The 223,364-nt window shown below is 65.5% G+C and carries 214 protein-coding genes, 18 tRNA genes, 1 other RNA gene and 4 pseudogenes (2 of these 237 running past the window's edge); 157 read left to right on the top strand and 80 right to left on the bottom strand.

Features of this window, described 5'->3' with window-relative positions; all coding sequences use genetic code 11:
- The 3 genes in view from QE373_RS15155 to QE373_RS15145 are tightly spaced (at most 22 nt apart) and all read right to left on the bottom strand, a layout consistent with a single transcriptional unit that may run on beyond the window.
- Positions 1 to 477 carry the 5' portion of a histone deacetylase family protein gene (locus QE373_RS15155; RefSeq protein ID WP_309688007.1) on the bottom strand. It extends 456 nt beyond the left edge of the window, so 477 of the gene's 933 nt are visible here — the first part of the coding sequence; the start codon lies at positions 475 to 477; the stop codon falls past the left edge of the window.
- A gap of 22 nt (positions 478 to 499) precedes the next feature.
- Positions 500 to 1,054 carry a cob(I)yrinic acid a,c-diamide adenosyltransferase gene (locus tag QE373_RS15150; protein ID WP_309688004.1) on the bottom strand — a complete coding sequence of 185 codons (555 nt, stop codon included), beginning with the start codon at positions 1,052 to 1,054 and terminating at the stop codon, positions 500 to 502.
- Between the two features lie 11 nt (positions 1,055 to 1,065).
- Positions 1,066 to 1,650 carry a hypothetical protein gene (locus QE373_RS15145; protein ID WP_309688000.1) on the bottom strand — a complete coding sequence of 195 codons (585 nt, stop codon included), beginning with the start codon at positions 1,648 to 1,650 and terminating at the stop codon, positions 1,066 to 1,068.
- A 108-nt stretch (positions 1,651 to 1,758) separates the two neighbouring features.
- On the opposite strand from QE373_RS15145, the pseudogene ubiH reads away from it, so the two are divergent.
- Both ubiH and QE373_RS15135 read left to right on the top strand, forming a co-directional pair.
- Positions 1,759 to 2,965, top strand: a pseudogene (ubiH, locus tag QE373_RS15140) (2-octaprenyl-6-methoxyphenyl hydroxylase).
- Positions 2,962 to 4,143 carry a UbiH/UbiF family hydroxylase gene (locus tag QE373_RS15135; protein ID WP_057687293.1) on the top strand — a complete coding sequence of 394 codons (1,182 nt, stop codon included), beginning with the start codon at positions 2,962 to 2,964 and terminating at the stop codon, positions 4,141 to 4,143. The pseudogene ubiH and the gene QE373_RS15135 overlap by 4 nt, the downstream one beginning before the upstream one ends.
- Before the next feature lie 90 nt (positions 4,144 to 4,233).
- Here QE373_RS15135 and QE373_RS15130 read toward each other — a convergent pair whose 3' ends face one another.
- On the bottom strand, positions 4,234 to 4,632 hold the full coding sequence (locus tag QE373_RS15130; RefSeq protein WP_309687997.1) for an EF-hand domain-containing protein: 399 nt from the start codon (positions 4,630 to 4,632) through the stop codon (positions 4,234 to 4,236).
- Positions 4,633 to 4,732: 100 nt separating this feature from the next.
- On the opposite strand from QE373_RS15130, the gene QE373_RS15125 reads away from it, so the two are divergent.
- The gene (locus QE373_RS15125; protein WP_309687995.1) at positions 4,733 to 5,185 is read left to right on the top strand and encodes a hypothetical protein; all 453 of its coding nucleotides are present in this window, start codon (positions 4,733 to 4,735) and stop codon (positions 5,183 to 5,185) included.
- 20 nt (positions 5,186 to 5,205) lie between these two features.
- Entirely contained in the window at positions 5,206 to 5,658 is a 453-nt protein-coding gene (locus QE373_RS15120) for a hypothetical protein (protein WP_309687992.1), read from the top strand.
- Positions 5,659 to 5,700: 42 nt separating this feature from the next.
- Here the strand turns inward: QE373_RS15120 and rlmM are convergent, their stop codons facing one another.
- The 3 genes from rlmM to QE373_RS15105 all read right to left on the bottom strand — a co-directional run bounded on the left by rlmM (position 5,701) and on the right by QE373_RS15105 (position 9,218).
- Positions 5,701 to 6,783, bottom strand: coding sequence for a 23S rRNA (cytidine(2498)-2'-O)-methyltransferase RlmM (gene rlmM, locus QE373_RS15115; protein ID WP_123698681.1), 1,083 nt, complete (start codon positions 6,781 to 6,783; stop codon positions 5,701 to 5,703).
- A complete protein-coding gene (locus tag QE373_RS15110) occupies positions 6,767 to 7,327 on the bottom strand; it encodes a nucleoside deaminase (protein WP_309687989.1) in 561 nt (186 codons plus the stop codon). Before QE373_RS15110 ends, rlmM begins: the two co-directional genes overlap by 17 nt.
- A gap of 142 nt (positions 7,328 to 7,469) precedes the next feature.
- Positions 7,470 to 9,218 carry a glutamine--tRNA ligase/YqeY domain fusion protein gene (locus tag QE373_RS15105; RefSeq protein ID WP_309687986.1) on the bottom strand — a complete coding sequence of 583 codons (1,749 nt, stop codon included), beginning with the start codon at positions 9,216 to 9,218 and terminating at the stop codon, positions 7,470 to 7,472.
- Positions 9,219 to 9,348: 130 nt separating this feature from the next.
- Here QE373_RS15105 and QE373_RS15100 point away from each other — a divergent pair, with 130 nt between their 5' ends.
- Both QE373_RS15100 and msrA read left to right on the top strand, forming a co-directional pair.
- The gene (locus QE373_RS15100) at positions 9,349 to 9,612 is read left to right on the top strand and encodes a DUF2007 domain-containing protein (protein WP_123698682.1); all 264 of its coding nucleotides are present in this window, start codon (positions 9,349 to 9,351) and stop codon (positions 9,610 to 9,612) included.
- Between the two features lie 30 nt (positions 9,613 to 9,642).
- Positions 9,643 to 10,305 carry a peptide-methionine (S)-S-oxide reductase MsrA gene (gene msrA, locus QE373_RS15095; protein ID WP_309689845.1) on the top strand — a complete coding sequence of 221 codons (663 nt, stop codon included), beginning with the start codon at positions 9,643 to 9,645 and terminating at the stop codon, positions 10,303 to 10,305.
- 478 nt (positions 10,306 to 10,783) lie between these two features.
- Here the strand turns inward: msrA and QE373_RS15090 are convergent, their stop codons facing one another.
- The 5 genes from QE373_RS15090 to ahpC form a co-directional block, all read right to left on the bottom strand.
- On the bottom strand, positions 10,784 to 11,743 hold the full coding sequence (locus QE373_RS15090) for a transaldolase (RefSeq protein WP_309687982.1): 960 nt from the start codon (positions 11,741 to 11,743) through the stop codon (positions 10,784 to 10,786).
- Between the two features lie 54 nt (positions 11,744 to 11,797).
- Entirely contained in the window at positions 11,798 to 12,202 is a 405-nt protein-coding gene (rnk, locus tag QE373_RS15085) for a nucleoside diphosphate kinase regulator (RefSeq protein ID WP_057687481.1), read from the bottom strand.
- Between the two features lie 130 nt (positions 12,203 to 12,332).
- Positions 12,333 to 13,298: a LysR substrate-binding domain-containing protein gene (locus tag QE373_RS15080; RefSeq protein WP_309687979.1), complete on the bottom strand. Its 966-nt coding sequence runs from the start codon at positions 13,296 to 13,298 to the stop codon at positions 12,333 to 12,335.
- Positions 13,299 to 13,381: 83 nt separating this feature from the next.
- Positions 13,382 to 14,974 carry an alkyl hydroperoxide reductase subunit F gene (ahpF, locus tag QE373_RS15075; protein WP_123698683.1) on the bottom strand — a complete coding sequence of 531 codons (1,593 nt, stop codon included), beginning with the start codon at positions 14,972 to 14,974 and terminating at the stop codon, positions 13,382 to 13,384.
- A gap of 185 nt (positions 14,975 to 15,159) precedes the next feature.
- Positions 15,160 to 15,723 (bottom strand): alkyl hydroperoxide reductase subunit C, encoded by a 564-nt coding sequence (gene ahpC / locus QE373_RS15070; RefSeq protein ID WP_057687484.1) that lies wholly within the window; start codon positions 15,721 to 15,723, stop codon positions 15,160 to 15,162.
- 339 nt (positions 15,724 to 16,062) lie between these two features.
- Between ahpC and prmC the strand changes: the two genes are divergently transcribed.
- From prmC to QE373_RS15035, 7 genes are all read left to right on the top strand, one after another.
- Positions 16,063 to 16,914: a peptide chain release factor N(5)-glutamine methyltransferase gene (prmC, locus tag QE373_RS15065; RefSeq protein ID WP_309687975.1), complete on the top strand. Its 852-nt coding sequence runs from the start codon at positions 16,063 to 16,065 to the stop codon at positions 16,912 to 16,914.
- A 51-nt stretch (positions 16,915 to 16,965) separates the two neighbouring features.
- Positions 16,966 to 17,907 carry a prolyl aminopeptidase gene (gene pip, locus QE373_RS15060; RefSeq protein ID WP_309687972.1) on the top strand — a complete coding sequence of 314 codons (942 nt, stop codon included), beginning with the start codon at positions 16,966 to 16,968 and terminating at the stop codon, positions 17,905 to 17,907.
- A 377-nt stretch (positions 17,908 to 18,284) separates the two neighbouring features.
- Positions 18,285 to 23,618 (top strand): RHS repeat protein, encoded by a 5,334-nt coding sequence (locus QE373_RS15055; RefSeq protein WP_309687969.1) that lies wholly within the window; start codon positions 18,285 to 18,287, stop codon positions 23,616 to 23,618.
- A 54-nt stretch (positions 23,619 to 23,672) separates the two neighbouring features.
- Positions 23,673 to 24,587, top strand: a complete 915-nt coding sequence (locus QE373_RS15050) for an RHS repeat-associated core domain-containing protein (RefSeq protein WP_309687966.1) — start codon at positions 23,673 to 23,675, stop codon at positions 24,585 to 24,587.
- Between the two features lie 74 nt (positions 24,588 to 24,661).
- Entirely contained in the window at positions 24,662 to 25,270 is a 609-nt protein-coding gene (locus tag QE373_RS15045) for a hypothetical protein (protein ID WP_309687963.1), read from the top strand.
- A gap of 139 nt (positions 25,271 to 25,409) precedes the next feature.
- Complete coding sequence (locus tag QE373_RS15040) at positions 25,410 to 26,090, top strand: hypothetical protein (protein ID WP_309687960.1); 681 nt, start codon at positions 25,410 to 25,412, stop codon at positions 26,088 to 26,090.
- 10 nt (positions 26,091 to 26,100) lie between these two features.
- Entirely contained in the window at positions 26,101 to 26,838 is a 738-nt protein-coding gene (locus QE373_RS15035; RefSeq protein WP_309687958.1) for a hypothetical protein, read from the top strand.
- Positions 26,839 to 27,007: 169 nt separating this feature from the next.
- Here the strand turns inward: QE373_RS15035 and QE373_RS15030 are convergent, their stop codons facing one another.
- Entirely contained in the window at positions 27,008 to 27,895 is an 888-nt protein-coding gene (locus QE373_RS15030) for a LysR family transcriptional regulator (protein WP_309687956.1), read from the bottom strand.
- 108 nt (positions 27,896 to 28,003) lie between these two features.
- Between QE373_RS15030 and QE373_RS15025 the strand changes: the two genes are divergently transcribed.
- Positions 28,004 to 29,395, top strand: coding sequence for an MFS transporter (locus tag QE373_RS15025; RefSeq protein WP_309687955.1), 1,392 nt, complete (start codon positions 28,004 to 28,006; stop codon positions 29,393 to 29,395).
- Between the two features lie 110 nt (positions 29,396 to 29,505).
- Here QE373_RS15025 and QE373_RS15020 read toward each other — a convergent pair whose 3' ends face one another.
- The 4 genes from QE373_RS15020 to QE373_RS15005 are packed head-to-tail and all read right to left on the bottom strand — an operon-like array spanning position 29,506 to position 32,438.
- On the bottom strand, positions 29,506 to 30,300 hold the full coding sequence (locus QE373_RS15020) for an N-formylglutamate amidohydrolase (protein WP_309687952.1): 795 nt from the start codon (positions 30,298 to 30,300) through the stop codon (positions 29,506 to 29,508).
- Positions 30,293 to 30,847 (bottom strand): NUDIX hydrolase, encoded by a 555-nt coding sequence (locus QE373_RS15015; RefSeq protein WP_309687948.1) that lies wholly within the window; start codon positions 30,845 to 30,847, stop codon positions 30,293 to 30,295. The genes QE373_RS15020 and QE373_RS15015 overlap by 8 nt, the downstream gene beginning before the upstream one ends.
- Positions 30,844 to 31,809 carry a 5'-3' exonuclease H3TH domain-containing protein gene (locus QE373_RS15010; RefSeq protein ID WP_309689843.1) on the bottom strand — a complete coding sequence of 322 codons (966 nt, stop codon included), beginning with the start codon at positions 31,807 to 31,809 and terminating at the stop codon, positions 30,844 to 30,846. The genes QE373_RS15015 and QE373_RS15010 overlap by 4 nt, the downstream gene beginning before the upstream one ends.
- Positions 31,810 to 31,856: 47 nt before the next feature.
- Positions 31,857 to 32,438, bottom strand: coding sequence for a nitroreductase (locus tag QE373_RS15005; protein ID WP_309687945.1), 582 nt, complete (start codon positions 32,436 to 32,438; stop codon positions 31,857 to 31,859).
- 462 nt (positions 32,439 to 32,900) lie between these two features.
- Between QE373_RS15005 and QE373_RS15000 the strand changes: the two genes are divergently transcribed.
- The 3 genes from QE373_RS15000 to QE373_RS14990 all read left to right on the top strand — a co-directional run bounded on the left by QE373_RS15000 (position 32,901) and on the right by QE373_RS14990 (position 37,011).
- Positions 32,901 to 35,198, top strand: coding sequence for a DUF1631 domain-containing protein (locus QE373_RS15000; RefSeq protein WP_309689840.1), 2,298 nt, complete (start codon positions 32,901 to 32,903; stop codon positions 35,196 to 35,198).
- Positions 35,199 to 35,382: 184 nt separating this feature from the next.
- Entirely contained in the window at positions 35,383 to 35,823 is a 441-nt protein-coding gene (locus QE373_RS14995) for a hypothetical protein (RefSeq protein WP_309687942.1), read from the top strand.
- Between the two features lie 102 nt (positions 35,824 to 35,925).
- A complete protein-coding gene (locus tag QE373_RS14990; RefSeq protein ID WP_309687939.1) occupies positions 35,926 to 37,011 on the top strand; it encodes an NAD(P) transhydrogenase subunit alpha in 1,086 nt (361 codons plus the stop codon).
- Between the two features lie 142 nt (positions 37,012 to 37,153).
- On the opposite strand, the gene QE373_RS14985 is transcribed toward QE373_RS14990, so the two are convergent.
- From QE373_RS14985 to QE373_RS14975, 3 genes are read right to left on the bottom strand one after another with little or no spacing between them, the layout of a single operon-like run.
- A complete protein-coding gene (locus QE373_RS14985) occupies positions 37,154 to 37,588 on the bottom strand; it encodes a DUF3106 domain-containing protein (protein WP_309687936.1) in 435 nt (144 codons plus the stop codon).
- A gap of 4 nt (positions 37,589 to 37,592) precedes the next feature.
- Positions 37,593 to 37,919: a hypothetical protein gene (locus QE373_RS14980; RefSeq protein WP_309687934.1), complete on the bottom strand. Its 327-nt coding sequence runs from the start codon at positions 37,917 to 37,919 to the stop codon at positions 37,593 to 37,595.
- The gene (locus tag QE373_RS14975) at positions 37,916 to 38,494 is read right to left on the bottom strand and encodes an RNA polymerase sigma factor (protein ID WP_309687932.1); all 579 of its coding nucleotides are present in this window, start codon (positions 38,492 to 38,494) and stop codon (positions 37,916 to 37,918) included. The genes QE373_RS14980 and QE373_RS14975 overlap by 4 nt, the downstream gene beginning before the upstream one ends.
- Positions 38,495 to 38,590: 96 nt before the next feature.
- Here QE373_RS14975 and QE373_RS14970 point away from each other — a divergent pair, with 96 nt between their 5' ends.
- Entirely contained in the window at positions 38,591 to 38,911 is a 321-nt protein-coding gene (locus QE373_RS14970; protein ID WP_057508133.1) for an NAD(P) transhydrogenase subunit alpha, read from the top strand.
- The gene (locus QE373_RS14965; RefSeq protein WP_309687927.1) at positions 38,908 to 40,368 is read left to right on the top strand and encodes an NAD(P)(+) transhydrogenase (Re/Si-specific) subunit beta; all 1,461 of its coding nucleotides are present in this window, start codon (positions 38,908 to 38,910) and stop codon (positions 40,366 to 40,368) included. Before QE373_RS14970 ends, QE373_RS14965 begins: the two co-directional genes overlap by 4 nt.
- A gap of 295 nt (positions 40,369 to 40,663) precedes the next feature.
- On the opposite strand, the gene QE373_RS14960 is transcribed toward QE373_RS14965, so the two are convergent.
- Positions 40,664 to 41,095, bottom strand: a complete 432-nt coding sequence (locus tag QE373_RS14960; RefSeq protein WP_309687924.1) for a hypothetical protein — start codon at positions 41,093 to 41,095, stop codon at positions 40,664 to 40,666.
- Between the two features lie 121 nt (positions 41,096 to 41,216).
- Here QE373_RS14960 and sufT point away from each other — a divergent pair, with 121 nt between their 5' ends.
- The 5 genes and pseudogenes from sufT to QE373_RS14935 form a co-directional block, all read left to right on the top strand.
- Positions 41,217 to 41,768, top strand: a complete 552-nt coding sequence (gene sufT / locus QE373_RS14955) for a putative Fe-S cluster assembly protein SufT (RefSeq protein ID WP_057508116.1) — start codon at positions 41,217 to 41,219, stop codon at positions 41,766 to 41,768.
- Positions 41,769 to 41,834: 66 nt separating this feature from the next.
- Positions 41,835 to 42,929 (top strand): branched-chain amino acid aminotransferase, encoded by a 1,095-nt coding sequence (locus QE373_RS14950; protein ID WP_309687922.1) that lies wholly within the window; start codon positions 41,835 to 41,837, stop codon positions 42,927 to 42,929.
- Between the two features lie 423 nt (positions 42,930 to 43,352).
- The gene (locus QE373_RS14945; RefSeq protein ID WP_309687920.1) at positions 43,353 to 45,104 is read left to right on the top strand and encodes a S8 family peptidase; all 1,752 of its coding nucleotides are present in this window, start codon (positions 43,353 to 43,355) and stop codon (positions 45,102 to 45,104) included.
- Between the two features lie 125 nt (positions 45,105 to 45,229).
- On the top strand, positions 45,230 to 45,742 hold the full coding sequence (locus QE373_RS14940; protein WP_309687917.1) for a PPC domain-containing protein: 513 nt from the start codon (positions 45,230 to 45,232) through the stop codon (positions 45,740 to 45,742).
- Positions 45,743 to 45,898: 156 nt separating this feature from the next.
- A pseudogene (locus tag QE373_RS14935) lies at positions 45,899 to 47,257 on the top strand (S8 family peptidase); the annotation flags it as partial.
- 69 nt (positions 47,258 to 47,326) lie between these two features.
- Here the strand turns inward: QE373_RS14935 and QE373_RS14930 are convergent.
- From QE373_RS14930 to wrbA, 3 genes are all read right to left on the bottom strand, one after another.
- Positions 47,327 to 47,812, bottom strand: a complete 486-nt coding sequence (locus QE373_RS14930) for an asparaginase domain-containing protein (RefSeq protein ID WP_057508134.1) — start codon at positions 47,810 to 47,812, stop codon at positions 47,327 to 47,329.
- A 76-nt stretch (positions 47,813 to 47,888) separates the two neighbouring features.
- Positions 47,889 to 48,227: a DUF2069 domain-containing protein gene (locus QE373_RS14925; protein ID WP_309687913.1), complete on the bottom strand. Its 339-nt coding sequence runs from the start codon at positions 48,225 to 48,227 to the stop codon at positions 47,889 to 47,891.
- Positions 48,227 to 48,817: an NAD(P)H:quinone oxidoreductase gene (wrbA, locus tag QE373_RS14920; protein WP_057508135.1), complete on the bottom strand. Its 591-nt coding sequence runs from the start codon at positions 48,815 to 48,817 to the stop codon at positions 48,227 to 48,229. Before wrbA ends, QE373_RS14925 begins: the two co-directional genes overlap by 1 nt.
- Before the next feature lie 77 nt (positions 48,818 to 48,894).
- Here wrbA and QE373_RS14915 point away from each other — a divergent pair, with 77 nt between their 5' ends.
- Both QE373_RS14915 and QE373_RS14910 read left to right on the top strand, forming a co-directional pair.
- Positions 48,895 to 50,169 (top strand): YihY family inner membrane protein, encoded by a 1,275-nt coding sequence (locus QE373_RS14915; protein WP_309687908.1) that lies wholly within the window; start codon positions 48,895 to 48,897, stop codon positions 50,167 to 50,169.
- On the top strand, positions 50,166 to 50,762 hold the full coding sequence (locus tag QE373_RS14910) for a TlpA disulfide reductase family protein (protein WP_309687906.1): 597 nt from the start codon (positions 50,166 to 50,168) through the stop codon (positions 50,760 to 50,762). Before QE373_RS14915 ends, QE373_RS14910 begins: the two co-directional genes overlap by 4 nt.
- 69 nt (positions 50,763 to 50,831) lie before the next feature.
- Here the strand turns inward: QE373_RS14910 and ppk2 are convergent, their stop codons facing one another.
- Genes ppk2 through hemA form a run of 4 tightly spaced genes read right to left on the bottom strand, consistent with a single transcriptional unit; the run spans position 50,832 to position 55,707 of the window.
- Positions 50,832 to 51,611, bottom strand: a complete 780-nt coding sequence (gene ppk2, locus QE373_RS14905) for a polyphosphate kinase 2 (RefSeq protein WP_309687901.1) — start codon at positions 51,609 to 51,611, stop codon at positions 50,832 to 50,834.
- Positions 51,612 to 51,657: 46 nt separating this feature from the next.
- Complete coding sequence (locus QE373_RS14900) at positions 51,658 to 53,361, bottom strand: tetratricopeptide repeat protein (protein ID WP_309687899.1); 1,704 nt, start codon at positions 53,359 to 53,361, stop codon at positions 51,658 to 51,660.
- On the bottom strand, positions 53,361 to 54,446 hold the full coding sequence (gene prfA / locus QE373_RS14895) for a peptide chain release factor 1 (protein ID WP_309687897.1): 1,086 nt from the start codon (positions 54,444 to 54,446) through the stop codon (positions 53,361 to 53,363). The genes QE373_RS14900 and prfA overlap by 1 nt, the downstream gene beginning before the upstream one ends.
- Positions 54,424 to 55,707, bottom strand: coding sequence for a glutamyl-tRNA reductase (hemA, locus tag QE373_RS14890; protein WP_057508127.1), 1,284 nt, complete (start codon positions 55,705 to 55,707; stop codon positions 54,424 to 54,426). Before hemA ends, prfA begins: the two co-directional genes overlap by 23 nt.
- A 63-nt stretch (positions 55,708 to 55,770) precedes the next feature.
- Here hemA and QE373_RS14885 point away from each other — a divergent pair, with 63 nt between their 5' ends.
- The 56 genes from QE373_RS14885 to QE373_RS14610 all read left to right on the top strand — a co-directional run bounded on the left by QE373_RS14885 (position 55,771) and on the right by QE373_RS14610 (position 101,774).
- Positions 55,771 to 57,459 carry a tetratricopeptide repeat protein gene (locus QE373_RS14885; RefSeq protein ID WP_309687894.1) on the top strand — a complete coding sequence of 563 codons (1,689 nt, stop codon included), beginning with the start codon at positions 55,771 to 55,773 and terminating at the stop codon, positions 57,457 to 57,459.
- A complete protein-coding gene (gene lolB, locus QE373_RS14880; RefSeq protein WP_309687892.1) occupies positions 57,456 to 58,112 on the top strand; it encodes a lipoprotein insertase outer membrane protein LolB in 657 nt (218 codons plus the stop codon). The genes QE373_RS14885 and lolB overlap by 4 nt, the downstream gene beginning before the upstream one ends.
- Positions 58,109 to 58,981 carry a 4-(cytidine 5'-diphospho)-2-C-methyl-D-erythritol kinase gene (gene ispE / locus QE373_RS14875; protein WP_309687890.1) on the top strand — a complete coding sequence of 291 codons (873 nt, stop codon included), beginning with the start codon at positions 58,109 to 58,111 and terminating at the stop codon, positions 58,979 to 58,981. The genes lolB and ispE overlap by 4 nt, the downstream gene beginning before the upstream one ends.
- A gap of 12 nt (positions 58,982 to 58,993) precedes the next feature.
- A tRNA-Gln gene (locus tag QE373_RS14870) sits at positions 58,994 to 59,070 on the top strand.
- 138 nt (positions 59,071 to 59,208) lie between these two features.
- Positions 59,209 to 60,168 (top strand): ribose-phosphate diphosphokinase, encoded by a 960-nt coding sequence (locus QE373_RS14865; RefSeq protein WP_042614861.1) that lies wholly within the window; start codon positions 59,209 to 59,211, stop codon positions 60,166 to 60,168.
- Between the two features lie 111 nt (positions 60,169 to 60,279).
- Positions 60,280 to 60,903, top strand: a complete 624-nt coding sequence (locus QE373_RS14860) for a 50S ribosomal protein L25/general stress protein Ctc (protein WP_309687886.1) — start codon at positions 60,280 to 60,282, stop codon at positions 60,901 to 60,903.
- A gap of 77 nt (positions 60,904 to 60,980) precedes the next feature.
- Positions 60,981 to 61,559, top strand: a complete 579-nt coding sequence (pth, locus tag QE373_RS14855; RefSeq protein ID WP_309687884.1) for an aminoacyl-tRNA hydrolase — start codon at positions 60,981 to 60,983, stop codon at positions 61,557 to 61,559.
- A gap of 114 nt (positions 61,560 to 61,673) precedes the next feature.
- Entirely contained in the window at positions 61,674 to 62,765 is a 1,092-nt protein-coding gene (gene ychF / locus QE373_RS14850; RefSeq protein WP_309687882.1) for a redox-regulated ATPase YchF, read from the top strand.
- An 858-nt stretch (positions 62,766 to 63,623) separates the two neighbouring features.
- Positions 63,624 to 64,652, top strand: coding sequence for an isoaspartyl peptidase/L-asparaginase (locus QE373_RS14845; protein ID WP_309687879.1), 1,029 nt, complete (start codon positions 63,624 to 63,626; stop codon positions 64,650 to 64,652).
- Positions 64,653 to 64,788: 136 nt separating this feature from the next.
- Positions 64,789 to 64,874, top strand: a tRNA-Tyr gene (locus tag QE373_RS14840).
- A 35-nt stretch (positions 64,875 to 64,909) separates the two neighbouring features.
- Positions 64,910 to 64,983 (top strand) — tRNA-Gly (locus QE373_RS14835).
- Positions 64,984 to 65,036: 53 nt separating this feature from the next.
- Positions 65,037 to 65,112: transfer RNA gene (locus tag QE373_RS14830), tRNA-Thr, on the top strand.
- A gap of 40 nt (positions 65,113 to 65,152) precedes the next feature.
- On the top strand, positions 65,153 to 66,343 hold the full coding sequence (gene tuf / locus QE373_RS14825) for an elongation factor Tu (protein WP_101098575.1): 1,191 nt from the start codon (positions 65,153 to 65,155) through the stop codon (positions 66,341 to 66,343).
- 103 nt (positions 66,344 to 66,446) lie between these two features.
- Positions 66,447 to 66,522: transfer RNA gene (locus QE373_RS14820), tRNA-Trp, on the top strand.
- Positions 66,523 to 66,568: 46 nt separating this feature from the next.
- A complete protein-coding gene (gene secE / locus QE373_RS14815; protein WP_057687564.1) occupies positions 66,569 to 66,982 on the top strand; it encodes a preprotein translocase subunit SecE in 414 nt (137 codons plus the stop codon).
- A gap of 10 nt (positions 66,983 to 66,992) precedes the next feature.
- Positions 66,993 to 67,556: a transcription termination/antitermination protein NusG gene (gene nusG / locus QE373_RS14810; RefSeq protein ID WP_042615323.1), complete on the top strand. Its 564-nt coding sequence runs from the start codon at positions 66,993 to 66,995 to the stop codon at positions 67,554 to 67,556.
- A 222-nt stretch (positions 67,557 to 67,778) separates the two neighbouring features.
- Positions 67,779 to 68,207 carry a 50S ribosomal protein L11 gene (rplK, locus tag QE373_RS14805; protein ID WP_042615322.1) on the top strand — a complete coding sequence of 143 codons (429 nt, stop codon included), beginning with the start codon at positions 67,779 to 67,781 and terminating at the stop codon, positions 68,205 to 68,207.
- 4 nt (positions 68,208 to 68,211) lie between these two features.
- Positions 68,212 to 68,910, top strand: a complete 699-nt coding sequence (gene rplA / locus QE373_RS14800; RefSeq protein ID WP_042615321.1) for a 50S ribosomal protein L1 — start codon at positions 68,212 to 68,214, stop codon at positions 68,908 to 68,910.
- A 386-nt stretch (positions 68,911 to 69,296) separates the two neighbouring features.
- On the top strand, positions 69,297 to 69,830 hold the full coding sequence (gene rplJ / locus QE373_RS14795) for a 50S ribosomal protein L10 (RefSeq protein ID WP_057687563.1): 534 nt from the start codon (positions 69,297 to 69,299) through the stop codon (positions 69,828 to 69,830).
- Between the two features lie 63 nt (positions 69,831 to 69,893).
- Complete coding sequence (gene rplL / locus QE373_RS14790; protein WP_042615319.1) at positions 69,894 to 70,262, top strand: 50S ribosomal protein L7/L12; 369 nt, start codon at positions 69,894 to 69,896, stop codon at positions 70,260 to 70,262.
- A gap of 310 nt (positions 70,263 to 70,572) precedes the next feature.
- On the top strand, positions 70,573 to 74,727 hold the full coding sequence (gene rpoB, locus QE373_RS14785; protein WP_057687562.1) for a DNA-directed RNA polymerase subunit beta: 4,155 nt from the start codon (positions 70,573 to 70,575) through the stop codon (positions 74,725 to 74,727).
- A gap of 89 nt (positions 74,728 to 74,816) precedes the next feature.
- Positions 74,817 to 79,061: a DNA-directed RNA polymerase subunit beta' gene (rpoC, locus tag QE373_RS14780; protein ID WP_309687868.1), complete on the top strand. Its 4,245-nt coding sequence runs from the start codon at positions 74,817 to 74,819 to the stop codon at positions 79,059 to 79,061.
- A 290-nt stretch (positions 79,062 to 79,351) separates the two neighbouring features.
- The gene (rpsL, locus tag QE373_RS14775; RefSeq protein WP_042615316.1) at positions 79,352 to 79,726 is read left to right on the top strand and encodes a 30S ribosomal protein S12; all 375 of its coding nucleotides are present in this window, start codon (positions 79,352 to 79,354) and stop codon (positions 79,724 to 79,726) included.
- 11 nt (positions 79,727 to 79,737) lie between these two features.
- Positions 79,738 to 80,205, top strand: a complete 468-nt coding sequence (gene rpsG / locus QE373_RS14770; protein WP_042615315.1) for a 30S ribosomal protein S7 — start codon at positions 79,738 to 79,740, stop codon at positions 80,203 to 80,205.
- A 137-nt stretch (positions 80,206 to 80,342) separates the two neighbouring features.
- Positions 80,343 to 82,484, top strand: a complete 2,142-nt coding sequence (gene fusA / locus QE373_RS14765; RefSeq protein ID WP_057687560.1) for an elongation factor G — start codon at positions 80,343 to 80,345, stop codon at positions 82,482 to 82,484.
- 50 nt (positions 82,485 to 82,534) lie between these two features.
- The gene (gene tuf, locus QE373_RS14760) at positions 82,535 to 83,725 is read left to right on the top strand and encodes an elongation factor Tu (protein ID WP_309687863.1); all 1,191 of its coding nucleotides are present in this window, start codon (positions 82,535 to 82,537) and stop codon (positions 83,723 to 83,725) included.
- A gap of 330 nt (positions 83,726 to 84,055) precedes the next feature.
- On the top strand, positions 84,056 to 84,367 hold the full coding sequence (gene rpsJ, locus QE373_RS14755) for a 30S ribosomal protein S10 (RefSeq protein WP_010341589.1): 312 nt from the start codon (positions 84,056 to 84,058) through the stop codon (positions 84,365 to 84,367).
- An 11-nt stretch (positions 84,368 to 84,378) separates the two neighbouring features.
- A complete protein-coding gene (gene rplC / locus QE373_RS14750; RefSeq protein WP_042614230.1) occupies positions 84,379 to 85,029 on the top strand; it encodes a 50S ribosomal protein L3 in 651 nt (216 codons plus the stop codon).
- Between the two features lie 12 nt (positions 85,030 to 85,041).
- Positions 85,042 to 85,647, top strand: coding sequence for a 50S ribosomal protein L4 (gene rplD, locus QE373_RS14745; protein ID WP_057508940.1), 606 nt, complete (start codon positions 85,042 to 85,044; stop codon positions 85,645 to 85,647).
- Positions 85,644 to 85,943: a 50S ribosomal protein L23 gene (gene rplW / locus QE373_RS14740; RefSeq protein ID WP_042614228.1), complete on the top strand. Its 300-nt coding sequence runs from the start codon at positions 85,644 to 85,646 to the stop codon at positions 85,941 to 85,943. Before rplD ends, rplW begins: the two co-directional genes overlap by 4 nt.
- A 10-nt stretch (positions 85,944 to 85,953) precedes the next feature.
- Positions 85,954 to 86,781 carry a 50S ribosomal protein L2 gene (rplB, locus tag QE373_RS14735; protein WP_042614227.1) on the top strand — a complete coding sequence of 276 codons (828 nt, stop codon included), beginning with the start codon at positions 85,954 to 85,956 and terminating at the stop codon, positions 86,779 to 86,781.
- Between the two features lie 6 nt (positions 86,782 to 86,787).
- Complete coding sequence (gene rpsS, locus QE373_RS14730) at positions 86,788 to 87,057, top strand: 30S ribosomal protein S19 (RefSeq protein ID WP_042614226.1); 270 nt, start codon at positions 86,788 to 86,790, stop codon at positions 87,055 to 87,057.
- A 12-nt stretch (positions 87,058 to 87,069) separates the two neighbouring features.
- Positions 87,070 to 87,405, top strand: a complete 336-nt coding sequence (gene rplV / locus QE373_RS14725) for a 50S ribosomal protein L22 (RefSeq protein WP_017355410.1) — start codon at positions 87,070 to 87,072, stop codon at positions 87,403 to 87,405.
- 17 nt (positions 87,406 to 87,422) lie between these two features.
- The gene (gene rpsC, locus QE373_RS14720; protein WP_042614225.1) at positions 87,423 to 88,154 is read left to right on the top strand and encodes a 30S ribosomal protein S3; all 732 of its coding nucleotides are present in this window, start codon (positions 87,423 to 87,425) and stop codon (positions 88,152 to 88,154) included.
- A 5-nt stretch (positions 88,155 to 88,159) separates the two neighbouring features.
- Positions 88,160 to 88,573: a 50S ribosomal protein L16 gene (gene rplP, locus QE373_RS14715; RefSeq protein ID WP_042614224.1), complete on the top strand. Its 414-nt coding sequence runs from the start codon at positions 88,160 to 88,162 to the stop codon at positions 88,571 to 88,573.
- On the top strand, positions 88,573 to 88,758 hold the full coding sequence (gene rpmC, locus QE373_RS14710) for a 50S ribosomal protein L29 (RefSeq protein ID WP_042614223.1): 186 nt from the start codon (positions 88,573 to 88,575) through the stop codon (positions 88,756 to 88,758). The genes rplP and rpmC overlap by 1 nt, the downstream gene beginning before the upstream one ends.
- Positions 88,759 to 88,769: 11 nt before the next feature.
- Positions 88,770 to 89,039, top strand: coding sequence for a 30S ribosomal protein S17 (gene rpsQ, locus QE373_RS14705; RefSeq protein WP_042614222.1), 270 nt, complete (start codon positions 88,770 to 88,772; stop codon positions 89,037 to 89,039).
- Positions 89,040 to 89,052: 13 nt separating this feature from the next.
- On the top strand, positions 89,053 to 89,421 hold the full coding sequence (rplN, locus tag QE373_RS14700; protein ID WP_042614221.1) for a 50S ribosomal protein L14: 369 nt from the start codon (positions 89,053 to 89,055) through the stop codon (positions 89,419 to 89,421).
- A gap of 16 nt (positions 89,422 to 89,437) precedes the next feature.
- Positions 89,438 to 89,755: a 50S ribosomal protein L24 gene (rplX, locus tag QE373_RS14695; protein WP_042614220.1), complete on the top strand. Its 318-nt coding sequence runs from the start codon at positions 89,438 to 89,440 to the stop codon at positions 89,753 to 89,755.
- Positions 89,756 to 89,765: 10 nt separating this feature from the next.
- On the top strand, positions 89,766 to 90,308 hold the full coding sequence (gene rplE, locus QE373_RS14690; protein ID WP_042614219.1) for a 50S ribosomal protein L5: 543 nt from the start codon (positions 89,766 to 89,768) through the stop codon (positions 90,306 to 90,308).
- A 20-nt stretch (positions 90,309 to 90,328) separates the two neighbouring features.
- Positions 90,329 to 90,634 carry a 30S ribosomal protein S14 gene (gene rpsN, locus QE373_RS14685; RefSeq protein WP_042614218.1) on the top strand — a complete coding sequence of 102 codons (306 nt, stop codon included), beginning with the start codon at positions 90,329 to 90,331 and terminating at the stop codon, positions 90,632 to 90,634.
- A gap of 224 nt (positions 90,635 to 90,858) precedes the next feature.
- Positions 90,859 to 91,257, top strand: a complete 399-nt coding sequence (rpsH, locus tag QE373_RS14680; protein WP_004145387.1) for a 30S ribosomal protein S8 — start codon at positions 90,859 to 90,861, stop codon at positions 91,255 to 91,257.
- Positions 91,258 to 91,274: 17 nt separating this feature from the next.
- A complete protein-coding gene (gene rplF, locus QE373_RS14675) occupies positions 91,275 to 91,799 on the top strand; it encodes a 50S ribosomal protein L6 (RefSeq protein ID WP_057508939.1) in 525 nt (174 codons plus the stop codon).
- Between the two features lie 86 nt (positions 91,800 to 91,885).
- Complete coding sequence (gene rplR, locus QE373_RS14670) at positions 91,886 to 92,239, top strand: 50S ribosomal protein L18 (protein WP_057508938.1); 354 nt, start codon at positions 91,886 to 91,888, stop codon at positions 92,237 to 92,239.
- Between the two features lie 160 nt (positions 92,240 to 92,399).
- On the top strand, positions 92,400 to 92,942 hold the full coding sequence (gene rpsE / locus QE373_RS14665; protein WP_042614215.1) for a 30S ribosomal protein S5: 543 nt from the start codon (positions 92,400 to 92,402) through the stop codon (positions 92,940 to 92,942).
- Complete coding sequence (rpmD, locus tag QE373_RS14660) at positions 92,935 to 93,126, top strand: 50S ribosomal protein L30 (protein WP_042614214.1); 192 nt, start codon at positions 92,935 to 92,937, stop codon at positions 93,124 to 93,126. The genes rpsE and rpmD overlap by 8 nt, the downstream gene beginning before the upstream one ends.
- A 4-nt stretch (positions 93,127 to 93,130) precedes the next feature.
- Positions 93,131 to 93,574, top strand: coding sequence for a 50S ribosomal protein L15 (gene rplO / locus QE373_RS14655; RefSeq protein WP_057508937.1), 444 nt, complete (start codon positions 93,131 to 93,133; stop codon positions 93,572 to 93,574).
- Positions 93,575 to 93,581: 7 nt separating this feature from the next.
- Positions 93,582 to 94,949 carry a preprotein translocase subunit SecY gene (secY, locus tag QE373_RS14650; protein ID WP_057508936.1) on the top strand — a complete coding sequence of 456 codons (1,368 nt, stop codon included), beginning with the start codon at positions 93,582 to 93,584 and terminating at the stop codon, positions 94,947 to 94,949.
- Between the two features lie 361 nt (positions 94,950 to 95,310).
- Positions 95,311 to 95,667 carry a 30S ribosomal protein S13 gene (rpsM, locus tag QE373_RS14645; RefSeq protein WP_042614233.1) on the top strand — a complete coding sequence of 119 codons (357 nt, stop codon included), beginning with the start codon at positions 95,311 to 95,313 and terminating at the stop codon, positions 95,665 to 95,667.
- 11 nt (positions 95,668 to 95,678) lie between these two features.
- Positions 95,679 to 96,068: a 30S ribosomal protein S11 gene (gene rpsK, locus QE373_RS14640; RefSeq protein ID WP_042614211.1), complete on the top strand. Its 390-nt coding sequence runs from the start codon at positions 95,679 to 95,681 to the stop codon at positions 96,066 to 96,068.
- Between the two features lie 14 nt (positions 96,069 to 96,082).
- Positions 96,083 to 96,712: a 30S ribosomal protein S4 gene (rpsD, locus tag QE373_RS14635; protein ID WP_042614210.1), complete on the top strand. Its 630-nt coding sequence runs from the start codon at positions 96,083 to 96,085 to the stop codon at positions 96,710 to 96,712.
- A 55-nt stretch (positions 96,713 to 96,767) separates the two neighbouring features.
- The gene (gene rpoA / locus QE373_RS14630; RefSeq protein WP_345784379.1) at positions 96,768 to 97,829 is read left to right on the top strand and encodes a DNA-directed RNA polymerase subunit alpha; all 1,062 of its coding nucleotides are present in this window, start codon (positions 96,768 to 96,770) and stop codon (positions 97,827 to 97,829) included.
- Positions 97,830 to 98,012: 183 nt separating this feature from the next.
- Positions 98,013 to 98,399: a 50S ribosomal protein L17 gene (gene rplQ, locus QE373_RS14625; protein WP_042614208.1), complete on the top strand. Its 387-nt coding sequence runs from the start codon at positions 98,013 to 98,015 to the stop codon at positions 98,397 to 98,399.
- A 151-nt stretch (positions 98,400 to 98,550) separates the two neighbouring features.
- Positions 98,551 to 99,054 (top strand): disulfide bond formation protein B, encoded by a 504-nt coding sequence (locus QE373_RS14620; RefSeq protein WP_057508935.1) that lies wholly within the window; start codon positions 98,551 to 98,553, stop codon positions 99,052 to 99,054.
- Positions 99,055 to 99,120: 66 nt separating this feature from the next.
- The gene (locus tag QE373_RS14615; RefSeq protein ID WP_309687832.1) at positions 99,121 to 100,479 is read left to right on the top strand and encodes a 3-deoxy-7-phosphoheptulonate synthase class II; all 1,359 of its coding nucleotides are present in this window, start codon (positions 99,121 to 99,123) and stop codon (positions 100,477 to 100,479) included.
- A 176-nt stretch (positions 100,480 to 100,655) separates the two neighbouring features.
- Complete coding sequence (locus tag QE373_RS14610) at positions 100,656 to 101,774, top strand: mechanosensitive ion channel domain-containing protein (RefSeq protein ID WP_309689838.1); 1,119 nt, start codon at positions 100,656 to 100,658, stop codon at positions 101,772 to 101,774.
- Between the two features lie 72 nt (positions 101,775 to 101,846).
- Here QE373_RS14610 and QE373_RS14605 read toward each other — a convergent pair whose 3' ends face one another.
- Genes QE373_RS14605 through typA form a run of 3 tightly spaced genes read right to left on the bottom strand, consistent with a single transcriptional unit; the run spans position 101,847 to position 105,819 of the window.
- A complete protein-coding gene (locus QE373_RS14605) occupies positions 101,847 to 103,454 on the bottom strand; it encodes an amidase (RefSeq protein WP_309687830.1) in 1,608 nt (535 codons plus the stop codon).
- Positions 103,455 to 103,495: 41 nt separating this feature from the next.
- Positions 103,496 to 103,963: a DUF2127 domain-containing protein gene (locus tag QE373_RS14600; protein WP_123700513.1), complete on the bottom strand. Its 468-nt coding sequence runs from the start codon at positions 103,961 to 103,963 to the stop codon at positions 103,496 to 103,498.
- A gap of 8 nt (positions 103,964 to 103,971) precedes the next feature.
- Positions 103,972 to 105,819, bottom strand: coding sequence for a translational GTPase TypA (gene typA / locus QE373_RS14595; RefSeq protein WP_057508941.1), 1,848 nt, complete (start codon positions 105,817 to 105,819; stop codon positions 103,972 to 103,974).
- A gap of 580 nt (positions 105,820 to 106,399) precedes the next feature.
- Between typA and QE373_RS14590 the strand changes: the two genes are divergently transcribed.
- The 6 genes from QE373_RS14590 to QE373_RS14565 all read left to right on the top strand — a co-directional run bounded on the left by QE373_RS14590 (position 106,400) and on the right by QE373_RS14565 (position 113,486).
- The gene (locus tag QE373_RS14590; RefSeq protein WP_057687625.1) at positions 106,400 to 106,897 is read left to right on the top strand and encodes a peptidylprolyl isomerase; all 498 of its coding nucleotides are present in this window, start codon (positions 106,400 to 106,402) and stop codon (positions 106,895 to 106,897) included.
- A 116-nt stretch (positions 106,898 to 107,013) separates the two neighbouring features.
- A complete protein-coding gene (locus tag QE373_RS14585; RefSeq protein WP_057687624.1) occupies positions 107,014 to 108,000 on the top strand; it encodes a malate dehydrogenase in 987 nt (328 codons plus the stop codon).
- Positions 108,001 to 108,906: 906 nt separating this feature from the next.
- The gene (prpE, locus tag QE373_RS14580; protein WP_309687821.1) at positions 108,907 to 110,787 is read left to right on the top strand and encodes a propionate--CoA ligase; all 1,881 of its coding nucleotides are present in this window, start codon (positions 108,907 to 108,909) and stop codon (positions 110,785 to 110,787) included.
- Between the two features lie 191 nt (positions 110,788 to 110,978).
- A complete protein-coding gene (locus tag QE373_RS14575; RefSeq protein ID WP_309687817.1) occupies positions 110,979 to 111,470 on the top strand; it encodes a hypothetical protein in 492 nt (163 codons plus the stop codon).
- A 115-nt stretch (positions 111,471 to 111,585) separates the two neighbouring features.
- Positions 111,586 to 112,674 carry a suppressor of fused domain protein gene (locus QE373_RS14570; protein ID WP_309687814.1) on the top strand — a complete coding sequence of 363 codons (1,089 nt, stop codon included), beginning with the start codon at positions 111,586 to 111,588 and terminating at the stop codon, positions 112,672 to 112,674.
- 107 nt (positions 112,675 to 112,781) lie between these two features.
- Positions 112,782 to 113,486, top strand: a complete 705-nt coding sequence (locus QE373_RS14565) for a lytic polysaccharide monooxygenase (protein WP_309687812.1) — start codon at positions 112,782 to 112,784, stop codon at positions 113,484 to 113,486.
- 54 nt (positions 113,487 to 113,540) lie between these two features.
- On the opposite strand, the gene QE373_RS14560 is transcribed toward QE373_RS14565, so the two are convergent.
- From QE373_RS14560 to QE373_RS14545, 4 genes are all read right to left on the bottom strand, one after another.
- A complete protein-coding gene (locus QE373_RS14560) occupies positions 113,541 to 114,152 on the bottom strand; it encodes a glutathione S-transferase N-terminal domain-containing protein (protein WP_057507015.1) in 612 nt (203 codons plus the stop codon).
- Positions 114,153 to 114,240: 88 nt separating this feature from the next.
- Positions 114,241 to 114,699, bottom strand: a complete 459-nt coding sequence (locus QE373_RS14555) for a cell wall hydrolase (protein ID WP_309687808.1) — start codon at positions 114,697 to 114,699, stop codon at positions 114,241 to 114,243.
- Positions 114,700 to 114,998: 299 nt separating this feature from the next.
- Positions 114,999 to 117,029, bottom strand: a complete 2,031-nt coding sequence (locus QE373_RS14550) for an NADPH-dependent 2,4-dienoyl-CoA reductase (protein ID WP_309687804.1) — start codon at positions 117,027 to 117,029, stop codon at positions 114,999 to 115,001.
- Positions 117,030 to 117,134: 105 nt separating this feature from the next.
- Positions 117,135 to 117,758 (bottom strand): hypothetical protein, encoded by a 624-nt coding sequence (locus QE373_RS14545; RefSeq protein WP_309687801.1) that lies wholly within the window; start codon positions 117,756 to 117,758, stop codon positions 117,135 to 117,137.
- A gap of 480 nt (positions 117,759 to 118,238) precedes the next feature.
- On the opposite strand from QE373_RS14545, the gene QE373_RS14540 reads away from it, so the two are divergent.
- The 4 genes from QE373_RS14540 (at position 118,239) to QE373_RS14525 (ending at position 121,216) form a co-directional block, all read left to right on the top strand.
- The gene (locus QE373_RS14540; RefSeq protein WP_309687798.1) at positions 118,239 to 119,330 is read left to right on the top strand and encodes an OmpA family protein; all 1,092 of its coding nucleotides are present in this window, start codon (positions 118,239 to 118,241) and stop codon (positions 119,328 to 119,330) included.
- Between the two features lie 200 nt (positions 119,331 to 119,530).
- The gene (locus QE373_RS14535) at positions 119,531 to 120,046 is read left to right on the top strand and encodes a hypothetical protein (RefSeq protein WP_042615057.1); all 516 of its coding nucleotides are present in this window, start codon (positions 119,531 to 119,533) and stop codon (positions 120,044 to 120,046) included.
- Positions 120,047 to 120,112: 66 nt separating this feature from the next.
- On the top strand, positions 120,113 to 120,874 hold the full coding sequence (locus QE373_RS14530; RefSeq protein ID WP_309687791.1) for a pseudouridine synthase: 762 nt from the start codon (positions 120,113 to 120,115) through the stop codon (positions 120,872 to 120,874).
- Between the two features lie 84 nt (positions 120,875 to 120,958).
- A complete protein-coding gene (locus tag QE373_RS14525; protein ID WP_309687789.1) occupies positions 120,959 to 121,216 on the top strand; it encodes a hypothetical protein in 258 nt (85 codons plus the stop codon).
- Positions 121,217 to 121,299: 83 nt separating this feature from the next.
- On the opposite strand, the gene kbl is transcribed toward QE373_RS14525, so the two are convergent.
- The gene (kbl, locus tag QE373_RS14520; RefSeq protein WP_309687787.1) at positions 121,300 to 122,502 is read right to left on the bottom strand and encodes a glycine C-acetyltransferase; all 1,203 of its coding nucleotides are present in this window, start codon (positions 122,500 to 122,502) and stop codon (positions 121,300 to 121,302) included.
- Positions 122,503 to 122,701: 199 nt separating this feature from the next.
- Here kbl and QE373_RS14515 point away from each other — a divergent pair, with 199 nt between their 5' ends.
- Complete coding sequence (locus QE373_RS14515) at positions 122,702 to 123,394, top strand: TorF family putative porin (RefSeq protein ID WP_057507007.1); 693 nt, start codon at positions 122,702 to 122,704, stop codon at positions 123,392 to 123,394.
- Positions 123,395 to 123,591: 197 nt separating this feature from the next.
- Here QE373_RS14515 and tdh read toward each other — a convergent pair whose 3' ends face one another.
- Positions 123,592 to 124,626, bottom strand: coding sequence for an L-threonine 3-dehydrogenase (gene tdh / locus QE373_RS14510; protein WP_182657610.1), 1,035 nt, complete (start codon positions 124,624 to 124,626; stop codon positions 123,592 to 123,594).
- A 412-nt stretch (positions 124,627 to 125,038) separates the two neighbouring features.
- Here tdh and QE373_RS14505 point away from each other — a divergent pair, with 412 nt between their 5' ends.
- The 7 genes from QE373_RS14505 to QE373_RS14475 all read left to right on the top strand — a co-directional run bounded on the left by QE373_RS14505 (position 125,039) and on the right by QE373_RS14475 (position 133,610).
- Entirely contained in the window at positions 125,039 to 127,201 is a 2,163-nt protein-coding gene (locus tag QE373_RS14505) for a S46 family peptidase (RefSeq protein ID WP_309687782.1), read from the top strand.
- 156 nt (positions 127,202 to 127,357) lie between these two features.
- The gene (locus tag QE373_RS14500; RefSeq protein WP_057507005.1) at positions 127,358 to 127,999 is read left to right on the top strand and encodes a histidine phosphatase family protein; all 642 of its coding nucleotides are present in this window, start codon (positions 127,358 to 127,360) and stop codon (positions 127,997 to 127,999) included.
- Positions 128,000 to 128,022: 23 nt separating this feature from the next.
- Positions 128,023 to 129,306, top strand: a complete 1,284-nt coding sequence (gene folC / locus QE373_RS14495) for a bifunctional tetrahydrofolate synthase/dihydrofolate synthase (RefSeq protein ID WP_309687777.1) — start codon at positions 128,023 to 128,025, stop codon at positions 129,304 to 129,306.
- Positions 129,307 to 129,386: 80 nt separating this feature from the next.
- The gene (locus QE373_RS14490; RefSeq protein WP_309687775.1) at positions 129,387 to 130,421 is read left to right on the top strand and encodes an SPOR domain-containing protein; all 1,035 of its coding nucleotides are present in this window, start codon (positions 129,387 to 129,389) and stop codon (positions 130,419 to 130,421) included.
- Between the two features lie 40 nt (positions 130,422 to 130,461).
- Complete coding sequence (locus tag QE373_RS14485; RefSeq protein ID WP_309687771.1) at positions 130,462 to 131,223, top strand: CvpA family protein; 762 nt, start codon at positions 130,462 to 130,464, stop codon at positions 131,221 to 131,223.
- Positions 131,224 to 131,292: 69 nt separating this feature from the next.
- A complete protein-coding gene (purF, locus tag QE373_RS14480; protein ID WP_057507001.1) occupies positions 131,293 to 132,759 on the top strand; it encodes an amidophosphoribosyltransferase in 1,467 nt (488 codons plus the stop codon).
- A gap of 2 nt (positions 132,760 to 132,761) precedes the next feature.
- Positions 132,762 to 133,610 carry a ferritin-like domain-containing protein gene (locus tag QE373_RS14475; protein WP_309687768.1) on the top strand — a complete coding sequence of 283 codons (849 nt, stop codon included), beginning with the start codon at positions 132,762 to 132,764 and terminating at the stop codon, positions 133,608 to 133,610.
- 72 nt (positions 133,611 to 133,682) lie between these two features.
- Here the strand turns inward: QE373_RS14475 and QE373_RS14470 are convergent, their stop codons facing one another.
- Together QE373_RS14470 and QE373_RS14465 are read right to left on the bottom strand one after the other, a co-directional pair.
- Positions 133,683 to 135,068: an insecticidal delta-endotoxin Cry8Ea1 family protein gene (locus tag QE373_RS14470; protein WP_309687766.1), complete on the bottom strand. Its 1,386-nt coding sequence runs from the start codon at positions 135,066 to 135,068 to the stop codon at positions 133,683 to 133,685.
- 289 nt (positions 135,069 to 135,357) lie between these two features.
- Entirely contained in the window at positions 135,358 to 136,839 is a 1,482-nt protein-coding gene (locus QE373_RS14465; RefSeq protein ID WP_309687762.1) for a DUF2235 domain-containing protein, read from the bottom strand.
- A gap of 375 nt (positions 136,840 to 137,214) precedes the next feature.
- Here QE373_RS14465 and QE373_RS14460 point away from each other — a divergent pair, with 375 nt between their 5' ends.
- Entirely contained in the window at positions 137,215 to 138,327 is a 1,113-nt protein-coding gene (locus tag QE373_RS14460) for a M12 family metallo-peptidase (RefSeq protein WP_309687760.1), read from the top strand.
- Positions 138,328 to 138,336: 9 nt separating this feature from the next.
- Here QE373_RS14460 and lpxH read toward each other — a convergent pair whose 3' ends face one another.
- From lpxH to QE373_RS14420, 8 genes are all read right to left on the bottom strand, one after another.
- Positions 138,337 to 139,074, bottom strand: a complete 738-nt coding sequence (lpxH, locus tag QE373_RS14455) for a UDP-2,3-diacylglucosamine diphosphatase (protein WP_309687755.1) — start codon at positions 139,072 to 139,074, stop codon at positions 138,337 to 138,339.
- Positions 139,075 to 139,119: 45 nt separating this feature from the next.
- Positions 139,120 to 139,659, bottom strand: coding sequence for a phosphatase PAP2 family protein (locus tag QE373_RS14450; RefSeq protein ID WP_309687752.1), 540 nt, complete (start codon positions 139,657 to 139,659; stop codon positions 139,120 to 139,122).
- Positions 139,640 to 140,785, bottom strand: coding sequence for a glycosyltransferase family 1 protein (locus QE373_RS14445; RefSeq protein ID WP_309687750.1), 1,146 nt, complete (start codon positions 140,783 to 140,785; stop codon positions 139,640 to 139,642). Before QE373_RS14445 ends, QE373_RS14450 begins: the two co-directional genes overlap by 20 nt.
- A 471-nt stretch (positions 140,786 to 141,256) precedes the next feature.
- The gene (gene ppx, locus QE373_RS14440; protein WP_057506991.1) at positions 141,257 to 142,780 is read right to left on the bottom strand and encodes an exopolyphosphatase; all 1,524 of its coding nucleotides are present in this window, start codon (positions 142,778 to 142,780) and stop codon (positions 141,257 to 141,259) included.
- Positions 142,781 to 142,850: 70 nt separating this feature from the next.
- Positions 142,851 to 144,938 carry a polyphosphate kinase 1 gene (gene ppk1, locus QE373_RS14435; protein WP_309687747.1) on the bottom strand — a complete coding sequence of 696 codons (2,088 nt, stop codon included), beginning with the start codon at positions 144,936 to 144,938 and terminating at the stop codon, positions 142,851 to 142,853.
- 4 nt (positions 144,939 to 144,942) lie between these two features.
- The gene (gene phoR / locus QE373_RS14430) at positions 144,943 to 146,271 is read right to left on the bottom strand and encodes a phosphate regulon sensor histidine kinase PhoR (protein WP_057506989.1); all 1,329 of its coding nucleotides are present in this window, start codon (positions 146,269 to 146,271) and stop codon (positions 144,943 to 144,945) included.
- 14 nt (positions 146,272 to 146,285) lie between these two features.
- A complete protein-coding gene (gene phoB, locus QE373_RS14425) occupies positions 146,286 to 146,975 on the bottom strand; it encodes a phosphate regulon transcriptional regulator PhoB (RefSeq protein WP_042614802.1) in 690 nt (229 codons plus the stop codon).
- A gap of 124 nt (positions 146,976 to 147,099) precedes the next feature.
- Positions 147,100 to 148,740, bottom strand: a complete 1,641-nt coding sequence (locus tag QE373_RS14420; RefSeq protein ID WP_309687741.1) for a M48 family metalloprotease — start codon at positions 148,738 to 148,740, stop codon at positions 147,100 to 147,102.
- A 141-nt stretch (positions 148,741 to 148,881) separates the two neighbouring features.
- On the opposite strand from QE373_RS14420, the gene grxC reads away from it, so the two are divergent.
- The 5 genes from grxC to QE373_RS14395 all read left to right on the top strand — a co-directional run bounded on the left by grxC (position 148,882) and on the right by QE373_RS14395 (position 152,800).
- Positions 148,882 to 149,178 carry a glutaredoxin 3 gene (gene grxC / locus QE373_RS14415; protein WP_057506987.1) on the top strand — a complete coding sequence of 99 codons (297 nt, stop codon included), beginning with the start codon at positions 148,882 to 148,884 and terminating at the stop codon, positions 149,176 to 149,178.
- Positions 149,175 to 149,564: a carboxymuconolactone decarboxylase family protein gene (locus QE373_RS14410; protein ID WP_057506986.1), complete on the top strand. Its 390-nt coding sequence runs from the start codon at positions 149,175 to 149,177 to the stop codon at positions 149,562 to 149,564. The genes grxC and QE373_RS14410 overlap by 4 nt, the downstream gene beginning before the upstream one ends.
- A gap of 292 nt (positions 149,565 to 149,856) precedes the next feature.
- The gene (locus QE373_RS14405) at positions 149,857 to 150,861 is read left to right on the top strand and encodes an isocitrate dehydrogenase (RefSeq protein ID WP_123700529.1); all 1,005 of its coding nucleotides are present in this window, start codon (positions 149,857 to 149,859) and stop codon (positions 150,859 to 150,861) included.
- A 255-nt stretch (positions 150,862 to 151,116) separates the two neighbouring features.
- Positions 151,117 to 151,836 (top strand): isochorismatase family protein, encoded by a 720-nt coding sequence (locus tag QE373_RS14400; RefSeq protein ID WP_309687736.1) that lies wholly within the window; start codon positions 151,117 to 151,119, stop codon positions 151,834 to 151,836.
- 49 nt (positions 151,837 to 151,885) lie between these two features.
- Positions 151,886 to 152,800 carry a LysR family transcriptional regulator gene (locus QE373_RS14395; RefSeq protein ID WP_309687734.1) on the top strand — a complete coding sequence of 305 codons (915 nt, stop codon included), beginning with the start codon at positions 151,886 to 151,888 and terminating at the stop codon, positions 152,798 to 152,800.
- A gap of 100 nt (positions 152,801 to 152,900) precedes the next feature.
- Here QE373_RS14395 and QE373_RS14390 read toward each other — a convergent pair whose 3' ends face one another.
- On the bottom strand, positions 152,901 to 153,671 hold the full coding sequence (locus tag QE373_RS14390; protein WP_123700530.1) for a Bax inhibitor-1/YccA family protein: 771 nt from the start codon (positions 153,669 to 153,671) through the stop codon (positions 152,901 to 152,903).
- A 183-nt stretch (positions 153,672 to 153,854) separates the two neighbouring features.
- On the opposite strand from QE373_RS14390, the gene QE373_RS14385 reads away from it, so the two are divergent.
- Together QE373_RS14385 and QE373_RS14380 are read left to right on the top strand one after the other, a co-directional pair.
- A tRNA-Pro gene (locus QE373_RS14385) sits at positions 153,855 to 153,931 on the top strand.
- A 40-nt stretch (positions 153,932 to 153,971) separates the two neighbouring features.
- Positions 153,972 to 154,048: transfer RNA gene (locus QE373_RS14380), tRNA-Arg, on the top strand.
- Between the two features lie 208 nt (positions 154,049 to 154,256).
- Here the strand turns inward: QE373_RS14380 and QE373_RS14375 are convergent.
- The 5 genes from QE373_RS14375 to QE373_RS14355 all read right to left on the bottom strand — a co-directional run bounded on the left by QE373_RS14375 (position 154,257) and on the right by QE373_RS14355 (position 162,389).
- A complete protein-coding gene (locus tag QE373_RS14375) occupies positions 154,257 to 156,791 on the bottom strand; it encodes a DEAD/DEAH box helicase (RefSeq protein ID WP_309687730.1) in 2,535 nt (844 codons plus the stop codon).
- Positions 156,788 to 157,729 carry a DUF1837 domain-containing protein gene (locus tag QE373_RS14370; protein WP_309687729.1) on the bottom strand — a complete coding sequence of 314 codons (942 nt, stop codon included), beginning with the start codon at positions 157,727 to 157,729 and terminating at the stop codon, positions 156,788 to 156,790. Before QE373_RS14370 ends, QE373_RS14375 begins: the two co-directional genes overlap by 4 nt.
- 85 nt (positions 157,730 to 157,814) lie before the next feature.
- Positions 157,815 to 159,152, bottom strand: a complete 1,338-nt coding sequence (locus QE373_RS14365; protein ID WP_309687725.1) for a DNA-processing protein DprA — start codon at positions 159,150 to 159,152, stop codon at positions 157,815 to 157,817.
- 1 nt (position 159,153) lies between these two features.
- Positions 159,154 to 161,253, bottom strand: coding sequence for a RecQ family ATP-dependent DNA helicase (locus QE373_RS14360; protein WP_309687723.1), 2,100 nt, complete (start codon positions 161,251 to 161,253; stop codon positions 159,154 to 159,156).
- Complete coding sequence (locus QE373_RS14355) at positions 161,253 to 162,389, bottom strand: Fic/DOC family N-terminal domain-containing protein (protein ID WP_309687721.1); 1,137 nt, start codon at positions 162,387 to 162,389, stop codon at positions 161,253 to 161,255. Before QE373_RS14355 ends, QE373_RS14360 begins: the two co-directional genes overlap by 1 nt.
- Before the next feature lie 587 nt (positions 162,390 to 162,976).
- Between QE373_RS14355 and QE373_RS14350 the strand changes: the two genes are divergently transcribed.
- Complete coding sequence (locus tag QE373_RS14350; protein ID WP_309687719.1) at positions 162,977 to 163,390, top strand: hypothetical protein; 414 nt, start codon at positions 162,977 to 162,979, stop codon at positions 163,388 to 163,390.
- Positions 163,391 to 163,417: 27 nt separating this feature from the next.
- Here the strand turns inward: QE373_RS14350 and QE373_RS14345 are convergent, their stop codons facing one another.
- Complete coding sequence (locus QE373_RS14345) at positions 163,418 to 163,837, bottom strand: hypothetical protein (RefSeq protein ID WP_309687717.1); 420 nt, start codon at positions 163,835 to 163,837, stop codon at positions 163,418 to 163,420.
- 371 nt (positions 163,838 to 164,208) lie between these two features.
- Here QE373_RS14345 and QE373_RS14340 point away from each other — a divergent pair.
- The 3 genes from QE373_RS14340 (at position 164,209) to QE373_RS14330 (ending at position 164,641) form a co-directional block, all read left to right on the top strand.
- Positions 164,209 to 164,285, top strand: a tRNA-His gene (locus QE373_RS14340).
- A gap of 82 nt (positions 164,286 to 164,367) precedes the next feature.
- A tRNA-Lys gene (locus QE373_RS14335) sits at positions 164,368 to 164,443 on the top strand.
- 122 nt (positions 164,444 to 164,565) lie between these two features.
- Positions 164,566 to 164,641 (top strand) — tRNA-Lys (locus tag QE373_RS14330).
- A gap of 483 nt (positions 164,642 to 165,124) precedes the next feature.
- Here the strand turns inward: QE373_RS14330 and QE373_RS14325 are convergent.
- Positions 165,125 to 166,342: a GAF domain-containing sensor histidine kinase gene (locus tag QE373_RS14325; RefSeq protein ID WP_309687715.1), complete on the bottom strand. Its 1,218-nt coding sequence runs from the start codon at positions 166,340 to 166,342 to the stop codon at positions 165,125 to 165,127.
- A 157-nt stretch (positions 166,343 to 166,499) separates the two neighbouring features.
- Between QE373_RS14325 and QE373_RS14320 the strand changes: the two genes are divergently transcribed.
- The 11 genes and pseudogenes from QE373_RS14320 to QE373_RS14270 all read left to right on the top strand — a co-directional run bounded on the left by QE373_RS14320 (position 166,500) and on the right by QE373_RS14270 (position 175,913).
- Positions 166,500 to 166,586 (top strand) — tRNA-Leu (locus QE373_RS14320).
- 196 nt (positions 166,587 to 166,782) lie between these two features.
- A pseudogene (tig, locus tag QE373_RS14315) lies at positions 166,783 to 168,079 on the top strand (trigger factor).
- 70 nt (positions 168,080 to 168,149) lie between these two features.
- The gene (gene clpP / locus QE373_RS14310) at positions 168,150 to 168,776 is read left to right on the top strand and encodes an ATP-dependent Clp endopeptidase proteolytic subunit ClpP (RefSeq protein ID WP_042613348.1); all 627 of its coding nucleotides are present in this window, start codon (positions 168,150 to 168,152) and stop codon (positions 168,774 to 168,776) included.
- Between the two features lie 126 nt (positions 168,777 to 168,902).
- Positions 168,903 to 170,192 (top strand): ATP-dependent Clp protease ATP-binding subunit ClpX, encoded by a 1,290-nt coding sequence (clpX, locus tag QE373_RS14305; protein ID WP_042613349.1) that lies wholly within the window; start codon positions 168,903 to 168,905, stop codon positions 170,190 to 170,192.
- A gap of 142 nt (positions 170,193 to 170,334) precedes the next feature.
- Complete coding sequence (gene lon / locus QE373_RS14300; RefSeq protein ID WP_309687711.1) at positions 170,335 to 172,797, top strand: endopeptidase La; 2,463 nt, start codon at positions 170,335 to 170,337, stop codon at positions 172,795 to 172,797.
- Positions 172,798 to 173,001: 204 nt separating this feature from the next.
- Entirely contained in the window at positions 173,002 to 173,274 is a 273-nt protein-coding gene (locus QE373_RS14295; protein ID WP_042613351.1) for an HU family DNA-binding protein, read from the top strand.
- A gap of 11 nt (positions 173,275 to 173,285) precedes the next feature.
- Positions 173,286 to 173,360: transfer RNA gene (locus QE373_RS14290), tRNA-Val, on the top strand.
- A gap of 26 nt (positions 173,361 to 173,386) precedes the next feature.
- Positions 173,387 to 173,463: transfer RNA gene (locus tag QE373_RS14285), tRNA-Asp, on the top strand.
- 86 nt (positions 173,464 to 173,549) lie between these two features.
- Positions 173,550 to 173,626: transfer RNA gene (locus QE373_RS14280), tRNA-Asp, on the top strand.
- A gap of 106 nt (positions 173,627 to 173,732) precedes the next feature.
- A tRNA-Asp gene (locus QE373_RS14275) sits at positions 173,733 to 173,809 on the top strand.
- A 145-nt stretch (positions 173,810 to 173,954) separates the two neighbouring features.
- Entirely contained in the window at positions 173,955 to 175,913 is a 1,959-nt protein-coding gene (locus QE373_RS14270; RefSeq protein ID WP_309687707.1) for a peptidyl-prolyl cis-trans isomerase, read from the top strand.
- 393 nt (positions 175,914 to 176,306) lie between these two features.
- On the opposite strand, the gene QE373_RS14265 is transcribed toward QE373_RS14270, so the two are convergent.
- Both QE373_RS14265 and gloB read right to left on the bottom strand, forming a co-directional pair.
- A complete protein-coding gene (locus tag QE373_RS14265; RefSeq protein WP_309687705.1) occupies positions 176,307 to 177,518 on the bottom strand; it encodes a transglycosylase SLT domain-containing protein in 1,212 nt (403 codons plus the stop codon).
- Complete coding sequence (gene gloB, locus QE373_RS14260) at positions 177,515 to 178,279, bottom strand: hydroxyacylglutathione hydrolase (protein ID WP_309687703.1); 765 nt, start codon at positions 178,277 to 178,279, stop codon at positions 177,515 to 177,517. The genes QE373_RS14265 and gloB overlap by 4 nt, the downstream gene beginning before the upstream one ends.
- A gap of 11 nt (positions 178,280 to 178,290) precedes the next feature.
- Here gloB and QE373_RS14255 point away from each other — a divergent pair, with 11 nt between their 5' ends.
- The 3 genes from QE373_RS14255 to dnaQ are packed head-to-tail and all read left to right on the top strand — an operon-like array spanning position 178,291 to position 180,146.
- The gene (locus tag QE373_RS14255) at positions 178,291 to 178,971 is read left to right on the top strand and encodes a hypothetical protein (protein WP_309687701.1); all 681 of its coding nucleotides are present in this window, start codon (positions 178,291 to 178,293) and stop codon (positions 178,969 to 178,971) included.
- Complete coding sequence (gene rnhA / locus QE373_RS14250; protein WP_057506972.1) at positions 178,958 to 179,413, top strand: ribonuclease HI; 456 nt, start codon at positions 178,958 to 178,960, stop codon at positions 179,411 to 179,413. The genes QE373_RS14255 and rnhA overlap by 14 nt, the downstream gene beginning before the upstream one ends.
- Before the next feature lie 4 nt (positions 179,414 to 179,417).
- Entirely contained in the window at positions 179,418 to 180,146 is a 729-nt protein-coding gene (gene dnaQ / locus QE373_RS14245; RefSeq protein WP_057506971.1) for a DNA polymerase III subunit epsilon, read from the top strand.
- A gap of 37 nt (positions 180,147 to 180,183) precedes the next feature.
- Here the strand turns inward: dnaQ and QE373_RS14240 are convergent, their stop codons facing one another.
- Positions 180,184 to 180,888 carry a protein phosphatase 2C domain-containing protein gene (locus tag QE373_RS14240; protein WP_309687693.1) on the bottom strand — a complete coding sequence of 235 codons (705 nt, stop codon included), beginning with the start codon at positions 180,886 to 180,888 and terminating at the stop codon, positions 180,184 to 180,186.
- A 169-nt stretch (positions 180,889 to 181,057) separates the two neighbouring features.
- Between QE373_RS14240 and QE373_RS14235 the strand changes: the two genes are divergently transcribed.
- Together QE373_RS14235 and QE373_RS14230 are read left to right on the top strand one after the other, a co-directional pair.
- Positions 181,058 to 181,148, top strand: a tRNA-Ser gene (locus QE373_RS14235).
- A 453-nt stretch (positions 181,149 to 181,601) separates the two neighbouring features.
- Positions 181,602 to 182,003, top strand: coding sequence for a DUF6165 family protein (locus tag QE373_RS14230; protein ID WP_309687690.1), 402 nt, complete (start codon positions 181,602 to 181,604; stop codon positions 182,001 to 182,003).
- 112 nt (positions 182,004 to 182,115) lie between these two features.
- Here the strand turns inward: QE373_RS14230 and QE373_RS14225 are convergent, their stop codons facing one another.
- On the bottom strand, positions 182,116 to 183,159 hold the full coding sequence (locus tag QE373_RS14225) for a glycosyltransferase family 9 protein (protein WP_309687687.1): 1,044 nt from the start codon (positions 183,157 to 183,159) through the stop codon (positions 182,116 to 182,118).
- A 21-nt stretch (positions 183,160 to 183,180) separates the two neighbouring features.
- Here QE373_RS14225 and QE373_RS14220 point away from each other — a divergent pair, with 21 nt between their 5' ends.
- A complete protein-coding gene (locus QE373_RS14220; RefSeq protein ID WP_123700539.1) occupies positions 183,181 to 183,930 on the top strand; it encodes a 3-deoxy-D-manno-octulosonic acid kinase in 750 nt (249 codons plus the stop codon).
- Entirely contained in the window at positions 183,930 to 184,682 is a 753-nt protein-coding gene (locus QE373_RS14215; protein ID WP_309687685.1) for an MBL fold metallo-hydrolase, read from the top strand. The genes QE373_RS14220 and QE373_RS14215 overlap by 1 nt, the downstream gene beginning before the upstream one ends.
- 208 nt (positions 184,683 to 184,890) lie before the next feature.
- Here the strand turns inward: QE373_RS14215 and ffs are convergent.
- Positions 184,891 to 184,987: signal recognition particle sRNA small type (gene ffs, locus QE373_RS14210), an RNA gene on the bottom strand.
- 275 nt (positions 184,988 to 185,262) lie between these two features.
- Here ffs and QE373_RS14205 point away from each other — a divergent pair.
- The 3 genes from QE373_RS14205 to QE373_RS14195 all read left to right on the top strand — a co-directional run bounded on the left by QE373_RS14205 (position 185,263) and on the right by QE373_RS14195 (position 186,630).
- Entirely contained in the window at positions 185,263 to 185,565 is a 303-nt protein-coding gene (locus tag QE373_RS14205; RefSeq protein ID WP_309687684.1) for a hypothetical protein, read from the top strand.
- Positions 185,562 to 186,170, top strand: coding sequence for a hypothetical protein (locus QE373_RS14200; RefSeq protein WP_309687683.1), 609 nt, complete (start codon positions 185,562 to 185,564; stop codon positions 186,168 to 186,170). The genes QE373_RS14205 and QE373_RS14200 overlap by 4 nt, the downstream gene beginning before the upstream one ends.
- 142 nt (positions 186,171 to 186,312) lie before the next feature.
- A complete protein-coding gene (locus tag QE373_RS14195; protein ID WP_123700541.1) occupies positions 186,313 to 186,630 on the top strand; it encodes a multidrug efflux SMR transporter in 318 nt (105 codons plus the stop codon).
- Positions 186,631 to 186,655: 25 nt separating this feature from the next.
- On the opposite strand, the gene QE373_RS14190 is transcribed toward QE373_RS14195, so the two are convergent.
- The 3 genes from QE373_RS14190 to QE373_RS14180 form a co-directional block, all read right to left on the bottom strand.
- Positions 186,656 to 187,264, bottom strand: a complete 609-nt coding sequence (locus QE373_RS14190) for a TetR/AcrR family transcriptional regulator (protein ID WP_309687681.1) — start codon at positions 187,262 to 187,264, stop codon at positions 186,656 to 186,658.
- A 4-nt stretch (positions 187,265 to 187,268) separates the two neighbouring features.
- On the bottom strand, positions 187,269 to 187,865 hold the full coding sequence (locus QE373_RS14185; protein WP_309687679.1) for an NAD(P)H-dependent oxidoreductase: 597 nt from the start codon (positions 187,863 to 187,865) through the stop codon (positions 187,269 to 187,271).
- Between the two features lie 86 nt (positions 187,866 to 187,951).
- The gene (locus QE373_RS14180; RefSeq protein WP_309687676.1) at positions 187,952 to 188,575 is read right to left on the bottom strand and encodes a DUF1543 domain-containing protein; all 624 of its coding nucleotides are present in this window, start codon (positions 188,573 to 188,575) and stop codon (positions 187,952 to 187,954) included.
- A gap of 49 nt (positions 188,576 to 188,624) precedes the next feature.
- On the opposite strand from QE373_RS14180, the gene QE373_RS14175 reads away from it, so the two are divergent.
- Complete coding sequence (locus QE373_RS14175; RefSeq protein WP_309687673.1) at positions 188,625 to 189,002, top strand: hypothetical protein; 378 nt, start codon at positions 188,625 to 188,627, stop codon at positions 189,000 to 189,002.
- A 365-nt stretch (positions 189,003 to 189,367) separates the two neighbouring features.
- Here QE373_RS14175 and QE373_RS14170 read toward each other — a convergent pair.
- Positions 189,368 to 189,460, bottom strand: a tRNA-Ser gene (locus QE373_RS14170).
- A gap of 144 nt (positions 189,461 to 189,604) precedes the next feature.
- On the opposite strand from QE373_RS14170, the gene dnaX reads away from it, so the two are divergent.
- The 4 genes from dnaX to QE373_RS14150 are packed head-to-tail and all read left to right on the top strand — an operon-like array spanning position 189,605 to position 192,960.
- On the top strand, positions 189,605 to 191,581 hold the full coding sequence (gene dnaX / locus QE373_RS14165) for a DNA polymerase III subunit gamma/tau (protein WP_309687671.1): 1,977 nt from the start codon (positions 189,605 to 189,607) through the stop codon (positions 191,579 to 191,581).
- A gap of 6 nt (positions 191,582 to 191,587) precedes the next feature.
- The gene (locus QE373_RS14160; protein WP_057506961.1) at positions 191,588 to 191,908 is read left to right on the top strand and encodes a YbaB/EbfC family nucleoid-associated protein; all 321 of its coding nucleotides are present in this window, start codon (positions 191,588 to 191,590) and stop codon (positions 191,906 to 191,908) included.
- Between the two features lie 43 nt (positions 191,909 to 191,951).
- A complete protein-coding gene (recR, locus tag QE373_RS14155) occupies positions 191,952 to 192,551 on the top strand; it encodes a recombination mediator RecR (RefSeq protein WP_057507025.1) in 600 nt (199 codons plus the stop codon).
- Positions 192,552 to 192,600: 49 nt separating this feature from the next.
- Positions 192,601 to 192,960, top strand: coding sequence for a histidine triad nucleotide-binding protein (locus QE373_RS14150; protein WP_057506960.1), 360 nt, complete (start codon positions 192,601 to 192,603; stop codon positions 192,958 to 192,960).
- 183 nt (positions 192,961 to 193,143) lie between these two features.
- Here QE373_RS14150 and QE373_RS14145 read toward each other — a convergent pair whose 3' ends face one another.
- From QE373_RS14145 to QE373_RS14130, 4 genes are read right to left on the bottom strand one after another with little or no spacing between them, the layout of a single operon-like run.
- Complete coding sequence (locus QE373_RS14145; protein WP_042613373.1) at positions 193,144 to 193,665, bottom strand: Slp family lipoprotein; 522 nt, start codon at positions 193,663 to 193,665, stop codon at positions 193,144 to 193,146.
- Positions 193,662 to 195,608: a DUF3488 and transglutaminase-like domain-containing protein gene (locus QE373_RS14140; protein ID WP_309687664.1), complete on the bottom strand. Its 1,947-nt coding sequence runs from the start codon at positions 195,606 to 195,608 to the stop codon at positions 193,662 to 193,664. Before QE373_RS14140 ends, QE373_RS14145 begins: the two co-directional genes overlap by 4 nt.
- Positions 195,601 to 196,545 (bottom strand): DUF58 domain-containing protein, encoded by a 945-nt coding sequence (locus QE373_RS14135; protein WP_309687661.1) that lies wholly within the window; start codon positions 196,543 to 196,545, stop codon positions 195,601 to 195,603. Before QE373_RS14135 ends, QE373_RS14140 begins: the two co-directional genes overlap by 8 nt.
- Positions 196,546 to 196,553: 8 nt before the next feature.
- Positions 196,554 to 197,480, bottom strand: a complete 927-nt coding sequence (locus QE373_RS14130; RefSeq protein ID WP_309689835.1) for an AAA family ATPase — start codon at positions 197,478 to 197,480, stop codon at positions 196,554 to 196,556.
- Between the two features lie 67 nt (positions 197,481 to 197,547).
- Between QE373_RS14130 and QE373_RS14125 the strand changes: the two genes are divergently transcribed.
- The gene (locus tag QE373_RS14125) at positions 197,548 to 199,389 is read left to right on the top strand and encodes a glycosyltransferase family 39 protein (protein WP_309687658.1); all 1,842 of its coding nucleotides are present in this window, start codon (positions 197,548 to 197,550) and stop codon (positions 199,387 to 199,389) included.
- Positions 199,390 to 199,500: 111 nt separating this feature from the next.
- On the opposite strand, the gene QE373_RS14120 is transcribed toward QE373_RS14125, so the two are convergent.
- Positions 199,501 to 200,073: a Maf family nucleotide pyrophosphatase gene (locus tag QE373_RS14120; protein ID WP_309687656.1), complete on the bottom strand. Its 573-nt coding sequence runs from the start codon at positions 200,071 to 200,073 to the stop codon at positions 199,501 to 199,503.
- Between the two features lie 114 nt (positions 200,074 to 200,187).
- Between QE373_RS14120 and QE373_RS14115 the strand changes: the two genes are divergently transcribed.
- The 17 genes from QE373_RS14115 (at position 200,188) to QE373_RS14035 (ending at position 213,889) form a co-directional block, all read left to right on the top strand.
- A complete protein-coding gene (locus QE373_RS14115) occupies positions 200,188 to 200,697 on the top strand; it encodes a YceD family protein (RefSeq protein WP_309689832.1) in 510 nt (169 codons plus the stop codon).
- 136 nt (positions 200,698 to 200,833) lie between these two features.
- Positions 200,834 to 201,028, top strand: a complete 195-nt coding sequence (gene rpmF, locus QE373_RS14110) for a 50S ribosomal protein L32 (RefSeq protein ID WP_042613380.1) — start codon at positions 200,834 to 200,836, stop codon at positions 201,026 to 201,028.
- A gap of 89 nt (positions 201,029 to 201,117) precedes the next feature.
- A complete protein-coding gene (locus QE373_RS14105) occupies positions 201,118 to 202,095 on the top strand; it encodes a beta-ketoacyl-ACP synthase III (RefSeq protein ID WP_057506953.1) in 978 nt (325 codons plus the stop codon).
- 72 nt (positions 202,096 to 202,167) lie between these two features.
- Complete coding sequence (locus tag QE373_RS14100) at positions 202,168 to 202,950, top strand: serine/threonine protein phosphatase (protein ID WP_123700548.1); 783 nt, start codon at positions 202,168 to 202,170, stop codon at positions 202,948 to 202,950.
- Between the two features lie 166 nt (positions 202,951 to 203,116).
- Entirely contained in the window at positions 203,117 to 204,061 is a 945-nt protein-coding gene (gene fabD, locus QE373_RS14095) for an ACP S-malonyltransferase (RefSeq protein WP_309687649.1), read from the top strand.
- An 83-nt stretch (positions 204,062 to 204,144) separates the two neighbouring features.
- A complete protein-coding gene (fabG, locus tag QE373_RS14090; protein WP_309687646.1) occupies positions 204,145 to 204,888 on the top strand; it encodes a 3-oxoacyl-ACP reductase FabG in 744 nt (247 codons plus the stop codon).
- 150 nt (positions 204,889 to 205,038) lie between these two features.
- Positions 205,039 to 205,278, top strand: a complete 240-nt coding sequence (gene acpP, locus QE373_RS14085; protein WP_057506950.1) for an acyl carrier protein — start codon at positions 205,039 to 205,041, stop codon at positions 205,276 to 205,278.
- A gap of 164 nt (positions 205,279 to 205,442) precedes the next feature.
- Positions 205,443 to 206,705, top strand: coding sequence for a beta-ketoacyl-ACP synthase II (gene fabF, locus QE373_RS14080; RefSeq protein WP_057506949.1), 1,263 nt, complete (start codon positions 205,443 to 205,445; stop codon positions 206,703 to 206,705).
- A gap of 143 nt (positions 206,706 to 206,848) precedes the next feature.
- Positions 206,849 to 208,213 (top strand): aminodeoxychorismate synthase component I, encoded by a 1,365-nt coding sequence (locus QE373_RS14075; protein WP_309687638.1) that lies wholly within the window; start codon positions 206,849 to 206,851, stop codon positions 208,211 to 208,213.
- 173 nt (positions 208,214 to 208,386) lie between these two features.
- Complete coding sequence (gene mltG / locus QE373_RS14070) at positions 208,387 to 209,448, top strand: endolytic transglycosylase MltG (RefSeq protein ID WP_309687634.1); 1,062 nt, start codon at positions 208,387 to 208,389, stop codon at positions 209,446 to 209,448.
- Complete coding sequence (tmk, locus tag QE373_RS14065) at positions 209,445 to 210,110, top strand: dTMP kinase (RefSeq protein WP_309687631.1); 666 nt, start codon at positions 209,445 to 209,447, stop codon at positions 210,108 to 210,110. The genes mltG and tmk overlap by 4 nt, the downstream gene beginning before the upstream one ends.
- A complete protein-coding gene (locus QE373_RS14060) occupies positions 210,107 to 211,078 on the top strand; it encodes a DNA polymerase III subunit delta' (RefSeq protein WP_309687628.1) in 972 nt (323 codons plus the stop codon). Before tmk ends, QE373_RS14060 begins: the two co-directional genes overlap by 4 nt.
- On the top strand, positions 211,075 to 211,428 hold the full coding sequence (locus tag QE373_RS14055) for a PilZ domain-containing protein (RefSeq protein WP_057506944.1): 354 nt from the start codon (positions 211,075 to 211,077) through the stop codon (positions 211,426 to 211,428). Before QE373_RS14060 ends, QE373_RS14055 begins: the two co-directional genes overlap by 4 nt.
- A gap of 65 nt (positions 211,429 to 211,493) precedes the next feature.
- Positions 211,494 to 211,568: transfer RNA gene (locus tag QE373_RS14050), tRNA-Val, on the top strand.
- 204 nt (positions 211,569 to 211,772) lie between these two features.
- Positions 211,773 to 212,051, top strand: coding sequence for a type II toxin-antitoxin system RelE/ParE family toxin (locus QE373_RS14045; RefSeq protein ID WP_057506943.1), 279 nt, complete (start codon positions 211,773 to 211,775; stop codon positions 212,049 to 212,051).
- 132 nt (positions 212,052 to 212,183) lie between these two features.
- Positions 212,184 to 212,504 (top strand): HigA family addiction module antitoxin, encoded by a 321-nt coding sequence (locus QE373_RS14040; protein WP_057506942.1) that lies wholly within the window; start codon positions 212,184 to 212,186, stop codon positions 212,502 to 212,504.
- 164 nt (positions 212,505 to 212,668) lie between these two features.
- Positions 212,669 to 213,889: an ISL3 family transposase gene (locus QE373_RS14035; protein WP_309683344.1), complete on the top strand. Its 1,221-nt coding sequence runs from the start codon at positions 212,669 to 212,671 to the stop codon at positions 213,887 to 213,889.
- 80 nt (positions 213,890 to 213,969) lie between these two features.
- Here QE373_RS14035 and QE373_RS14030 read toward each other — a convergent pair whose 3' ends face one another.
- The gene (locus tag QE373_RS14030; protein ID WP_309687620.1) at positions 213,970 to 214,374 is read right to left on the bottom strand and encodes a hypothetical protein; all 405 of its coding nucleotides are present in this window, start codon (positions 214,372 to 214,374) and stop codon (positions 213,970 to 213,972) included.
- Positions 214,375 to 214,515: 141 nt separating this feature from the next.
- Here QE373_RS14030 and QE373_RS14025 point away from each other — a divergent pair, with 141 nt between their 5' ends.
- Positions 214,516 to 214,932, top strand: coding sequence for a BLUF domain-containing protein (locus QE373_RS14025; RefSeq protein WP_309687617.1), 417 nt, complete (start codon positions 214,516 to 214,518; stop codon positions 214,930 to 214,932).
- 37 nt (positions 214,933 to 214,969) lie between these two features.
- On the opposite strand, the gene QE373_RS14020 is transcribed toward QE373_RS14025, so the two are convergent.
- The 10 genes and pseudogenes from QE373_RS14020 to QE373_RS13975 all read right to left on the bottom strand — a co-directional run.
- Positions 214,970 to 216,292: an SLC13 family permease gene (locus QE373_RS14020; protein WP_309689829.1), complete on the bottom strand. Its 1,323-nt coding sequence runs from the start codon at positions 216,290 to 216,292 to the stop codon at positions 214,970 to 214,972.
- Between the two features lie 63 nt (positions 216,293 to 216,355).
- Positions 216,356 to 216,664: a hypothetical protein gene (locus QE373_RS14015; RefSeq protein WP_309687614.1), complete on the bottom strand. Its 309-nt coding sequence runs from the start codon at positions 216,662 to 216,664 to the stop codon at positions 216,356 to 216,358.
- On the bottom strand, positions 216,661 to 217,077 hold the full coding sequence (locus tag QE373_RS14010; protein WP_057506937.1) for a hypothetical protein: 417 nt from the start codon (positions 217,075 to 217,077) through the stop codon (positions 216,661 to 216,663). The genes QE373_RS14015 and QE373_RS14010 overlap by 4 nt, the downstream gene beginning before the upstream one ends.
- A 406-nt stretch (positions 217,078 to 217,483) precedes the next feature.
- Positions 217,484 to 218,242: a hypothetical protein gene (locus tag QE373_RS14005; protein WP_309687610.1), complete on the bottom strand. Its 759-nt coding sequence runs from the start codon at positions 218,240 to 218,242 to the stop codon at positions 217,484 to 217,486.
- 66 nt (positions 218,243 to 218,308) lie between these two features.
- Positions 218,309 to 218,662, bottom strand: coding sequence for a hypothetical protein (locus QE373_RS14000; protein ID WP_309687607.1), 354 nt, complete (start codon positions 218,660 to 218,662; stop codon positions 218,309 to 218,311).
- Positions 218,663 to 218,686: 24 nt separating this feature from the next.
- Positions 218,687 to 219,346, bottom strand: a complete 660-nt coding sequence (locus tag QE373_RS13995) for a hypothetical protein (protein ID WP_309687604.1) — start codon at positions 219,344 to 219,346, stop codon at positions 218,687 to 218,689.
- A gap of 3 nt (positions 219,347 to 219,349) precedes the next feature.
- Entirely contained in the window at positions 219,350 to 219,577 is a 228-nt protein-coding gene (locus tag QE373_RS13990) for a hypothetical protein (RefSeq protein ID WP_309687601.1), read from the bottom strand.
- Between the two features lie 596 nt (positions 219,578 to 220,173).
- Positions 220,174 to 220,695 (bottom strand): annotated as a pseudogene (locus QE373_RS13985) (DUF5694 domain-containing protein); the annotation flags it as partial.
- A gap of 64 nt (positions 220,696 to 220,759) precedes the next feature.
- Positions 220,760 to 221,572 carry a trypsin-like serine protease gene (locus QE373_RS13980; RefSeq protein ID WP_309687599.1) on the bottom strand — a complete coding sequence of 271 codons (813 nt, stop codon included), beginning with the start codon at positions 221,570 to 221,572 and terminating at the stop codon, positions 220,760 to 220,762.
- Positions 221,573 to 221,786: 214 nt separating this feature from the next.
- Positions 221,787 to 223,364: the 3' portion of a hypothetical protein gene (locus tag QE373_RS13975; RefSeq protein ID WP_309687596.1), read on the bottom strand. It continues 84 nt past the right edge of the window; the window shows 1,578 of its 1,662 coding nt (coding positions 85–1,662); its start codon lies beyond the right edge, outside the window — the gene reads right to left on this strand; the stop codon is at positions 221,787 to 221,789.

Below are 223,364 nucleotides of genomic sequence, written 5' to 3'. Positions count from 1 at the left end.
GTCGAAGTCGACCACGGCGATCCGCTCCAGCCCGTAGCGGTCGCGCGCATGTGCGGCGGCCACCGCGATGTTGTTGAGCAGGCAGAACCCCATGGCGGTGCTGGCGGTGGCGTGGTGGCCGGGCGGGCGCACCGCGCAGAACGCCAGCGGGTCCTCGCCCAGCATCACCGCATCCACCGCGGCGATACCGGCGCCGGCGGCATGCAGGGCGGCGGTGGCCGAACCCGGCGACGTGCGGGTGTCCATGTCGATCTGCCGCAGGTCGGCGGTCTGCGGCTGCAGCACCAGGTCGATCAGTTCGGCATCGTGCACGCGGGCCAGGTCGCCGCGCTTGGCCGAAGGCGCCTGGCGCCAGTCCAACCGTGCCGGGAACGCTGCCTGCAGCGCGTCGAGCACGGCCTGCAGCCGCTTCGGGGATTCGGGGTGGTCCGGACCGGGATCGTGCTGCAGGCAGGAAGGATGGGTGTAGACCAGCATGGGCGCGGGGGATCCGGAAAGGTCAGCCGTGGCGGCGCGAATGCTGCCAGAGTACTTCGCCGGCACCGTTGGCGCGGGCCAGCACGCGGGCCAGCACGAACAGCAGGTCGGAGAGGCGGTTGAGGTAGTGCAGCGCCTGCGGCCGCACCGTTTCAACGCGCGAAAGGGCGACCGTCTCGCGCTCTGCCCGGCGCACGATGGTGCGGGCCAGGTGGCAGCGTGCGGCGGCCTCGCCACCGGCCGGCAGGATGAATTCCTTCAGCATGGGCAGGTCGGCGTTGTAGTGGTCCAGCTGCTGTTCCAGCGCGGTGACATCGGCGTCGGTGATGGCCGCATGGCCGGGAATGCACAGCTCGCCGCCGAGGTCGAACAACTGGTGCTGGAGCCTGGTCAGCAGGGCCTGTACATCGGTGGGCAGGGGCACGGCCAGCAGCACGCCGAGCGCCGAATTGGCCTCGTCGACCGTGCCGAACGCGGCAACCCGCGCATCGTCCTTGCCGACCCGGCTGCCGTCGCCCAGCCCGGTGCTGCCGTCATCGCCGGTACGGGTATAGATGCGTGAAAGCCGGTTGCCCATCCTTGCGCGCCTCAGCCGCGCACGTCGCGCTGGGCCTGGCGCAGCTTGCCGACCTGTTCGACGGCCAGCTGCAGCGCGGCGGCCAGGCCGACGTACAGGGCGGTGGTGCCCAGGTAGGGCATGAACCAATCCGCGTAGTTCTTCAGCCAACCGCCCACGGTGGGGTCGGCCACGTTGCGCGTGGTCCAGTAGAACCCGCCCTGTGCGAACAGGTGGCAGACCGCCACGGCAGCGACCACCAGCGCCACCGCCTTGGCCAGGGTGGACCACTGCGCGCCATGGTAGCCGTGGCCCAGCGCCATGCCGCCGGCCCACATCGCGAAGTAGGCCGGCAGCAGCATCCAGTAACCCGGCGACACGCAGTAGTGCTGCCAGAAATCCAGCCCCAGGTTGTGGATCACGATCCAGTCCACCAGCACCGCCAGCGCCATCAGCAGCGGGAACGCCCAGCGGGTCCAGCTGCGCAGGTAGAAGCCGCCGATGAAGAACACCGCCCAGGACGCATCGGGAATGGCGGCGAAATGGTTCACCCGCGTGGCGGCCATCAACAGCACCAGGCAGGTCAGCACGACGGCACGTTGCAGGGAGGTCGTCATCGGGGTGCACACGGGAGGGTGAACAAACCCCATTCTAGACCGCCTGCAGGCCAGCGCGCAGGGGCGGCAGCCGGGCAGGGGCGGCGGGCGAGCGCGTATCATGGCGACATGAGCGAACGAGTTGATGTCCTGATCATCGGCGGTGGGCTGGTCGGCGCCAGCCTGGCCATTGCGCTGCAGCGCATCGGCCGCAGCGCGTGCCTGCTGGAAGCCACTGCAGGTGGCGCGCTGCCGGCGGTGTTCGACCAGCGCAACCTCAGCTTTGCGGCTGCCACGGTCAACGCACTGACCGCACTGGGCGTGATGCAGAAGCTGTCCAGTGCGCCGGGTCCGATCACCCGCATCCATGTCAGTCGTGCCGGTGACTTCGGCCGCGTGCAGTTGGCGGCAGCCGACTACGGTCGCCCGTGGTTCGGCCAGGTGGTGGTGGGCGCGTGACTTCGGCATGGCGCTGGAGGCGCGGCTGCAGGAGCTGCCGCAGCTGCAGCGGCGGCGTCCGGCGCGCTTCATCGGGCTGGGCGCGGTCATCGATGGCTATCGCCAGGTCCACGTGCAGGATGACCAGGGCGAGCACACGCTGCAGGCGCGACTGGTGGTGGGTGCCGATGGTACCGCCAGCGGGCTGCGCGGCGCGCTGGGGATCGGCGTGGATGAGCATGATTTCCAGCAGACGTTGTTCGTGGCGCGGGTACGCAGCCAACGCGCACCGGATGGCACCGCATGGGAGCGCCTGACCGATACCGGCCCGACTGCTCTGCTGCCGCGCGGCGACCGCCATTTCGGCGTGGTGCACGGGGTGGCCCGCGATGAGGCCGATGCGGTCATGGCGCTGGACGATGCGGCCTGGCTGGCGCGGCTGCAGGCGGCGGTGGGCTGGCGCGCCGGGCGCCTGCTGGAGTCTGGTCCGCGCGCGGCGTATCCGCTGCGCCAGGTGCTGTCGCGTGCGCTGGTGGCCGAGCGTGCGGTGCTGCTCGGCAATGCCGCGCAGACCATCCATCCCCTGGGTGCGCAGGGCTTCAACCTGGGCCTGCGCGATGCGCTGACCCTGGCCGAGCTGCTGGAAACCGAGGGCGATGCCGGTGCCGATGCGCTGCTGCACGCCTACGCGGCGCGGCGCGGGGATGACCGTGCGCAGACCATCGCGTTCTCCGGTGGACTGGCGCGCCTGACCAGCAATGACGCACCGTTGTTGCGGCCACTGCGCAGCCTCGGCCTGCTGGCCACTCAGGCCACGTCGCTGCAGTCGCTGCTGGTCGGCGGTTCGATGGGCTTCCGCGGCGACGTACCGAAATTGTGCCGCGGAGAAGCCGCATGAGCCGCCGCGCACGTACCGATGTGGTGATCGTCGGCGGCGGCGTGGTCGGCGCCACCTGCGCGCTGGCGCTGGCCGATGCCGGCCTGTCGGTGGCCGTGGTCGAAGGCCACGAGCCGGCGTCGTGGCAGGCCGCGCAGCCGGACCTGCGGGTGTTCGCCTTCGCCACTGACAACGTGCAGCTGCTGCAGCGGCTCGGGGTGTGGGAATCGATCACGCGCGGTCGCGCGCATCCCTATCGGCGCATGCAGGTGTGGGATGCCGCCGGTGGCGATGACCTGCTGTTCGACGCGGACCGCTTCGGCCGCAGCGAACTGGGCTGGATCATCGAAAACGGCCTGCTGGTGGATCGGCTGTGGGCGGCCCTGCCGGGCGCCGGGGTCGAGGTGCATTGCCCGGCCCGCGTCGAAGGCATGGAACAGGACGAGCACGGCGTGCGCCTGCGCCTGCAGGACGGGCGCCGCATCGAGGCGGGCCTGGCCATCGCCGCCGATGGCGCCGAATCCACGCTGCGCCAGCTGGCCGGGATCGCCGTGGACCGCCACGATTACCATCAGCGTGGCGTGGTGGCGTACGTGGACAGCGAGCTGCCCAACCAGGCCACGGCATGGCAGCGTTTCCTGCCGGGCGGACCGTTGGCGCTGCTGCCGGTGGCCGAACGACGCAGTTCAATCGTGTGGACCTTGCCGGAAGACGAGGCCGCGCGCGTGCTGCAGCTGGACGAGGCCGCGTTCAACCGCGAACTGACCCGCGCCTTCGGCGGGCGGCTGGGCGCGCTGCAGCTGGCGTCCAGCCGCGCCGCTTTCCCGCTGCGCCGCCAGCTGGCCCGCCATTACGTTGCCGGCCGCGTGCTGGCGCTGGGCGATGCGGCGCACGTGGTGCATCCGCTGGCCGGCCAGGGCGTCAACCTCGGCCTGCGCGACGTGGCCGCGCTGCAGCGCTGGCTGGCGCCGTCGGCGCAGCGGCGTGGCCAGCCGCAGCTTTCACCGCAGCGGCTGCAGCGCTGGGCGCGTGAGCGCCGCAGCGACAACACGATCGCCGCCTACAGCTTCGATGGGATCAACCGGCTGTTCTCCAATGACGAACTGCACCTGACCCTGGCACGCGGCCGCGTGCTGGGTTGCACCGGCAAGCTGTCACCGCTGCTGCAGGTGTTCTGGAAGCGCGCGGCGGGGGTCTGACCGCCGCCTTCGAGGTGGGTGACCACCCGCGTGGTGGTGGGTGTTGACCCGCGTGGTGGGTGACGACCGTTGGTCGTCACAGCTCAACACTCACTCCAGCAACCACCCGGCCAGGTCATCACGATCCAGCTTGCCGCGGCGTTTCACGTCCAGCGAAATGAACTCATCAGCCAGCGATGGATTGGCCTGCGCCTCGTCACGACTGATGTAGCCGTCCGCGTCGACGTCCAGTTCGGCGAAGTGGATCCGGTACTGGCCGGCGGCACTGGACGGCGTCAGCGAACGCACCGTCACCGGCGTCTCGCCCAGCGGCACTCCGATGTCCACGCTGCCGGTCACCCGGCCGGCGGACAGCTCCTGCGCACGCACCACGCCGCCGTCATCGCGCAGCGGCTGGCTCTGCGCGGGGGCGGGACGCGGCTGTTGCGCGACTGCGGCCGCGCTGGCGAGCAGCAGGAGGAAAAAGTAGAGGCGGGGTGACGACGACATCAGCGAACTCCGGACAGTCCAGGCAGCATGCGCGCCGAATCTGAAAGCTGCCATTGCGCGCAGCCGCCATAGTCTCACGAACGCCAATCAGCAGGAATTATTGAAGATGTACGTGAGCGACTGGGCCACGAACGCGAGCAACGCGCTTTGGAGGTTGTTCCACCCCGCTCGGGCGGACCGGGTGGACACGGCCCTTCGCATCGCGAACGGAAAAGACCTGGAGCGCGAGCCGCTGGCCGTCCTGCTCCGCGCGGTCAGGAACGCTGAATGCCTGCGCGTTGATGCGGGATCCAGCTCGCCTGCTTGCTCGCTTGGAGCTCATGCGAGCGGACACAAGCCATTGTCACCGTTGATGGTGGTTGACGCGGTACAAGCGCTCAAGCAGGAGGAGAGCGGGAGGTTGGAGTCCCTGCTACGGAACAGCGGAGGTACGCGGCCAGGGAGTACCCATGCAGGACAGATCAACGCGACCCGCGAGGTGATCGCTGCGGCGCGGCAGTTCAGCTGGGCAGTGCGCGTGGCGGCGTCTGCCGCGCAGGGCGGCACGCCGTGAGCTTTGCGGTAAAGGGCTGCTTGGCCCCCCTGCGTGCGCTGCAGCGCCATTGGCCCGGCACGAGCTGCCGAGCCGCCGAGCCGCTGGATGCGGGAACCTGGAAAGCGGTTGAGAGCGTGCTGATCACGGTGGCCAATGCCAGCGACGCCGGCCTGATGCCCTCCCGCCGGGCACAGAAACTGCACGATCGGCTGCAGTGCGAGCAGCTGCAGGAAACGGCGCGGCCGATGAGCCGGCGCAAGCTGGCGTGCAGTCTGGAGCGCCTGCAGGGAGAGTATGAAGCCAAGCGCAGCGAGCTGCGGGTATCGGGACTGCGCTGGTCGAAGGACTGGATGATGGGCGTGGAAAACTACGATGCCGACGCGCTCGCCCGGGTGTACGCGCGTATCGAGGCGGCATCGGCCGTCATCAACAGTGCAGGCGCGGCGCGCGCCGAAATGGAGCTGCCACGCGCGCGTCCCGCGTCCTGGTGACGCAGGTGCCCGAACCGCGCCGGCATGCGCGGACCGGGCGGCTCAGCGCAGTGGGGATGCCAGCACGGTGATTTCTTCGCGATCGTGGTAAAGCTGCTTGGCGCGCACGGTCAGCGACTTGCCGGCCTGTTCCTCGAACAGTTCCAGGCACAGGCGGGTTTCATCCCAGCGCTTCTTCATCGGCAGTTTCAGGTTGAAGATGGCGTGCTTGCACCAGCCTTCGCGGAACCAGGTCGCCATGCGCTCGGCCACCCGGCGCGGCTGCTCCACCATGTCGCAGACCATCCAGTCCAGCGACTGTTCGGGCGACCAGTGGAAGCCATCGGCACGCAGGTGTTCGACCAGTCCAGTGTCCAGCACGTGTTGGCGCAGCGGACCGTTGTCGATGCTCAGCACCCGCAGGTGCTGGCGGGTCAGTACCCAGGTCCAGCCGCCCGGTGCGGCGCCGAGATCGGCCGCGCGCATGCCGGGTTTCATCAGCGCTTCGCGTTCTTCGGTGGTGAGCAGCGTCAGCAGGGCCTCTTCCAGCTTCAGCGCGGAGCGCGAAGGTGCGTCCGGCAGCAGCTTCAGGCGCGGTATTCCCAGCGCCCACGGGGCACTGTCGGCGGGTGCAGCGACGCAGACGAAGGCATGGGTGCCGTCGACGAACACCACGTGCAGGCGCGGCAGCTTCTCGTTCGGCTTGTCGGTCAGCTTGCCGGCCTTGCGCAACGCCGGACGCAGCGCGTTGCCGAACGCACGCGACAGCCCGGACAGCGGCTTGCCGGCGTCCGAATCGGGATGTTCCACCCACAGGTCGCCAAAGCGCGGTGCATCGCCCAGTACCGCCAGCATCGGGGTGATGCGGTCGGCCGGATCCAGCTGCGGCAGTTCCGCCAGTACCACCAGCTTCTGCCGCGCGAAGATCAGCTCGCGCCAGGACAGCATGCGGCTGAGCGCGGCGGCTTCGTCGCACATGAAAAGCACGTAGCCATCATTGCGCTGGGTACGCGCATAGCCGGCGAAACCGAACTCGCCCGCGCGCGCGGTCAGTTCGCCCGCCAGTTCGGGTTCGAAGCCCTGGCGGCACAGGCACAGCAGGCCTATCCCTGCCGTGGCAGCAGACGTATCAGTAGCGGGCGCCATCGGCTTCTCCATAAGCGCGCAGCACGGCGCGCGCGTCGTCGCGGTTGAGGCCCTGCACCACCTCGATACCGCGCTTGTTGAGCTCACCCACCCAGTCCGCCGGCAGCGGGCCTTCGTCGAACGGGGTCAGTTCTTCCACGTCGGCCGCACTGGCGCCGATCAGCAGCCGATCGATGCCGGCCCATACGGTGGCGCCGTAGCACTGGCAGCAGGGCTGGGACGACGTCGCCAGCGTGATCGGGAACAGCACATCGTTCAGTCGCGGGGTCTGCAGGCGCTGCTGGGCCAGCATGTAGGCCATGTTCTCGGCGTGCGCCAGCGACGTGTTGTGGGGCATCACGCGGTTCACGCCCACGGCGATGACCTGGTCATCCGGGCCGAACACCACCGCGCCGAACGGGCCGCCACTGGCATGCTCGACGTTCGACCTGGACAGCGCGATGGCCAGCGCGACCTTGGCCTCGTCGCCGGGATAGCGCTGATCCAGGTCGATCTGGTCATGGATCCAGGCGGGAAGGGTCAGGTGGACTTGCGCATACAGCATCGCGGGGTGCCTCTCATCGGATTACGGGGGTGGAACACAACAGCAGCCGCGCGCAGTGTAGCCCGCGTCCGATGAAGCGGACGGGCAGGGGCGGCAGGCAGCGATGGCGCGCGGGGGTGGCCGCGCGCGCAGGATGTCGGGGTCAGGCCGACCAGGTATCGCGCAGGGTCACGCTGCGGTTGAACACCGGGCGGGTCGCGGTGTGGTCGCGGCGATCGGCCACGAAGTAGCCGGTGCGTTCGAACTGGAAGGACAGCTCCGGCGGCGCGATGGCGGCGGCGGGCTCGACGTAACCGGTCACGGTGCGGCGCGATTCCGGATTCAGGTAGTCGCGGTAGGTCTTGCCTTCCGATTCGTCGTCCGGGTCGGCGACCGAGAACAGGCGGTCGTACAGGCGCACTTCGGCCGGCACCGCATGCACGGCGCTGACCCAATGGATGGTGCCCTTGACCTTGCGGTTGGCGCCTTCCATGCCCGGACGCGATTCCGGATCCAGCCAGCCGCGCAGTTCGGTGATGGTGCCGTCGGCATCCTTGACCACTTCATCGCAGCGGATGATGCCGGCACCGCGCAGGCGCACTTCGCCACCCGGCAGCAGGCGCTTGAAGCCCTTCGGCGGCACTTCGGCGAAGTCTTCGCGCTCGATCCACAGTTCGCGCGAGAACGGCACGTTGCGGGTGCCGAACGACTCGTCCTTCGGGTGGTTGCTGAAGGTCAGCGATTCTTCATGGCCTTCCGGCAGGTTGACCAGCACCAGCTTGACCGGGTCGATCACCGCCATGCGGCGCGCCGCAGCGCTGTCCAGGTCTTCGCGCAGCGCGCCTTCCAGCACGCTGAAATCGATCTGCGAATTCTGCTTGCTGATGCCCACGCGTTCGGCGAACAGGCGCATCGCCGCCGGCGTGTAACCACGACGACGCAGGCCCTGCAGGGTCGGCATGCGCGGGTCGTCCCAGCCGTCCACCAGCTGTTCGGTGACCAGCGCCATCAGCTTGCGCTTGCTCATCACCGTGTAGTTGATGTTCAGGCGCGAGAACTCGATCTGGCGCGGCTTGGCCGCTTCACGCGGCAGCCCGGCATCGACCAGCGGCGCGGTCAGCGCATCGTCATGCGCGAAGTCCACGTTGTCCACGCACCAGTCATACAGCGGCCGGTGGTCTTCGAATTCCAGCGTGCACAGCGAATGGGTGATGCCTTCCAGCGAATCGCCGAGCGCATGGGCGAAGTCGTACATGGGGTAGATCGGCCAGTCCGAACCGGTGTTCTGGTGCTCGACGTGCTTGATGCGGTACAGCGCCGGATCGCGCAGGTTGATGTTGCCGCTGGCCATGTCGATCTTCGCGCGCACGGTGCGTGCACCGTCCGGGAACTCGCCGGCGCGCATGCGCGCGAACAGGTCCAGGTTTTCTTCCACGCTGCGCTCGCGGTAGGGCGAGGGACGGCCGGGTTCGGTCAGGGTGCCGCGGTAGGCGCGCACTTCTTCGGCCGACAGGTCGCACACGTAGGCCTTGCCGTCGCGGATCAGCTTCTGCGCGGCCAGGTAATAGGCCTGGAAGTAGTCCGAGGCATGCCGCAGCTCGTTCCATTCAAAGCCCAGCCAGCGCACGTCGTCCTGGATGGCGGCCACGTACTCGGGGTCTTCCTTGGCCGGGTTGGTGTCGTCGAAGCGCAGGTTGCAGACGCCGCCGAACTCGCCGGCGATGCCGAAGTTCAGGCAGATCGATTTGGCATGGCCGATGTGCAGGTAGCCGTTGGGTTCGGGCGGGAAGCGGGTCTTGATCGCCTGGTGCTTGCCGCTGGCCAGGTCCTCGCGCACGATCTGGCGGATGAAATCGCGCTTCTCGGGGCTGTCGACGGGGGTCTCGGGGCTGGCAGGGGTGTGCTCGGACATGATGCGGCAATCAAGGGCAGAAAGACCGCCAGTCTAGCGTGTCGGGGGCTGGCTTGCCCGGTGCGGCTGCAGGCAGCGGTCCGTACATCGGGGCGCGCGTATGCTGGCAGCCAGCCTCCGAGGAGATGCCATGCACATCGTATACAAGGCCGACAACCTGTTTGACGCGCATCTGGTCAAGCACGCGCTGGAGGATGCGGGCATTCCTGCCTTCGTGTTCGGCGAATCGCTGCTCGGCGGGATGGGTGAGCTGCCACTGTTCGGCGTGCTGCGGGTGGCCATCCCCGAGGCGGCACGGCCGGAAGCTGAAGCGATCGTTGCCGGACTGGACTTGGGCCCTGCCCCTGGCGACCCCATTTCAGACACAGACGATCTTGCCGGACAGCCGGCCTAGGAGCACCACATGTTGGGACTTGGTAACGGCATCCTCGGCATCGGGGCCTTCAAGCAGCGCCTGCCGCGTCCGGAAGAGGCCCTGCCGGGCCGCGACCAGCCGCTGCCGCTGCACAGCAACCAGCACTTCGTGAACAGCCATCCGCTGAAGGACCGGTTCGCCGGGTTCGAGCGGATCCGCTTCGCGCTGGGCTGCTTCTGGGGCGCCGAGCGCAAGTTCTGGACGCTGCCGGGGGTGTACAGCACCTCGGTCGGTTATGCCGGTGGCGTAACGCCGAATCCGACCTACGAAGAGGTGTGTTCCGGGCTCACCGGCCACACCGAGGTGGTGGAGGTGGTGTTCGACCCGAAGCTGGTCAGCGTGGCGCAGCTGCTGCAGGTGTTCTGGGAAAGCCACGACCCGACCCAGGGCATGCGCCAGGGCAACGACACCGGCACCCAGTACCGTTCGGCGATCCACTGCCTGACCGAGGCCGAGTACGCCGCGGCGGTGGCCAGCCGGGATGCGTATGCGGTGCAGTTGCAGGCGGCCGGTTACGGGCCGATCACCACCGAGATCGTGTACCCGGCACCGGAGTATTACTACGCCGAGGACTACCACCAGCAGTACCTGGCGAAGAATCCGAATGGTTACTGCGGTATCGGCGGCACCGGTGTGAGCTGCCCGATCGGGTTGCCGCCTGCGGCGGGCTGAGGCTTTTCAGTCAACGTCAACGTCAACGTCAAAAGCGTGCAGGGCTGCGGGTTGGTGGGGCGGGGTGGCTGTGCAGGACACGCCGTGAATCCGTCCATGGAGGCTCGCTTTTCGCATCCCTGCGAAAAGACGGTCCTGCACAGCCACCCCGCCCCCCTTCGACAGGTCCATGGCGGCCCTGGAAAATGCGGTGGGTTGGAAGGGTGGGAGGAAGATGGGGTCAGAGTCCTTTCGCTACGCGAAAGGACTCTGACCCCTGCCTTTATTTCTTTCATTACGCGGGTGGCGGCCACCGGGACCTGTCAGGGGGCCGGGCGGGGAGGCTATGCGGGGCCTTGAGCGGCAGGAGCCGCGAAGAGCTACAGGGACGTACTTGCGCGTGCCCCGCATAGCCTCCCCGCCCGGCCCACCCCCAGCTGCGGCTTCAGACAACAGCCACCCGCGAGGGGGGCTCACCCGTTCGACCACCCCAACACCATCACAGCTCCGCGCGGATCCGTGCCCGCAGGCTGTCCAGATCCTTCGCGAACGCCTCGATCCCGGTCGCCAGCTTCTCCGTCGCCATCGGATCGGCAGCCAGGTCGGCGGCAAAGCGTGCCCCATCGATCGGTGCAGTCGCCACCGCTTCAGCGGAACCTGCGACCAGCGCGCGCGGCAGGTCGCCGTGCTCGGCATCCAGCTTTTCCAGCAGATCCGGTGAAATCGTCAGGCGATCGCAGCCGGCCAGCGCTTCGATCTGCGCAGTGGAACGGAACGAAGCGCCCATCACCACGGTCGGCGAACCGCGGCGCTTGAACTCGGCGTACACGCCGCGCACGAACACCACGCCGGGATCTTCATCGATGTTGGCCGGCGCCTGGCCGTTGGCCACGTACCAGTCCAGGATGCGGCCGACGAAGGGCGAGATCAGGAACGCACCGGCTTCGCTGCAGGCCAGGGCCTGGGTGGGATTGAAGATCAGCGTCAGGTTGCAGTCGATGCCTTCGGCCTGCAGCACGCGTGCCGCTTCGATGCCTTCCCAGGTCGCGGCGATCTTGATCAGGATCTTCTCGCGCGGCACGCCGGCGTCGGCGTACATCTGCACGAAGCGGCGCGCCTTGGCGATGGTGGCCTCGGTGTCATGCGACTTGTCCGCATCCACTTCGGTGGACACGCGGCCCGGCACCAGCGTGCTCAACAGCGTGCCGACACCGACGGTCAGGCGGTCCGCAACAGCGTTGACCACGCTTTCGCGGTCACCGCCCTGTGCGCGGCCCCAGGCCAGTTCGCGGGCGATCAGGTCCGCATAGACCGGCAGGTCCAGCGCCTTCTTCACCAGGGTCGGATTGGTCGTGCAATCGACCGGCTGCAGCCGCTTGATGGCGTCGTAATCACCAGTATCGGCGACCACCACGGAGAGGTCGCGCAGCTGGGCCAGTTTGGACGTGGTAGTGCTCATTGCAGCTCCATCAGTGCGGGCGCGCGTGGGGCGCAGCCGGGTAACAGGAATTCTTCAGAGGGCGTCGTCGTGCACCGCGGTGACGCGCAGCTTGAGCTTGCGTCCGCCGGGGGCATCCCAGTCGATGCTCTGGCCAATGGACAGGCCCAGCAATGCGGTACCGACCGGCGCCAGCACCGACACCTTGTGTTCGTCGACGTTCGCTTCGCGCGGGTAGACCAGGGTCAGGACGTGCTTCTCACCGGAGGTGGCATCTTCGCATTCAACGCGCGAGTGCATCTTGACGACGCCTTCGGGCATCTCGCCGGGCGCCTTCACGGCGGCGCGGGTCAGTTCGTCGGACAGCGCAGCGGCAGCCGGCAAGGCGCTTGCGGCGGGGGAATCCAGCAGGGCCTCCAGACGGGCCAGATCATGGGAAGAAACGGTAATGGACGGCGGCAGGCCGCTTGCGGTGGTCATGGGACTACTCCTTGAAAGGGACCATACAAAAGGCGGCACCAGTTGGCGCCGCCTGATTCTATTGTGGGGACAAACGGGGCAGGAATCGACCCACCCGCGCGCGCCGCCGTCTTCATTGTTCGGCTGCGGCTCAGCCCGGCAGTGCGCTGATGTCGCTTTCGGCTTGTCGTGAGGGCAGCAACGGCCCGCCCGACAACGTGAACAGGGAGACGGGAAGGTGCTTGAACTGGTCCGCCAGCTGCTCCAGGAACCCGTTCATCGCCGAGCTGCGTCGCCACGCCATGGCGATCCGGCGGCTTGGCGGATTGTCACCGACCAGGTCGAGCAGCCGGATGTTGTCCGAACGCGGAACCGGCGGCTTCACCGACAGCGTCGGCATCAAGGTGATGCCCACGTCGGCAGCGACCATCTGGCGCAGTGTCTCCAGGCTGGTGGCGCGGAACTCGGATTTCTCGTTGGCGCCGAACAGCCGGCAGACTTCCAGCGCCTGGTCGCGCAGGCAGTGGCCATCTTCCAGCAGCAGCAGGCGTTGTGCGGACAGCTCCTGTACATCCAGCTGGCGGCGGTTGGCCAGCGGATGCTGGGCCGACACGGCCAGCAGGAACGGTTCTTCGAACAGGAACTCGGTGTGCAGCTGGTCATCCAGCACCGGCAGCGCCAGCAGTGCGGCATCCAGCTTGCCTTCGCGCAGCCGGGCCAGCAGCACGTCGCTCTTTTCTTCAACCAGCAGCAGCTCCAGCTGCGGGAAGCGCTCGCGGATGCGTGGAATCACATGGGGCAGCAGGTAGGGCCCCAGCGTCGGGAAGATCCCCAGCCGGACCGCGCCGGCCTCCGGGTCGCGGCTGCGGCGCGCGGCTTCCTTCATCTGTTCCACTTCGGCCACGATGACGCGGGCCCGCGCGGCCGCATCCACGCCGGCGGGCGTCAGCATCACTTTGCGCGGCGCGCGTTCCACCAGCGGCAACCCCAGCTCTTCTTCCAGCTTGCGGATCTGGGTGGAAAGGGTGGGTTGGCTGACGAAACACGCCGTGGCGGCCTTGCCGAAATGGCGATGGTCGGCCAACGCCACCAGGTACTTCAGATCACGTAGGTTCATCCTGAGACCTCATTGGGTAGGGACCGGGACGGCGTGGCTTACCCAGCGGACATGCGGTGATCCCGGTGACCTGGGACCCTGTGTCAGGCAGCTTCGGCGACGGCACCGCTGCTCTTGGTCACGGACGAACGGATCAGGTGATCGAAGGCACTCAAGGCAGCCGTCGATCCTGCGCCCATGGCGATGATGATCTGCTTGTACGGTACGGTCGTGCAATCTCCGGCGGCAAACACTCCGGGAAGATTGGTCTGGCCGCGATCATCGATGACGATTTCACCTCGCGGCGAGAGGGTGATGACGTCAGTCAGGAATTCGGTATTGGGCAGCAGTCCTATTTGCACGAAGATGCCTTCCAGTTCCACCCGGTGCGAATCGCCGCCGATGCGGTCCTTGTAGACAAGCCCGGTCACTTTCTGCCCGTCGCCCAGGACTTCCGTGGTCTGTGCGCTGGTCAGCACGGTCACGTTGCCCAGGCTGTGCAGCTTGCGCTGCAGGACCTCGTCGGCACGCAGCCTGTCGTCGAATTCCAGCAGGGTGACGTGGGACACCAGGCCGGCCAGGTCGATCGCCGCTTCCACGCCGGAATTGCCGCCGCCCACCACCGCCACGCGCTTGCCCTTGAACAGCGGGCCATCGCAGTGCGGGCAGTACGCCACGCCCTTGTTGCGGTACTGGTCTTCACCGGGCACGTTCATCTGCCTCCAGCGCGCGCCAGTGGACAGGATCACGGTGCGCGACTTGAGCACCGCGCCGTTTTCCAGCTGCACCTGGACCAGGCCGTCGTCGCCGGCCGGCACCAGGCCGGTGGCACGCTGCAGGTTCATGATGTCCACGTCGTACTCGCGCACGTGCTGTTCCAGCGCCATGGCCATCTTCGGGCCTTCGGTTTCCTTCACCGAAACGAAGTTCTCGATCGCCATCGTGTCCAGCACCTGGCCGCCAAAACGCTCGGCAGCCACGCCGGTCCGGATGCCCTTGCGTGCGGCATAGATCGCCGCGGCCGCGCCGGCCGGACCGCCGCCCACCACCAGCACGTCGTAGGCCTCCTTGGTCGCCAGCTTGGCGGCATCGCGCTTGGCTGCACCGGTATCGAGCTTGGCCACCACCTGTTCCAGCGTCATCCGGCCCTGGTCGAACAGCTCACCGTTGAGGTAGACCGTGGGCACCGACATGATCTGGCGCTGCTCCACTTCATCCTGGAACAGGGCGCCGTCGATGGCCACGTGCTGGATGCGCGGGTTGAGTACGGCCGCCAGGTTCAGCGCCTGCACCACGTCCGGGCAGTTCTGGCAGGACAGTGAGAAATAGGTCTCGAACTTGTACTCGCCTTCCAGGTTCTGCACGGCCTCGATGACCTCGGCAGTGGCCTTGGACGGGTGGCCGCCGACCTGCAGCAGGGCCAGCACCAGCGAAGTGAACTCGTGGCCCATCGGCAGGCCGGCAAAGGTCAGGTGGATGTCCTGGCCCGGGCTGCCCAGGTCGAAGGAGGGCACCCGGCCGACGCCGTCGCGCAGCACGGTCAGGCTGATCTGGTCGGACAGGCCGTCAATGGTGGTCAGCAGCTCCAGCATCTCCTGCGCCTTGGCGCCGTCATCGGCACGCGCGGTGATCTGGATGGGGCGCGTCACGCGCTCCAGGTAGGTCTTCAGCTGCGACTGCAGGTTGGCGTCCAACATGGTCTTCTCCTGGCTTCAGGCAAAACGGGGGCGTGGCACCGCGACAGAGCGTAGCGGACCAGCAGGGGGTAGGGGTGAACCGAAGACAGCCGCAGGGGAAGGGGCTGGCGGCTGCTGGCATCAGCGGCTGGCTTCGGTTCACCCCCACGCCCGCGTGGGGCGGGCATGGGAGCAACGTGCAGCGTTTAGATCTTGCCGACCAGGTCCAGCGACGGGGTCAGGGTCTTCTCGCCTTCCTTCCACTTGGCCGGGCAGACCTGGTTCGGGTTGGCGGCGGTGAACTGGGCAGCCTTCAGCTTGCGAAGGGTCTCGGACACGTCACGGGCGATCTCGTTGGAGTGGATCTCCAGGGTCTTGATCACGCCTTCCGGGTTGATGACGAAGGTGCCACGCAGGGCCATGCCATCTTCCTGGATGTGCACGCCGAAGGCATTGGTCAGCTGGTGGGTCGGATCGCCGACCAGCGGGAACTGCGCCTTGCCGACGGCCGGCGAGGTTTCGTGCCAGATCTTGTGGGCGAAGTGCGAGTCGGTGGTGACGATGTAGACCTCGGCACCGGCCTTCTGGAACTCGGCGTAATGGTCAGCCGCGTCTTCGATTTCGGTCGGGCAGTTGAAGGTGAAAGCGGCCGGCATGAAGATCAGGACGGACCACTGGCCCTTCAGGGTACGGTCGGAAACCTTGATGAACTCGCCATTCAGGTACGCATTGGCTTCGAACGGCTGGATCTGGGTGTTGATCAGGGACATGGATATTCCTCTTGGGTGAAGGGGAGTGGGTCTAGCGACAGGACCTAGAGTACCGGCTTCAATTCAATAAGAACAATGCATTGATCGCATCTATCCAATAGGCTGTAACTATTAATAAAAAGGGGCGCCGTGTATAACGTCGCCGGGTTTTCCCGTCTTAACTCAATGGATTCGAGACTTTGCGTGCGTGATCGGGTCGGGCTCCTGATAGCCTCAGCCAATGCTGGGTGACGCTGCAGCTGAACGACGCGCATCGGCTCCGGTCCCGTGATGTCGCCGCGTGCCGGGTTCGTCGCGACGCCTTGGGCTAAGCTGCCGCCCCCACGCAAGGTCCTGACCATGAGCGCGCGACCCGACATGCTGATACGCGACCTGCTGGCTGACGCCGCAGCCCGGCTGGGCGGTGCGCAGGCCCGGCACGAGGCCGAGCTGTTGCTGCTGCATGCACTGCAGCGACCCCGCAGCTGGCTGTTCGCGCATGCCACGGATCCGCTCGGCCTGGCCGAGCGCGACAGCTTCTACGCACTGCTGGCGCGTCGCTTGGCAGGCGAACCGGTGGCCTACATCACTGGCCAGTGGGGCTTCTGGACGCTGCAGCTGGAGGTCACCCCGGCCACCCTGATCCCGCGGCCGGAAACCGAGTTGCTGGTCGAACAGGCGCTGGCGCGGCTGCCTGCGGATCAGCCATGCACGATCGCCGATCTCGGCACCGGCAGCGGCGCCGTCGCACTGGCGCTGGCCAGTGAACGCCCCCTCGCACAGGTGCTGGCGACCGATTTCAGTGCCGAGGCGCTGGCGGTGGCCACGCGCAATGCCGCGCGCAACACGGTGGCCAACGTGGCGTTCGCGCAGGGAGCCTGGTATGCGCCGCTGCAGGGACGCCGCTTTGACCTGATCGCCAGCAATCCGCCCTACATCGCCAGCGACGATCCGCACCTTGCGCGCGGTGACCTGCGCTTCGAACCTGCGACCGCGCTGGCCTCCGGACACGACGGGCTGGATGACATCCGGCTGATCGCCGATGGGGCGACCGCCCACCTGCTGCCCGGTGGCTGGCTGCTGCTGGAACATGGCTGGGACCAGGGCGCGGCGATCCGCGCGCTGCTGCAGCAGGCGGGCTTGAATGAAGTGGAAACGGTGCAGGACCTGGAGCAGCGCGACCGGGTCACGCTGGGCCGGCGACCGGCCTAGAATGAGGGCTCTGTCCTGCCGCGCGCGGGGCATCACCACGGAGCTGCAAGCATGCGTACGCTGTACCCCGCCATCACCCCCTACGACGTCGGCACCCTGAAAGTCGATGACCGCCACACGCTGTACTTCGAACAGTGCGGCAACCCGGACGGCAAGCCGGTGGTGATGTTGCACGGTGGGCCGGGCGGCGGCTGCAGCGACAAGATGCGCCAGTTCCACGACCCGGCCAAGTACCGCATCATCCTGTTCGACCAGCGCGGTGCCGGGCGGTCCACCCCGCACGCGGACCTGGTGGACAACACCACCTGGGACCTGGTGGCCGATATCGAAAAACTGCGCGAACACCTGTCGGTGGATCGCTGGCAGGTGTTCGGCGGCAGCTGGGGTTCCACACTGGCGCTGGCGTATGCCGAAACCCATCCGCAGCGGGTGACCGAACTGGTGCTGCGCGGCATCTTCATGCTGCGCCGCTGGGAACTGGAATGGTTCTACCAGGAAGGCGCCAATCGCCTGTTCCCGGATGCGTGGGAGCATTACCTCAAGCCGATCCCGACCGTCGAGCGCCACGACCTGATTTCCGCCTTCCATCGTCGCCTGACCAGCGAAGACGAAGCCACCCGGCTGGCCGCGGCCAAGGCCTGGAGCGTGTGGGAAGGGGCCACCAGCTTCCTGCATGTGGACGATGACTTCGTCAACAGCCATGAAGATCCGCAGTTCGCGCTCGCCTTCGCGCGCATCGAAAACCACTACTTCGTCAACGGTGGCTTCTTCGAGGTGGAAGACCAGCTGCTGCGTGATGCGCACCGCATCGCCGACATCCCCGGGGTGATCGTGCACGGCCGCTACGACGTGGTGTGCCCGCTGGCCAACGCGTGGGAGCTGAGCAAGGCCTGGCCGAAGGCGAAGCTGGAGATCAGCCCGGCCTCCGGCCATTCCGCGTTCGAAGCCGAGAACGTGGACGCGCTGGTGCGCGCGACCGATTCGTTCGCCTGAACCCGCCCCGGTAGTGACGGCCGCTGGCCGTCAGACAGCAACGGTAGTGACGGCCGCTGGCCGTGAGACAGCAACGGTAGTGACGGCCGCTGGCCGTCACCTGCACCAGGTGGGTGACCGTCCCCGACCCGGTGGGTGACGACCGCTGGTCGTCACCGCGTGCAAGTCCCCACCCGACGCAATCGATCCGGAACCAGTAGATAACTGACCCCTACTTTCGCGTTTCCCTGAGCGATGCAGTTCAATAAAAAACGATTGAACACTGCCCAAGTGCGGAACCGCGCACAGTGTTGAAGGAAGTGATCGACTGACAGCGCTGCGCGAGCCGCAGCATCACCTCCTCAGCTTCGCGCAGATAAGCGCTCGGGGAGGTTGTCATGGGTACACCGGAACGTTGCTCGGTTCGGATGGCGCTTGCACTCGCGCTGTGCATAGCCGCTGGCCCGGCAGATGCCATCGAGCACTATCTGGAGTACAGGAAGCAGGTGGAGACAGCGCAGAAGCTGTCCACGCTCAAGGACGATCTCTTCGGCGAGAACGTAAGCCTCTACAATGGTAAAACCGAGTTCGCCAACGTCGATATCGACGTTCCGGGTAATAGCGCGCTGCCGGTGCAACTCAGAAGACGCTTCAGCATAGAGCTGGACCTGATAGGCAGCACCAGCTTCAACGCCAATATCGACGGCGTAGGCGGATGGGAGATTGACGTACCCAGCATCTCTGGAAATTTTCCCAATTCCGGCTGGCCCGATGACCGCTGTACGGGAACGATGGTGCCCGGCCACCCTCCCATCTTCCAGCTGACCGAGATATGGCAAGGCAATATCGTCCATATCCCGGGCGACGGCGACCGGGCGCTGCTGGGTGCGCTTCCATCCACTCCAGTGCCGGCAGACGGGGTCCAGCGTAAATGGACGACGGCTCAACGCGATGCGATCGACTGCATCCCCATGAAGAGCGGCCTCACGGGGGAAGGCTTCAGGCTGAAGACGACCAAGGGAATCGTCTATCACTTTGATACCGCGACCAGTCGCCTGGCGGGCACCATGGAGAAGTCGACTGGCGTGGGCCACCGTGCACGCGTAGGTCGCGTACGACGTTACCTGCTGGCCAGCCGGGTAGAGGATCGCTTCGGAAACTGGGTTCAGTACGAATACAACAGCCGGGGCCGGCCCGTTCGGATATGGTCCAACGATGGCCGCGATATCGTGCTTGTGTACGAAGGCGAGCACTTGGCATACGCATCGTCGTCAGGACGGACGTGGCGATACCGGTACGGCACCGTGGAAGAGGCCGTCAGGCTTACCGAAGTCGTCCTGCCCGACGACTCGAAATGGACCTACTCCTACTCCACAGCCCTGAGGGTGCAAGTAGGGCAGTGGGACGGACATTCAAGGCCGGATTGCAGGGAGCAGCCGCCCGAGGCGGCAGGGGAGCTCACGCTGCAGATTGGCCATCCCTCAGGTGCGACAGGCACGTTCTATCTGAAGAATCTGCGTCACGGGCGCAGCGGCCTGCACATAAGCGAATGCGCCCAGCGCATCATCTCCGACAATGCAGGAACCCGGATTTACTACGAACTGCGCACGCCCTTTTTCTTCGACGTCGTTTCGTTGCTCAACAAGACGATCACCGGTCCCGGCATTCGAGCGCCATTGGTCTGGAGCTATCGGTACGGCGCGGGCCTGGAGAAACTATGGGGCTCAATCGGACAACCCGCAGAATACCCTTGCACCACGTGCAAACAGCACAAGACCGCCATAGTCACCAATCCAGATGGAACATCGACCCACTACATCTACGGCGCCCAATATGCATTGAACGAAGGGCGGCTGCTGGGAACTCGCGTCGTGGCTGCCGATGGCACGACCCTACAGTCCCGCAACTCGCTGTACATGACCAATGAAGAGGCGGCCGCGCAGGCCTTTGCACCTGTCTACGGACTCATCCTTCATGGCGATGACCCCAGCACGGCCCAGGTCAGGCCCATCGTCGCCGAAGGAATCGAGCGGGAATCGACGCTATACCAACGTAGCCTGTTGGAGTTTGACGCCTTGGCGCGGCCGACTCGCAGTAATCACAAGGGACCAAGCGGTGACCGCAGTGATCGGGTTCTCTACCACGACGACCGGGTTGCGTGGGTGCTGGGTCAGACGGCGTCAGTCACCAATGAGGACACAGGCAGTGTCGTCGAACGGACAGTCTTTGATTCACTGAGTCGACCGATTGAGGAGTGGGCCCACGAGCGGTTGGTCCAGCGGATGGCGTACCACGCAGATGGAATGCCAGCCTCGGCCACCGATGCGAGGGGCAACGCGACCCATCTCTCTGGGTGGCGGCGAGGTACCCCTGGCTTGATCCGATTCGCAGACGGCGCCTCGCAATCGGCGGTGATCGATGACAACGGCTGGCTCAAGGAAGTCATCAATGAACTCGGTGCGATCACACGCTATGAGCATGACGCTCTGGGTCGAATCACGCGCATCGGGTGGTCAGGAGACGAGGATGTCGAATGGACGCCCAGCACACTTCGATTCGAGCAGATCCATGCCGAGGAGCACGGCATCGCAGCCGGACACTGGCGCAGCACGGTAGTCCAGGGAAACTCAGTGCATGCCACCTACTACGATGCTTTGTGGCGCCCGCTGCTGACCGAGGCTTACGACGCCGCTGCACAGACCGAAACGCAACGTTGGCAGCGCTTCGACTACGATGAGGCAGGTCGTCAGATATTTGCTTCCTATCTGGCAGCTTCACCCTCGGTCAGCACCGGGGTGTGGACGAGCCACGACCCCCTTGGGCGCGCCCGCTCCGTTTCAAATGACTCCGAACAGGGAGTGCTGACGACCACCACCGACTATCTGCCGGGGGGAAGAACGCGCGTGACCTCGCCGCGCGGCTTCAGCACAGTGACGACTTTCATGGCCTTCAGTGAGCCCACTTACAATGCTCCGCTGCGGATAGAGCAGCCGGAAGGTGTCGTCACCGAGATCGCACGGGATGTCTTTGGCCAACCGAGCAGCATTGTCCGCAGAAACCTCGACGGCAGCACCCAGTTACGAAGAAGCTACGTCCAGAATCGCGAACGCCAGGTCTGCAAAATCATCGAGCCCGAAACTGGCGCAACACTGTTTGCCTACGATGCGGCAGGTAATGTCGCATGGGACGCGCAGGGGCTCGATCTGCCTTCAACGGATTCCTGCAACGAGGACTCGGATCAGCTTCAGGGAAAGAGGATTTTCAGAACGTGGGACGCGAGAAACCGACTGAGCAGCGTGAGGTTCCCCGACGGATCGGGTGATCAGGACTGGGTATACACGGCCGACGGGCTGGTGGAACGCGTGGTTACACGCAGTGCCAATGACGAAGGGTTGGTCACCAACACGTTTGCTTACAACACGCGTGGCCTGCTTGTGCACGAAACCGCGACCGATGCCGCTGTCGGTTTGCAATCGCTTGGTTATCGCTACAACGCGTTGGGCGCGCTCGCGGGGATCACCTACCCCAGTGGAGCAGAAGTCGATTACGCACCGAATGCCCTTGGCCAGCCTACGCGAGCGGGCACGTACGTATCAGGCGTCCGCTATCACCCTGGCGGAGGCATGAAAGATTTTACATACGGTAACGGCATTGTGCATTCAATGGAAACCAATGCACGGCAGATGCCTTCGCGCGTGGTCGATTCCCACGGTGCGATTGATGTGCAATACGAATACGACGTCGACGGCAACCCGTCTGCCATCCTCGATATCCGCGACGCGACCAGAACACGTACCCTGACGTACGACGGCCGTGGCCGTCTCATCACTGCAGCATCCCCTTCATTTGGCGGGGCAGGTGTATTCAACTACGGGTATGACGCGCTGGACAATCTTCGCGCCGCCAGGTTGGACGGTGGCAGGCACTACGACTATGACTACGACGCGCGTAATCGCCTGACGAACATTCGAAACAAACGTGGCGAAACCATCATTGGTCTGAATTATGATGCGCGCGGAAATTTGAGAAGACGAAATGCCGTCGGTTACATGTTCGATACCGGAAACCGGCTGCGCGGGATAGAGCGGGCGGAGCAGTACCGCTACGACGCGCACGGCCGCCGGATACTGTCTTGGCAGCCGGAGACCGGAGCTTGGGTCCGGTCACTCTATGGAAATGATGGTGTGCTACGCCGCAGGGACGACTGGAGTACCGGCAGCAGTACCGAGTACGTAACGCTCAATGGCAGTCTGGTCGCAGAAGTGACACGGGTTGTTGTGCCATTGACGCCGCAGCTCTCGCTGCCGGACTACAGTGCCGACGGCAATTATGAAGCGACATGGACGGCGCCTGCCGGGGCCACGCGCTATCAGTTGCGGGAACAGATCGGCGGCGGTGCCTGGAATACCGTGCTGGACGGGGCGGATCGCCGTTGGGCGGTGGTCAGTCGGCCAACCGCCGTTTATGGCTACGAAGTGCGCGCCTGCAGTCCGGGGGGCTGCAGTCCATGGAGTCCTACGGCCTCGGTTGTGGTGCAGTTGGCGCCAACAGATGCGACGAGCATCAGTCTGCGAAGCGAGGCGGCCAACGGAATCTATGTAGTCAGCTGGACGGGCGTAGCGGGCGCCACTACCTACACGCTGGAGGAGCGCAGCGGGGCTTTTGACCCTTGGCGTGTAGTCCTGTCGTCCGCCGACACGGCCAAGGAATATAGCGGAAAGCCGGCTGGCAGATATGACTATCGGGTCCAAGGCTGCAATCGTTCGGGGTGCGGGCCTTGGTCCCACATTGCGACGACCGTGGTTCTCTACCCTCCGGCTGGCGCACCCACGCTGGCAGCCATTCCAAAAAATCTGACCGGTACGTTTGCCGTCACTTGGAGTGAAGCCCGCGGCGCTGACAGCTACGCGCTGGAGGAGAGCGTAGCCGGCGGTCCATGGGTGCAGGTGGCTTCGGGGGCGATACATCAACAAACCTTCCACGACAAGCCGAGCGGCCGCTACGCCTATCGGGCGCGTGGAAACAATAAAGCGGGCTGGGGACCGTACTCGGCGCCGATTGAAGTGTCGGTCGTCCGAACGCCCGCAGCGCCGACGATCAGTGCGCCAGGGCATAGCGGGGACGGAAGTTACGTCATCAGCTGGTCAGCCGTACCGTTCGCGGTTACTTACGAGGTGCTCGAACGTCGCGATGGCGGCCCTTGGTCGCGCGTGTATACCACCGTCTCTACCCAGGCGCCCCGCAGCGGGATGGGCTTCGGGACCTATGACTATCAGGTGCGCTCCTGCAATGAGGCCGGTTGTGGGGCGTTCTCCAATCTCCTGCAGGTCAGGTCGGTACCGCCGCCGCGCACGCCGACAATCCAGAAATCACTGCAGACGCGGTGGACGTGTGCTGGCAAGGTCAAGGTCGCCTGCCAGATCGAATGGAAAGCGGAATTGGGCGCATCGCGCTATGAAGTGCGCTCCACTCCTGAGCGGGTCGTCTATTCCGGGCCGGATACCAGCGTTTCCAAGGCGCACTCCAGCATCTATTGCGCGCCGACACACATCATCAGGGCCTGCAATGAGACTGGCTGCTCCGCAGACAGTGCACCCTTTGCGCAGGGGCTGCTGGACTTGGGCGAGGCGGGGATTCCGCGGCGCATCCCTGCACCAGGCGTCGTCGATTCCGATCAACCGGGCTTGGAAGGCCGCGGTGCGGCCGCTTGGCCTTCGTGTCCTGCCGGATGAGCGTGGCGAGGCATGTGAGTTCCTGTTGCAGGTAAACGCGGGGGAGGTAGGGCGATGAAGATCTTCAAGTGGCTGGTGTCAGCAGCGCTGATGGCGGCATCTGCCGTCGGGGGGGCGCAGACCCACGAAACCGTGCGGTACATCCATACCGATGCGCTGGGTTCGCCGGTCGCGATCAGTGACTCAGCCGGCACGGTCGTCGAGCGGTTCGATTACGAGCCCTACGGCGCGGCGATCGGCCAAGGCAGGGCCGAACAGCCTTCCTATACCGGTCACGTAGCAGACAGCGCGACCGGGCTGCTCTACATGCAGCAGCGTTACTACGATCCGGAGCTGGGTGTCTTCATCAGCACCGACCCGATCGGCGTTGATGGAACCGCGGCGGGAAACTTCTGCCGATACTGCTACGCGGCAAACAGCCCGTACGCGTTTACTGACCCTGATGGCCGTCTCGCAGATACGCTGGTGGACATCGGCCTGCTTGCGTATGACGCCTACAAGATAGCGCGCGAAGGCGCTACGCCCGAAAATATGGCCGCGCTTGCGGCAGATGCGGCGGCGACGGCGGTACCGTTTGTGACCGGTGCCGGGGTGGTGGTCAGGGCGGGAAGCCAAGCGACGACGGCGAGCAGGCGAGCTGAGACGTTGGCGAAGAATGTTCAAGCTGGAGCAGGAGCGGAGCAGAAGACGAGTGCGAAGTATGGCAAAAGGGTGGCAGGTACCCAAGTTACGTTCGTAACATCTACCGGCATGCGCCCTCGTGTTGACTTCGTGCTGAAGGAATGGCCTCTCCGCCTCGTTGAATCGAAAGCAGGAGATGCCAGGCTGTCGCCAGCTCAGAGGTCGCTTCAGGCGGATGTCGCTGCTGGCAGGGCAGTGACGCCGGTTGGCCGGAATGCCGAGAAGGCTGGTCTGAAACCTGGCGAGAAAGTCACGCCTAGATTCTTCACATTGGAGAGATGGAAATGAACGGAAAGTTCAAGCGCCGCGTACTTGATTCATGCGAGGCGGCGTTGGTGAGGCACGGATTCAGGCGGGTCCGCATGCACACCATTGCCTTGGATATAGTGCCAGATTTCCAGGGTTGGGTAGGACTCAATAGCGGGCTTTATCTCGACAATGTGACAATCACGCCGGCATTGGGCATTCATTGCGCTCCTCTTATGCGACTTTGCTGCGCTCTGAAGGAGAAGCCTTACAAGATATCTGAGAGTGCGACTTTCGCGTACAGCCTGAGCACCATAAAGAGGGACGTCGAGCCCTTCATCTTCATGTCAGAAGAAGATGTGGTCCGCGTGGCGGAGAGGCTCGCATCGACCATCGCGCAGTGCGCTCCCTTCATGCGTGACTTCGCGAGCTATGAAGCGATTGCTTCCATCTCGGAGACGCGGAGCGCTATGCTTGGCGGCTACCCCGAGCAGGCTGCTGTTGCGCTGTATCTGATGGGGAGAGCAGATGAAGCCCGCGCTTGGTTGGCTAAGCAGTTGGAACGCTTCAGCGCGATGGAACCTGCAACCTCCGAGCCCTTTGAGCGATTTGCTACGAAGCTTCTGCACCTCATCGATACGCAGGGCATATCAGCTTTGGCATCGGGGTCGTCAAGTTCTTACTTAGAACAGCGATGGAAGTACCTGCGAGAGGCGTTCCTATGATTCGCATCTGGGTGTCCGGCAGTGACAGGCGCAGCGTTTTCCCGCCCAGTGCGGGGCAGGTATGAACAGCAAATTTCGGCGTCGTGTACTCGATGCTTGCGAAGCGGCGCTGGTGCGGCACGGATTCAGGCGTGTTCGCATGCACACGATCGCCTTGGACCTAGTGCCGGATTTTCAGGGTTGGGTTGGACTCAACAGTGGGCTGTACATGGATTGTGTTCGTGTGACGCCTTCGATTGGGATTCACTGCGTCCCTATGGAACGCTTGATCTCTCGTATTGATGAGGGGCCGTACACAATATCCAATAGCGCGTCGTTCGCTTACACGCTCTCCGATCTGAGGGGAGGCGTTGCGCCATTTGTCTTTGACTCGGAGGAAAGCCTGGCTTCCGAGGCGGAGAGGCTCGCATCGGTCATTGCGGAATGCGGGATTCCGTTGATGCGTGACTTCGCCAACTATGAGGCGCTAGTTTCAGTCTGCAAGGCGCGCAGCGGAATACTTGGCGGCTACCCCGAGAAGGCTGCAGCTGCGCTGTATCTAATGGGGCGATCGGACGAGGCGAGGAAATGGTTGGATATGCAGCGCGAGCCATTTCGTCTTGATGACGCTCCGGCGTGGCAGCCGTTCGAGACGTTTGCCGCCAAACTTCGCCAGATTATGGATGAGGAGGAGATTCCGTTTCCGATTTCGGTGTCCCCCAGCAGCTACTACGACAAGCGATGGGACTATCTGCGTGAGGCAGACGTTCGAAATCATGGATGGGCATTGGAGCGTCAGGCGGAGCGGATGGAAAGGTATAGAAGCGGGATCAACAGCTGATCTGCACTGATTGACCATTGCCATTGGCGAGCAGTTGAATGATAACGGACGGATGGGAATGAACGGAAAGTTCAAACGTCGCGTACTTGATGCATGCGAGGCGGCGCTGGTGAGACATGGATTCAGGCGGGTGCGGTTGCATACCATCGCTCTGGATATATCGCCAGATTTTCAGGGCTGGGTTGGCCTGAACACTGGCCTCTATGGCGATAGAGTGCGCGTCACGCCAGCTGTAGGCGTACATTGCGTGCCGCTGATGCGGCTGATCTGCAGTCTAGAAAAGCGGCATTACAAAGTCTCGGAGATTACAACATTTGCGTTTTCGTTGAACACCATCAAGAAAGGTATCGATCCGTTCAATTTCATGTCGGAAGCAGACCTGGAGCATGAATCGGAGCGTCTTGCATCGTTCGTCGAGCAGTACGTCCCATTGATGCGCGATTTCTCTAGCTACGAGGCCGTTGTTGCAGTCTCCAAGTGGCGAAGCGATATGCTTGGCGGGTACCCCGAGAAGGTAGCTACTGCCCTGTACCTGATGGGTCGAACAGAGGAGGCAAGGGCATGGCTGGCTATCCAGTTGGAACTTTTTCGCCTGAGGGAGCGTTCAACCTTCGAGCCTTTTGCGGAATTTGCTTCGAATCTGCTGCACCTTATCGAGACGGAGGAGGTCAGTGCTCCGGCAGCGGCAGCGTCTTCGAGTGCTCATCTTGATGCGCGGTGGGACCATCTTCGCGGTTCATACCTCTGAGAGGTTCGGATGGCTATGGAGCTGCAGGCACGGCGAATGGCGGGTGTGCCGTTGCGATGTAGCTTCCAATGGCCTTCGCACACCGGTAGGCGGCGTGTCTACAGGGGCTTTTGATATGTATGAGCTCACCGCCTCGCAGCTGACGGCCAGCGGCCGTCACTATCGGCGCCTACCAGTCGCCGGCCAGCAGCGCGTCGGCCAGCACCTTCATCTTCGGCGAGGCCTGCCGCGACGGTGGATACATCAATGACAAGGCGCGTTCGCGGCCTTCAAACGGCTGCAGCACGCGCTGCAGACGGCCATCCGCCAGTGCATCGGCCACCGCGAAATCCATCACCTGCACGATGCCGATCCCTGCCAACGCCGCGTCCACCAGCGGATCGCCACTGTCGAACACCATCGGCGCCGCGGCGGTGAATTCGCGTAGCTGGCCATCGTGCAGGCGGAACTGCCAGTCCACCAGCCGCCCGCTGCGCAGGTTGCGCACCGCCAGGCAGGTGTGGTCCTGCAGCGCATCCACCGTCGCCGGAGCGCCGTGCCGGGCGATGTAACCGGGCGAGGCGACGGTCACCCAGCGCAGCGGCCGCAGCGGCCGCGCGACCATCCGCACATCACTGATCGGGCCGGTGCGCAGCGCGGCATCGAAGCCTTCTTCGACCAGATCGACCAGGCGATCATTGAGCACCAGCTCGAACTGCAGCTGTGGGTGCTCGGCCATCAGCTTTCCCGCCATCGGCACCAGCACCTTGCGCCCGAACATCGACGGCGCGGTGAGCTTGAGCACCCCCGATGGCGTGCACGGCCGATCGCCGAGCTTGCGCTCGGCATCTTCCAGGCCACACAGCAGGGGCGTGCAGTGCTCCACGAACTGGCGACCGTCCGGGGTCAGGCTGACGTTGCGCGTGTTGCGATGGAGCAGGCGCACGCCCAGCGCGCTTTCCAGCCGCCCGATCGCCCGCGACAGGCCGGATTGGCTGATGCCCAGCTGTCCTGCAGCGGTGGTGAAGCTGCGTGCCTCGGCGACCTGCACCAGCATGCGCACGGCATTGAGATCCATCGCTGATCCTTGATTGATGCGCTGACGCATTACAGAAATCGAAGTATCACGCTTTCAATGTCGGCCGTCATCAATGAGACTGCCCGCCTTCCCCGCACGACCTTTGGCATGCGCGCTCCCACTTCCCCGTTTCCCCCGCGCCTGGCGCTGACCCTGTTGGCGATGGCGCAGCTGATCATCGCCCTGGACGCCACCATCATCTTCGTGGCCCTGCATGAGATGGGCGTGCAGCTGCGGATCAACGCACAGCAGCTGCAATGGATCGTCAGTGCGTACACCGTGGCCTTCGGGGGCTGCCTGCTGCTGGGTGGGCGCGCTGCCGACCTGCTTGGCCGTCGCCGCATGTATCGGCTGGGCATGGCGCTGTTCGCGCTGGCCTCGCTGGTCGGTGGCCTGAGCAGCAGCGCGGGGACGTTGATCGCCGCGCGCGCTGCGCAGGGCATCGGCGCGGCGCTGCTGTTCCCGGCCACGCTTTCGCTGATCAATACCATCTACGCCGAAGGTGCGACGCGCAATCGTGCACTGGCGATCTGGAGCATGGCCAGCGCCGGTGGACTGGCGTTGGGCACGCTGCTGGGCGGTGTGCTGACCCAGGCCTTCGGCTGGTCGTCGGTGCTGCTGGTGATCGTGCCTTTCGCCGGTGCCTGCGCGGTGCTGGGCGGTTGCTGGCTGCCGCGTGACGCGGCGCCGCAGCGTGGTCGATCGTTCGATCTGGCCGGCTGCCTGACCGTGACGCTGGGCGGCAGCCTGCTGGTCACCTCGCTGGTGCAGGGGCCGGAATGGGGCTGGACGGCACCGGCCACGCTCGGCTGCCTGCTGGTGTCGGTGGTGCTGCTCGGGGTGTTCGTAATGATTGAACAGCGCAGCCGTGATCCGTTGATGCAGTTCTCGCTGCTGCGGCTGCGCAGCCTGCGTGCGGCGATGCTGCTGACCCTGCTGTTCATGAGCAGCTTCGGCGTGCAGTACTACTTCCTGGCGCTGTACTTCCAGGATGGTTACGGCTGGAGTCCGCTGCAGGCTGGGCTGGCTTTCCTGCTGCCCACGCTGGTATGCACCTATGGCATCACCGTGGCTGAAAAGATGCTGGCGCGGCGCTCGCCGCGGCAGGTGCTGGCGTGGGGCATGGGGGCCGGTGCGGTGGGTATCGCGGCGGTGGCACTGGCGCTTCCGCATGGCGCCAGCTACTGGGCGCTGTTGCCGGGCGTGGTGGTGTTGAGCCTGGGGCAGGGCATGACCTGGACGGCGATGTGGATCGTGGCCGGGCAGGGTGTGCCGGCGGCGCAGCAGGGCGTGGCATCGGGCATGGCCGCCACCGCACAGCAGATTGGCGGGGCGCTGGGATTGGCGGTGCTGGTGATGCTGGCCAATGCCGGGCGCCATGCCGATGCATCCGGCAGCAGCGTCGAGGCGCTGCAGGGGCTGGTCAACGCGCAGTACGGCGCGGCGGCGTTTGCGCTGCTGGGCGTGGGGGTTGCGTTGTGGCTGCGCCCGCCGCGCTGAAGGTAGTGACGGCCGCTGGCCGTCATGCACGCTACGCCCCCCGGTAGTGACGGCCGCTGGCCGTCATGCACGGAACCCATGACGGCCAGCGGCCGTCACTACCCAAAGCATTACTGGTGCAGCAGCTCCGCGTGCAGGCGGCTGAAAATCCGCGCCAGCCGTTCCGCCCAGGCCTGCTGGCCGGCTTCGTCGGCAATCAGGTCCTGGCGGATTTCCAGTTCCACATGCACCAGGCCACGGCCTTCACCGTGCACGGGCACCGCGTAATCACTGGTCGGGGTCACCGAGTACGGCTGGTTGTCACCGACCACCAGGTCGCCCTCTGCGCCCAGCGCGCGCAGCAGCGGCTGCGCGAAACGCGTGTCCTGGTGATACAGCACGCCGGCATGCCAGGGCCGCTGCACGCCGTTCATCACCGGGGTGAAGCTGTGCATCATCACCAGCAGGGTCGGGCGCGCGGCATCGCGGCGTGCATCCAGTTCCGCGTTGATGCGTGCGTGGTACGGCGCATGGATGGCATCGATGCGTTGCTGCCGCTGCGCGGCCGTCAGCGCCGTGTTGCCAGGCACCACGGTGCCGTCGCTGGTTTCGGGGATCAGCGTCGGCGATGCCAGCGGCCGGTTGCAGTCGATCAACAGCCGCGAATAGGTCTGTTCAATGGCCCAGGCATCCAGCCGCTGTGCCAGTGCGCGGGTGGTGCCGGCAATGCCGATGTCCCAGCCGATATGCCGGTCCAGCTCCGCCTGCGGCAGGCCCAGTGCCGCCAGCGAGCGCGGTATCTGCTGCCCTGCATGGTCGGCCAGCAGCAGGAAGTCGGCGCTGCCCTGCGGCTGGTGGATCGTGTAGACCGCAGGGTCATGCGCGTCCAGCAAAGCAGGCAGTGCGTGCGCTCCCGTGTCAGCCACGCGGGGTGCCGTCCAGGTGGTGGTCGATCATCCACAGCCCGGCCCACAGCTTGGCATCCAGCTCGTAGCCTTCGGCGATCTTCTGCACCAGCCAGGCAGCGGCCTGCGCACGCGGTATTTCGTGCACGGTGATGTCTTCGCTGTCATCACCGCCACCGGCACCGACCCGGGTCAGCCCGGTGGCGCGCACGAAGGCGATTTTCTCGCTGCTGGCACCGGAAGACGTCGGGCCGATCATCAGGACCTCGGCGTGTTCGGCGGTCCAGCCGGTCTCTTCTTCCAGCTCGCGCACGGCGGAAATTTCGATGGATTCACCGGCGTCGATGTCACCGACCAGGCCGGCCGGCATTTCGATGGTCCTTGCCTGCAGCGGCACGCGGAACTGTTCGACGAACAGCACGTTGTCCTGCGGGGTGACCGCGATGATGATCGCCGCCAGTCCACCGGCATGGGTGCGTTCGCTGTACTCCCAGCTGCCGCGCACCACCATGCGCTGGAACTTGCCTTCGAAGACGACGCGCGGGGGTTCGTTGTTGCGCTGGCTCATGCGAACTCGCTTGATGGAGGATAAGGGGGTGGTGCGGAGGCGTCGGCCAGGCCGGCGGCGGCGAACAGCCGGCGGCGGGTCAGCGGGCCGAAGCGCAGGGTGCTGCACAAGCCTTCCAGCAGTTCGCCGTCGGCCTGGCCGCGCGGCATGCCGGCGACGGTGCCATCCAGCGGCGCGTTCAACGCGATGGTGGTCAGCTCGCGCCACAGCAATGCGTGTTCGCGCTGTTCGCGCAGCCGCACCGCCATCTGGCTCGCGCCGCGCAGGCGCAGGAACGGTACTTCGTCCAGACGCTCGTACAGCGCGTCCAGGCTGCCGAAATGGGCCAGCAGCACGGCGGCGGACTTGCTGCCCACGCCGGTGATGCCGGGGATGTTGTCCACCGCATCACCGCACAGCGCGAGGAAATCGGCGACCTGGTGCGCGTGCACGCCGAGCCGGCCCTTCACCCCGTGCATGTCCCAGCGCACGTTGCGGGCGAAATCCCACTGTTCGTCATGCTGCAGCAGCAGCTGCGACAGGTCCTTGTCGGCGGAAATGATGATGCCGCGGTGGCTGGCCCGGTGCGCATGCAGCGCGCTGCCGATCAGGTCATCGGCCTCGTAGTCAGCGTGGCCCATCACCGCCAGCCCGAGCGCGGCGCACAGCGCCTTGCAGTGCACGAACTGGCGCCGCAGTTCCTCCGGTGCCGGATCGCGGTTGGCCTTGTAGGCCGGGTAAAGGCGGTTGCGGTAGCAGCTGTCCAGCGCCTCGTCGAAGGCGATGGCGATGTGCTGCGGACGCTGGCGCTCCAGCAGTTCCAGCAGGAAGCGGGCAAAGCCATGCACCGCGTTGGTCGGCCAGCCCTGCGCGTCCTGGAACTGGTCGGGCAGCGAATGCCACGCGCGGAAGATGTAGATGCTGGCATCCACCAGGTACAACGGCGGGCGGGCACCGGCGTCAGCGGCAAGCGCCTGCGCGATGCCTTCGGCGATCGGATCCAGCGAATCCAGCGGGTCCACCCTCGCGCTCACGCCACGCCCGTCCAGTCCTGCAGCAGGGTGGCGGCATCGGGGCGCTCGCGCTCCGGGACGGCGGTCTTCGGGGTGCCGATGTGGATGAAGCCGGCAATCTGCTCGCCGTCGGCCAGCCCCAGGTGAGCGTGTACGGCCGGGTCGAAGGCCATCCAGGCGGTCAGCCACTGCGCACCGAAACCAAAGGCCTGGGCGGCCTGCAGCAACGCGAAGCAGACGCAGCCGGCGGTCATCAGCTGTTCCTGCTCGGGCACCTTGGCGTCCGGCCTGGGGCTGGCCACCACGGTGATCACCAGCGGGGCATGCGCGAAGCGCTGGCGATCCTTGTCCAGCTGCGCGGCGGAAATGTCCGGGTCGCGCTGCAGCGCGCGCTCGGCCAGGAAGGCGCCCAGCGTCTGACGGGCATCACCGCTGATCTTCAGGAAGCGGAACGGCACGCGCTTGCCGTGGTCGGGAACGCGCACGGCCGACTGCAGCATGCGCAGCAGGGTGGCGGCGTCCGGGCCGGGCTCGCCCAGCTGCCGCGAAGGCACGGAACGGCGGGCGTCGAGGGCAAGCAGGGCAGCGGGTTCAGACATGCGGAAAAGCCATCCGTTTGGAGCGGAACGTCAGTATAGCGAGCGCCATCTGGCGCCCCGCTGAGTCCCTGACCCGCACGTCGTCGCGAACCGCCAAAGTGCGAACTCTCTTCACGCTGTAGATGAACGGTTCATCACCTTGGCGGCGGTATAGTTCGAGGCCGGACGGGCCGCCGGCCCGTTACCTCCCCCCAGCGACAACTGTGATGTCCATCTTGCCCCCGCCGTGCGCCGAGCGCGTTGCAGTGCTCGCGCTGCAGGCCCCGCAGCGCTTACGATACGTACCTTGCCGGTCGTCTGGTCATGAGGTTCGGAAGTGAGGACTGTTTCACTGTCCGCGGTGGCTTGGACGGCCTACCATCGATCTGCCGGCGCTGGGGAGGCGCGGGCAGTCATGTCATCGTTGTCGTATCGAGATTCTGCGAAGGTGGGGAGCCTTCTCGCATGGTGACGCCCAGTCCGATGGGAGCGCCGGGACGCGACGTGTCCCAGCTCATGCTGGTCCGTGAGGCGGCATTGCCGGCCATCACGCTTGCGTTCACGACCGTGCTTTCGCGGTTTGACGACGTGCTGTTCGATCGCGCCGCTACTGCTGGCGCATCCCAGTTGTTGTTCCTGGATGGCATGCGTGAACTGCGTCGTCGGCGCCAGGAGATCAGCGACGGTTTCTCCGCCCACCTGCAGCGCAGCTGGGAGGCTTTTGAAAGCGGCGCGCCGTTGTCGGCCGAAGCGACGCTGTCCGGGCACCGCGACGATGGCCTGAGCCTGGTCGGCGAACACGAGCTGGAATCGCGGCTGGCGGTGCGTCAGTTCGCGATGCTGCTGCTGCGCGATTTCAAATCCGTGCTGGGTCGGCTCGACCTGCGCCTGGGCTGGATCGGCGGTGGCCTGGAGCTGGACGCCGACACCAACCCGATCAGCCCTGAACAACTGGGCGTAGCCATCCACGAAGCCTTCGCCGGCTGCGAACTGGCCCCGGAAGTGCGGCTGGTGCTGATCAAGCTGTGCGAGCGCGACCTGCACGCCCCGATCGGCAAGATCTACGAAAAAGTCGACGACCACTTGGCCAAGGCCGGGGTGCTGCCGAATGTCTCCGCGCCGCGCCGCGCGGCTCCGCAACGGGCGCCCAGCCCGCCGCCGCAGGGCATGCTCGACGATCTGGTGGAGCACCGTCATCCACCCGGCGCCGACGGTGCCGATGGCAGCCAGGGCGCACCGGCGTGGGCGCAGCGCTTCACGGACCGCTGGGCCCAGCAGCGCGGCAACCTGCAGGGCCACGCCGGCGATGTCGACGGTGGCCAGGGCGGTCCCGGCGGTGAGCAGGGCATGCTGCTGGATGCGCTGCACGAACTGCTGCGGCAGACCCGCCATGTGCGCGAGGACGCCACGTCCGCCGCGCAGGTCGCGGTGGGCCAGCAGCGACCGCTGAGCCAGCGCGAAATGATGTCGGTGCTGTCGCTGCTGCAGGCCACGCCGAGTGCCACGCTGCGTGCGGCGATCGGCGAAGACGGGGAATCGCTGGCGCAGCGCCTGAAAAGCGAAGTGCTGTCCAATGCCACCCAGCTGGGTGTGGATCCCAGCCAGGCCCGCCTGGACCCGCAGGACGAAGATGCCATCGACCTGGTCGGCATGCTGTTCGACGTGATGCTGGACGAGCGCGAACTGGAAGGGCGTTCGCGCGAGTTGATCGGCCGGCTGGTGGTGCCGTTCGTCAAGGTCGCCATGCTGGACCGCCGCATGTTCGTGCAGAAGACCCATCCGGCTCGCAAGCTGCTCAATTCGCTGGCCGAAGCGTGCGAAGGCAACACCGGCGAAAGCCAGGCCGAGCGCGTGCTGATGGGCAAGGTCGAAGAGATCATCGAACGGCTGGTGGCCGAGTTCAATGAGAACCTCGCCATCTTCCTGACCCTGGAAGAAGAGTTCCGCGATTTCCTGGCCCAGCACCGGCGCCGGATCGAGATCGCCGAGCGGCGCGCCGCGGAAACCCAGCGCGGCCAGGAAAAACTGGAAATGGCCCGTGCCCGCGCCAGTGCCGAACTGGATCGCCGCATCGCCGACGCCACGCTGCCGCAGGCGATCGCCGAGTTCCTGCGCCAGCCGTGGCAGCATCACCTGACCCTGGCGCTGCTGCGCGAAGGCGAAGAGGGGGCATCGGTGGCCGAAGCCCTGACCCTGGCCGACGGCCTGCTGGATGAAGTGGCTGAAGCGCGCCGCAAGATCGTCGGCAAGCCGTGGCTGCAGGCCTGGCAGCCGGCATTGGGCCGCGTGTTCGCCAGCGTCGGTGTGCACGGTGACGGCGCCGCACGCGCGGTGGATGCGTTGCACGACACCCTGCAGAGCATCGCCGAGTCGCGCCCGGAACTGGAGCGCGCGCTGCCCGAGCTGCCGCAGGTGGTGCTGCCTGCGCCGCCGGCATCGGATACCGCATCGGTGGACGTCACCGCATCGGTGGAAGACGACAATTTCGACAATGCCGACGCGGATCGATTCCGTCGCATGGAAGTCGGCATCTGGCTGGACTTCATCGACAAGGACGGCAAGGTGCAGGCCGGCAAGCTGTCGTGGATCAGCCCGATCTCGCAACGGCTGCTGTTCGTCAACCGCCGCGGCGTTCGCTTCTGCGTCGCATCGCCGGAAGAACTGGCGGTGATGGTGCGCCTGGGCCGCCTGCGCCCGCACGTGGACGACGGCGCTTTCGACAGCGCCATGCAAGGCGTGATCGACCGCCTGGATCCGCGCGGAAACACCACCGTCCACTGACCTGTCCGGAAAAAAAGGGGACGGAGGGGATTAAGTCGTAATCGACCAAGCTGATTACGACTTAATCCCCTCCGTCCCCTTTTTTTAAATGAGCCGGTGCGCATGACGTTGTTGGCCCTTGATTTGAAGGCGTAGAACGCGCGGAATCGGGGCGATTCCATGGAACTGGCAGCGGGAACAGACAATGAAGTCCATCCTGAGATCGCTGTTCTCACGTCGAAACGCCTTGTCTGACCTGGAGCAACTGATCCTCGACGAAGCGAAAACCTGTATGAGCCCGGAAACGGCCGTGCTGTGGCAGCGCCAGGTGGACGGTATCAACGACGTCCAGCGCGCGGTGGGAGGCGGTACCGTGGCACTGCGCCGCACGGTACGGGGCCGGCTGGCAGTCGATGACGCCATCGCGTTTCCGAACAGGGAGCCGGTCCTTGAAGTGGCAACAGTGGTGTTGGTGGTCGACGGCGGATTTGCGCCGATGAAGGCGCTGGTCAGCAGCTCTGGCGGGTTTCTTTCCTGCATCAGCTACGAAGGCAATGCCGCCTGGCTGGAGCAGTTGTCGCGAATGAAGCAGGCGTTTGATGTGCGCCTTGAGGCGCAGTTGATGACCGATCCGGGAGTGTGGTGAGGGAACCCGGTTTGCTGCTTCGCTCGCCGAGCGTGGCTCGGCGCTACCCCCACCCCCAAGCGCGCGCTACCATCGGCGCATCACTCGTTGGCGGGGAAGCGCATGGCCGTAGCGTTGCTGGGAGTAAAGGAAACTGCACCAGGAGAGCGCCGTGTGGCGCTCACCCCGGAAACCGCGAAGAAACTGGCCGCGCGCGGTGCCACGGTCTGGTTCGAGGCCGGTGCGGGCACATCGGCGGGCTTCCCTGACCAGGCCTATCTGGATGCCGGCGCATTGCTGGTCGATGACAGCCGCTGGGCGGATATCGATGCGCTGCTCTGCGTGCAGTCACCCGATCCGGCGCGGCTGGCACGGTTGAAGCCCGGTGCCAGCGTGGTCGGGCTGCTGCAGCCGGCGCGCGATGCAGGGCTGACTGCACTGGCCTCGCAGCCGGGGCTGCAGCTGTTTCCGTTGCAACTGCTGCCGCGTACCACCCGCGCGCAATCGATGGATGTACTGAGTTCCCAGGCCGGCATGGCCGGTTACAAGGCCACGCTGATCGCCGCCCAACGGGCGCCGCGCTTCTTCCCGATGCTGACTACCGCTGCCGGTACGGTGCGGCCGGCCAAGGTGCTGGTGGTAGGTGCCGGCGTGGCCGGTCTGCAGGCTGTTGCCACGGCGCGGCGGCTCGGCGCGCAGGTGGAAGGCTTCGATGTGCGACCGGAAACCCGTGAGCAGATCCAGTCGCTGGGCGCGCGCTTCCTTGACCTGGGGGTGAGTGCGGCCGGCGAGGGCGGCTATGCGCGTGCGCTGACCGATGAAGAGCGCGCGCTGCAGCAACAGCGGCTGGCCGACCATCTGCGTGGCGTGGATGTGGTGATCTGCACGGCGGCGGTGCCGGGGAGGACTGCGCCGGTGATCCTGAGCCAGGCGATGGTGGAAGGCATGGCGCCGGGCAGCGTGATCGTCGACCTTGCGGCGGAGAGCGGTGGCAACTGTGCGGTGACCGTGCCGGGCGACTGCATCGAGCACGCCGGGGTGGTGGTGGATGGCCCGCTGAACTTGGCCAGCCTGGGCGCGGCGCAGGCCAGCGAGATGTACGCGCGCAACGTGTTGAACTTCGTCAGCCTGTTCGTGCAGGACGGGGAAGTGCGGTTCGACTGGGACGATGAGTTGTTGGCCAAAACGCGCTGGATGGCGGGTGGCTGAGCGGTAGTGACGGCCGCTGACCGCCAAGCCGGGAGTGCGTGGTTGACGGCCAGCGGCCGTCACTACCGGAGCAACAGCGTGACGACCAACGGTCGTCACCTACCGAAACCGCAACAGGACAGCCAGCGGCCGTCGCTACCGGTCAGTCGCGGTTGCGCGGGGGCGGCGGGTTGTCGCGCACCCACTGCCGGCGCTGGTCGTTGGTCATCGTGCCCCAGCGTGCGCGCAGTTCCTTGCGCTGTTCCGGGCTCATGCCGCGCATCTTGCCGAACAGTGCGCGGGCCTGTTCGCGCTGCTCCGGGCTCATGCCATCGAAGCGGCGCATGCCCTTGCGGGCCTGGTCGCGCTGTTCGGGTGTCATCGACTGCCAGCGTTGGCCGTGCTGCAGCATGCGCTGGCGTTGCGCGGGCGGGGCGCTGTTCCAGCGGTCGCGCAGCGGCGCGACCAGTGCATCGCGCTGGGCCGGGCTCAACTGTTCCCACGCCGGCGGCGCGGCATCCTGCGCGAATGCCGCGCCACCGGCGCACAGCAACACCAGCAGCACAGGCAGCAGGCGGGAAGGGAGATAGGCGTTCATCAGGTCACTCCATCGCCAGGTCGGTGCTGGCCAGCCACAGGTAAAGATCGGGGTTTTCATCCAGTGCGGTGCCATCGCTTTCCAGCGCGGCCACCATCGGCGCCACCGCAGGCACCGACGAAGGCGGCGAGCGCAGCTGCAGGCTGAGGCCGACGCCCAGCGCCGCTACCCCTGCGAAGGCGGTGGCCATCCACCACGCCGGGCGCCGCGGTGATGCCGCCGTGGCATGCCGCGCGCTGCGCAGGCGCGCCAAGGTGGCGGGCGACAGCGCCTGTACGGCCTGCTGGTGCAGGGCGTGCAGCTGGTCGTCTGGGGGCAGGGTGCGGCTCACGTCGGATTCTCCATCAGGGTTCTCAGCGCGTCGCGGGCACGCGCCAGGTGGGTCTTTACCGCGCCTTCGCTGCAGCCCATGGCGCGTGCGGTGGTGGCGCCGTCCAGGTCCTGCAGCACGCGCAGGGTGAAGGCTTCGCGCTGTCGCGGCGGCAGCGCGCGCAGCGCCTGCACCAGCGCATCGTACTGTTCGCGCTCGGCATGGACCTCGGCCGGGCCCGGGCCCTCATCGGCCCAGTCCACCGGCTCACCGTCGCTGTCCACGTTGTCACGCCAGAACGGCAGGCGGAAGCGGCGACGGCGCTGCAGGTCGATCACCCGCCGGCGCAGGATGCTCCAGAACAGCGGCGGCCACTCGGCGGCCGGCTTGTCCCGGTAGTCCAGCATCCGGATCAGGCTGTCCTGCACCGCGTCCAGTGCATCCTCGCGATGGCGCAGGCCGGCCTCGGCGAAGCGGAACGCGCGCGGTCCCACCCCGGCCAGGAACTGGTCCAGCGATGCGGGCGGTGCGTCGGCGGTCGGGGCCAGGGGGCTGCTCACCAGCACAGGGTACGGATCCTTCGTCGGGCTCACCATGGACAACGCGTGCAGGCAGCCGGCGTTGACAGCAAAGCGCGCACGGTTCAGCGCGTGGTTATGATGGGGCCTACATCCAGAGCGGGAGTCGTGCCGGTGAGTGACGGATTCGTTGCGCTGTACATCTTCATGCTGGCGGCCATCGCCGGCCATGTGATCATCTCGCGGGTGCCGGTGATCCTGCATACCCCGCTGATGTCCGGTTCGAACTTCATCCACGGCATCGTGCTGATCGGCGCGATGGTAGTGCTGGGCCATGCGCAGACGCCGCTGGAAAAGATCCTCGGGTTCGTCGCGGTGGTGCTGGGGGCAGGCAATGCCGCCGGCGGCTACGTGGTCACCGCGCGCATGCTGGAAATGTTCAAGCCCAGCATCAAGCCGGCGCCCACCGATGCCGCCAAGGAGCCGCAGCCTTGAACGTCAGCACGCCTGAACTGCTGGATTGGCTGGTCAAGACCAGTTACCTCGTCGCTGCCACGCTGTTCCTGCTCGGCCTGCAGCGCATGGCCTCCCCGCTCACCGCCCGCAGCGGCATCCGCTGGGCGGGCCTGGGCATGCTGGTGGCCACCGTGGCCACCTTCTTCCTGCCCGAACTGCACAACATCCCGCTGATTCTGGTCGCGCTGGCGCTGGGCGGCGGGTTGGCGTGGTGGTCGGCCGGCAAGGTCGCCATCACCGACATGCCGCAGATGGTGGCGCTGTACAACGGCATGGGCGGGGGTTCGGCCGCGGCCATCGGTGCGGTGGAACTGCTGCGCTGGTCCGCGCTGGCCAACCGCGATACCAGCCATTGGAGCGCGCAGGCACTGGCCGACCTGGCCGCACGCCAGCCCTCGGCGATGGTGCTGACGCTGGCAGTGACCGGTGCGGCCATCGGCGCGGTGTCGCTGTCCGGTTCGGTGATCGCCTGGGCCAAGCTGGACGGCCGCCTGGACCGGCGCATCACCTGGCCGGGGCAGCAGGCGCTGAACATGATCGTCGCGGTGGCCGTGGTGGTGCTGGGCATCATCGCCGCCAGCACTCTCGCGCTGTGGGCGATCATCGCCTTCTTCGTGCTGGCGCTGGCACTGGGCGTGCTGATGACCCTGCCGATCGGAGGGGCGGACATGCCGGTGGTGATCTCGCTGTACAACGCGTTCACCGGCCTGGCGGTGTCCTTCGAAGGCTATGTGCTGGGCAACGAGGCGCTGATCATCGCCGGCATGATGGTCGGTGCGGCCGGCATCCTGCTGACCCGGCTGATGGCCAAGGCGATGAACCGGCCGATCAGCAACGTGCTGTTCTCCAACTTCGGCGGCGGTGCAGGCGGCGAGGCGCAGGAAATCACCGGTGCGCAGAAGCCGATCGATGCCTCCGACGTGGCGGCGATGATGGCCTTCGCCGAACGCGTGGTGATCGTGCCGGGCTACGGCATGGCCGTGGCGCAGGCGCAGCACAAGATCTGGGAGCTGGCGCAGCGGCTGATCGCGCGCGGGGTGAAGGTGAAGTTCGCCATCCATCCGGTGGCCGGTCGCATGCCCGGGCACATGAACGTGCTGCTGGCCGAAGCGGGCGTGCCGTACGACCTGATCGCCGACATGGACGACATCAATCCCGAGTTCCCCAGCACCGACGTGGTGCTGGTGATCGGGGCCAACGACGTGGTCAATCCGGTGGCCCGCACCGATCCGGCCAGCGTGATCTACGGCATGCCGATCCTGGACGTGGTGAATGCGCGCAACGTGGTGGTGATCAAGCGCGGGCGCGGGACGGGCTTTGCGGGGATTGAAAATGCGCTGTTCTATGCGGACAACACCCGCATGCTGTACGGCGATGGAGCGGCCGCGGCGGGTTCGCTGGTGAGTGAACTGAAAGGGCTGGATGGGGGGCACTGAAGCCCCCCGCCGCAGCGGCATGACGGCCAGCGGCCGTCACTACCAGAGCAACAACGGCATGACGGCCAGCGGCCGTCACTACCGGAGCAACAGCGGCATGACGGCCAGCGGCCGTCACTACCGGAGCAACAACGGCATGACGGCCAGCGGCCGTCACTACCGGAGCAACAACGGCATGACGGCCAGCGGCCGTCACTACCGGAGCAACAGCGGCATGACGGCCAGCGGCCGTCACTACCGGGAGCAGCAGCGTGACGACCAACGGTCGTCACCCAGCGGAGCCATCGGGTTCGCGTCAGACGCGCTTCTGCCAGCCCAGCCAGGTGGCGAACACCAGCGCCACCGGCAGCCACAGCCAGTCGGCGGTGACGTTGGCCAGCCCCACCAGCGTCCACGCCAGGTGCGGGCCCATGCGCAGCGCGGACTCCCAGGGCGTCAGCCCCATCGACCCGCCCAGCCAGGCGCTGGCGATGCTCCACCAGGCCAGCGCGGTCACCAGCAGCGTACCGCCGGCGACCAGCAGCGCGCGCAGCACGCCGCCGCGCAGGGTGCCCAGGCGCAGCATGAACAGCAGTTCCAGCGCCACCACGATCGCCATCCAGCCCAGCTGGCGGCCGGTCATCAATGCGAAAAACACCCAGGCCAGCAGGGCCGTGCCGGCGCCGATCAGGTACATCACGGGCCAGAGCCAGGACACGGTCCTGGTGCGTACAGCAGGAGAGGGCATGCGGATTTCCCTTTGGATGCCAACAGGATACTGGGTTTGCCGCAGTGCACGGGCGGGCGCCGGGCCGCTGGGCTAAAATGTCGCCTTGCGCGGCGCGTCCGCAGCCCCCAGATCGAGCCTCATGTACTCCCGTAGCAGTGAACCAGTCCACTTCGAACGCGACTGCGAGGCCGTCATGGTCCCGCAGGGCGAAACGGTGACCCTGCCCGCCGGCAGCTATGGCTACATCACCCAGGCGCTGGGTGGCAGCTATACGGTGTTCGTCGAAGGCAACCTGTTCCGCATCGCGGGGCGGGATGGCGATGCCATCGGCAAGGAGGCCCCGGCGCCGCTGGAGCTGGCCGACGACGCCAGCGACGAGCAGGTCGAACAGCTGGTGTGGCAGCAGCTGCGCACCTGCTTCGACCCGGAGATCCCGTTCAACATCGTCGATCTGGGCCTGGTCTATGAAGTGGACCTCAAGCACCTGGACGACGGCCGCCGCGAGGTGGACGTCAAGATGACCCTGACCGCGCCTGGCTGCGGGATGGGCGACATCCTGGTCGACGACGTGCGCAGCAAGCTGGAAATCATCCCCACCGTGGCCCAGGCCGACGTGGAACTGGTGTTCGACCCACCGTGGGGCCGCCACATGATGTCCGAGTCGGCGCGGCTGGAAACCGGCATGCTCTGACCCGACCGTACGCCGCCCGCGTGGTGGAATCCCGGTAACAACCGCAACCAGAACAGGAAACATCCGGTGTCCCAGTCCAACATCAGCTTCGACGTCACCCGCTCGGCCCATCCGCGCAGCGCCGATGAACGCGCCGCCATCCTGGAAAAGCCGGGCTTCGGCCTGCACTTCACCGACCACATGGTGGAAGTGCGCTGGGACAAGGACACCGGCTGGCACAACGCCAACGTGCGCCCCTACGGTCCGCTGCTGCTCGATCCGGCCGCCGCGGTGCTGCATTACGGCCAGGAAATCTTCGAAGGCATCAAGGCCTACCGTCACGCCGACGGGTCGGTGTGGACCTTCCGCCCGGAGGCCAACGGCCGTCGCCTGCAGCGTTCGGCGCAGCGCCTGGCGCTGCCGGAACTGCCGGTGGACATCTTCGTTGAATCGTTGAAGCAGCTGGTCGCGCTGGACAAGGACTGGGTGCCGTCGGCCGACGAATCCAGCCTGTACTTCCGTCCGTTCATGATCGGCGATGAAGCCTTCCTCGGCGTGCGCGGCGCGCACAAGGCCGGTTACTACGTGATCGCCAGCCCGGCCGGCCCTTACTTCGCCAAGGGCGTGGCGCCGGTGTCGATCTGGCTGTCCACCGAATACGCCCGCGCGGCCAAGGGCGGCACCGGTGCGGCCAAGTGCGGCGGCAACTATGCCGCTTCGCTGCTGCCGCAGCAGAAGGCGCAGGCGCAGGGCTGCTCTCAGGTGCTGTTCCTGGACCCCACCGAAGGCAAGTACCTGGAAGAGCTGGGCGGCATGAACGTCTTCCTGGTCTACAGGGACGGCACGCTGGTGACCCCGCAGCTGTCGGGCAGCATCCTGGAAGGCATCACCCGCGAAAGCATCCTGCAGTTGGCCCGCGACCGTGGCATGAAGGTGGAAGAGCGCAAGGTCAGCATCGACGAGTGGAAGCAGGGCGTGGCCTCCGGTGAGATCACCGAAGTGTTCGCCTGCGGTACCGCCGCGGTGGTGACCCCGATCGGCCAGCTGAAGGGCGAAGGCTTCGAAGTCGGCGACATCAACGCGCCGGCCGGTGAAGTGACTCTGTCGCTGCGCAAGGAACTGACCGACATCCAGTACGGTCGCCTGCCGGACCGCCATGGCTGGCTGGTCAAGCTGGGTTGATCGGCTGACGGTATGCCGCCGGGCCACGCTCGGCATGCAACCGGTAACGCCGAGCCACGCTCGGCGGAAGCCCCCGGAAAGCCCGTCCCCGTGACGGGCTTTTTTAGTGCACGGCCGATGTCGGCACAGTCATGCCAGGACAGGCCAGAGAGCAGCCGAAGACCGTGAAAGGTACGTGAAAGTTCCTTCACCTTTACAAATTTTAGACACCAGAAGTCTCATTTCCGACATTTCATGTCCCTGAAGTGGGGCTGAAACGCTGTCGTCATCGGCTCGAACCGACTAGCTTCGGTCCTGTGGACAGCGCAGGGGGACTGTCCGCCCCGGTCACCGGTTCCTGCCAATGCAGCGCAGCCTGCGAATCGCGACCGGCGCCATCTGCCGAATCCGGCATCCATGCCAGAACCCAGAAAAGGAAATCCGATGTCCCAGGTTTCGCAACCGCGTTTGCGTCAGCGTGCATTGGTCGTCATGGGGGGCTCCGTGCTCACCTCGTTGCTGCTGGTGGCCCCGGCTTTCGCCGGCGATGTCCACCTCAGCGGCCTGTCGTCCGCGCCGACCCACAAGCAGTTCATCGTCAAATTCCGCGACAACAGTCCGCCGCTGGCCACCCCGTCCGCGCTGGCGAGCTCGCTCAAGACCGCTGCATCGGGCCTCTCGGCTGCGCAGGGACGCGCGCTGGGCCTGCAGCAGGTGCGCCGGCTGGCGCTGGGCCCGACCGTGGTCCGCGCCGACCAGGCCCTGGACGCCGCGCAGGCCGAACTGCTGATGCGCAAGCTCGCCGCCGACCCGAACGTGGAATACGTCGAGGTCGACCAGATCATGCGACCGACCCTGGTGCCCAACGATGCCCGCCTGGGCGAGCAGTGGGGCTTCGGGACGTCCAATGCGTCCATCAACGTGCGGCCGGCCTGGGACAAGTCGACCGGCACCGGCGTGGTGGTGGCGGTCATCGATACCGGCATCACCAGCCATCCGGACCTGAACGCGAACATCCTGCCCGGCTATGACTTCATCAGCGACGCGGCGATGGCGCGCGATGGCGGTGGCCGCGACAACAATCCCAACGATGAGGGCGACTGGTACGCAGCCAACGAATGTGGCGCGGGTTATCCGGCGTCCAACTCCAGCTGGCACGGCACCCACGTCGCCGGCACCGTCGCCGCAGTGACCAACAACAGCACTGGCGTGGCCGGCACGGCCTACAACGCCAAGGTGGTGCCGGTGCGCGTGCTCGGCAAGTGCGGCGGCTACACCTCCGACATCGCCGATGCGATCGTCTGGGCCTCCGGCGGCACCGTCAGCGGCGTGCCGGCCAATGCCAACCCGGCTGAAGTGATCAACATGTCCCTCGGCGGGGGCGGCAGCTGCTCGGCCACCTACCAGAACGCGATCAACGGCGCGGTGGGACGCGGCACCACCGTGGTGGTGGCGGCCGGCAATGAAGCCAGCAACGTCTCCACGTCGGTCCCGGCCAACTGCGCCAACGTGATCGCGGTGGCGGCAACCACCAGCACCGGCGCGAAGGCCAGCTTCTCCAACTTCGGTGCCGGCATCGACATCTCCGCACCGGGCCAGGCCATTTTGTCCACCCTCAATACCGGCACCACCGTGCCGGGCTCGGCGACCTACGCGTCCTACAACGGCACCTCGATGGCCGCCCCGCACGTGGCCGGCGTGGTCGCGCTGATGCAGTCGGTGGCGCCCACCGCGCTGACCCCGGCGCAGGTGGAAACCATCATCAAGAACACCGCTCGCGCGCTGCCGGGTGCCTGCTCCGGTGGCTGCGGCGCGGGCATCGTCAACGCCGATGCGGCGGTGGTGGCTGCGCAGGGCGGCGGCGGTGGCAACCCGGATCCGGGCACCGGCACGGTGCTGCAGAACAACGTGGCGGTGAGCGGACTCGGGGCGGCATCCGGTGCGGCGCTGAGCTACACCGTCAGCGTGCCCAGCGGGGCCACCCAGCTGCGCGTGGCGATCAGCGGCGGCAGTGGGGATGCCGACCTGTACCTGCGCCAGGGCAGCGCGCCGACCGACACCACGTACACCTGCCGTCCCTACCTGAGCGGCAACAACGAGACCTGCACGATCAGCAACCCGGCTGCGGGGACCTGGCACGTGCGGATCAAGGCCTACAGCACGTTCTCCGGATTGACCGTGCGCGCGCAGTACTGACGAAACCCGTTCCAGCGTGTCCCTCGACGCCCCGGCCCTGCCGGGGCGTCGTCGTATCGGCCTGGCCATGGCGGTTGCCTGCCGTCGGGCGTCATGGCGAGCCCATCAACAGAATCTGCCTCGGTGTGCCCCCGGCTTTTCCCGATGATGGGCGGCGTCGCAGGCGCCCAAAGCGTTGCTGCCAGGCCAGGTGGACGCTTGCTGCGAAGCACCGCGCGGCCGTTGCCCGGGACCTGTCCGGGCGGCTGCGGCGCGGGACTTGTCGATGCGGGCGTCGTGGTCGCCAGGGCAGCGGCGGGAGATACCGGTCCGGGTTCGGATCCGGGTTCGGCGGAACTGCAGACGACGTACCGGTCCGCGGGCTGACTGGTCGCGCCGGGAGCGAGCGCTGGTACACCTTCAACGTGCCGGCGGGCAGCAACATGCTGGTGGTGCAGATCGGCGAAGGATCCGGCGACGTTGACCTGTACACCCGCCACGCGCTCCGGCCCACCGACACCGAATACAACTGCCGTCCCCAGGGCACCGGCAACAGCAAGACCTGCGTGCGTGTCTGGCCAGGCTCTGGAACCTGGCACATACGGATCAAGGCGATCACCGATTACAGCGGACTGATGGTCAAGGCCAAGGCCGAGTAGCGCAGCGCCCCAACATCCTCGCCGTCGGACCGGGCTGAAGAGATTTCCTCCATGCCTGCGCGATGTGTGGGAGGGAGCAGGTGGGTAAATGGCCGATATCTGCCGTAGCTGGACAAGCACACGATCGACTGGCCACAAAACCAGAGGAGACTCCAGATGAAAATGTCCTGCCAGAAAACGTTCCTGTCACCTGCCATTGCCTGCGTGCTGGTGGCGATGTACAGCGCACCGGCCCATGCCGGCGACGTAGATCTTTCCGGCTTGGTACAGTCGGACACCCATCAGCAGTTCATCGTCCACCTGCGTGAAGGGAGCGCGCTGGGCGAGGATGAAGGCGCGATGCAGGCGGCACTGGTCCGTGCCGGATCCGGTCTGCGCATGGCAACCGGCGGCATGCAGGTGCTGCGCCAGATGGCCACCGGGCCGATGGTGGTGCGCGCGGGAAAAGCGCTGGACCGCGCGCAGGCCGGTGCCTGGATGGCGGCCATGGCGAGTGATCCAGACGTGGACCACGTGCAGGTGGATCGCATCCTGAAGCCGGCGCTGGACCCCGACGATCCGCGCTTGAACGAACAGTGGGGCTTCTCCAGCAGCGCCGCATCACTCAACGTGCGGTCGGCCTGGGACAAGGCCACCGGCGCCGGGCAGGTGGTGGCGATCATCGACACCGGCCGTACCCGTCATCCGGAGCTGGATGCCAACACGCTTCCGGGATACGACTTCATCAGCAACGGCAGCATGGCCGGCGACGGCAATGGTCGGGATGACAACCCGGATGACGTCGGCGACAGCCAGTGGGGCCGACCCTCCAGCTGGCATGGCACCCACGTGGCCGGTACCGTTGCCGCGGCCACGAATAATGGGCAGGGGGTTGCCGGAACGGCCTTCAACGCCAAACTGGTGCATGTCCGCGTCCTCGGCAAGGGCGGCGGTTACACCTCGGACATCGCCGACGGCATGATGTGGGCCGCGGGTGGCACCGTCAGGGGCATTCCGCGCAATGCAAATCCCGCCAAAGTGCTGAACCTGTCGCTGGGCGGGCAGGGAGCCTGCGATCGCGCATCACAGGCCGCCGTGGACGGCGCGATCCGCAACGGTGCAACGGTGGTCGTCGCGGCGGGAAACAGCAACGCCGATGTCTCACGGTTCAGCCCGGCGAACTGCCGTGGGGTGGTGGCGGTAGCGGCCACGACCTCGCGTGGCGCACGCGCCGGCTTCTCCAACTACGGCAGGGCAATCACCCTGGCGGCGCCCGGCGAGAACATCCTTTCAACGCTCAACAGCGGCCGCACCACGCCGGGTGCGCCTGCCTATGCCGCCTACAACGGCACCTCGATGGCGGCCCCGCACGTGGCCGGCGTGGTCGCGTTGATGCAGTCGGCTGTCGATGGCCGCCTCACCCCGGCCCAGGTCACCGAGATCCTGAAAGAGACCGCGCGACCGTTGCTGGTCGGTTGCCCGCAGGGCTGCGGCGCAGGCATGGCAGATGCCGATGCCGCGGTGGTCCGGTCCATCGAAGTGGCGGCATCCCAGTGAGGTGATGTCGCGCAGGAGCCGCCCGGGAGGGGTGGCTCCTGATCGGTCTCAGGCCGCTTCGAAGCGGTTTTCGGCCACGTTCTTGCGCACGCTCTGCGGGTCCCAGATGCGTCCGTTCATCGCGATGTACACACCGGCCGGCAGCGACTGCACCGCGCCGATGGCGCAGCCGATGTTGAACTCCGCATCGGATCCGCGGAAGCGGGCCGGGCTCAACGCGCCGGTCATCACGATGGTCTTGTCGGGGATGGTCGACAGCACCTTGCCGGTGGCCACCATCGAGTCGGTGCCGTGGGTGACCAGCACGTGGCGGGTCGGCTGGGCGGCGATGGTGGCGCGGATCAGCTCGCGGTCGTCATCGCTGATATGCAGCGAATCCTTGCGCAGGATCGGAATGACGTTGAAGCGGAAGGTCACGCCGAGTTCGCGCAGGATCATGCCGATCTGCGGGTCACCGATCTGGTAGTCCGATTTGTCGTCGAAGTAGATCTTGTCGATCGTGCCACCGGTGGTGACGATCAGGAGGTCTTCCATCATGGGCATGTCTTCGGAGCCTGGAACGGCGCTGCAGGAACAGGAACGCAGATGATACCGGCCCCCGGTGGGGGCGTCAGCGTTGCTTTCGGCTGAAACGGGCGCGCAGGCCGGGCAGGCTGCCGGCAAAGATCACCACCAGCGACAGGCCGATCCCCAGCCAGGCCAGCAGGCGGGTCCCGGCATCGCTCCAGGCGCTCATCACGCCATGGCTGAACCAGCCCAGCGCCAGCACGCAGGCCCAGAACCCGGCCTTGCGCCAGCCCATCCGCAGTGCAATCGCCAGCGCCAGCGGCGGGGCCGTGAACACCAGCTGGGTGGCCAGCCAATGGCGATCATTGAGGAACCAGCCGGCGTACAGTGCGGCCAGCCCCAGCAGGGCGAGCAGCAGCACGCTGCGCGCGCCCGGTGCCATCAGGCCAGCCGCCGTGCGATATCGGCGACCCGACGGCCGAGCGCGCGCGCCAGCGTGGCTTCGTCCTCGCTGGGCTGTGGATCATCGTTGGCACCGGCGACATGGCTGGCACCGTACGGTGTGCCGCCGCTGGTGGTATGGCTCAGCGCGGCTTCGGTGAAGGGAATGCCGACGATCAGGCAGCCATGGTGCAGCAGCGGCAGCTGCATGGACAGCAGGGTCGATTCCTGGCCGCCATGCATCGAGGCAGTGGAGGTGAATACCGCGGCCGGCTTGCCGGCGAGGGTGCCATTGACCCATTCCGCGCCCAGGCCATCCAGGAAGTGCTTCATCGGGGCGGCCATGTTGCCGAAACGGGTAGGGCTGCCGAGCAACAGCCCGTCGCACTCGGCCAGGTCTTCCACGCTGACATACGGCGCGCCTTCATCGGGGACCGGCGGACGCGCGGTTTGGGTGACGGCGGCCACGGCGGGCACGCTGCGCAGGCGCGCGCCCATGCCGGGGACCTCGCCGATGCCCCGCGCGATCTGCCGCGCCAGCCGCGCCACCGAACCGCCGCGGCTGTAGTAGAGCACCAGGATTTCGCCCATCACCAACCCGCTTTCTCGTCCAGGAGACGCCAGTATGGCTATCCTGCGGCCATCCTGCATCGGGTACCCTTGCGCCGATGGAACCGTTGAACACGATCAATCTATGGATGGAGCGCGCGCGCGACCGTCCGCGCGCGGCAAGCTTCGGCCGTTTCCTGTGGCGGCGCTTTCTTGATGACCGCCTGTTCCAGGCCGCTGCCGCGCTGGCCTACACCACCGTGTTCGCGCTGGTACCGCTGGCGATCGTGGTGTTCGGCGTGCTGTCCGCCTTCCCGGTGTTCGACCGCTGGAGCGACCAGCTCAGCGACTACGTGTTCTCCAACTTCGTGCCCAGCGCGGCGCGCGCGGCCGAAGGCTACCTGCGGCAGTTCAGCGCCAGTGCCGGGCAGCTCACCGCTGCGGGCTTCATCGCGCTGGTGATCTCGCTGCTGATCACGCTCAACAGCGTGGAAGAGACCTTCAACCAGATCTGGCGGGTGGGATCGTCGCGGCCCAAGCTGACCCGTTTCCTGGTCTACTGGACCGTGCTGACCCTGGGCGCGATGCTGGCCGCCGCCTCGCTGGCGGTGTCGGCGCGGGTCTTCGCGCTGCCCTTGTTCGGTACCCAGGAAGGGCAGTGGCTGGCGGACTTTTCGCTGCGGCTGGCGCCGGTGCTGATCGAGTTCGTCTGCATCACGCTGGTGTACCGCGTGGTGCCGCACCACACGGTCAAATGGAAGCATGCCGTGCCCGGTGCGATCCTGGCGGCGATCCTGCTGGAACTGGTGAAGTGGGGCATTGGTGCCTACCTGGGCAGCTTCCAGTCGTACCAGAAGCTGTATGGCACCGTGGCGTTCGTGCCGATCCTGCTGCTGTGGATCTACCTGTGCTGGGTGGCGGTGCTGCTGGGCGCCTCGCTGGCTTCTTCGATGGCCGCCTTCCGCTACCAGCCGGTGGAACTGCGACTGCCGCAGGGCTACGAGTTCTATGCGTTGCTGCGCCTGCTCGGGCGCTTCCAGCAGGCGCGCGTGCTGGGCAAGGCACTGGACGAAGACGAAATCCTGCAGCACGAGCCGATGATGACCGACTCGCTGCTGCAGCAGCTGCTGTGCGACATGGAGCGCATCGCGCTGGTGCGTCGCGTGGAGAGCGGCGAGTGGATGCTGGCACGGGACCTGGAACAGCTGACCTTGGGTGACCTGTACGAATCGACCCAGCTGCGCATCCCGGTGGCCGAACAGCACCTGCCGTATCGCCAGGACAGCCTGGGCCAGGCCGCGCTGGCGGCGCTGGACGAACTGCGCCTGCCACTGCGTGAGAAACTCAAGCGTCGCGTCAGCGACATCTATCCCCCCGGAGATACGCCCCGATGAGATGCACGTTGTTGGTCGTCACCCTGTCCGTGCTGCTGGCCGCCTGCAAGCCGGCCGCCGAGCCTGCTGCGAACGCGCCGGCCGCCACCCCGCCGGCGACCGATGCGACCCCGCCGGCGCCTGCCGCCGATCCGGATGCCGCGCTGGGCGCAGCCGATGGTGCCGCCGCCGCCGAGCGGGTCACCGCCGAGTTCCCGACGCTGAAGGTCAAGACCGTCGACGGCGCCGACTATGACCTGGCCGCGCACCGCGGCAAATGGGTGGTGGTGAACTTCTGGGCCACCTGGTGCGCCCCGTGCCGCAAGGAGATGCCGGAACTGTCGGCGCTGCACGCGATGCGCAGCGAGATCGAAGTGGTCGGCCTGGCCTATGAAGAGATCGAACCGGCCGACATGCAGGCGTTCCTGAAGGAGCGGCCGGTGACCTATCCGATCGCCATCGTCGACCCGTACGATCCGCCGTCCGACTTCGCCACCCCGCGCGGCCTGCCGCTGACCCACCTGGTGGACCCGCAGGGCAAGGTGGTGCACTCGTTCGTCGGCCCGGTCACGGCGGCGGACATCGAAGCGCGTATCGCCAGCAGCAAGTCCTGAGACCAGCCAGCAGGCCAGGGGCCAGGTTTCTTCTGCAGCGCAGAAGGCACCTGCCCCCGAAGCGCTGGCTCAGTCGATCGGGAACGCATCGATCGGTTCCAGCAGCGCGTAGTGCTCGCGGTGCAGCTTGCCTTTCAGCTTCGGCAGCTTCGGCAGCGCCTCGTCGACATGGGTATCGGGCAGCCGGTCGAGCAGGTTGCGCACCAGGGTCAGCCGTCCCGTGCGCTGGTCGTTGAAGTCCACCAGCGTCCACGGCGCACCGGGACGGTGGGTGGCCTCCAGCATGGCTTCGCGGGCCTGGGTGTAGGCCTCGTACTTGTCGCGCGACTGCAGGTCCACCGGTGACAGCTTCCAGCCCTTCAGCGGATCAGCATGGCGCTCTGCGAAACGTTCCTCCTGCTGCGCCTGGTCCACCGCCAGCCAGTACTTGAACAGCAGGATGCCGTCGTCCACCAGCAGCTGTTCGAACACCGGTGCCTGCTGCAGGAACTGCCGGTACTGCGCATCGGTGCAGTAGCCCATCACCTGTTCCACGCCGGCGCGGTTGTACCAGCTGCGGTCCATCAGCACGATCTCGCCGGCGGCGGGCAGGTGGCTGGCGTAGCGCTGGAAGTACCACTGGGTGGCTTCACGGTCGGTCGGCTTGGGCAGTGCGACCACCCGGCATTGGCGTGGGTTGAGGTGCTGGCTGATGGCCTGGATGGCACCGCCCTTGCCCGCGGTATCGCGCCCTTCGAACAGCACCAGCACGCGCTGGCCGGTCAGCTGCACCCAGCGCGCCATGGTGGCCAGTTCCAGCTGCATCGGTTCCAGCAAGGCCTCGTAGGCCTTGCGCTTGAGCTTTGCCATCTGCGACTCCGGTCAGGTGGAAGCCGCAGTGTGCCGCGTGCGCGGTTCAGGCGGTGTGCGCGCCGTGCCAGCCGTGTTCGCCGGCCAGCTGCTGCAGCAGCCGGGACAGGTCGGCGGCGAAGCCGCGCATGTCGAACAGGCCGCTGCCGGCGCGTGCCTCGGCCAGCTGCGCGCGCAGCAGCGCCAGCGCGGCGGGGTCATTGCCCAGTGCGGTGGCGCGGGCGATGAAAGCGGCATCGTCGGCCACGTTCATCGCGTGCAGGCCGAGGTGGTGGTTCAGGCTGCCGGCCACGCGCGCGGCGAAGGTGTCGCCGGGGCAGGTCAGGACCGGGCAGCCGGCCCACAGCGCATCCGATGCAGTGGTGTGCGCGTTGTACGGATGGGTATCCAGGAACAGGTCGGCCAGTGCATAGCGGGCCAGGTACTGCGCATGCGGCAGCTTGGCCATGAACACCAGCCGCGCCGGATCCACCCCGGCCGCGCGCGCCGCATCGCGCAGGCGGGCATCGGCGCGGCCCGGCCCGGACAGCAGCCACAGCACGCTGCCGGGCACGCCCTGCAGCACCTGCAAGGCACGCGCCACGCTGCGCGGATTCAATTTGTAGCTGTTGTTGAAACAGCAGAACACCACGCCGTGCTCCGGCAGGCCGCAGGCGGCGCGCGCCGGTGCCGGCTGCAGCAGGCGGGTGTTGTCCGAAGGCTGGAAGGCACGCGGCAGGCGCAGCACGCGTTCGCTGAAGTGTGCGTCCAGCGCGGCCGGCAGCACGAACGCGTCGGCCAGCACCACATCCATCCACGGCGCACCGGACGTGCCCGGATACGCAAGCCAGTTGACCTGCAGCGGCGCCGGGCGCAGCGCCAGCACTTCCGGCGCACCGCCGCCACCCCAGCCGCGCAGGTCGAACAGCACGTCGATGCCTTCGGTGCGGATACGTGCCGCCACGTCGGCATGCCGCAGGCCGGCCACCTCATGCAGGCGGGTAGCGGCGGACAGGCGCTGCCGGATGGGGCTGCCATCGTAGCGGTTGAGCGCAAACAGATGGATATCCAGCGCCGGGTCCTGCCGCAGCTGTTCGAACACCGCCACGGTCAGCAGGCCGGTGGGGTGCGCGCCGAAGCCATTGGAAAGCAGGCCGATCCGCAGCGGGCCGCGTTGCCGCACCGCGGTTGGCGGCAGCGGCCGCACGCCGCTGAACTGCGCCGCGCGCAGCCGCGCACAGGCCAGCTGTTCGGCGGCACTGGCGTCTTCGCTGAGGAAGGCAAACGGTTCCACCGCGCCGCGGCCGCTGGCCACGGCATCGCGGACCTGCCGCGACAGCGCATCGATGTCCTGCCAGTCGCACAGGCGGCGCTGCCAGGCCAGCCGCTGCGCGGCGATGTAGGGCTCGTCGGGCAGCAGCGCGTGGGCGCGTCGGTATGCATCCGCCGCGCCTTCGGCATCGCCGGCATCTTCCAGCGCGTGGCCCAGCCACAATGCAATGCCAGGGTGCTGCGGCGCGCCGGCCGCGGCCTCGCCAAGCAGCTGGGCGGCATCGCCGTGCGCGCCGGCCATCCACGCCACCCGGCCCAGCCGGGCCAGCGCTTCGGGATGCCGCGGACGCAGCTGCAGGGCACGCCGCGCGGCCTGTTCACCGGCTGCCAGGTCGCCGGCTTCCAGTTCGGCATCGGCCAGCATCACCCAGGCGATGAAGTCCGCCGGCTGGCGGAGGACCGCCTGCTGCAGCTGCTGGCGCTGGCTGGCCGGCTGCATCAGGGGGACGCGGCCAGCTGGGCCAGGGCGTCGGCCTGGTGTTCCTGCGAAAGCCGCTGCAGCAAGGCATCCATGTCGCCGGCCATCACGTTGGGCAGGTCATACAGCGTTAGTCCCTCCACGCGGTGGTCGGTGATGCGGCCCTGCGGAAAGCTGTAGGTGCGGATGCGCTGGCTGCGGTCGCCACTGCCGACCTGCAGGCGTCGCGATTCGGCCTGCGCTGCATCCTGGCGCGAACGCTCGGCATCCAGCAGCTGCGCTTTCAGGCGCTTCATCGCCTTGTCGCGGTTGGCATGCTGGCTGCGTTCGGTCTGGCATTCCACCACCACACCGGTCGGGACATGGGTGATGCGGATGGCCGATTCGGTTTTGTTGACGTGCTGGCCACCGGCGCCGGAGGAGCGGAACGTATCCACCCGCAGGTCGGCCGGATTGATCTGTACCTCGTCGATTTCATCGGCTTCGGGGATGATCGCCACCGTCGCCGCCGAGGTATGGATGCGGCCCTGCGATTCGGTCGCCGGCACCCGCTGCACGCGGTGCGTGCCGGATTCGAACTTCAGCCGCGAGAACGCGCCGCGCCCGACCACCCGGGCCACCACTTCCTTGTAGCCGCCGTGTTCGCCGGGGCTGTCCGATTCGACTTCCACCTTCCAGCCCTGGCGTTCGGCGTAGCGGGCATACATGCGGAACAGGTCGCCGGCGAAGATCGCCGCTTCGTCGCCGCCGGTGCCGGCGCGCACTTCCAGGAACAGGTTGCCCTCATCACGCGGGTCGCGCGGCACCAGCAGCAGCGCCAGGTCATGGTCCAGCTGCGCCAGGCGTGCCTGCGCGGCGTCCACTTCTTCGTCGGCCAGCTCACGCAGGTCCGGGTCGGCGCGCATCGCCTCGGCGGCGGCAAGGTCGTCCTTGGCGCGGCGCTCTTCGGCCAGCGCGGTAGCCACCGGTTCCAGCTGCGCGAATTCGCGCGAAAGATCGCGGAAGCGCTTGTTGTCGGCCACCACTCTGGGGTCGGAAAGCAGGCGTTCGAGTTCTTCGCGGCGCTCGGCCAGCGCTTCAAGCTTACGGCGCAGGGTCGGCGTCATCAGGTCTCACGGCAGGATGGTGGTATCCCGGCTGCGCCGGGAACAGGCGCTCGGCGGCGCGGGTCAGGTCGGCATCGCCGGTCAGCGCGGCGGCGCGCAGGGCGGCGGTGGGCGGGTGCAGCAGGCGGTTGGTCAGGCCATGGGCGAGCAGCTCCAGTACTTCGTCGGCCGGCTTGCCGTTGGCCAGCTGCGCCCGCGCCCGTTCCAGCATTTCCGCGCGGGTGGTTTCGCCGAACGCGCGCAGCTGCTTCAGCGGCGCATGGTGCGCGCCCGCCTGCTGGGTCTCCACGAAACGGGCGACCTGCAGCTCGATGATGGCTTCGGCTTCAGCAGCGGCCTCGCGCCGCCCGCGGCGGTTGTCTTCCACCGCCCGTTCCAGGTCGTCCACGGTGTACAGGAAGGCATCGGCGAGGGTGGCCACGCTGGCTTCGATGTCACGCGGCACGGCCAGGTCGAACAGCAGCATCGGCTTGTGCCGGCGGGCACGCAGCGCCGCGGCCACCGCGTCGCGGTGGATCACCGGCTCGCGCGCGGCGGTGGCGGAGAACACGATGTCCGCTTCGGCAAGATGGCGGTCCAGCTCGGCCAGCGGCAAGGCCACCCCGCCGTGCCGGCTGGCCAGGTCCTGGGCATGGGCCAAGGTGCGGTTGGCGATCAGCAGGCGGCGCACCTTGCCATCGCTGAGGTGGCGCGCGGCCAGTTCGATGGTCTCCCCGGCGCCGACCAGCAGCACGGTGGAATCGTCCAGCCGCGCGAACGAGTTCTGCGCCAGCCGCACGGCGGCAGAAGCCACCGAGACCGGATTGGCGCCGACCTGGGTATCGGTGCGGGCGCGCTTGGCCACCGAGAAGGTCTGCTGGAACAGCCGGTCCAGGCGCTGGCCGAGCAGGCCGTGTTCGCGCGCCACCGACCAGGCGTCCTTCACCTGGCCCAGGATCTGCGGTTCGCCCAGCACCATCGAATCCAGCCCGGTGGCGACCCGGAACAGGTGGCGCACCGCATCGGCGTCGGCATGCTGGTACAGGTAGCCCTGCAGGTCACCGGCCTGGCCCTGCAGCCACTGGTTCAGGGCGGCTTCGGAGTCGGCCACCGCATACAGTTCGGTACGGTTGCAGGTGGACAGCAGCACTGCCTCGGCGATCTGCGGGGTGTCACGCAGCGAACCGAGCGCGCGCGGCAACGCCTCACCGGCGAAGGCCGCGCGTTCGCGCAGGTCCACCGGTGCGGTCTGGTGATTCAGTCCGAGCACCCACAGGGTCATTGTTCAGTTGCTTGCGATAAGCTGCTGGCCATAGGCACACATTTTAAGGCCCCAATGCCGTCGATGCCCGCATTGATTCGCATCTCCAGTGTTCTGCTGCTCAGCCTGATGGCGGGCGAAGCGCTGGCAGCCCCCTCCATCGCCCGCGTGCTGGACCAGGCCGAACGTGCCCAGGAGCCTTCGCTGGAGCCTGCGCTGGTGGGCGAATTCGCCCTGCAGGCGGGCAGATTGCCCGACTCGGCGGCGCAGTACCTGCTGGCCGCGCAGGCCAGTGAAGGGGATGCCGGGCTGGCCGAACGTGCCACCCGGATCGCCATGCTGGCCAATGATGATGCGCGTGCCGCGCAGGCGCTGGCCCTGTGGCAGCAACGCGCACCGCGTTCGCTGGCGATGCGCAGCGCCGCGGCGGCGCTGGCGATGCGGCAGGGCAAGCCCGAGGTGGCGGAAGCCGAACTGAAGGCGCTGCTGGCCGCACCCGGCGAAGAGGGCTGGCGCTTCAGCCTGGCCGCGCTGGTCGGTGGTGGGCGCGACCCGGGAGTGCCGGCGCAGGTGCTGGAAGCCCTTGTCGAGGCCGATGCGATCCCCAACCGGATCGAGGTCTGGCAGGAGTTCGGCCGGCTGGCGATGCGCATGGACAAGCCGGAACTGGCCCAGCGCATGGTGGACCAGGTGGTGCGCCGCTTCCCGCAGGACCCGCGCGTGGCGCTGCTGCGTGCCAGCCAGCTGCAGCAGACCGGACACACCGCTGAAGCGGTGACCGTGCTGCAGGCACTGGAGCCGCAGACCCGCACCAGCGTCGACCTGCGCAATGCGGTGGCCATTGCCTACGACAGCATGAACGAGGCGGTGGCTGCCGAGCGCGTGCTGTCCAGCGGACCGCAGGACACCCAGACCTACGGCATGCGCGCATCGCTGTTGGCCAAGCAGGATGACGCCACCGCGCTGACCGCGCTGTACACCGAGCTGTCGCGTGTGGCCAGCAAGCCTGATCCGGCGCAGCGCCTGCTGCTGGGCAAGATCGCCGAATACCTCAAGCGCTACCAGGAGGCGGTGGACTGGTACCACAGCGTGCCCGGGGGCGAGGAACTGAGCGAAGCCCGGCTGCGCGCGGCCAACGCGCAGGGCCTGCTCGGCAACCAGGCCAAGGCGCTGGAAGAGGTGCGCGCCGTGCAGTCCGATGCGGTGCTGGCCGAAGAAGCCCGCCGCGACGCCTACCTGCTGGAAGCCGAGCTGCGCCTGCGCGCCGGCGACGAGGCCGGCGAGCTGGACGCGCTGGCCCGTGGGCTGGCCGCGTATCCCGATGAAAACGCGCTGCTGTACGCCCGCGCGCTGGCCTGGGAGCGCCGCGATGACATCCCGCGTGCGGAGGCCGACCTGCGCAAGGTGCTGGTCACCGAGCCTGAAAACGTCGCCGCGTTGAATGCCTTGGGCTACACCCTGGCCGACCGCACCCACCGCTACCAGGAGGCGCTGGAGCTGATCGACCGCGCCCGCGTGGCCGAGCCGGACAACCCGGCCATCATCGACAGCCATGGCTGGGTGCTGTATCGGCTGGGGCGCAACGAAGAGGCGCTGGTGCAGCTGCGTCGTGCCTACGGGCTGGCCAAGGATGCCGAGATCGCCGTGCACCTGGGCGAAGTGCTGTGGGTGAGCGGCCGGCAGGACGAGGCGCGCCGTTACTTCGACGAGGCCGCCAGGCTGGACCCTGACAACCGCGCGCTGCAGCGCGTCCGCGAGACCCTGAAACCATGATGCATTCAATGACCCGGCCGCTGCTGTTGGCCGCGGCCACGGTGGCGCTGGCCGCCTGTACGTCGGTCGGCTCGCAGAAGACGCCGGTGCCGGACGTGGCCTATACCGTTTCGCCGGCCGCCGAACGTGCCGAAGCGGCACGCGTGCAGGCGCTGCGTTCACAGCCGGACTGGTCGTTCCAGGGGCGGGTGGCGGTCAGCAAGGGAAAGAACGGCGGCAGCGGCCGGATCGACTGGGGGCAGCAGGGCAGTGCCTACCAGGTGCAGCTGAGCGCCCCGGTGACCCGGCAGAGCTGGCGCCTGCAGGGCGACGCCATGCAGGGCAGCGGCCGGCTGGAAGGGTTGGACGGTGGCCCGCGCGAGGGTGCGGATGCGCAGGCCGTGCTGCTCGAGGCGACCGGCTGGGACATCCCGGTCAACCAGCTGCCCGACTGGACCCGCGGACTGGTGCTGGAAGGCAGCGGCGAAGCCGCCCTGCAGCGTGACGCCGAAGGGCGTCCGCGCCAGCTGCGGCAGGCCGGATGGCAGGTGGATTACCTGGACTGGTACCCCGCGCAGGACGGCCGGCAGTCGCTGCCGCGGCGCATCGAAGCCAGCAAGGGCGACGCCAAGGTGCGGCTGGTGGTCGACCAGTGGGGCGCGGCCAACCCATGAATCCGTCGTGTGATGACGCCGATGGCTGGTCCTGGTGGCCGGCGCCGGCGAAGCTGAACCTGTTCCTTCATATCACCGGCCGCCGCGCCGATGGGTATCACCAGCTGCAGACCGTGTTCCGGCTGCTGGACTGGGGTGACCGGATCGGCCTGCGGCTGCGCCAGGATGGGCAGATACGTCGCCAAGGGGCGTCGCTTCCCGGTGTCGCCGAGGCTGATGACTTGGCGGTAAGGGCGGCAGTTGCGCTCAAAAAAGCCACGAAAACCGACCAAGGCGTCGATATCGTCGTCGAAAAGCACGTCCCAGCCGGTGGCGGCTTTGGCGGCGGATCGTCCGATGCGGCGACCGTGCTGGTGGCCTTGAACCGGCTGTGGCGCACCGGGCTGGACCCGGATGCGCTGGCCGCGCTGGGCCTGCAGCTGGGGGCGGACGTGCCGGTTTTCGTGCGCGGACACAACGCCTGGGCCGAAGGCATCGGCGAGCAGCTGACCCCCATCGACCTGCCACCGGCGTGGTATGTGATCGCCGATCCGGGGGTCCACGTGCCCACGCCGGCCCTTTTTGCAGATCCGGATTTGACGCGCGACAGTCCAATGGCGAAAATAGAGGACTTCGTTTCCGGATACCTGTCCGGCAATGCGTTCGAGCCGGTGCTGCGCCGCCGCGAGCCTGCCGTTGAGGCCGTGCTTGCTGCGTTGAGCAACATCGGCACGGCGCGGCTGACAGGATCGGGAAGTGGGTGCTTCGTCGAGTTCCCTTCGCAGCTGGCTGCGCAGGCGGGCAGGGCGGAGTTGTCCAAGGAGTTGCGGGCGTGGGTGGTGGCGGGCGTTGGCCGGTCACCACTGCTGGATGCACTCGAGCGTAACTGATTCATTTGATGCAGGGGCGTCGCCAAGAGGCCCAAGGCACCAGGTTTTGATCCTGGCATTCGGAGGTTCGAATCCTCCCGCCCCTGCCACTTGCGGCTTGGTCCGCGCCAACCAGCGCAGCTGTCTGCGCGGGACGTGGAAATGCCGTGGTGCAATCAGCCGCAGGGGCCTTCGGGTGCCTGGGGTAACCCGATCTCCGCCACTCGCCCCCGCCCGAGACAATCATGATGCAAGATTCGCCCAACCTGCTGGTGTTTTCCGGCAACGCCAACAAACGCCTCGCACAGAACATCTGCAAGGAACTGGGCGTGCGTCCGGGCAAGGCACTGGTGTCGCACTTCTCCGATGGTGAAGTGCAGGTCGAAATCGAAGAGAACGTCCGCAAGCAGGACGTCTTCGTGATCCAGCCGACCAGCGCACCGAGCGCAGAGAACCTGATGGAACTGCTGGTGCTGATCGACGCGCTCAAGCGCGCATCGGTGGCCAGCGTCACTGCCGTGGTGCCGTACTTCGGCTACTCGCGCCAGGATCGCCGCATGCGGTCTTCGCGCGTGCCGATCACCGCCAAGCTGGCGGCGAAGATGTTCAGCACCGCCGGTGCCGATCGGGTGTTGACCGTGGACCTGCATGCCGACCAGATCCAGGGCTTCTTCGACATCCCGGTGGACAACGTTTATGCGTCGCCGCTGCTGCTCGCCGATATCTGGCGCGCCTACGGCACCGAAAACCTGATCGTGGTGTCCCCGGACGTGGGTGGCGTGGTGCGTGCGCGCGCCGTGGCCAAGCGCCTGGACGACGCCGACCTGGCGATCATCGACAAGCGCCGTCCGCGCGCCAACGTCTCCACCGTGATGAACATCATCGGTGACGTCGAAGGCAAGACCTGCGTGATGGTCGATGACATCGTCGATACCGCCGGCACCCTGTGCGCCGCTGCTGCTGCCCTGAAGGCGCGCGGTGCGCTCAAGGTCGCCGCGTACTGCACCCACGCGGTGCTGTCCGGCCCGGCGGTGGACAACATCACCAATTCCCAGCTCGATGAGCTGGTGGTGACCGACACCATCCCGCTGAAGGACGCCGCGCGCGTGTGCAGCAAGATCCGCCAGCTGAGCGTGGCGGAGATGCTGGCCGAGACGATGCGCCGCATCGCCTTCGGTGAGTCGGTCAGCTCGTTGTACGTGGATTGATTTTTTTTTCGTCCCCGCCGGTAACGGCAGGGACCTCCAAGGGCACTTCTGGTCGCGGAAGTGCCTTCATCCGCCCCGCCACACGGCAGGGCACCCAACAGGTAGTAGAAAATGTCCAAGACCCATGAAATCAAGGTCACCAAGCGTGAACTGCAGCGCAAGGGTGCGAGCCGCCGCCTGCGTCACGCTGGCGTGATCCCGGCGATCGTCTACGGCGGCAACGCCGAGCCGGTGGCCATCAGCCTTGACCACAATGAAATCTGGCTGGCCCAGTACAACGATTGGTTCTACTCGTCCATCCTGGACCTGAACCTCGATGGCAAGGTCGAGCGCGTGCTGCTGCGTGACATGCAGCGCCACCCGTTCAAGCAGCTGATCCTGCACCTGGATTTCCTGCGCGTGAACGAGAACGAAGTCCTGACCGCTGCGGTGCCGCTGCACTTCATCAATGAAGAAACCTCGCCGGCCGGCAAGGCTTCGGACATCGTGGTCACCCACGAAGTGAAGGAAGTCACCGTGTCCTGCCTGCCGAAGGACCTGCCGGAGTCGATCGAAGTCGACCTGGGCGCCCTGGAGGCCGGTGGCGTGATCCATCTGTCCGACCTCAAGCTGCCGAAGGGCGTTGAGCTGCCGGCGCTGGCGCTGGGCAAGGATCACGACGATGCCGTGGTCACCGCCAAGCACGGCAAGGAAGATGCTGCCGACGCTGCTGAAGACGCAGAAGCCGCAGAGTAATGCCGTTGCGGCGCCTGTCCTCCGGGACGGGCGCCGTACCTGCCGGCAGCGCTGGCAGGCCGTGACAGGAAGAGACAATGGCAGGATTGCGACTGATCGTCGGCCTGGGGAACCCAGGTGCCGAGCACGCCCGGACCCGGCACAACGCTGGGTTTCATTTTGTGGAGGCCCTGGCCGAAAAGGCGGGCGCACGCTGGAGCGTGGACAGCAAGCTGTTCGGCGAGACCACCAAGGTCGATATCGCAGGCCAGCCGGTCTGGCTGCTGAAGCCGGCCACGTACATGAACCTCAGTGGCAAGTCGGTGACTGCCGCGCAGCGGTTCTGGAAGATCGAGCCCGAAGAAACCCTGCTGGCCCACGACGAACTGGACCTGCCGCCGGGTGCGGCGCGCTTGAAGTTCGATGGTGGCCACGGCGGGCAGAATGGCCTTCGCGATACCATCCGCCTGCTCGGGCATGGTCGCTTCCATCGCCTGCGCGTGGGCATCGGCCATCCCGGCCACAAGGATCGCGTGGTGCCGTGGGTACTGGGACGTGCATCGAAGGACGACGACGTGCTGATCGCGCGCGCCATCGATGATGCGATCGACGTGCTGCCGTTGGCGGTGCAGGGTGATTTCAGCGAGGCGATGAAGCGCCTGCACACCCCGAAGTAACCCAGCGAAGCGTGAGGGCGCCGGGCCCTGCTCGGCGGCGGTACGACGAAAATGATTTGCCAAACAGCGCGTGCGCTTTTTCGCCAATCACTTTCACCCCAAAGGTTGTCGAACATGGGTATCAAATGCGGAATCGTCGGCCTGCCCAACGTGGGCAAGTCGACGCTGTTCAATGCGCTGACCAAGGCGGGTATCGCCGCGGCCAACTTCCCGTTCTGCACGATCGAGCCGAACGTCGGCATCGTGCCGGTGCCGGATCCGCGGCTGAACGAACTGGCGGGCATCATCAATCCGCAGAAGGTCATCCCGACGGCGGTCGAGTTCGTCGACATCGCCGGCCTGGTGGCCGGTGCGGCCAGCGGTGAAGGGCTGGGCAACAAGTTCCTGGCGCACATCCGTGAAGTGGATGCGATCACCCACGTGGTGCGCTGCTTCGAGAACGCCGACGTCATCCACGTCAACAACAAGGTTGACCCGCTGTCGGACATCGACACCATCGATACCGAGCTGGCGCTGGCTGACCTGGACAGCGTGGAGAAGGCGCTGAACCGCGCCGAGCGTTCGGCCAAGGGCGGTGACAAGGAGGCGGCGGCACGCAAGCCGGTGCTGGCCAAGCTGCAGGCGGCGCTGGCCGACGGCAAGGCCGGCCGTGCGGCCGGCCTGGACGAAGAAGAAAAGGCGCTGGTGCGCGACCTGTTCCTGCTGACGCTGAAGCCGGTGATGTACATCGCCAACGTGCTGGAAGATGGCTTCGAGAACAATCCGCACCTGGATGCCGTGCGTGCGCGCGCTGCCGAAGAAGGAGCCAAGGTGGTGCCGGTCTCGGCGGCCATCGAAGAAGAGCTGTCGCAGCTGGATGACGAAGACCGTGACACCTTCCTGGCTGATCTCGGCCTGCAGGAGCCGGGCTTGAACCGCGTCATCAACGCGGCTTACCAGCTGCTGGGCCTGCAGACCTATTTCACCGCTGGCGTGAAGGAAGTCCGTGCCTGGACCGTGCGCAAGGGCGCCACCGCGCCGCAGGCCGCCGCGGTCATCCACACCGATTTCGAGAAGGGCTTCATCCGCGCCGAAACCATCGCCTACGACGACTTCATCAAGTTCAAGGGCGAAGCCGGTGCCAAGGAAGCCGGGCGGTTGCGCCTGGAAGGCAAGGAATACCGCGTGCAGGAAGGCGACGTGCTGCACTTCCGCTTCAACGTCTGATCCTGCAACGGGCGATCCTCAATCGCCGTTGCGCAGGGAAAAAAGCCCCCTGCGAGCGGGGCGGCGGTCCCCTCGAGGCTGGCCGCGAAGTGCTTGGTCGCGGGCTGGGGCCGGGCGGTAAGGCTGTGCGGGGGACGGCAAAAACTGCGTCCATGCAGGCCTCGTTTCGCGCCATCCATGGCGCTCAACGCCCCCGCCCAGCCTCACCGCCCGGCTCCGCGACAGATCGCTTGGCGTCCACCACGGCAATAAGGCAAACGCAGAGCTGACCAATGGTCAGCTCTGCGTTTTTTTTGCTCTTCTCTCTTTTTTGCGTGGCCGGCGCTCAGGCGGTGTGTCCCAAGCTGGGTGGGAGGGCGCTGCGGGGGCGTTGAGCGCCATGGATGGCGCGAAACGAGGCCCGCAGGAGCGGCTTCTGCCGTCCCCCGCAGCGTCCTCCCGCCCGGCCCAGCCGCATTAACCACACGAGCGCGACCGCCACGAGGGGCTCTGCCGTTCGCTGCTGCGATACATCGCTCGCTTGAGTGAGCCGCAGCATGCCTGAGCGCGGCGCTGTTTCTGCGTGGACAAATAATGACCAGCATCTGAAACGCTTGCGGCGTGTGGCTCAGTGGCACTTGTCCACACCAAACCCCCATCGCTCTCCACGCGGGGTGTGGAAAACCGCGGCGGTGCCTGGACAAATAATCGCCACCTTTCGAAACGCTTGCGGTGTGTGGCTCAGCGCTACTTGTCCACACCAAACCCCCATCGCTCTCCACGCCGGGTGTGGAGAACCCGGCACCGGCAGCGAACGGCACTTGCCAACGGCCACGCCGCCGCGCAGCGTGTCGGCAACGATGGGGATGGAGTTGCCGAATGAACCTGCGCCTGGGAATGCTGTGCGTGCTGTTGACGATCTCCGGCGCCGCTGTGGCGGCCGCCGCTGCAAAGGAGCCGCAGCCGCTGCTGGTGATCCACGGCGGTGCCGGCGTGCAGCGCGCAGGGCTGTCCGCTGAAGAGGAGCGCGCCGCGCGCGAAGCGCTGCGCAGTGCATTGCTGCAGGGGCATGCCGAGCTGAAGGCGGGCCGCCCTGCGCTGACCGCGGTGACCCGGGCGATCACCGTGCTGGAGGACGATCCGACCTTCAATGCGGGGCGCGGTGCGGTATTCACCCATGACGGCCGCAACGAACTGGACGCGGCGCTGATGGAGGGCGCGACGCGCCGCGCGGGTGCGGTGGCGGGCGTGCAGCGGGTGCGCAACCCGATCCTGCTGGCGCAGGCGGTGATGGCGCACTCCGCGCACGTGATGATGGTCGGGCAGGGCGCCGAGGCCTTCGCGGCCGAACAGGGCGTCGCCTTGGTCGACCCGTCGTACTTCCGCACCGAAAAGCGCTGGCAGCAGCTGCAGCGCGCCCTGCAGGAGGAGAGGGCAGGGCAGGCGCATGCCGAGCTGGAAACCGCCAGGCACTTCGGCACCGTCGGCGCGCTGGCGCTGGATGCCGCAGGCACGCTCGCGGCGGGCACGTCGACGGGCGGCATGACCAACAAGCGCTATGGGCGGGTCGGCGACTCGCCGATCCTCGGCGCGGGCACCTGGGCCGACGAGGGCTGTGCCGTTTCCGGCACGGGTTGGGGCGAGTACTACCTGCGCACCGCGGCCGCGCACGAGATCTGCGCGCGCGTGCGGCTGGCCGGCGCGTCCGCCGCGCAGGCCGGCCGCGAAGTGATCAACGAGATGATTCCCGCGCTGGGTGGCGACGGTGGGGCGATCGTGCTCACCGCGAAGGGCGAAATCGGGCTGCCGTTCAGCACCGAAGGCATGTATCGGGGCTGGATCGGCGCGGACGGTGTGCCGCATGTCGCGATCTTTGCCGACGAAGCGCTGCAGCTGCCCGTCCAATAACCTTGCGTATCAACGGGTTTGCGACAGCGTGTGAAAAAAAAGAAAAAACGTGTTGACAGACCCCCGCCGGATCAGCAGAATTGCGGGCTCACCACCACACACCGCAACGCTTCGGCGCCACGGCATGGGGTGGTAAGGAGGGATACCCAAGCGGCCAACGGGGGCAGACTGTAAATCTGCTGGCTTACGCCTTCGGTGGTTCGAATCCACCTCCCTCCACCAGTTTCACGTAGTTTCACGTTGTGGCAATTCCCGGTGCGGGAGTAGTTCAATGGTAGAACTTCAGCCTTCCAAGCTGATTGTGCGGGTTCGATTCCCGTCTCCCGCTCCATTGAATGTTTAGAACTTTGAAGATATTTCAGTTCATGCCATAATGCAAAACTCGCTCACGTAGCTCAGTCGGTAGAGCACTTCCTTGGTAAGGAAGAGGTCGAAGGTTCGATTCCTTTCGTGAGCACCATCTTCAGCACCACCCCAAGACGAATTCGAGATAAGCAGCCATGGCCAAGGGTAAGTTCGAGCGCACCAAGCCGCACGTCAATGTCGGCACCATCGGTCACGTCGACCACGGCAAGACCACGCTGACCGCCGCACTGACCAAGATCGGTGCCGAGCGCTTCGGTGGCGAGTTCAAGGATTACTCCGCGATCGACGCCGCGCCGGAAGAAAAGGCACGTGGCATCACGATCTCGACCGCACACGTCGAATACGAATCCACCGTCCGTCACTACGCCCACGTCGATTGCCCGGGCCATGCTGACTACGTCAAGAACATGATCACCGGTGCTGCGCAGATGGACGGCGCGATCCTGGTCTGTTCCGCTGCTGACGGCCCGATGCCGCAGACCCGCGAGCACATCCTGCTGTCGCGCCAGGTCGGCGTGCCGTACATCGTCGTGTTCCTGAACAAGGCCGACATGGTCGACGACGCTGAGCTGCTTGAGCTGGTCGAAATGGAAGTGCGCGAGCTGCTGAGCAAGTACGACTTCCCGGGCGACGACACCCCGATCATCGCCGGTTCGGCCCGTCTGGCGCTGGAAGGCGACCAGAGCGACATCGGCGTGCCGGCCGTGATCAAGCTGGTCGAAGCCCTGGACAGCTGGATTCCGCTGCCGGAGCGTGACGTCGACAAGCCGTTCCTGATGCCGGTGGAAGACGTGTTCTCGATCTCGGGCCGCGGCACCGTGGTGACCGGTCGTATCGAGCGCGGCGTGATCAAGGTCGGCGAAGAAATCGAAATCGTCGGTATCCGTGACACCGTCAAGACCACTGTCACGGGTGTGGAAATGTTCCGCAAGCTGCTCGACCAGGGTCAGGCAGGCGACAACGCCGGTCTGCTGCTGCGCGGCACCAAGCGTGACGACGTGCAGCGCGGTCAGGTCCTGTGCAAGCCGGGTTCGATCAAGCCGCACACCGAGTTCGAAGGCGAAGTGTACGTGCTGTCGAAGGATGAGGGCGGCCGTCACACCCCGTTCTTCAACGGCTACCGTCCGCAGTTCTACTTCCGCACCACCGACATCACCGGTGCAGCCAAGCTGCCGGAAGGTGTTGAAATGGTGATGCCGGGCGACAACGTGAAGATGGTTGTCACCCTGATCAACCCGGTCGCCATGGACGAAGGCCTGCGCTTCGCCATCCGCGAAGGCGGTCGTACCGTCGGCGCCGGCGTGGTCTCCAAGATCATCAAGTAATCTGCACTACCGGCGGTTTTTCTAAAGCTGCCGGTCGCGCGAGTGGCGGGCCGGGAACCTCGGTCCGCCTTCGCCGTCTAAGGCAAGGCAAAGTTTATAACGTACGCCAGTAGCTCAATTGGCAGAGCAGCGGTCTCCAAAACCGCAGGTTGGGGGTTCGAGTCCCTCCTGGCGTGCCATCTGCCTTCCTAACCAGCGGTCCGCCGCTAAAGCAGCCCGAGCCGGATGAACAGCAAGATCGAACACTCCAAGGATACGTCCACTTCTGGTGGAGACCTCGTCAAGTACGTCGCCGCAGCCCTGCTGGTGCTGGCCGGACTGTTCGTGTGGTTCTGGTTCTCCGCAGACTCCGGTCGCGCCACCCAGCTGGGTGCCTGGACCGCTCAGATCCGCGCGCTTGCCGTCATTGCCGGCCTGGCGGGCGGTATTGCCGTTTTCATGCTGACCGGGAAGGGTCGCGATACCCGCGAGTTCCTGTCCGAGTCGCGTTTCGAACTGCGCAAAGTGGTCTGGCCGACGCGCCAGGAAGCCATCCGGATGACCTGGGTCGTCATCGTTGTTGTGATCATCCTCAGTCTGCTGCTGGGTGGGTTCGACTTCGTCATTCAGAAACTGACTCAGCTGTTCCTGAGCCGGTAAGGAGATACCCATGAAGCGCTGGTACGTCGTTCACGCCTATTCAGGCTTCGAGAAGTCGGTTGCGCAGGCCCTGCGCGATCGCATCGTTCGTGAAGAGAAGCAGGAGCTGTTTGGTGATGTGCTGGTCCCGACCGAAGAAGTGGTCGAGATGCGCGCTGGCCAGAAGCGCCGCTCCGAACGCAAGTTCTTCCCCGGCTACGTGCTGGTCCAGATCGAGACCCACGAAGAAGGCGGCATTCCGCGCATCGACAGCGAAAGCTGGCACCTGGTGAAGGACACCTCCCGCGTGCTGGGCTTCATCGGTGGCACCGCTGATCGTCCGCTGCCGATCGCCGATTCGGAGGCCGAGGCCATCCTGAACCGGGTCCAGGACGGTATCGAGAAGCCGCGTCCGAAGGTGCTGTTCGAGCCGGGCCAGATGGTCCGCGTCACCGACGGCCCGTTCAACGACTTCAATGGCGTCGTGGAAGAAGTCAATTACGAGAAGAGCCGCCTGCGCGTCTCGGTGCTGATCTTTGGTCGCGCCACCCCGGTCGAACTCGAGTTCGGCCAGGTCGAGAAGGCCACCGGCTGATCGCCGCAGCGCCGGGCCCCGCCTGGCGTTCATGTTGCCAGTGTGGACGCTTCGTCAAAGGGCTGGTATAGTGCCCGGCTTCCTGCCAGGAATCTGGCAAAAGTGAAGGCCGCCGAAAGGTGGCCTTCTGCATGTATTCAAAAACGCGATGCCGGGACGCGTGATTCCCGGTCCGATGGGGAGCCTGTTGTCGTAAGGCGCTAGCACCCGGAGAGCATACTCATGGCAAAGAAAGTTGTCGGTTACATCAAGCTGCAGGTGAAGGCCGGTCAGGCCAACCCCTCGCCGCCGGTCGGTCCTGCGCTGGGTCAGCGCGGCCTGAACATCATGGAATTCTGCAAGGCCTTCAATGCCGCCACGCAGAAGCTCGAGCCGGGTCTGCCGGTTCCGGTGATCATCACGGCCTATTCGGACCGTACGTTCACCTTCATCACCAAGAGCACCCCGGCGACCACCCTGCTGAAGAAGGCTGCTGGCATCTCGTCGGGCTCCAAGCGCCCGAACACCGAGAAGGTCGGCAAGGTCACCCGCAAGCAGCTGGAAGAGATCGCCAAGGCGAAGGAACCCGACCTGACCGCCGCTGACCTGGACGCCGCCGTGCGTACCATCGCCGGCTCGGCCCGTTCTATCGGCATCGTGGTGGAGGGCTAATAACATGGCACTGAACAAGCGTGAAAAGGCCCTGAAGGCCGCCGTCGTCCCGGGCAAGTCGTATGGCTTCGAAGACGCGATCAAGATCCTGAAGACCACCGCCAGCGCCAAGTTCGTCGAGTCGATCGACGTGGCTGTGCGCCTTGGCGTGGACGCCAAGAAGTCCGACCAGCAGGTGCGCGGTTCCACCGTGCTGCCGGCCGGTACCGGCAAGTCGGTCCGCGTTGCGGTGTTCGCACCGGCCGGTGCCAAGGCTGACGAAGCCCTGGCCGCTGGCGCCGAAGCCGTCGGCATGGACGACCTGGCCGAAAAGATGCAGGCCGGTGATCTGAACTATGACGTCGTGATCGCGACCCCGGACGCCATGCGCGTCGTGGGTAAGCTGGGCACCGTGCTCGGCCCGCGCGGCCTGATGCCGAACCCGAAGGTCGGCACCGTCTCGGCCAACCCGGGTGAAGCCGTCAAGAACGCCAAGTCGGGCCAGGTGCGTTACCGCACCGACAAGGCCGGCATCATCCACTGCACCATCGGCAAGGCCAGCTTCGAAGACGAAGCGCTGAAGTCGAACCTGCAGGCGCTGCTGCTGGACCTGATCAAGGCCAAGCCGGCCACCTCGAAGGGCCTGTACCTGCAGAAGGTGTCGGTCAGCTCGACGATGGGCCCGGGCGTCACCGTCGACCAGTCGACCCTGACCCTGAAGTAAGTGTTTGAAGCGGATGTGGAGCCCCCGGGTTCCGCATCCGTCCCATTTGAAGGCAACCGCCGGCAGCGCATCGCCGGTGGCAGCCGTCAAAGACCGCAGGTGCGGTCGTGGCATGCCGGCGACGGGCACGGAAGCTCGATTTGGCAGGGAGTCGCCGCCGGAGCAGTCACGAACGCTTAATCGATCCGCCTGGATCACCCTGCGTAGATGGTGCCCTTCTGGAGTTTTTCTGGTTTACGCAATTCTGGTTTGATACCAGGTTGAGTCCAGGTCTGGAACGGCCCACCCCCCGGAACATCAACCCGATGTTCCCGGTGTCCAGGAAGGATGCCGCCCAGGACCGCAAACGGCAGGAGCCGTAAGCGGAGTTCAATCGGAGGAGTGCAATGGCTCTCAATCTGTCCCAGAAGCAAGAAGTAGTCGCGGAGCTGGCAGACGTCGCCGCCAAGGCCCACTCCTTGATCGCAGCCGAATACGCTGGCACCACGGTCTCCCAGATGACCGCGATGCGCAAGCAGGCTCGTGAAACCGGCGTTTTCTTGAAAGTCGTCAAGAACACCCTGGCTTCGCGTGCTGTTGAAGGCACCGAATTCGCATGTGCACAGGACAAGCTGGTCGGTCCGCTGCTGTATGCGTTCTCGCTCGAGGAGCCCGGCGCAGCCGGTCGCCTGATCAAGGAATTCGCCAAGGGCAACGATAAGCTGCAGCCCAAGGTCGTCGCCATCGGTGGCGAAGTGTTCCCGGCAAGCCACGTTGACGTGTTGGCCTCGCTGCCGACCCTCGACCAGGCCCTGGCAATGCTGGCACGCGTCCTGACCGAGCCGGTCACGATGTTCGCGCGCGCCAACAAGGCACTGGCGGATCAGCTGGGTGGTGGCGAAGCCGCTGCTGCTGCTGAGCCGGTCGCCGAGACCGCCTGAGTTTCGACCTACCGTGGTTCCTGACGGAACCTCAATCCAGAAAATCATTCAAAGGTAATCAAAATGTCCCTTTCCAACGAACAGATCGTCGAAGCCATCGCCTCGAAGTCCCTGATGGAAGTGATGGAGCTGGTCAAGGCCATCGAAGAGAAGTTCGGCGTTTCCGCCGCTGCTCCGGTCGCCGTGGCTGCTGCCGCTGGCCCGGCTGCCGCTGTTGAAGAGCAGACCGAATTCACCGTGACCCTGAAGTCGCCGGGCGACAAGAAGGTCGAAGTGATCAAGGCCGTCCGCGCCATCACCGGCCTGGGCCTGAAGGAAGCGAAGGACCTGACCGAAGCCGGCGGCGTCGTGAAGGAAGGCGCGTCGAAGGACGAAGCCGAGAAGATCAAGAAGGACCTGGAAGCTGCTGGCGCGACTGTCGAAGTCAAGTAAGCAGATCCCTTGCGTCGCCATCGATTTCCGGCGATGCAGCCAAGGCTGGGGGCGTAAAGCCCCCGGCCTTTGGTCGTTTCACGCGGTACCCCGAAACATCGTTTGAAAAAGCCCAACACGGGCTGCAGGAAAAGGCCCGTCCGGCCAGCGCCAAGCGCGCCGGCGGTCACGCAGATGCAGTCAAGTTGGCAGTTGGAAGTAGCAATAGAAGGCGTGCTGGTGCCGGCAATACCAGCGACTTCCAACTGACAATTTCAAGTTTCCTTTTGGGTCGTGGACGCACGCCCCGCACAACAAGGTGGAAGATCTCATGACGTCCTATTCGTTCACCGAGAAGAAGCGCATCCGCAAGGATTTCGCCAAGTCGCGCGCTATTCTCGAAGTGCCGTTCCTGCTCGCCATCCAGGTGGATTCCTACCGCGAGTTCCTGCAGGAAAACGTCGATCCGGCCAAGCGCACGGACCACGGCCTGCACGCCGCACTGAAGTCCGTCTTCCCCATCTCCAGCTACAGCGGCAATGCCGCGCTGGAATACGTCGGCTACAAGCTGGGCGAACCGGTGTTCGACGAGCGCGAGTGCCGCCAGCGTGGCATGAGCTACGGCGCCCCGCTGCGCGTGACCGTGCGCCTGGTGATCTACGACCGTGAGTCGTCGACCAAGGCCATCAAGTACGTGAAGGAGCAGGAGGTCTATCTGGGCGAAATCCCGCTGATGACCGACAACGGCACCTTCATCGTCAACGGCACCGAGCGCGTCATCGTCTCGCAGCTGCACCGCTCGCCGGGTGTGTTCTTCGACCACGACCGTGGCAAGACCCACAGCTCGGGCAAGCTGCTGTACAGCGCCCGCATCATCCCGTACCGCGGTTCCTGGCTGGACTTCGAGTTCGACCCGAAGGACGCGCTGTTCACCCGTATCGATCGCCGTCGCAAGCTGCCGGTGTCGATCCTGCTGCGCGCGCTTGGCTACAGCAACGAAGAGATGCTGGCCGAGTTCTTCGAGATCAACACCTTCCACATCAACCCCGACGAAGGCGTGCAGCTGGAGCTGGTCGCCGAGCGTCTGCGCGGTGAAACCCTGGGCTTCGACCTGGCCGACGGTGACAAGGTCATCGTGGAAGCCGGCAAGCGCATCACCGCGCGCCACGTCAAGCAGCTGGAAGCCTCGGGCATCGCCGCCCTGGCCGTGCCGGACGATTACATCGTCGGCCGCATCCTGTCGCACGACGTGGTCGATTCGGCCACCGGTGAACTGCTGGCGCAGGCCAACGACGAGATCACCGACGACCAGCTGCAGGCCTTCCGCAAGGCCGGCGTGGACGCGGTGGGCACCCTGTGGGTGAACGACCTCGATCGTGGTCCGTACCTGAGCAACACCCTGCGCATCGATCCGACCAAGACCCAGCTGGAAGCGCTGGTCGAGATCTACCGCATGATGCGTCCGGGCGAGCCGCCGACCAAGGACGCCGCGCAGAACCTGTTCCACAACCTTTTCTTCACCTTCGAGCGTTACGACCTGTCCACGGTCGGCCGGATGAAGTTCAACCGTCGCGTGGGCCGCAAGGAAACCACCGGCGAAGCCGTGCTGTACGACCGCAAGTACTACGGCGAGCGCAATGACGAAGAGTCCAAGCGCCTGGTTGCCGCGCATGGCGAATCGTCGGACATCCTGGACGTGATCAAGGTCCTGACCGAGATCCGCAACGGCCGTGGCGTCGTCGATGACATCGACCACCTGGGCAACCGTCGCGTGCGTTCGGTCGGTGAAATGGCCGAGAACGTGTTCCGCGTGGGCCTGGTCCGCGTCGAGCGCGCGGTCAAGGAACGCCTGTCGATGGCCGAATCCGAAGGCCTGACCCCGCAGGAACTGATCAACGCCAAGCCGGTGGCTGCGGCGATCAAGGAATTCTTCGGCTCCTCGCAGCTGTCGCAGTTCATGGATCAGAACAACCCGCTGTCGGAAGTCACGCACAAGCGTCGCGTCTCGGCCCTCGGCCCGGGCGGCCTGACCCGCGAACGCGCCGGCTTCGAAGTGCGCGACGTGCACCCGACCCACTACGGCCGCGTCTGCACCATCGAAACGCCGGAAGGCCCGAACATCGGCCTGATCAACTCGCTGGCCGTGTACGCCCGCACCAATGAGTACGGTTTCCTTGAAACCCCGTACCGCAAGGTCGTGGACGGCAAGGTGTTCGACGAAGTCGAATTCCTGTCGGCGATCGAAGAAAACGAGTACGTCATTGCCCAGGCCAACGCCCTGACCAATGCCGACAGCGTGCTGACCGAGCAGTTCGTGCCGTGCCGCTTCCAGGGCGAATCGCTGCTGAAGCCGCCGGCGGAAGTGCACTTCATGGACGTCTCGCCGATGCAGACCGTGTCGGTCGCCGCGGCGCTGGTTCCGTTCCTGGAACACGATGACGCCAACCGTGCACTGATGGGCGCCAACATGCAGCGCCAGGCCGTGCCGACCCTGCGTGCGCAGAAGCCGCTGGTGGGTACCGGTATCGAACGTGCCGTGGCACGCGACTCCGGCGTCACCGTCAACGCCCGTCGTGGCGGTGAAGTGGTGCAGGTCGATGCCGCACGCATCGTGGTCAAGATCGTCGAAGAAGAAATCATCGGCGCGACCGACGCCGGCGTGGACATCTACAATCTGGTCAAGTACACCCGTTCCAACCAGAACACCTGCATCAACCAGCGTCCGCTGGTGAACGTGGGTGACGTGGTGGCGCGTGGCGACGTGCTGGCCGATGGTCCGTCCACCGACATCGGCGAACTGGCCCTGGGCCAGAACATGCTGATCGCCTTCATGCCGTGGAACGGCTACAACTTCGAAGACTCCATCCTGCTCTCCGAGCGCGTGGTGGAAGAGGATCGTTACACCACGATCCACATCGAAGAGCTGACCTGCGTCGCGCGTGATACGAAGCTGGGGCCGGAGGAAATCTCCGCCGACATCCCGAACGTGTCCGAGCAGGCGCTGAACCGCCTGGACGAATCCGGCGTGGTGTACATCGGTGCCGAAGTGCGCGCCGGCGACATCCTGGTCGGCAAGGTCACCCCGAAGGGCGAAAGCCAGCTGACCCCGGAAGAAAAGCTGCTGCGCGCGATCTTCGGCGAGAAGGCTTCGGACGTGAAGGACAGCTCGCTGCGCGTGCCGCCGGGCATGGACGGCACCGTCATCGACGTGCAGGTCTTCACCCGCGACGGCATCGAAAAGGACAAGCGTGCGCGCCAGATCGAGGAATCCGAGATCAAGCGCGTCAAGAAGGACTTCGACGACCAGTACCGCATCCTGGAAGGTGCCATCTACGCCCGCCTGCGTTCGCAGATCGTCGGCAAGGTGGTCAACGGTGGTGCCAACCTGAAGAAGGGCGACACCATCACCGACGCCTACCTGGACGGCCTGAAGAAGGCTGACTGGTTTGTGCTGCGCATGAAGGACGAGGACGCTTCGGAAGCCATCGAACGCGCCCAGAAGCAGATCCAGGCGCACGAGAAGGAATTCGAGCGTCGCTTCGCCGACAAGCGCGGCAAGATCACCGCCGGCGACGACCTCGCCCCGGGCGTGCTGAAGATGGTCAAGGTGTTCATGGCCGTGAAGCGCCGCATCCAGCCGGGCGACAAGATGGCAGGCCGCCACGGCAACAAGGGTGTGGTCTCCAACGTGGTGCCGGTCGAAGACATGCCGTACATGGCCTCGGGCGAGACCGTGGACATCGTGCTGAACCCGCTGGGCGTGCCGTCGCGCATGAACATCGGTCAGATCCTGGAAGTCCACCTGGGCTGGGCCGCCAAGGGCCTGGGTCGCAAGATCCAGGGCATGCTGGAAGCCCAGGCCGCCGTGGCGCAGCTGCGCGTGTTCCTGGACGAGGTGTACAACCACGACAGCGACAACGTGGCCACCCACGTCGACCTGACCCAGTTCAGCGATGAAGAGCTGCTGCGCCTGGCCGGCAACCTGACCGACGGCGTGCCGATGGCAACGCCGGTCTTCGACGGTGCCACCGAAGCGGAAATCAAGCGCATGCTGGAACTGGCAGACCTGCCGGCCAGCGGCCAGACCCAGCTGTATGACGGCCGTACCGGTGAGGCATTCGATCGCCACACCACCGTCGGCTACATGCACTACCTGAAGCTGAACCACCTGGTCGACGACAAGATGCACGCCCGTTCGACCGGTCCGTACTCGCTCGTCACCCAGCAGCCGCTGGGCGGCAAGGCGCAGTTCGGCGGCCAGCGCTTCGGTGAAATGGAAGTCTGGGCGCTGGAAGCCTACGGCGCGGCCTACACCCTGCAGGAAATGCTGACGGTGAAGTCCGATGACGTGCAGGGCCGCAACCAGATGTACAAGAACATCGTCGACGGCGAGCACGAGATGGTGGCCGGCATGCCGGAATCCTTCAACGTGCTGGTGAAGGAAATCCGCTCGCTGGCCATCAACATGGAACTGGAAGACAACTGATCGCGCAGGCGCTGCTGCTCCCGGGCAGCAGCGCCGCCGCTCCGTTCTGACAGCCCATCGACAACGCATTCCTCCTTCTGGAGAACACCATGAAAGACCTGCTCAACCTCTTCAACCAGCAGCGCCAGACGCTGGATTTCGACGCGATCAAGATCGCGCTGGCTTCGCCCGACCTGATCCGTTCGTGGTCGTTCGGCGAAGTGAAGAAGCCGGAAACCATCAACTACCGTACCTTCAAGCCGGAGCGTGACGGCCTGTTCTGCGCCGCCATCTTCGGACCGGTCAAGGACTACGAGTGCCTGTGCGGCAAGTACAAGCGCATGAAGCACCGCGGCGTGGTCTGCGAAAAGTGCGGCACCGAAGTGACCCTGGCCAAGGTGCGCCGCGAGCGCATGGGCCACATCGACCTGGCCTCGCCGGTCGCGCACATCTGGTTCCTCAAGTCGCTGCCGTCGCGCATCGGCCTGATGCTGGACATGACCCTGCGTGACATCGAGCGCGTGCTGTACTTCGAAGCCTACGTGGTGACCGAGCCGGGCCTGACCGCCCTGGAACGCCGCCAGCTGCTGACCGAAGAGCAGTACCTGACCGCACGCCAGGAACACGGCGACGACTTCGATGCCGCCATGGGCGCCGAGGCCGTGTACGAACTGCTGCGCACCATCGACCTGCAGTCGGAAATGACCCGCCTGCGCGAAGAGATCGCCAGCACCGGTTCGGAAACCAAGCTGAAGCGACTGACCAAGCGCATCAAGCTGATCGAAGCCTTCCTGGAATCGGGCAACCGTCCGGAGTGGATGGTCATGACCGTGCTGCCGGTGCTGCCGCCGGACCTGCGTCCGCTGGTGCCGCTGGACGGTGGCCGCTTCGCGACCTCTGACCTGAACGACCTGTACCGCCGCGTCATCAACCGCAACAACCGCCTGCGTCGCCTGCTGGAACTGAGCGCGCCGGACATCATCGTGCGCAATGAAAAGCGCATGCTGCAGGAATCGGTCGATGCGCTGCTGGACAACGGCCGTCGCGGCCGTGCCATCACCGGCACCAACAAGCGCCCGCTGAAGTCGCTGGCCGACATGATCAAGGGCAAGCAGGGCCGCTTCCGCCAGAACCTGCTGGGCAAGCGCGTGGACTACTCGGGCCGTTCGGTCATCGTGGTCGGTCCGTACCTGCGCCTGCACCAGTGCGGCCTGCCGAAGAAGATGGCGCTCGAGCTGTTCAAGCCGTTCGTGTTCGCCAAGCTGCAGCGTCGTGGCCTGGCCACCACCATCAAGGCCGCCAAGAAGCTGGTCGAGCGCGAAGAAGCCGAAGTCTGGGACATCCTGGAAGAGGTCATCCGCGAACATCCGGTGATGCTGAACCGTGCGCCGACCCTGCACCGCCTGGGCATCCAGGCGTTCGAGCCGGTGCTGATCGAAGGCAAGGCCATCCAGCTGCACCCGCTGGTCTGCACCGCGTTCAACGCCGACTTCGACGGTGACCAGATGGCCGTCCACGTGCCGCTCTCGCTGGAAGCCCAGCTGGAAGCGCGTGCGCTGATGATGTCCACCAACAACATCCTGTCGCCGGCCAACGGCGAGCCGATCATCGTGCCGTCGCAGGACGTCGTGCTGGGTCTGTACTACATGACCCGCTCGCTGGAAAACAAGAAGGGCGAGGGCATGGCCTTCGCCAACATCGCCGAAGTCAAGCGTGCCTACGACAACCGCGTGGTGGAACTGCACGCACGCGTCAAGGTCCGCATCACCGAAGTGGTGACCGACGAAGACGGCAACAAGCAGAACAAGACCTCGATCGTGGACACCACGATCGGTCGCGCCCTGCTGGCTGAAATCCTGCCGGAAGGCCTGCCGTTCGCGCTGGCCAACACCGAGCTGACCAAGAAGAACATCAGCCGCCTGATCAACTCCAGCTACCGCCAGCTGGGTCTGAAGGACACGGTCGTGTTCGCCGACAAGCTGATGTACACCGGCTTCGCCTACGCGACCCGCGCCGGCGTGTCGATCGGCATCGACGACATGCTGATCCCGGACGAGAAGAAGGGCATCCTCACCGAGGCCGAAGCCGAAGTGCTGGAAATCCAGGAGCAGTACCAGTCGGGCCTGGTCACCGCCGGCGAGCGCTACAACAAGGTGGTCGACATCTGGTCGCGCACCAATGAGCGCATCGCCAAGGCGATGATGGACACCATCGGTACCGAGAAGGTCATCAATGCCAAGGGCGAGACCATCGACCAGAAGTCGATGAACTCCCTGTACATCATGGCCGACTCCGGTGCACGTGGTTCGCAGGCGCAGATCCGCCAGCTGGCCGGCATGCGTGGCCTGATGGCCCGTCCCGATGGCTCCATCATCGAAACGCCCATCAAGGCGAACTTCCGTGAAGGCCTGAACGTGCAGGAGTACTTCAACTCCACCCACGGTGCCCGTAAGGGTCTGGCCGATACCGCGCTGAAGACCGCCAACTCGGGTTACCTGACCCGTCGTCTGGTGGACGTGGCGCAGGACGTGGTGATCACCGAAGTGGATTGCGGTACCACCGACGGCCTGACCATGACCCCGATCGTGGAAGGCGGCGACGTCGTGGAGCCGTTGAAGGACCGCGTGCTGGGTCGTGTCGTGGCCGAGGACGTGTTCCTGCCGGGCAACGATGAAGATCCGATCGTGACCCGCAACACGCTGCTCGACGAAGCCTGGGTGGCCAAGCTGGAAGATGCCGGCGTGCAGACCATCAAGGTCCGTTCGACGATCTCCTGCGCTTCCGCGTTCGGCGTCTGCGGTCGCTGCTACGGCCGCGATCTGGCCCGTGGCCACATCGTCAACATCGGTGAAGCGGTCGGCGTCATCGCCGCACAGTCGATCGGTGAGCCGGGTACCCAGCTGACCATGCGTACGTTCCACATCGGTGGTGCGGCATCGCGTGCGGCTGCGGTCGACAACATCACCGTCAAGACCACCGGTTCGGTGAAGTTCAACAACCTGAAGTCGGTCTCGCATGCCAACGGTTCGCTGGTGGCGGTGTCGCGTTCGGGCGAAATCTCGGTGCTCGATGCCCATGGCCGCGAGCGCGAGCGTTACAAGCTGCCGTACGGCTCGATGATCGCGTCCAAGGACGGCGATGCAGTGAAGGCTGGCCAGACCGTGGCCAACTGGGATCCGCATAACCACCCGATCGTGTCGGAAGTCGCTGGTTTCCTGCGCTTCATCGACTTCGTCGACGGCATCACCGTCATCGAGAAGACCGACGAACTGACCGGCCTGGCCTCGCGCGAGATCACCGATCCGAAGCGTCGTGGTTCGATGGGCAAGGACCTGCGTCCGCTGATCCGCATCGTCGATGCCAAGGGCAACGACCTGCTGATCCCGGGCACCGACATGCCGGCCCAGTACCTGCTGCCGCCGCGCTCCATCGTCAACCTGCAGGACGGCGCCGCCGTCGGCGTGGGTGACGTGGTCGCCAAGATCCCGCAGGAAGCGTCCAAGACCCGCGACATCACCGGTGGTCTGCCGCGCGTGGCCGATCTGTTCGAAGCGCGCAAGCCGAAGGATCCGGCGGTGCTGGCCGAGCGTTCGGGCATCATCAGCTTCGGCAAGGACACCAAGGGCAAGCAGCGCCTGATCATCAAGGACACCGATGGTTCGGAGCACGAAGAGCTGATTCCGAAGTACCGCCAGGTGATCGTGTTCGAAGGTGAGCACGTGACCAAGGGTGAAACCATCGTGGACGGCGAGCCGAGCCCGCAGGACATCCTGCGTCTGCTGGGTGTCGAACCGCTGGCGGCTTACCTGGTCAAGGAAATCCAGGACGTGTACCGCCTGCAGGGCGTGAAGATCAACGACAAGCACATCGAGGTGATCACCCGCCAGATGCTGCGCAAGGTCGAGATCACCGACCAGGGCAACAGCAAGTTCCTGAATGGCGAACAGGTGGAACGTCAGCGCGTTATCGAGGAGAATGCACGCCTCGGTGCCCGTACCGAACTGCCGGCCCAGTACGATCCGGTCCTGCTGGGCATCACCAAGGCCTCGCTGGCCACCGAGTCGTTCATCTCGGCGGCATCCTTCCAGGAAACCACCCGCGTGCTGACCGAAGCTGCCGTCCGCGGCACCAAGGACAACCTGCGCGGCCTGAAGGAAAACGTCATCGTCGGTCGCCTGATCCCGGCCGGTACCGGCCTGTCGTATCACGCCAACCGCCGCCGCAACGCGAGCGGGCTGACCGATTCGGAAATGCAGACGCTGGCCGGCACCCCGGTTGCCGCTGCCGCTGTCGTCGCCGAGCCGGTGATCGAAGCCCCTGCTGAAGCTGAACAGGCTCCGGGCAGCGACGAGTAAGCAAGGCGGTCCGGTCGAAAGGCCGGACCTGCCGGGTTGCAGCACCGGGCCCATCGCCCGGTGGTAGTGAAAGGGCAGGGGAGACTCCGGTCTCTCCCGCCAGTCTGAACGGGGTACACGGAGGCCCCCCCGTAACCTTCCAGGATAAGGAAGGGCTTGACAGAACCGCATTTGACTGCGTTTCTGGCAGGTTGCTACAATCGTCTGTCTCAGCAGGCCAGTAATGGTCTGCTTTAACATTTCCGCATCTCTGGCCGGCATCTGCCGGCCCCAATCAGAAGAACCTACTGATGGCGACGATCAACCAGCTGGTCCGCAAGCCGCGGCAAGCTACCACCTACAAGAGTGCCTCGCCGGCGCTCGAGAAGTGCCCGCAGCGCCGTGGCGTCTGCACGCGCGTCTACACCACCACCCCGAAGAAGCCGAACTCGGCCCTCCGCAAGGTTGCAAAGGTCCGCCTGACCAACCAGGAAGAGGTCATCAGCTACATCGGTGGTGAAGGCCACAACCTGCAGGAGCACTCCGTGGTCCTGATCCGCGGCGGTCGCGTCAAGGATCTGCCGGGTGTGCGTTACCACACTGTTCGCGGTTCGCTCGATGCCTCCGGTGTCGCCAAGCGTCGCCAGGCCCGTTCGAAGTACGGCGCCAAGCGTCCGAAGGCATAAGGAGAGAGCACATGTCGCGTAAAGGTAATACTCCCCAGCGTTCCGTCCTGCCCGATCCGAAGCACGGAAGTGAAACGATCGCCCGCTTCATCAACATGGTGATGCTGAGCGGCAAGAAGTCCGTGGCCGAAAAGATCGTCTACGGTGCGATGGACGTGATCAGCGAAAAGAACGCCAACTCGATCGAGCTGGTGCAGAAGGCGCTGGACAACGTTGCTCCGTCGGTCGAGGTCAAGTCCCGCCGTGTCGGTGGTGCCACCTACCAGGTGCCGGTCGAAGTGCGTTCGTCGCGCAAGATGGCGCTGGCCATGCGTTGGCTGATCGACTCCGCGCGCAAGCGTGGCGAAAACACCATGCCGAAGAAGCTGGCTGCTGAACTGATCGATGCCTCGGAAAACCGTGGCGGCGCCATCAAGAAGCGCGAAGAAACCCACCGTATGGCCGAAGCCAACAAGGCATTCGCCCACTACCGCTGGTGAGCTTGACGGCCTTGCAAAACAGGCAGGGCAGCACCATCTGAGTGCTGCCCCGCGACCCCGGAAGGGTCGCGCCAATCCGAAGGCCGCCGAAAGGCGGCGTTCGGCCATCCGAAATCCAAGAAATCGAGAGGCTCCCCGTGGCCCGCACCACTCCCATCGAGCGTTACCGCAATTTCGGCATCATGGCTCACATCGATGCCGGCAAGACCACCACGTCCGAGCGCATCCTGTTCTACACCGGCAAGAGCCACAAGATCGGTGAAGTGCATGACGGCGCCGCCACCATGGACTGGATGGAGCAGGAGCAGGAGCGTGGCATCACGATCCAGTCCGCTGCCACCACCGCGTTCTGGAAGGGCATGGACAAGTCCCTGCCGGAGCACCGTTTCAACATCATCGACACCCCCGGGCACGTCGACTTCACCATCGAAGTGGAGCGCTCGCTGCGCGTGCTCGACGGTGCGGTGTTCGTGCTGTGCGCCGTCGGTGGCGTCCAGCCGCAGTCCGAAACCGTCTGGCGCCAGGCCAACCGGTACAAGGTGCCGCGCATTGCCTTCGTCAACAAGATGGACCGTACCGGTGCCAACTTCACCAAGGTCGTTGGCCAGCTGAAGGCCAAGCTCGGTGCCGTTGCCGTGCCGATGCAGCTGCCGATCGGCGCTGAAGAAAACTTCAAGGGCGTGGTCGACCTCATCAAGATGAAGGCCATCCATTGGGATGAAGCCTCGCAGGGCATGAAGTTCGACTACCTGGAGATCCCGGCGGACATGCAGGCGGAGGCCGAAGAGGCCCGCACCTACATGATCGAAGCCGCGGCTGAAGCCAGCGAAGAGCTGATGGAAAAGTACCTGGGCGGCGAAGAGCTGACCGAGGCCGAGATTGTCGAAGCCCTGCGCGTGCGCACCCTGGCCACCGACATCGTGCCGATGTACTGCGGTTCGGCGTTCAAGAACAAGGGCGTGCAGGCCATGCTGGACGGCGTGGTGCAGCTGCTGCCGTCGCCGATCGACGTGCCGGACGTGACCGGTACCGACGTGGACGACGAAACCGTCGCCCTGAGCCGCAAGTCCGACGACAAGGCTCCGTTCTCGGCGCTGGCCTTCAAGATCATCACCGATCCGTTCGTGGGCGCGCTGACCTTCTTCCGTGTCTACTCGGGCACTCTGAACGCCGGCGACCAGCTGCTGAACTCGGTCAAGGGCAAGAAGGAGCGCATCGGCCGCATCCTGCAGATGCATTCCAACGATCGCGAAGAGATCAAGGAAGTGCTGGCCGGTGACATCGCCGCGGCCGTGGGTCTGAAGGACACCACCACCGGTGACACCCTGTGCTCGCAGGAACACCCGATCATCCTGGAGCGCATGGTGTTCCCGGAGCCGGTCATCTCGATGGCCGTCGAACCGAAGACCAAGTCCGACCAGGAAAAGATGGGTCTGGCCCTCGGCCGTCTGGCCCAGGAAGATCCGTCGTTCCGCGTCAAGACCGACCAGGAATCCGGCCAGACGATCATCTCGGGCATGGGTGAGCTGCACCTGGACATCATCGTTGACCGCATGAAGCGCGAGTTCAACGTTGAAGCCAACGTCGGCAAGCCGCAGGTGGCTTACCGCGAAACCATCCAGATGTCGGACGTGAAGTCGGACTACAAGCACGCCAAGCAGTCCGGTGGTAAGGGTCAGTACGGTCACGTCGTGATCGAGCTGTCGCCGATCACCGCTGAAGACCGTGCCGATCCGAAGATCGGTCCGATGATCAAGGACGACTTCCTTTTCATAAACGACATCACCGGTGGCGTGATTCCGAAGGAATTCATTCCGTCGATCGAAAAGGGTCTGCGCGAAACCATCACCAGCGGTCCGCTGGCGGGCTTCCCGGTCGTCGACGTCAAGGTCAAGCTGGTGTTCGGCTCGTACCACGACGTGGACTCCTCGGAAATGGCGTTCAAGCTGGCCTCCTCGATGGCCTTCAAGCAGGGCTTCTCCAAGGCCAAGCCGGTCCTGCTGGAGCCGATCATGAAGGTCGAGATCGTGACCCCGAGCGACTATCAGGGTGACGTGATGGGCGACGTCAGCCGTCGTCGCGGCATGCTGCAGGGTTCGAGCGTGACCGGTGACGGTTCGGCCGAGATCATCAACGCGATGATCCCGCTGGGTGAGATGTTCGGCTACGCGACCTCGCTGCGTTCGCAGACCCAGGGCCGTGCCACGTTCACGATGGAATTCGACCACTACGAGCCGGCACCGAGCAACATCGCCGACGAAGTCATGAAGAAGGCCTGAGCCCAGCTCAGGTCCTCCACTCCACTTTAGAAACTAAAAGGTAGATAGAAATGGCAAAGGGTAAATTCGAGCGCAGCAAGCCGCACGTCAACGTCGGCACCATCGGTCACGTCGACCATGGCAAGACCACGCTGACCGCCGCACTGACCAAGATCGGTGCCGAGCGCTTCGGTGGCGAGTTCAAGGATTACTCCGCGATCGACGCCGCGCCGGAAGAAAAGGCACGTGGCATCACGATCTCGACCGCGCACGTCGAATACGAATCCACCGAGCGTCACTACGCCCACGTTGATTGCCCGGGTCACGCTGACTACGTCAAGAACATGATCACCGGTGCTGCGCAGATGGACGGCGCGATCCTGGTCTGTTCCGCTGCTGACGGCCCGATGCCGCAGACCCGCGAGCACATCCTGCTGTCGCGCCAGGTCGGCGTGCCGTACATCGTCGTGTTCCTGAACAAGGCCGACATGGTCGACGACGCAGAGCTGCTTGAGCTGGTCGAAATGGAAGTGCGCGAGCTGCTGAGCAAGTACGACTTCCCGGGCGACGACACCCCGATCATCGCCGGTTCGGCCCGTCTGGCGCTGGAAGGTGACCAGAGCGATATCGGCGTGCCGGCCGTGATCAAGCTGGTCGAAGCGCTGGACAGCTGGATTCCGCTGCCGGAGCGTGACATCGACAAGCCGTTCCTGATGCCGGTGGAAGACGTCTTCTCGATCTCGGGCCGCGGCACCGTGGTGACCGGTCGTATCGAGCGCGGCGTGATCAAGGTCGGCGAAGAAATCGAAATCGTCGGTATCCGCGACACCCAGAAGACCACTGTCACCGGTGTGGAAATGTTCCGCAAGCTGCTCGACCAGGGTCAGGCAGGCGACAACGCCGGTCTGCTGCTGCGCGGCACCAAGCGTGACGACGTGCAGCGCGGTCAGGTCCTGTGCAAGCCGGGTTCGATCAAGCCGCACACCGAGTTCGAAGGTGAAGTGTACGTGCTGTCGAAGGATGAGGGCGGCCGTCACACCCCGTTCTTCAACGGCTACCGTCCGCAGTTCTACTTCCGCACCACCGACATCACCGGCGCTGCCAAGCTGCCGGAAGGTACCGAAATGGTGATGCCGGGCGACAACGTGAAGATGGTTGTCACCCTGATCAACCCGGTCGCCATGGACGAAGGCCTGCGGTTCGCCATCCGTGAAGGCGGTCGTACCGTCGGCGCCGGCGTGGTCTCGAAGATCATCAAGTAATCTGTTAGAATCTGCACCCCGGTGTTGCCTGGGTAGGGCATCGGGGTGCTTTAAAAGGGAAAAGAAACACAGGAGGTGTTTCGTGTTCCCCGGACCAGGATCGGTCGCGCCATTCAGGCTTTGTCAACACACTGTGTTGACAGGCTTTTTGTATGTGCGCTATGCTTCTACGTCTGGGCAGGCCGGGAAACCGACCTGCCTACGTTTTTGAGGTTAATGGATTGACCTTGTCGGCCTGCAGGAGTGCGGGCCGTCTGTATGCAGGATATTCACGGGACATGGCAACCCAGAGGCCTTGTCCGTCGCTCTTTTAACGAAGGAACCCCCGTCATGGCGGACCAAAAGATCCGTATCCGGCTGAAGGCGTTCGATCATCGCTTGATCGACCGTTCGGCCAGCGAGATCGTAGAAACGGCAAAGCGGACCGGCGCGCAAGTGCGTGGCCCGATCCCGCTGCCGACCAAGATCGAACGCTACACCATCCTCGTCTCCCCGCACGTCGACAAAGACGCGCGTGACCAGTACGAGACCCGCACGCACAAGCGCGTGCTCGATATCGTTGATCCGAACGACAAGACCGTGGACGCGCTGATGAAGCTCGAACTGGCTGCCGGCGTCGACGTTCAGATCAAGCTGACCTGAGGACTACGACCATGACGAAGAAATATTCGTTGGGCTTCGTGGGCCGCAAGGCTGGCATGAGCCGCGTTTTCACTGAAGATGGCCAGTCCATCCCGGTGACCCTGATTGAAGCTTCCCCGAACCGCATCGCGCAGATCAAGACCGTCGAAACCGACGGCTACAGCGCCGTGCAGGTGACCGTCGGCGCACGTCGTGCTGCCCTGGTCAACAAGCCGGAAGCCGGCCACTTCGCCAAGGCGAAGGTCGAAGCCGGTCGTGGCCTGTGGGAATTCCGCGTTGAAGACGCGCAGCTCGGCGATTTCGCCGTCGGCGGCGAAGTCAAGGCGGACATCTTCGAAGTCGGCCAGATCGTCGACGTCCAGGGTGTCACCAAGGGCAAGGGCTTCCAGGGCACCATCAAGCGCTACAACTTCCGCATGGGTGACGCTACCCACGGCAACTCGCTGTCGCATCGCGCGCCGGGTTCGCTGGGTCAGCGCCAGACGCCCGGCCGCGTGTTCCCGGGCAAGAAGATGTCCGGTCACATGGGTTCGGTGCAGCAGAGCACCCAGAACCTGGAAGTTGTCAAGGTCGACGTCGAGCGCGGTCTGATCGCAGTTCGCGGCGCCGTTCCTGGCGCGGCGGGTGGCGACGTGATCGTCCGTCCGGCGAGCAAGGCATAAGGAGAGATGACGATGGAACTCGTTATCACGGGTAGCAACAACAAGGTCTCGGTCTCCGACGCCGTGTTCGGTCGCGATTTCAGCGAAGATCTGGTTCACCAGGTCGTCGTCGCCTATCGCAACGCCGGTCGCGCTGGTACCAAGGCTCAGAAGACTCGTTCTGAAGTGGCTGGCACCACCAAGAAGTCGAAGAAGCAGAAGGGCGGCGGTGCGCGTCATGGCGCGCTGACGGCTCCGATCTTCGTCGGCGGTGGCGTCACCTTCGCGGCCAAGCCGCGCAGCTTCGAGCAGAAGGTCAACCGTAAGCAGTACCGTGCCGCCATGTGCGCGATCCTGTCCGAGCTGAACCGTCAGGGCCGTTTGACGATCGTGGAGGCCTTCGATGTCGAAGCGACCAACACCAAGTCGTTGATCGCCAAGCTGGCCGGCCTGGAAGTGGGCAAGCGCCCGCTGATCGTCACTGAAGAAGCCTCCGAGCACCTGTACCTGTCGGCCCGCAACATTCCCTACGTGGAAGTGCGTGACGTGCAGGGCCTGGACCCGGTGTCGCTGGTCGGTGCCGATACGGTCATCATTACCGCTGACGCGGTCAAGAAGGTCGAGGAGTGGCTGGCATGAGCAGCAACGAGAAAATCTTCAGCGTGCTGCGCGCTCCGCGAGTCTCCGAAAAGACCGCGCGCCTGCAGGAACTTTCCAACCAGTATGTCTTCGAGATTTCGAACGAAGCCACCAAGGCCGATGTAAAGGCCGCGGTCGAGCAGCTGTTCGACGTCAAGGTCGAGGCCGTCAACGTGCTGAACGTCAAGGGCAAGAACAAGTCCTTCCGTAACCGCGCTGGCCGCCGTGGCGATTGGCGCAAGGCGTACGTGCGCCTGGCCGATGGCCAGTCCATCGATGTAACGGCCAAGGCCTGAGGTCCATCCCATGCCATTGATGAAATTCAAGCCCACTTCCCCCGGCCGCCGTTCGGCCGTGCGCGTGGTTACGCCCGATCTGCACAAGGGCGCACCGCACGCAGCGTTGCTGGAGCCGCAGAGCAAGTCCGGTGGTCGTAACCACCACGGTCGCATCACCACGCGTCACGTTGGTGGTGGTCACAAGCAGCACTACCGCGTCATCGATTTCAAGCGCAACAAGGAAGGCATTCCGGCGCGCGTGGAACGGATCGAATACGATCCGAACCGCACCGCCCATATCGCCCTGCTGTGCTACGTCGACGGTGAGCGTCGCTACATCATCGCACCGAAGGGCCTGAAGGCCGGTGACCAGGTGATCGCGGGCTCCGATGCGCCGATCAAGGCAGGCAACACGCTGCCGCTGCGCAACATCCCGGTCGGTACCACCATCCACGGCATCGAACTGAAGCCGGGCAAGGGTGCTCAGATCGCTCGTGCCGCCGGCGCCGCCGTGCAGCTCGTCGCTCGTGAAGGCATCTACGCCACCCTGCGCCTGCGCTCGGGTGAAATGCGCAAGGTGCCGGTCGAGTGCCGCGCCACCATCGGTGAAGTCGGTAACGACGAGCACAACCTGGAGAAGCTGGGCAAGGCTGGCGCCAAGCGCTGGCGCGGTGTCCGCCCGACCGTTCGTGGTGCTGCCATGAACCCGGTTGACCATCCGCACGGCGGTGGTGAGGCGAAGGCCGGCCAGGGTAACCCGCATCCGGTCACCCCGTGGGGTGTTCCGACCAAGGGTTACAAGACGCGCCATAACAAGCGCACTCAGCAGTTCATCGTCCGCGATCGTAGGGGCTAATCGACCATGGCACGTTCACTCAAGAAGGGCCCGTTTGTCGATCACCACCTGGTTGCTAAGGTGGCTGCCGCTGCGGGTAGCAAGCGTCCGATCAAGACCTGGTCGCGTCGTTCGATGATCCTGCCTGACATGGTAGGCGTCACCATTGCCGTGCATAACGGCAAGAACCACATCCCGGTTCTCATCAACGAGAACATGGTCGGCCACAAGCTCGGCGAATTTGCCATCACCCGGACCTTCAAGGGTCACGGTGGTGACAAGAAGTCCGGCAAGTAAGGAGAGATGACAATGGAAGCGAAAGCCATTTTGCGCTCCGCACGCATCTCTGCGCAGAAAGCCCGCCTGGTCGCTGACCAGGTGCGCGGCCTGCCTGCCGAGCGTGCGGTCAACCTGCTGAAGTTCTCGGACAAGAAGGCTGCCCACCTGATCAAGAAGGTGGTGGAGTCGGCTATTGCAAATGCCGAGAACAACCAGGGCGCTGACGTCGACGAGCTGAAGGTCCAGACCATCATGGTAGATGAAGGTCCGACCCTGAAGCGTTTCATGGCGCGGGCGAAAGGCCGCGGTACCCGCATCCTCAAGCGCACCAGCCACATCACTGTGGTTGTGGGCGCCGGCAAGTAAGCGGAAAGGAAAAGACCATGGGTCATAAAGTTCATCCGATTGGTATCCGCCTCGGTATTTCCAAGGATTGGAACTCCAAGTGGTACGCCAACAAGGCCGAGTTCGCTGGTTACCTGGCGGCCGACCTGAAGGTGCGGGAAATGCTGCGCAAGAAGCTTGCGCAGGCCGGCATCAGCAAGATCCTGATCGAGCGTCCGGCAAAGACCGCTCGCGTGACGATCCACACCGCCCGTCCGGGCGTGGTGATCGGCAAGCGCGGTGAGGACATCGAGAAGCTGCGCAAGGAAGTGAGCGAAATGATGGGCGTCCCGGCGCACATCAACGTCACCGAAGTGCGCAAGCCCGAGCTGGACGCCCAGCTGGTTGCCGAGTCCATCGCGCAGCAGCTTGAGCGTCGCATCATGTTCCGCCGCGCAATGAAGCGCTCGGTCGGCAACGCGATGCGCCTCGGTGCCCTGGGCATCAAGGTCAACGTCGGTGGCCGCTTGAACGGTGCTGAAATCGCCCGTTCGGAGTGGTACCGCGAAGGCCGCGTGCCGCTGCACACGCTGCGTGCCGACATCGACTATGGCTTCGCTGAAGCCAAGACGACCTACGGCATCATCGGCATCAAGGTCTGGATCTACAAGGGCGAGGTCTTCGATTTCTCCCAGGTTGGCCAGGAAAAGCAGGACGATTCCCCGCGCAACGATCGTAACGATCGCGGCGACCGCGGTGACCGTCAGCGCCCGGCTCGTGAAGCGAGGTAACGACAATGTTGCAACCCAAGCGAACCAAATACCGCAAGGTACATAAGGGTCGTAACGACGGCCTGAGCTGGAGCGCCAACGCTGTCAGCTTCGGCGAGTACGGCCTGAAGGCGACCGCCCACGGTCAGCTGACCGCGCGTCAGATCGAAGCGGCCCGCCGCTCGATCAGCCGCTACGTCAAGCGCGGTGGCAAGATGTGGATCCGTGTGTTCCCCGACAAGCCCATCACCAAGAAGCCCATCGAAGTTCGAATGGGTTCGGGTAAGGGCAACGTGGAATACTGGGTGGCCCAGATCCAGCCCGGCCGCATGATCTATGAAATCGAGGGTGTAACCGAAGACGTGGCACGCGAGGCGTTCCGCCTGGCCGCCGCCAAGCTCTCGGTCACCACCACTTTCGTAACCCGGACGGTGCGCTGATGGACCTCAAACAACTCCGTGAAAAGTCGGCTGACGAACTGAAGGCCCACCTGATCGACCTGCGTAAGGAACAGTTCTCTGTCCGTATGCAGCAGGTCACCGGCCAGCTGCCGAAGACTCACGATATCCGCCGGGTCCGGCGCGAGATTGCTCGCACCAAGACCCTGCTCGGCAGCATCAAGTAAGGATGGCCGCTATGAGCGACAATACTGAAAACAAAGCGCTGCGCACGGTCGAAGGCCGTGTCGTCAGCAACAAGATGGACAAGACGGTCACCATCCTGGTGGAACGCCAGGTCAAGCACCCGCTGTACGGCAAGTACATCAAGCGCTCGACCAAGCTGCACGCCCACGATGCCGACAATGCCTGCAACGAAGGCGATGTCGTCCGCGTGACCGAGATTGCTCCGATGTCCAAGACCAAGAACTGGCGCGTGGTGGAAGTCATCACGCGTGCGGCTGAATAAGGAGATCTGACTCATGATCCAGATGCAGAGCTACCTTGACGCCGCGGACAACTCCGGTGCCAAGGAACTGATGTGCATCAAGGTGCTTGGCGGTTCCAAGCGCCGTTATGCCCACATCGGTGACATCATCAAGGTCACCGTGAAGGATGCGATTCCGCGCGGCAAGGTCAAGAAGGGCGAAGTCTACGACGCCGTTGTTGTCCGTACCCGCAAGGGTGTTCGTCGTCCGGACGGTTCGCTGATCCGCTTCGACGGCAACGCAGCTGTCCTGCTGAACAACAAGCAGGAGCCGATCGGCACCCGTATCTTCGGACCGGTGACGCGTGAACTTCGTTCCGAGAAGTTCATGAAGATCGTCTCGCTCGCTCCCGAAGTGCTGTGAGCGACAGGAGATAATCATGGCTAACCGTATCAAGAAGGGCGACCAGGTTGTCGTCACCGCTGGCAAGGACAAGGGCAAGCAGGGCGAAATCGTCCGCGTCGACGGCGACCGTGTGGTCGTCGCCAACGTGAACATCGTCAAGCGCCACACCAAGCCGAATCCGCAGGCAGGCGTTGCCGGCGGCGTGGTCGAGCGTGAAGCGTCGATCCATATCTCCAACGTAAGCGTCGTCAACCCGGCAACGGGCAAGGGCGAGCGCGTTGGCTTCAAGGTGCTGGAGGATGGACGCAAACTGCGTGTGTTCCGCTCCAGCGGTGAGGCGCTCGACGCCTGAGGATGCGCTGATGAATACCCGTCTCGAAAAGTTTTACAAGGAAGAAGTAGTCCCGGCGCTGATGAAGCAGTTCGGCTACAAGAATCCGATGGAAGTGCCGAAGCTGGTCAAAGTCACCCTGAACATGGGTGTCGGTGAAGCAGCGACCAACAAGAAGATCCTGGAAAACGCCGTCGGCGACATGACCAAGATTTCCGGCCAGAAGCCGGTTGTCACCAAGTCGCGTGTGTCGGTTGCGTCGTTCAAGATCCGCGATGGTTGGCCGATCGGCTGCAAGACCACGCTGCGCCGTGAAAAGATGTACGAGTTCATGGACCGCCTGATCAACATCTCGCTGCCGCGCGTGCGCGACTTCCGTGGTGTTTCCGGTCGTTCCTTTGACGGTCGCGGCAACTTCAACATGGGTGTGAAGGAACAGATCATCTTCCCGGAAATCGACTTCGACGCTGTCGACGCGATCCGCGGCATGGATATCGCCATCACCACCACGGCGAAGACCGATGCGGAAGCGAAGGCGCTGCTGGCAGCGTTCAAGTTCCCGTTCCGTAACTGATACGTCGAGGAATAACCGAAATGGCAAAGACCTCCATGGTCAACCGCGACATCAAGCGGAAGAAGCTGGCTGAGAAGTTCGCTGACAAGCGCGCTGCTCTGAAGAAGATCGTGTCCTCGCCGGACGCGTCTTACGAAGAGAAGATCGAAGCCTCCACCAAGTTGTCGAAGCTGCCGCGCGATTCGTCGCCGAGCCGCCACCGCAACCGTTGCGAACTGTCTGGCCGCCCGCGTGGCGTGTACAGCAAGTTCGGCCTGGGCCGCAACAAGCTCCGCGAAGCCACCATGCGTGGTGACGTCCCGGGCCTGCGCAAGGCCAGCTGGTAACAGCTGACCGCCTTGCCTGAACAGGGCAGGGCGGGTCCAGGGAGGGCAAGTTCAGCTGCCCTCCAGAAAAAACCAGGGAGCCCGGCGCAAGTCGGGCTCTTTTGGCGTATACTCCCGCGTCTCGCTCTGCGCCTGTCGTGGGGGAGTAACAGGGTTCTGGCCCATTCCAGGAACAAAAACAGAATTCGCGAAAGCGGATATCGGTGCACTCAAAGGTACTCATAATGAGCATGACTGATCCCATCGCCGACCTGCTGGTCCGCATCAAGAATGCGGCAGCGGTTGGCAAGCAGACGGTGAAAGCCCCGTCGTCCAAGATCAAGGTTGCGATCGCCCAGGTCCTGAAGGACGAGGGTTACATCACCGACCTGCGCGTTACCGCGCTCGAGAACAACAAGTCCGAGCTGGAAATCGTGCTGAAGTATTTCGAAGGCAAGCCGGTCATCGCGACCCTGAAGCGCTTCTCGCGTTCGGGCCTGCGCCAGTACCGTGGCAAGAGCGAACTGCCGAAGGTCATGAACGGCCTGGGTATCTCCATCATTTCCACCTCCAAGGGCATCATGACTGATGCGCAGGCGCGCCAGCTCGGCGTCGGCGGCGAAGTCCTGTGCTTCGTGGCCTAAGGCGAAAGGAGTAAGACATGTCCCGTGTAGCCAAGAAGCCGATCGACCTGGGTAAGGTCGAACTGAACGTCCAGAACGAGAACGTCACCGCCAAGGGCCCGAAGGGCACCCTGTCGCTGGCCAAGCCGGCTGGTATCGAAATCAATGTCGAGAACGGCGTTGCCACCCTGAGCACCGAAGATGCAGCCCTCGTGCCGCTGACCGGTACCGTCCGCGCGATCCTGGCCAACATGGTCAAGGGCGTCACCGATGGCTTCGAGCGCAAGCTGGAGCTGGTCGGCGTCGGTTACCGTGCGTCGATGCAGGGCAAGGACCTGAGCCTGGCGCTCGGTTTCTCGCACCCGGTGCTGTACGTGGCGCCGGAAGGCATCACCATCAGCACCCCGACCCAGACCGAGATCCTGGTCCAGGGCGCGGACAAGCAGGTCGTCGGTGAAGTCGCCGCCAAGATCCGTGCGTTCCGCAAGCCGGAACCGTACAAGGGCAAGGGCGTGAAGTACTCCGACGAAGTCATCATTCGCAAGGAAGCCAAGAAGGCGTAAGTGCGAGTCCCCTGCAGGAGCCCGCACCTCCGTGTGCGGATTCCCCGGGGAAAAGCCCAACCTTCAGCTTTCCAGGACTAAAAATCATGAACAAGAACATCGCCCGTCTGCGTCGTGCCAAGTCGACCCGTGCCCACATCCGTGTGCTCGGCGTCGCCCGTCTGTCGGTGCTGCGCACCGGCCAGCACCTGTACGCGCAGGTCTTCACCGCCGACGGCTCGCAGGTGCTGGCTGCCGCCAACACCACCCAGGCCGACGTCAAGGAAGGCCTGAAGAACGGCAAGAACGCCGACGCCGCCGCCAAGGTTGGCCGCATCGTTGCCGAGCGCGCCAAGGCCGCTGGCATCGAGAAGGTTGCCTTCGACCGTTCGGGTTACCGTTACCACGGCCGCATCAAGGCCCTGGCTGACGCCGCCCGCGAAGCCGGCCTGCAGTTCTAAGGGATCAGGAAAGGAGCCTGCGGGTTCCTTTCCGCCTGCTCGCCGGCCAGAGGGTGGCCGGACGCTGTCGTTCTTCTGCAACGACATGACGGAACAACGCACCACTCCACAACCATAAGCGGCCCCGAGCCGTACATACCCAATCAACCAAGGAATCAAAATGGCAGAAGAACGTCAGCAGCGGGGTCGCGATCGCGACCGTAACCGCGAAGAGAAAGTCGACGACGGCATGATCGAGAAGCTGGTCGCGGTCAACCGCGTCAGCAAGACCGTCAAGGGCGGTCGCCAGTTCACCTTCACCGCACTGACCGTGGTCGGCGACGGCGAAGGCAAGGTCGGTTTCGGTTACGGCAAGGCGCGTGAAGTGCCGGTCGCCATCCAGAAGTCGATGGAGCAGGCGCGCAAGAACCAAGTCACCGTCGATCTGAACAACGGCACCCTGTGGCACACGGTCAAGGACGGTCACGGCGCAGCCCGTGTGTTCATGCAGCCGGCCTCGGAAGGTACCGGCGTGATCGCCGGCGGCGCCATGCGTGCCGTGCTGGAAGCGGTTGGCGTGAAGAACGTGCTGGCCAAGGCGACCGGCTCGCGCAACCCGATCAACCTGGTGCGTGCCACCGTGAAGGGCCTGGCTGCCACGCAGTCGCCGGCTCGCATCGCGGCCAAGCGCGGCAAGAAGGTAGAGGATCTGAACCATGGCTAATGAAACCGGCAAGACCGTCAAGGTGCGCCTGGTGCGCGGCCTTCGTGGTTCCCAGTCGCTGCACCGCCTGTCGGTCCGCGCCCTGGGCCTGAGCAAGCTCAACGATGTGCGTGAACTGAAGGACAGCCCGCAGGTTCGCGGCCTGATCAACAAGGTTCACTACCTCGTCAAGGTTGAGGAATAATCCAATGACCATGCATCTGAATGACCTGAGCCCGGCACCGGGCGCCCGCACCGCACGCACCCGCGTCGGTCGTGGCATCGGCTCCGGCCTGGGCAAGACCTGCGGCCGCGGCCACAAGGGTTCGTTCGCCCGCAAGGGTGGCGGCAAGATCAAGGCCGGCTTCGAAGGCGGCCAGACCCCCATGCAGCGTCGTCTGCCGAAGATCGGCTTCAACTCGCCGATCGCCAAGGACACCGCTGAAGTGCTGCTGTACCAGCTGGACAAGCTGCCGGCCGGCGAGATCACCTTCGCCACCCTGCGTGAAGCCAAGCTGGTCCCGAGCATTGCCAAGCGGGCCAAGATCGTCGTCAAGGGCGAACTGACCAAGGCGTACACCCTGAAGGGCATCGTTGCCACGGCTGGTGCCAAGGCTGCGATCGAAGCTGCCGGCGGCAGCGTAACGGAGTAATAGCATCATGGCGCAAGCTGGCATCGGTAACCTCGCGGGTGGAATGGGCAAGTTCACTGAACTTCGCCAACGTCTGCTGTTCGTGGTCGGGGCTTTGATCGTCTATCGGATCGGCTGCTATGTGCCGGTCCCGGGCGTGAATCCCGATGCCATGCTTGCAATGATGGAACAGCAGGGCGGCGGCATCGTGGACATGTTCAACATGTTCTCGGGCGGCGCCCTGCACCGTTTCTCGATCTTCGCGCTGAACGTCATGCCGTACATCTCGGCATCGATCGTGATGCAGCTGGCGGTCCACATCTTCCCGGCGCTGAAGGCGCTGCAGAAGGAAGGTGAATCCGGACGCCGCAAGATCACCCAGTATTCCCGCATCGGCGCCGTGTTGCTGGCGGTGGTGCAGGGCGGCAGCATCGCGCTGGCGCTGCAGAACCAGGTCTCGCCGGGTGGCGCAGCCGTGGTCTATGCCCCGGGCATGGGCTTCGTGCTGACCGCCGTGATCGCGCTGACCGCAGGCACCATGTTCCTGATGTGGGTTGGTGAGCAGGTCACCGAGCGCGGCATCGGCAACGGCGTGTCGCTGATCATCTTCGCCGGTATCGTGGCGGGCCTGCCGGGTGCGGTCATCCACACCTTCGACGCCTACCGCGACGGCAACATCCAGTTCATCCAGCTGCTGCTGATCGCGCTGGTGGTGCTGGCCTTCACCTTCTTCGTGGTGTTCGTCGAACGCGGCCAGCGCCGCATCACGGTGAACTACGCGCGCCGCCAGGGTGGCCGCAACGCGTACATGAACCAGACCTCGTTCCTGCCGTTGAAGCTCAACATGGCTGGCGTGATCCCCGCGATCTTCGCCTCCAGCCTGCTGGCCTTCCCGGCGACGCTGGCGATGTGGTCTGGCCAGGCCGCCAACCAGAGCGCCACCGGCCAGTGGCTGCAGAAGATCGCCAATGCCCTGGGCCCGGGCGAGCCGCTGCACATGATCGTGTTCGCAGGCCTGATCACCGGCTTCGCGTTCTTCTATACCGCGCTGGTGTTCAATTCGCAGGAAACCGCCGACAACCTGAAGAAGTCGGGCGCGCTGATTCCGGGCATCCGTCCGGGCAAGGCCACCGCCGATTACATCGACGGCGTGCTGACCCGCCTGACCGCAGCCGGTTCGGCCTACCTGGTGATCGTCTGCCTGCTGCCGGAACTGATGCGCACGCAGCTGAATGCTTCGTTCTACTTCGGCGGTACCTCGCTGCTGATCGTGGTGGTGGTGGTGATGGACTTCATCGCCCAGGTGCAGGCGCACCTGATGTCCCACCAGTACGAGAGCCTGCTGAAGAAGGCAAACCTGAAGGGCGGCAACCGCGGCGGTTTTGCGCGCGGCTGATCTCCCTGTTACACTATCGTCTTCCTGATGTGATGGTCCTCCGCTTCGCGGACCCGGCTATCCAAAGAAGGGCGGCCCCCGCAGCGGTTCCGGGTGGGGGTGAGATCTGGTGGTCCTGCGCAGGAGTAGCGCGGGCGGCCACGGCAGCAATCCCCCGGGATTGCCGTCGCGACCAACCTGATCCGGCGCCGGAGCCTGGGCACACTCCCCGGGCCAAGGTTCATGAAGCCTTCGTGGTTTCACGGACTTTCCAGTAAACCGGAACCTGTTCGTTTGTTGGTTACCATTTTTGATCCATCCTGCCGGATTTGCGCGCCTTCACGGTGCGCTGTCGGCCATCACTCAGCTGGAGAACCGCGTCATGGCGCGTATTGCAGGCGTCAACCTGCCAGCCCAGAAGCATGTCTGGGTCGGGTTGCAAAGCATTTACGGCATCGGCCGTACCCGTTCGAAGAAGGTCTGCGAAGTCGCAGGCGTTGCTTCGACCACCAAGATCCGCGATCTGTCGGAGCCGGAAATCGAACGTCTGCGTTCGGAAGTCGGCAAGTACATCGTTGAAGGCGATCTGCGCCGTGAAATCGGCATCGCGATCAAGCGCCTGATGGACCTGGGCTGCTACCGCGGTCTGCGTCATCGTCGCGGTCTCCCGCTGCGTGGCCAGCGTACCCGTACCAACGCCCGCACCCGCAAGGGTCCGCGCAAGGCGATCAGGAAGTAAGGGACACATAAATGGCTAAGCCCGCTGCTAAGACCAAGAAGAAGATCAAGCGCGTCATCACTGATGGCGTTGCCCACGTCCACGCTTCTTTCAACAACACCATCGTGACCATCACCGACCGCCAGGGTAATGCCCTGTCGTGGGCGACCTCCGGTGGCGCCGGCTTCCGCGGTTCGCGCAAGTCGACTCCGTTCGCTGCCCAGGTTGCCGCCGAAAAGGCCGGCCGTGCTGCGCTCGACTACGGCGTGAAGTCGCTGGAAGTCCGCATCAAGGGCCCGGGTCCGGGTCGTGAGTCCGCCGTTCGTTCGCTGAACAACGTCGGTTACAAGATCACCAACATCATCGACGTGACGCCAATCCCGCACAACGGGTGCCGTCCGCCGAAGAAGCGTCGCGTCTAAGGGAGCGATAAGAAATGGCTCGTTATATCGGTCCTACCTGTAAGCTCGCCCGCCGCGAAGGCGCCGACCTTTCCCTCAAGAGCCCGGCGCGTGCGCTGGACTCCAAGTGCAAGCTGGAGCAGAAGCCCGGCCAGCACGGCGCCACTGCCCGCAAGGGCAAGCTGTCCGACTACGCCACCCAGCTGCGTGAAAAGCAGAAGGTCAAGCGTATCTACGGCCTGCTGGAGCGTCAGTTCCGCAACTACTACAAGAAGGCCTCGACCAAGAAGGGCAACACCGGCGAGAACCTGCTGCAGCTGCTGGAAACCCGTCTGGACAACGTCGTCTATCGCATGGGCTTCGCTGTGACCCGTCCGGCTGCGCGTCAGCTGGTCTCGCACCGCGGCGTCACCGTCAACGGCAAGTCGGTCAACCTGGCTTCGTACCAGATCAAGGCCGGCGACGCGGTTGCTCTGTCCGAAAAGGCTGCCAAGCAGCTGCGCGTTCAGGAAGCCCTGACCGTTTCGGCCACGCACGACATGCGTCCGTCGTGGATTGAAGTGGACTCCGGCAAGTTCGCCGGCGTCTTCAAGGCGGTTCCGGATCGTTCGGACCTGCCTGCAGACATCAATGAAGCGCTGATCGTCGAGCTGTATTCGAAGTAATTCACATTGGAGAGCCCCCGGCGACGGCCGGGGGTTCACTAGGAGAACCCGCAACATGACGGTTACCGCCAACCAGGTTCTGCGTCCTCGTGGCCCGCAGATCGAACGCCTTACCGACACACGCGCCAAGGTCGTTATCGAACCCTTGGAGCGTGGTTATGGGCACACGCTGGGCAACGCCCTGCGTCGCGTCCTGCTGTCGTCCATCCCGGGCTTCGCGATCACGGAAGTCGAAATCGACGGCGTGTTGCATGAGTACACCACGGTCGAAGGTCTGCAGGAGGACGTGCTTGAAGTCCTGCTCAACCTGAAGGACGTGGCCATCCGTATGCATACCGGCGACAGCGCCACCCTGTCCCTGTCCAAGCAGGGTCCGGGCGTCGTTACCGCTGCCGACATCAAGGTCGATCACAACGTGGAGGTCCTCAACGGCGACCACGTGATCTGCAACCTGACCAAGGATACGGCAATCAACATGCGTCTGAAGATCGAACGTGGTTTCGGCTACCAGCCGGCTGCCGCGCGTCGTCGTCCGGACGAAGAAACCCGTGCCATCGGCCGCCTGGTCCTGGATGCCTCGTTCTCGCCGGTCCGCCGCGTCGCCTATGCCGTGGAAGCGGCACGTGTCGAACAGCGCACCGACCTGGACAAGCTGGTCATCGATATCGAGACCAACGGCACCATCGATGCCGAGGAAGCCGTGCGCACCGCCGCCGACATCCTCAGCGACCAGCTGTCGGTGTTCGGTGACTTCACCCACCGCGACCGCGGTGCGGCCAAGCCGGCCAACAACGGCGTGGATCCGGTGCTGCTGCGCCCGATCGACGACCTGGAACTGACCGTGCGTTCGGCCAACTGCCTCAAGGCGCGAAAGCATCTATTACATCGGCGATCTGATCCAGAAGACCGAAGTGGAGCTGCTGAAGACCCCGAACCTGGGCAAGAAGTCGCTCACCGAAATCAAGGAAGTGCTGGCCCAGCGTGGCCTGTCGCTCGGCATGAAGCTGGAGAACTGGCCGCCGGCCGGCGTCGCCAGCCACGGCATGCTCGGCTGATAGCCGCTTCCTGCAGCATCGCGAAAGGCTCCACCGGCAACGGTGGGGCCTTCGCACCGTAGTGTCGAGCTTGCTCGATTGCCGTACCCGCAGTCGAACAAGCTCGACGCTACACCAACCGACGGACGATCAGTCCGCGGACAGGCCGACCAGGACGGGCGGCCAGGACCATCCGCAGTCCGAATTCAGCGCCATGACGGCGACAACGATCCCCAAAGACTCAATCTTGCAAAGGAATCACCACCATGCGTCACCAGAAATCCGGCCGTAAGTTCAGCCGCACCAGCGCCCACCGCGAAGCAATGTTCAAGAACATGGCCGCCTCGCTGTTCAAGCACGAGCTGATCAAGACCACCCTGCCGAAGGCCAAGGAACTGCGCCGCGTCGCCGAGCCGCTGATCACCCTGGCCAAGGTCGACTCCGTCGCCAACCGCCGCCTGGCCTTCGCCCGCCTGCGTGACAACGAAGCCGTCGGCAACCTGTTCACCATCCTCGGCCCGCGTTACGCGTCGCGCCCGGGTGGTTACCTGCGTCTGCTGAAGTGCGGTTTCCGCGCCGGTGACAATGCCCCGATGGCCTACGTCGAGCTGGTCGACCGTCCGGCCGCCGTTGCAGAGGAAGTGGCCGAGTAATCGGACCGGTTCCTGCTGTACCGTCAGAAGCCCGGCCGCGTGCCGGGCTTCTGCGTTTCCGGTGACCGCATTCCGACAGGCGACGCGCGTGGCGGTTCGAACGGCGGCGCCGGTCGGTTACCCTTGGCACCTGCCTGGCTAGAGTCGCCTTATGAATCCGTTCCGTTGGCCGTTCCGCGCCCAGTTCCTGCTGGGATTCCTGATCTGTGCGGGGCTGCTGGCCTATGCCATCTTCCTGCAGCTGCAGATGGGGCTGGAGCCGTGCCCGTTGTGCATCTTCCAGCGCATCGCCTTCGCCGCGCTGGGCCTGGTGTTCCTGATCGGGGCGCTGCACGGGCCCTCCAACCGTCCCGGCCGCGTCACCTACGGGGTACTGGCCTTCATCGCCGCCGGCGTGGGCATCGGCATTGCCGCACGGCATGTGTATGTGCAGATGATCCCGCCGGAGTTCGGTGCCACCTGCGGCCCGCCGCTGGCGTTCCTCAGCGAGACCATGGGGCCCTTCGAAGTGTTCCGCACGGTGCTTACCGGCACCGGTAACTGCGGCAACATCGACTGGACCTTCCTCGGGCTGACGATGCCGATGTGGTCGCTGGCGTGGTTCGCTCTGCTGGCGGCGTGGGCGCTGCTGGTATCGTTGCGCCGCATGCGCTGAGCGCGCCTGCTGTAACTGATCCGCCGAGCATGGCTCGGCGCTACCTTGAAGGTCCTGGAGTCCGCCATGTCGTCCGTTGATTCGTTGCCCCCCGCCGACTGGTCGCCGGAGAGCTGGCGCGGCAAGACCGCGCTGCAGATGCCGAGCTACCCGGATCCGGTGGCGCTGGATGCCGCGCTGCACGAGCTGAAGCGGCTGCCGCCGCTGGTGACCTCGTGGGAAATCGTCGCACTGAAGCAGCAGCTCGCCGATGCCCAGGAAGGGCGGCGCTTCCTGCTGCAGGGCGGTGACTGCGCGGAGAACTTCAGCGACTGCGAATCGGGCATGATCTCCAACCGGCTCAAGGTGCTGCTGCAGATGAGCCTGGTGCTGGTGCACGGCCTGCGCAAGCCGGTGATCCGGGTCGGGCGCTTCGCCGGGCAGTACGCCAAGCCGCGCTCCGCCGATACTGAAACGCGTGACGGGGTGACCCTGCCGAGCTACCGCGGCGATGTGATCAATGCACCGGCGTTCACCGAGGCCGCGCGCCTGCCTGATCCGAAGCGGATGCTGCAGGCGCATGCGCATTCGGCCATGACCATGAACTTCGTGCGCGCGCTCATCGACGGCGGCTTCGCCGACCTGCACCACCCGGAATACTGGAACCTGGAGTGGGTGCGGCATTCGCCGTTGGCGGTGGAGTACCAGAAGATGGTGACCTCGATCGAAGATTCGATCGGCTTCATGGAAACCATTTCCGGCTCGCGCGTGCACAACCTCAAGCGCGTCGACTTCTACACTTCGCACGAAGCGCTGCTGCTGCCGTACGAGCAGGGCCTGACCCGGCAGGTGCCGCGCCAGCAGGGCTGGCTGAACCTGAGCACGCACTACCCGTGGATCGGCATGCGCACGGCGGCGCTGGATGGCGCCCACGTGGAATACCTGCGTGGCGTGCGCAACCCGATCGCGATCAAGGTCGGGCCGTCGGTGCAGCCGGACCAGTTGCTGCGCCTGATCGATGTGCTGAACCCCGACGACGAGCCGGGCCGGCTCAGCTTCATCCACCGCATGGGCGCGGCGCAGATCGCCGACAAGCTGCCCCCGCTGCTGGATGCGGTGAAGCGCGACGGGCGTCGGGTGCTGTGGGTCTGCGATGCGATGCATGGCAATACCGAGAGCACCGACAACGGCTACAAGACGCGTCGCTTCGACAACATCCGCGGTGAAGTGGAGCTGTCCTTCGACCTGCATGCCGCAGCGGGCACGCGACTGGGTGGCGTCCACCTGGAGATGACCGGCGAGGATGTCACCGAGTGCACCGGCGGCGCGCGCGAGCTCACCGAACGCGACCTGGAGCGTGCCTACCGCTCCAGCGTGGATCCGCGGCTGAACTACGAGCAGTCGCTGGAAATCGCGATGGCGATCGTGCGCAAGCAGGCAGGCTGAAAGGGGTCAGGCTGAAAGGGGTCAGAGTCCGGGGTCAGAGTCAGGGGTCGGAGTCAGGGGTCGGAGTTGCGACTCTGACCCCTGACTCTGACCCCCTTTTTACGAACGACTGACACCATGCTCATGGCCGCTGCGACACGCTGATCCTTTCGCGTGGTCGTGGAGGTGCAAGGGTGATCGAGTGGGGACGGGCGCAGGCTTACGTGGTACCGCTGGGCGTCGCGCTGGTGGTTGGTGGATTAGGCGCATGGCTCATCCTTGCGCTGTATCGGCGGCTTGCGGGCAAGGACCGACGGCGGGCACGCATCGGCCGGATGCTGGGTCCGCCGCTGGCGCTGGCCTTCCCGCTGTTGCTGCTGGTGCCGGCGCTGCAGGCGACGCCGCTGCACGACCGCTGGCTGGAACAGGCCCAGCGGGTGGCACACATCGGATTGACCGGCTGCTTCATCTGGCTGCTGGTGCGCGCGGTGGCGGCAGGTGAAAAAGCCATCCTGCGCAACCATCCCATCGAAGTGGCCGACAACCTGGAAGCGCGGCGCATCCAGACCCAGACCCGCGTCCTCAGCCGCGTGCTGATGGGCGGCATCATCATCCTGGGTGCCTCGCTGGTGCTGCTGCAGTTCGAGATGGTGGCCAAGATCGGCTCGGCGCTGCTGGCGTCAGCCGGCCTGATCGGCCTGGTGGCCGGTATCGCCGCCAAGCCGGTGTTCGGCAACCTGATCGCCGGCGTGCAGATCGCGGTGACCCAACCGATCCGGCTGGATGACGTGGTGATCGTGGAAGGCGAGTGGGGGCGCATCGAAGAGATCGGCAGCAGTTACGTGGTGGTCCGCATCTGGGACGAACGACGGATGGTGGTGCCGCTGACCTGGTTCATCGAAAACCCCTTCCAGAACTGGACCCGGCGCAGCGCCGACCTGCTCGGTACCGCCTTCCTGTGGCTGGACTACCGCGCGCCGATTCCCGCCATCCGCGCCGAGCTTGAGCGCATCTGCAAGGACGCCCCGCTCTGGGACGGACGGGTGTGCGTGACCCAGGTCACCGAGACCACCGAACACACCCTGCAGGTGCGCCTGCTGGTCAGTGCGCGCAATTCCGGCGATGCCTTCGACCTGCGCTGCCTGATCCGCGAACGGATGCTGGACTTCCTGGCCCGCGAGCATCCGCAGGCCTTGCCACGGCTGCGTGCGCAGATGGAAGACGCCGCCGACACGCCGCGCCGCCGCGTGGCGGTGACGGCGGCCCCGGACATCCGCTCACCCGGCGCCGAAGATGGCGAGCCGGCAGTTGGCTAGTGCCGAGCCATGCTCGGCGGCATGTCGGTGGGCACGCCTCGCCACGAGGGCCATCAGGCCGGTCGGCTGCCCTTACAGCGGCGGTGGTCGGCGCGCCATGGTGCGCTGCTCGTAGGCGTAGCCCAGTTCGATCAGGCGCGGTTCGGCCCAGGCCGTGCCCATGAACAACAGCCCCACCGGCAGGCCATCGACATGGCCCATGGGCACGCTCAGGCTGGGATAGCCGGCAACCGCGGCCGCACCGTAGCTGCCCCCGGGGAAGGTGTCCCCGCCACTGCGGGTGATCGGCCATGCGGTGCCCGTGGTGGGCGCCACCAGCGCGTCCAGCTGGTGAGCGCGCAGCAGCGCATCGATGCCCTGTTCACTGGCGATGCGCCGCGCCTGGCTGCGCGCCTGGATGTAGCCTGCATCGCCCAGCGTGCCCACCTGCGCGGAGGCTTCGAGCAGTTCCTGCCCGAACAGCGGCAGTTCCTGCGCGGCGTGTCGGGTATTGAAGGCAATGAGCTGGGGCAGGGTGCGCAGCGGCGCCTTCCAGTGGCGCAGGTAGCGTTCCAGCCCGGACTTGAACTCGAAGCGCAGCACCGTCTGCTCGGCCTCGGCCCACGGCGTCGGATCCAGTTCCGGCACCTTCACCACCGTGGCGCCGGCCCGGCGCAGTTCGTCCACCGCATGCTGCATCAACGTGCCGATGCCGGGGCGTTGGGTGAGCGGACTGTCCATCACCCCGATCCGGGCTCCGCGCAGGCCATCTGGATTCAGCCGCGCGGTGTAGTCGTACACCGCACGGCCCGGCAGGGTGGCGGTCGCCGGGTCGGCATCATCGCGCCCGGCGATGGCGGTCAGCACTGCGGCGGCATCGGCCACCGTGCGGGTGATCGGGCCGGCCGTGTCCTGGCTGAAGGAGATCGGGATGATGCCATCGCGGCTGACCAGTCCCACGGTGGGTTTCAGGCCGACCACCCCGTTGATCGCGGCGGGGCAGACGATGCTGCCATCGGTTTCCGTACCGATGGACACCGCGGCGAGGTTGGCCGACACCGCCACCGCGCTGCCGCTGCTGGAGCCGCAGGGGCTGTAGCCGAGGCGATACGGGTTGCGGGTCTGGCCACCGCGCGCGCTCCAGCCGGAGATGGAGTCCTCGCCCCGGTAGTTGGCCCATTCGCTCAGGTTGCTCTTGCCGAGGATGACCGCGCCGGCCTCGCGCAGGCGGCGCACCAGGAAGGCGTCCGGCGGGCGGAAGCCGGCCAGTGCCAGTGAACCGGCCGTGGTGCTCATGGGCGCGGTGTTGATGTTGTCCTTGAGCAGCACCGGGATGCCATGCAGGGGGCCGCGCACGCGGCCGCTGCGGCGCTCCCGGTCGCGTTGGGCGGCTTCCTTCAGGGCATCCGGGTTGAGTTCGATGACGGCGCGCAGGCGCGGGCCTGCGCGGTCCAGCGCGGCGATCCGCGCCAGGTAGGCGGTGGTCAGGGTGGTACTGGTCATTTCGCCGGCCCGCATGCGCGCCTGCAGGTCGGTGACTTCGGCTTCGGCATAGGCGAAAGGCGCCGCGGCTGCCGCAGCGGGATGCGCCGTGGACGCTCGTGGTGACGCTGCCGCCAGGCCGACCGGGCACGCCAACAGCACCGCGGCGAGCACGATGGACAGGCGAAGACAGGGTTTCAACAAAGGGACGATGCGCATGCAGGGCGGCCTGGTCACCGGCCCAGTGTATCGCGGGGTCGTCAGGGTTTGCGCTTGAGGATGTCGCGTGCGAGCACGTAGACCACCAGCAGGTTGATCACCAGCACGGTCCAGGAGGCCCAGCCGGGATGGCGGGCGATGGCATACACATCGAAGGGCAGGTAGATGCCGGCTGATACGCAGCCCAGCCAGGACGCCCAGGCCTTGGCACGCCACAGGCCCCAGGCTTCCACCAGGTGCAGCAGGGCATAGGCGAGCATCGCCGCCGCCGCCAGATGCACCGCGTCGGGACTGATCATGTTGAGCAGCGAGGGCAGGGTGCCGTGATCGGGGTCCAGGCTGAAACGCCGGATCAGGGCATTGATCCCATCGCGCAGTGGCTGCGGACCGAGCATTTCCAGCCCGGTCGCCGCCAGCAGTGCAAGCACCGCCTTGCCCGTTTCGAGCAAGGCGATGACATGCAGCCCCGGATGCCGTTTCGGATCCGGGTTGTAAGCGGTCTGGCTCACGTGTCGGCTCAGCCGCCGCGCGAGGCCTTCTTGCGATCGCTTTCGGTCAGCCCCTTCTTGCGCAGGCGGATTTCCTTCGGCGTGATCTCGACCAGCTCGTCGTCTTCGATGAAGTCCAGGGCCTGCTCCAGCGAGTACTTGATCGCCGGGGTCAGCTGGATCGCATCGTCCTTGCCCGAAGCGCGCATGTTGGTCAGCGGCTTGGTCTTGATCGCGTTGACGGTCAGGTCGTTGTCCTTGGAGTGGATACCGATCAGCTGGCCTTCGTACACGTTGTCGCCTTCAGCAGCGAACAGCTTGCCGCGTTCCTGCAGCGGTCCCAGCGAGTAAGCGGGGGTGGCGCCCGGCGCATTGGCGATCATCACGCCGTTCTGGCGCTTGGCGATGCTGCCCTGTTCCTTCGGACCGTAATGGTCGAAGACGTGGAACAGCAGGCCCGAGCCCTGGGTCAGGGTCTTGAACTCGTTCTGGAAACCGATCAGGCCACGGGCCGGGATCTGGTATTCCAGGCGCACGCGGCCCTTGCCGTCCGGTTCCATGTTCTTCAGCTGGCCCTTGCGCATGCCCAGCTTTTCCATGACGCCGCCCTGGTGCTGTTCTTCGATGTCCACCACCAGCTGCTCGATCGGCTCCATGGCCTGGCCGTCGATCTGCTTGATGATGACTTCCGGGCGCGACACGGCCAGCTCGTAGCCTTCGCGACGCATGTTCTCGATCAGCACCGACAGGTGCAGTTCGCCACGGCCGGAGACCAGGAACTTGTCGGCGTCTTCCAGCTGTTCGACCTTCAGGGCCACGTTGTGGACCTGCTCGCGGTCCAGGCGGTCCTTGATCTGGCGGCTGGTCAGGAACTTGCCACCGGACAGGTCCTTGTTGCCGGCGAACGGCGAGTTGTTGACCTGGAAGGTCATCGAGATCGTCGGTTCATCGACGGTCAGCGCCGGCAGCGCTTCCGGGGTTTCCGGATGGCACAGGGTGTCGGAGATGGTCAGCTCGGCGATGCCGGAGATGGCGACGATGTCACCGGCTTCGGCGGTGTCCTGCTCGATGCGCTCCAGGCCCAGGAAGCCCAGCACCTGGCCAACCTTGCCGTTGCGCTTCTTGCCTTCGCGGTCGATCACTGCAACCTGCATGCCCTTCTTCAGGGTGCCACGCTGGATGCGGCCGATGCCGATCACGCCGACGAAGTTGTTGTAGTCCAGCTGGCTGATGCGCATCTGGAACGGGCCTTCCGGATCCACTTCCGGCTTCGGCGCGTGCTGCATGATGGCTTCGTACAGCGGGGTCATGTCGCCGTCGCGGACGCTGTCTTCCAGGCCGGCATAGCCGTTCAGGGCCGAGGCGTAGACGATCGGGAAGTCGAGCTGCTCATTGGTGGCGCCGAGCTTGTCGAACAGGTCGAAGACCTGGTCGATCACCCACTCCGGACGCGAGCCCGGACGGTCGACCTTGTTGACCACCACGATCGGCTTGAAGCCCATCGCGAAGGCCTTCTGGGTCACGAAGCGGGTCTGCGGCATCGGGCCGTCCATCGCGTCGACGAGGATCAGCACGGTGTCGACCATCGACAGCACGCGCTCCACTTCGCCGCCGAAGTCGGCGTGTCCGGGGGTATCGACGATGTTGATCCGGTTCTTGATACCGGTCTTCTTGTCTTCCCAGGTGATGGCCGTGTTCTTGGCCAGGATGGTGATGCCGCGTTCCTTTTCCTGGTCGTTGCTGTCCATCACGCGCTCGGCGAGGACGGTACGCTCGGACAGGGTGCCGGACTGCTTCAGCAGCTGATCGACCAGGGTGGTCTTGCCATGGTCGACGTGCGCGACGATGGCGATGTTGCGAAGATTTTCGATGGACATGCGAAAGGGGGCCAGTCGGCGCCGGATTTGGAAAAAGAAGTCCATCATCATACCGCGATCCGGGCGTTTGGCGAAAACCTTGTTTCACCGGCCGCCCGATCCCCATTCAGGCGGAGCCGCGGCGCCTCCATTTCCTCGGTGGGGCGGGGTCGGGGCAGGCCACACAGGACACGCCGTAAACCCTTCCATGGGGGCTTCAGTTCGGCTCCTGCCTCACAGAGTCCTGTGTGGCCTGCCCCGACCCCGCCTGCGAGTTCTCCGTGCCCCGGCGGCACAAGCGCAGCAAGCTTGACTGCCCTTGCCCTTGCCCTTGCCTTCCGTCCCCCCACAGCAGCGGCCATCTGTCTGGCGGGGTGGGAGGGGGCGGTGCGGGGCCGTTAGAGCCGCATGGATGCGGCGACGAGCCTACAAGGAGGTATTCACGGCGTGCCCCGCACCGCCCCCTCCCGCCCCGTACGGCGGCCCCACGAAAACACAGAACCGCTGCGAAATCTCCAACGATCGTCGTACCCGCGACCGAAACGGGACGGGTGTAAACTAGGGAGCTAGACCTTTCCAACCTGAATTCCTGAGGATCCGCATGTCCCTGATCGCTACTTTCGATACCACCCAGGGCCCGATCAAGGTCGAGCTGTTCGCCGACAAGGCACCGCTGACCGTGGCCAACTTCGTGAACCTGGTGAAGCATGGCTTCTATGACGGCCTGGTGTTCCACCGCGTCATCGCCGACTTCATGATCCAGGGCGGCTGCCCGCGCGGCCAGGGCACCGGCGACGCAGGCTACAAGTTCGAAGACGAAAAGAATGGTGTGAAGCACCAGGTCGGTTCGCTGTCGATGGCCAACGCCGGCCCGAACACCAACGGCAGCCAGTTCTTCATCACCCACATCAAGACCGACTGGCTGGACGGCAAGCACACCGTGTTCGGCCAGGTGCTGGAAGGCCAGGCCATCGTCGATTCGGTCAAGCAGGGTGATGTGATCCATTCGATCACCCTGGAAGGCGATACCGACGCCGTGCTGGCCGCCAAGGCCGACCGCGTCGCCGAGTGGAACAAGTCGATTCCCTCGCGCGCCTGATCCCCTTTGAAACGGCCACCCTGCGGTGGCCGTTTTCATGATCCCCCGCCGCCTGCCAGGCCGCCCGGCCACGCCCGCGGTTCAAATCCAACGCTCGCAAGCTAGAGGAAACCCCCATGAAAGCACCCGTTCGTGTTGCCGTGACCGGCGCTGCCGGCCAGATCGGCTACGCCCTGCTGTTCCGCATCGCCTCCGGCGAAATGCTCGGCAAGGACCAGCCGGTCATCCTGCAGCTGCTTGAGCTGCCGGTGGAAAAGGCCCAGGCCGCGCTGAAGGGCGTGATCATGGAACTGGAAGACTGCGCCTTCCCGCTGCTGGCCGGCATCGTCGGTACCGACAACGCCGAAGTGGCGTTCAAGGACGTCGACGTGGCCCTGCTGGTCGGCGCGCGTCCGCGCGGCCCGGGCATGGAGCGCGCCGATCTGCTGCAGGCCAACGCGGAAATCTTCACCGCGCAGGGCGCCGCCCTGAACAAGGTCGCCAAGCGTGACGTCAAGGTGCTGGTGGTCGGCAACCCGGCCAACACCAATGCCTACATCGCGATGAAGTCGGCGCCGGACCTGAACCCGCGCAACTTCACCGCCATGCTGCGCCTGGACCACAACCGCGCGCTGAGCCAGCTGTCGACCAAGCTCGGCAAGCCGGTGGGTGGCATGGAAAAGCTGGTCGTGTGGGGCAACCACAGCCCGACCATGTATCCGGATTACCGTTTCGCCACCGCCGATGGCGCGTCCATCGCCGATGCCATCAACGACCAGGACTGGAACGCCGGCACCTTCATCCCGACCGTGGGCAAGCGCGGCGCGGCGATCATCGAAGCCCGGGGTTCGTCCTCGGCCGCTTCGGCTGCCAACGCCGCCATCGACCACATCCGTGACTGGGTGCTGGGCAGCAACGGCAAGTGGCTGACCATGGGCGTGCCGTCCGACGGTTCCTACGGCATTCCGGAAGGCGTGATCTTCGGCTTCCCGGTCACCACCGAGAATGGCGAGTACACGCTGGTCAAGGACCTGCCGATCGACGAGTTCAGCCAGAAGTACATCGACAAGACCCTGGCCGAGCTGGAAGACGAGCGTTCGGCCGTGGCGCACCTGCTGGGCTGATCCACCCGTTTGATGGTTGCGAAGAAACGCCGGGCTTGTCCTGGCGTTTTTTTTGCGCCTGGTGGTGGCGCGGCGAACGGGTGGGACCCCCTCGCGGGTGGCTGTTGTTTGAAGCCGCAGCTGGGGGTGGGCCGGGCGGTGGGGCTGGTCGGGGGACGCGCAAGAGCCGCTCCTGCGGGCCTCGTTTCGCGCCATCCATGGCGCTCAACGCCCCCGCCCAGCCCCACCGCCCGGCCCCCTGACAGGTTCCGGGTGCCGTCATCCGCGGAATAGAAAAAGTAAAGGCAGGGGTCAGAGTCCTTTCGCTGCGCGAAAGGACTCTGACCCCATCTTTCCCTGCGTTCTTTTTTGCGTCTGGTGGTGGCGCGGCGAACGGGTGGGACCCCCTCGCGGGTGGCTGTTGTTTGAAGCCGCAGCTGGGGGTGGGCCGGGCGGGGAGGCTATGCGGGGCACGCGCAAGTACGTCCGTGTAGCTCTTCGCGCCTCCTGCCGCTCAAGGCCCCGCATAGCCTCCCTGCCCGGCCCCTGACAGGTTCCGGGTGCCGCCACCCGCGTAATAGAAAAAGGAAAGGCAGGGGTCAGGGTCCTTTCGCTTTGCGAAAGGACCCTGACCCCATCTTTCCTCCTCCGCCGACCATGGGTCGGCGCTACCAGGGCCTCCATGGACCTGTCGAAGGTGGGGCGGGGTGGGTTGGCGGGAACGCTCATCCGCATGGATGCGGATGGCGAGCCTACATGGACGTATTCACGGCGATTCCCGCCAACCCACCCCGCCCCGCCCAACCCACACCCCTGCAGGGCTTTTGACGTTGACGTTGACGTTGACCTACGACCAAGGTCGGGGCGTTCGCACCGCTGCTTGCGCTCTATGCTCGATCCCATGACTTTGTCTGGGAGGGCTGTGTCATGGACTACGAAGAAACCTACCGCCGTTCGATCGACGAGCCGGAGGCATTCTGGGGCGAAGAAGCCAATCGCATCTACTGGCACAAGCCGCCACGGCAGGTGCTCGACTACAGCAATCCGCCATTCCGGCGCTGGTATGTCGGGGGCGAAACCAACCTCTGCTACAACGCCGTCGACCGCCACCTGGCCGAACGTCCCGACCAGCTCGCGCTGGTCGCGGTGTCCACCGAAACCGGCACCACGCGCGAAATCACCTATCGCCAGCTGTACCGCGAAGTGAACGATTTCGCCGCCGTGCTGAAGCGGTTGGACGTCGGCCATGGGGACCGCGTGGTCATCTACATGCCGAACATGGCCGAGGCGGTCTTTGCCATGCTTGCCTGCGCCCGCATCGGCGCCGTGCACTCGGTGGTGTTCGGCGGCTTTGCCGCGCACAACCTGGCCCTGCGCATCGACGATGCACGGCCGAAGCTGCTGATCGCCGCCGATGCCGGCATGCGGGGCGGCAAGCTCATTCCCTACAAGGGCATGGTCGATGCGGCCTGCGCCGAAGCGCAGAATCCGCCCCCGCATGTGCTGATCGTGTCGCGCGGGCTGGACCCGGCCGAACCGCGCCAGGCGGGGCGCGACGTGGACTACGCCACCCTGCGTGCCGAGATCGGGGAGGTCGATGTACCCGTGCAGTGGCTGGAATCCAGCGAGCCGAGCTACCTGCTGTATACGTCCGGCACCACCGGCAAGCCGAAAGGCGTGCAGCGCGATGTCGGTGGCTATGCGGTGGCGATGGCCCAGTCGATGCAGACCGTGTTCGACTGCCAGCCGGGCCAGGTGATGTTCTCCACCTCCGACGTCGGCTGGGCGGTGGGGCACTCCTACAACGTATATGGTCCGCTGATCGGCGGCTGTACGTCGCTGCTGTACGAAGGGCTGCCGACCAACCCGGATCCGGGCATCTGGTGGGCGCTGTGCGAGCAGTACAACGTGCGCACGCTGTTCTCCTCGCCGACCGCGATCCGCGTTCTGAAGAAGCACGACGTCGACTTCATCCGCCGGCATGACCTGAAGGCGCTGAAGTACATCTTCCTGGCTGGCGAGCCGCTGGACGAGCCCACCGCCCACTGGGCCAACGAAGCACTGGGCAAGCCGATCATCGACAACTACTGGCAGACCGAAACCGGTTGGCCCGCGCTCACGCTGCTACCGGGACTGGACATGAAACCGGTGCGCTTCGGCTCGCCCGGGTTCCCCAACCTGGGGTACCGGATGAAGGTGATCGACGAGAACACCGGGGGGGAGGTCGCGCCGGGGCAGAAGGGCGTGCTGGTCATGACCCCGCCGCTGCCGCCGGGCTGCATGAGCACGGTCTGGAATGATGATGCGCGTTTCCTGCAGAGTTACTTCAGCCACTTCAAGGAGTTGCTGTACAGCTCGCTGGACTGGGCGATCCGCGACGAGGACGGCTATACCTTCATCCTGGGACGCACCGACGATGTGATCAACGTCGCCGGCCACCGCCTGGGGACGCGCGAGATAGAAGAGGCGATCTCCGGTCATCCGCGCGTGGCCGAGGCGGCCGTGATCGGGGTCAAGGACGAACTCAAGGGGCAGGTGCCGCTGGTGTTCGTGACCCTCAAGCAAGGCCTCAACGGTGAAGATCCGGCCCCGGTGGTGGCGGAAATGATGGCGGCGGTGACCACCTCGCTGGGCGCGGTAGCGCGGCCGGCGCACATCCACGTGGTCAACGCACTGCCCAAGACCCGCTCCGGCAAGCTGCTGCGGCGCTCGCTGCAGGCCCTGGCAGAGCAGCGCGATCCGGGCGACCTGTCCACCCTGGACGACCCGGCGGCCTTGGATGAGATCCGGCGCGCACTGGGACGCTGAACCGTCCGCGGGGACAGGAGGCGGCAACGCTCCGGACCCCGCGCAAAGGGCGTGTTGCAGTGCAGCTCCGCCGGCTGCCCGACTGCGCTAAGCTCGGCCTGTCATCGCGCTGCCACACAGCGCCGCGCCTGGGGGATCAGGCGTGGCTGCCGCAGCCGAGGGCATTGGGAGTCCAGACAGGGGGTACACCGATGGCGCTGCTGCATGCCAAGACGGCCGCTGGCCGTCAGGAAATCGATGATCGCGCGCGGCGCTTGCCTGCCGCCCTCCGATCAATTCTTTTGATGGTCGACGGCCAGCGCGATGATGATGTGCTGCGTGCGCTGCTGCCGGGCCTGCGTGCACCGCCGGACGCACTGGAACAACTGGCCGCACAGGGACTGATCGAGAAGGTCGGTGGCACGGCGGCGCCGACACGCCCCGCGGCGCTGACCGAAGGTCGCGGCCAGGACCCGGAGCTGTATCGCATCCTCCACGACTGGATGAGTGCATCGGTGCGCCGCCACCTCGGCCTGAAGGGGTACTTCATGCAGTTGAAGATCGAGCGCTGCACCGATGCGGCGGCGCTGGAGCAGCTGCTGCCGGACATGGTGGCGGCCATCGGCAAGGCCCGCAGCAGCGCGCTGGCCTCGCGGTGGCTGGATGAAACACGACAACAGCTCGAACCGGTAGCGATCAGCTAGCGGGTGAATGGATCGGCCCGGGATGCATGTAAGGTTCAATCGAACTGACGCATTTTGCCTGCGTGTCGGCGGCCAGCTGGGCTAAAGTGAGCGCCCGGGTCGTCCAGGTTCCATCGTGCAGATTGCTTCCGCTTCCGAGCGTGCCACCACCATGACCGACGATAACGGTACGCCTGGCTGGGATGCCATCAGCCAGGCCTTGGGCGCAGTGCATCCCCGCCAGGTGCCACGTCACTTCGGCACGGCGCTGCCATGGACCCTCGGCGGCAAGGACCCGCTGGATGGGGTCAGCGTCTACTGGAGTGAACAGGGTCGCCCGCATTGGCACTACGTCAGCTACGGGCTGTCGGAACTGTTCGACAAGGAAAGCGACGACGCCGAGGTCAGCGGCTTCGGCTTCGAACTGACCTTCCGGCTGGCTGCTGCAGCCGGCAGCACCGAGGCGGACAGCCCGCCGACCTGGCCGATGAGCCTGCTGCAGAACCTGGCGCGCTATGTGTTCCAGACCGGCAACGTGCTGGAGGCGGGCCATCACCTGGACGCCAACGGACCGATTGCCGCCGATCACGCCACGGCACTGCGCCACCTTGCCTTCATCGAAGACCCGCAGCTGCCACCGCGCGATACTCCCAACGGCCGTCTGCAGTTCCTGCAGGCAGTGGGCCTGACCGATGACGAGCATGCCGCGATCCTGCGCGGGTCGACCGGCGCTGTGCTGGAGGCGCTGGAACCGGTCATGCCCTTGTGGATCACCGACCTCGGCCGCGCCTGTGCGCTGTCCAATGCCGATCTGGCCGCGCGCGTCGCTGCAGGTTCCCAGGCGCAGGGCGCGGCCACCGGCCTGCTGCTGGTGGAGATGCTGGACTGGCAGGACGGCGATGCGTCCGGCAGCACCACCCTGGTGCTCGGGGCAGGGCAGGCCGAGCCCCTGAGGGAGCTGCTGGAGGTACGCCTTGCTGCTGGCCTGCCGCTGGAGATCGTCGGCCCGCGCAAGCGCTGGACGTTTGAACGGGGCGAGCAGGACCGCATGCAGGGCGATGACCTGCAGCGCACCTGCGTGCTTTCGCCGGGCGCATGGGAGCGCCTGCGGCTGGCGCTCAGGCCCGTGGCCGACGTGACGCGGATCTCCGATGTGCTGTCGATCGATATCCGGCGCTCCTGTCTTCGCGACAGCGAAGGAAAACCCCTGCGCTTCATCGGCTGAAACTGCCGCAGCGTGCCGCGGGGTATCCCTGGCGATTCGCCCCGGTGGGCAAGGTGCAATGTCCGTGCGGCCATCGTCCGGTCGCGTCTGAGACAGGAATGCAGCCCATGAAGCGTCAAGTGGATGGCAGCGCCGTTTCGATCCTCCTCGTCGTGGCTGTGGCGGTAGTCGGCGCGCTGGCGTTATCGGGCCACGCACACGCCCACGGCGCGCTCGCCTCGCCCATCGCCCGGCAATACCTGTGCTTCAAGGAGCGCGGTTACGACTGGCCCGCCGACGGCAGTGGAATACCCGGTGCGGACTGCCGACAGGCTTTCCGGGAGACGATGGATCCATGGCCGTTCCAGCAGTGGAACGAGCTGTCAGCGAATCCGCAGGACATGGGCGACACCCTGGAAAAGATCAAGGCGGCCGTTCCCGATGGGCTGCTGTGTGCCGGCGGCGATGTGCGCAAGCGCGGCCTGGACCAGGCCACCCAGCCCTGGAGGGCCCAGCCGGTCACCCCCGATGCGCAGGGGCGGCTGGAGCTGGTGTGGGACCTCACCCAGGCGCACAACCCGTCGTGGATGAGGGTATTCCTGTCCAAGCCGTCGTATGACGGCAGCCGGGCGCTGCGCTGGGACGACCTGGAAGAAATCTACAACGAAGATGCGCCGCAACCCGTGCCGGGCACGCCGTATCCGACATACACCGTGAAGTTGCCCCTCCCTGCGGACCGGGCCGGCCGCGCCGTGCTGTACCACTACTGGCAGCGCGACGATGCCGGCAACGAGGGCTTTTTCAACTGCACCGATATTGATATCCAGCGCTGAGCGGCCGGCCTGCGCGGGGCAGCGTTGCCGCGCGCGGGTCCGGCAGGCCGGGGCTCAGGCCAGCCCTTCAGCCTGCAAGGCGGCCTGCACGCCGGCGTCGGCGTCCATGCGCTTCTTGTACGCGGCAAGATGCTCCAGGCCGGACAGGTCGACCTTCGCCGCGGCGGCCCAGCGCAGGGTGATGTAGAAGTAGGGATCGGCGAAGCTGCGGAATCCCGCCAGCCATGGCTTGTCGGCCAGCTGCGCATCGGCCTGTTCGAAGATCCCGCGCAGGCGCTTGTGCGCGGCCGCAGCCAGTGCTTCCTTCTGCCCTTCATCGGCCAGGAACTTGCCCGGCGCAAACAGCGGGGAGAACGCCGGGTGCACGTCGGAATTGACGAAGGACAGCCAACGGGCCGCTTCGGCACGCTGGCGCGGACTGCCATCGCCTGCCAGGCCTGCCTGCGGATGGGTATCGGCGATATAGCCCATGATCGCCGCGTTCTGGGTCAGCACGAAATCGCCATCGACCAGCGCGGGCACCGAACCGACCGGGTTGATCTTCAGGAACGCCGGGCTCTTCAGGGATTCACGATCCAGCAGTTCAACCTCGAACGGCTGGCCGGTCCATTGCAGGGCGATGTGGTCGGCGGTGGAACAGGCACCGGGCTTGCTGTACAGCTTCATGGGAACTCCGCGCGGGATAGGTGGCATCAGGCCAACACTATCGCGGAGCCCGCAGCGCGCGGCAATGACGCGCTGGCACAACAGTCCGTTACGACTGGCGCGGCTTGAGGCTCTGCACCTTGTAGAAGGTGTGATCGCCGATGGTGGCGACCTGGTAGGCATTGCGCCAGCTCGGGCTGGCGATCGACAGCGCCGCGAAGTGGCTGGCACCGGGCACGATCTCCTTGCGCTCGCTGACCGGCAGCGCCCAGTTGCGTTCGGCATCGAAGGCGACGCTCATCGCTTCGCGCCACGCGGCGTCATTGGCGAGCTGGGTACCGGGGGCGACGATGGTCGGGGCAAACTGCTTGCGCGCCGTCACCACCTGGCACATCGAGTCTCCCCACAGGCCGCTGTCACGGCGACGCAGGGCCACTTCGGCGACGGCCTGCTGGCCACGCACGGTCTGGTCGCGGGCTTCCAGGTAAACGGTCGTGCTCAGGCACAACGAATCAGCGGCCGGCTGCGGCAACAACTGCGACAGCCAGAGAATCCAGGCCAGTTTCATATAACTCCTTGCTCCGTATGGGCCGGACCTGGCGGTTCCGTCGGCGTCATGGCCGGCAGAGGCGGGGGTACGACTTGGCGTCATGGGGAGGCGACCATCGGGGTCACCCCGTGGGCGGCCACGAAGAGTGATCGACGATCGATCAGGCGGGCCGCACCTGCTCACCGGAACTGGGTGGTGAGCGGGAAAGTTGGCGCAAGGTAAGGGGGTATTTCGCAACGCATCCTGAATCAATCGGGTTGACATTCAGGTTCGGGGCAGGGTCGGAAAGCGAATCCGAGTGCCCCTATTCATGTTTCTCAGAGGGCCGCGGCGACCCGGCTGCCCTGGTCGATCGCACGCTTTGCATCCAGTTCCGCGGCGACATCGGCACCGCCGATCAGCTGCGCCACGATGCCGGCAGCAGCGAGCTCGTCGCGCAGGCTGCGGTTCGATTCCTGACCCGCGCAGATCACCACGTGATCGACATCCAGCAGCTGTTCCACACCCTCCACGCGGATATGCAGGCCGGCATCGTCCACGCCCAGGTACTCCACGCCGCCCAGCTGGGTCACGCCCTTGGCCTTCAGCGTGGCGCGGTGGATCCAGCCGGTGGTCTTGCCCAGCCTGGCGCCCGGACGGCCGGCACTGCGCTGCAGCAGCCAGAGCTTGCGCGGAGAAGGAACCACGACCGGGCGGGCGAGCGCGCCGCGCGATTCAAAGCTCGGGTCCACGCCCCATTCGGCCATCCAGCTCGCCGTGTCCAGCGACGGCGACGGGCCCGCATGGCTGAGGAATTCGCCGACATCGAAGCCGATGCCGCCGGCGCCGATGATCGCCGCGCGCGGCCCCACCGTGACGCGGCCGAGCAGCACGTCCAGGTAGTCCACCACCTTGGCGTGCCCGGCACCGGGAAAATCGACCTTGCGCGGCAGGATGCCGGTGGCCAGCACCACCTCGTCGAAGCCGGCCAGCGCGGCGGCTCCGACGCGGCTGCCGAGCCGCAGCTGCACGCCGGTTTCCTCCAGCTTGTGGCGGAAGTAACGCAGGGTCTCGTGGAACTCTTCCTTGCCCGGGATCCGCTTGGCCACGTTGAACTGGCCCCCGATCTCGTCGTGCGCGTCGAACAGGGTGACGTGGTGGCCGCGCTCGGCGGCGACGGTCGCGCAGGCCAGGCCGGCCGGTCCCGCCCCCACCACCGCGATGCGCCGCGGCGTTGCGGTGGGTCGATACACCAGCTCGGTTTCGTGCGCGGCGCGCGGATTGACCAGGCAGCTGGCCAGCTTGTTGTCGAACACGTGGTCCAGGCAGGCCTGGTTGCAGGCAATGCAGGTATTGATGCGTTCGGGGCGGCCGGCACGTGCTTTGTTGGGCCACTGCGGATCGGCCAGCAGCGGACGCGCCAGCGACACCATGTCGGCGCCGCCGCTGGCCAGGATCCGTTCGGCCACGTCCGGCATGTTGATCCGGTTGGTGGCCACCAGCGGTACGTTGACGTGTGGCTTGAGCTTGGCGGTCACCCCGGCGAAGGCGCCGCGTGGCACCGAGGTGGCGATGGTCGGAATGCGCGCTTCGTGCCAGCCGATGCCCGTGTTGATCAGGGTGGCGCCGGCCGCTTCGATGGCCTGCGCCTGGGCGATGATTTCCTGCCAGTTGCTGCCATCGCTGACCAGGTCGACCAGTGACAGCCGGTAGATGATGATGAGGTCCGGGCCGCAGGCTTCGCGGATGCGGCGCACGATTTCCACTGCGAATCGCATGCGCTGCGCGGCATCGCCACCCCACTTGTCGGAGCGGGTGTTGGTGCGTGGGGCGACGAATTCATTGATCAGGTAGCCCTCCGAGCCCATCACTTCCACGCCGTCGTAGCCGGCATCACGGGCCAGCCGCGCGCTGCGCGCGTAATCGGCGATGTGCCGGTCCACGCCGCGGCTGGACAAGGCGCGCGGGGTGAACGGATTGATCGGTGCCTTCAGCTTCGATGGCGCCACCGATAACGGGTGGTAGGCATAGCGACCGGCATGCAGCAACTGCAGGCAGATCTTCGCCCCGTGCTGGTGGGCGGCTGCCGTGAGCTGGCGATGCGGGCGCACTTCCCATGGCCAGCTGAGCTTGCCGCCGAATGGCTTCAGCCAGCCGACCACGTTGGGCGCGAAGCCGCCGGTGACGATCAAGCCGACGCCGCCTTCGGCGCGCTCGGCGAAATAGGCGGCCAGGCGTGGGAAATCCCGGGCGCGGTCTTCCAGCCCGGTGTGCATGGAGCCCATCAGGATCCGGTTGCGCAACTGGGTGAAGCCCAGGTCGAGCGGGGTGAACAGGTGGGGGTAGGCGCTGTCGCTGGCTGGCGTCATCGTGGATACGCTTGCGTACGGAAGCGCCCAGCGTGCCGTGAATCGGCCTGCGTCGCAAGACGCGCTGCCGCAGCAAGCAGCCGGCGTTCGCCAACCGGGCGCGGGTCAGGCCGGTGGAATCACCGCCGGTGCCGCGCGCGGGGGCTTGCCGATGCCGAACCAGCCCAGCGTCATCCCGCACAGCGGCCCGATCAGCAGGGCAAAGGCCAACGTTCCCGGACCCACGTTCCCACCCAGCAGCCAGCCCACCAGCAACGCGCTGCCTTCGATCAGGCTGCGCACCTGCCAGATCGGCCAGCCGGTGCGGGCGTGCAGCCCGGTCATCAGCCCATCGCGCGGGCCAGGTCCGAGGCGCGCGCCGATATACAGGCCGGTGGCTACGGCGATCAGCAGCAGTCCGCCCGCAAACAGCGGCAACCGCAGCGACAGGCTTTCCACCACAGGCAGCAGCCACAGCCCGAACTGCGCAGCCGGACCGATCAGCAGCACGTTGAGCACGGTGCCCAGTCCAGGCTTCTGTCGCAGCGGCCACCACAGCAGCAGGACCACGGCCCCGATGACATTGGTGGCCAGTCCGAAGGACAGCGGCGTGTGGGCTGCGATGCCCTGTGACAGCACATCCCACGGCGCAACGCCGATGGCGGCCCGCACCATCAGCGAAATCCCGAAGCCATACAGGAAAAGGCCGGCAATCAACTGGATGAGGCGAAGCGGCAGGGAAGTGGGCATGGCACCAGGCCTCGGAGCGTCTGGTGCCACGATAGGTCGTGTAAAGGTCGAGAAACAGGTACAGCGATGCGGAATTTACGCAGCACAGTGTCGCCATGTAGCCGGGCAGATACAGCTGACGCTCCGTCGTGATCAGCGCGTTGTAGCCGTTCAGACTTGCCTGATGCATAAAGTTCCTCACGGCGCAGGCTGCCGGATGAACCCTTGACTTTCTGCCAAATCAAAATGTTGCGGTGCGAGACTGAAGCGCGGTAAAACCCTTGCCAGGCCTGCCTGTTGCGGTTTTTCATGATCCTGTATAGGGTGCAACCGCCGGTCCGGTGGAGGCCCGGCGCCCGTTTTTCACATGTTACGGGACTGTTAACATGGCCTTCACTCCCCTGAGCATAATGTTCGCGGCGGTGGCGTGCTGAATCGGCTGTCGTAGTGCTGGCCCATGCCTCTACCGGTTTCATACCCCCGATATAGGAGCTGTACTCAATGAACAAGAAGATCCTTACCGCCGCGCTGCTGGGTGGTCTGGCTTTCGCCCAGGCTGCTTCGGCACAGGAGTTTGACGACCGCTGGTACCTGACCGGTTCGGCTGGTTTCAACTTCCAGGACAGCGATCGCACCACCAACGATGCTCCGTTCGTGACCCTGGGCCTGGGCAAGTTCATCAGCCCGAACTGGTCGCTCGACGGTGAGCTGAACTATCAGAACCCGAACTTCGACGCCAACCAGGACCTGAACTGGTCGCAGTACGGCGCCTCGCTGGACCTGCGTCGCCACTTCGTGCAGGAAGGCCGTGGCTGGAACCCGTACCTGCTGTTCGGCCTGGGCTACCAGAAGTCGGAAGAAGAGTTCGCTGCTGTCGACGCCAATGGCCCGCGTGAGCGCAAGGACGGCAACTTCGCCGCCAAGCTCGGTGCCGGTCTGCAGACCACCTTCGACAAGCGCGTTGCCGTGCGTGCCGAAGTGGCCTACCGCGCTGACTTCGACGACAAGAGCGTTGCCGCTCCGAGCGAAGACTGGTTCGGCGACGTGCTGGCTTCGGTCGGCGTCGTGATCCCGCTGGGACCGGCTCCGGTCGCTGCCGTGCCGGCTCCGGCTCCGGTTGCTCCGAGCTGCGCCGACCTGGATGACGACGGTGACGGCGTCAACAACTGCGACGACAAGTGCCCGGATTCGCAGCCTGGCCAGACCATCGGTCCGGACGGTTGCCCGGTCCCGGTCTCCATCGATCTGAAGGGCGTGAACTTCGACTTCGACAAGGCCAACCTGCGTCCTGACGCAGTTGCGATCCTGAGCGAAGCCTCGCAGATCCTGACCCGTTACCCGGATCTGAAGGTTGAAGTTGCTGGTCACACCGACTCGAAGGGTTCCGACGAGTACAACCAGAAGCTGTCCGAGCGTCGTGCTACCGCCGTGTACAACTACCTGACCTCCAACGGCGTTGCTGCTTCGCGCCTGCAGGGCCCGGTCGGTTACGGCGAGAGCCGCCCGATTGCTCCGAACACCAATGCTGATGGTTCGGACAACCCGGAAGGCCGTGCGAAGAACCGTCGTACCGAGCTGAACGTCAAGAACTAAGTTCTGACGTTTCAACGGTAAGACACACAGCAGGACCCGGCTTCGGCCGGGTCTTGTTGTTTCTGCGCTATGGCGAGCTACCGTTTATCCGAAAAAAACAAAAAAACCAATGAGTTGGCGTATTCATTGAATGTAGGATCTTGAAAGCCGTTGTGTCGCTGTTAAACTCGCGCCACTCCCTACTTTTCTGGATGCTCCTCATGCTGCGCACTGCATCGGCCGTCGTCCTGGCCCTGGCCCTGGTTCCCGCCGCCCACGCTGCCGTGGACTGCTCGGTCTCGGCCAGCAGCGCCCCGCTGCCGTTGCCGGCCACCGCGATCGCACCGGTGGCGAGCGAGCTGTTCACCCGCAATTCGCGCCTGGGCATGCCCGCCGGCGTATTGACCACCAATTACGAACAGGCCCAGTCGCTGGACAGCGTCCTGCGTCGCCTGCGTATCGAAGGCTGCCAGAACGTGGCCAAGGCCATGCCGAGCGCACCGGCGGTGAGCCCGAACGACCCGGCCGCCTACAAGCCGCAGACCGCATTCGACAACACGCCGTGGCGCTTCGACATGAGCCAGAACGGCAAGCGCATGACTGCCGAAGAGTTCGACGCCTGGATGAAGGCGCGTGGCGTGCGCGTGGTCAAGGCACGCCCGGTACCGGCCACCGCGGTCGCTCCGGTTGCCCCGGTGGAAGCCTCCGCCGAGACCAAGCCGGCTGACAAGAAGTAAGTGGGGGCAGGGCAGGACATGCGGCCACCGCGCCCACCTGCCCGTCCCTCTGCCCGTGCCCGCCCGATGGGCGCGCGCGCGGTCCCCGCACCAGGCGGAGGCGTTCGCCACGGACTGGCACGCGTGCTGTCCAAGGCAGGCCTGTGTTCGCGCACTGAAGCCGCGCGCTGGATCGCCGCCGGCCGCGTCAGCGTGGATGGACGCATCGTCCGCGATGCTGAGTTTCCGATCCAGGCCGGCCGCCAGCAGGTGCGCGTGGACGGCCAACCGCTGGATGCCGCGCCGCGGATCTACCTGATGCTCAACAAGCCGCGCGGCTTGGTCACCACGGTGCAGGACGAGCAGGGCCGCGATACGGTCTATCGCTGTTTCGACGGCGCCGGACTGCCGTGGCTGGCGCCGGTCGGACGCTTGGACAAGGCCAGCGAAGGGCTGCTGCTGTTCAGCAATGACCCGCAGTGGGCGGCCGCGCTGATGGATCCGGCGACCGGCCCGGACAAGACCTACCACGTGCAGGTGGATGGCATTCCGGACGCGCCGATGCTCGCCGCATTCTGCGCCGGTATCGAGGATGAAGGCGAGTTCCTCGCCGCGCGCGGGGTGACGCTGCTGCGCACCGGCGAAAAGACCAGCTGGTTGGAAGTGACGCTGGACGAAGGGCGTAATCGCCATATCCGCCGCCTGCTGGCGGCATTCGACCTGCAGGTGCTGCGGCTGGTCCGCATCGGCATCGGCGGGCTGCAGCTCGGCGAACTGCCCAAGGGCCAGTGGCGGATGCTGCAGATGGAAGACCAGCGGCAACTGGAGGCCGCTGCAGGACCGGGCTGAGACCCGCGGCCGACGCCTGGCGTCGGTCCCGCTCCGGGCGCAAGGGGGGCCCGGCTTTGCATTTACTGAAAGAGGTATCCCACCGTGTTGCGTTCCCTGACCTCTCCGCTGCGCCTGGCCCTGCTGCTGCCCTTGGCGGCCCTGGCCGCCTGCAGCCACAAGAAAGAACTGGCCAAGGCCCCGCCACCGCCGCCGCAGGACATCATCGAAGTACGCGTCCCCGAACTGGACGGGCGGGGCAGCTACCGCTTCAACATGAGCGAAGGCGACAAGAAGATGTCCGCCGACGAGTTCGACGCCTGGATGAAAGCCAACGGCATCCGCGTCGCCAAGGGCCGCTGACCCAAAAAAGGGGACGGAGGGCATTAAGTCGTATCCAGCCTGTACCGGCTGGATACGACTTAATGCCCTCCGTCCCCTTTTTGTCAGATCACCCCGAGTTCGCGGCCGATGCGGGTGAAGGCGTCGATGGCGCGGTCCAGGTGTTCGCGGGTGTGCGCGGCGCTGATCTGCGTGCGGATGCGCGCCTGGCCCTTGGGCACCACCGGGAAGAAGAAGCCGATCGCGTAGATGCCTTCTTCGAGCAGGCGCTCGGCGAACTTCTGCGCCAACGGTGCGTCGTACAGCATCACCGGGCTGATCGGGTGCACGCCGGGCTTCACGTCGAAGCCGGCCGCGACCATTTTTTCGCGGAAATACGTGGTGTTGGCCACCAGCGTTCCGCGCAGGTCGTCAGCGGCGGCCAGCATCTCGAAGGCCTTGATGCCGGCGGCCACCACGTGCGGCGGCAGCGAGTTGGAGAACAGGTACGGGCGCGAACGCTGGCGCAGCAGTTCGATCACTTCGGCCTTGGCCGTGGTGAAGCCGCCCAGCGCCCCGCCCATCGCCTTGCCGAGGGTGCCGGTGATGATGTCGATCTTCTCCAGCACGCCCTTCACTTCGGCCGAACCGCGGCCGGTGGCGCCCAGGAAGCCGGTCGCATGGCATTCGTCGATATGCACCAGCGCGCCGTACTTCTGTGCCAGCGCGGTGATCTCGTCCAGCGGGGCGATGAAGCCGTCCATCGAGAACACGCCGTCGGTGGTGATCAGCTTGGTGCGGCAGCCGGCCGCATCGGCGGCCTGCAGCTGCGCTTCCAGATCGGCCATGTCGCAGTTGGCGTAGCGGAAGCGCTTGGCCTTGCACAGGCGCACGCCGTCGATGATCGAGGCGTGGTTGAGGCTGTCGGAAATGATCGCATCCTGCTCGCCCAGCAGCGGCTCGAACAGGCCGCCATTGGCATCGAAGCAGGCCGCATACAGGATGGTGTCCTGCTTGCCGAAGAAGCCGGCAATCTGCGCTTCCAGCTGCTTGTGCAGGTCCTGGGTACCGCAGATGAAGCGCACCGACGCCATGCCGAAGCCGTGGCTGTCCAGCGCATCCTTCGCAGCCTGGATAAGGTCCGGATGGTCGGCCAGGCCCAAGTAGTTGTTGGCGCAGAAATTCAGCACCGTGCGGCCGTCTTCCAGGGTGATCTCCGCCGACTGCGGGCTGGTGATGATCCGCTCGGACTTGAACAGGCCCTGGGCGCGGATGGCGTCCAGTTCCTCGGCGTAATGGCGGGTCAGGTCAGGCGAGGATTCGGTCATGGCGGCAGCATGGCTCAACACGGGAAAACGAGGATTTTACCTGCCCCGGCCACGGAAGGGCGGCGGGGCAGGGAGCACGAACGTGTTGCGTTGCAATATCAAACAGGTTAAAAAACCGTGAACCGGATGGATTCGTGCAGCCGGTCAGCGCCACGCCCCATGTCCCTCCTCCCCCGCCATTGCCCCTTCGGAGACGCCCATGAAGCACGCCGTCCGTTGTCTTGCCGCTGCTGCTGTCCTGTCCCTCGCCTCGTTCGCCGCCAGCGCGCAGGAAGCGGAGTCGCCCTACAGCTGGAACGTCACCGCCGTGTCCGATTACGTCTTCCGTGGCGTGTCGCAGACCGACGAAGACCCGACCCTGCAGGCCGGCTTCACCTACACCAGCCCGGTTGGCCTGTATGCCGGTGTGTGGGGGTCGGGCGTGGACTTCGGGCCGGGCGACCCGAGCACCGAAGTGGACTTCCTGATCGGTTACGGCTTCGACGTCACCGACAACGTCAACTTCGACGTGCTGTTCAACCGCTATACCTACCCCGGTGCCAGCGAGCTCAACTACAACGAGCTGATCACCACCACCACCTTCGCCGAGCAGTACAAGCTCACCGTGGCCTACACCAACGACCTGTCCGGTTCGGATACCAAGAGCTGGTATTACGCCGTCGGGGGGGAATGGGCGCTGCCGCAGGAGTTCACCCTGGCGGCCAACGTCGGACGTACCTCGCTTGAGACCGATTTCGGCAAGGACTACACCGATTTCAACATCGGCGTCAGCCGTCAGTTCGGCCTGTTCAACCTCGGCCTGGGCTTCCACGGCACCGATGGCGCCGGCCGTGACAACAACGGCTACCTGGCCGACAACCGCGTGGTGTTCACCGTCGGCGTCGGCAAGTAAGCAGGCTGCGCGCTCAGGCGCAGCTGGATCGCAGCTGGTTCACCACGAAGAAGGCGCCCTTGCGGGCGCCTTCTTCAATTGCTGTACCTATGTTCCCGCTGGAGTGGAGCCCCCTTGATGTTCAAGGGCGCGCGCCGACAGGCGCGGGGACAAGGAAACATGCGCGGACTGATCCGGCGTGCCGAAGGCACGACGAATCAGTTCCAGCTCAGCACCACCTTGCCGGCCTTGCCTTCTTCCATCAGGTCAAAGCCCTTCTGGAAGTCATCGATCGGCAGCTGGTGGGTCATCACCTTGCCGAGCGGGAAGCCGGACAGCACCAGCTGGGTCATCTTGTACCAGGTCTCGTACATCTTGCGGCCGTAGATGCCCTGCACGGTCAGGCCCTTGAAGATGATCTTGTCCCAGTCGCAGCCAGCGCCCCGCGGCATGATGCCGAGCATGGCGATCTTGCCGCCGTGGTACATGCAGTCCAGCATGTCGTTGAACGCACGCGGGTTGCCGCTCATTTCCAGGCCCACGTCGAAGCCCTCCATGTGCAGTTCCTTCATCACGTCCTTCAGCGACTGGTTGGCCACGTTCACCACGCGCGTGGCGCCCATGTCGGCAGCCAGCTTCAGGCGGAAATCGTTGACGTCGGTGACCACCACGTTGCGCGCGCCGATGTGCTTGCAGATGCCGGCGGCGATGATGCCGATCGGGCCGGCGCCGGTGATCAACACGTCCTCGCCGATCACGTTGAACTCCAGCGCGCAGTGCGCGGCGTTGCCGTAGGGATCGAAGAAGGCGGCCAGCTCGGACGGGATCTGGTCCGGGATCGGCCACAGGTTGGTGGCCGGCATCACCATGTATTCGGCGAAGGCGCCGTTCACGTTGACGCCGATGCCGACGGTGTTCGGGCACAGGTGCTGGCGACCGCCCCGGCAGTTGCGGCAGTGGCCGCAGACGATGTGGCCTTCGGCCGAAACGCGCTGGCCGACCTCATAGCCGGTGACCGCACTGCCGAGCGCAGCAACTCGGCCGACGAACTCATGGCCGATGGTCAGGCCGGGCTTGATGGTGCGCTGGCTCCATTCGTCCCACAGGTAGATATGCAGGTCCGTCCCGCAGATGGCGGTCTTTTCCAGCTTGATCAGGACCTCGTTGGGACCCGGCACCGGCACCGGCACTTCTTCCAGCCAGATGCCCTTGGCGGCTTCGCGCTTGACCAGCGCCTTCATCGTTTGTGCCATCTCGGTGGAACTCACAGGGGGAAAGATGGCGCGGATTATAAAGCCGCCGGCGCCCGCGCCATGTTGCAGCGCGGGCCGTCCGACGCAAATCCGCCAAACATGGCCGTCGCAACCCAGGCCACCGTCACCTGTCGAAGGCGGGGCGGGATGGCTGTGCAGGACCGTCTTTTCGCATGGATGCGAAAAGCGAGCCCCCATGGACGGGTTAACGGCGTGTCCTGCACAGCCACCCCGCCGCGCCAGCACGCAGCCCAGGCTTTTGACCTTGACGCCCCGCCAGCACGACGCAGCCCCGGCTTCTGACCCTGATGCCCCGCCAGCCCGCAGGCAGGGCGACCCATGACCTCCGGGCATCCTGCCGAAGCCGGGCGGCGGGCTAGAATCGACGGTTCCATTACCCAAGGGCCGCTTCATGCGCTCGAACGTGCTTGCTTTCTCCATCGTCGCCAGCCTTGGCCTGGTCCAGGTCGCCCATGCCGCAGAAGGCATGTGGGTGCCGCAGCAGCTGCCGGAAATCGCCGGTCCGCTGCAGAAGGCCGGCCTGAAACTGTCGGCCGAGCAGCTGGCCGACCTGACCGGCGACCCGATGGGCGCGGTGGTCGCGCTGGGCGGCTGCACCGCCAGCTTCGTGTCCCCGCAGGGCCTGGTGGTCACCAACCACCACTGCGCCTACGGCGCCATCCAGCTGAACTCGACCGCCGAAAAGAACCTGATCAAGGACGGCTTCAACGCCCCGAAGACCAGCGACGAACTCAGCGCCGGCCCCAACGCCCGCGTGTACGTGCTCGACCAGATCACCGACGTGACCACCCAGGCCAAGGCCGCCATCGCCGCGGCCGGCAATGACCCGCTGGCCCGCACCCGCGCGCTGGATGCCTTCGACAAGTCCCAGGTCGCCGCCTGCGAAGCCGACGCCGGCTTCCGCTGCCGCCTGTACAGCTTCTCCGGTGGCAACACCTACCGCCTGTTCCGCAACCTGGAAATCAAGGACGTGCGCCTGGTCTACGCGCCCCCGGGCAGCGTCGGCAAGTTCGGTGGCGACATCGACAACTGGATGTGGCCGCGCCACACCGGCGACTTCTCCTTCTACCGCGCCTACGTCGGCAAGGACGGCAAGCCGGCCGCCTTCGCCGCCGACAACGTGCCCTACCAGCCCAAGCATTTCCTGAAGTTCGCCGACCAGCCGCTGGGCGCCGACGACTTCGTGATGGTGGCCGGCTACCCGGGCCGCACCAACCGCTACGCACTGGCCGGCGAGTTCAACGAAACCGCTGACTGGACCTATCCGACCATCGCCCGCCACTACAACGCGGTGCTGAAACTGATCGAAGATGCCGGCAAGGCCGACGCCGACGTGAAGGTGAAGTACGCCGCCACCGCGGCCAGCATGAACAACGTCGCCAAGAACTACGCCGGCCAGCTGGAAGGCTTCAAGCGGATCGACGCGGCCGGCCAGAAGCAGGCTGAAGAGGCCCAGGTCCTGGCCTGGTTGAAGCAGCAGGGCACGGCCGGCAAGCCGGCGCTGGCCGCGCATGCGCAGCTGCTCAAGCACCTGGATACCAGCAAGTCCACGCGCGAGCGCGACCTGTTCGTCAACCAGTTCAACAGCACCTCGGCGGTGGGTTCGGCGATCACCCTGTACCGCACGGCGATCGAGCGCAGCAAGCCGGACGCCGAGCGCGAAGTCGGCTACCAGCAGCGCGACCTGCCGACCATCGAAGGTGGCGTGCGCCAGATGGACCGCCGTTACGTGGCGAAGATGGACCAGCAGCTGCAGCAGTACTGGCTGGACCAGTACGTGGCCCTGCCGGCCGCGCAGCGCGACAACGCGGTGCTGAACCAATGGCTGGCCGGCAGCGATGCCAACGCGGTCAAGGCACTGGTCAACAAACTGGGCAACACCCGGCTGGGCAGCCTGGACGAGCGCCTGAAGTGGCTCAGCGCCGACCGCGCCGCGTTCGAAGCCAGCACCGATCCGGCCATCCAGTACGCGGTGGCGGTGATGCCGGCGCTGCTGAAGCAGGAAGAACAGAAGAAGATCCGCGAAGGCGAATCGCTCAGCGCGCGTCCGCTGTACCTGCAGGCCGTGGCCGACTACAAGAAGAGCCAGGGCGGGTTCGTCTATCCCGACGCCAACCTGTCGCTGCGCATCACCTTCGGCAATGTCATGGGCTACGGCAAGGACGGCGTGAACTTCACCCCGTTCACCACGCTGGAAGGCGTCGCCGCCAAGGAAACCGGCGAAGACCCGTTCGATTCGCCCAAGGCGCTGCTCGATGCGGTCAAGGCCAAGCGTTATGGCGGCCTGGAAGACAAGCGCATCGGCTCGGTGCCGGTCAACTTCCTGTCCAACCTGGACATCACCGGCGGCAATTCCGGCTCGCCGGTGCTGGACGCGCACGGCAAGCTGGTCGGCCTGGCCTTCGATGGCAACTGGGAGTCGGTCAGCTCCAACTGGGTGTTCGACCCGGTGATGACCCGCATGATCGCCGTGGACAGCCGCTACATGCAGTGGATCATGCAGGAAGTGGCGCCGGCACCGCAGCTGCTGAAAGAACTGAACCTGTCGCAGTAACCGGGCGCGGGGCCAGGTCCGCTGGATCTGGCCCCGTGGCCGTGGCGTTCCGCACGGCAGGGCTTCAGGCGGAGCGGTTATGATGGCGCTCCGGCGCGGTTTCACAGGACGTGAACGAAACGCCGGACCTCCTCCCCCCAAGGACCCGTACCCCGCATGCGCATCCTGCTTGCCCGTCATGGCGAAACGCCGTGGAACGCCGAAGGCCGTTATCAGGGCCAGATCGATATCCCGTTGTCGCCGATCGGCGAAGCCCAGGCGCAGGCGCTTGGCGAGCGCTTGAAATCCGTGGACATCACCCGGGCGGTGGCCTCGCCGCTGTCGCGTGCACAGCGCACGGCCCAGCTCGCACTGGGAGCCCGCGCCGACATGCTGCTGACCGAACCGGAGCTGCAGGAAATCGCCCACGGCGAGTGGGAAGGCCTGCTGGCCAGCGAGATCCATGAAAAAGACCCGTCGCGCCTGCGCGCGTGGCGCGAAGAACCGGATACCGTGCTGATGCCGGGCGGCGAATCGCTGCGCCTGGTGCTTGACCGCAGCTGGCGGGGCCTGGCGCGTGCCGCCGAAGGCCTCGGCGAGGACGACACCCTGCTGGTGGTCGCCCACGATGCGGTCAACCGGGTCATCCTGTGCCGGATCCTCGGCCTGCCGATCAGCCGCCTGTGGAGCTTCCGCCAGGCACCGACCACGCTGAACCTGCTGGAAGGCCCGGACATCGAACAACTGGAAGTGGTGCGCATGAACGACTGCGCCCACCACACGCCGTTCTTCGGCGAAGCCAAGCACCGCGCCCTGTAACCGAAACGATTGGACGTCCCACCGTGACTGCACTGCCCACTACGCTCAGCGACTGGCTCGTCTTCATTGAACGCCAGCACCCGGCCACCATCGACATGGGACTGGAGCGCGTGCGCACCGTTGCCAGCGCCCTGCAGCTGGGCGTGCCCGCGCAGCGCACCATCACGGTGGGCGGCACCAACGGCAAGGGCTCCACGGTGGCCTTCGTCGAAGCGATCGCGCGCGCGGCCGGCTGGAAGGTCGGCGCCTATACCTCGCCGCACCTGCTGCGTTACAACGAACGCGTGCGCATCAATGGCGAAGAGGCCAGCGATGACGCGTTGGTCGCGGCCTTCAGCGCGGTCGAAGCCGCGCGTGGCGAGACCACGCTGACCTACTTCGAATACGGCACGCTGGCGGCCCTGTACCTGTTCACGCAGGCCGGACTGGACCTGGCGGTGCTGGAAGTCGGGCTGGGTGGCCGCCTGGATGCGGTGAACCTGATCGACGCCGACGTGGCTGTCATCACCACCGTGGACATCGATCATGCCGACTGGCTGGGCGATGACCGCGAAAGCATCGGCCGCGAAAAGGCCGGCATCCTGCGTGGCTGGAAGCCGGCGGTGCTGGGCGAGATCGATCCGCCGTCCAGCGTGCTGCGGCGGGCCTACCTGATCGGCGCCAACGCGATCCGCGCCGGCAGTGATTACTTCAATGAACCACTGGATGCGCAGACCTGGGCCTGGCGCGATGTCGCCGTGCGCCTGGAGTTGCCGATGCCGTCGCTGGCGGGACCGGTGCAGCTGGCCAATGCCGGTGCAGCGATTGCCGCGCTGCGCTCGCTGGAGCTGCCGCCCGGTCGCTCGCTGCCGCGCAGCGCGTACGCCGAAGGCGTTGCCGCCGCGCAGATCGCCGGACGGCTGCAGCGCCTGCAACGTGATGGCGTCAGCGTGCTGGTGGATGTGGGCCACAACCCGCAGGCGGCCACCGCGCTGGCCCGCGCGCTGCAGGCCGAGCCGGTCAGCGGGCGTACCCTGGCGGTGTATGCGGCGCTGCAGGACAAGGACGCGGTGGGGGTCGTGCAGGCGCTGGGCGAGGTCGTCAGCGCATGGACCGTGGCCGGGCTGGAAGGCCCGCGCGGCCAGGATGCCGCGGCGCTGGCCGGCCGCCTGGCCGGCACCGTTGCCGCCGACGCCGCCCGCGCCGATTCGGTGGCCGACGCGCTGGCCCAGGTGCTGGCCCAGGCAGGGCCGGGCGACCGGGTGCTGGTGTTCGGTTCGTTCCATACCGCGGCCGACGCGCTGGCCTGGTTGAAGACCGCCGCCTGATCACCGTTCAGCCGTTGCCGACGCTGCATCACGGCGGGACCGTATAATCATCGGCAGTTCCCACCTGTTGCCTGCCATCCGTGGATACGTCCCTGAAACAGCGTCTGATCGGTGCCATCGTCCTGGTGGCCCTTGCCGTGATCTTCCTGCCGATGCTGGTGACCGGCCCTGCCCGCAACAGCAGCGCCGACAGCGTGCCGCTGGAAGTACCCGGCGCGCCGGCCAATGCCCAGTTCGAAACACGCGAACTGCCGCTGGCCGCTCCCGCGGGGGGCGACAGTGGCCTGCGCGGTGCCGCGCCGCTGCAGGAACCTGCCGCCACTGCCGCCGCCACGGTGGATACCGGCCCGGCCGTGGCCGCCGGCAACTTCGCGGTCAGCTTCGGTGCCTACGCCAGCAAGGCCGACGCCGATGCGGTGATCGCGCACCTGAAGGGCGCGCAGCTGCCCGGCTTCAGTGAAACCGCCACGATCAACGGCAGGCAGGCCTGGCGCGTCCGCGTCGGTCCCTTCGTCGACCGCGCCCAGGCCGAATCGGCGCGCCTGCAGGCCGTGAAGATCCGCAGCGACGTGCGCGCCGAAGTGGTGACCCTGGACGCCAATGCCGAGGGCGCCGCCGCGACCGCGCAGGCACCGGCGGCCACCACCACGCCGCTGGGCGGCAACCCGGTGCAGACCCAGGCGCTGCCGGAAAGCGCCGCTGCCACGCCGGCGACCGCGCCGCCGGCGCCGAAGCCCGAACCGAAGCCGACCCCGGCCCCGGCTGCAGCTGCGGAAACCAAGGCGGTGGCGGCCAAGCCGGCAACGCCGGCCCCGGCCCCGGCCGCCAAGCCCGAAGTGAAGCCTGAAGTGAAGGCACCGGCCGCACCGGCCGCCAGCGGCGTCGGTTTCGCCGTGCAGCTGGGTGCGTTCGGCCAGGCCGCTGATGCCAACGCGCTGCGCGACAAAGTGCGCGCCGCCGGTTTCAGCGCCTTCGTCGACCAGGTCCGTACCGACAAGGGCGTGCTGAGCCGGGTCCGTGTCGGGCCGGTCGCCAACCGCGCCGAGGCCGACCAGCTGAAGGCGCAGGTCGCCGCCCGCGTCGGCGTGGCCGGCATGGTCAGACCGCACCCCTGATGCCCACTCCCGGCCAAGACGCCCAAGGGAACCCGCCCGCATGATCGACATCGTGCTGGCCTGCGTGATCGCCCTCTCGACCCTGCTGGGGTTCGTGCGGGGCTTCGTCGGCATCGTGGTCGGCACGCTGTCCTGGCTGCTCGCCGGCTGGGCCGCCTTCCTGTTCGGCAACGACGTGGCCCATCTGTGGTCAGCGCCGGCGCAGCCAGGCAACGGACACCTGGTAGGCGGCTATGTGACGGTATTCCTGGCCGTGCTGATCGCCGTCACCGTGCTCGGCATGCTGGTCCGCGCCGGCCTGCGCATGGCGCTGCTGGGCGGTGCCGACCGCATGCTCGGCGGCGCGCTGGGCCTGGTGCGCGGCGGCTTCATCAGTGCGGTGCTGCTGTTGATGGCGACCTTCACCCCGCTCACCGCCGAACCGGCGTGGCAGCAGTCCCACCTGCGTGCGGCACTGCAGCCGGTGGTCGGGTGGATGGACGCCCAGCTGCCGGACGTTTCACGGCCGATGCAGCAGATCGAACGGATGGTGCCCAAGGGCCTGCCGTCGTCGCTGGATGGGCTGGTGCCGGCCGGCTTGCCCTTGCCGTCCAACGGTTCGTCCCCATTTGCAGAAAGCCTGTTGGGAAAGCCGACCGCGACAGGCGATAATGGTGTCCTCGGCGAGGTGGTGGCGGGACGCGGATGGCCGCGTAACGTGGACCCGGCCAGGGGCGCGGCGAGCGAGTCCGCAAACGCCCCGGCACTGCCCGCGAACATCGAGTCGGCGCCCGAGCGTCCAGATCCTGCCGCTGTCCCGTAAGGCGGCTCCCCCGGCCAGGCACGGCCAACATCCCTGTAGATGGGCACAGCCCAGCGGAGATAACGCAACATGTGTGGCATCGTCGGAATCGTCGGCAACCAGAACGTCGCCGGGCAGCTCTATGACGGCCTGACCGTCCTCCAGCATCGTGGCCAGGACGCGGCGGGCATCGCCACCGTCGACGGCACCCGCCTTCGCGTGCAGAAGGCCAACGGCCTGGTCCGCGACGTGTTCGACGCGCGCACCATGTCCACGCTGGAAGGTCGCGTGGGCATCGCCCACGTGCGCTACCCGACCGCCGGTTCGGAAGGCATGGACGAGGCGCAGCCGTTCTACGTCAACTCGCCTTACGGCATCGCGCTGGCGCACAACGGCAACCTGATCAACACCGAAGACCTGCGTCGCCAGGTATTCGAACAGGATCGCCGCAACGTCAACACCGATTCGGACAGCGAAGTATTGCTGAACGTGTTCGCCTACGAACTGGATGCACAGAAGCAGCTCACCCCCGAAGCGGCGATCCGCGCGGTTTCCCACGTGCACCGTCGCTGCAAGGGCGGCTATGCGGTGGTCAGCGTGGTGCTCGGCCTGGGCCTGGTGGCCTTCCGCGATCCGCACGGCATCCGTCCGCTGGTGCTGGGCAAGCGCAGCCACGCCGAAGGCGATGAATACATCGTCGCCTCCGAATCGGCCGCGCTGGACGTGCTGGGCTTCCAGCGCATCCGCGACGTGCAGCCGGGCGAAGCGCTGGTGATCACCGCGCGGGGCGAACTGTTCTCGGAAATCTGCTCCGAGCCGGCCGAACACACCCCGTGCATCTTCGAATACGTGTACTTCGCGCGCCCCGATTCGATGATCGACAACGTGTCGGTGCACAAGGCGCGCATGCGCATGGGCATCAAGCTGGGCGAGAAGATCCTGCGCCTGCGCCCGGACCACGACATCGACACCATCATCCCGATCCCGGACACCTCGCGCGATGCCGCGCTGGAGATCTCCAACACGCTCGGGGTGAAGTACCGCGAAGGCTTCATCAAGAACCGTTACATCGGTCGTACCTTCATCATGCCGGGGCAGGGCGAGCGGGTGAAATCCGTGCGCCGCAAGCTCAACCCGATCCACCTGGAGTTCCGCAACCGGGTGGTGCTGCTGGTGGATGACTCGATCGTGCGCGGCACCACCAGCCAGCAGATCGTGCAGATGGCGCGCGACGCCGGTGCACGCAAGGTCTACCTGGCCAGCGCGGCGCCGCCGGTGCGCTACCCGAACATCTACGGCATCGACATGCCGGCCGCCGAAGAGCTGGTCGCGCACAACCGCAGCGTGGAAGAGATCGAAGCCCACCTCGGCTGTGACTGGCTGATCTACCAGGACATCGAAGACATGGAAGCGGCGGTGCGCGAAGGCAACCCGGCGCTGCAGAACTTCGATTCCTCCTGCTTCAACGGGCATTACCCGACCGGCATCGAGCCGGGCTACTTCGAACGCATCCAGCAGCTGCGTTCGGACGACGCCAAGCACAAGCGCCGCGCCTGATCGTGAGTGCCACGGCTCCATGCGACGTCGATTGCGCTGACGTCGCCGGTGACCTGCTGCGCGCAGCGCAGCAGTGCCTGGCCGAGGCCGACCCGCTGCGCAAGGTGGCCCTGACCCAGGCCCATGCCGCTGCATTCCGTGCCGGCCGGCTGAAGCTGCCGGCCGATGCACCGGCACCCGAGCCGATCCGCATGCCCGGGCGTCCGGCCACCCTGCAGCAGGTGCACCCGCGTGACGTGCCACGCCGCAAGCTCGGCGGTGCGGAAGGGCGCGCGCGTTTCATCCATGCCATCGCGCATATCGAACTCAACGCGATCGACCTGGCGTGGGATGCGGTGTACCGCTTCCGTGGCCTGCCGGCCGCCTACCTGTCGGACTGGGTCAGCTGCGCCGACGACGAGTCGCGGCATTTCATGCTGCTGCGCGAACGGCTGCAGGCGCATGGCCACGACTATGCCGATTTCCCCGCCCACAACGGGCTGTGGGAGATGTGCGAAAAGACCGCCCACGACGGACTGGCGCGCATGGCGCTGGTGCCGCGGGTACTGGAAGCACGTGGCCTGGATGTCACCCCGGGGCTGATCGCCAAACTGCGGGGCTGCGGCGACGATGAGACCGCCGACGTGCTGGAGATCATCCTGCGCGAAGAAGTCGCCCACGTAGCGGCAGGTACCCGCTGGTACCGCTGGTACTGCGAACGTGCCGGGGTGGAGCCGCGCGCCCGCTTCCGGCAACTGCTGGTCGAATACGCCGGTGGTTACCTGCACGGCCCGTTCAACATCGAAGCGCGCCTGCTGGCCGGATTCGATGCCGATGAACTGGCCGAGCTGATCGAGCAGGACCGCCGATAGACGACGCCGCGGCGCAGCCCGATAGCTCGGCCGTGGGGCACTATACGTGCCCGCGTTGGCTCCTCCAGGTTTTTACCCCCTGGCAAGTGCCTGCGGCCATACGGACTCAATGTGCTGTCGCACGGGTGCACCCAGTGCGTGAGATGCCTGCATCTCCAGCAGTTGGAAACCGAACACGCAGCCTGACAGTACGCCGCCATAGCCGGCTGCGGTTCCAAAGCCCATCACGCTCGACAGGCGGTGCCCATCAAACGCATGGAGGGTGGCCGGATCGCTCGGCCGTCCCCCCCCGACCCACGCAGACTGGCTGCCATCGCCGAAGGTCAACCGGATCTGGTTGACAGCATAGCCGCTGCCCACTTCAATGGCGGTGATGTGCTTGCGGGCGCCCACATCGTTGATGCTGATCCATTCGCCCCCTTCTCCGCCGATGACGGTGGAGCTCGTGTCATCCGGGCCATGCGACGGGAAGTAATTCAGCTCCATGCCGTCCACGAAGTTGTAGCCCCCGATCCGCACCGTAGTGATGGGCCCCTTCGGGGCGTTGTGCGACGGCAGGAAGTCTGGGAAAGGCCGCTTGCAGTCGTAGTAGGAGCCAAACAGCGGCGTGAAGATTTCGCGATCCAGGCGGGGCCTCACCGCGTCGGGGTAGCGCCGCTCGCTGAAAGACGGCCAGCAGCTGCGCATATCCCCATGGCAAAGCTGCTGTCTTGATTTCCACGCGAGTACGGCGGCCCATGGCTGGCTGCGATTCCTGTCATGGTCGTGCGGATGGCGGCTGATTTCCTTTGGCAATTGGTCATCCAGCACCGTGTCGTAATGATGACCGTAGGCCTCAATGCACTCGTCAAGCTGCTGGGCGTAGTCGTCGGCGACCGGGGTCTCACCATTGCGGCGGGCTCGCTGCGCCGCCTGGCGAAGAAGGCCCAGATGGATGTTGGCTGCAGGCGCAAACAAGGGCAGGAGGCGATATCGCGGGCCCTGCTCCATGAACTGCGGCAGTATGCCTTGCATGTACACGTTCATGGCGTCCTCGACCGAACGCATGTGTGCCTGGTCGCCGGATTCCAGCGCCCCTTTGTAGATGCGCAGCTGTCTGGTGATACCTGACAAGTGAGCGCTGACCGAATTGTAGATCGCTGTGTCGATCTTCTCATCCGTGATCTTGTTGATCGCATCCACGAAGCGTCTCCAGCGCGCATCCTCCGGATCGGAGAGCGACAGCGGCAGCAGGAACGAGCCAAACCCGGACAGAATGCCGCCAAGCCCCGGAATTGCATCCAGCCCAGACAACGTGAGCTTGCGGAATGCGCCGTACCAGAACTCAGGATCCGATGCATCCGGCGCGCCGCTGGCAGTGAGCGGCGCAGCGAGTGCGAAGTGTGAAGGAAGAAGAGAGCCGACGGTCGTGATGACTGAGCCGACGAGCAAGCTGCGCCTTGAACAGGTGATGATCATCTGGGGATCCCGCATGTGTGGATGAGGGGTCAGTCGAGCATGAGGGAACTGCGTCAGACCAATGGGATCAGCTGATGGAGGAGCTGCTGTCGCCGTGGGTCTGTCTAAGGAGATGGCTGATCACGACGGATGTGGGCGTAAGTATCCCTTCACGTCGTCTGCGACAGCACGTACTGAGCGGAATCCGGACCTGCCGCGACCTTGTTGGCTTACCCCCCTCAAAAGTGACGCAGTGGCGTTTCACTGCCCTGTATCGAGCCGGACACGACACGGGCCGATGCAGCCCTGCTTACGCGTTGCGCAGCACCACCCGCTGGCCGTCGGCGGTGGGGCGGTTGATGTAGAACAATCCGGGGCCCGGGCGATACGGCAGCTCGCTGACCCCGGCATCGGCGGCGTAGGTCAGCGCGGTATCCCCCAGCGCGTCGAAATTCCAGTGCGCCGACTGCATCAGGTAACGCTGCCTGAGCAGCCGCTCCTGCGCGTCATCCAGCGTCTGGCCGGCCATCAATGCGGTGGCGATGCCGCGCAGGTCGGCCGGCAACCCGGCATCGAGCGAGGCATCGGACGCATCGGTCCAGCGCACGCCCGCCTCTTCGGCGCGCGCATGCATCAGGCGCAGCGCGATGAGCTGGTAACGCCAGTCGATCGGGCGCTTCAGCACCACCGCCGAATAGACGAACAAGGTGGGCGTGGGCAGCACGCTGGGGCTTCCGGCCTGGCGCTGGCGCACCCACTGGTGCCACGTGTCCACCCATACCGCAGTGGCATCCAGCCCCAGTTGCTGCTGCCAGCGAACGGCGTCGGCCAGCGCGCGCTGGTGGCTTTCGGTGCGATGCAGCCCGTCCCGCGACGGGACGGCGAACTCGGCCAGCCCATGCCGTCGCAGCTGCGCACTGCGTGGCCGGGTCAGCAGCTTGGGGCCTTCTTCGGTCTGGTCATAACCGCCGCCGATGTTGGCATGCACGCCGGGCAGCCGGATCTCTTCGTGGTCCGGTGCCACCGTGGTCAGGGCGAAGTGCTCGCGATGTTCGTCGCGTGCGCTCAGCTGCAGCACCTTGCCGGCAATGCCCGCGGGCAGGTGCAGGCGCAGCGGTTGTTCAGCGCGCCCGCCCTTGATCGCCACCACGGTATCGAACAGCCCGATGAAACCGATCACCGGGCGCGGCAGGGCGAACGCAGCGTCCACGTGCAGGCCGGCTTCGCGCAGCAGTCCCTGCCAGTGCGGTGATCCCCACGCGTCGATCTGGTTGGCGGCATCGCGTGCCGCCGCGGCACCGCGCGAGAACCCGAACAGATCCACCCGGACGCCGCGCAGCGGCTGCGGCCAGTGCCGTGCGAGCTGCGCCAGCGCGGCGGGAAGCTGGTCCTGCAGCGCCCGGTTGATCTTCGCGCGAACGCCGCTGGCGCCCACGCCGAACGCAAGCCCGATCAGGTCGTCGGCCTGGCCGTCACGGGTTCCGGTGCCTTCGGTATAGATGGCCACCGACGGGGTGGCCGCGCCGGCCATGCGACCGTCGGGGTACAGCGCATGCAGCCGCGCCACGTTGGTCAGCCCGTTGCTGAAGCTGCTGGTGATGCGGCTGTGGTACGGCGAGGCATCGCCGGCCTGCCATACCGGCGCCAGCGGCTGCGCCGGCGCGTTGCGGTCGGTGCCGGCAGCGCGCCCGCGCGCCAGGTTCAGCGCGTTGTTGCGCGTGCCGTCGAAGAACAGGCCGATCCGCAGCAGACCGTCATCGCGTGTGCTGCCGTCCCCCCGCACTGAGCTCATGAGCGCCCTCCCGTGGACGGACAGTAGCGCGGCGCCGGGTCCAAGGGAACCCGGGCAGGCCCGTGGTAGCGCCCACGAGGACACGTCTGTAATGCCACGGCGGACAACCAGCGGGTGCTGGTGCAGCGCAAGCACGTGGTCGCCGGCTTCCGCTGACCTTGCTGCGGCCTGGGTGCAACGGGTGTGCCCCCGCGCCACGTCTTCGGGCGTGGCGCGCGGCAGTGCCCGCTCCACGTTCGGTCCGGTTCTGCGGGCGGGGCAACGACGGCATTTCCTGATGGAACCGGGTCCTGGATGGACGCGTAATGCATGCACGCAAGCCGATGTCCGCAGCGCCTGGCGTGGGGCGCTGGATCATGCTCACTGGAGATCATCATGTTGCACTCCCTTCTTCTGCCCGGCCTGCTGCTTGCCGGAGGCGCCCTGGCCTCTGCCGCTCCCCCGCTGCTGGAACTGCACGACGCCGAGGCCTCCGCGCTGCAGGCCGATACACCAGCGTTGACGATCGACGTCGATGGCCAACCGGTCCAGGTGCGGCGTGAACACGCCCGCGCGCTGCCCACCGGCGATGTGGCGTGGACCGGCAGCTGGGGCGTCGCCGGCCAGCGTGCCGCAGGAGCGATCAGCCTGGTCCGCTCTGCGGCGGGGGTGACCGCGGTCGTGCGCGTGGGTGAGCAGGTTCTGCGCATCGTTCCGTTCGGTGGCGGCCAGCACCAGACCCTGCCTGGGGTCGCCCATCGGTTGCCGATGCATCCACCGGGCGACATCCCGCTCGGGCCCCTGCAGGTAGACACCGCCGGCCCGATGGCCATCGCACCGACCAGCAGGATCCGCCTGCTCGTGGTGTCCACGGCCGACGCCGTGGCCGGCTACCCCGGCGACCTGCGGGCACTGGCCGAACTGGCCATCGCCGAATCCAACCTCACCTACCGGCGCAGCGGCGTGGACATGGATGTGGAACTGGCCGGGTACGCGGTCACGCCCTATGCGGAAAGCGGCAACATGGAGCAGGACCTGAGGCGCCTGCGCTCGCCTGGCGACGGACACATGGACGAGGTCCACGCGTTGCGCGACCAGCACGCGGCCGATGTCGTGGTGCTGCTGATGAACCGTGCGTTTGCCTGCGGGCTCGCCGACCAGATCGGAGCGGACGCCGCCGGTGCGTTCATTGCCGTGCTGGAGCAATGCGCCACGGGGGAGTACGTCCTTGCCCACGAAATCGGCCATCTGGCAGGCGCCCGGCACGACATCAAACGTGATCCGGCAGGGGTCCCGTTCGCCTTCGGCCACGGGTACTGGTACCAGCCGCCGCGAGCGCTGGGATGGCGCACGGTGATGTCCTACGACTGCCCGACCGGCTGCCGGCGCATTCCGTACTGGTCCAGCCTGGACCTGTCATACGAAGGCCAGGCCACTGGCAACCGCAACGAAGCGGATAACCGCCGTGTGCTGGAACTCACCCGCGCGATGATCGCCGGCTTCCGCTGAGCCGGTGCATCACAGTGCCTGCAGTGACATCCCGTCGGGAGTGAACCGCAGCACCGAACCCTGCTCATACCAGTCGCCCAGCACGATGCGCGTGCGGGCCTGGCCGCCTGCCTTCAGCGAATGCACGGCGGGGCGATGGGTATGGCCGTGGATCATCGTGTCCACGCCGTAGCGGACAAAGGTCGCCTCCACCTCGGCCGGTGCGACATCGGTGACGGTTTCGAACTGCGCGCGATCGCCCTGCTTCATTTCCGATTGGCGGCTCTGGCTGGCATCGCGTGCCTTCTGCGCGAACGCGATGCGCGCGGCCAGCGGCTGGGCCAGGAACTGGGCCTGAAATGCGGGGTCGCGGGTCTGCGCGCGGAACTGCTGGTAAGGGATGTCATCGGTACACAGCAGGTCGCCATGCTGCAGCAGTACCGGCGTGCCGTACAGGTCGATCACGCTGGGATCGGGCAGGATGCGCATGCCGGCACGGGCGGCGTACTGCTCGCCCAACAGGAAGTCGCGATTGCCGCGGATGAAGTACACCGGCACGCCGGCATCGGATACCTCCTTCAGCGCCGCTGCCACCGCATCGGCCGCAGGCGAAGGCGTGTCGTCACCGATCCAGGCTTCGAACAGATCGCCCAGGATGTACAGCGCGTCCGCCGCAAGCGCTTCGCTGCGCAGGAAGGCTAGGAAGAGATCGGTAATGGCCGGACGGCTCGCGTCCAGGTGCAGGTCGGAAATGAACAGCGTGGTCATGCGCCTATTGTAGGCAAGACATCCGATGCGTGCTCCCTGCAGGGATCACGCGGCCAGCGGCAGCCAGCTCAGGCTGGCCCACGCCAGCAGCAGCGCGATGCCGGTGGCGGCCAGGACATCGCTGGGATAGTGCAGGCCCAGCACCACGCGCGATGCCGCCACGCCCAGCGTGAAAGGCACCAGCAGCGGCGCCAGCCACGGGTAATGGAACAGGGCGACGGCGGTGAACGAGACCGCATGCAGGGTGTGTCCGGAGGGAAAGCTGAACTCGTCCAGCGGGGCCACCCAGGCGCGGATGCGCAGGTCGGCCTTGCACGGGCGCGGGCGCCGGGTCCAGCGCTTCAGGCCCTTGTACAGCAGCAACGCGGCCAGCCCCGTGGCGGCCATGTGGGTACTGGCGCGCAGCCCCTGCATGCCGTCCAGCAGCACCAGCGCACCCATCAGCACGTACCAGAACACGCCATCACCCAGCCGGCTGATCACCGCGAACAGTGAGCGGATGCGACGGCGGCGGCAGTACAGGTTGGCACGGCGACACCAGCGGGTTTCGCGGCCGATCAACAGGTCAAGCGGCGTGGTGCGCATGCAGCCTCCGGGCGTGGGCAAGTTCGGACAGCAGGGCATCGAATTCGGCCACCACCTGCTGCGGATGCAGGCGCTTCATGTCCCGCGCCGCCTGCTGGCCAAGCGTGGCGCGCAGCGTGTCATCGCCGGCAACGCGCAGCGCGGCCTCCACGAACTGGTCATCGGTATCCACCGCCGCGCCATTCTCGCCATCGCGCAGGTATTCGCGTGCGGCGCCGTAATCGAAGGCCACCGTGGCCAGGCCACTGGCCATGGCTTCAAGGGTCACGTTGCCGAACGTCTCGCTGCGGCTGGGGAACAGGAACAGGTCGCCGCTGGCGAAATGGCGCGACAGCGCTTCGCCGCGCTGCACGCCGCAGAACAGGAAATCAGGATTGTCGTGCGCCAGTTTTTCGCGGGCCGGGCCGTCGCCGACCAGCACGAAGCGAGCCTTGGGCCGCTGCTGCTGCAGCCGGCGGAAGGCCTTCACCGCCAGCCCCAGGTTCTTTTCCGCAGCGATGCGGCCGACGTAGATCGCGGCAAAACCATTCCCCTCGATACCCCATTCTTCGCGCAGCGCCGGATCGCGCTTGGCCGGATCGAACTGCTGGCTGTCCACCGCGCGGGCCAGCAGCCGCACCCGTTCGAAGCCTTCGCCGGCGAGGAAATCCTGCAGCTCACGGGTGGGCACCAGGGTGGCATCGGCCTGGTTGTGGAAGCGGCGCATCCAGCGCAGCGCGGCGGCCTGCAGCCAGGCTACGCCGTAGTCGGGCAGGTATTCGTCGAAGCGGGTATGGAAGCCGGTGGCGACCGGGATGCCGAGCCGGCGCGCGCAGCGCAGGGCGGACCAGCCCAGCGGGCCTTCGGTTGCGATGTAGACCGCGTCGGGGCGTCGTGCCTGCCAGTGGCGGCCAAGCCGGACCGGTGCGGGCAGGCCGAAGCGCAGGCCGGGATAGCGAGGCAGGGCGGCACCGGGGACCAGCAGCGCGCCGTCCAGCAGGTCGGCGTCGCGGTCGGCGTGCTGGCGCGGTCGCACCAGGTCGACCTCGTGTCCGGCCTGGCGCAGGCCCATCTCCAGCCCCTGCACGGTCAGGGCCACGCCGTTCACTTCCGGAGGGTAGGTCTCGGTGACGATCGCGTAGCGCATGGGACTCTCCCGTTTGTACGCATGTTCGTCGCCGGGCATGTCCCGGGCATGACCGGATTGCGACCGTCGCGTGACCGGGTGTGTGAGTATTTTTCAGCTGTGCCGCGGAGAGCGGGGCTGAGGGCAGAGTGGGGCGGGTGGGTTGCAGGGGACACGCCGCAAGTACGTCCCTGTAGGCTCGCGTTCGGCTCCTGCCTCACGACGGTCCCCTGCAATCCACCCGCCCCACTCCAGACAGATTCCCGCGGCCGCGAGCCTGTGGGTGGCGAAAAGCGGTAGCGCCGACCCTGGCCGGCGGAATCAATCAGCCCGCATTTCCGCCATCCGCCGACCATGGGTATGCCGCTCGTCCTGACCGGCACTCTACGGGCCGTCGCAAGCGACCTTGGCAGCGGCTCCTGCCTCTGCCTTCGGCGCTACGACAGCCCTGCAGCTGTTGACGTTGACGTTGACGTTGCCCGCGCTACGGAATCAGGCCACGAACGGCTTGAACTGCAATCCCAGGCCGGTCATGCCGTCCACTTCGCCGATCAGGTCGGCCCGCAGCAGCGGACGGGGATCGATGAAATTCTGCGGCACGATCAGCGACAACCGGTCGTCCTCCGCCGTGATTTCCAGCACCGGCAGCGGCGTGGATTCGTGCGCCCGGTTGACCAGCACCGCCAGCCGCAGCAACGCGGCCAACCGGCGCGCCGGGACCACCAGGCGCTCGGGAAGTGCCTCGAACGCACTCTTGGGCACGTTGCGGCGGTGCGTGCGTACCAGTGCGGCCAGCATCTGTTGTTCCTGGCGCGAGAACCCGGCGATGTCCGAGTTTTCCAGCACGTAACTGCCATGGGTGTGGTAACCGCTGTGCGCGATCATCAGCCCCAGTTCGTGCAGGCGCGCAGCCCAGGCCAGCATGCGCTGGTCGTCGGCATCCAGCGCCCAGCTCTGCTGCACCTGCTCGAACAGCGCCAGCGCGGTGGCCTGCACGCGGTCGGCCTGCGGCACATCGATGCCGTAGCGCACCGTGAAGGCGGCCACGGAGACGTCGCGCGGGTCGTTCTCGCCGGCACGGCCGACGATGTCGTACAGGATGCCTTCGCGCATCGCCGCCTTGCTGACCAGCAGCTTCTGCAGGCCGAGCGCCTGGAAGGCCGCTTCCAGCACCAGCACGCCACCGGCGATGATCGGCCGGCGGTCGCTGCCCAGTCCGGGCAGCACGATGTCATCGATCTTCTTGGCCTTCAGCAGTTCATCGCGCAGCTGCGGCAGGGCCTCGGCGGTGATCGCGCCCTTGCTCAGCTTCATCGCCGCGCAGATCTCGCTGATCGCCTTGTGGGTGCCCGAAGAACCCAGCGCCTCGTCCCAGCCCAGCGCCCGGTACTTGCTGGCGAACGGCTGGAATTCACGGCCGATCTCGGCCAGCGCATCCTTCCAGCGCTTGCGGCTGAGCTTGCCACCCGGGAAGAAGCGCCGGGTGCTGGCGATGCAGCCGGCCTGCAGGCTTTCGCGTTCCAGGGTCTGCATGCCCGAGCCGATGATGAACTCGGTGGAGCCGCCGCCGATGTCGATCACCAGCCGGCGCTGGTCTGCCTTGGGTGGCTGCGCATGCGCCACGCCCAGGTAGATCAGGCGCGCCTCTTCGCGCCCGCTGACCACTTCGATGGCATGCCCCAGCGCGGTTTCGGCCGGCATCAGGAACGCCTGCGGCGAGCGCAGCTGGCGCACGGTGTTGGTGGCCAGGGCGCGCACGCGGTGCGAGGGCACGTCGCGGATGCGCTGGCCGAAGCGGGCCAGGCATTCCAGCGCGCGTTGTCGCGCCTCGCTGGACAGGCCGCCTTTGCCATCCAGGCCATCGGCCATGCGCACGGTCTCGCGCAGGCGGTCGACCACCCGCAGCTGCCCCAGCGTGTAGCGGGCGATGACCATGTGGAAACTGTTGGAGCCGATGTCGATGGCGGCCAACAGGTCGCCATCTTGCAGGGTCGGGGAAGTCGATGTGTGCGGCATGCTCGAATGGTAGCCGAAGGCGGGTGCCGCTCGTCACCGCGCCTTCTTCACGTTGCCGGACCGGCAGCGCTCACAGGCCCTGCATCAAGCCCATCTGCGCCGAATGCGGGGCCTCGTCATGCGCCGGTGCCAGCTTCACGTAGCGGCCGTCGGCCTGCAGCTCCCAGGCGTTGAGGTTGTCGTCCAGGTAGTTCTGCAGCACTTCGCGGTACACCCGTCGTGCCAGCGCCGGGTCGAGGATCGGGAACGCGGTTTCCACCCGGCGCAGCAGGTTGCGTTCCAGCCAGTCCGCACTGGCGCAGTACAGTTCCGGTGCGCCGGCATTGCCGAACCAGTAGACGCGGCTGTGTTCCAGGAAGCGGCCGACGATGGAGCGCACGCGGATGTTGTCCGACACCCCCGGCACGCCGGGACGCAGCGTGCAGGCGCCGCGCACGATCAGGTCGATCTGCACGCCGGCCTGCGATGCGGCATACAGCGCGCGCACCACCTGCGGTTCGTTGAGAGCGTTCATCTTGGCGATGATGCGCGCCGGCCGTCCGGATTCGGCGATCGCCTTCTCGCGTTCGATGCGCTTGAGCACCCCGGCGTGCAGGGTGAACGGCGATTGCAGCAGGTGCTTCAGCTTGGCCTTGGATGCCAGCCCGGACAACTGCTGGAACAGCAGGTGCACGTCGTTGCCGATATCCGCATCGGCGGTGATCAGGCTGATGTCGGTATAGGCGCGCGCGGTGCCGCTGTGGTAATTGCCGGTGCCCAGGTGCACGTAGCGGCGCAGCTTGCGGCCTTCGCGGCGCACGATCAGCAGCATCTTGGCGTGGGTCTTGAAGCCCACCACGCCGTACACCACCTGCACGCCGGCTTCCTGCAGGCGATCGGCCAGGCCCAGGTTGGCCTCTTCATCGAAGCGCGCGCGCAGCTCCACCACCACGGTCACGTCCTTGCCGTTGCGGGCGGCCTGGATCAGCGCCTCCACGATCAGCGAATCCTTGCCGGTGCGGTACAGCGTCTGCTTGATCGCCAGCACGTTCGGATCGATCGCCGCCTGCTTGATCACGTCCAACACCGCGGTGAAGGCATCGAAGGGGTGGTGCAGCAGCACGTCCTGGCGGGCTACGGTTTCGAAGATGCCGTCGCCATCGCGCAGCGTGCGCGGGGTCATCGGTGGGTACTTCAGGTCCGGGCGCGGGAGGACGTCGTACAGCTGGATGACCCGGTTGAGGTTGACCGGGCCATCGATGTAATACACCGCGTTTTCGGTCAGGCCGAAGTTCTGCAGCAGGGTGCGCACGATGTCGCGCGGGGTGTCCTGGGCGATCTCCAGGCGCACCGCGGGCCGGTAGCCGCGGTCGACCAGTTCGTCGCGCAGGGCCAGCGCCAGGTTCTCGACTTCTTCCTCGTCCACCACCAGTTCGGAATTGCGGGTGACGCGGAACTGGTAGGCCCCTTCCACTTCCATGCCCGGGAACAGCTCGTCGACGAACGCCGACAGCATCGAGGACAGGAACACGAAGTTGCGGCCCTCGCCGAGCGACTCGGGCAGTTCGATGATGCGTGGCAGCGAGCGCGGTGCGCGCACGATGGCCAGGTGGCCACTGCGACCGAACGCATCCACGCCCTTCAGCACCACCACGATGTTCAGCGATTTGTTGAGGATCTTCGGGAACGGATGCACCGGGTCCAGGCCCAGCGGCGACAACACCGGCATGATCTCGTTGCGGAAGTAGGCGCGCAGCCAGCGCTTCTGGCGGTGGTTCCAGGAATGCCGGCCGAGCACGCCGATACCCGCCTCCTGCAGTGCCGGGCGCAGCACCTCGTTCCAGCAGCGGTACTGCTGGTCCACCAGCTCGGCAGCGCGGTCGTGGATGGCGGTGAGGATCGCCTGCGGACTCATGCCGTCCGGTGCCGGTGGCAGCCCGAATTCCTGTGCATGGCGCACGGCCGCCGCGCGGATTTCGAAGAACTCGTCCAGGTTGGTGCAGGAAATGCACATGAAGCGCAGGCGCTCCAGCAGCGGCACCTGCGGATCCAGCGCCTGTGCCAGCACGCGGAAATTGAAGTCCAGCTGGGACAGTTCGCGGTTGATGTACAGCGCCGGATCCCGCAGTGAATCGGATTCCGGCTGCGGCACGGCGGGGAGGGATCCAAGGCTGCTCATGGCTTCAATCTTCGGCGTGGAGGGAGGCGGCCACATCGCGCGCGCGGACGTGCGCGGCATCGAAATGGCAGGAGAACGTGGAGCCCTTGCCGACCTCGCTCTGGATCTCCAGGCGGGCGTGGTGCAGGCCAAGGATGTGCTTGACGATGGACAGGCCCAGGCCGGTACCGCCGCTTTCGCGCGAACGGCTGCTGGACACGCGGTAGAAGCGTTCGGTCAGCCGCGGCAGGTGGTTGGCCGGGATGCCATAGCCGGTATCGTGCACGGCCAGCACCACGCCGTCGCCTTCGCGGCTGAAGATCACCCGCACCTGGCCTTCGGCCGGCGTATAGCGCACCGCGTTGGTAACCAGGTTGGAAAACGCACTGTGCAGTTCCTTGATCGACCCCAGCAGGTCCACCCCGGCATGGTCTTCCACGGTGATCTGGTGGCGGCCCTGGCTGTGGGCTTCGGCTTCGCGGCGCAGCGTGGCCAGCATCGGCAGCATGGCGACCACTTCGGCATCGCCGGCTTCCTGCGATTCCAGCCGCGACAGGGTCAGCAGGTCTTCCACCAGCTGGGCCATGCGCTGGCTCTGCTTGCGCATCTCTTCCAGCATCGGCCCGGTGCCGGGGAAGTCCTCTGGATCCATCATGTCCAGGTAACCATGCACCACGGTCAGCGGCGTGCGCAGTTCGTGCGATACGTTGGCGACGAAGTCACGGCGCACCTGTTCCAGCCGCAGCAGCTTGCTGACGTCGCGGGCGATCAGCAGCCAGTGGTCGGCCGAATAGGGGATCAGGCGCAGGTTGAGGCGGATCGCCGGATCCACCGGCGAGGGCACGTCCAGGATCGGTTCGGCATTGCGTCCACCGGCCAGCCAGTGGGCCAGCGGCATCGGCTGCAGGCGCTGCACCAGCGCCTGGCCCAGGTCACCGGGATGGTGCAGGCCAAGCAGCGTCGTGGCCGCTTCGTTGAACCACTGTACGCGTTGGCTGTTGCGGTCCAGCACCACCACCGCATCGGGCAGCGCGGCGGCCGCGGCCCGGTAGCTGCGCAGCATGTCCAGCAGGCGGCGCTTGCGCACGCGCATTTCATGCTGGTTGCGCGACACCACGCGGTCCAGTTCGTTCCAGACGCCGGCACCGTCGGCGATCTCCCAGCGCTGGCGCGCGGTCAGCCGGCCGAGCACCCGGCGCAGCCGCCAGTAGTGCCAGGCCAGCGCGCCGATGGCGGCGATCGCCAGTCCCATCCACGCATCACCCAGCGCCCAACCTGCCACCCCGGACAACAACAGCACCGTGGTCAGGGTGGCCAGGGTCTTGAACCAGGCGGAACGGATGTGACGCGGCATTGCAGTACCAGTGATCAGGTGGACGTGGAGAAGCGGTAGCCGGCACCGCGCACGGTCTGCACCATGTTTTCAGCGGCGAACGGTTCCAGCGTCTTGCGCAAGCGGCGGATGTGCACGTCGATGGTGCGCTCTTCCACGTACACACTGCCGCCCCAGACGTGATCCAGCAACTGCGCCCGCGTGTACACGCGTTCGGGGTGGGTCATGAAGAAGTGCAGCAGGCGGTATTCGGTCGGGCCGATCGGCACCGGCTGGTCGTTGGCGAACACGCGATGGGCGGCGCCGTCGATGCGCACCGAACCCACCGCCACGCTGCCATCTTCGTCGTCGTCGCGCGCCCGGCGCATCACCGCACGGATCCGTGCCAGCAGCTCGCGGGCCGAGAACGGTTTGACCACGTAATCGTCCACGCCGGCCTCCAGTCCGCCGACCCGGTCGTTTTCCTCGCCACGTGCGGTCAGCATGATGATCGGCACCTCGCGGGTCAGGGCCTCCTTGCGCCAGCGGCGGGCCAGGTCCAGGCCGCTGGTGCCCGGAAGCATCCAGTCCAGCAGGATCAGGTCGGGCACGCGATCGGCGATGGCCGTCTGTGCTTCGCGTGCGTCGCCGGCGTGGATCGGCTCGTAATCGCCCTTGCGCAGGGCAAAGGCCACCATTTCGCGGATCGCGGGTTCGTCGTCGACGATCAGGATGCGTTTCTGCACGAGGCCACCAAGTTGCTCATCAGATCGGGAGTGACGTCAGTAGACTACGATTTGATGACATGTTTGTGACGCCATCGACCCCGCTGTAACGACCAGCGGTCGGCAGCTCGCCGGGCGGCGTACCTCAGCGGCGCTCGAGCTCGGGGTCGTTGACGCCCTGGCGGCGCATTTCCAGCACGGTCGGGGTGATGGTTTCGATGCGTGCGTCCACCCGCGCGCGGGTGACGTAATCCAGGCCGGGCTGGCGTTTGAGCGCCTGCAGCTGCATCAGTGACTGTTCCGGGCGGCCATTGAGGTAGGCCGCTTCGGCATAGGCTTCGCTGGCGCGGTGGGCATCGCCGGCCAGTTCACTGGCGCGGGCGAAGCGCTGCTGGAAGACCGGATCGTTGCCGCTTTGTGACAGCAGGGGCCGCAGCATCGCCTGCGCGCGCTGTCCGGCCGCCTGGCCGCCCTGCTCATTGAGAATCTGCGCGAAGGTCAGCGCCACCGGGCGGCTGCCCGGATGCTCGCGCAGCAGCGCCTCGAAGCGTTCATTGGCCTTGGCGGCCTGGCCGGAGCGGGATTCTGCTTCGCCCAGCGCCAGTGCCACCCACAGGTTTCCCGGGTCGGCGTCGTTCAATTCAGCCAGGGCGCGCGCGGCGCCGGCCGCACCGCCGGTGCCGGTGGTCAGCTGGGCCAGTGCCTGGCCGTAGCGCTGGGCCGGGGTCAGGCCGCCCTTCTGCCGCGCCAGCCCCTGGTACTCCCGGGTCAGCTCAGACGGCGTCACCGCGCTGAGCACCCGCAGGCGCTCGCGGGCCCAGTCGAAATCGCCGCTGGAACCGCGGCTGAGCTGGCCCACCGATACCTGCATGCCCGGCGGCAGCAGCAGGTTGTTGCGGCGGGTGATCGGGTCGGACAGACCGGGATCGCTCGGGTTCACCCGTTCGGTGCGCACGCCACCGGGCACCTCGGTGGTCAGCACCACGGTGTCCTTCTTCATCTGCTCGGCGCGCAGCTTGGCTTCGCTGATGCGGGTGGTGTTGACCGGGTGGGTGCGCAGGAAATCCGGCACGTTGTAACCGCCGTCATTGCCGCGCATCGAAGCGCTCATGCGCTCGAAGAAGCCGGCCATCGCGTCCACGTCGTAGCCGCTGCGGGCCAGCGTACGGATGCCCAGCCGGTCGGCCTCGGATTCATTGGAGCGGGTGTAATCGATCTGCCGCTGCTGCATCAGGCCCATGCCCGAGGCGATGCTGGCCATGGTGGCGTTGCCGGCTGAATTGCCGCCGGCCTGCTGCGAGGCGATCACCGCCGCCAGCATGCCCAGCAGGATCGGAATCTGGTCACGCTGCGCCCGTTCCACCCCGCGCAGCACGTGCTGCTGGGTGACGTGGGCGATTTCGTGGGACAGCACCGCGGCGACCTCGTCCTCGCGTTCGGCGGTGAGCACCAGTCCGGCATTCACCCCGATATAGCCACCCAGCGTGGCGAAGGCGTTGATCTGCCGGTCCTTCATCATGAAGAAGGTGTACTGCTGGCGCGGCTGGGCGCTGTTGGACCCCAGCCGGGTGCCCATGGTCTGCAGCCATTCGGCGGTGAGCGGATCGTCCAGCAGGTAGCCGTAGTTGCGCAGTTCGCGCAGCATCATGCCGCCGTACTCGGCCTGGCGGGCGGGGGTCAGCAGTTCACCGGCAGACGAGCCGATATCGGGCAGCGAATCCTGGGCCTGGGCCAGCGGCACAGCCAATGCGAGGGTCAGGGCAGCGGAGAGCAGCAGCGGTCGCAAGCGGTCGGTCCTCGGGCAGCGTCCCCCAGCGTGGCAGGCCGGGGGGAAACCTATCGTTAATCCACAGTGTTGCGGCCATGGCGTGGATTTTCCATCAGGCCGCTACCATATACAGACAGTCGAACCGTCGTGGAGTTTCCCGTGAGCCAAGTTGAACAGCCTGCTGGTGGCGCCCCCGCCATCACCATTTATTCCACCGCTGTCTGCCCGTACTGCGTGGCGGCCAAGAACTTCCTCAAGAGCAAGGGCCAGCAGTGGACCGAGGTGCGCATCGACCTGGATGCCGCCGAGCGCGAAAAGATGATGGCCAAGACCCGCCGCACCAGCGTGCCGCAGATCTTCGTCGGCGAGGTCCATGTCGGCGGCTACGATGACATGATGGCCCTGCACCGGGAAGGCAAGCTGGAGCCGCTGCTGGCCGGGCAGGGCGCAGCATGAGCGCAGCGGACGAAAGCGGCGACCGCCTGGCTGAATTCAACGCCTACCGCAAGAAGATGAACGAGCGCATCCTGGCCGAACCCAACCAGGTCGTGCGCCGCTTCTTCGCACTGGACACCCAGACCTACCAGGCCGGCGCGCTGGATGTGAAGACCAAGGAACTGCTGGGCCTGGTGGCATCGCTGGTGCTGCGCTGCGACGACTGCATCAGCTACCACGTGGCCCAGTGCAAGGCCGCCGGCGTGGAGCGCGATGAGTTCTTCGAAACGTTCTCGGTCGGCCTGGTGGTGGGCGGCTCCATCGTGATCCCGCACCTGCGCCGCGCGGTGGACTTCCTGGACCAGCTTGAAGCCGGCGCCGCCGCCCCGGCCGAACACGAGCACTGACCGCCCCTGGTAGCGCCGCGCCATCCTCGGCGGAATTCCGGGGGGTGGTGGCGCTGCGCTCGCCGGGCATGACTTGGCGCTACCTGCCCTACGGTAGTGACGGCCGCTGGCCGTCTGCTTCTGCGCTTTCCGCTGCGCTCGCCAAGCATGGCTTGGCGCTATCCCGGCCTCGGACTTTGGTCTATTTGGGAGCTTGGACCCGGCTGAGGCATAATTGCGGGTGAAACTTACCTGCGCCGGTCCACCGGACACCCCCGGACGGCGTTTTTCCCCCTGTTCGGAAATTTGATCAATGACGCAGAAAATCACGGTCATCCGCGGCGATGGCATCGGCCCGGAGATCATGGACGCTACCCTGTACGTCCTGGACAAGCTCAACGCCGGCCTGGAATACGAAGACGCCGACGCCGGCCTGGTCGCGCTGGAAAAGCATGGCGACCTGATGCCGGCCTCCACGCTGGAATCGATCGCGCGCAACAAGATCGCGCTGAAGAGCCCGCTGAGCACCCCGATCGGCGGTGGCTTCACCTCGATCAACGTCAGCCTGCGCCGCCACTTCGACCTGTACGCCAACGTCCGCCCGGCGCACACCTTCCCGAACACCAAGTCGCGTTTCGACAACGTCAACCTGGTGACCGTGCGTGAGAACACCGAAGGTGCCTACCTGGCCGAAGGCCAGGAAGTGTCGGCCGACGGCGAGACCGCCTTCTCCGGTACCCGCATCACCCGCAAGGGCTCCGAGCGCATCGTGCGCTATGCCTTCGAACTGGCCCGCAGCACCGGCCGCAAGAAGGTCACCGCCGTGCACAAGGCCAACATCATCAAGTCGACCTCGGGCCTGTTCCTGGCCGTGGCGCGCGAAGTGGCCGCCAAGTACCCGGACATCGAGTTCCAGGAAATGATCGTCGACAACTGCTGCATGCAGCTGGTGATGCGTCCGGAACAGTTCGATGTGATCGTCACCACCAACCTGTTCGGCGACATCATCTCCGACCTGTGCGCCGGTCTGGTCGGCGGCCTCGGCCTGGCCCCGGGCGCCAACATCGGTGAGAACGCGGCGATCTTCGAAGCCGTGCACGGCACCGCGCCGGACATCGCCGGCCAGGGCAAGGCCAACCCGTGCGCCCTGCTGCTGGCGGCGGCGCAGATGCTGGACCATATCGGCCAGCCGGAAAACGCCGAGCGCCTGCGCAAGGCCATCGTCGCCACGCTGGAAGCCAAGGATTCGCTGACCGGCGACCTCGGCGGCACCGGCAACACCATGGGCTTCGCCCAGGCCATCGCCAGCCGCCTGTAAGCGGCGGCGGTACGGTCACTGCACTACCAGCGGGGCGCCTTCGGGCGCCTCGTTGCGTTTGGAGCAGGGGTCAGAGTCGGGGGTCGGAGTCGGGGGTCGGATTCCTTTTGCGGAAAAAGGACTCTGACCCCCGACTCTGACCCCTTCTCGAGGTCTGTGCGGACTACGCACAGATGGCGTGCGGGTTCTGGACTGTGCGGCATGCGGGGCAGGAGTCAAGCTGGCTGCACACTCCGCAGCCAAGGTACCAACCGCATGAACATCGCAGCTTTCGGTCTTGCCAGCCTGATCGGCATGGCCGCCGTCGCCCCGGCCGCCGCCGCCGAGCCGGCCCATCCCACCATCCGCCACATGGCCGGTGCCCTCCCGATCGACGCCCTGCAGGCAGACAAGACGGCGGTCCTCGTCATCGATTTCCAGAACGAATACTTTCCGGGCGGCCGCATGGTGATCCCCGATGGCGCCAGTGCCCTGGAGAACACCCGTCGGCTGATCAGGGCGGCCGATGCCAAGGGCATCCGCGTGATCCACGTCCAGCACGTGCTGCCGGCCGGCGCTCCGCTGTTCGCCGAAGGGGGCAAGACCGTGCAGTTCCATCCGGACATGCAGCCGCGCACCGGTGAAACCGTGGTGCAGAAGGACAACGTGAGCGTCTTCGCCGGTGCCTCGGCCGTGGTGATGGACAAGACCTTGAAGGAGGCCGGCATTGATACGCTGATCATCACCGGCCTGATGACCCACGCCTGCGTGTCGGGTGCTGCCCGTGATGCGGCGGCTGCACCGCGCGGTTACCGGGTGATCGTCTCCTCCGATGCGACCGCCACCCGTGACCTGCAGCTGGCCACCGGGACGAGCATCGATCACAAGACGCTGCACGCAGCCAGTCTGGCTACGGTTGAAGACACCTATGGCGACGTCATGACCACCGACGCGATCATCGGCCTGGTCGGCAAGGCCGCCGCTGCCGCGCGCTGATAAGCTGGCAGCGCCCGCACCCGGCGGGCGCTGCCGGAGCGTGCCGACGATGGACCATTTCGCCGCGTTGCGTGCGTTGCGTGCCATTGTCGAAGCCGGCACCTTTACCGCCGCCGCCGAGCGCATGGGCACCACGCATTCGGCGATGTCGCGGCAACTGCGGCAGCTGGAAGACCATCTGGACGTACGGCTGCTGGATCGCAACAGCCGCCGCTTCGCGTTGACCGAAGCCGGTCGCCAGTATTACGCCGAATCGGTGGAGCTGCTGGACCGGCTGGAACTGGCCGACAACCGCGCCCGTGCCGCACAGGCGCAGCCGAGCGGTCGCATCCGCATCAGCGTGCCCCAGGTGGTCGCCAGCCAGGAGCTGCCGCACTGGTTGCCGGCGTTCCTGTCGCGTCACCCGCAGATCGCGCTGGACCTGTGCGCGGACGACCAGCTGGTGGATGTGGTGGGCGGTGGCTTCGACCTGGTGCTGCGCATTGCCCATGAACTGCCGGACAGCCAGATGGTGGCGCGCGAACTGGCCTGCTGTGACCGCATCCTGGTGGCCGCACCGTCGTATCTGGCCCGGCATGGCCTGCCGCGCCACGGCAGCGATCTGGCGCAGCACGCACTACTGGCATTCAGTCCGGTTACCGCGCGTGCACCGTGGCAGCTGCAGGGCCCGCGCGGGGCGCAGCTGGAGGTCGAAGCCGGCCAGCGGCTGGCGGTGGATGCAACGCCGGCACTTCATGCCGCCGCGCTTGCCGGCATGGGCATCACCGTGTTCACCGCACTCACCGTGCAGGACGACCTGCGCGCCGGACGCCTGATCCGCGTGCTGCCGGACTGGACCGCCGGCCAGCGACGCTATTACGCGCTGTACCCGCATGCCCGCGCGCTCGCACCGAAAGTGCGCGCGCTGGTCGATCATCTGGCGGCGCACTACGCTGCCCTGCAGTCGTCACTGACCGCACGGTAGTCGCCCGGCAGGGGACGCGGCAGGGGGCGCGGCAGGGGTCAGACTCCTTTTCGCAGAAAAGGACTCTGACCCCGGACTCTGACCCCTTTTCCCGGCCGGCTCAGCGCTGCTGGATCTTCGACAGCAGGCGCAGGAATTCAACGTACAGCCACACCAGGGTGACCATCAGCCCGAACGCGCCGTACCACTCCATGAACTTCGGCGCGCCCTGTTCCACGCCGCTTTCGATGAAATCGAAATCCAGCACCAGGTTCAACGCCGCCACGATCACCACGAACACGCTGAAGGCGATGCCCAGCCCGCTGGCTTCATGGATCACCGGCACGTTGATGCCGAACAGGCCCAGCACGATCGACGCCAGGTACAGCAGCGCGATGCCGCCGGTAGCCGCGACCACGCCCAGCTTGAAGTTCTCGGTGGCCTTGATCAGCCCGCTGCGGTACGCCACCAGCAGCGCGACCAGCGTGCCGAAGGTGGCCAGCACGGCCTGGAACACGATGCCCGGGAAGCGCTGTTCGAACACCGCCGAGACCGCGCCCAGGAACAGGCCTTCCACCAGCGCGTACATCGGCGCGGTGACCGGCGACCAGGTCTTCTTGAACACGGTGATCAGCGCCAGCACGAAGCCGCCCAGCGCACCGCCGATCAGGTAACCCATGCCGGCCGACGACAACGTACCGGCCGTCTCACCGCCGGTCACCAGCGCCTGGCTCCACGAGAACGACGCGGTCAGCACGGTCAGCAGCAACAGCAGGCCGGTCTTGTTGACGGTGCCGTTGAGCGTCATCACCTGGTCGCCGCGGGCGGAAACGGTGCCGCTGCCAAGGTCAAGGAAGGTGGACTCGGAAAGAGCCGGGTTGCCGCTGCGCATGTGCGATCTCCGTGCGAAAAGAGGGGAGGGGAGGCCATCCGGCCGTCTGCAGCCAGCATAACGCACGGCCGCAGCAGCCGGCCGGGCCGCGCCTGCGTACCCCTGCGCAGGTTTGACAGAACCAGGTCCGGTTGTTCACAATTCCCGTCTGCTTGTGGGCCCCGCCCTGGCAGGAAGCATCGCCGGGGTATAGCGCAGTCTGGTAGCGCGCCTGCTTTGGGAGCAGGATGTCGGGGGTTCGAATCCCTCTACCCCGACCAACCATCGCCCTGTTGGAGTGGGTTGGTCCACCCGGTTCGGGCGCCCGTAGCTCAACTGGATAGAGCACCGGCCTTCTAAGCCGGCGGTTACAGGTTCGATTCCTGTCGGGCGCGCCAAATACTCATAAATCTGCCCTATTTGAGAACGCCAAACACCGCCGTTTCCCGCACAGAAATAACTTGTGGTGAAAAAAAGCGTAGAAGCGACGGCAATTGGCGGACGGAAAATTCTAACTGCACTCATCGGCTAACTGTCGATGTCGTTGAGTGCACCTTGGGCATCCTCCCAATGCCGCTGTTCGAAGCTTGTGTGCTTGTGGAATCTCTAGGCAATCGCAATCGCCCGCACCTCAGCAAGCAAGAGAGGTGAAAGTCCCAGCGCTTCCAGTGGACGGGTGTGCAACCACTGTAGTGCGCCCACGGTATCGAGGTCTTTACGAGCAGACATTTCGTTCAGTTTCATCGCGGTGACGCGTGACAATCCTAAAGAGATGAAGCTGATCATCGTTTTGTCTGATGCGCCGATCTCTAGGTAGAGTGGCAAAGACGGAATGCTGGATGCCATGTCCACCAAGCCTGCGGTGTCGAGAGCGTAGACAAGAAGCGCACTGTAGCAACCAAACAGCCGGACGGCTTGGAATCGGATATCACCTTCGATCAAATCCAATGTGCTCCTGATTGTTGTTCGAACGGCTTTCGAAGAATTTCGCGAGATTTGGTCGTCGATGATTTGGGAAAGCGGGTGGCCAAGCATCCAGCGTCGCGCAATCAGGGCATGGAACCGATGCAAGTTCTTTGAGGTGTCGATACCAAGGATGATTTCGTGGCACAGCTCCAAAACATCCGCGTATGACTGGAATGCTTCGCTTTCCCGAGGATGAGAAGGAATGAGGGTTCGCGCGACATCGGCACCTAACGCTATCCTCGCGCTCAACCGGTCATAAAGCCGCTGTTGCTTGTGAGCGGAGATGTTCGGAGTTCGACTGAGAACTGCCGCTGGCAGCGTTAGCTTCTCGCTGGCCGACGTAAGCGCAGCCTCCAACAGACTGGACTGTGTATCGCCCGCCAGAAGACCAGCTCGTTCGAATGTTTGACCAAGAGCGCCGCCTTTAAAATCGGCATAGAGGCGAACGAAAGTCGTCTCAAGAGCGGTCTCAACACTGCGAACTGCTGTTGGCGCGCCAACAATCACATTCATTAGCTGGTCACGGTGGTTACTAAGGCTGCTTTCAATCGCCGGCGTAACGACGGAATCTTTTGGACCATCGAGTGGCTTCTTCTTCCACTTGTCATAGTCGATTAGGAAGATGTTCCCCTGAAATTCCCGCTTGAGCCGACCGGCACGGCCAGCAAGGTTCCAAAAGTCGGTCGATTCAAGTGCTCTAGTTCGACCTTTTTCCGGAGCAAACATAAATATGTTCTTGGCAGGCAGATTGACACCTTGAAGCAAGGTGCTTGTGCAAACAAGATAATCGATATCGCCTGACGATACTGCAGCTTCAATCGCACGTCGGAGTTGGGTTGGGATATTAGAATAGTGAAATGCCACGCCGTGTTTGACGCACTCGACCAACGCATAATTGGCGTGCACCGCTTCTTTCGCCAAGTCGGATAACGCGAGCCGTGCTTCGGTTGGTTCTCGATCGGACATCAACTCTGCAAGCTGGAGCGCAACACTTTCCGCTTCAGCGGCGCCATTGGCATAAATGATGTTGGAATGCCCGTGTCCGAGCACCGCCGGGATATGGACAAGTTTCTCTGTTCGGCTCGCGACCGTCCGGTCCAGTTGCAGCTTTGCGACTTGCCGTAGCGCTCTGGATCCGTCGCCAGCCGTTTGGATCACCAGTTTGCCCTTGGTTGCTGATTCGACGGTCGTGACCAAAAAGTTCTGCGCAACGGTCGGCTCTACCGAAGAAAACTCGACGACGTCGTCCAGGCCAAAGAGCCTGCCAAACACATCTAGATTTCGGATCGCTGGGCTGGCGAAGAGAATTTGTGATGCGGGGTTTCGGATCAATAGATCGTCGATGACCCATTGCAGTAGTACGCCCCGCGATCCGTCCGCAATCGAATGTGCTTCGTCAACAATGATGACGTTGGCACTGAAATCGGGGTGGGCTCCAAGGGCGAGTTGCACCCGCTCTTGAGTCATCACGTAGATTGTCCGCTCAGCGAGAGTCGTTTCAGCATCCAGAGGGACCGTCACGATGTCAGGAATATTCTGCGCCAATCCCCTAAATTGGATTTTCAAGTCATCAGCCACCTGAGCGATCAGGGCGCGGGTCGGGACGATGTACACGATTGATTTTGGCTGCCCGCTGTCGAACAATGCCGAGAGATACCCCTGCAAAACAAAGGATTTTCCAGCGGATGTCGGCGCCGCTAGCGCGATGCGGCGACTTTGGATGAGATTCAGCCACAATTTTCGCTGAAAGTCGGTCAGCAGCACCGCTTGTCCGTTGATGGTAACTTCATGAGCATCAGCCGACGCAATTTCTTCTGCGGCAAGCATGAGCGGTAGACTGGTGCGCGCGGAAGCCACGTCCACGCGGGTGCCGATGGAAGGAAAGTTGCCGAGACGCGTGAGCACGACACGTAGGGCCTGGTCCAAGGGGACTTGGCCAGTGCCGAACAAGTCGTACGCACAAGTCGCAACCCGGAACGCCGCGCGTCGATGATCTGCGGTCTCGGAGCAAGCCAAGATGGCCGCTGAACGCATCAATCGCGTGGCGTCCGCGAGGTCGGCGTCACCATCAACGATGCCACCGATTTCTTTGGTTAGCCACGCGATCTCAATGCGATGTGCGGCATCGTGAAAGCCGGGGTTTCCCCAAACCTTATCAGCCAGCTCCTGCATCATGGCAGCCAACCAATCCGAGCCTGAAAGAGATCGCGAAATTCCTGGACATCTGGGAGCGGGAAGAAGAACATCTCCACATCCTGCGAATCCAGCCCAGCCGTCTTGAGCGCGGCTGAAACCTTCGGTGCCACTGCTACAAGCGCCTCTTTCGCCAGTGCGCCGAATGCGTCTTCGGCACCCTGATCACCAGCAGCGCTAGCCTTTTGGAAACCATCAAAATCGAAGCCGATTAAGCAGGTGATGACATCCTTGCGTTCGTTGTATTCTTCCTCGTGGGGGTCCAAGTATCGCAATAGCGCCGCTTTGCCGTCGGTTCCCAAGCCTGTGAAATCGATGTTTCGCTGAACAAGCTGGAGTTCGTGGCCCAGTTCGTCGGGCTTCAAAGATTTTGCAATCGACGTCGCAGCAGCGGTGATAGCTGCGCCGACCTCACCATACATTTTCGACTCGCCCCAATACATAAACAGCCTTGCGGTCTCTGGACAATAGCGAACATGGACACCGTCCGCACCGTGGACAGGCATTTGCGAATTTGTTTTCAAGGTCATCTTGGCGATGACCTGCGGTGCGCCTAATATCCACTCGGTCAATAGATAGAGCAGAAGTTCGCCAGCCTCGCCGTTTCGATTTGTTGCCTTGTGCGCTTTAATAAAAAGCTTGGCGGCCGTGTCATTGAGTTGGGTGGTCTTGATCAGAAAATCGTCGAACGGCAGAGTTGACTGAAGCGCTCTCACCGCATCGATTTCCTTTCGCGTTAACGCGAACGGCGTCAGGTGAAGCCAAGCCAACTCCACCAGTTCGTGAATAGTGGTCTTGCCTTGTCGAAAGGCGGGAAAATGCAGGCGAAGCGTGACCCCCGCCGACTTGCACGTCACCTCGTGCTTTAGTTCCCTAATCCTCGGCCCCAATTTAGAATAGTCGCGGCTAAGTGCTGCCAAGACTGTGTCTAAATCGGAGCTTGCGGCTTCAGTTATGCCTCGTCCAATCAAATCATGCTCCCCAATGATTCAAGATCATCTTTTATCACCCAAATAACGCGGCCTGCCTGCGCGCTGTGGGATTGATTAGATATCTCACAGGTTTCGTTAGCTTCGCAACTTTTCCTTCATCGTCAGCCCGCTTCAGCCATGCGTTCACCTGCGCCTTCTCCAGTTCAAGGCGCGCAGCTACATCGTCCACCGTCATAGGTGCGGCAGATGCAAACTCAACTATCCGAGCAAGGAAAAGTGTGTAGAAGTCTACATCGACCAACACGCTGTTCTCGGGAACCGAGACGCCGGAAGTGACCGGCGCATCCACTAATGGCTCCGATAACAGCGAACTTTTTCCTGGTGCACTGGTTTCGGTTCTTCTTTCCTTGTCGGATTCGGCTTCTTGCTCATTATCTTGCGCAATCAGCGGAACTTCGCTGCCCAAGTTTTGCAGCGGTGCGGAGTGAGTTCCCTCAAATAGTTTTGACAGCGAAGTCATATCTTCCGGAAACCAGTTCGCTCCACGCTGGGCAAGTTCTCGATTGCCGGAGTTCTGGTCGCTGCTCGGCTTCACCCAAAGCGGGACCCACCCCGCCCGGATATCTTCGATCGCTCCGTTCCACGTTCCTCCCTTATTGCGCGTGCTGCTGATCACCACGGCAGCATCGGCTAGGCAGTAGATGTATCGGTTGCGCGACATCGCATGACCGACATTAAAACCTGCCTCTGGATTAAAGGGACTAATGAGCGCTAAATCGCCAGACATGATGTGCTTGCGATACTTCACTGATGTTGCGGACCGAAGCAGGCTGTCGGCAAGAACACCCACGGCTGTGCCTTGGCTTTCCAAAGCCCCAAGCATTGCGCTTTGATCGACACCGCGAGCTCCGCCTGAGACAAGAGAATATCCCTGAGCTGCTGCCTCTGCACCAAGTCTTCCGGTGTAAGCGAGGTCCTCATCGTCGGCGTCACGCGAGCCTACGACCGCGATACCGCCGGTATTAAGAAGATCCTTGTTTCCGCAGCCAAATAAAACGGCGGGGGACTCCGAACGAAGTCGCCGCTTTAGTCGCTCTGGGTATTCATGGTCAGATCTCGTTAGAACCCATAAACCAGCCCGCTGCCACTTTTCGAGCGCGAGCCCAAGGGCTGCTCCCCTGCCTAAAAGTGCTCGAATACGCGCTATTGAAACTGTACGATCCACCCAGCCCGTGAGTAGAGAGTCCAGATCCCCCTTCAGCAAGGCGGCAGGCTCCAGCCCATGGTCTTTTAGCCAGATAGCAAATTTTGCCCACTCGCTGTTGGAGAAGGGCTTTCCATCCTGCGAATCTGACTTCCCGAACGACACGGTTAGAAGCATTACTGCCTGCGCTTGAGGTGTAAGATGCATGTCAGCCTCCCACGCTCGAAGTAGTCAACGCAACTGGCCAAACAGGACCACTGCCGGCCTGCCTGAGAAGCGCAGCGGCCACCGTCATCGTCCACGCCGAGTCCACGACGTCATCCAGAAGGAGCACAGCGCCGGTGGGCACGTTCCCGACGACTGCGAAAACACCATCGAGGTTGCGGCACTGGTGAAACCTGTTCTGCTGCCCCTTCTGGGGCTCATTGTCCTTCACCTTGACGATTGCCGGCACGAACGGGAGGCCAAGAGCCTTCGCGAGGCGGTGCGCTAAATCAGGTACAAGTGTCGGATGGTTTCTGGACGGGACACAGGTGACCCATGTCGGTGACGGATTAGGTTGCCAGCGATCGCGCAGCATCTCCGCAACAGCATCAACGAGTTCGTCTCTGAAGCGACCATTGTGTTTGTCGTCAGCTACCACTTGCCCCCAACCAGCATCACCCCAACGCGAAAGAATCCGACCTGGTTCTGCGCGGAGCTCTAAGGGGAGGTTCCCTATGAGCCCATATTCGGCGAAGGCATCCTTTGCGACCTGCTTGTTGCAATCCAAGACGATCTCGGAGTGGCGCAGGAAACGACCGGCCACGATCGCCGTTTTGCGAGTGAATGATGGATCCACGACTGGCCTGCCCAAGCAGTTGGCGCATTTGCCGCATGCCTGCGGGTTCACATCATCAAGAGCGTTGGCCAGAAACTCCATCAGACATCGCGGTTCATCGATGTAGGCTTGAACTTCGCCCCACTCGATCTCGCGCTGCTCGGTTAGACGCTGAATGCGTTCATGATTCATGCGAAATGGGACGGGGGTTCTCTGCCATTTCGAGCCGTCCTTGATGACAGGGGCTGGACTATCGACGGAAAGGAACTTGAGTACCTGTTCGATCTGGCCGTGTCGCAGGTTCACTATTTCCTCGATTTGAGCCGTGCTCAGACCATCGCTGTCTTCAAGCGCCTCCAGGATCGATTGAACCCATCGCTCGCGCGGGAACGCGCTGCCACGAAAGAATTCGTGGATGTGATCATCTTCGTCGCCTGACATTAAAACGCCGACTGCGTGAGCAATGCCACGGCCGGCCCGGCCGACTTGCTGATAATAGGCAACGATCGATCCGGGTGCCTGATAGTGAACGACGAAGCCGAGATCCGGCTTGTCGTATCCCATTCCAAGGGCAGTCGTCGCGACCAATACCTTGATCTCGTTTTTAAGGAGTTGATCTTCAAGGTGCTCACGATAGGCGTCGGAGTCTTCAAACCCATCGCCCAGTACGCCGCTATAGTAAGGTCGGGCAGAAATGCGGTGCTGATTGAGCCAATCAGTAACCTGGTTCGCATCGCGCTTTGTCAGCGTGTAAATGATACCTGTGCCCGGAAGTTCATTGGTATGTTCCACCAGCCACGCGAGACGCGCTGCCTGCGTGGGGAGGCGCAACGTCTGTAGCGCGAGTGTTTGCCGTGTGAGTGCTCCGCGCTCGATTCCAATGTTGCCCAATTGTGCTTGAACATCCGCAACGACGCGATTGTTCGCCGTCGCTGTCGTACCCAGTATTGGGACGTTCTCCGGCATCCTCTGCAAAACGTTGACGAGGCGCCGATAGTCGGGCCGAAAATCGTGGCCCCAGTCGGATATGCAGTGGGCCTCATCAACGACGAGCAAGCCAATCGTTTCTGCGATTGGTAGCAAGACGTTTTCCACGAAATCGTCATTGGCCAGACGTTCGGGAGAAATCAGAAGCGCATCAGCCTGATTGGCCCGCACGACCTGTTGAAGTGCCGGCCATTCGTTTCTGTTCGTAGAATTTATGGTTAGAGCGCGAATGCCAAGACGACTCGCGGCTTGAATCTGGTTACGCATCAGAGCGAGAAGTGGAGAAACGATGAGAGTTGGTCCACGACCACGATCTCGGAGAATACGGGTGGCAATGAAATAGACGGAACTCTTACCCCAACCAGTCCGCTGTACGACCAGCAAACGCTCCCGTCTGTTCACCAAGGCGTCGATGGCTTCCCATTGCCCATCGCGAAATGATGCCGCATTATCGCCAAGAGCCCGCCTGAGGAGAGAAAGTGCGGTCGAACGATCGGTCATTATCTGTGCTCCAGTTCAGTGCCGATCCGCAGTCGGTCGACATAGGTTTGATAGGCGAAGCTGCGATCTCGCTTTTTGCCCGTCGTCTCGACGAGAATGCCTGCAGCGATAAGCGTCTCAACGGCACGAGTGGCCGTCGGCTTGCTCGTCGCGATATGCGTCATGGCGGTCGCGACAGTGATAATCGGATGATTGGGCAAAAGCTCGAACGGCCGCACAGCTGAGGCAGATGTCGTGTCCTGAGCCAGTACGCGGGCTCGGTCCGATGTGACAACGGCAAATAGCTCGCGTGCCGATGCGACGGCCTCGTCGGCAATCGTCGCCACGGCGTCGAGAAAGAAGTCGGTCCAGCCCTCCCAATCGCCGTCGGTGCGCACGGCGGTTAGTCGGCGAAAATATTCGGCACGGTGGCGTTTAAAAAAGAGGCTGAGATAAAGAAGCGGCGCCTTCAGCATCCCCCAGTGTTCGAGGAGCAAGGCAATGAGCAGGCGGCCCAAGCGACCATTGCCGTCGAGATAGGGATGGATGCTCTCGAATCGTACATGCGCCAGCCCGACCCTTACCAACAGTGGCAGGTTGTCTGTCGTATGAAGGTATTTCTCGAAATCGCCAAGCAGGCTGGGAAGCGCCTGCACAGGGGGCGGAACATAGATGGCGTTTCCTGGCCGACTGCCGCCGATCCAGTTTTGGCTCCGTCGCACCTCGCCGGGCTGCTTGGTCGCTCCGCGCGCACCGTGCATGAGCCGCTGATGTGCTCCGTTCAGCAACCGCATGGATATTGATAGGACGTCAGATTTGGCTAACTCTTGGCGTGCGTAGGACAGTGCATCCAGATGGTTGCAGATCTCCTCGACATCCGCGTCCGGCTCCACCTCATGCTCGGCTTCGAAGTTCAGCAGATCGATGAGGGTCACCTGCGTGCCCTCGATCTGAGACGAGATGACCGCTTCCTTACGCACGAAAGCGTAGATGAACCAGTCAATCGACGGTATCATCTCACTTGCGAGATCGAGCCGTACCAGCGCGTGCTCGGCCGTCCGTAGGCGCTCCGCAAGTTGACCTTCGATCTTAATTTTAGGGTCTTGCGGCGGCTGAGCCGAAGGCACGAAGGAGTGTACAGCCTCATCACCTGCCATTGTGCTTTCGTACCGACAAGTGGCTTGTCTCATACGCTTCATTCCGCTTTCAGCAAAGCACATCCAGGCGCTAACTTGGTGGACAAGGTGCGATCTCGTTCCAAGGCAGCATCGCAAAGAACGAACTCTTTACCAGCACCGAAGGAAAGTCAAGAGAACGTTATTATTGTCGGGCTGGATGACGGTTTCTGGTCGCTCAGGCAGCCGGAAAGTCCAATCGTATTTTAAAGTGCTAAAGCGTAGACGTAGTTCTAATCATCCTCTGGCGCGGCGCGCCATTTGGATCCGCGCTACAAACTCCAATTTTCCTCATGGACGCAGCGGTCGTGCCTGCGCACGATGTCCTTGCTGGCCCATCGGGGTCGGCCGGGATTGGAGTCCCGATCAAGTCATGTCTATCTGCACTCTGTTGTGGCCTTCGGGCACGGCGGAGAATGCATCGCCTCGCCGGTTCAATGGCGGGCGATGTGCGGGGATCTCCCGATCCGCCGGTTTTTCTTGATAGACATGCTTGCCGGTACTCCAACCCGCATCGCCCGCCACCTCGCGCTCCGGCGCAGGTGGCTTCAAGCCCTGCGAGGTTCCCGATGTCGCCACAGCTGGATGCCGGCACGCGCCTGTACGCGTTGATCGGCGAAGCCATCCATAACCTGCCGCCGCGCTTCGTGTCGCGGCTCGAAGCCATCCTCATGGCGCAGGACGACGTACGACCCGCCTATGTGCCGGTGCATGGCCTGCCACCGATGCAGCAGCGCCTGCGTGCGGCGGCATGCCATGACGAGGCCTGTACGGCCGCCGATGCCTGGCGCTGTGATGTGCGGCTGGCCGACCGCAAGCTGCGCGGGCTCGGTGCGGTGCTGCGGATCCTGCAGAAGGCGCAGGCCAATACCTATGACGCCACCGCCGACGTGCCGCCCGGCGACACCCTGGTGGACGAACTGTTGCTGCTCGGGCGCGAGCTGGTGGACAGCGCCCGCGACGCCCTGCGCGGCGCGGTATGACCGCTGGCATCGGCCATTGCGAACCGGTCAGCAGGCGATGATCGCAGCCACTGCCTGCGGGACGGACCGGCCCGCGCGCATCGCGGTCATCAGCGGCAGGTAGGTCCGCCGCAGGTCCGCGCGTCGCGCGCTCAGTGCCTGGATCATCGCGTCGTATTCGCCCCGCGCCAGCCCCAGCGGCAGCGACGCATCCAGCCAGCCGGGGCGCCGCCACGGCTGCGTGGCGTCGTCCGGCAGCAGGCACTGCTGGTGCTGCAGGTCACCAATCAGGCGATCCAACTCGTTGGACTGCAGCAGCATCCGGGTCAGCCACCAGCCCGCTGGGGCGCTGGCGCGGAAGGACAGCGCGCACCGCGGCACGCCGTCAGCGGGCGGTTGGCGCTGCGTCAGGCGCAGGGTCAGGTGCAGCTGCGTGCGGATGCGGACAGGGCGAAAGCGGGTACTCATGGCAACGACCTCTCACCGGAAAGAAGGTCACGCTGACATGGAGCATGGGGGCGGCTCCAGCGATCCAGGGCTCGTTCATGCAGGGTCACCGTGGCGCAGGGCAGGGGAGCGCGCGATCCGGTGCGGTGGTAGCGGGTATGCAGAGGTAATTGCGACAGCCGCGGCGGCCGGTCGCGGGCAGCAGCGTACGGCCCCGCGCGCGCATGAAGACGTATGGAGGACGCATGCGTGAAGAACTGCTTGCAATTCCGGGGCGACTCCGTAAAAATAGCGGACTTGCTTCGGCATTCGTCGCTTTTCGGCGCGGTGCAGGGCAGAAATCAAGGTTCCAGCGGCAGGCAGTCGATGCCACTGGGTCCGACGTTTCAGTGGTGGCTGTAGCTCAGTCGGTTAGAGTACCGGATTGTGATTCCGGTGGTCGGGGGTTCGAATCCCCTCAGCCACCCCACTGATTCAAGGCAGGTCAGCCGAAAGCAGATCAGCCGTTGCAGAAAGACGTAATGCAGCTTAAAGTATTCGTCTAGTTTTTCGGGCCGTTAGCTCAGTTGGTAGAGCAGTTGACTCTTAATCAATAGGTCCAAGGTTCGAATCCTTGACGGCCCACCAGACAGAAGCCACCAGGTCACCCTGGTGGCTTTTTTCTTGTCCGCATGGTGCCCATGGCATCGCACGCAAAAAAAGCTTGCAAGACGTGTCGCGACCACGTCATAATTCGCCTCCCGATTTTCGGGCCGTTAGCTCAGTTGGTAGAGCAGTTGACTCTTAATCAATAGGTCCAAGGTTCGAATCCTTGACGGCCCACCAGACAGAAGCCACCAAGCAAGCGCCTGGTGGCTTTTTTCTTGCCTACGATTCCTGCGTTGGTTGCAAGCGACGAAGGTTCACTGGAGTAGAGCCCCCTTGAGTCAAGGGGGCGCGCCGAAGGCGCGGGGATCTGGCGGGCTGATAAGAGGGGCCCGCGTTTCGCGCAGCGACGCGTGGGGCGGCAGCGCGCATGCGCGGCCGCGTACCCCACCAGACAGAAGCCACCAAGCAAGCGCCTGGTGGCTTTTTTCTTGTCTACGATTCCTGCGTTGGTTGCAAGCGACGAAGGTTCACTGGAGTAGAGCCCCCTTGAGTCAAGGGGGCGCGCCGAAGGCGCGGGGATCTGGCGGGCTGATAAGAGGGGCCCGCGTTTCGCGCAGCGACGCGTGGGGCGGCAGCGCGCATGCGCGGCCGCGTACCCCACCAGACAGAAGCCACCAAGCAAGCGCTTGGTGGCTTTTTTCTTGCCAGCGCTAGGGGAACTCAGCCTGCCAGCGCGAGGGGGATGGCAGGCATCGCGAACACGAAGCGGGTTCCGTGCGCGGCATCGGATTCCACCGACAGCGTGCCGTTGTGTGCCTTGGCGATTTCCGCGGCGATATACAGCCCCAGTCCGAGGCCGGGACGCGGCTGGTCACCGGCCTCGCGCGAGAACGGAGTAAACAGCTTGCCCAGCTTGTCCGGGGCGATCACCCCGCCGTTATGCACCTGCAGCACCAATCCGTTGGCGTCGGTTTCGATATCCAGCGTGATCGGCTGGTCCGGTGCGCCATGCACGGCCGCATTGGTCAGCAGGTTCGCCAGCAGCTGCGACAGACGGTCGGCATCACACAGCAGCGGTGCATCCGCGGCGATCGTTGTGATGATGTCGCTGCGCCTGGTCGCGCCGGCGACCTCGTGCACCACCTGCATCAGCTGCGCGGCCACGTTGGCATCGTAGGTGAGCGCCACCGGGATGCCGCCACCGAGCCGGCCGCGGGCGAAATCCAGTACGTCCCTCACCAGTCCGTCAATGCGGGTGATGCTGTCACGTACGCGGGTCAGCAGCATGCCGCCGCGTGCGGTATGCGGTTCGAACTCCAGCATCTCGGTCGCCATGCTGGCCGCCTGCAGCGGGCTGCGCAGGTCGTGGCCGAGCACCGCGATGAACTGGTCGCGCAGCACGGCGGTGTCGTTGGCCGCCGACAGATCGGCCACCGCCTGCTGCAGCCGCTGTTCGGTGTGCAGGTAGTTGCCGATCAGTTCGGCGAACAGTTCCAGCGACCGCACCACCTGGACCTCGTCGAATGTCGCCGGCGCCGAATCGATCGCGCACAGGGTGCCGAAGAAGCTGCCGTCGGGACGGAAGATCGGCACCGATACGTAGCTTTCCAGCCCGTACAGGCGCGGGGTGTGGTGGCTGGCGTAGTGCGGATGCTCGCTGGCATGTCCGAAAATCACCGGCTGTGGGGCCTGGCGGATCTCGTTGCAGATCGTCGTTTCCAGCACCAGCTGCCCGCCCACGCCGAGGCCGAAGCCCAGCGTGTCGTAGGTGGCGCAGGCGACCCAGTGGCTGTCGGTGACCCGGGCCACGGCGGCGAAGCGCGAGCCGGTGATGTGGGCCACGGTTTCCAGGATCCGCGGCACCGCCGCGATGGCGCCGATGTGGGCGATGTCCTGGGCGATGTCTGCGCCCAGCGGGGCGTCGGCCGGCTGCTGCATGCGGTGCTCGCCTCCTCGGCGGGCGGGTTCATGGCGGGCATCATGGGAGGTGAAGCGTGCCGGCCTGTGCAACCCATTCTAGGCCAAGCGGTGGCAGCGTATCGCACCCGCCCTACCCAAGACCGCCCCGCGCCTGCGACAATACCCGGCTAGACCAGCGAAAGTGGCGGAATTGGTAGACGCCCTGGATTTAGGTTCCAGTGCCTTAACCGGCGTGGGGGTTCGAGTCCCCCCTTTCGCACCATGGTCCGGCCACCCCCGCCAGCCGCGCGTTTCATGCGCGCGCCCGCCTGACCGACCCCCGCTGGCAGTGCCGCCCGTTATCGTCCAAACTAAAGGGCTGCGGCGGGCATGCGTGTCAACGCCGTCGCGTCCGAACAACCGTTTCGTCCATCACATCGAACCGGGGGCCAGCAGGGCCGCCGGTGGCAGGAGTCAACATGCAAGCTTCGATCGAATCCACCGGCAACCTGGAACGCCGCCTGAGCTTCTCGCTGCCGGAAGATCGCCTCAACACCCATATCAGTGGGCGTCTGGGCGAAATCGCCCGCACCACGCGCATCAAGGGTTTCCGCCCGGGCAAGGTGCCGGCCAAGGTGATCGAGCAGCGCTTCGGCGCGCAGGTCCGTGGCGAAGCCGTCGACGGCCTGCTGCGCGAAACCTTCGACGCGGCCATCCGCGAACACGCCCTGCGCGTGGTCGGCAGCCCGCGCATCGACAAGGGTGAGCAGGGCGAACTGTCGTTTGTGGCCACCGTCGAGCTGGTGCCGGAGTTCGGCGAAATCGACGTTGCCAAGCTGAACGTGGTCCGCCACGTGGCCGAAATCGGCGATGCCGACATCGACCAGATGATCGAAAACCTGCGCCAGCAGCGCCGTACCTGGGCCCCGGTCAGCCGTGGCGCGCAGGAAGGCGACCTGGTCGCGCTGGAAACCTTCTCCCAGGCGGGCGATGAGCGCCTGCCGGCCGAAGGTACCGAAAAGGGCACGATCGTCATCGGCCAGAACATGATGTTCGAAACCATTGAAAAGGGCCTGGTCGGCCTGGCCAAGGGTGAAGAAAAGACCCTGGACGTCGAGTTCCCGGCCGATTGGCGCGTTGAAGCGCTGGCCGGCAAGACCGTGCAGGTCACCGTCAAGGTCACCGAAGTGTCCGAAGAGTCGCTGCCAGAAGTGGACGACGCCTTCATCAAGAGCTTCGGCGTCAAGGCCGGCGACGTGGAGCAGTTCCGCAAGGGACATCCGCGCCAACCTGGAGCGCGAGCTCAAGGGCGCCCTGATGAACCGCCTGCGTCGCGAAGTCGGCGAGCAGCTGATTGCCGCTTACAGCTCGGTCGAACTGCCGCCGCGCCTGGTGGAAAACGAAGCCCGTGCGATGCTGGCCCAGCAGGTCGAGCAGATCCGTCGCAGCGGCCGTGATCCGGGCCAGGTGCCGGCCGACGCCCATGAAGGCTTCAAGGACGCGGCAGGCAAGCGCGTGCTGGTCGGCCTGCTGGTCGGCGAAGTGGCCCGCATCAACGACCTGAAGCTGGAGCCGAAGCGCCTGAATGAAACCATGCGCCTGATCGCTTCGACCTACGAAGAGCCGGAGCAGGTCATTGAGATGTACCGCAACGACCCCCAGCTCATGTCGGGTCTGCAGAACCGCGTGATGGAAGAGCAGGTGATCGACTGGATCGCCGAGCGCGCCCAGCACACCGAGGAAAAGCTGTCCTTCCAGGACGCGATCCGCGGCTGATTCCTGCAGAACACCACACCCCGCGCCCCAGGGCGCGGGGGCGTTCCCCCCAACACAGGTGCCTCACGATATGGACAACCGAACCAAAGCCCTCAATCTGGTTCCGATGGTGGTCGAGCAGACCGCCCGCGGCGAGCGCGCCTATGACATCTACTCGCGCCTGTTGAAGGAGCGCCTGATCTTCCTCGTGGGCCCGATCGACGATCACATGGCCAACGTGGTGGTGGCGCAGCTGCTGTTCCTGGAAGCGGAAAATCCGGAAAAGGACATCAGCATCTACATCAACTCGCCCGGTGGCGTGGTCACCGCCGGCATGGCGATCTACGACACCATGCAGTACATCAAGCCGGACGTGGCCACCATCTGTGTCGGCCAGGCCGCCTCGATGGGTGCCCTGCTGCTGGCATCGGGCGCGGCCGGCAAGCGTTATGCGCTGCCGAATTCGCGCGTGATGATCCACCAGCCGCTGGGTGGCTTCCAGGGCCAGGCGACCGATATCGACATCCACGCCCGCGAGATCCTGACCCTGCGTGCGCGCCTGAACGAGATCCTGGCCAAGCACACCGGCCAGTCGCTGGAAACGATCGCCCGCGACACCGAGCGCGATAATTTCAAGAGCGCCGTCGAAGCGCAGGCCTACGGGCTGGTCGATCAGGTCCTTGAACGTCGCCCGGAAGAGTCGATCCAGGCGGGTTGATTACAGCAAAGCAGTCGATTTTCCGACTGGACAAGCAGGGTCGGGCAGGGCTGGTGCCCTCTCGGCCCTGTGTTATTCTCGAATTGAACCCCCGTCGAACGGGTGGGGTAACCAGGTAAGCGAAGCATGAGCGAAGACCGACAAGGTCGTTCCACGGACAGCGGCAAGATCCTTTACTGCTCCTTCTGCGGCAAGAGCCAGCACGAGGTGCGCAAGCTCATTGCCGGTCCAAGCGTGTTCATCTGCGATGAATGCGTGGAGCTGTGCAACGACATCATCCGTGAAGAGCTCGAGGAAAAAGCGCAGTCGGCGCGCAGTTCGCTGCCCAAGCCGCGCGAGATCCTCGAAGTCCTGGACCAGTACGTGATCGGCCAGAAGCGCGCCAAGCGCACGCTTGCCGTGGCCGTGTACAACCATTACAAGCGCATCGAGAGCCGGCAGAAGAACGACGAGGTCGAACTGGCCAAGTCGAACATCCTGCTGGTCGGCCCGACCGGTTCGGGCAAGACGCTGCTGGCTGAAACCCTGGCCCGCCTGCTCAACGTGCCCTTCACCATGGCCGACGCCACCACGCTGACCGAAGCCGGTTACGTGGGCGAAGACGTGGAGAACATCATCCAGAAGCTGCTGCAGAAGTGCGACTACGACGTCGAGAAGGCACAGCAGGGCATCGTCTACATCGATGAAATCGACAAGATTTCGCGCAAGAGCGAGAACCCGTCGATTACCCGCGATGTGTCCGGCGAAGGTGTGCAGCAGGCCCTGTTGAAGCTGATCGAAGGCACCGTGGCCAGCGTTCCGCCGCAGGGTGGACGCAAGCACCCGCAGCAGGAATTCCTGCAGGTGGACACCAAGAACATCCTGTTCATCTGTGGCGGCGCGTTTGCCGGCCTGGACAAGGTGATCCAGCAGCGTTCCACCGAATCGGGCGGTATCGGTTTCGGTGCGAAGGTGAAGTCGTCCGAGCGCAAGCAGGAAATCGGCAAGCTGCTGGCCGAAGTGGAGCCGGAAGACCTGATCAAGTTCGGCCTGATTCCGGAATTCGTGGGCCGCCTGCCGGTGGTCGCGACCCTGGAAGAGCTGGACGAAGCGGCGCTGATCACCATCCTGACCGAGCCGAAGAACGCCATCACCAAGCAGTTCAAGAAGCTGTTCGAGATGGAGAACGTCGAGCTGGAGTTCCGTCCGGACGCGTTGGCCGCCATTGCCCGCAAGGCGCTGAAGCGCAAGACCGGTGCCCGTGGCCTGCGCACCATCGTGGAATCGGTGCTGCTGGACACCATGTACGAGCTCCCCTCGCAGGAGAACGTCAGCAAGGTGGTGGTGGATGAGTCGGTCATCGAACACAAGTCCGAACCGTACCTGATCTACCAGACCCCGCCAGCACCTGAACAGAAGGCCGCTGGCGCTGAATGATTCTTTCAATCGCTTGATTTGAAAGTATTTTTTAGCAGCGTCTTGCATCCTTGCGCCGATGGCCCCATAACGGGGCCATCGGCTTTTTTGTCTCTGGCCCCGCTGGAGCCGGAGAGGCGTATCCCCCCTTCCTGGAGCCCCCATGGCCCGTTCCCCAACTGAGACTCTCGACCTGCCGGTACTGCCGCTGCGTGACGTGGTGGTGTTCCCGCACATGGTCATCCCGCTGTTCGTCGGCCGTGACAAGTCCATGCATGCGCTGGAAAAGGCGATGGAAGCGGACAAGCGCATCCTGCTGCTGGCGCAGAAGTCGGCCGAGACCGACGATCCGCAGGAAGCCGACCTCTACCAGGTCGGTACCCTGGCGCAGGTGCTGCAGCTGCTGAAGCTGCCTGATGGCACCATCAAGGTGCTGGTGGAGGGTCTGTCGCGCGTACAGGTCAGCCAGGTCGGCGAGCGCGATGGCGCGCTGCAGGGCACCGCGGTGGAGATCCAGGCCGAAGACGGCCGCGAAGCGCGCGAGATCGAAGCGATCGCCCGTTCGCTGATGTCGCTGTTCGAACAGTACGTCAAGACCAACCGCAAGCTGCCGCCGGAGCTGCTGCAGACCTTGGCCGGCATCGAAGAGCCCGCGCGCCTGGCCGACACCATTGCCGCGCACATCAGCGTGCGCCTGGCCGACAAGCAGCGCCTGCTGGAAGTGCTGCCGGTAGGCGAGCGCCTGGAGATGCTGGTGGGCCTGGTCGATGGCGAAATCGACGTGCAGCAGATGGAAAAGCGCATCCGCGGCCGCGTCAAGTCGCAGATGGAAAAGAGCCAGCGCGAGTACTACCTCAACGAACAGATGAAGGCCATCCAGAAAGAACTGGGTGACCTGGACGACGCGCCGGGCGAGCTGGAAGAGCTGGCCCGCAAGATCGCCGAAGCCGGCATGCCCAAGCCGGTGGAAACCAAGGCCAAGGCCGAACTGACCAAGCTCAAGCAGATGTCGCCGATGTCCGCCGAGGCGGCCGTGGTGCGCAACTACCTGGACTGGATCCTGGGCGTGCCGTGGAAGAAGCGCACCAAGGTGCGCAAGGACCTGAAAGTCGCCCAGGACACCCTGGACGCCGACCATTACGGTCTGGAAAAGGTCAAGGACCGCATCCTGGAGTACCTGGCGGTGCAGTCGCGGGTGAAGCAGATGAAGGGCCCGATCCTGTGCCTGGTCGGGCCGCCGGGCGTGGGCAAGACCTCGCTGGGCCAGTCCATCGCCAAGGCGACCAACCGCAAGTTCGTGCGCATGAGCCTGGGCGGCGTGCGCGACGAGGCCGAGATCCGTGGCCACCGTCGCACCTACGTCGGTTCGATGCCGGGCCGGATCGTGCAGAACCTCAACAAGGTGGGCAGCAAGAACGCGCTGTTCCTGCTGGATGAGATCGACAAGATGTCGATGGACTTCCGCGGCGATCCGTCGTCGGCGCTGCTGGAAGTGCTGGACCCGGAGCAGAACAACTCCTTCAACGACCACTACCTGGAAGTGGACCTGGACCTGTCCGAAGTCATGTTCGTGGCCACGTCCAATTCGCTGAACATTCCCGGCCCGTTGCTGGACCGCATGGAAGTCATCCGCATCCCCGGCTATACCGAGGATGAGAAGCTCAACATCGCCATGCGCTACCTGGTGCCCAAGCAGATCAAGGCGGCCGGCCTGAAGCCGGAAGAGCTGGAAATCGACGGTGCGGCGATCCAGGACATCGTGCGCTACTACACGCGCGAATCCGGCGTGCGCAGTCTGGAGCGCGAAATCGCCAAGATCTGCCGCAAGGTGGTCAAGGAGATCGCGCTGGCCGGTCCGGCCGGCCTGCCCAAGCCGAAGGCGGTGAAGGGGAAGAAGGCGAAGAAGGGCGCGCTGGTGCTGGTGGACGGCAGCAACGTGGACAAGTACCTGGGCGTGCGTCGCTTCGACTTCGGCCGCGCCGAAGAAGAAAACGAGATCGGCCTGGTGACGGGCCTGGCATGGACCGAGGTCGGCGGCGACCTGCTGCAGATCGAGTCCACCCTGGTGCCGGGCAAGGGCCAGCTGATCCTGACCGGCCAGCTGGGCAACGTCATGAAGGAGTCCGCTTCGGCCGCGCTGTCGGTGGTGCGCTCGCGTGCGGTGCAGTTCGGTATCGATGCCGCCTTCCTGCAGAAGCAGGACGTGCACGTGCACGTGCCCGATGGTGCCACGCCCAAGGATGGCCCCAGCGCCGGCGCGGCGATGGTCACCTCGCTGGTGTCCATCCTGACCAAGGTGCCGGTGCGCGCCGATGTGGCGATGACCGGCGAGATCACCCTGCGCGGTCGCGTCACGGCCATTGGCGGCTTGAAGGAAAAGCTGCTGGCGGCACTGCGTGGCGGTATCCGCACGGTCATCATCCCGGAAGAGAACCGCAAGGATCTGGCCGACATCCCGGCCAACGTCACGCGTGATATCGACATCATCCCGGTGAAGTACATCGAGCAGGTGCTCGACCTGGCGCTGGAGCGTCCGCTGACGCCGAAGAAGGCGCGTAAGACTGCGCAGCGCGTCACTGTTCGCAGCAAGGCCAAGACACCTTCCGCCACGCGCGTCAAGCACTGAAGCGCGTACCGCAAACGGCCGAAACCCGCGTCATTGCTGGGTTTTCGGCTTGCGCGGGTGTAGGGCCACTGGTATAAAAGCAGCACTCGCGAATCAGCTGCATCCAATTCGCTGAACCGATCCAATTTGCCGTCGTGCATGCTGCAATGAACGATGGCGTCCCTGGCTAATCCGCGGGTCCCCCGCAATAAGGAGCTGTAGAGAATGAACAAGACCGAATTGATCGACGCCGTTGCCGAGACCGCTGACCTGACCAAGGCAGAGTCCGCTCGCGCTGTCGATGCCGTCGTTGCTGCCGTCACCAAGGCACTGAAGAGCGGTGATGCTGTGACGCTGGTCGGCTTTGGCACCTTCCAGGTCCGTGACCGCGCTGCCCGCACCGGCCGCAACCCGAAGACCGGCGACACCATCGCGATCGCTGCTTCGAAGAATCCGTCGTTCAAGGCTGGTAAGGCCCTGAAGGATGCTGTAAACTAAGCGGCTCGCTGGGGTGCTTAGCTCAGCGGTAGAGCGTCTCCTTTACACGGAGAGGGTCGGGGGTTCGAAACCCTCAGCACCCACCACAGCACCGCGGTAAAGTTTGAAATGTGGAGCGGTAGTTCAGCTGGTTAGAATGCTGGCCTGTCACGCCGGAGGTCGCGGGTTCGAGTCCCGTCCGCTCCGCCATTTTCAACGAGGCCTCCGGGTTCACCCTGGGGGCTTTGTTTTCTCCACCGCTTCGGCGGAAGGGAAGACAAAAAGTTTTGCAGCACGGAGCGGTAGTTCAGCTGGTTAGAATGCTGGCCTGTCACGCCGGAGGTCGCGGGTTCGAGTCCCGTCCGCTCCGCCACTGCAGATTTGGTAACACCTTGTGAAAAACTTCTAAAAAAAGTGTTCATGAGGCTGGGCAATCAAACGATCTTCGGATAGAATGAGCGCCTGCAAAGTTTCAACGCGGAGCGGTAGTTCAGCTGGTTAGAATGCTGGCCTGTCACGCCGGAGGTCGCGGGTTCGAGTCCCGTCCGCTCCGCCACGATTGAAGAGCCCCTGGTGAAAACCAGGGGCTTTTTTTATGCCTTGCCTATGGCCGCGCCGCGCCCCGCGTGGCACCTGCTTTGGAGCCTGCGCCTGAAGCGGGTTACACTGCGCGGCTCGCCACCAAGGCCATGATTTTTCCCATGCTGCAGAAACTTCGCGACAAGACCTCGGGCTGGATCGTCACCGTGATCCTGGGGCTGCTGATGATCCCGTTCCTGTTCGTCATCGATAGCAGCTACCTCGGTGGCGTCGGTGCGCAGAACGTGGCCAAAGTATCGGCACCGCCGTCCTGGTGGTCCTCGGCACCGTCCTGGTGGCCGGCCCGCCTGCTGTGGAAGCACCACGAAATCACGTCGCAGGAATTCCGCGAGCGCTTCGAGCAGGAGCGCGCCCGCGTGCGCCAGCAGCAGGGTGAAGACTTCGATCCGCGCGCCTTTGAAAGCGCCGAGAACAAGCTCGCCGTGCTCGACCAGCTGATCGACGAACAGGTCGTGCGCCTGGCTGGCGAACAGTCCGGCGTGGTGATCGGCGATGCCGCCGTGCGCGAATACATCGCCACCATCCCGGCTTTCCTTGGCCCCGATGGCAAGTTCAACGGCGACCAGTACCGCATCGCGCTGGCCAGCGGCAATCCGCCGCGCACCCCGGCGATGTTCGAACAGCTGGTGCGCACCAGCCTGCAGCAGTCGATCATTCCCAGCGCGCTGCAGAACTCCGGCTTCGTCACCGAAGCCGAGACCGAGCGCCTGCTCAAGCTGCTGGGTGAAACCCGCGACGTCGAAATCGCCATGCTGCCCGAGCAGCCGGCCGACACCACACCGGTCACCGATGCGCAGATCAAGCAGTGGTATGACGCGCACACCAAGGACTTCCGCCAGGCCGAGTCGGTCAAGCTGGAATACGTGGAAATCAACGGCGCCACGCTGCCGGCACCGGCCGCGCCGGACGAAGCCAGCCTGCGCAAGCGCTACGACGAAGAGAAGGCACGCTTCGCCACGCCGGAACAGCGCCTGACCTCGCACATCCTGATCAGCACCGGCGACGGCGCTGAAGCCAAGGCGGCCAAGCTGGCTGCCGAAGCCAAGGCGGCAGGCGCCGACTTCGCCGCGCTGGCCAAGGCCAACTCCGATGACACCGGGTCCAAGGAGCAGGGCGGCGATCTCGGTTGGGTCGATCGCGGTGCGATGGTCAAGCCGTTCGAAGATGCCGTGTTCGCGGCCAAGGCCGGCGACATCATCGGCCCGGTCAAGACCGACTTCGGCTACCACGTGATCCAGGTTCGCGAAGTGCGCGGTGGTGAAGGACGTTCGTTCGAAGACGTGCGCGACCAGCTGATGGCCGAGCAGACCAAGGCCGATGGCGAGCGCGGTTACACCGAGCTGGCCGGCCGCGTGGTCGATGCGACCAACAAGAGCCCCAGCGACCTGGCCGCTGCCGCCAAGGCGGTGAACCTGCCGCTGCAGACCGTCGGTCCGTTCACCCGCCAGGATGCCACCGGCATCGCCGCCAACCCGGCCGTGCTGCGTGCTGCGTTCTCCGACATCCTGGTGCAGGACGGCACCTCCAGCGATCCGATCGCGCTGGACGACTCGGGTAACCACAGCGTGGTGATCCGCGTGGCCGAACATACCCCGGAGCAGGCCATCCCGCTGGAAAAGGCGCGCGAGCAGGTGATCGCCGCCGTGCACGCCGACCGCACCCGCCAGGCCGCCGAGAAGGCCGCCGATGCACTGCTGGCCAAGCTGAAGGGCGGCCAGACGCTGCAGGCGCTTGCTGAAAGCGAGAAGCTGCAGGTCAGCCCGATGCCGGGCCTGCCGCGCACCCAGCCGGTACCGACCGCGGAGATCAACCGCGCGGTGTTCGGTGCGGCGCTGCCGGCCGAAGGCAAGCCGAGCTACGGCAAGGTGGACGTGCAGGGTCGTGCGGTGGTGTTCGCGGTGACCAAGGTCACCCCGGGCGACGTCAAGGAAGTCACCGCCGAACAGCGCCAGCAGCTCAAGCAGCAGCTGAGCCAGATCGACGGCATGGCCGCGGCCGACGCCTTCGTCAAGTCGACCCGCAAGCGTTTCGTCGTACAGACCACCGAAGCCAACCTGTAAGGGTTGGCCGCGGCGGCAAACAAAAAGCCCGGCACTGCCGGGCTTTTTGTTGCGCGTTCCATCGGTAGCGCCAAGCCATGCCCGGCGTTGATGCCTGATGCAACGGCCCGCTGCGCTCGCCGACCGTGGGTCGGCGCTACCGAAGCACCTTGCCGACCGGTAGCGCCGAGCCATGCCCGGCGTTGATGCCTGATGCAACGGCCCGCTGCGCTCGCCGACCATGGGTCGGCGCTACCGAAGCACATTGCCGACCGGTAGGACCGAGCCATGCCCGGCGTTGATGCCTGATGCAACGGCCCGCTGCGCTCGCCGACCATGGGTCGGCGCTACCGAAGCACCTTGCCGACCGGTAGCGCCGAGCCATGCTCGGCGGACACCGAAGCACGTTGACGATCAGTCTTCGACGCGCAGCACCGCGCCGGGCTTCAGCACGGCCTTGCCGCTGAGCCCGTTCAGGCTGAGCAGCGCCTTGACCGGCATGCCGTAGCGGCGTGCGATGGTCCACGGCGATTCGCCGTTGCGCACGGTATGGCGGCGGTTGCGCGGGCGGTCTGCCGCGCTGACCACGCTGCGTGCTGCGGCCGGCGCCGGCTGGGCTGATGCAACGGCGACGGCTGGCATCGCAGCCTCATCCAGGCTGGCCACCATCGCCGACGCATCCACGGCAGGCGTGTTGACCGGTGCCAGCAGGCGCACCGGGGCGCTCTGCGGACGGCCACGGCCGCTGGCGGCCGGGTTCAGTCGGGCAATCCGCGCCGGGTCCAGCGAACGCTGGGCCGCCCATTGCTGCACGCTGGTGCCGGCCGGGAGGGTGTGGCTCTTCAGCACCGGCACGGTGCGGTCCAGCGAGGCCATCACCGACGGCTGCTCTTCCGCGTTTTCCAGCACGCAGGCCAGGGCATGCAGTTTTTCAACATAGGCGTGGGTGACCGGCGAAAGGCCCGGCAGCTCCGCCGGCACCGCGTTGGTGGCATTCATGCCGGCCTTGCGCAGGCCCTGCAGCACACGGTATTCGCCGGCGTTGTAGGCCATGGTGGCCAGGCGCCAGTCGCCGCCGAACATCCCGTGCAGGGTCTTCAGGTAGCGCACCGCGGCCTGGGTGGAATCCACCGCCGACAGACGGCCGTCATAGCCTTCGCTCATGGGCACGCGGTGGTTGCGCGCGGTAGTGGCAATGAACTGCCACAGGCCGGCCGGACCGGCCGCGCTGCGTGCGCTCGGGCGGTAGCCGCTTTCCACGAACGGAATCAGGGCGAACTCGGTGGGCAGGCTGGCTTTGCGCAGTTCTTCCACCACGTAGCCGAACAGCACCAGCGCATCATCGTTCTGGTTGGCCAGCCGGGCCGGCGCATGGGCGAACTGTTTCTGCCAGCGCGGGCTGGTGGCCTCCGCATCGCAGGTCGGTTCAGCCAGGCCTTCGCGGAAGCTGGCGAAGATGTCCTGGCCGTTGCGCACGCTGGGGGCGGGAAGGGTCGCTGCATCCAGCGGCAAGGCGGCGGCGCCGGCCAGGTTCTGGGTCAGGCCCGCACCCAAAGACTGCGCGTTGGCGGTTCCGGCAAGCCCCAGCATGATCCCCAGGGCGAGCGATGTACTTCGGCGCCTCATGCGCGAAAGCCGTCTTTCCAGTGCCGAAGTCCGGCCATCACCTCGACATCGTCGGTGATCTCCCGCCCCAGATGAGCCGACACCGCCGCACGGATGGGCGCGGTGTGGGTACGCAGGAACGGATTGCTTCGTAATTCGTCTGCCAACAGCACGGGCAGGGTAGAGCGGTCATCGCGGCGCATGGCCAGTGCCTCCTCATGGCGCTGCCTCAGGGCAGCGTTGGCGGGGTCGACATGCCGCGCGAAGACGGCATTTGACACGGTGTATTCGTGGGCACAGCAGACAAGCAGCTGGGCCGGCAGGGACGCCAGGCTGCGCATGGTGGCGAGCAGCTGGGACGGCGTACCTTCGAACAGGCGCCCACAGCCCAGGCTGAACAATGCATCTCCACTGAAAAGGTGTTCATCAGTGTGAAACGCGACATGGCTGAGGGTGTGCCCGGGCACGGATACTACGTGGAACGTCCGCCCCACTGCCTGAACGCGTTCACCATCGGCTACGCGCTCGGTCGCCATCGGAATGCGCGGTTCCTCTGGCGCAATCACCCTGATGCCGGGAAAACGCGCCTGCAGCGCGCCCACACCGCCGATGTGGTCGTCGTGGTGATGGGTGAGCAGGATTGCCTGCGGCCGCAGTCCGGCCTCGACCGCAGCCAGCACCGGCGCGGCATCGCCGGGATCGACGACCACGGCCGCGCCGTCGTCGCCGGCCAGGCACCAGATGTAATTGTCCGTCAATGCGGGCAGGGCAGTGAGTCGCATAGAATCGGACCATGCCCGCGCTGCAGAGCCTCCGTCAAGCGACACCCGAAACGTGGTTCGACAGCGAACCGGCGCAGCTGCTGTATCAGCTGGAGCAGCAGTTGCTGCTGCCGCAGCTGGCCGGACTGCCCGCGCAGCCGTGGTTGTGGATCAGCCCCAGCCCGCGCTGGCTGCAGGGCGCGGCGCTGGGCGGGCGTGGCCTGCGGCTGTACCGCGACGGCACCGGGTATGCCGGTGAAGCGCGCTGCGCGCTGCCGTTGCCGCTGCCCAATGAAAGCGTCCACGCCATCGTGCTGCAGCACGTGACTGCCGCCGATGCGGCGCTGCTGCTGGCCGAGTGTGATCGCGTGCTGATGCCCGGCGGCAAGCTGTTCCTGAGCAGCCTCAACCCGTTCAGCCCCTACCGCACCCAATGGCGGCGGCATGGCATGGTGGTGCGCACCCCGCAGCGCCTGCGCCAGCTGCTGGAGCAGGTCGGCCTGGAATGCGGGCCCACCCGTTACATCGGCCCGCTGTGGCCGTCCGGCGCGGGCGGCGGCACAATGGCGCCGCTGCGCGCGGCGTGTCTGTTCAGCGCCGAAAAGCGCACGTTTGCCTTGCCGGGGCCCACGCCCCTGAAGGTACGCTGGCAGGGGCCGATCGCCACCCCCGGCATGATCCGTTCGATCCTGGAAACGCATGAAAACCATTGAAGTACACACCGACGGCTCCTGCCTCGGTAACCCTGGCCCGGGCGGCTGGGCGGCCCTGCTGCGCTACAAGGCGCACGAACGCGAACTGAGCGGCGGCGAGCCCAACACCACCAACAACCGGATGGAGCTGATGGCCGCCATCTCCGGCCTGGAAGCGCTGAGCGAACCCTGCCAGATCGTGCTCTTCACCGATTCGCAGTACGTGCGCCAGGGCCTGACCGAATGGCTGCCCGGCTGGATCCGCAAGAACTGGAAGACCGCCGGCGGTTCGCCGGTGAAGAACCGCGAACTGTGGGAGCGCCTGCACGCGGCGACCCTGCGCCACCAGATCGACTGGCGCTGGGTGAAGGGCCACTCCGGCGACCCGGACAACGAACGCGTGGACGTGCTGGCGCGTGAAGCGGCCACCCGGGTGCGCGACACCGGCATGGCGGTAAACTGAGCCCATGCGTCAGATCATCCTGGATACCGAAACCACTGGCCTGGCCTGGCAGAAGGGCAACCGCGTCGTTGAAATCGGCTGCGTGGAGCTGTTCAAGCGCCGCCCCAGTGGCAACCATTACCACCAATATCTCAAGCCGGACGTCGACTTCGAACCCGGCGCGCAGGAAGTCACCGGGCTGACCCTGGATTTCCTGGCCGACAAGCCGGACTTCGCGCAGGTGGCCGAAGCCTTCCTGGCCTTCATCGACGGCGCCGAGCTGATCATCCACAACGCGGCCTTCGACCTGGGCTTCCTGGACAACGAACTGTCCAAGCTGGGGCCGCAGTTCGGCAAGATCACCGACCGCTGCACCGTGGTGGATACGCTGGCGCTGGCGCGCGAGCGTTTCCCCGGCCAGCGCAATTCGCTGGATGCGCTGTGCAAGCGGCTGGGCGTGGACAATTCGCACCGCCAGCTGCACGGCGCGCTGCTCGATGCGCAGATCCTCGGCGATGTGTACATCGCGCTGACCTCCGGCCAGGACGACCTTGGTTTCGACCTGGGCGAAGAGGGCAGTGCGGCGGCGCTGGCGCTGGCAGGGTTCGACCCGGCCAAGCTGCTGCCGCGCCCGCGCGTGCAGGCCACCGCATCGGAACTGGAAGCCCACGCCGCGCGCCTGGAGCGCCTGCGCAAGAAGGCCGGCCACGCCCTGTGGGATGGCCCGAAGCAGGAAGAGGCCGCCGTCGCCTGACGCCCGGCGTCGGCACTGCCTGTCGCTGACCACTGCCTCAGTGGCAGCGCACCAGCACCACGGTGATGTTGTCCGACCCGCCGCCATCCAGTGCGGCGGCCACCAGCGAATCCACGCATTCCTGCGCGCTGGTGTCATCGAAGGCCAGCGTGCGGGAAATCCCGCTGTCGTCCAGCTCTTCGGTGAGCCCGTCGCTGCACAGCAGCAGCTGCATGCCCGGGCGCAGCTCGCCGGCGGTGGTGGCCACGTTCAGATGCGCCGGATCGGTCACCCCCAATGCCTGGGTGACCACGTTGCGATGCGGGTGCGCGCGCGCCTGTTCCGGGGTCAGGTTGCCCTGGGCCAGCATCTCCTGCACCACGCTGTGGTCCTGGCTGAGCTGGGCCAGCTGCCCGTCGCGCCACAGGTAGGCCCGGCTGTCTCCGACCCACGCCACTTCGTAGCGGTTGCCCTGCACGCGGGCGGCCACCACGGTGGTGCCCATCGGCAGGGTGTCGTTGCGGCGGCGCGAGGCACGGATGATCTCCTCGTCCGCGGTGCGGATGGCCTGGGCCAGGGGCGCGCCGCGGCGGATCTCGCGCACGATGGTTTCGCGTGCCAGCGCACTGGCCACCTCGCCACAGGCGTGTCCGCCCATGCCATCGGCGACCAGCCACAGTGCCAGCTCACCGTCCCCGTAGTAGGTGTCTTCGTTCAGCGCGCGGCGCAGGCCGGGGTGGGTCAGGTGTCCGAATTCGATCATGGGGGAGCGCGCAGGAAAGGGGGATGCAGCAGGGAGAACGCCATCATCGCGGTGGGGCGGACATCCGACAAGCCGCGAAGTCAGCGCAGTTTCACTTTCTTGCTGGTGATGGCTTGTGAATATCCGCGCATCCTCGTATCATGCGCGTCCCCGGTACGCCGGGGGAACCGGAGAGGTGGCAGAGCGGTTGAATGTACCTGACTCGAAATCAGGCAGGCGTTTATAGCGCCTCGGGGGTTCGAATCCCCCCCTCTCCGCCAGACAAAAAGAAAAGGGCCACCCAACGGGTGGCCCTTTTCTTTTTTGCCTGGCCGAGCGGGGCAGGAGAGACCCCCCGCGGGGTTCGACGGTTCTGCAGGAGCAGAACCGGACAGCCGCAGGCTGGCCCCGTAGCGCAGCGCAGGGGCTGGGTGCACGGATGCACCCAGCAATCCCCCCCTCTCCGCCAGACAAAAAGAAAAGGGCCACCCAACGGGTGGCCCTTTTCTTTTTTGCCTGGCCGAGAGCGGGCAGGAGAGACCCCCGCGGGGTTCGACGGTTCTGCAGGAGCAGAACCGGACAGCCGAAGGCTGGCCCCGTAGCGCAGCGCAGGGGCTGGGTGCACGGATGCACCCAGCAATCCCCCCCTGCCGCGCGTAGCGCAGCGCCCTGCATTTACCAGCCCACCATCCCCCGCGCGCTATCATCTCCCTCTGCTTCCAGAGAGTGCTCCCATGACCGCTGAAATCCTCGTCCCCGTCGCCTTCGGCGAACTGCTCGACAAGATCTCCATCCTGCAGATCAAGTCCGAGCGCATCAGTGACGAGGCCAAGCTGACCAACGTGCGCACCGAGCTCTCCGCGCTGGAAAAGACCTGGATGGCCCACCCGGCCGGCGGCAAGGACGTGGCCCAGCTGCGTGCCGAGCTGAAGGCCGTCAACGAAGAGCTGTGGGACATCGAAGACAACATCCGCCTGCAGGACAAGGCCGGTGACTTCGGTGATGCCTTCGTCGCGCTGGCGCGCAGCGTCTACCTGCGCAACGACGAACGCGCGCGCATCAAGAAGGCGATCAACCTCGCGCTGGGTTCGGCGTATGTGGAAGAGAAGTCATACAAAGACTACCGCGCTGGCTGACAGCCCGGGTAGTGACGGCCGCTGGCCGTCATGCTTCAAGATTGACGGGTAGTGACGGCCGCTGGCCGTCATGCTTCCAGGGTGACGGCCAGCGGCCGTCACTACCGGGCCGTCACTGCCGGTCGGCGGCGTAGCGTTCGAACGCAGCGATACCGTCCTCCACGGTGATCAGTTCCATCACGTCGTCGAACTCGATCTTGGTACCCCATTTCAGCGCGCTGGCCGGCTTGCCCAGGTACTTGCGCGCCGCATCGTCATAGCGGTCCACGCAGTAGCGGCGGTCCGAATACGGCCCACTGCGGTGCGGATTGCTGGCCGCGTGCAGGCCCAGTACCTTGGTGCCCATCGCGTTGGCGATGTGCATCGGCCCGGAATCCGGGGTCATCACCAGCGCCGCGCGGGCCAGCAGGGCCGGCAACTGCTTCAGCGTGTCCTTGCCGACCAGGTCCAGCGCCGGCTGCACCAGCTGGGCCTGGATGGCGTCGGCGGTGCGCCGTTCCAGTTCGCTCCGGCCGCCGCACAGCACCACCCGCCACCCGCGCGCGCTGGCGTGGTTGGCTACCGCGGCGTAGCGCTCGGCATACCAGTTGCGGCGCTCATGGCTGGAACACGGGGAGATCATCAGCACCGGCCGCCCATCGTCCTGCCACTGCGCCTGCGCCCAGGCATGCGCCTGGTCCGGTACCGCCAGGTCCCAGCTGACCTCGGTCTGGGTCAGGCCCAGCGGCTCGCAGAAGCTGCCGATGGCATCCAGCACATGGATGCCGGGGCGGTCCGGGATGCGTTCGTTGATGAACAGCCCATGCAGATCCTTGGAGCGGCTGCGGTCATAACCGATCCGGCGACGGGCGGGTATGAAGGCCGACAATACGTTGGCCCGGAACGCCACCTGCATCTGCAGCAGGGCATCGAAGCGCTCGGCCGGAAGCTCCGCGCGCAGGGCCTTCATGCCCGCCAGCCCGGTCTTCTTGTCGTAGGCGTGGAAGGTCACTCCGGGCAGCCCGTCCAGCAGTTTCAAGCCGACCTTGTCGATCACCCAGTGGATCGGGATGCCCGGCCGCGCGGCCTGCAGCGTGCGTACCAGCGGCACAACATGGGTCACGTCGCCCAGCGCGGACAAACGCAAAAGGCACAGGGAAGGGGACGGTGATGCCATGGTGTTGTTAGACTCGAAGGAATGGTCGCATTCGACGCCAATGAAGCGCTGACGCCTTGCCGTGATGGTCGCGGGATGGGTGCCATTCTGTTCGACCGCGAACGGCTGCGGCAAGCCGACGCCAGTCTGTTCTCGCCCCAGCACTGGGGAGAGCGGGCGCGGCCGGTGGGCGAGGGCGGCCGCGGCAGTGCCTGGTTCATCGACGCGCCGTTCGGCCCCAGCGTGCTGCGGCACTACCTGCGCGGTGGCCTGGTGGCCAAGCTGAGCCGCGACAGGTACCTGTGGCGCGGCTCGCAGCACACCCGCAGCTTCGCCGAATTCCGGCTGATGCGCGCCCTGCGTGAACTCAAGCTGCCGGTGCCACGGCCCATCGCTGCGTATTACATGCGCGAAGGCCTGCGTTACCGCTGCGCGATCCTGATGGAGCGCATCGAAGACGTCCGCTCGCTGGCCGACCGTGCCCTGGTCGCCGGTCGCGGCGCGCCGTGGGAAGAAACCGGCCGCCTGATTGCGCGCTTCCATCGCGCCGGGCTGGACCACGCCGACCTCAACGCGCACAACATCCTGTTCGATGGCAACGGGCATGGTTGGCTGATCGACTTCGATCGGGGCGTGCAGCGCATCCCGGCGACCGCCTGGCGCGAGCGCAATCTCAAGCGCCTGCTGCGTTCACTGCTGAAACTGCGCGGCGAGCGCAGCACCGATGACGTGGAAAAAGATTTCGCCCGCCTGCGCCGTGCCTACGACCTGGCGTGGAACCGGGGAACCTGATGGACTGGTCGCTGCGTTTCCTCGGCGTCGGCAATGCCTCGGCGGTGGAGCTGGGTTCGCCGATGTCGGTGATCGAACGCGATGGCCGGCCGTGGCTGACCATCGACTGCGGCGGCGAAGGACTGACCGCGTTCCAGGCGCACTACGGCCACATGCCGCAGGCGCTGTTCGTCACCCATGTGCACCTGGACCACGTCGCAGGCTTCGAGCGCCTGTTCGTGGATACCTTCTTCAGCGCGCAGCGCCGCGGCAAGGTGCGGCTGTATGTGCCGGCGCCGGTAGTGCCGCTGCTGCACAAACGCATCGGCGATTACCCGAACGTGCTGGCCGAGGGTGGCGCCAACTTCTGGGATGCCTTCCAGCTGATCGTGGTCGGTGATGCGTTCTGGCACGAGGGGGTGCGGCTGGAGGTATTCCCCGCGCGCCACCACTGGCCGGAGACGGCCTATGGGCTGCGCCTGAAAGGCGCGCTGACCTGGAGCGGGGATACCCGCCCGATCCCGGAAATGCTCGCGCGCTTTGCCGATGACAACGAACTGATCGCCCATGACTGCGGGCTGCACGGCAACCCGTCGCACACCGGCGTGGATGACCTGGAGCGCGAATACAGCGCGGCACTGCAGGCGCGGATGATGCTCTACCACTACGCCAGCGTGGCCGACGGCGAAGCACTGCGCGCGCGCGGCCACCGCGTTGCGATGCCGGGCGAATGCGTGCCGCTGGCAGCGCCGACGGCGATGCAGGCGCCCTGACGCGCGCTACGAACAGGCAGCGCCGAGCCGTGCTCGGCGGCGGGATTTTTCCGGGATTGCGGGAACTGACGCAGGCCGCGCTTCGCGCTCGCCGGGCATGGCTATGCCGGTCTTCCTGACCGGCACCCTTCGGGCCGTCGCAAGCGACGTTGGCAGCGGCGCCTGCCGCAGCCTTCGGCGCTGCAAGGGTGGGGCTGAAAAGGTGGCGACCCCGCCGGCTGACCTCGGCGCCCGCGTCGATCGATACCGTTGCTGCCTTCCGGCCCTGGCGGGATTTTCGATCTAGCGTCGCGAGGGGCCGACGGGGCCACCATAGAGACGTGGTCACCTTGCTGGCGACCTGTCACGGCCATGGGCCGCAGCGCGAAGCGCCTGGAACCCGGTCCGGACTGCACATCGCTGGGCGACGGCAGGCGCGCATTCTAGCGCATGCGTGCCTGCGTTAGCCAGCACGCACTCAGCGATGTTCCCCTGCACCACGACAATGGATTGGCTGACTTCCGGCGCTGCGCCCCATGCCTACGCTTAACACGGTGCTCGCGCCTGTGTTCGATACGATACGTATCGTATGGGATGGTGTATGGTGGGATTCAACGAAGCCAAGCAACAGGTGATCCGAGACCTGCAGGCGGGCAACTTCTTGCACGAAGTCCGCCGCGACATCAGCAGCAAGAATCTGCTGCTGACCGGGCGTATCGGCGCCTCGGAACTAGCCGCAATTCTCAAGCGTGCGCGGGGGCAGGATCACCGCAGTTCGCCCCACCACAGGGATGCTGGCATCCGGGTGCACGAGATCCTCACCGGTGGCTGGTACGTGAAGTTCTACTTCCTTTCCGATACGACGTTCATCAGCGTTCACCGACAAGAGTCCACACGGCCATGAAGCTCTACCGCGAAGAAGGGGATCACAGGGAGGCCCTATGTCATCAGGACGGTCGGGTCACCGCGACCTTTGAATACCGTGACGTGCCGTTCTCTGATGGGCGCGCGATCGCGCGCGACATTCTGGTGGGGCGGTGCGACACCTGCGGTGATGTGATCCTTGTCCCGGCCCAGTCAACGCCGGCGGTGGCCAATGCGCGTTCGGCGCAGCAGTGCTCGTTCGAGGTCAACGTGCCATCAGTGTTCGTTGAAATGCTGGATGCCGCTGCCGCCCGCATCACGCCCCTGGCGACGCCTGACTTCCGCAAACGGTTGTTCTTCTTCTACGTAAACCGCTACGCGCACGGCCAGGAGACATCAGCCGGGCTCGCGACGCTGGCCAAACGATCGGCAGAGCTGGAGGCGGGCGGGCCGGCCAAGCGGTTGTCGATGAAGTTGAGTGCCTTCGCCAATGAGCGCATCGAGACGGTCCTGCAGCGCTCCTCGTTGACCAGGACCGAACTGATCAAATGCGTCGCATTGAAGGTGGGCGACGATATCGTCGCGCCGGAGCGACCACGGCACATAGGTCAGCTGACCGTGCTTGCCGACATCCTGTATGCCTGATCTGCATGAATCCGTTGTAACCACGGAAGGCCCCACGTGGGGCGGTGATCCTGCTGTTGCTAGAATCCACCCCGGAGGAACGGCCTCCCCCATACCGGGTTGAAATGTCCAGGACGGCCTGGCCCCTGCAAAGGAGGCCGCCATGGCCTGGATCTACCTTCTGTTCGCCGGCCTGCTGGAAATTGTCTGGGCCGTTTCGATGAAACAGTCCGAAGGCTTCAGCAAGCTCACCCCCACGCTCATCACGCTGGTTGGCATGGTTGCCAGCTTCTGGCTGCTGGCCGTGGCCATGCGCAGCCTGCCGCTGGGCACCGCGTATACCATCTGGACCGGCATCGGCGCGGTCGGTGCATTCGTGGTGGGCATCGTGTTCCTGGGCGAGCAGGTCAGTGCGATGCGCATCGGCGCGGCCGTGCTGATCGTGTGTGGACTGGTGCTGATGAAGCTGTCCAGCAGTTGATGCGCGACAAGGTGATGGCGGGGCGTCACGCGCTCCGCTTCACCACCGCGAGCAGGGTCAGCAGCAGTTCGTCGCAGGCCTGCGCCTTGCTGATATCGGCATCGGCTGCGGCCTGCGACAACGTATCGGCAGCGCCGAGCACCGCCCACATGCCGGCAGCCGCAACCCCTCCCGGGCCTGCGAAAGGAGCAAAAATGCGCTGGCATTTTTCGATGAACGCCTGCTGGTAGCGGCGCTTCACCGCCTGCAGCTCCGGTGAGCCGCCCAGCGCGGCGACGACCGCGGAGATTTCCTGTCCCTGGGTCAGCACGCACTCGACGTAGCTGGTGGCAACCACGCGCGCTTTTTCCGGCAGCGTGTCGCGCGCCGCATCGACGGCGGCATCGAACACAACTGTCTGCCTCACGTCGTAATCTTCGTACAGCGCGGCGAGCAGGCCATTGCGGGTGCCGAAGTGATCGTAGGCGACCGGCTTGGTGACGCCTGCCGCGTCGGCCAGCCGCGCCAAGGTCAGTTGGTCGGTGCCTTCTTCGCTGATCAGCGCCCACGCCACATCAAGCAGTTGGCGTGTGCGTTGTTCGCGCGGCAGGCGACGGCGCGCACTCGGCGTGGTGGCGGCAGGGTGCTTTGGCAACGACTCAGTCCTCGGGGTTGGCGATGCGGCGTCCAAGCGCAAAAGCGGTGTCCAGGTGCGCGGCCGGGAAGCCGGGATCCGATGCGAGCAGGCGCGTAGAACCGGCAACCGTCGCACCACAGTAGTCGAAAATGCCGTGGTCGATCTGGGTCGTCATGGCCTTGGCGTAACCGTGGCGTTCGATCATTCCCGCGTCGGCGCCGCCATTGGCGACCAGGTGTACCCGCAGGCGCTGCAGTTTCTTCAGCACCTTTCCGTCGGGACTCTCGTCGTAGGCCCAGCCGTTGGTGAAAACACGGTCGATCCAACCTTTCAGCAGCGCGGGGAACGACCACCAGTAAAGGGGGTAGACCAGCACCAGCGTATCGGCGCGGTCCAGCCGCTCATGTTCCCGGGCCACGTCATCGGGGGCGGCGGCCCGCTTTTCGAAATGGGCGATGTCGGCCATGTTGAACACCGGGTCGAAGCGTTCCGCGGACAGGTCTGCGATCTCGACGCTGGCGCTGGGATCGGCGTGCATGATGCCCTCTGCCACCCGCTTGGCAATGGCGTGGGTGAGAGCGTCCGGATTGGTGTGGGGAACCACGATGAGCGTATGCATGGATAGCCTTCAGTTAGTTACTGTAAGTAACTTACTATAAGTAGATATCAATGCCGCGACAGTCCCTCTGGTGGAACGCTGCCACCTCATCCGGTCCCGGTTTTGCGCGCAATAGGCCGGTAGCCCTGCCATTCCGGGCGCGGCGGCTTGCCGGATCCGTTGGGCCGCAGATGCACGTGCAGCTCGCCGAATGCGCCGAGGGCCAGGCAGTTGTCGACCTTGCGCAGATCATCCTTGTGCAGTTGCCGCGCGCCCTGCAGCAGGCTGCGCCGTGCCTTCGCCTTGGCGCCTGCGGCATCGGCTGCCACGAACAGGTCGAACGCATGCAACTCGGCCAGGCTGTCCTCGCGATAGCCGCCCATGTTGACGAAGAACAGCGTGAGTCCGGACGGGTCGGGCCCGGGCGCGAGATGGACGTCGAAGCCATCGGCCCAGTCGATGACGCTGTAGCCGTCCAGGTGCAGGCTGCCGGGGTCGCCGAACCAGGCTTCGCGCAGGGCAGGGTAGGCGTCCTGCACGCGCCGCACGGCAGCGAATTGCACGTCGTGCAGTTCGATGTTGGCGCGGCCTGCGGTGCCGCCGACGTAGAACTGGTAAAGCCTCGGGCTGGACGACGGGTCAGGGGGCATGCGGTACACGGAGGGGGAAGGGCTGGCCAGCGTAGCAAGGCCGGTATGGCAGGGCACAATGCGTTGTTCGCAGGATGCCAATGCACGCGCAGGTAGTGTCGGGTGATCCCCCATTACGCGAGGACTGCCGATGCTGTTTTCACCCGATACCGCCCTGCAGCGCCGTGCGCCGACCCACCTGCTGCACATCGTCGGGTCGGCAGCGGCGCTGTGCCTGATGACCGCATGCACGGCACAGGCGCCGGCGCCTGCAGCCCCCGTTGCAGCGGACCCTGCACCCGTGGCGGCCGATGGCGGGCATCCAGCCGACACAGCGGCCCCGGCGCCGGAGCGCCCGATGGACGAGGTGCCGCGCGAGGAGGCGACCGCGTCGGGCGAGCGTTCGTACCGCTTCGCCAACGGCTGCGTGGTGGTGGTCGAAGCCAAGCGAGCGGTGGTCAAGCAGGAGGGGCCGCAATGCCAGTCGCACCATCGGGACATCGCGCTGTTGTACGCGTCGGGGGATTGAGGGCCGCGGGGATTGCTGGGTGCATCCCTGCACCCAGCCCCTACGCTGCGCTTCGGGGCCAGCCTTCGGCTGTCCGGATCTGCTCCTGCAGATCCGTCGAACCCCGGGTCTTCTCATCTGCCACTCTCCCTACCAGGCAAATAAAAAGGGCCGCCCGATGGGCAGCCCTTTTCATTTGTCTGGCGGAGAGAGGGGGATTGCTGGGTGCATCCCTGCACCCAGCCCCTACGCTGCGCTTCGGGGCCAGCCTTCGGCTGTCCGGATCTGCTCCTGCAGATCCGTCGAACCCCGGGGCTTCTCATCTGCCGCTCTGTCCATCAGGCAAATAAAAAGGGCCGCCCGATGGGCAGCCCTTTTCATTTGTCTGGCGGAGAGAGGGGGATTCGAACCCCCGAAGCGCGGTTTAGACGCTTACACACTTTCCAGGCGTGCTCCTTCAACCGCTCGGACACCTCTCCGGATTCCCCTGCGGAACGACAATGCCGTTGCAGGGGCCGCAGATTCTAGCTGGCTGCGCGGCAGGACACAAGGCCCTGCAGTTGCCGACGTAGGGGGCTGGACAGGCGTGGCACAATGGTCGTCCTGATGAAGACGGTGGCCTGATGTCCTATCTCGTCCTTGCCCGCAAGTGGCGTCCAAAGCGTTTTGCCGAGCTGGTGGGCCAGGAACACGTGGTCCGCGCGCTTACCAATGCGCTGGACAGCGGTCGCGTGCATCACGCTTTCCTGTTTACCGGTACCCGCGGGGTGGGCAAGACCACCATCGCGCGTATTTTCGCCAAATCGCTGAACTGCGAACAGGGCACCAGTGCTGATCCCTGCGGCCAGTGTCCGGCCTGCCTGGACATCGATTCCGGCCGCTACATCGACCTGCTGGAAATCGATGCGGCGTCCAACACCGGCGTGGACGATGTCCGCGAAGTGATCGAAAACGCGCAGTACATGCCCTCGCGCGGCAAGTACAAGGTCTACCTGATCGACGAAGTGCACATGCTGTCCAAGGCGGCGTTCAATGCGCTGCTGAAGACGCTGGAAGAGCCGCCGGAGCACGTCAAATTCCTGCTGGCCACCACCGATCCACAAAAGCTGCCGGTGACCGTGCTCAGCCGCTGCCTGCAGTTCAACCTGAAGCGTCTGGACGAAGACCAGATCCAGGGGCAGATGACCCGGATCCTGGCGGCGGAAGAAATCGAAGCCGACGACAGTGCCATCGTGCAGCTGTCCAAGGCCGCCGATGGCAGCCTGCGCGATGGACTGTCCCTGCTCGACCAGGCCATCGCCTACGCCGGCGGTGCGCTGCGCGAGGACGTGGTGCGCACCATGCTGGGCACGGTGGATCGCACCCAGGTGGCGGCCATGCTCGACGCGCTGGCCGAAGGCGATGGCCAGCGCCTGCTGAAGGTGGTGGCCGCGCTGGCGGAGTTCTCGCCGGACTGGAGCGGCGTGCTGGAAGCGCTCGCCGATGCTCTGCACCGGATCCAGGTGCAGCAGCTGGTGCCGGGCGCCATTGCCGCCGATGGCCTGGACCTGGGCGGCTTTGCCGCGCGGGTGCGTCCGGAAGTGGTGCAGCTCTGGTACCAGATGGCCCTCAACGGCCGCCGCGACCTGCCGCTGGCGCCGAGCCCGCGCGCCGGCTTCGAAATGGCCGTTTTGCGCATGCTGGCGTTCCGTCCGGCCGCTGCCGTGCCGCCGGTACCGCGTGCGCCGGAAGGTGGCGAAGGCCTGCAGTCGGGTAGCTCGACAGGATCGGCCAGCGGCTCGGCGGGTGCGACCGGCATCGCCGCCGCAGCGGGTGTTGCCGCACCGGCGCCTGTTGCCGAAGCCAGCGTGCAGGCCGCAGCGCCCAAGCCCGGTCCGCTGCCGGACACCACGCCGGTGGAAGATCCCGAGCCGGCGCCGCTGGCACCGGTGAAAGATCCGCCGCCGGCGTCCAACGAACCGGATCTGCCGCCTTGGGAGATCGAGGCGGCCGATGACAGCGACCAGCGCGACGACGCACTGGCGGCCGAACTGGCCGGTCCGGATGCGGCCATGCTCGCGCCGTGGCAGCCGCCTGCCGAACCGGCACCGCACGCAGCCCCCGCCGTTGCGGTGGTGGCACCGCCGAAGCCGTTCCGCGCCGAAGGCATCGACATCGCGCCCACCGCCAAGGGGGCCGAAGCAGCAGCCCCGGGCGGTGCGTCGGTGGCGCTGGCCTGCGCCGAAGACTGGCTGGAACTGGTCGCCGCCAGCGGCCTGAGCGGGCCGTCGCGCCAGCTTGCGGCCAACGCGGCGTTCATCAGTTTCCAGCACGGGGTCTTGAAACTGGGGCTGTCGCCCGGATTTGAGTACCTGAGTTCCGAACGCGCGCTGGGCGCGCTGTCGGAAATGCTGGGCAAGGCGCTGGGTTCGCCGCCGAAGATCGTGGTCGATGCCACGCAGGCGCCGGCCGAGACCCTGCACCAGCGATCGGACCGTCAGCGTGGTGAACGCCAGCAGGCGGCCGAGGCGTTTTTCATGGCCGATCCGGAAGTGCAGGTGCTGATCCAACAGCACGGCGCGCGGCTCGTGTCCGATTCCATCCGTCCCTTTGAAGAGTAAAGAACCATGCGCGGCAATATCGCCCAGATGATGCAGCAGGCCCAGAAGATGCAGGAGAACCTGCAGAAGGCCCAGGAAGAAATCGCCAAGCTTGAAGTCACCGGCAGTGCCGGCGGCGGCATGGTCAGCGTCACCCTCACCGGTGCCAAGGAGTGCCGCAAGGTGCGCCTGGATCCGTCGCTGCTGGGCGACCAGGAAATGCTGGAAGACCTGGTGGCCGCAGCCTTCAATGATGCGTCCAACAAGATCGATGCCGAGTCGAAGACGAAGATGGGTTCGGCCACGGCCGGCATGCAGCTGCCCCCGGGCATGAAACTGCCGTTCTGATGCAGCGCAGCCGGGCATGGCCCGGCTCTACCCGAGCCGAATGATGTCCGCACCCCTGCTTGACCAGTTGATCGAAGCGTTGCGCGTGTTGCCCGGCGTGGGCCAGAAGACCGCCCAGCGCATGGCCTACCACCTGCTGGAGCGCGAGCGCGAGGGCGGCCAGAAGCTGTCTTCGCTGCTTGCGCAGGCGATGGAGCGCATCGGCCATTGCGCGCAGTGCCGCGATTTCAGTGAAAGCGAGCTGTGCGCGACCTGTGCCAACAACAGCCGCGAGCGCAGCCAGTTGTGCGTGGTGGAATCCCCTGCGGATCGCCTGGCCATCGAGAATGCGACCGGCTTCCGTGGCGTGTACTTCGTGCTGCAGGGGCGGCTGTCGCCGCTCGATGGCATCGGCCCGCGCGAACTGGGGCTGGAGCTGCTCGGCCAGCGGCTCGATGCCGGCGAGATCACCGAGATGATCATCGCCACCAGTGCCACGGTCGAAGGCGAAGCCACCGCGCACTACCTTGCCCAGCTCGCGCGTGCGCGGCAGGTGCGGCCGAGCCGTCTTGCGCAGGGCCTGCCGCTGGGCGGCGAGCTGGAGTTCGTCGATCGTGGCACGCTGTCGCATGCCTTCGGTACGCGCAGCGAAGTACGGGAATGAGTGAAGGCGTGCCGCCCACGCGCGGCACTTACCAACAGAGGCGATACCCATGACCAGTGAAACGCTCTTCAGCAAGATCATCCGCCGCGAAATCCCGGCCACCATCGTTTACGAAGACGAGGAGGTCCTGGGCTTCAAGGACATCGCGCCGCAGGCGCCGGTGCACGTGCTGTTCATTCCGAAGAACGAGGTCATTCCCACCCTGGACGATGTCACGCCGGGGCAGGCGCACCTGATCGGCAAACTGGCCCTGGCCGCTGCGCAGTACGCGCGCGAGCAGGGGCTGGCCGAAGACGGTTACCGCATCGTCATGAACTGCCGCGAGCATGCCGGGCAGACCGTGTTCCACATCCATCTGCACCTGCTGGCCGGCGCCCCGCTGGGCCACTTCGGCGCGCCGGGCCAGTAACCCGCGCGATCGCTCTTGCGCTTTCTTCCGTGGCGGCCGCGCGACCTTCGGTAGCGCCGACCCATGGTCGGCGGATGCCGGGGGTGAGGCGGCTGATGGTTCCCGCCGACCATGGGTCGGCGCTACCGCGCTGAACAAAAAAGCCGCCCGAAGGCGGCTTTTTCAGTGCAGCTCAAGCAGCGGTCACCACCAGCCGTAACGGCCGTAGCCCCACGGGCCCCACGGACCCGGACCCCACGGACCGTACGGATAGGGCACCACATCGACCTGGCGCTGTTCCGGCCACAGATAGATCACATCGGCGGCGAGCTTGGGCAGGCGGTAATCGTACTCGCCGATCTTGACGTTCTCGTAGCCGTCCACGCGGCCGATGAAGGTCACATCGCGGCCTTCTTCGAATACCGCCGGATCATAGAAGCCGGCGCGGCAGGCAACGAAGCGGCCGTCACTGGCATCGGTGGAACTGGTGGTCGGCCGGCCACTGGCGTTGAGCGGGCGCGAAAGCAGCTGGAAGCAGGTCTGGCCCTGGCCCGGCAGCGTTTCGATGATCCGGCCGCCCCAGCGCACCGGCGCGCCCACCTGCTGGGTCGCCACGGTATCGCGCGGGGTCACGGCGGCGAACTGGCCCTGCAGCGGCTTCGGTGCCGTCGCGCAGGCCGCCAGCGCCAGAGAGGCAGCCAGGGGAAGCAGAATCTTGATGTTCATGGTGTGGCTCCGGAAGACGGACGATGCCTGCGCAGGTCGGCCAATAATGAAGCGTGGTCGACATGAGTGCCAGCGTAGCGCGCGTGGACGAAACGCTGGCTGAGTGCCAGCAACGCAGGATCGCTCCGGCGGGCGTCAACGCGGCGTGCCCATTCCATGGCAGGCTCCGACGGTTCGCGTGCCAGGCCCTGTTTCGCATAGAGGCGGCCCAGTCGATGCCAGGCGCGCAGCAGCGGGTCGCGCTCGCGTTCGCCGCGGGCAAGCACCCAGGCCATCGCCCCCAGCGCCAGCAGCGCAATCACCACCAAACTGGAAATCAGCTGTGCCGGCGACAGGTCGGGCATGCCCAGCGGCCGCAGCAGCTGCTGCTGGCGGGTGGCGTCGAAGGACAGCACCATCTCGTTCCAGCCCCTGCGCAGCCAGTCCATCGCCTGCCCGGTCTGCAGCCAGGCCCCCTGCATGCCGCCCGCTTCGGCGCCCAGGCGGTCTTCCAGGGTGTCGTAGATGCGTTCGGGCGCTACGGCGGCGGTGGGGTCCACGCGCACCCAGCCGCGTCCGGGAAGCCACACTTCGGCCCAGGCATGGGCATCCATGCGCCGCACCACCCAGTAGTCGCCGAGCGGGTTGCGCACGCCGCCGGCGAAGCCGGTGACCACCCGCGCGGGCACCCCGGCGTTGCGCATCAGCACCACGAACGCAGAGCTGAAGTGTTCACAAAAACCGATCTTCTGATCGAAGAGGAATTCGTCCACGGCGTTGCGGCCGGGCAGTTCAGCGTCCAGCGAATAGGCGAACTCGGCGCGGATCCAGTCCAGGCTGCGGCGCACCAGCGCGGCATCGTCGTTGCCTGCTTCGGCGCGCCACTGGCGCGCAAGCGCGGCGGTGCGCGGGTTGAAGCCTTCCGGCAGCTGCAGCGACAGCTGGCGCTGCCACGGCGACAAGGACGCGGCGAACACCTGCGGCGGCGCCGACTGCAGCGTCCAGCGGCTCAGCGACGCCAGTGGGCGATCGCTGACCAGGCTGTAGTCGGCGGTCAGTCGCGCGCCCGCCGGTGCGCTGCCCGGCAGGTCCAGCGCGACCAGCTGGCGGCGGTCGGTGGGTTCGTAGTCGATGGTGTAGTTCCAGCGCTGCGCACCGGCCTGCACCGGAACCGGCGCGCGCTCTTCGTTGCGGCGGTCGCGGATCCAGCTGCGGCCATCGAAGTGGGTCATCACCGGGCCGCGCCAGTAGCGCTGTTCTGCCGGGGGCACTGGTCCATGGAACTGCGCGCGCAGGGCCGGAGTGTCGTCGGCCATCAGGTCCAGCCACTGGCCGGGTTCCATGCTGTCGGACAGGCCGGGCCGGCTGACCGCGCGGTCCGGCAGGCCCCACAGCGGCTGCGACAGGCGCGGGAACAGCCAGAAGGTGGCCATCGCCAACGGCAGGCCGATCAGCAGCAGGCGCAGCACGCCCTGCACCTGCACACGCAGCGCAGGGGTCGGGGACTGGCCTTCCACCTGCGCCAGCCGCTGCAGCGACAGCAGTGCGCAGGCGCCGGCCAGGGTGGCCAGCAGGGTGGTCAATGGCCCCTGGTCGAGCAGGAAGGCGGCGAACGGGGCGAACAGGGCAAACCCGAGCAGGCTGCGCGCATCGCGCAGGGTATGCAGTTCGCTGGACTTGATCGCCAGCATCGCCGCCAGCAGCGCACAGCCGGTATCACGGCCGGGACGGATGCCCATCTGCACGTAGATCAGTGCCAGCATCGCCAGTACCAGCAACAGGCGCACGGTCACCGGCAGCAGGCCACGGCGCGACACCACGGCGGTCAGCAGTGCGACGCCGGCGATGGTGGCAGCCAGCACGCTGGGCAGTTGCAGCAGCAACGGCAGCAGGGCCAGCGCGGTGCTGGCCAGGGCCCAGCCACGTGCATGGCGGTCCAGCAGGGAGGGGGCAGGGTCAGTCATGCGGCAGCAGCGCCAGGGCGCGCAGGCAGAGGTGGTGGTGCGAAGCGCCCTGTGCAGGCCCGATGGCCGGCTGGCCCGGCAGTTTCAACGTATAGCGGCGGCCCTCGCGTTCGGCCAGGTCCACCCAGCGCGCAAGCCGGGCGATGCGTTGTTCGGTGTCCAGTCCGTGCAGCTGGCGCCAGTCCAGCATCACTTCGATGCCGGCCGGCTTTTCATACTCGCGCACCAGCAGCGTGTCGCGCCGTGCGGAGTGCTTCCAGGCGATGCTGCGGCGGGGGTCGCCTGCGCGATAGGGGCGCAGTTGATGCAGTTCTTCGCCGGCCGCATCCATCCGGCTGTGCAGCGGGTCACTGCCTTGTTCGGGCAGTCCGGGACCCTGTTTTTCAGGGTGCGGATACACCAGCAGCGGTTGGTCGGGCCAGAACCACGACCACGCGCGCACCAGGCCCAGCGGCTGGGTGGTGGACAGGCGGATACGCTCCAGGTCCAGCCATCCGCGCTGTGCAGTGGGTAGCTCCAGTTCGGCTTCCACGCGGCCGCCGGCGGGCACTGCGGTCCAGCTGCGTGCATCGCCGTGGTCCAGCTGCAGGCCCGGGCGGCCGCGCTGTTCGCGCTGGGAAAGCGCAACGCGCACGCGCAGCGGGTGGCCGGCCGCCACCGGTTCGGCGGCGATGGCATCCAGGCTCAGGCCGGACAGGGTCAGGTGGGCGCTGATCGCACTGGCCGCCGCGGCGCCGGCCAACAGCAGCGCCAGCAACAGCGCCGGGTTGTTGTTGTAGTTCAGTGCGCCCAGCAGCATCGCCGCCAGCACCGCGGCCACGAACAGCCCGAACCGCGTGGGCAGCACGTAGATGCGGCGGCGGTCCAGCCGTTGCGGCAGCGTTTCCGGCTGGCGCGGGCGCGCCAAGTTGATCAGCCACTGCCGGCGCGTAGGCACGGGCGCGTTCAATCCACCGGCACCGTCTGCAGGATCGCGCGTGCCAGCGCGGCGCCGGCCGACGACTCGGCTTCGCCGACCAGGCGGTGCCCGGCCACGCCGATGAACAAGGTCTGCACGTCTTCGGGAATGACATGCGCGCGGCCCAGCAGCAGCGCATGGGCCTTCGCCGCACGCAGCAGCGCCAGCCCGGCACGCGGTGACAGGCCGACGCGCACGCCGGCGTGCTGCCGGCTGCGGGTCAGCAGTGCCTGCACGTAATCGATCAGCGCATCGCTGGCATGCACCTGCAGCGCCGCCTCGCGCAGTGCGCGCACCTGGTGGTCGTCCAGCTTCGGGGTGGCCCGCGCGATCAGGTCGCGACGGTCCACGCCACGCAGCAGCTCGCGTTCGGCTTCCACGTTGGGATAGCCCATCGCCAGCCGCAGCAGGAACCGGTCCAGCTGCGAATCCGGCAGCGGGAAGGTGCCTGACAGGTCCACCGGGTTCTGCGTGGCGATCACGAAGAACGGATCGGGCAGGGCGTGGGTCTGGCCATCCAGGGTGACCTGCTGTTCGGCCATCGCTTCCAGCAGCGCGCTCTGCGTGCGGGGCGGGGCGCGGTTGATTTCATCGGCCAGCAGCACGTGGGTGAACACCGGGCCGGGATGGAAGGCGAACTCGCGACTGCCCGGATCCAGGATGGACACACCGAGCACGTCGGCCGGCAGCAGGTCGGACGTGAACTGCACGCGCTGGAAGCCCAGCCCGAGGCTGGAGGCCAGCGCGTGGGCGAGCGTGGTCTTGCCCAGGCCGGGTAGATCTTCGATCAGCAGATGCCCGCCGGACAGCAGGGCGACGAAGGCCAACCGCACCTCGTGGGCCTTGCCCAGCACCAGGGCGTTGACCTGTTGTTGCGCATCAAGCAGGGCTTGGCGCAGTTCATCGGTTAGCATGCGGGACACGGGGGGCGAAGAATCCATCGTCGTCTCTGGCTAGGTCTTCCTTCGATTCTATAGAGCAATGCAGGGCGAACAACGCGCACGCACGATATTTCTGTGGCTATGGACACTGATCACGGCAGTGAAGCTGGTCGTGGCCGCGCGCCTGCCGTTGTTCGTCGACGAAGCGTTCTATTGGCAGGAAGGCCAGCACCTGGCCGCCGCCTACTCCGACCTGCCGGGACTCACCGCGTGGCTGGCACGGCTGGGCGTGGAGATCGGCGGACACCATGTGCTGGCCTTGCGCCTGCCGTTCCTGGCCATCGGTGCGTGGCTGCCGTGGGCGGTATCGCGCATCGCCACGCGCTGGTTCGGCAACGTGGCGGGCTGGCAGGCCGGCAGCCTGACCCTGCTGATGCCGCTGTCGGCCACGCTGGGCATGCTGGCGGTGCCGGACGTGCCGATGGCGATGGCCGCTGTGCTGTGCCTGGGCGCCGGTGCGCGGCTGCTGCGCACCGTCGATGCCGCGGCCGCGATGCGATTGGCGCTGGGCCTGCTGATCGGCGCGCTCAGCCATTACCGTTTCATCGGCGTGATCGCGGTGGGTTTCATCGCGCTGCTGCTGCTGCCGCAGGGCCGCCGAATGCTGCGCGATCCGCGCATCTGGGTGGCGCTGGCGGTGGGCGTGCTGGCATGGCTGCCGTTGCTGGCATGGAATGCGGACAACCACGAGGCCGGGCTTAAATTCCAGGTGGTCGATCGCCATCCGTGGGATTTCCAATGGACCGGGCTGTGGTTCCTGGTGATCCAGCCGATGCTGGTCACCCCGTTGCTGTGCGTGGCGATGTGGAAAGTGGCCGTGGCCGGCACGCGGGCCGGGGGCGGTGCGCGCGCACAGTGGCGTTACTTCGGGCTGGTCGGTGGCGTGTCCACGCTGGCGATCTTCGTGCTCGGCTTCTTCACCGATGTGGAACGCATCAGTTTCCATTGGCCGTTGCCGGGCTACCTGGCGCTGCTGGTGGCCGTGCCGGTGGTGCTCAATGGCTGGCCGCGCTGGCTGCGCCGCACCGCATGGTGGATGGCGGGCGCGGGGCTGGCATTGGCCTTCAGTTACTACCTGATGGCGTCCACGCCGCAGCTGCGTGAGCAACTGGCCGGTTACAAGTATTACCCGCGCAATTTCGCCGGTTGGCAGCCGCTTGCCGATGCCGTGCGCGAAGAACTGCAGCAGATGCCGCCGGGCACCAAGGTGTTGGCCGGCAACTTCAAGGTCGGCGCGGAGCTGGGCTTCCAGCTGGGCGATGCGGATATCGCGGTGCTGCCGCATCCGCTCAACGACAAGCACGGGCGCAGCGTGCAGCTGGGCCTGTGGGGGCAGCTGCATGACGGCAAGCGGGACGGCCCGATGCTGCTGGTGCTGTCGCCCAGCGACCAGCGTTACCGCGAGCTGCTGGACCGCTATCGCGCCATCTGCGGGCAGGTCGGCCCGCTCCCGCCGCCGCGGGTGGTGAGCAACGACCACGGCTTCCAGCGCTTCCTGCTGTTCCGCTTGCCGGCGCAGCGCGACGAAGGCCCCTGCATCACCCCGGCGATGGCCTGGTTTGATGCGCCATCCTCCGGTGAGATCGTGGCGGCGGACCTGCACGTGAAGGGCTGGGCGTTCAAGGATGGGGTGGGGCTGTCACGCGTGGAGGTGCTGCTGGACGGGCGGCCGGTGACCGACGCGGTGTATGGACGCAACTTCGACATCCGTTCGGCGTGGCCGCAGTCTACCGATCCGCAGCATCCCAACGTGGGCTTCGACGCGCGCCTGGATACCCGCGCGCTGGCGCCGGGGCGGCACTGGCTGGGCCTGCGCCTGCATGGCCACGATGGCAGCGTGGAGCAGTGGCAGGAACAGCCGTTCGTGGTGCCGGCGCGCTGAGGAACCCTGGGTGGTGTGGGTGGGTGACCAAGGTAGGGGTGGGTGACGTCCGTTGGTCGTCACGCGCTTCAGCAGGGCCGAGAAAGGCCCTCTGACGACCAGCGGTCGTCACTACGGCACTGCGATGCCCGCCTGGCGCAGCAGCGCGCACAGCGCGATCAACGGCAGGCCGATCAGGGCGGTGGGGTCGCGGTTGTCGATGGCCTCGAACAGAGCGATGCCCAGCCCCTCGCACTTGAAGCTGCCGGCGCAGTCCAGCGGCTGTTCGGCCTCCACATAGCGGGCAATCTCCGCCTCATTCAACACCCGGAAGCGCACCGTGGTGGTATCCAGTGCTTGCAGCCGTTCTCCGTCGCGCATGAGACAGATGGCCGTGTGGAATTGCACCGCCGCCCCCGACATCCTGGCCAGCTGGGCCCGCGCGGCCTCAGCGGTGCCGGGTTTGCCCAGTGGCTGGCCGTCCAGGTCGGCCACCTGGTCCGACCCGATAACCCATGCGCCCGGGTGCCGCCGCGCTACGTCGGCGGCCTTGGCGGCCGCCAGGCGCACCGCCAGCGCGGCCGGCGCCTCGCCGGGCAACGGCGTTTCGTCCACCTGCGGGCGTGCGCAGTCGAAGGGCAGGCGCAGCCGCTGCAGCAGGTCGCGGCGGTAGGGTGAGGTAGAGGCCAGCAACAGGCTGTTCATGCGTAGAATCAGGGCTCTGGGCCGCCCAGTCTGGCCCGTGGCGGAGGCCCGCCACAAGCCTGAAGCCGCAGGTAATTGACAGCGGCCGCGACGGTCCTTAACATTCAGCGGCTTATGTCCGCGAACGTGCCCGAAACGCTGGATGCTTGGCGGATGGTCGCAGCGCGAAGGCGCTTCGACGGCCAGGCCGATCTGGCTCAATTCACCCGCCTGCAAGGGCTTGTTGCCGATGCTGAAGGCCAGTGCACGTATGCACTGGAATTCTCGCACGACGACATCCTGCGGGTATCCTATGTGGAATTGACCATCGATACCGAGCTGCCGCTGATCTGTCAGCGCAGCCTGCAGCGTTTCCTGCTGCCGGTAAAACTGGTGCAGAAGATCGGCCTGATCCGTGAGGAAGACGAGGAATCGTCCCTTCCGGAAGACTTCGAGGCCCTGCTGGTGCCCGAAGATGGCCAGCTTGTGCCGCTGGAGCTGGTCGAAGACGAACTTGTGTTGGCGGTCCCGGTGGTTCCCCTTTCGCCCGATGGCGAGGCGGTGGACCAGGAATGGGCCCCGACCAAAGAAGAAACCGACAAGGTCAACCCGTTCGCGGCGTTGGCAGCGTTGAAGAAAAAGTAAGGTCGGGCTGGCTCGACCGAGCGAATATGCAGCCGGGTATCGTCGGCGGCTGCGGCGAAAGCGAAAAGTGTGCTGGGCGCTGGCGTCCTGTGCGACGAAACGACGAAGAACATCGAACCGAGTTTGGAGCAATCCCATGGCTGTGCAGAAATCCCGTGTCACCCCGTCCCGCCGCGGTATGCGCCGTGCGCATGACGCCCTGAGCGCAAAGCAGCTGTCGACCGACCCGACCACGGGCGAAGTGCACCTGCGTCACCACATCACTGCCGATGGTTTCTACCGCGGCAAGAAGGTCATCCAGACCAAGACTTCTTCCGTCGAAGAAGATTGATGTGAGTGAAGGCCGCTGCCGTCCAGGCAGCGGCCTTTGCCGTATCCCCCCGGGCACCGGCAACGGCCGCCCGCGCAACAGGAATGTCGATGAGCAAGCGGATCTACTCGAGGATCGCGGGCACCGGTAGCTATTTGCCGGAAAAAGTGCTGACCAACGCCGACCTGGAAAAAATGGTCGAGACGTCGGACGAGTGGATCGTTACGCGCACCGGCATCAAAGAGCGGCATATCGCCGCCGCAGAAGAAACCACCAGCGACCTCGGCTACCACGCCGCGGTGAAAGCGCTGGAGGCGGCCGGCATCGATGCCAGCCAGCTGGACATGATCGTGGTCGGTACCACCACGCCCGATCTGATTTTCCCGTCCACCGCGTGCCTGATCCAGGCCAAGCTCGGTGCGACCGGTTGCCCTGCCTTCGACGTCAACGCGGCCTGTTCCGGCTTCGTGTTCGCGCTGGGCGTGGCCGATAAATTCATTCGTTCCGGTGATGCACGCCATGTGCTGGTCATCGGCGCGGAAACCCTCACCCGTATCGTCGACTGGAACGACCGCACCACCTGCGTGCTGTTCGGCGACGGTGCCGGTGCGGTGGTGCTGAAGGCCGACGAAGAGACCGGCATCCTCAGCACCCACCTGCATTCGGACGGCAGCAAGAAAGAACTGCTGTGGAACCCGGTCGGCGTTTCGGCCGGCTTCGGCGAAGGCGAGCAGGCACGCGGCGCGATCCTGATGAAGGGCAACGACGTGTTCAAGTACGCGGTCAAGGCGCTGGATTCGGTGGTCGACGAGACGCTGGAAGCCAATGCGCTGAGCAAGGCCGATCTGGACTGGTTGATCCCGCACCAGGCCAACCTGCGCATCATCGAAGCCACTGCCAAGCGCCTGGAGATGTCCATGGACCAGGTGGTGGTGACGGTGGACAAGCACGGCAATACCTCCTCGGCTTCGGTGCCGCTGGCGCTGGACCACGCGGTGCGCTCGGGCCGGGTCGAACGCGGCCAGCTGCTGTTGCTGGAGGCCTTCGGTGGCGGCTTCACGTGGGGTTCGGCACTGCTGCGCTATTGATAGCGCCAGTTACGACATCGTTAAAACGTCGTTACGGCCCTTCGGGGCCGTACTGCGTTATGGAGGATCCCCATGGTTGAGCCGATTACCCTCGAAGGGCAACGGGCCTGGTTGAAGCAATACGGCGAAGGCAGCCGCGCGGTCGCGCTGGGCCTGCTGAATTTCGTCGCCCGCCGCTTCCAGCTGGATGCGCTGCGCCCGCCACCGCACCGCGGAGGCGATGCCGCCCGCCAGACCGAAGCGCGCCGGCTGGGCGAGCTGCAGGCGCAGGGCGTGAACGTGCCAACGGTGCTGGGCAGCGGCCATGCCGCGCTGGTGCTGGGCGACAACGGCAGTTCCTTCAATACCTGCCTGCGCGAGGCCGACGATGCCGGCCGCGACGTGCTGGTTTCCGCCGCCATGCAGGCGATGGCCGCCGCGCATGCGCGTGGCGCGTATTTCGGCCAGCCGCTGCCGCGCAACCTGACCTGGGACGGGCAGAACGTGGGCTTCATCGATTTCGAAGAAGACCCGCTGGAAGTAATGGACCTGGACCAGGCGCAGGCGCGCGACTGGCTGATGTTCGGCTATGGCGTGGCCAAGTACTACGCCGATCGCCCGCAGCAGCTGCAGGCGATGATGGCCGAAGCGATGGACGGTGCGCAGGCGCCGGTGCGCGAGCACGCGCATGCGGTGACCGGGCGGCTGCAGCGCTTGGCCAAGGCGAGCATGGGCATGGGCCGTTCGGCGCGCGCGCTGGCCCACGCCATCCTCATCGTGCATGGCGCCACCACGCTGGGAGTGCTGATGGTGCTGGTGGTGTGCGTGGACTGGTTCGCCGATGGCCAGCTGGACCTGCTGGAACTGCTGACCTGACACCGGGTAGTGACGGCCGCTGGCCGTCATTCCCGCACCGGGCGGGTACTGGGTTGACGGCCAGCGGCCGTCATTCCCGCGCTGCCTGCATACGCGCACGTACAGACGGCAGGCGGCAATCGCCTTTATCATGGCCCGCTTCGATTCAAACCAGGCGGATGACCGCGTGACTGATTCCACTCTTGCTTTCGTTTTCCCCGGCCAGGGCTCGCAGTCCGTGGGCATGCTGGCCGAGCTGGCCGAGCTGCACCCGCAGGTGCGTGAAGCCTTCACGGAAGCATCCGATGGTGCCGGCGTCGACCTGTGGGCACTGTCCCAGGGCGGCCCGGAGGAAATGCTCAACCGCACCGAATACACCCAGCCGGCCCTGCTGGCCGCCAGCATCGGCGTGTGGCGCACCTGGAAGGCACTGGGCGGCGCGCAGCCGTCGCTGCTGTCCGGCCACAGCCTGGGCGAATACTCCGCGCTGGTCGCTGCCGGCGCCCTGAGCCTGCACGACGGTGCGCACCTGGTGCGCCTGCGTGGCCAGTTCATGCAGGATGCCGCACCGGCGGGCGTGGGCGCGATGGCCGCCGTGCTCGGCGCCGAAGACGCACTGGTGCTGGAGGTGTGCAAGGAAGCGGTCGGCAGCCAGGTGCTGGTGCCCGCCAACTACAACTCGCCCGGCCAGATCGTCATCGGTGGCGACGCCGCCGCGGTGGATCGCGCGCTGGCGCTGCTCGCTGAAAAGGGCGTGCGCAAGGCGGTGAAACTGGCCGTCAGCGTGCCCTCGCACACCCCGTTGATGCGCGAAGCCGCCAACCGCCTGGCCGAAACCATGGTCGGCCTGTCCTGGCAGGCGCCGCAGCTGCCGGTGGTGCAGAACGTGGACGCCCAGGTACACGACGGCGTGGACGCCATCGCCGCCGCGCTGGTGCAGCAGCTGTACCAGCCGGTGCAGTGGACCGGTTGCGTGCAGGCGCTGGCCGCGCGTGGCATCACCCGTATCGCCGAATGCGGCCCGGGCAAGGTCCTGACCGGCCTGGTCAAGCGCATCGACAAGACCATCGACGGCCGTTCGCTGGCCACCCCGGGCGATGTCGAAGCCGCCCGCGAGGCATGGTCGGCCTGACCCCCTTCCCGTTGCCCGCCTGCGTCGTGCCCCCCCCGGCATGGCGCCGCGCGCGGGCGACCGCACCATTCGAGGACAGCATCATGAGCAAGCCCCTGCAGGGTGAAATCGCACTGGTCACCGGCGCAAGCCGCGGTATCGGTGCCGCCATCGCCGACCTGCTGGCCGCCCAGGGCGCCACGGTCATCGGCACGGCCACCACCGATTCCGGTGCCGCGGCCATCGGCGAGCGCCTGGCCGCGCAGGGTGGCCACGGCCGCGCGCTGAACGTCACCGATGCCGCCGCACTGGAAACCGTGCTGGCCGACATCGCCAAGGAATTCGGCGCGATCAGCATCCTGGTCAACAACGCCGGCATCACCCGCGACAACCTGCTGATGCGCATGAAGGACGAGGACTGGGCGTCGATCATCGACACCAACCTGACCAGCGTGTTCCGCACCAGCAAGGCGGTCATGCGCGGCATGATGAAGGCGCGCAAGGGCCGCATCATCAACATCGCTTCGGTGGTGGGGGTGACCGGCAACGCCGGCCAGGCCAACTACGCCGCTGCCAAGGCCGGCATCATCGGTTTCTCCAAGTCGCTGGCCAAGGAAATCGGCTCGCGCGGGGTCACCGTGAACGTGGTGGCGCCCGGCTTCATCGACACCGACATGACCAAGGCGTTGACCGACGAAGCGCGTGCCGCGCTGGTCAACAACATCGCCCTGGAACGCCTGGGTTCGCCGGAGGATATCGCCCATGCGGTGGCCTTCCTGGCCGGCCCGGCAGCCAACTACATCACCGGAGAGACACTCCATGTGAACGGCGGGATGTACATGCCGTAAGCACGGGGCGCACGGAGCGCGCCGCAAGTGGTTGATCTGGATGGCGTTTCGCTTGCATGCAAGGCGCCGCCGGTTTCCACTACACTATCCCACGGCCATCGTCTGCGATGGCGTCTTTTTGAACCACTACTCCATCTGGAGCAATACCCCATGAGCACCATCGAAGAACGCGTCAAGAAAATCGTCGTCGAACAGCTTGGCGTCAAGGAAGAAGAAGTCACCACCAGCGCATCGTTCGTCGATGACCTGGGCGCAGACTCGCTGGACACCGTCGAGCTGGTGATGGCGCTGGAAGAAGAGTTCGAGTGCGAAATCCCGGACGAAGAAGCCGAGAAGATCACCACCGTGCAGGCGGCGATCGACTACATCAAGTCGCACACCAAGGCCTGATGCAAGGCGGCTGGTGCGCGGCGGCGGCTCGACCGTAACCGCGCACGGCATCCCATGGGGCCGCGAATGCGGCCCTGTGTATTTGCGCTGCTGCATACGGGCGCGGATCCAATTACGTTCCACCCCGTGTCATACCCGCACTACTTTCGGGTCAGGAGAGAGCAATGAAGCGTCGCGTCGTCGTTACCGGCATGGGCATGGTTTCGCCTCTGGGCAATGACCTGGCCAGCAGTTGGCAGGGCATCACCGCAGGCCGTTCGGGCATCGGTCCGCTGACCAACGTTGCCGACGCCTACCTGGACCGTTTCACCACCAAGATTGCAGGTGAGGTCAAGGATTTCGACATCACCGCCGACAACCCGCTGTTCGGCAAGTACCGTGTGTCCGGCAAGGACGCCAAGAAGATGGACCCCTTCATCCACTACGGCTTGGGCGCGTCCTTCATGGCGCTGGCCGATTCGGGTCTTGAAATCAACGAAGGCAATGCCGAGCGCATTGGCGCCATCGTCGGCGCCGGCATCGGCGGCCTGCTGGGCATCGAAGAACAGACCATCGACTTCCACGAAGGGAAGAAGATTTCGCCGTTCTACGTGCCCAAGACCATCATCAACATGCTGCCGGGCCAGCTGAGCATCATCGCCGGGCTGAAGGGTCCGTCGTTCTCGGCGGTGTCCGCGTGCGCGACGTCCAACCATTCCATCGGTACGGCGATGCGCATGATCCAGTACGGCGATGCCGACGTGATGGTCGCCGGTGGCGCCGAACGTGGCTCCTCGCCGACCGCGCTGGGCGGCTTCTGCGCGATGAAGGCGATGTCCACCCGCAACGACGACCCGACCGCGGCCTCGCGTCCGTGGGACAAGGACCGCGACGGCTTCGTGCTGGGCGACGGTGCCGGCATCCTGATCCTGGAAGAGTACGAGCACGCCAAGGCGCGCGGCGCGAAGATCTACTGCGAGCTGGCCGGCTTCGGCGCCAGTTCCGATGCGTACCACATGACCGCACCGGCAGAGAGCGGCGAAGGCGCCGCACGCTGCATGGTGGCGGCGATGAAGGACGCCGGCGTCAACCCGGACCAGGTCGGTTACCTCAACGCGCACGGCACCTCCACGCCGCTGGGCGACCTGGGCGAGACCATGGCGATGAAGACCGCCTTCGGCGATCACGCGTACAAGATGCTGGTCAGCTCCACCAAGTCGATGACCGGCCACCTGCTGGGCGCCGCTGGCGGCGTGGAAGCGATCTTCTCCGTGCTGGCGCTGCAGGACGGCGTGATTCCGCCGACCATCAACCTGCAGCAGCCGGGCGAAGGCTGCGACCTGGACTACGTGCCCAACGAAGCACGCCAGGCGAAGGTGGACGTGGTGATGTCCAACGGCTTCGGCTTCGGCGGCACCAACGGCACGCTGGTGTTCAAGCGCGTCTGAGGTTTGTCCAGCTCTGGTAGCGCCGAGCCATGCTCGGCGAGCGCAGCGGCACGCGTGACCGCAACAGCCGTCGAGCATGGCTCGGCGCTACCGTCACCCGTCACCCCGCGCCCGACACCTCCTCTTCCAGGCGCTGCGCCGACATGTCCGATCCGATCCTGATCCAGCCCCTGGACACCCCTGCCGACCTGCTCGCCCTGCAGCAGGCCGACCCGGCACGTTTCCCGCTGCTGATGGAATCGACCGCGTCGGGCACCGAACAAGGCCGCTGGGACCTGCTGCTGGTGGCCGGCGAGGCGTTCCTGCGGCTGGATGCCGATGGCATCGTCCGCGACCATGCCGGCCGCGCCCACGCAGGGGCCTTCCTGGACCTGCTGGACAGCGCCTGGCAGGCAGAGCGCCTGCCCCCCACGCAGGGCCCGACGCTGCCCTTCCGGGGCGGCTGGGCGCTGCTGCTGGACTACGAAGTGGCCAGCCAGATTGAAACCGTGCTGCCGCCGATGGCGCGCGCAGATGGCCAACCCACGGCGCTGGCGCTGCGCTGCCCGGCCGCCGTGCTGCATGACCACCTGGAACAACGCAGCTACCTGGTGGCCGAAGCGGGCCAGCAGGCGCTGCTGGCCACGCTGCAGGCGCAGCTTGCCGCTGGTGTGCCGGCCGCAGGGCAGGGCTGGCAGCCGCCGGTCAGCGTGGAAGAAGACGCGCCTGCGCGCTTCACCGACGGCGTGCGCCGGGTGATCGATTACCTGCTGGCCGGCGACGTGTTCCAGGTGAACCTGTCGCGCCGCTGGTGCGCGCGCTTTGCCGATGCAGTGAGCCCGCAGGCGCTGTACGCCCAGCTGCGCCGCGCCAATCCGGCACCGTTCGCCGGCCTGTTCACCGGCCACGGGCGCCACGTGGTGAGCTCATCACCGGAACGGCTGGTGTCGGTGCACGGCGGCCACGCGCAGACCCGCCCGATCGCCGGTACCCGCCCGCGCTTCGACGGCGACGACGATGCCGCGCGCATCCAGGAACTGGTCGGCCACCCGAAGGAACGCGCCGAACACGTGATGCTGATCGACCTGGAGCGCAACGACCTGGGCCGCATCTGCACACCGGGCAGCGTGGTGGTGGACGAACTGATGACCGTGGAAAGCTATGCCCACGTGCACCACATCGTCAGCAATGTCAGCGGCACCCTGCGCGATGACGTCACCCCCGGCCAGGTGATCGCCGCGACGTTCCCCGGCGGCACCATCACCGGCTGCCCGAAGGTGCGCTGCATGCAGATCATCAACGAGCTGGAGCAGGTGCCGCGCGGCGCCTACACCGGCGCCTTCGGCTGGCTGAACCGCGACGGCGACCTGGACCTGAACATCCTGATCCGCACCGCCGAAGTAGCAGGCAACGAAGTCAGCTTCCGCACCGGCGCCGGCATCGTGGTCGATTCGGACCCGGACAAGGAACTGGACGAAACCCGCGCCAAAGCCCGCGGCCTGATGCGCGCCCTCGGCCAGCAAGGCTGACCGGTAGTGACGGCCGCTGGCCGCCGGTAGTGACGGCCGCTGGCCGTCAAGAAGGACCGGTAGTGACGGGCGCTGGCCGTCAGCTCCAGCCACGCCTGCGCTCCCGCCGGGCACGGCTCGGCGCTGCACGTTCGCGGTATCCTGCTCACCTGAATAATTCTTCGAGGTAATCCATGGCGGCAGCCAAGCGCGGATGTCTGATGGTAGTGACCGTCCTGGTGCTGTTCGGTGCAATAGCCGTAGGCGCCGGCGCATGGTTCTTCTACCAGCAGGGCCAGTTCGCCGACCGCCCGCTGAGTCCCAGCAAGGACAGCATGGTCATCGCCAGCGGCGATGGCTTCAGCACCGTGCTCGGCAAGCTGCGCGACGCCGGCGTGGACGAAGGCCAGGATGCGCAATGGCAACTGCTCGCCCGCCAGATGGACGCCGCCGGCAAGCTGAAAGTCGGCGAGTACGCGCTGGACGCCACGCTGACTCCGCGCGAGCTGCTGACCCGCATGCGCCAGGGCCGCGTGCTGCAGCACCGCGTCACCCTCATCGAAGGCTGGAACATCCGGCAGGTGCGTGCCGCGCTCAAGCGTGCCGAACCGCTGGTGCACACCACCGATGAACTGGATGACGCCGCGCTGATGCAGCGCCTCGGCTTCGGCGGCCAGCACCCCGAAGGCCGCTTCCTGCCGGAGACCTACGTCTACCAGCGCGGCGACACCGACGTGGATGTGCTCAAGCGCGCCCATGAGGCGATGGAAAAAGCGCTCACCGAAGCCTGGGATTCGCGCGCCGACGGCCTGCCGATCAACTCGCCGTACGAGCTGCTGACGCTGGCTTCCATCATCGAAAAAGAAACCGCACTGGCCAGCGAGCGCCCGCAGATTGCCGGCGTGTTCGCGCGCCGCCTGAAGATGGGCATGCGCCTGCAGACCGATCCCACGGTGATCTACGGCATCGGCCCGGCCTACGACGGCAACATCCGCCGCGTGCACCTGACCACCGATACGCCGTACAACACGTACACCCGCGCCGGGCTGACCCCCACGCCCATCGCCATGCCCAGCCGCGACGCGCTGAACGCCGCCGCGCAGCCCGCACCGGGCGATGCGTTGTACTTCGTCGCCGTCGGCGATGGCAGCGGCGCGCACATTTTTTCGGCCAGCTATGCAGAGCACAACGTCGCCGTGGCGCGTTACCTGCAGCAGCTGCGCCAGAACCGCACCAAGGAGAACCAAGCGCAATGAGTGCCGCGCTGCTGCGCCACCCGCGTCTGATCAGCCTGGAAGGCGGCGAAGGCGCGGGCAAGACCACCGCCATCAATGCCATCCACGCCTGCCTGCGCGCGCATGGCCACGAGGTCGTGCTGACCCGCGAACCGGGCGGCACACCGTTGGCCGAACGCATCCGCGCGCTGGTGCTGAAGCACGACGAAGCGATCGCCGGTGAGCCGTTGAGCGCCGAAGCCGAACTGCTGCTGGTGTTTGCCGCACGCGCCCAGCACGTGCGCCAGGTGATCCAGCCGGCCCTGCGCCGCGGTGCCTTCGTGCTGACCGACCGCTTCACCGATTCGAGTTACGCCTACCAGGGCGGCGGGCGCGGGCTGGATGCCACGTGGATCGCCGACCTGGAACGCCGCGTGGTCGGCCTGCTGCCGGGGCTGACCCTGCTGCTGGACGTGGACGTGGAAACCGGCCGTGCGCGCGCCAACGGCCGCGACCTGTGGCCGGACCGCATCGAAAGCGAACAGGACGATTTCTTCCAGCGCGTGCGCGCGGTCTTCCGCGAACGTGCGCAGCAGGATCCGCAGCGCTTTGCGCTGGTCGACGCCAGCCAGGCGCAGCAGCAGGTAGCAGCCGATGTAGTGGCCCGCGTGGAGCAGTTCCTGCACAACGGGGAGGGCGCATGAGCACGACCGGAAAGGGCGCATTTTCGCCGTGGCAGCAGCGCGCCTATGACCAGATGATCGCCGCGCTGGATGCCGGCCGGCTGGGCCATGGCCTGCTGATCTGGGGACCGGCCGGGCTGGGCCAACGTGCCGTGGCCGATGCACTGGCCGAACACGTGCTCACCCAGGGCGGTGGCCCGCAGGCCGACCGTGCGCGCCAGCTGATATCGTCCGGCACCCATCCGGACCTGCAGATCATCAGCTTCATCCCCAACAAGAGCGGTGACAAGCTGCGCACCGAGATCGTCATCGAGCAGGTGCGCGAGATCGGCCAGAAGCTCTCGCTGACGCCGCAGTACGGCATCGCCCAGGTGGTGATCGTGGACCCCGCCGATGCGATCAACCGCGCGGCCTGCAACGCCCTGCTGAAGACGCTGGAAGAACCGCAGCCCGGCCGCTACCTGTGGCTGGTGAGCAGCGACCCGGCGCGCCTGCCGCAGACCGTGCGCAGCCGCTGCCAGCGGCTGGAGTTCAAGCTGCCGCCGCGCGAGGAAGCACTGGCGTGGCTGCAGCAGCAGGGCCACCGCGAGGACGATGCGATGGAAGCGCTGGACGCCGCGCGCGGCCATCCCGGGCTGGCCGACTCCTGGCTGCGCGAGGAAGGCCTGGAGCTGCGCCGCGAGGTCACCAAGGATCTGGAATCACTGGCCGCCGGGCGCACCGGGGCGGTGGCGCTGGCTCAGAAATGGACCGGTGATGAAGACGCGGCCCTGCGGCTGCGCTTTGCCGCCGACCTGGCGCTGTCGATGGCCAGCAGCGATGGCTTGACCGCGCCGGAACGTTTGAACAAGCTGGCAGCCTGGTTCGACGCTGCCAACCGGACCCGCGACCTGCTGCGCACCACCGTGCGTGCGGACCTGGCCGTGGTAGAACTGTTGCTGGCCTGGAACAAGGTCAACGAACGGCAGCACCCAAGGGGTAATCGATGAGCGCCACCAACGCCCGACAGGGCATCCTGTCCCTTGCCGTAAAGGACAAGGCCGCGCTTTATGGCGCCTACATGCCGTTCGTGAAGAACGGCGGGGTGTTCGTGCCCACGCCGAAGCGCTATTTCCTCGGCGACGAGGTGTTCCTGCTGCTGACCCTGCCCGATTCCAGCGAGCGCCTGCCGGTCGCCGGCAAGGTGATCTGGGTGACCCCGGCCGGGGCGCAGGGCAACCGGCCTTCGGGCATCGGCGTGCAGCTGGCGGACGGGCAGGAAGGCGAGGCGGTACGGCACAAGATCGAGACGCTGCTGGCCGGCCTGACCTCGTCGGAAAAGCCGACCCACACGATGTGAAGAAGTGATCTGAAAAGTATTGACGCTCTCGGGAAAGCCCCTATAATGAGCGGCTCAGCAGCATCGGGCGGTTAGCTCAGCGGTAGAGCATTGCCTTCACACGGCAAGGGTCACAAGTTCGAACCTTGTACCGCCCACCATATTCAAGTGTTGCACGAAAACCGGCCTTGGCCGGTTTTTTCGTATGCGCTTGATACGTGCGAAGGGCAGGCGATTATCAGCGTACGCGAGGGTGCATATCCGCCACAGCCGCCGCCGGAGTGCAGCGATGCAGCAAGCCTGACGGGGCTTGCATTGTATCGTGTATCGGTATACGATACATTCGCCCTGGTGAAGGAGGGCCGATGCTCAAATCATTTGCGAACAAAGACACGGAACAATTCGCCCAAGGCAGACGTGTAAAGGCTTGGGTGAACATTGAACGACAGATTCAACGCAAACTGGATTATCTCAAGGCCGCGGTCGAGCTGGACGACTTGAGAGCCCCGCCGGGCAACCGATTGGAGGCCTTGAAAGGCGACCGGAATGGGCAGTTCAGCATCAGGGTCAATGACCAGTATCGAATCTGTTTCAGATGGAAAGGCGGCGATGCCTACGATGTAGAGGTCACCGATTACCACTGAGGAGCGCGGCAGCGGCGGGCGAACTTTCGGTGCTGCCGAGAGGGCCTCTCGGCCCAACCACCCTTGGGTCAGAGAAGACTTGGACCCCTTCAAGGAGGCGCTACAGGCCCACACCTGTAGCAAAAATAGATCATGAAGAACGCTATCGCGAACAAGAATGTCGCCAACGCGCTCCCGCCGGTCCACCCTGGTGAGATTCTGGCGGAAGAATTCCTGTCCCCATTGAATATGTCTGCACGCGCGCTGGCGGCAGCAATTGATGTAACGCCTGCCCGCGTCTCTGACATCATTGCCGGACGCCGTGGCATCACCGCCGATACCGCTCTGCGCTTGGGGCGCTATTTCGGCACGACCGCCCAGGTATGGCTGAACCTGCAGACCAATTACGATCTGGCGATCGCCAGCGTCGAGCTGGCTGAAACGATCGAACATATCCGCCCACGGGCGGCATGACCGGATAGTTCATCGGTAGATGTCAGTGCCTCCGCGTCATGCAATGACAAAGCCCCTGCTTCTCGGCGGGGGCTTTTTTAAGGTTCTTCTCCCATCTGAGGGGAGAAGGCGCACGGCCGACCAGCTAGATTTGTAGTTGTCGAGACAACAAACCGAGGCCGGCCGTGGCCAAGCTGGATTGTATGCCGTTGCTGGGAGGCTGGGCGGGGTATCGCCTGGATGGGTGGCGCCGCGAGGCACGTGGCGCAGCCACGTGGCTGGTGCTTTCGCTGGTGCCCGATTCACGCCGCCGCCGACGCTGCAGCGGATGCGACAAGTGGGTCGTGGCCGTCCACGACCAGACGCTCCGGCGGGTTCGTGACCTGCCTGTGTTCGATGCGCCGGTCGAGTTGGAGATCCAGCGACAGCGACTGGCCTGTCCTCGCTGCGGGCCAAAGCTGGAGCATCTGGATTGGTTGGAGCGGCATGCCCGGGTAACGCAACGGCTTGCGCAGAGCGTGGCACGCATGTGTGCCACGACCTCGATCCATGCCACCGCAAAGTGGCATGGCTTGGACTGGAAGACGGTCAAGGCACTTGATTTCAGGCATCTGGTGCAGACGCTGGGGCCGGTGGACCTATCGGACGTAAGAGTGATCGCGATGGACGAGTTTGCGATCCAGAAGGGCCATCGCTACGCCACCGTGGTGGTCGAGCCATCACGCAAGCGCGTGCTTTGGGTCGGTCGAGGACGCAGTCGCGCTGACGTGCGCCCCTTCTTCGAGTTACTCGGAAGGGACGGCTGCGAACGCATCCAAGCGGTCGCCATGGACATGAATTCGGCATTCGACCTGGAAGTGAAAGCCCAATGCCCCAACGCCGAGGTGGTCTACGACCTCTTCCATGTCGTGGCCAAGTACGGGCGCGAAGTCATTGATCGGGTGCGGGTTGACGAGGCCAATCGCCTACGCACCGACAAGCCCGCGCGACGGGTGGTGAAGACCTCGCGCTGGCTCCTGCTGCGCAATAGGCAAAACGTCCCAGCCGAGCAGCGCGTCCAACTCGAGGAGCTGCTGGCCGCCAACAAAGCCCTGCTGACCACGTATCTGCTCAAAGACGACCTGAAGCAGCTGTGGCGCTACCGAAGCCAGAGCTGGGCGGAGAAGGCCTGGCGGTCATGGAAGCATCGCGCCCTGCGAAGCGGGCTGGAGCCGCTGCGCATCTTTGTCCGCCGTCTGCAACCATATCTCCCGGGCATCCTGGCCCACTGCCGATGGCCGCTCGGGACGAACCTGGTGGAAGGCATCAATAACAAGATCAAGGTCATCAAGCGCGTCGCCTACGGATACCGAGACGACGCGTATTTCTTCCTGAAGATCCGGGCGGCCTTCCCCGGAGTTGGGTGAAGAACCTTTTTTAATCGGCGGTTACCGCGCTGACAGCAAGGGTGGGGCGCGCCGAAAAAGTCAGCATATGCAAGGCGATGTCAAAGCTTACTGACAGCTTCGTAGCGAGACGCTCCCTGTTCGACAATGCCCTGCAGTTCGTCCAGCACGGCCGGATCGAGCGAAGTGAAGTTGAAGCACGACTTCCCCTGCATATGCTTCCTCAGCGCAGGACTGACCTCGACAAGCAGTTCGGGAAAGTCATAGACCGGCATGAAGTGAAACGAATGCTTGCGACCCGATACCTTCACCGCTCCGAAGAACTGAGCCTTGCCCTTGGCATCCAGCTTTCGACAGTTCGCGTAGAAATGTCCGTCGTCGTCATGCACGACAGAAAGCGCACTTCCATGGGCAAGCAATAACCCGCGCAGAGCAGCAAAAAGGTCAGTCGACCCGGCGTCCGCAGCAGGCTTTTTATCAGTGGCAGCTTCTCGCGAAGTCTTCATTCACGCCCCCGGGTCTTAAAGCCCGATTCTGCGCTCATACGCCACCCCGTGCCCCCTATTCAGCTTCCGTCCAAACTATGAACGCATTCAGCTGCTAAGGTTTCTGCTTGCTTGGTTAGCGCAGAAGCGCAAGGAGGTTTCATGTCCTTGGAAGCTGTGGTGTACACGAGCCGGGTCAGCAAGCGCATCGACCCGCAGGACCTTCAGGCGCTGGTTTTCGATGCCGAAGCGTTCAACCGTGCCGCTGATGTCAGCGGTGTGCTGCTCTTCGATGGCGGCCGGTTTCTGCAGTATCTCGAAGGCCCCGGCGAGAGCGTGGCACAGGCGTATGGGCGCGTGCGCCAGGCCAGCCTGCACACGGGCATCGCCGAGATCGCCAAGGGCGTGACCGGCAAGCGTCTGTTCCGCCATTGGCCGCTGAAGAAGTTCGACGTCGACAGCATCGTGCTGGGCTCAATCGCCCGTGCAGACTGGTCCGGTTTCGTGCAGGGAAACCGCCGGCCGGGCGCGGTGGACCATCTGCTCGACGCAGTGAACGGACGTTTCAACCACGCCTGATCAGGCGACGCCGAATACGGTGCAGTCGAAGCGACCCCTATCCCCCGACCATCCCCAGCATCCCCATCCAAACATATTGCAGCGGCGCCACAATCACCAACGTGGCGACTGCAAGCCACAGCGACAGCTTCACGCCCTGCCGCAATGGCACCTTGCCCATCATCATCGCCACCACGATCGGCGATGCCTGGTATGGCAGCAGCGGCGTGGAATAGCTCAATACCTGGAACATCAGCACCGTGTTCAACGGCATGCCGGAGGCATCGGCAATCTCCTGCGCCAGCGGGGTAAATACCGCCGGTACGCCATTGGCGGTGGTCAGTGCATTGAGCAGTTCGCCCAGCCCGAATACCGACAGATAACTGACAAACGGCTGCGCCGGGTCCAGCGGCAGCAGCGGGATGATCCATTCGCCCAGCCGGCTGCCCAGCCCGGTTGCGGCAACGAACGCGCTCAGCCCCAGCAGGCCCGCAACATACATGCAGGTGCGGAAATTGCTGGCCTGTCCAAACTCATCGCTGGTCAGGAAGCCGACGCGCGGCAGCAGGCAGGCGCACGCGGCCACCAGTCCCACCCACGCCGGCGAGATGCCGTGCAGGGCGTCGGTCATCCACATCGCCAGCGTGCACAGCAGGATGATCGCCAGCCGCCGCTCGTTACCCGTCCACGGTACGGCATGCGCTTCCGCTTTGAACGGCGTCGGCCGGGCGGGAAACAACAGGCATACCAGCGCCACTACCAACACGCCTTTCAGCAGCCCCAGCACGGGGGTAAAGGTAATCAGGTAGGGCAGGTAATGCAGGTGCAGCCCGTACGTGGCTTCGATGGCGCCTGCCATCACCAGGTTCGGCACGTTGGCGGGCAGGATGCTGGCTGAAAGCTGGAAGGTGCCAAAGCCCACCGCCAACGCCAGGCCGAACCAGCCACGCGAGCCTGCGCGGATGCCGGATTTTTCCGCGATGGCCAGCACCATTGGCATCAGCAGGGCGATGCGCCCCATGTTGGATGGCATGACGAACGCGGCCGCGTAGCTGACCGCCACGGTACCGCCCACCATGCGCGTCCACGACCCTGCCAGATGCGGTTGCAGCGCCGCGGCCAAGCGGTCGGCCAGCCCGGTTTTCTTGATCGCGGCGCCCAGCACGAAACCACTCAATACCAGCCAGAACGCAGCGGAAGCGAAGCCGGAAAAGATGGTCGCCGGCGGCACCGAGGTGAATACGGTCGCAGCGGCGAAAAACAGCAGCGCCGTCAGGTATTCGGGCAGGCGCGCCGTGGCCCACAGCGCGATGGTGGCCACCACCAGCGTGGCGGCGATGAGGAGGTCCGTGTCGATGGTCGTGCGTCCTGGGCGAGGCAGTGCGTGCCAAACGCACGCCTCGCCATTTTGCCATCGACGCCGGGCAGACGCGGCCGAATGAGGTCAGCTCTGCAACGGCTCGCGATCTTCCACCCGGAGCTGCAGGTTCATTGCGCGCATCACGCCCAGCACGGTTTCCAGATACAGCGGGCGGGTGCCGTTCAACTGGCGGCGCAGGGTTTCCACGCTCAGGCCGCAGGCCTGGGCGATGCGCGACATGCCGTCCAGTTCTGCTATCAGCAGCAGGGCACGTGCGATGCTGGATTCGTCGCAGCCCTCCATCCGCATCCGCACGTCCAGATAGTCCGCGCGCTCGGCGGCGCGTGCGGCGGCGCTGTTGATCGGGGGAATCTTGAATTTGATATCGCTCATGTCGCACTCCACATGGATTCGATGGATGACTTCACCAGTGCGCGGCCGGAGGTGATAAGACCCTCCACCAGGTGATCGCTCAGCACGGCCTGCGTGCCGCCATCCTGCCTGCCGACCTGCACCGAATGCAGGATTTCAAGGATCGCCCCGATGCCCTGCAGCGTTGCGATGGGAACGGCTACCTTGCTGTGGCGCTTGAGGTCGGCGTAGCTGTCCTTGCCCAGCATTGGCGCGTCGTTGGACACGTCCGGTACCAGGTGCAGATGCACGACGCCGGACGAACTTTCGCGGGAAGCTTCGAACTCTTCCAGCTTCTTTTCCAGTCGCTCTATGAAGTACGGCGGGAACTCGTGGATCTTGTCGCCGATCAAGGCGTGCAGGCGTTTGGCACTAAGCGGATTCTGCGATTCCATCGGTCATCCTTCCCAAGGCTTGTGGCCACCTGCGCAGACGCGCGAGGTGGCGGGCGATGCGGGTTGGCATACCGGGGTAGATACGAAAATAGCCGGCGGATCAGGGATCCCCTCACATCGCCCACCGTGGAACCGGCACGCGATGCAGTGCATTCTCCGCCGTGCCCAGAGGGCAAAACAGAGCCAATTTCGTTTCTACCCAACAGGATGCCAATCCCGACTGACGCTTCTACGTCGCCAGCAGCTACATACCAACAGCCGCAGGGGTGCACGTACATGAGCCGATCTGCAAAAGTACGGCAGCGTGTGGATGCCTACGTCATCGCAGACAGCCAGGCGCGCCACGCCGAACGCATGCTTAAGCGCTCATGTGTCGTGTCGATCCGGAAGGAAGCCGATCAAGCCATCACAACGTAGCAGGCTGCGTATTGAGCAGCTTGCATGCATCGTTGCATTCGGTCGTGTTGAATACAGCAAGCAGGGGTGTAACGAGCGATTTATCTGCATTCGCTACTTGATTGACCTGCTGCTGCACATTTTTCTGATGTTGCGCGCGTGAATGCAGCGATAGCGAGCGAACGGCCATGTTGGCCGCCGGCAATGCCTCGCGCAGGATGGACTGGCGCTGCATCAGCGGTGTGCCGGGCGAGGCTACGATGACGCTCACACGTGCATAGTCGCGAAGCAGCAGCTCGGCATGGATGCGCAGGGGCGGCAGATAGTCATCGGTCCGCTGTGCATCTGGCTGTCTTGCCATGCTGGTTCCGAGCAGCGATACGTACCTGGCGGTGCACTCCAACGCGAACACTTTTGCGTCATTCCACGCCGGCGCCATCCGCTGCAGCACGGTCCGGTTGGCGCCGTCAGCTATCATGTCAGAGGAGACCAGCACGGCGTGTTCGGCGAAGCCACAGATCCGCAGTGCTTGCCTGGGCGTCATGGCCGCCATGCCAACCAGCACATCTGGATTGTTGGCGCTGCGTACCAGGGACGCGATTTCGCCTATTGCAGGCCTCTTGGTAGAAGCGGCCATCGTCTTGAGCGTCTGCATGGCCTGGTATTGCCGTGCGGCGGCAGAGGTCTGCGCCGGCTGGGCGAGCGCCGCCAGCGGTGCCAGAAGCATGCTGGCGAGCAGGGCAGGGCGGAATGAGCGCGAGCTGGGCATAACGGCGTCCTTGCGTATGGAGTTCAGGCGTCCCCGAAAGGTAGCCGAGGGCGGGTTAGTAACTGATCAAGCGCTGCCGCTTCCGGAGCCATCCGGGCCGAAGCGTTGCACCACCGATCTGCACGCCACAACGGCTTGCGGCAGGGCCCATTCGATGGCTTTCTGGATTTCCGGCTCCCTTTCGGCCAGCGCAGCGGCGGCCCATTGATCGCCTTCGGCACCAGTGGGCAGAGTTTCGATTTCCGATGAAATCATGGCGAATAGAAAGAAGTCTTCATCGTGTTGCTCAACGTCGACTTCCCAGCGCAGGCTATGTAGCGAATGGCAGCCTGCAATCACATTGATCGTTCCGTCCAGGATGCCGGAGCACAGCGCCACGGCCTGGCGCCGGACGTCGATGACATACTCTTCGTGGCTCATGTGGTGGGTCACGGGGCGTCCTTTTCAGATTGACGGTGGGCGCGTGACATCCGGTTCGAGCCATGCCGGCGGGTGGAGCTGCAACGCACGTTCGACGATTGGCGCCGCCCACTCTGGCGTCATGCCCAGTTCGTCGAGGTTGGACGGATACAGAATGGCACCACGTTCGAGTTCGAGCACAAGCTGCGGCTCGGTGACCCCGTCCTGTGCGGAGCTGGTGTTGTCGTAGACATGCACCGTATGCAGCGCGTCCATCAGCATGATCAGGTTCTCACGCGAGGTGTCATGGCGCTCCCTGATTCTGTGCTCTGCGACGGCATGTCCGCCTTGCGCAATGCGCTGGGCGACGCGCTGAATATGCAGATCGACGCTGGATAGACCGCAGAACCACACGATGACGTCGTGGGTTTTCGTTGCTTCGCGCAGCAAGGCGGAAATGGTCCTGCCACCCAACGTGGTCTCAAGGGCATGGTCCTCGCTATTGGCAATGGCGCGCGCAAGCCGGTTTTTGCCTTCCTCCCAGGCCTTCGAATTGGCTTGGTCGTGAGGACATCCCGTCGCTTCAAGTTCGCGTGTGAATGCATCCGGGTCGAACCAGACCAAGCCTTCTGCGGTGGCGATGCTCCCCAGCAGCGAGCTCTTGCCGGCCCCGTTCACCCCTGCCAGGACGAGGATCGTGGACATCGTTCAGAACGGCGTGCCGAGGGTCACCTTGCCGCGCCGCGCACGCTTGCGCGTAGCAGCGGCGAGCGACTTCCCATCTTTGAGCTTGGCCAGGCGCTGATCGAAAGCGCGTTGAAGCCGCGCCAGGGCAATCTCCTTGGGCACGGTCGTGGTTTCGGCGCCGCTGCTGCGGTTGCTCGTCCCTGCGGCTTGCTGGACCAGCGTTGCGTAATGTTCCGCAGTGAGGATCACGGCCTTCGGTTCGATGATGGTTGGTCACCGCCACCGCCGTGGTCTTGTTGACCTGCACCATCACGCCCGGCCAGCCGCCCCGCTTGAGCTGGGTTGCCGTCATCGAGGGCAGGGCTGAAAGCTGTGCGTCGGTGGTGCGTGGCACGGGTCGGCGGTCTTTCGCCGCAAGGCTGGCTTTGCTTTTTTTTCCGGTGTCCGCGGCGGAGGCGAAGCTCCCTGACTTCAGGACACGGGGTGGCGGGGTGTCGGTAGGCTTCATCGCAGCCGGATCGATTGGAGTTGTATGAGGCATCGTACACCAGTGGGAAAAATGTGCATTTTTCGGTTCCATGGCAAGATAGATGACTGCCGATTCCGGTAGAAGCTCCAGCTAACGCGTTGTTGTGTAGGAGTTTTCCCAGATATTTCTACGGCTCTCCAGCACGCGCGTACCGCGCCGGCGTAATCAGCCTCTGCCGGGTGAGGGACACGCTGGAGGTCTTGGGCGAGCTGCATGCGCAGGTCGAACGGTCCGCGCTGGCGGCCGATGCGGAAAGGGCGCCCTTGCCCGTCCGCGACGCACGGCGTTATGTAGCAGGACGCGACAGTGTGTCACCTCAGTGCAGCACCTCCCCGGCATCCACCAGCTGCACGTCGTGCATCAGCTGCAGGTAGGCCTCGTAGTAAGGTTTGTGCGATGCGCCGACGATGGCCAGCATGCGCGTGCCGGGCGTGTGCCCGAGTACGTCGCGGATGTTGGCGACCATGCGCAGATTGCGGGTTTCCCAGTAGCCCACATAATCGCGGCCGAACGCCTGCGGCGAGGGCTCCACAAGGGCGGCGCCGAAGTCGCTGTGGAAGGCCTGCATCGCCGCTTCCGGTGCGTTGTATGCGCGGTAGATCGCCAGCAGGCCATCGGGTTTGCCGAGGTTGGCGTGCAGCGCCTCGTCCGCCTCGGCGCGGGCCTTGGTGTGCGGGTTGTCCCACGCCTTCATGAGCGCCTCGCCGGCGGCCTTCTTCGAGGCTTCGGGCGTAGCCGAATCAGCGGTGTGGTCATCCACCGCCCATACCCGCTCCAGGCCGAGCCGCGCGGCGAGCGTGGCCGCCACCAGCAGGGACTCGTCGCGGTGGTGCACGCGCGGGGTCTTCGTAAGCCCCGTTGGTCACTGCAACCTTTTCGCCGGCCGCTGCATCGGCGGTAACTCAGTCACCCTCACGCCGCATCACGCTGTCGATCCAGTCGGCATAGCGCGAAATGCGCACGTTGTGGACGACCTGACCATAGAATCCCGCCTCCAATGCGTGCTCTGGCACTGCGGTGATCCAAGAGCCCAGCCCGATGAGCTGCCAGCCGTTCTCATCCTGGATCATCAGTGGCCCGCCGCTGTCTCCACTGCCCAGCACGCCTTCATGCGGCAGCGCGTGGGGCGGGGCATCAAAGCGGTACCAGAGGTAGCGCGTGTTGGCTCCGGCGATGGCATTCTCCGCGCGGCGCAGGAGGGTCCGGTGCGCGTCGTGCGGGTTCTGGCCGCGGTCGCCGTTGCCGCTGGCACCCTTGCCGATGAACGTGGCGATGCGGGTGACTTCCTCGTTGCCCCGGTAGATGCGCATGGGCCGCACGCCTGCTGCGGGCGAGGCGAGCTTGACCAGCGCGATATCGTCGGAGGCCGCCAGGAAGGCATGGATGCGGGACGGGCTTCCCGTCGCCAGTGCTTCCTGCCCGAGGGCATCCGGCATGCGCCGGTAGCCGGGATGCAGGAACACGCGCTCCACTGCATAGGGCTGGCCGTCGATCATCACCGCTGCGTCCATTCCCTCCATCGGCGCTGCGTGTGCTGCGGTAACCACCCAGCGCGGGGCGATCAGGGCGCCATGGCCTTCGCCGGGCATGTCGGCCAATGCGGGAAATGCCGAACCGTCGATGCGGTACTGGGCATTGTCCACATCACCGCGGATGACAACCGCCGCGGCGGTGAAGGGGAGGCTGATCACAGCCAGGAAGAGCCAGCGTTTCATGGGTATCTACGTCCCTGTCAGCATTCGGTCCAGAGCAAGCCGCTGTGCGGCGATAGCGCGCGGTGGCGGGCCATCAGGACACGCTAGCGGATCCGGTGCGGAGAGGTAACGATCATGCGACAAAGCCGCGGTCACGGCGACGAAGCTGCGAATTGCCGGGCTGGAAAAGGGGCGCCGCATACATTGCCCGCGCGCGTGGGCGCACCGGATGGCGTCACTCACGCATCGGGAAGGTCCATGTCGTGGGCACCGAACTCCAGCGATAGTGGCGAACCTGCAGCGCGGCGATGGGCCGGGCGGTGGCGATCTCGGTCCGCATCGGCAGCCTGCCGTTCTCCCAGGCCAGTGGCATCTGCGCCAGCCGCGTTGGTTGCGCCGGCTTCAGCGGGGCAATGGTCATCTGCTCGGAGGGCAGTACGGTTCCGTCTTCGTCCAGCGGGACGACCACGCTGTACAGGCCGGTCTTCGCCCTCCACGACTGCCTGCCCTGCAGCAGCGTCGCCCTGTGCGCAGCGGGGCGCAGCAACGTAATGTCCGGGTTGAGTGCCGAACGCTCACCGGGCTGCAGGATTTCAGTCGTTTCGAACGCATAGACTTCGGCGTCGACGGACATGCGCACGGCTTCGATCCGGCCCAACACGTCGCGCGGCGCGCCCAGTGGCAGATGGAAGGGGAAGCTGACCTCGTTCTGCGTGGCCGCGTATTTTTCCGGGAAGAACAGCGTCGGCGTGACCCGTTTCGTCGGCAGCCCGGCGATCTCCGCCCCATCCGCATCCAACATCGCCACGCGGTGCAGGCGGGACATCAGGATGCGTTCGTGCTGTCCTTGCCCGGCCGATGAGGCGCGTTCCACGCTGGAACGTGCACCGATCGCCAGCCAGCGTCCTGTGCCGCTCTCTGCGGGAAACCAGAACGCGCCCATGTAGGGCATCAGCGTAGGCAGCGAGGCCGCGCCCACCATGTAGTCTTCCAGCTCACCCAGTACCGCCGCGCGATGCGTGTAGGCGGAAGGATCAGGCGCAACGGCGCTGAAGGGCGCGCGCTGCAGCGTCTGGCTCACCTGCTCGGCATAGCTGACGTAGCTGTCGACATCGTCGCTCATCTGCAGCATCGAGTCGTAGGCGGTGTCGGCCAGGTGCACGCGGCGGACGGCTGCGGGTTGGCCCTTGCTGGCCGCGTACCGCACTTCCATCCGCAGCTCGATCGGCATGCCGTCGCCACGTGCTACCACCAGCCGGCCGTCGCCCTGTGCGCCGGGGCCTGCAACAGACATCTCCATCAGCACCGCGTCCGGGGTGACCTCGATCACCTGAAGCTTCGTCTCGACGCTGCCACGGGGTTCGATGCGCAGCGTTCCCGCAACAACATCCCCCACCGCCACCGAGGCGGGCAGTTGCACCGGCCGCAGTCCCGGCGCCTGGTGCAGGTAGAGCAGCGCGTTGGCCGCTTCGGGTGATGCCCTGGACAGTGCAGTCCATGCGCCCTGGTTCGTTGCACGCAGTGCGCCGGTGTCACCAGATCGCGTTACCGCAGCGCTGAAGCCGTGGCCAAGCACGGCCAGTTGCGCCGCCTCAATCGCTTCGTTCGGGTCCAGGTCAATCAGGTAGTTGGCGTGGCCCGCCGCGTCCACCTGGTGCGACCAGATGGGCGCCAGCAGAAGCTGGGTTCCTGCGCGCGAAGCAGGCTGCAATGTCGCTTCGTAGTAACCCGACAGCGTCTGCTCGTCGCCTGCGTCCGGGCCGCTGCTGACGGTTTGGCGCACGTAGTACACAGAGGGGGCAGCAGGGTTGGA

Source organism: Stenotrophomonas sp. SORGH_AS_0321, assembly GCF_031453215.1.
GTDB classification, from domain to species: domain Bacteria; phylum Pseudomonadota; class Gammaproteobacteria; order Xanthomonadales; family Xanthomonadaceae; genus Stenotrophomonas; species Stenotrophomonas chelatiphaga.
This window is presented reverse-complemented; position numbering and strand designations above follow the sequence as displayed.

What these genes read in the sequence shown, in the direction of transcription:
- prpE (WP_309687821.1), top strand. Translation starts at nt 108,907, where the DNA reads ATGGACTACGAAGAAACCTACCGCCGTTCGATCGACGAGCCGGAGGCA.
- wrbA (WP_057508135.1), bottom strand. Translation starts at nt 48,817, where the DNA reads ATGGGCGAAATCCTGGTGCTCTACTACAGCCGCGGCGGTTCGGTGGCG.
- QE373_RS13995 (WP_309687604.1), bottom strand. Translation starts at nt 219,346, where the DNA reads ATGTCCACGATCCTCGTCCTGGCAGGGGTGAACGGGGCCGGCAAGAGC.
- QE373_RS15145 (WP_309688000.1), bottom strand. Translation starts at nt 1,650, where the DNA reads ATGACGACCTCCCTGCAACGTGCCGTCGTGCTGACCTGCCTGGTGCTG.
- QE373_RS14995 (WP_309687942.1), top strand. Translation starts at nt 35,383, where the DNA reads ATGAAGTCCATCCTGAGATCGCTGTTCTCACGTCGAAACGCCTTGTCT.
- ppk2 (WP_309687901.1), bottom strand. Translation starts at nt 51,611, where the DNA reads ATGGCAAAGCTCAAGCGCAAGGCCTACGAGGCCTTGCTGGAACCGATG.
- QE373_RS15030 (WP_309687956.1), bottom strand. Translation starts at nt 27,895, where the DNA reads ATGGATCTCAATGCCGTGCGCATGCTGGTGCAGGTCGCCGAGGCACGC.
- QE373_RS14130 (WP_309689835.1), bottom strand. Translation starts at nt 197,480, where the DNA reads ATGCTAACCGATGAACTGCGCCAAGCCCTGCTTGATGCGCAACAACAG.
- QE373_RS14910 (WP_309687906.1), top strand. Translation starts at nt 50,166, where the DNA reads ATGAGATGCACGTTGTTGGTCGTCACCCTGTCCGTGCTGCTGGCCGCC.
- QE373_RS14615 (WP_309687832.1), top strand. Translation starts at nt 99,121, where the DNA reads ATGTCGTCCGTTGATTCGTTGCCCCCCGCCGACTGGTCGCCGGAGAGC.
- QE373_RS14350 (WP_309687719.1), top strand. Translation starts at nt 162,977, where the DNA reads ATGTCGCCACAGCTGGATGCCGGCACGCGCCTGTACGCGTTGATCGGC.
- QE373_RS14125 (WP_309687658.1), top strand. Translation starts at nt 197,548, where the DNA reads ATGCAGGGCGAACAACGCGCACGCACGATATTTCTGTGGCTATGGACA.
- secE (WP_057687564.1), top strand. Translation starts at nt 66,569, where the DNA reads ATGAACAGCAAGATCGAACACTCCAAGGATACGTCCACTTCTGGTGGA.
- QE373_RS14945 (WP_309687920.1), top strand. Translation starts at nt 43,353, where the DNA reads ATGTCCCAGGTTTCGCAACCGCGTTTGCGTCAGCGTGCATTGGTCGTC.
- QE373_RS14985 (WP_309687936.1), bottom strand. Translation starts at nt 37,588, where the DNA reads ATGAACGCCTATCTCCCTTCCCGCCTGCTGCCTGTGCTGCTGGTGTTG.
- QE373_RS15005 (WP_309687945.1), bottom strand. Translation starts at nt 32,438, where the DNA reads ATGTCTGAACCCGCTGCCCTGCTTGCCCTCGACGCCCGCCGTTCCGTG.
- QE373_RS14000 (WP_309687607.1), bottom strand. Translation starts at nt 218,662, where the DNA reads ATGAGCCACGAAGAGTATGTCATCGACGTCCGGCGCCAGGCCGTGGCG.
- QE373_RS14270 (WP_309687707.1), top strand. Translation starts at nt 173,955, where the DNA reads ATGCTGCAGAAACTTCGCGACAAGACCTCGGGCTGGATCGTCACCGTG.
- sufT (WP_057508116.1), top strand. Translation starts at nt 41,217, where the DNA reads ATGTACTCCCGTAGCAGTGAACCAGTCCACTTCGAACGCGACTGCGAG.
- clpP (WP_042613348.1), top strand. Translation starts at nt 168,150, where the DNA reads ATGGACAACCGAACCAAAGCCCTCAATCTGGTTCCGATGGTGGTCGAG.
- QE373_RS14355 (WP_309687721.1), bottom strand. Translation starts at nt 162,389, where the DNA reads ATGGCAGGTGATGAGGCTGTACACTCCTTCGTGCCTTCGGCTCAGCCG.
- recR (WP_057507025.1), top strand. Translation starts at nt 191,952, where the DNA reads ATGTCCGCACCCCTGCTTGACCAGTTGATCGAAGCGTTGCGCGTGTTG.
- gloB (WP_309687703.1), bottom strand. Translation starts at nt 178,279, where the DNA reads ATGCGACTCACTGCCCTGCCCGCATTGACGGACAATTACATCTGGTGC.
- QE373_RS14975 (WP_309687932.1), bottom strand. Translation starts at nt 38,494, where the DNA reads ATGGTGAGCCCGACGAAGGATCCGTACCCTGTGCTGGTGAGCAGCCCC.
- QE373_RS14900 (WP_309687899.1), bottom strand. Translation starts at nt 53,361, where the DNA reads ATGCAGCCGGCCAGCCAGCGCCAGCAGCTGCAGCAGGCGGTCCTCCGC.
- QE373_RS14375 (WP_309687730.1), bottom strand. Translation starts at nt 156,791, where the DNA reads ATGATGCAGGAGCTGGCTGATAAGGTTTGGGGAAACCCCGGCTTTCAC.
- nusG (WP_042615323.1), top strand. Translation starts at nt 66,993, where the DNA reads ATGAAGCGCTGGTACGTCGTTCACGCCTATTCAGGCTTCGAGAAGTCG.
- kbl (WP_309687787.1), bottom strand. Translation starts at nt 122,502, where the DNA reads ATGACCGAATCCTCGCCTGACCTGACCCGCCATTACGCCGAGGAACTG.
- rnk (WP_057687481.1), bottom strand. Translation starts at nt 12,202, where the DNA reads ATGACCACCGCAAGCGGCCTGCCGCCGTCCATTACCGTTTCTTCCCAT.
- QE373_RS15050 (WP_309687966.1), top strand. Translation starts at nt 23,673, where the DNA reads ATGAAGATCTTCAAGTGGCTGGTGTCAGCAGCGCTGATGGCGGCATCT.
- rpsC (WP_042614225.1), top strand. Translation starts at nt 87,423, where the DNA reads ATGGGTCATAAAGTTCATCCGATTGGTATCCGCCTCGGTATTTCCAAG.
- QE373_RS14175 (WP_309687673.1), top strand. Translation starts at nt 188,625, where the DNA reads ATGCTGTTTTCACCCGATACCGCCCTGCAGCGCCGTGCGCCGACCCAC.
- rpsH (WP_004145387.1), top strand. Translation starts at nt 90,859, where the DNA reads ATGAGCATGACTGATCCCATCGCCGACCTGCTGGTCCGCATCAAGAAT.
- QE373_RS14860 (WP_309687886.1), top strand. Translation starts at nt 60,280, where the DNA reads ATGTCCAAGACCCATGAAATCAAGGTCACCAAGCGTGAACTGCAGCGC.
- pip (WP_309687972.1), top strand. Translation starts at nt 16,966, where the DNA reads ATGCGTACGCTGTACCCCGCCATCACCCCCTACGACGTCGGCACCCTG.
- QE373_RS14485 (WP_309687771.1), top strand. Translation starts at nt 130,462, where the DNA reads ATGATCGACATCGTGCTGGCCTGCGTGATCGCCCTCTCGACCCTGCTG.
- QE373_RS14015 (WP_309687614.1), bottom strand. Translation starts at nt 216,664, where the DNA reads ATGAGCGATATCAAATTCAAGATTCCCCCGATCAACAGCGCCGCCGCA.
- QE373_RS14390 (WP_123700530.1), bottom strand. Translation starts at nt 153,671, where the DNA reads ATGCGCAGCGGCAACCCGGCTCTTTCCGAGTCCACCTTCCTTGACCTT.
- QE373_RS14530 (WP_309687791.1), top strand. Translation starts at nt 120,113, where the DNA reads ATGGGCGCGCGCGCGGTCCCCGCACCAGGCGGAGGCGTTCGCCACGGA.
- ispE (WP_309687890.1), top strand. Translation starts at nt 58,109, where the DNA reads ATGAATCCGTCGTGTGATGACGCCGATGGCTGGTCCTGGTGGCCGGCG.
- rplX (WP_042614220.1), top strand. Translation starts at nt 89,438, where the DNA reads ATGGCTAACCGTATCAAGAAGGGCGACCAGGTTGTCGTCACCGCTGGC.
- QE373_RS14925 (WP_309687913.1), bottom strand. Translation starts at nt 48,227, where the DNA reads ATGGCACCGGGCGCGCGCAGCGTGCTGCTGCTCGCCCTGCTGGGGCTG.
- QE373_RS14160 (WP_057506961.1), top strand. Translation starts at nt 191,588, where the DNA reads ATGCGCGGCAATATCGCCCAGATGATGCAGCAGGCCCAGAAGATGCAG.
- lpxH (WP_309687755.1), bottom strand. Translation starts at nt 139,074, where the DNA reads ATGACCACGCTGTTCATTTCCGACCTGCACCTGGACGCGAGCCGTCCG.
- QE373_RS14010 (WP_057506937.1), bottom strand. Translation starts at nt 217,077, where the DNA reads ATGGAATCGCAGAATCCGCTTAGTGCCAAACGCCTGCACGCCTTGATC.
- rpsM (WP_042614233.1), top strand. Translation starts at nt 95,311, where the DNA reads ATGGCGCGTATTGCAGGCGTCAACCTGCCAGCCCAGAAGCATGTCTGG.
- QE373_RS14545 (WP_309687801.1), bottom strand. Translation starts at nt 117,758, where the DNA reads ATGCCCACTTCCCTGCCGCTTCGCCTCATCCAGTTGATTGCCGGCCTT.
- QE373_RS14265 (WP_309687705.1), bottom strand. Translation starts at nt 177,518, where the DNA reads ATGAGGCGCCGAAGTACATCGCTCGCCCTGGGGATCATGCTGGGGCTT.
- rpoB (WP_057687562.1), top strand. Translation starts at nt 70,573, where the DNA reads ATGACGTCCTATTCGTTCACCGAGAAGAAGCGCATCCGCAAGGATTTC.
- QE373_RS14030 (WP_309687620.1), bottom strand. Translation starts at nt 214,374, where the DNA reads ATGAAGACTTCGCGAGAAGCTGCCACTGATAAAAAGCCTGCTGCGGAC.
- QE373_RS14450 (WP_309687752.1), bottom strand. Translation starts at nt 139,659, where the DNA reads ATGCGCACCACGCCGCTTGACCTGTTGATCGGCCGCGAAACCCGCTGG.
- rpsN (WP_042614218.1), top strand. Translation starts at nt 90,329, where the DNA reads ATGGCAAAGACCTCCATGGTCAACCGCGACATCAAGCGGAAGAAGCTG.
- QE373_RS14365 (WP_309687725.1), bottom strand. Translation starts at nt 159,152, where the DNA reads ATGCATCTTACACCTCAAGCGCAGGCAGTAATGCTTCTAACCGTGTCG.
- QE373_RS14555 (WP_309687808.1), bottom strand. Translation starts at nt 114,699, where the DNA reads ATGAAACTGGCCTGGATTCTCTGGCTGTCGCAGTTGTTGCCGCAGCCG.
- ychF (WP_309687882.1), top strand. Translation starts at nt 61,674, where the DNA reads ATGGGTATCAAATGCGGAATCGTCGGCCTGCCCAACGTGGGCAAGTCG.
- QE373_RS14930 (WP_057508134.1), bottom strand. Translation starts at nt 47,812, where the DNA reads ATGGAAGACCTCCTGATCGTCACCACCGGTGGCACGATCGACAAGATC.
- QE373_RS14960 (WP_309687924.1), bottom strand. Translation starts at nt 41,095, where the DNA reads ATGCCCTCTCCTGCTGTACGCACCAGGACCGTGTCCTGGCTCTGGCCC.
- QE373_RS15025 (WP_309687955.1), top strand. Translation starts at nt 28,004, where the DNA reads ATGCGCGCTCCCACTTCCCCGTTTCCCCCGCGCCTGGCGCTGACCCTG.
- QE373_RS14515 (WP_057507007.1), top strand. Translation starts at nt 122,702, where the DNA reads ATGAAGCACGCCGTCCGTTGTCTTGCCGCTGCTGCTGTCCTGTCCCTC.
- QE373_RS14140 (WP_309687664.1), bottom strand. Translation starts at nt 195,608, where the DNA reads ATGACTGACCCTGCCCCCTCCCTGCTGGACCGCCATGCACGTGGCTGG.
- QE373_RS15150 (WP_309688004.1), bottom strand. Translation starts at nt 1,054, where the DNA reads ATGGGCAACCGGCTTTCACGCATCTATACCCGTACCGGCGATGACGGC.
- QE373_RS14325 (WP_309687715.1), bottom strand. Translation starts at nt 166,342, where the DNA reads ATGCAGCAGCCGGCCGACGCCCCGCTGGGCGCAGACATCGCCCAGGAC.
- QE373_RS14200 (WP_309687683.1), top strand. Translation starts at nt 185,562, where the DNA reads ATGAAGCTCTACCGCGAAGAAGGGGATCACAGGGAGGCCCTATGTCAT.
- rplD (WP_057508940.1), top strand. Translation starts at nt 85,042, where the DNA reads ATGGAACTCGTTATCACGGGTAGCAACAACAAGGTCTCGGTCTCCGAC.
- QE373_RS15055 (WP_309687969.1), top strand. Translation starts at nt 18,285, where the DNA reads ATGGGTACACCGGAACGTTGCTCGGTTCGGATGGCGCTTGCACTCGCG.
- QE373_RS15105 (WP_309687986.1), bottom strand. Translation starts at nt 9,218, where the DNA reads ATGTCCGAGCACACCCCTGCCAGCCCCGAGACCCCCGTCGACAGCCCC.
- QE373_RS15135 (WP_057687293.1), top strand. Translation starts at nt 2,962, where the DNA reads ATGAGCCGCCGCGCACGTACCGATGTGGTGATCGTCGGCGGCGGCGTG.
- QE373_RS14990 (WP_309687939.1), top strand. Translation starts at nt 35,926, where the DNA reads ATGGCCGTAGCGTTGCTGGGAGTAAAGGAAACTGCACCAGGAGAGCGC.
- rpsS (WP_042614226.1), top strand. Translation starts at nt 86,788, where the DNA reads ATGGCACGTTCACTCAAGAAGGGCCCGTTTGTCGATCACCACCTGGTT.
- QE373_RS14255 (WP_309687701.1), top strand. Translation starts at nt 178,291, where the DNA reads ATGCCCGCGCTGCAGAGCCTCCGTCAAGCGACACCCGAAACGTGGTTC.
- purF (WP_057507001.1), top strand. Translation starts at nt 131,293, where the DNA reads ATGTGTGGCATCGTCGGAATCGTCGGCAACCAGAACGTCGCCGGGCAG.
- QE373_RS15100 (WP_123698682.1), top strand. Translation starts at nt 9,349, where the DNA reads ATGCACATCGTATACAAGGCCGACAACCTGTTTGACGCGCATCTGGTC.
- QE373_RS14410 (WP_057506986.1), top strand. Translation starts at nt 149,175, where the DNA reads ATGAGCGCAGCGGACGAAAGCGGCGACCGCCTGGCTGAATTCAACGCC.
- QE373_RS14205 (WP_309687684.1), top strand. Translation starts at nt 185,263, where the DNA reads ATGGTGGGATTCAACGAAGCCAAGCAACAGGTGATCCGAGACCTGCAG.
- phoR (WP_057506989.1), bottom strand. Translation starts at nt 146,271, where the DNA reads ATGCCGCGTCACATCCGTTCCGCCTGGTTCAAGACCCTGGCCACCCTG.
- QE373_RS14395 (WP_309687734.1), top strand. Translation starts at nt 151,886, where the DNA reads ATGGACCATTTCGCCGCGTTGCGTGCGTTGCGTGCCATTGTCGAAGCC.
- QE373_RS14360 (WP_309687723.1), bottom strand. Translation starts at nt 161,253, where the DNA reads ATGACCGATCGTTCGACCGCACTTTCTCTCCTCAGGCGGGCTCTTGGC.
- rplC (WP_042614230.1), top strand. Translation starts at nt 84,379, where the DNA reads ATGACGAAGAAATATTCGTTGGGCTTCGTGGGCCGCAAGGCTGGCATG.
- fabF (WP_057506949.1), top strand. Translation starts at nt 205,443, where the DNA reads ATGAAGCGTCGCGTCGTCGTTACCGGCATGGGCATGGTTTCGCCTCTG.
- rplL (WP_042615319.1), top strand. Translation starts at nt 69,894, where the DNA reads ATGTCCCTTTCCAACGAACAGATCGTCGAAGCCATCGCCTCGAAGTCC.
- QE373_RS14865 (WP_042614861.1), top strand. Translation starts at nt 59,209, where the DNA reads ATGCAAGATTCGCCCAACCTGCTGGTGTTTTCCGGCAACGCCAACAAA.
- rpsQ (WP_042614222.1), top strand. Translation starts at nt 88,770, where the DNA reads ATGAGCGACAATACTGAAAACAAAGCGCTGCGCACGGTCGAAGGCCGT.
- QE373_RS14055 (WP_057506944.1), top strand. Translation starts at nt 211,075, where the DNA reads ATGAGCGCCACCAACGCCCGACAGGGCATCCTGTCCCTTGCCGTAAAG.
- QE373_RS14005 (WP_309687610.1), bottom strand. Translation starts at nt 218,242, where the DNA reads ATGCCCAGCTCGCGCTCATTCCGCCCTGCCCTGCTCGCCAGCATGCTT.
- QE373_RS14225 (WP_309687687.1), bottom strand. Translation starts at nt 183,159, where the DNA reads ATGGCATCACCGTCCCCTTCCCTGTGCCTTTTGCGTTTGTCCGCGCTG.
- QE373_RS15090 (WP_309687982.1), bottom strand. Translation starts at nt 11,743, where the DNA reads ATGAGCACTACCACGTCCAAACTGGCCCAGCTGCGCGACCTCTCCGTG.
- rpsJ (WP_010341589.1), top strand. Translation starts at nt 84,056, where the DNA reads ATGGCGGACCAAAAGATCCGTATCCGGCTGAAGGCGTTCGATCATCGC.
- dnaQ (WP_057506971.1), top strand. Translation starts at nt 179,418, where the DNA reads ATGCGTCAGATCATCCTGGATACCGAAACCACTGGCCTGGCCTGGCAG.
- lon (WP_309687711.1), top strand. Translation starts at nt 170,335, where the DNA reads ATGGCCCGTTCCCCAACTGAGACTCTCGACCTGCCGGTACTGCCGCTG.
- QE373_RS14195 (WP_123700541.1), top strand. Translation starts at nt 186,313, where the DNA reads ATGGCCTGGATCTACCTTCTGTTCGCCGGCCTGCTGGAAATTGTCTGG.
- rplB (WP_042614227.1), top strand. Translation starts at nt 85,954, where the DNA reads ATGCCATTGATGAAATTCAAGCCCACTTCCCCCGGCCGCCGTTCGGCC.
- QE373_RS14885 (WP_309687894.1), top strand. Translation starts at nt 55,771, where the DNA reads ATGCCCGCATTGATTCGCATCTCCAGTGTTCTGCTGCTCAGCCTGATG.
- QE373_RS14025 (WP_309687617.1), top strand. Translation starts at nt 214,516, where the DNA reads ATGTCCTTGGAAGCTGTGGTGTACACGAGCCGGGTCAGCAAGCGCATC.
- hemA (WP_057508127.1), bottom strand. Translation starts at nt 55,707, where the DNA reads ATGACCCTGTGGGTGCTCGGACTGAATCACCAGACCGCACCGGTGGAC.
- QE373_RS14100 (WP_123700548.1), top strand. Translation starts at nt 202,168, where the DNA reads ATGGTTGAGCCGATTACCCTCGAAGGGCAACGGGCCTGGTTGAAGCAA.
- lolB (WP_309687892.1), top strand. Translation starts at nt 57,456, where the DNA reads ATGATGCATTCAATGACCCGGCCGCTGCTGTTGGCCGCGGCCACGGTG.
- QE373_RS14505 (WP_309687782.1), top strand. Translation starts at nt 125,039, where the DNA reads ATGCGCTCGAACGTGCTTGCTTTCTCCATCGTCGCCAGCCTTGGCCTG.
- QE373_RS15045 (WP_309687963.1), top strand. Translation starts at nt 24,662, where the DNA reads ATGCACACCATTGCCTTGGATATAGTGCCAGATTTCCAGGGTTGGGTA.
- QE373_RS14465 (WP_309687762.1), bottom strand. Translation starts at nt 136,839, where the DNA reads ATGAGCTCAGTGCGGGGGGACGGCAGCACACGCGATGACGGTCTGCTG.
- QE373_RS14045 (WP_057506943.1), top strand. Translation starts at nt 211,773, where the DNA reads ATGCTCAAATCATTTGCGAACAAAGACACGGAACAATTCGCCCAAGGC.
- QE373_RS14540 (WP_309687798.1), top strand. Translation starts at nt 118,239, where the DNA reads ATGAACAAGAAGATCCTTACCGCCGCGCTGCTGGGTGGTCTGGCTTTC.
- QE373_RS14185 (WP_309687679.1), bottom strand. Translation starts at nt 187,865, where the DNA reads ATGCATACGCTCATCGTGGTTCCCCACACCAATCCGGACGCTCTCACC.
- QE373_RS15130 (WP_309687997.1), bottom strand. Translation starts at nt 4,632, where the DNA reads ATGTCGTCGTCACCCCGCCTCTACTTTTTCCTCCTGCTGCTCGCCAGC.
- ahpF (WP_123698683.1), bottom strand. Translation starts at nt 14,974, where the DNA reads ATGTTGGACGCCAACCTGCAGTCGCAGCTGAAGACCTACCTGGAGCGC.
- QE373_RS15000 (WP_309689840.1), top strand. Translation starts at nt 32,901, where the DNA reads ATGGGAGCGCCGGGACGCGACGTGTCCCAGCTCATGCTGGTCCGTGAG.
- mltG (WP_309687634.1), top strand. Translation starts at nt 208,387, where the DNA reads ATGGCGGCAGCCAAGCGCGGATGTCTGATGGTAGTGACCGTCCTGGTG.
- QE373_RS14605 (WP_309687830.1), bottom strand. Translation starts at nt 103,454, where the DNA reads ATGCGCATCGTCCCTTTGTTGAAACCCTGTCTTCGCCTGTCCATCGTG.
- ppk1 (WP_309687747.1), bottom strand. Translation starts at nt 144,938, where the DNA reads ATGAGCAGCCTTGGATCCCTCCCCGCCGTGCCGCAGCCGGAATCCGAT.
- ahpC (WP_057687484.1), bottom strand. Translation starts at nt 15,723, where the DNA reads ATGTCCCTGATCAACACCCAGATCCAGCCGTTCGAAGCCAATGCGTAC.
- QE373_RS14565 (WP_309687812.1), top strand. Translation starts at nt 112,782, where the DNA reads ATGAAGCGTCAAGTGGATGGCAGCGCCGTTTCGATCCTCCTCGTCGTG.
- pth (WP_309687884.1), top strand. Translation starts at nt 60,981, where the DNA reads ATGGCAGGATTGCGACTGATCGTCGGCCTGGGGAACCCAGGTGCCGAG.
- QE373_RS14585 (WP_057687624.1), top strand. Translation starts at nt 107,014, where the DNA reads ATGAAAGCACCCGTTCGTGTTGCCGTGACCGGCGCTGCCGGCCAGATC.
- prmC (WP_309687975.1), top strand. Translation starts at nt 16,063, where the DNA reads ATGAGCGCGCGACCCGACATGCTGATACGCGACCTGCTGGCTGACGCC.
- rplJ (WP_057687563.1), top strand. Translation starts at nt 69,297, where the DNA reads ATGGCTCTCAATCTGTCCCAGAAGCAAGAAGTAGTCGCGGAGCTGGCA.
- QE373_RS14240 (WP_309687693.1), bottom strand. Translation starts at nt 180,888, where the DNA reads ATGATCGAATTCGGACACCTGACCCACCCCGGCCTGCGCCGCGCGCTG.
- QE373_RS14295 (WP_042613351.1), top strand. Translation starts at nt 173,002, where the DNA reads ATGAACAAGACCGAATTGATCGACGCCGTTGCCGAGACCGCTGACCTG.
- QE373_RS14040 (WP_057506942.1), top strand. Translation starts at nt 212,184, where the DNA reads ATGAAGAACGCTATCGCGAACAAGAATGTCGCCAACGCGCTCCCGCCG.
- rpsG (WP_042615315.1), top strand. Translation starts at nt 79,738, where the DNA reads ATGTCGCGTAAAGGTAATACTCCCCAGCGTTCCGTCCTGCCCGATCCG.
- QE373_RS14575 (WP_309687817.1), top strand. Translation starts at nt 110,979, where the DNA reads ATGGCGCTGCTGCATGCCAAGACGGCCGCTGGCCGTCAGGAAATCGAT.
- fabG (WP_309687646.1), top strand. Translation starts at nt 204,145, where the DNA reads ATGAGCAAGCCCCTGCAGGGTGAAATCGCACTGGTCACCGGCGCAAGC.
- rpmC (WP_042614223.1), top strand. Translation starts at nt 88,573, where the DNA reads ATGGACCTCAAACAACTCCGTGAAAAGTCGGCTGACGAACTGAAGGCC.
- dnaX (WP_309687671.1), top strand. Translation starts at nt 189,605, where the DNA reads ATGTCCTATCTCGTCCTTGCCCGCAAGTGGCGTCCAAAGCGTTTTGCC.
- QE373_RS15040 (WP_309687960.1), top strand. Translation starts at nt 25,410, where the DNA reads ATGCACACGATCGCCTTGGACCTAGTGCCGGATTTTCAGGGTTGGGTT.
- QE373_RS14120 (WP_309687656.1), bottom strand. Translation starts at nt 200,073, where the DNA reads ATGAACAGCCTGTTGCTGGCCTCTACCTCACCCTACCGCCGCGACCTG.
- rplN (WP_042614221.1), top strand. Translation starts at nt 89,053, where the DNA reads ATGATCCAGATGCAGAGCTACCTTGACGCCGCGGACAACTCCGGTGCC.
- QE373_RS14075 (WP_309687638.1), top strand. Translation starts at nt 206,849, where the DNA reads ATGTCCGATCCGATCCTGATCCAGCCCCTGGACACCCCTGCCGACCTG.
- QE373_RS14535 (WP_042615057.1), top strand. Translation starts at nt 119,531, where the DNA reads ATGCTGCGCACTGCATCGGCCGTCGTCCTGGCCCTGGCCCTGGTTCCC.
- rlmM (WP_123698681.1), bottom strand. Translation starts at nt 6,783, where the DNA reads ATGGCGCCCGCTACTGATACGTCTGCTGCCACGGCAGGGATAGGCCTG.
- tdh (WP_182657610.1), bottom strand. Translation starts at nt 124,626, where the DNA reads ATGGCACAAACGATGAAGGCGCTGGTCAAGCGCGAAGCCGCCAAGGGC.
- QE373_RS14445 (WP_309687750.1), bottom strand. Translation starts at nt 140,785, where the DNA reads ATGCGCTACGCGATCGTCACCGAGACCTACCCTCCGGAAGTGAACGGC.
- rplP (WP_042614224.1), top strand. Translation starts at nt 88,160, where the DNA reads ATGTTGCAACCCAAGCGAACCAAATACCGCAAGGTACATAAGGGTCGT.
- rplE (WP_042614219.1), top strand. Translation starts at nt 89,766, where the DNA reads ATGAATACCCGTCTCGAAAAGTTTTACAAGGAAGAAGTAGTCCCGGCG.
- tmk (WP_309687631.1), top strand. Translation starts at nt 209,445, where the DNA reads ATGAGTGCCGCGCTGCTGCGCCACCCGCGTCTGATCAGCCTGGAAGGC.
- QE373_RS14115 (WP_309689832.1), top strand. Translation starts at nt 200,188, where the DNA reads ATGTCCGCGAACGTGCCCGAAACGCTGGATGCTTGGCGGATGGTCGCA.
- rpsL (WP_042615316.1), top strand. Translation starts at nt 79,352, where the DNA reads ATGGCGACGATCAACCAGCTGGTCCGCAAGCCGCGGCAAGCTACCACC.
- rplK (WP_042615322.1), top strand. Translation starts at nt 67,779, where the DNA reads ATGGCAAAGAAAGTTGTCGGTTACATCAAGCTGCAGGTGAAGGCCGGT.
- QE373_RS14105 (WP_057506953.1), top strand. Translation starts at nt 201,118, where the DNA reads ATGAGCAAGCGGATCTACTCGAGGATCGCGGGCACCGGTAGCTATTTG.
- ppx (WP_057506991.1), bottom strand. Translation starts at nt 142,780, where the DNA reads ATGCCGCACACATCGACTTCCCCGACCCTGCAAGATGGCGACCTGTTG.
- rpoC (WP_309687868.1), top strand. Translation starts at nt 74,817, where the DNA reads ATGAAAGACCTGCTCAACCTCTTCAACCAGCAGCGCCAGACGCTGGAT.
- rpoA (WP_345784379.1), top strand. Translation starts at nt 96,768, where the DNA reads ATGACGGTTACCGCCAACCAGGTTCTGCGTCCTCGTGGCCCGCAGATC.
- QE373_RS14145 (WP_042613373.1), bottom strand. Translation starts at nt 193,665, where the DNA reads ATGAACATCAAGATTCTGCTTCCCCTGGCTGCCTCTCTGGCGCTGGCG.
- rplW (WP_042614228.1), top strand. Translation starts at nt 85,644, where the DNA reads ATGAGCAGCAACGAGAAAATCTTCAGCGTGCTGCGCGCTCCGCGAGTC.
- rplA (WP_042615321.1), top strand. Translation starts at nt 68,212, where the DNA reads ATGGCACTGAACAAGCGTGAAAAGGCCCTGAAGGCCGCCGTCGTCCCG.
- rplQ (WP_042614208.1), top strand. Translation starts at nt 98,013, where the DNA reads ATGCGTCACCAGAAATCCGGCCGTAAGTTCAGCCGCACCAGCGCCCAC.
- QE373_RS14845 (WP_309687879.1), top strand. Translation starts at nt 63,624, where the DNA reads ATGAACCTGCGCCTGGGAATGCTGTGCGTGCTGTTGACGATCTCCGGC.
- QE373_RS14345 (WP_309687717.1), bottom strand. Translation starts at nt 163,837, where the DNA reads ATGAGTACCCGCTTTCGCCCTGTCCGCATCCGCACGCAGCTGCACCTG.
- QE373_RS14590 (WP_057687625.1), top strand. Translation starts at nt 106,400, where the DNA reads ATGTCCCTGATCGCTACTTTCGATACCACCCAGGGCCCGATCAAGGTC.
- acpP (WP_057506950.1), top strand. Translation starts at nt 205,039, where the DNA reads ATGAGCACCATCGAAGAACGCGTCAAGAAAATCGTCGTCGAACAGCTT.
- rnhA (WP_057506972.1), top strand. Translation starts at nt 178,958, where the DNA reads ATGAAAACCATTGAAGTACACACCGACGGCTCCTGCCTCGGTAACCCT.
- QE373_RS14470 (WP_309687766.1), bottom strand. Translation starts at nt 135,068, where the DNA reads ATGATCATCACCTGTTCAAGGCGCAGCTTGCTCGTCGGCTCAGTCATC.
- rpmD (WP_042614214.1), top strand. Translation starts at nt 92,935, where the DNA reads ATGGCTAATGAAACCGGCAAGACCGTCAAGGTGCGCCTGGTGCGCGGC.
- rplV (WP_017355410.1), top strand. Translation starts at nt 87,070, where the DNA reads ATGGAAGCGAAAGCCATTTTGCGCTCCGCACGCATCTCTGCGCAGAAA.
- QE373_RS14915 (WP_309687908.1), top strand. Translation starts at nt 48,895, where the DNA reads ATGGAACCGTTGAACACGATCAATCTATGGATGGAGCGCGCGCGCGAC.
- QE373_RS14550 (WP_309687804.1), bottom strand. Translation starts at nt 117,029, where the DNA reads ATGACGCCAGCCAGCGACAGCGCCTACCCCCACCTGTTCACCCCGCTC.
- QE373_RS14560 (WP_057507015.1), bottom strand. Translation starts at nt 114,152, where the DNA reads ATGAAGCTGTACAGCAAGCCCGGTGCCTGTTCCACCGCCGACCACATC.
- QE373_RS14400 (WP_309687736.1), top strand. Translation starts at nt 151,117, where the DNA reads ATGAACATCGCAGCTTTCGGTCTTGCCAGCCTGATCGGCATGGCCGCC.
- QE373_RS15080 (WP_309687979.1), bottom strand. Translation starts at nt 13,298, where the DNA reads ATGAACCTACGTGATCTGAAGTACCTGGTGGCGTTGGCCGACCATCGC.
- rplF (WP_057508939.1), top strand. Translation starts at nt 91,275, where the DNA reads ATGTCCCGTGTAGCCAAGAAGCCGATCGACCTGGGTAAGGTCGAACTG.
- QE373_RS14500 (WP_057507005.1), top strand. Translation starts at nt 127,358, where the DNA reads ATGCGCATCCTGCTTGCCCGTCATGGCGAAACGCCGTGGAACGCCGAA.
- QE373_RS13980 (WP_309687599.1), bottom strand. Translation starts at nt 221,572, where the DNA reads ATGAAACGCTGGCTCTTCCTGGCTGTGATCAGCCTCCCCTTCACCGCC.
- tuf (WP_101098575.1), top strand. Translation starts at nt 65,153, where the DNA reads ATGGCCAAGGGTAAGTTCGAGCGCACCAAGCCGCACGTCAATGTCGGC.
- rpsK (WP_042614211.1), top strand. Translation starts at nt 95,679, where the DNA reads ATGGCTAAGCCCGCTGCTAAGACCAAGAAGAAGATCAAGCGCGTCATC.
- QE373_RS15110 (WP_309687989.1), bottom strand. Translation starts at nt 7,327, where the DNA reads ATGCTGTATGCGCAAGTCCACCTGACCCTTCCCGCCTGGATCCATGAC.
- secY (WP_057508936.1), top strand. Translation starts at nt 93,582, where the DNA reads ATGGCGCAAGCTGGCATCGGTAACCTCGCGGGTGGAATGGGCAAGTTC.
- rpmF (WP_042613380.1), top strand. Translation starts at nt 200,834, where the DNA reads ATGGCTGTGCAGAAATCCCGTGTCACCCCGTCCCGCCGCGGTATGCGC.
- QE373_RS14060 (WP_309687628.1), top strand. Translation starts at nt 210,107, where the DNA reads ATGAGCACGACCGGAAAGGGCGCATTTTCGCCGTGGCAGCAGCGCGCC.
- QE373_RS14460 (WP_309687760.1), top strand. Translation starts at nt 137,215, where the DNA reads ATGTTGCACTCCCTTCTTCTGCCCGGCCTGCTGCTTGCCGGAGGCGCC.
- QE373_RS15015 (WP_309687948.1), bottom strand. Translation starts at nt 30,847, where the DNA reads ATGAGCCAGCGCAACAACGAACCCCCGCGCGTCGTCTTCGAAGGCAAG.
- QE373_RS14150 (WP_057506960.1), top strand. Translation starts at nt 192,601, where the DNA reads ATGACCAGTGAAACGCTCTTCAGCAAGATCATCCGCCGCGAAATCCCG.
- QE373_RS14220 (WP_123700539.1), top strand. Translation starts at nt 183,181, where the DNA reads ATGGTCGCATTCGACGCCAATGAAGCGCTGACGCCTTGCCGTGATGGT.
- prfA (WP_309687897.1), bottom strand. Translation starts at nt 54,446, where the DNA reads ATGACGCCGACCCTGCGCCGTAAGCTTGAAGCGCTGGCCGAGCGCCGC.
- rpsD (WP_042614210.1), top strand. Translation starts at nt 96,083, where the DNA reads ATGGCTCGTTATATCGGTCCTACCTGTAAGCTCGCCCGCCGCGAAGGC.
- typA (WP_057508941.1), bottom strand. Translation starts at nt 105,819, where the DNA reads ATGTCCATCGAAAATCTTCGCAACATCGCCATCGTCGCGCACGTCGAC.
- tuf (WP_309687863.1), top strand. Translation starts at nt 82,535, where the DNA reads ATGGCAAAGGGTAAATTCGAGCGCAGCAAGCCGCACGTCAACGTCGGC.
- QE373_RS14620 (WP_057508935.1), top strand. Translation starts at nt 98,551, where the DNA reads ATGAATCCGTTCCGTTGGCCGTTCCGCGCCCAGTTCCTGCTGGGATTC.
- QE373_RS14405 (WP_123700529.1), top strand. Translation starts at nt 149,857, where the DNA reads ATGACGCAGAAAATCACGGTCATCCGCGGCGATGGCATCGGCCCGGAG.
- rplR (WP_057508938.1), top strand. Translation starts at nt 91,886, where the DNA reads ATGAACAAGAACATCGCCCGTCTGCGTCGTGCCAAGTCGACCCGTGCC.
- rplO (WP_057508937.1), top strand. Translation starts at nt 93,131, where the DNA reads ATGACCATGCATCTGAATGACCTGAGCCCGGCACCGGGCGCCCGCACC.
- rpsE (WP_042614215.1), top strand. Translation starts at nt 92,400, where the DNA reads ATGGCAGAAGAACGTCAGCAGCGGGGTCGCGATCGCGACCGTAACCGC.
- clpX (WP_042613349.1), top strand. Translation starts at nt 168,903, where the DNA reads ATGAGCGAAGACCGACAAGGTCGTTCCACGGACAGCGGCAAGATCCTT.
- QE373_RS14215 (WP_309687685.1), top strand. Translation starts at nt 183,930, where the DNA reads ATGGACTGGTCGCTGCGTTTCCTCGGCGTCGGCAATGCCTCGGCGGTG.
- QE373_RS14230 (WP_309687690.1), top strand. Translation starts at nt 181,602, where the DNA reads ATGACCGCTGAAATCCTCGTCCCCGTCGCCTTCGGCGAACTGCTCGAC.